This window comes from Streptomonospora nanhaiensis, assembly GCF_026642255.1.
In the GTDB taxonomy this organism is placed as follows: Bacteria; Actinomycetota; Actinomycetes; order Streptosporangiales; family Streptosporangiaceae; genus Nocardiopsis; species Nocardiopsis tropica.
Genome location: NZ_CP113264.1, coordinates 2,752,763 through 2,975,463, shown reverse-complemented (window position 1 = coordinate 2,975,463; position 222,701 = coordinate 2,752,763). Strand labels below are relative to the sequence as shown.

206 protein-coding genes, 6 pseudogenes and 1 riboswitch (2 of these 213 running past the window's edge) are annotated in these 222,701 nt (G+C 72.7%); of the genes and pseudogenes, 93 read left to right on the top strand and 119 right to left on the bottom strand.

The window, feature by feature from the left end:
- Positions 1-1,006 carry the 3' portion of a PepSY-associated TM helix domain-containing protein gene (locus tag OUQ99_RS12850; RefSeq protein WP_267949672.1) on the top strand. Its footprint begins 428 nt before the window's first position, so the window shows 1,006 of its 1,434 coding nt (coding positions 429-1,434); its start codon lies off the left edge, out of view; it ends in the stop codon at positions 1,004-1,006.
- 46 nt (positions 1,007-1,052) lie between these two features.
- On the opposite strand, the gene OUQ99_RS12845 is transcribed toward OUQ99_RS12850, so the two are convergent.
- The 12 genes and pseudogenes from OUQ99_RS12845 to OUQ99_RS12790 form a co-directional block, all read right to left on the bottom strand.
- Positions 1,053-1,595 carry a copper chaperone PCu(A)C gene (locus OUQ99_RS12845; protein ID WP_267949671.1) on the bottom strand — a complete coding sequence of 181 codons (543 nt, stop codon included), beginning with the start codon at positions 1,593-1,595 and terminating at the stop codon, positions 1,053-1,055.
- 135 nt (positions 1,596-1,730) lie between these two features.
- Positions 1,731-2,996, bottom strand: a complete 1,266-nt coding sequence (locus OUQ99_RS12840) for a Dyp-type peroxidase (RefSeq protein WP_267949670.1) — start codon at positions 2,994-2,996, stop codon at positions 1,731-1,733.
- The gene (locus OUQ99_RS12835; protein ID WP_267949669.1) at positions 2,993-3,613 is read right to left on the bottom strand and encodes an SCO family protein; all 621 of its coding nucleotides are present in this window, start codon (positions 3,611-3,613) and stop codon (positions 2,993-2,995) included. The genes OUQ99_RS12840 and OUQ99_RS12835 overlap by 4 nt, the downstream gene beginning before the upstream one ends.
- Positions 3,614-3,699: 86 nt before the next feature.
- Entirely contained in the window at positions 3,700-4,305 is a 606-nt protein-coding gene (locus OUQ99_RS12830) for an RNA polymerase sigma factor (RefSeq protein WP_378552811.1), read from the bottom strand.
- 247 nt (positions 4,306-4,552) lie between these two features.
- Complete coding sequence (locus OUQ99_RS12825) at positions 4,553-5,128, bottom strand: hypothetical protein (protein WP_267949668.1); 576 nt, start codon at positions 5,126-5,128, stop codon at positions 4,553-4,555.
- 50 nt (positions 5,129-5,178) lie between these two features.
- Positions 5,179-6,573, bottom strand: a complete 1,395-nt coding sequence (locus OUQ99_RS12820; RefSeq protein ID WP_267949667.1) for a hypothetical protein — start codon at positions 6,571-6,573, stop codon at positions 5,179-5,181.
- Positions 6,574-6,837: 264 nt separating this feature from the next.
- Entirely contained in the window at positions 6,838-7,518 is a 681-nt protein-coding gene (locus OUQ99_RS12815; protein WP_267949666.1) for a class I SAM-dependent methyltransferase, read from the bottom strand.
- Complete coding sequence (locus OUQ99_RS12810; RefSeq protein WP_267949665.1) at positions 7,506-8,177, bottom strand: TIGR04282 family arsenosugar biosynthesis glycosyltransferase; 672 nt, start codon at positions 8,175-8,177, stop codon at positions 7,506-7,508. The genes OUQ99_RS12815 and OUQ99_RS12810 overlap by 13 nt, the downstream gene beginning before the upstream one ends.
- Complete coding sequence (locus OUQ99_RS12805) at positions 8,174-8,950, bottom strand: glycosyltransferase family 2 protein (protein WP_267949664.1); 777 nt, start codon at positions 8,948-8,950, stop codon at positions 8,174-8,176. Before OUQ99_RS12805 ends, OUQ99_RS12810 begins: the two co-directional genes overlap by 4 nt.
- 30 nt (positions 8,951-8,980) lie before the next feature.
- Positions 8,981-10,094, bottom strand: a pseudogene (locus tag OUQ99_RS12800) (NAD-dependent epimerase/dehydratase family protein); the annotation flags it as partial.
- Positions 10,095-10,294: 200 nt separating this feature from the next.
- Complete coding sequence (locus OUQ99_RS12795; protein ID WP_267949662.1) at positions 10,295-11,509, bottom strand: MFS transporter; 1,215 nt, start codon at positions 11,507-11,509, stop codon at positions 10,295-10,297.
- A gap of 762 nt (positions 11,510-12,271) precedes the next feature.
- Positions 12,272-13,060: an IclR family transcriptional regulator gene (locus OUQ99_RS12790; RefSeq protein WP_267949661.1), complete on the bottom strand. Its 789-nt coding sequence runs from the start codon at positions 13,058-13,060 to the stop codon at positions 12,272-12,274.
- 381 nt (positions 13,061-13,441) lie between these two features.
- On the opposite strand from OUQ99_RS12790, the gene OUQ99_RS12785 reads away from it, so the two are divergent.
- The 9 genes from OUQ99_RS12785 (at position 13,442) to OUQ99_RS12745 (ending at position 22,763) form a co-directional block, all read left to right on the top strand.
- Positions 13,442-15,007 (top strand): ABC transporter substrate-binding protein, encoded by a 1,566-nt coding sequence (locus OUQ99_RS12785; protein ID WP_267949660.1) that lies wholly within the window; start codon positions 13,442-13,444, stop codon positions 15,005-15,007.
- Positions 15,008-15,011: 4 nt separating this feature from the next.
- Positions 15,012-15,950, top strand: a complete 939-nt coding sequence (locus OUQ99_RS12780; protein ID WP_267949659.1) for an ABC transporter permease — start codon at positions 15,012-15,014, stop codon at positions 15,948-15,950.
- Entirely contained in the window at positions 15,947-16,930 is a 984-nt protein-coding gene (locus OUQ99_RS12775; protein ID WP_267949658.1) for an ABC transporter permease, read from the top strand. The genes OUQ99_RS12780 and OUQ99_RS12775 overlap by 4 nt, the downstream gene beginning before the upstream one ends.
- A complete protein-coding gene (locus tag OUQ99_RS12770; protein ID WP_267949657.1) occupies positions 16,927-17,946 on the top strand; it encodes an ABC transporter ATP-binding protein in 1,020 nt (339 codons plus the stop codon). The genes OUQ99_RS12775 and OUQ99_RS12770 overlap by 4 nt, the downstream gene beginning before the upstream one ends.
- Positions 17,939-18,973: an ABC transporter ATP-binding protein gene (locus tag OUQ99_RS12765; protein WP_267949656.1), complete on the top strand. Its 1,035-nt coding sequence runs from the start codon at positions 17,939-17,941 to the stop codon at positions 18,971-18,973. The genes OUQ99_RS12770 and OUQ99_RS12765 overlap by 8 nt, the downstream gene beginning before the upstream one ends.
- Positions 18,974-19,214: 241 nt before the next feature.
- Entirely contained in the window at positions 19,215-19,634 is a 420-nt protein-coding gene (locus OUQ99_RS12760) for a universal stress protein (protein WP_267949655.1), read from the top strand.
- Entirely contained in the window at positions 19,631-20,641 is a 1,011-nt protein-coding gene (locus OUQ99_RS12755; protein ID WP_267949654.1) for a Bug family tripartite tricarboxylate transporter substrate binding protein, read from the top strand. Before OUQ99_RS12760 ends, OUQ99_RS12755 begins: the two co-directional genes overlap by 4 nt.
- A 24-nt stretch (positions 20,642-20,665) precedes the next feature.
- A complete protein-coding gene (locus OUQ99_RS12750; protein ID WP_267949653.1) occupies positions 20,666-21,205 on the top strand; it encodes a tripartite tricarboxylate transporter TctB family protein in 540 nt (179 codons plus the stop codon).
- 1 nt (position 21,206) lies between these two features.
- The gene (locus OUQ99_RS12745; RefSeq protein ID WP_267949652.1) at positions 21,207-22,763 is read left to right on the top strand and encodes a tripartite tricarboxylate transporter permease; all 1,557 of its coding nucleotides are present in this window, start codon (positions 21,207-21,209) and stop codon (positions 22,761-22,763) included.
- A 75-nt stretch (positions 22,764-22,838) separates the two neighbouring features.
- On the opposite strand, the gene acnA is transcribed toward OUQ99_RS12745, so the two are convergent.
- Positions 22,839-25,511 carry an aconitate hydratase AcnA gene (acnA, locus tag OUQ99_RS12740; protein WP_267949651.1) on the bottom strand — a complete coding sequence of 891 codons (2,673 nt, stop codon included), beginning with the start codon at positions 25,509-25,511 and terminating at the stop codon, positions 22,839-22,841.
- 81 nt (positions 25,512-25,592) lie between these two features.
- Between acnA and OUQ99_RS12735 the strand changes: the two genes are divergently transcribed.
- The gene (locus OUQ99_RS12735; RefSeq protein ID WP_267949650.1) at positions 25,593-26,273 is read left to right on the top strand and encodes a GntR family transcriptional regulator; all 681 of its coding nucleotides are present in this window, start codon (positions 25,593-25,595) and stop codon (positions 26,271-26,273) included.
- Positions 26,274-26,374: 101 nt separating this feature from the next.
- Here the strand turns inward: OUQ99_RS12735 and OUQ99_RS12730 are convergent, their stop codons facing one another.
- Positions 26,375-26,845 (bottom strand): nitroreductase/quinone reductase family protein, encoded by a 471-nt coding sequence (locus OUQ99_RS12730; RefSeq protein ID WP_267949649.1) that lies wholly within the window; start codon positions 26,843-26,845, stop codon positions 26,375-26,377.
- Positions 26,846-26,926: 81 nt separating this feature from the next.
- Complete coding sequence (locus OUQ99_RS12725) at positions 26,927-28,000, bottom strand: alkene reductase (protein ID WP_267949648.1); 1,074 nt, start codon at positions 27,998-28,000, stop codon at positions 26,927-26,929.
- A gap of 314 nt (positions 28,001-28,314) precedes the next feature.
- On the opposite strand from OUQ99_RS12725, the gene OUQ99_RS12720 reads away from it, so the two are divergent.
- From OUQ99_RS12720 to OUQ99_RS12710, 3 genes are all read left to right on the top strand, one after another.
- Positions 28,315-28,977, top strand: a complete 663-nt coding sequence (locus OUQ99_RS12720; RefSeq protein ID WP_267949647.1) for a pentapeptide repeat-containing protein — start codon at positions 28,315-28,317, stop codon at positions 28,975-28,977.
- A gap of 136 nt (positions 28,978-29,113) precedes the next feature.
- Positions 29,114-29,527 (top strand): spore-associated protein A, encoded by a 414-nt coding sequence (locus tag OUQ99_RS12715; RefSeq protein ID WP_267949646.1) that lies wholly within the window; start codon positions 29,114-29,116, stop codon positions 29,525-29,527.
- Positions 29,528-29,607: 80 nt separating this feature from the next.
- Entirely contained in the window at positions 29,608-30,003 is a 396-nt protein-coding gene (locus OUQ99_RS12710; RefSeq protein WP_267949645.1) for a spore-associated protein A, read from the top strand.
- A gap of 77 nt (positions 30,004-30,080) precedes the next feature.
- Here OUQ99_RS12710 and OUQ99_RS12705 read toward each other — a convergent pair whose 3' ends face one another.
- Both OUQ99_RS12705 and OUQ99_RS12700 read right to left on the bottom strand, forming a co-directional pair.
- Positions 30,081-31,193, bottom strand: coding sequence for a serine hydrolase domain-containing protein (locus tag OUQ99_RS12705; RefSeq protein ID WP_267949644.1), 1,113 nt, complete (start codon positions 31,191-31,193; stop codon positions 30,081-30,083).
- 46 nt (positions 31,194-31,239) lie between these two features.
- Positions 31,240-31,887, bottom strand: a complete 648-nt coding sequence (locus tag OUQ99_RS12700; RefSeq protein WP_267949643.1) for a DUF4097 family beta strand repeat-containing protein — start codon at positions 31,885-31,887, stop codon at positions 31,240-31,242.
- 270 nt (positions 31,888-32,157) lie between these two features.
- Here OUQ99_RS12700 and OUQ99_RS12695 point away from each other — a divergent pair, with 270 nt between their 5' ends.
- Positions 32,158-32,331: a hypothetical protein gene (locus OUQ99_RS12695; RefSeq protein WP_267949642.1), complete on the top strand. Its 174-nt coding sequence runs from the start codon at positions 32,158-32,160 to the stop codon at positions 32,329-32,331.
- A gap of 113 nt (positions 32,332-32,444) precedes the next feature.
- Here OUQ99_RS12695 and OUQ99_RS12690 read toward each other — a convergent pair whose 3' ends face one another.
- Together OUQ99_RS12690 and OUQ99_RS12685 are read right to left on the bottom strand one after the other, a co-directional pair.
- The gene (locus OUQ99_RS12690) at positions 32,445-32,810 is read right to left on the bottom strand and encodes a nuclear transport factor 2 family protein (RefSeq protein WP_267950363.1); all 366 of its coding nucleotides are present in this window, start codon (positions 32,808-32,810) and stop codon (positions 32,445-32,447) included.
- 2 nt (positions 32,811-32,812) lie between these two features.
- Positions 32,813-32,941 (bottom strand): hypothetical protein, encoded by a 129-nt coding sequence (locus OUQ99_RS12685; RefSeq protein ID WP_267949641.1) that lies wholly within the window; start codon positions 32,939-32,941, stop codon positions 32,813-32,815.
- A 49-nt stretch (positions 32,942-32,990) separates the two neighbouring features.
- Here OUQ99_RS12685 and OUQ99_RS12680 point away from each other — a divergent pair, with 49 nt between their 5' ends.
- On the top strand, positions 32,991-33,377 hold the full coding sequence (locus OUQ99_RS12680) for a MerR family transcriptional regulator (RefSeq protein ID WP_267949640.1): 387 nt from the start codon (positions 32,991-32,993) through the stop codon (positions 33,375-33,377).
- A 37-nt stretch (positions 33,378-33,414) separates the two neighbouring features.
- Here OUQ99_RS12680 and OUQ99_RS12675 read toward each other — a convergent pair whose 3' ends face one another.
- Together OUQ99_RS12675 and OUQ99_RS12670 are read right to left on the bottom strand one after the other, a co-directional pair.
- Positions 33,415-34,890, bottom strand: a complete 1,476-nt coding sequence (locus OUQ99_RS12675) for a DUF6297 family protein (protein ID WP_267949639.1) — start codon at positions 34,888-34,890, stop codon at positions 33,415-33,417.
- Positions 34,887-35,504 (bottom strand): ABC transporter ATP-binding protein, encoded by a 618-nt coding sequence (locus tag OUQ99_RS12670; protein ID WP_267949638.1) that lies wholly within the window; start codon positions 35,502-35,504, stop codon positions 34,887-34,889. The genes OUQ99_RS12675 and OUQ99_RS12670 overlap by 4 nt, the downstream gene beginning before the upstream one ends.
- A 196-nt stretch (positions 35,505-35,700) precedes the next feature.
- Here OUQ99_RS12670 and OUQ99_RS12665 point away from each other — a divergent pair, with 196 nt between their 5' ends.
- Complete coding sequence (locus OUQ99_RS12665) at positions 35,701-36,759, top strand: hypothetical protein (protein WP_267949637.1); 1,059 nt, start codon at positions 35,701-35,703, stop codon at positions 36,757-36,759.
- Between the two features lie 112 nt (positions 36,760-36,871).
- Here the strand turns inward: OUQ99_RS12665 and OUQ99_RS12660 are convergent, their stop codons facing one another.
- Positions 36,872-37,843 (bottom strand): NAD(P)-dependent alcohol dehydrogenase, encoded by a 972-nt coding sequence (locus tag OUQ99_RS12660; RefSeq protein ID WP_267950362.1) that lies wholly within the window; start codon positions 37,841-37,843, stop codon positions 36,872-36,874.
- 163 nt (positions 37,844-38,006) lie between these two features.
- On the opposite strand from OUQ99_RS12660, the gene OUQ99_RS12655 reads away from it, so the two are divergent.
- Positions 38,007-38,606, top strand: coding sequence for a TetR/AcrR family transcriptional regulator (locus OUQ99_RS12655; RefSeq protein WP_267949636.1), 600 nt, complete (start codon positions 38,007-38,009; stop codon positions 38,604-38,606).
- A 134-nt stretch (positions 38,607-38,740) separates the two neighbouring features.
- On the opposite strand, the gene OUQ99_RS12650 is transcribed toward OUQ99_RS12655, so the two are convergent.
- A complete protein-coding gene (locus OUQ99_RS12650) occupies positions 38,741-39,079 on the bottom strand; it encodes a DMT family transporter (RefSeq protein ID WP_267949635.1) in 339 nt (112 codons plus the stop codon).
- A 1-nt stretch (position 39,080) separates the two neighbouring features.
- Positions 39,081-39,395 (bottom strand): DMT family transporter, encoded by a 315-nt coding sequence (locus tag OUQ99_RS12645; RefSeq protein ID WP_267949634.1) that lies wholly within the window; start codon positions 39,393-39,395, stop codon positions 39,081-39,083.
- Between the two features lie 12 nt (positions 39,396-39,407).
- Positions 39,408-39,474: riboswitch (guanidine-III (ykkC-III) riboswitch) on the bottom strand.
- Between the two features lie 288 nt (positions 39,475-39,762).
- On the opposite strand from OUQ99_RS12645, the gene OUQ99_RS12640 reads away from it, so the two are divergent.
- A complete protein-coding gene (locus tag OUQ99_RS12640; RefSeq protein WP_267949633.1) occupies positions 39,763-39,975 on the top strand; it encodes a hypothetical protein in 213 nt (70 codons plus the stop codon).
- A 156-nt stretch (positions 39,976-40,131) separates the two neighbouring features.
- Here the strand turns inward: OUQ99_RS12640 and OUQ99_RS12635 are convergent, their stop codons facing one another.
- The 4 genes from OUQ99_RS12635 to OUQ99_RS12620 form a co-directional block, all read right to left on the bottom strand.
- Positions 40,132-40,611 carry a hypothetical protein gene (locus tag OUQ99_RS12635; RefSeq protein WP_267949632.1) on the bottom strand — a complete coding sequence of 160 codons (480 nt, stop codon included), beginning with the start codon at positions 40,609-40,611 and terminating at the stop codon, positions 40,132-40,134.
- Between the two features lie 718 nt (positions 40,612-41,329).
- Positions 41,330-42,736, bottom strand: a complete 1,407-nt coding sequence (locus OUQ99_RS12630) for an MFS transporter (RefSeq protein ID WP_267950361.1) — start codon at positions 42,734-42,736, stop codon at positions 41,330-41,332.
- A 340-nt stretch (positions 42,737-43,076) separates the two neighbouring features.
- Positions 43,077-44,276, bottom strand: coding sequence for an FAD-dependent monooxygenase (locus OUQ99_RS12625; RefSeq protein ID WP_267949631.1), 1,200 nt, complete (start codon positions 44,274-44,276; stop codon positions 43,077-43,079).
- A gap of 67 nt (positions 44,277-44,343) precedes the next feature.
- Entirely contained in the window at positions 44,344-45,303 is a 960-nt protein-coding gene (locus OUQ99_RS12620) for a hypothetical protein (protein ID WP_267949630.1), read from the bottom strand.
- A 68-nt stretch (positions 45,304-45,371) separates the two neighbouring features.
- On the opposite strand from OUQ99_RS12620, the gene OUQ99_RS12615 reads away from it, so the two are divergent.
- Positions 45,372-46,010: a TetR/AcrR family transcriptional regulator C-terminal domain-containing protein gene (locus tag OUQ99_RS12615; protein ID WP_267949629.1), complete on the top strand. Its 639-nt coding sequence runs from the start codon at positions 45,372-45,374 to the stop codon at positions 46,008-46,010.
- Between the two features lie 281 nt (positions 46,011-46,291).
- Here OUQ99_RS12615 and OUQ99_RS12610 read toward each other — a convergent pair whose 3' ends face one another.
- From OUQ99_RS12610 to OUQ99_RS12585, 6 genes are all read right to left on the bottom strand, one after another.
- Positions 46,292-46,672 carry a VOC family protein gene (locus OUQ99_RS12610; protein ID WP_267949628.1) on the bottom strand — a complete coding sequence of 127 codons (381 nt, stop codon included), beginning with the start codon at positions 46,670-46,672 and terminating at the stop codon, positions 46,292-46,294.
- Positions 46,673-46,874: 202 nt separating this feature from the next.
- Entirely contained in the window at positions 46,875-47,573 is a 699-nt protein-coding gene (locus OUQ99_RS12605) for a nitroreductase (protein WP_267949627.1), read from the bottom strand.
- A 75-nt stretch (positions 47,574-47,648) separates the two neighbouring features.
- Positions 47,649-48,437: an NADPH-dependent F420 reductase gene (locus OUQ99_RS12600; RefSeq protein WP_267950360.1), complete on the bottom strand. Its 789-nt coding sequence runs from the start codon at positions 48,435-48,437 to the stop codon at positions 47,649-47,651.
- 80 nt (positions 48,438-48,517) lie between these two features.
- The gene (locus tag OUQ99_RS12595; RefSeq protein ID WP_267949626.1) at positions 48,518-49,114 is read right to left on the bottom strand and encodes a TetR/AcrR family transcriptional regulator; all 597 of its coding nucleotides are present in this window, start codon (positions 49,112-49,114) and stop codon (positions 48,518-48,520) included.
- A gap of 312 nt (positions 49,115-49,426) precedes the next feature.
- Positions 49,427-50,227, bottom strand: a complete 801-nt coding sequence (locus tag OUQ99_RS12590) for a hypothetical protein (RefSeq protein ID WP_267949625.1) — start codon at positions 50,225-50,227, stop codon at positions 49,427-49,429.
- 136 nt (positions 50,228-50,363) lie between these two features.
- Positions 50,364-50,726, bottom strand: a complete 363-nt coding sequence (locus tag OUQ99_RS12585) for a MerR family transcriptional regulator (RefSeq protein ID WP_267949624.1) — start codon at positions 50,724-50,726, stop codon at positions 50,364-50,366.
- Positions 50,727-50,850: 124 nt separating this feature from the next.
- Here OUQ99_RS12585 and OUQ99_RS12580 point away from each other — a divergent pair, with 124 nt between their 5' ends.
- Entirely contained in the window at positions 50,851-51,186 is a 336-nt protein-coding gene (locus tag OUQ99_RS12580; RefSeq protein WP_267949623.1) for an EthD domain-containing protein, read from the top strand.
- A gap of 214 nt (positions 51,187-51,400) precedes the next feature.
- Here the strand turns inward: OUQ99_RS12580 and OUQ99_RS12575 are convergent, their stop codons facing one another.
- Complete coding sequence (locus tag OUQ99_RS12575; protein ID WP_267949622.1) at positions 51,401-52,492, bottom strand: protein kinase family protein; 1,092 nt, start codon at positions 52,490-52,492, stop codon at positions 51,401-51,403.
- A gap of 221 nt (positions 52,493-52,713) precedes the next feature.
- Between OUQ99_RS12575 and OUQ99_RS12570 the strand changes: the two genes are divergently transcribed.
- Positions 52,714-53,013, top strand: a complete 300-nt coding sequence (locus OUQ99_RS12570; protein WP_267949621.1) for a hypothetical protein — start codon at positions 52,714-52,716, stop codon at positions 53,011-53,013.
- 226 nt (positions 53,014-53,239) lie between these two features.
- Here OUQ99_RS12570 and OUQ99_RS12565 read toward each other — a convergent pair whose 3' ends face one another.
- Entirely contained in the window at positions 53,240-54,742 is a 1,503-nt protein-coding gene (locus OUQ99_RS12565; RefSeq protein WP_267949620.1) for an MFS transporter, read from the bottom strand.
- Between the two features lie 101 nt (positions 54,743-54,843).
- On the opposite strand from OUQ99_RS12565, the gene OUQ99_RS12560 reads away from it, so the two are divergent.
- On the top strand, positions 54,844-55,701 hold the full coding sequence (locus tag OUQ99_RS12560; protein ID WP_267949619.1) for a helix-turn-helix transcriptional regulator: 858 nt from the start codon (positions 54,844-54,846) through the stop codon (positions 55,699-55,701).
- A 98-nt stretch (positions 55,702-55,799) separates the two neighbouring features.
- Here OUQ99_RS12560 and OUQ99_RS12555 read toward each other — a convergent pair whose 3' ends face one another.
- From OUQ99_RS12555 to OUQ99_RS12545, 3 genes are all read right to left on the bottom strand, one after another.
- Complete coding sequence (locus OUQ99_RS12555; protein ID WP_267949618.1) at positions 55,800-55,979, bottom strand: DUF397 domain-containing protein; 180 nt, start codon at positions 55,977-55,979, stop codon at positions 55,800-55,802.
- Between the two features lie 254 nt (positions 55,980-56,233).
- Entirely contained in the window at positions 56,234-56,410 is a 177-nt protein-coding gene (locus OUQ99_RS12550) for a DUF397 domain-containing protein (protein ID WP_267949617.1), read from the bottom strand.
- Positions 56,407-57,168: a Scr1 family TA system antitoxin-like transcriptional regulator gene (locus OUQ99_RS12545; RefSeq protein WP_267949616.1), complete on the bottom strand. Its 762-nt coding sequence runs from the start codon at positions 57,166-57,168 to the stop codon at positions 56,407-56,409. Before OUQ99_RS12545 ends, OUQ99_RS12550 begins: the two co-directional genes overlap by 4 nt.
- A 279-nt stretch (positions 57,169-57,447) precedes the next feature.
- On the opposite strand from OUQ99_RS12545, the gene OUQ99_RS12540 reads away from it, so the two are divergent.
- From OUQ99_RS12540 to OUQ99_RS12525, 4 genes and pseudogenes are all read left to right on the top strand, one after another.
- A complete protein-coding gene (locus tag OUQ99_RS12540) occupies positions 57,448-57,879 on the top strand; it encodes an ATP-binding protein (protein ID WP_267949615.1) in 432 nt (143 codons plus the stop codon).
- A 297-nt stretch (positions 57,880-58,176) separates the two neighbouring features.
- A pseudogene (locus OUQ99_RS12535) lies at positions 58,177-58,341 on the top strand (BldC family transcriptional regulator); the annotation flags it as partial.
- A gap of 157 nt (positions 58,342-58,498) precedes the next feature.
- Positions 58,499-58,780, top strand: a complete 282-nt coding sequence (locus OUQ99_RS12530) for a hypothetical protein (RefSeq protein WP_267949614.1) — start codon at positions 58,499-58,501, stop codon at positions 58,778-58,780.
- 243 nt (positions 58,781-59,023) lie between these two features.
- Positions 59,024-60,244: an AI-2E family transporter gene (locus OUQ99_RS12525; RefSeq protein WP_267950359.1), complete on the top strand. Its 1,221-nt coding sequence runs from the start codon at positions 59,024-59,026 to the stop codon at positions 60,242-60,244.
- Between the two features lie 122 nt (positions 60,245-60,366).
- On the opposite strand, the gene OUQ99_RS12520 is transcribed toward OUQ99_RS12525, so the two are convergent.
- From OUQ99_RS12520 to OUQ99_RS12505, 4 genes are read right to left on the bottom strand one after another with little or no spacing between them, the layout of a single operon-like run.
- The gene (locus tag OUQ99_RS12520) at positions 60,367-61,194 is read right to left on the bottom strand and encodes an ABC transporter ATP-binding protein (protein WP_267949613.1); all 828 of its coding nucleotides are present in this window, start codon (positions 61,192-61,194) and stop codon (positions 60,367-60,369) included.
- On the bottom strand, positions 61,191-62,243 hold the full coding sequence (locus OUQ99_RS12515) for a FecCD family ABC transporter permease (RefSeq protein ID WP_267949612.1): 1,053 nt from the start codon (positions 62,241-62,243) through the stop codon (positions 61,191-61,193). The genes OUQ99_RS12520 and OUQ99_RS12515 overlap by 4 nt, the downstream gene beginning before the upstream one ends.
- Positions 62,240-63,277, bottom strand: a complete 1,038-nt coding sequence (locus tag OUQ99_RS12510; protein WP_267949611.1) for a FecCD family ABC transporter permease — start codon at positions 63,275-63,277, stop codon at positions 62,240-62,242. The genes OUQ99_RS12515 and OUQ99_RS12510 overlap by 4 nt, the downstream gene beginning before the upstream one ends.
- A gap of 2 nt (positions 63,278-63,279) precedes the next feature.
- The gene (locus tag OUQ99_RS12505; RefSeq protein ID WP_267949610.1) at positions 63,280-64,314 is read right to left on the bottom strand and encodes an iron-siderophore ABC transporter substrate-binding protein; all 1,035 of its coding nucleotides are present in this window, start codon (positions 64,312-64,314) and stop codon (positions 63,280-63,282) included.
- A gap of 356 nt (positions 64,315-64,670) precedes the next feature.
- Between OUQ99_RS12505 and OUQ99_RS12500 the strand changes: the two genes are divergently transcribed.
- Positions 64,671-65,099, top strand: coding sequence for a fluoride efflux transporter FluC (locus OUQ99_RS12500; RefSeq protein ID WP_267949609.1), 429 nt, complete (start codon positions 64,671-64,673; stop codon positions 65,097-65,099).
- A complete protein-coding gene (locus OUQ99_RS12495; protein ID WP_267949608.1) occupies positions 65,096-65,464 on the top strand; it encodes a fluoride efflux transporter FluC in 369 nt (122 codons plus the stop codon). The genes OUQ99_RS12500 and OUQ99_RS12495 overlap by 4 nt, the downstream gene beginning before the upstream one ends.
- A gap of 84 nt (positions 65,465-65,548) precedes the next feature.
- Here the strand turns inward: OUQ99_RS12495 and OUQ99_RS12490 are convergent, their stop codons facing one another.
- From OUQ99_RS12490 to OUQ99_RS12480, 3 genes are all read right to left on the bottom strand, one after another.
- Positions 65,549-67,234 (bottom strand): ATP-binding cassette domain-containing protein, encoded by a 1,686-nt coding sequence (locus OUQ99_RS12490; RefSeq protein ID WP_267949607.1) that lies wholly within the window; start codon positions 67,232-67,234, stop codon positions 65,549-65,551.
- A 437-nt stretch (positions 67,235-67,671) separates the two neighbouring features.
- Entirely contained in the window at positions 67,672-68,403 is a 732-nt protein-coding gene (locus tag OUQ99_RS12485) for a cation diffusion facilitator family transporter (RefSeq protein ID WP_267949606.1), read from the bottom strand.
- On the bottom strand, positions 68,403-68,738 hold the full coding sequence (locus tag OUQ99_RS12480) for an ArsR/SmtB family transcription factor (RefSeq protein WP_267949605.1): 336 nt from the start codon (positions 68,736-68,738) through the stop codon (positions 68,403-68,405). Before OUQ99_RS12480 ends, OUQ99_RS12485 begins: the two co-directional genes overlap by 1 nt.
- 821 nt (positions 68,739-69,559) lie before the next feature.
- Here OUQ99_RS12480 and OUQ99_RS12475 point away from each other — a divergent pair.
- Positions 69,560-71,116 carry a BCCT family transporter gene (locus OUQ99_RS12475; protein WP_267949604.1) on the top strand — a complete coding sequence of 519 codons (1,557 nt, stop codon included), beginning with the start codon at positions 69,560-69,562 and terminating at the stop codon, positions 71,114-71,116.
- A 149-nt stretch (positions 71,117-71,265) separates the two neighbouring features.
- Here the strand turns inward: OUQ99_RS12475 and OUQ99_RS12470 are convergent, their stop codons facing one another.
- The 9 genes from OUQ99_RS12470 to OUQ99_RS12430 all read right to left on the bottom strand — a co-directional run bounded on the left by OUQ99_RS12470 (position 71,266) and on the right by OUQ99_RS12430 (position 82,435).
- Positions 71,266-72,582, bottom strand: a complete 1,317-nt coding sequence (locus OUQ99_RS12470; protein ID WP_267949603.1) for an MFS transporter — start codon at positions 72,580-72,582, stop codon at positions 71,266-71,268.
- Complete coding sequence (locus OUQ99_RS12465) at positions 72,579-73,403, bottom strand: ATP-binding cassette domain-containing protein (protein ID WP_267949602.1); 825 nt, start codon at positions 73,401-73,403, stop codon at positions 72,579-72,581. The genes OUQ99_RS12470 and OUQ99_RS12465 overlap by 4 nt, the downstream gene beginning before the upstream one ends.
- 50 nt (positions 73,404-73,453) lie before the next feature.
- Positions 73,454-74,635 (bottom strand): ABC transporter ATP-binding protein, encoded by a 1,182-nt coding sequence (locus tag OUQ99_RS12460; RefSeq protein WP_267949601.1) that lies wholly within the window; start codon positions 74,633-74,635, stop codon positions 73,454-73,456.
- Positions 74,632-76,479, bottom strand: a complete 1,848-nt coding sequence (locus tag OUQ99_RS12455; RefSeq protein ID WP_267949600.1) for an ABC transporter permease subunit — start codon at positions 76,477-76,479, stop codon at positions 74,632-74,634. Before OUQ99_RS12455 ends, OUQ99_RS12460 begins: the two co-directional genes overlap by 4 nt.
- On the bottom strand, positions 76,479-77,963 hold the full coding sequence (locus tag OUQ99_RS12450; RefSeq protein ID WP_267949599.1) for an ABC transporter substrate-binding protein: 1,485 nt from the start codon (positions 77,961-77,963) through the stop codon (positions 76,479-76,481). Before OUQ99_RS12450 ends, OUQ99_RS12455 begins: the two co-directional genes overlap by 1 nt.
- Positions 77,964-78,176: 213 nt before the next feature.
- Positions 78,177-79,499, bottom strand: a complete 1,323-nt coding sequence (locus tag OUQ99_RS12445) for an ABC transporter substrate-binding protein (protein WP_267949598.1) — start codon at positions 79,497-79,499, stop codon at positions 78,177-78,179.
- A gap of 846 nt (positions 79,500-80,345) precedes the next feature.
- Entirely contained in the window at positions 80,346-80,609 is a 264-nt protein-coding gene (locus OUQ99_RS12440) for a tyrosine-type recombinase/integrase (RefSeq protein ID WP_431061525.1), read from the bottom strand.
- Positions 80,610-80,804: 195 nt separating this feature from the next.
- Positions 80,805-81,602: an SDR family oxidoreductase gene (locus OUQ99_RS12435; protein WP_267949597.1), complete on the bottom strand. Its 798-nt coding sequence runs from the start codon at positions 81,600-81,602 to the stop codon at positions 80,805-80,807.
- A 41-nt stretch (positions 81,603-81,643) separates the two neighbouring features.
- The gene (locus tag OUQ99_RS12430) at positions 81,644-82,435 is read right to left on the bottom strand and encodes an SDR family NAD(P)-dependent oxidoreductase (RefSeq protein WP_267949596.1); all 792 of its coding nucleotides are present in this window, start codon (positions 82,433-82,435) and stop codon (positions 81,644-81,646) included.
- Between OUQ99_RS12430 and OUQ99_RS12425 the strand changes: the two genes are divergently transcribed.
- Positions 82,434-82,901, top strand: coding sequence for a MerR family transcriptional regulator (locus OUQ99_RS12425; protein ID WP_267949595.1), 468 nt, complete (start codon positions 82,434-82,436; stop codon positions 82,899-82,901). The genes OUQ99_RS12430 and OUQ99_RS12425 overlap by 2 nt on opposite strands.
- Positions 82,902-83,144: 243 nt before the next feature.
- Here OUQ99_RS12425 and OUQ99_RS12420 read toward each other — a convergent pair whose 3' ends face one another.
- The 3 genes and pseudogenes from OUQ99_RS12420 to OUQ99_RS12415 form a co-directional block, all read right to left on the bottom strand.
- Complete coding sequence (locus tag OUQ99_RS12420) at positions 83,145-83,432, bottom strand: hypothetical protein (RefSeq protein WP_267949594.1); 288 nt, start codon at positions 83,430-83,432, stop codon at positions 83,145-83,147.
- Positions 83,411-83,635, bottom strand: a pseudogene (locus OUQ99_RS31675) (hypothetical protein); the annotation flags it as partial. The gene OUQ99_RS12420 and the pseudogene OUQ99_RS31675, both read right to left, overlap by 22 nt.
- A 178-nt stretch (positions 83,636-83,813) precedes the next feature.
- Positions 83,814-84,659 carry an SDR family NAD(P)-dependent oxidoreductase gene (locus tag OUQ99_RS12415; RefSeq protein ID WP_267949593.1) on the bottom strand — a complete coding sequence of 282 codons (846 nt, stop codon included), beginning with the start codon at positions 84,657-84,659 and terminating at the stop codon, positions 83,814-83,816.
- Between the two features lie 74 nt (positions 84,660-84,733).
- Between OUQ99_RS12415 and OUQ99_RS12410 the strand changes: the two genes are divergently transcribed.
- Positions 84,734-85,342 (top strand): TetR family transcriptional regulator, encoded by a 609-nt coding sequence (locus OUQ99_RS12410; RefSeq protein ID WP_267949592.1) that lies wholly within the window; start codon positions 84,734-84,736, stop codon positions 85,340-85,342.
- Between the two features lie 162 nt (positions 85,343-85,504).
- Here the strand turns inward: OUQ99_RS12410 and OUQ99_RS12405 are convergent.
- From OUQ99_RS12405 to OUQ99_RS12380, 6 genes and pseudogenes are all read right to left on the bottom strand, one after another.
- A pseudogene (locus OUQ99_RS12405) lies at positions 85,505-85,645 on the bottom strand (VOC family protein); the annotation flags it as partial.
- A gap of 414 nt (positions 85,646-86,059) precedes the next feature.
- Positions 86,060-87,112 carry a PQQ-binding-like beta-propeller repeat protein gene (locus OUQ99_RS12400; RefSeq protein ID WP_267949591.1) on the bottom strand — a complete coding sequence of 351 codons (1,053 nt, stop codon included), beginning with the start codon at positions 87,110-87,112 and terminating at the stop codon, positions 86,060-86,062.
- 221 nt (positions 87,113-87,333) lie between these two features.
- Positions 87,334-89,862, bottom strand: a complete 2,529-nt coding sequence (locus OUQ99_RS12395; protein ID WP_267949590.1) for a hypothetical protein — start codon at positions 89,860-89,862, stop codon at positions 87,334-87,336.
- A 59-nt stretch (positions 89,863-89,921) separates the two neighbouring features.
- On the bottom strand, positions 89,922-90,254 hold the full coding sequence (locus OUQ99_RS12390; RefSeq protein WP_267949589.1) for a hypothetical protein: 333 nt from the start codon (positions 90,252-90,254) through the stop codon (positions 89,922-89,924).
- A gap of 727 nt (positions 90,255-90,981) precedes the next feature.
- Positions 90,982-91,359 (bottom strand): VOC family protein, encoded by a 378-nt coding sequence (locus OUQ99_RS12385; RefSeq protein WP_267949588.1) that lies wholly within the window; start codon positions 91,357-91,359, stop codon positions 90,982-90,984.
- Positions 91,360-91,564: 205 nt separating this feature from the next.
- Complete coding sequence (locus tag OUQ99_RS12380; protein ID WP_267949587.1) at positions 91,565-92,146, bottom strand: sugar O-acetyltransferase; 582 nt, start codon at positions 92,144-92,146, stop codon at positions 91,565-91,567.
- 574 nt (positions 92,147-92,720) lie between these two features.
- Here OUQ99_RS12380 and OUQ99_RS12375 point away from each other — a divergent pair.
- Positions 92,721-93,437: a CPBP family intramembrane glutamic endopeptidase gene (locus OUQ99_RS12375; protein ID WP_267949586.1), complete on the top strand. Its 717-nt coding sequence runs from the start codon at positions 92,721-92,723 to the stop codon at positions 93,435-93,437.
- A 159-nt stretch (positions 93,438-93,596) separates the two neighbouring features.
- Here the strand turns inward: OUQ99_RS12375 and OUQ99_RS12370 are convergent, their stop codons facing one another.
- The 3 genes from OUQ99_RS12370 to OUQ99_RS12360 all read right to left on the bottom strand — a co-directional run bounded on the left by OUQ99_RS12370 (position 93,597) and on the right by OUQ99_RS12360 (position 98,639).
- A complete protein-coding gene (locus OUQ99_RS12370) occupies positions 93,597-94,379 on the bottom strand; it encodes a GntR family transcriptional regulator (RefSeq protein ID WP_267949585.1) in 783 nt (260 codons plus the stop codon).
- A gap of 59 nt (positions 94,380-94,438) precedes the next feature.
- Positions 94,439-97,408 (bottom strand): FAD-binding and (Fe-S)-binding domain-containing protein, encoded by a 2,970-nt coding sequence (locus OUQ99_RS12365; protein ID WP_267949584.1) that lies wholly within the window; start codon positions 97,406-97,408, stop codon positions 94,439-94,441.
- Between the two features lie 64 nt (positions 97,409-97,472).
- Positions 97,473-98,639: a pyridoxal-phosphate-dependent aminotransferase family protein gene (locus OUQ99_RS12360; RefSeq protein WP_267949583.1), complete on the bottom strand. Its 1,167-nt coding sequence runs from the start codon at positions 98,637-98,639 to the stop codon at positions 97,473-97,475.
- Between the two features lie 323 nt (positions 98,640-98,962).
- Here OUQ99_RS12360 and OUQ99_RS12355 point away from each other — a divergent pair, with 323 nt between their 5' ends.
- Positions 98,963-100,363: an SLC13 family permease gene (locus OUQ99_RS12355; RefSeq protein WP_267949582.1), complete on the top strand. Its 1,401-nt coding sequence runs from the start codon at positions 98,963-98,965 to the stop codon at positions 100,361-100,363.
- 51 nt (positions 100,364-100,414) lie between these two features.
- On the opposite strand, the gene OUQ99_RS12350 is transcribed toward OUQ99_RS12355, so the two are convergent.
- Both OUQ99_RS12350 and OUQ99_RS12345 read right to left on the bottom strand, forming a co-directional pair.
- Positions 100,415-101,299: an amidohydrolase family protein gene (locus OUQ99_RS12350; protein WP_267949581.1), complete on the bottom strand. Its 885-nt coding sequence runs from the start codon at positions 101,297-101,299 to the stop codon at positions 100,415-100,417.
- 215 nt (positions 101,300-101,514) lie between these two features.
- Positions 101,515-102,144, bottom strand: coding sequence for a TetR/AcrR family transcriptional regulator (locus tag OUQ99_RS12345; RefSeq protein WP_267949580.1), 630 nt, complete (start codon positions 102,142-102,144; stop codon positions 101,515-101,517).
- Between the two features lie 87 nt (positions 102,145-102,231).
- Between OUQ99_RS12345 and OUQ99_RS12340 the strand changes: the two genes are divergently transcribed.
- The 3 genes from OUQ99_RS12340 (at position 102,232) to OUQ99_RS12330 (ending at position 105,329) form a co-directional block, all read left to right on the top strand.
- Complete coding sequence (locus OUQ99_RS12340; RefSeq protein ID WP_267949579.1) at positions 102,232-102,849, top strand: GNAT family N-acetyltransferase; 618 nt, start codon at positions 102,232-102,234, stop codon at positions 102,847-102,849.
- Between the two features lie 175 nt (positions 102,850-103,024).
- Positions 103,025-103,498 carry a carboxymuconolactone decarboxylase family protein gene (locus OUQ99_RS12335; protein WP_267949578.1) on the top strand — a complete coding sequence of 158 codons (474 nt, stop codon included), beginning with the start codon at positions 103,025-103,027 and terminating at the stop codon, positions 103,496-103,498.
- 226 nt (positions 103,499-103,724) lie between these two features.
- Entirely contained in the window at positions 103,725-105,329 is a 1,605-nt protein-coding gene (locus OUQ99_RS12330) for a glycoside hydrolase family 10 protein (protein WP_267950357.1), read from the top strand.
- 371 nt (positions 105,330-105,700) lie between these two features.
- On the opposite strand, the gene OUQ99_RS12325 is transcribed toward OUQ99_RS12330, so the two are convergent.
- Entirely contained in the window at positions 105,701-106,996 is a 1,296-nt protein-coding gene (locus OUQ99_RS12325) for a CitMHS family transporter (RefSeq protein ID WP_267949577.1), read from the bottom strand.
- 378 nt (positions 106,997-107,374) lie between these two features.
- On the opposite strand from OUQ99_RS12325, the gene OUQ99_RS12320 reads away from it, so the two are divergent.
- The 3 genes from OUQ99_RS12320 (at position 107,375) to OUQ99_RS12310 (ending at position 111,003) form a co-directional block, all read left to right on the top strand.
- Positions 107,375-108,091: a FadR/GntR family transcriptional regulator gene (locus OUQ99_RS12320; protein ID WP_267949576.1), complete on the top strand. Its 717-nt coding sequence runs from the start codon at positions 107,375-107,377 to the stop codon at positions 108,089-108,091.
- 216 nt (positions 108,092-108,307) lie between these two features.
- Positions 108,308-109,018, top strand: coding sequence for an aspartate/glutamate racemase family protein (locus OUQ99_RS12315; protein WP_267949575.1), 711 nt, complete (start codon positions 108,308-108,310; stop codon positions 109,016-109,018).
- Positions 109,015-111,003: an isocitrate/isopropylmalate family dehydrogenase gene (locus tag OUQ99_RS12310; RefSeq protein ID WP_267949574.1), complete on the top strand. Its 1,989-nt coding sequence runs from the start codon at positions 109,015-109,017 to the stop codon at positions 111,001-111,003. The genes OUQ99_RS12315 and OUQ99_RS12310 overlap by 4 nt, the downstream gene beginning before the upstream one ends.
- A gap of 188 nt (positions 111,004-111,191) precedes the next feature.
- Here OUQ99_RS12310 and OUQ99_RS12305 read toward each other — a convergent pair whose 3' ends face one another.
- The 3 genes from OUQ99_RS12305 to OUQ99_RS12295 all read right to left on the bottom strand — a co-directional run bounded on the left by OUQ99_RS12305 (position 111,192) and on the right by OUQ99_RS12295 (position 115,439).
- Complete coding sequence (locus tag OUQ99_RS12305; protein WP_267949573.1) at positions 111,192-112,511, bottom strand: MFS transporter; 1,320 nt, start codon at positions 112,509-112,511, stop codon at positions 111,192-111,194.
- Positions 112,512-113,225: 714 nt separating this feature from the next.
- Positions 113,226-114,671 (bottom strand): NADP-dependent phosphogluconate dehydrogenase, encoded by a 1,446-nt coding sequence (gndA, locus tag OUQ99_RS12300; protein WP_267949572.1) that lies wholly within the window; start codon positions 114,669-114,671, stop codon positions 113,226-113,228.
- Positions 114,672-114,863: 192 nt separating this feature from the next.
- Positions 114,864-115,439, bottom strand: a complete 576-nt coding sequence (locus tag OUQ99_RS12295) for a TetR/AcrR family transcriptional regulator (protein WP_267949571.1) — start codon at positions 115,437-115,439, stop codon at positions 114,864-114,866.
- A 101-nt stretch (positions 115,440-115,540) separates the two neighbouring features.
- On the opposite strand from OUQ99_RS12295, the gene OUQ99_RS12290 reads away from it, so the two are divergent.
- From OUQ99_RS12290 to OUQ99_RS12280, 3 genes are all read left to right on the top strand, one after another.
- Positions 115,541-116,392 carry an SDR family oxidoreductase gene (locus OUQ99_RS12290; RefSeq protein WP_267949570.1) on the top strand — a complete coding sequence of 284 codons (852 nt, stop codon included), beginning with the start codon at positions 115,541-115,543 and terminating at the stop codon, positions 116,390-116,392.
- Positions 116,393-116,569: 177 nt separating this feature from the next.
- Positions 116,570-117,355 (top strand): 2-keto-4-pentenoate hydratase, encoded by a 786-nt coding sequence (locus OUQ99_RS12285; protein WP_267949569.1) that lies wholly within the window; start codon positions 116,570-116,572, stop codon positions 117,353-117,355.
- An 85-nt stretch (positions 117,356-117,440) separates the two neighbouring features.
- The gene (locus tag OUQ99_RS12280) at positions 117,441-118,202 is read left to right on the top strand and encodes a phosphotransferase (protein ID WP_267949568.1); all 762 of its coding nucleotides are present in this window, start codon (positions 117,441-117,443) and stop codon (positions 118,200-118,202) included.
- Between the two features lie 112 nt (positions 118,203-118,314).
- Here OUQ99_RS12280 and OUQ99_RS12275 read toward each other — a convergent pair whose 3' ends face one another.
- Positions 118,315-119,172, bottom strand: a complete 858-nt coding sequence (locus OUQ99_RS12275; protein ID WP_267949567.1) for a helix-turn-helix transcriptional regulator — start codon at positions 119,170-119,172, stop codon at positions 118,315-118,317.
- Between the two features lie 126 nt (positions 119,173-119,298).
- On the opposite strand from OUQ99_RS12275, the gene OUQ99_RS12270 reads away from it, so the two are divergent.
- The 3 genes from OUQ99_RS12270 (at position 119,299) to OUQ99_RS12260 (ending at position 121,545) form a co-directional block, all read left to right on the top strand.
- Positions 119,299-119,730, top strand: coding sequence for a nuclear transport factor 2 family protein (locus OUQ99_RS12270; RefSeq protein ID WP_267949566.1), 432 nt, complete (start codon positions 119,299-119,301; stop codon positions 119,728-119,730).
- Positions 119,727-120,557 carry an ergot alkaloid biosynthesis protein gene (locus OUQ99_RS12265; RefSeq protein ID WP_267949565.1) on the top strand — a complete coding sequence of 277 codons (831 nt, stop codon included), beginning with the start codon at positions 119,727-119,729 and terminating at the stop codon, positions 120,555-120,557. The genes OUQ99_RS12270 and OUQ99_RS12265 overlap by 4 nt, the downstream gene beginning before the upstream one ends.
- Before the next feature lie 190 nt (positions 120,558-120,747).
- The gene (locus OUQ99_RS12260; RefSeq protein WP_267949564.1) at positions 120,748-121,545 is read left to right on the top strand and encodes a siderophore-interacting protein; all 798 of its coding nucleotides are present in this window, start codon (positions 120,748-120,750) and stop codon (positions 121,543-121,545) included.
- Positions 121,546-121,604: 59 nt separating this feature from the next.
- Here the strand turns inward: OUQ99_RS12260 and OUQ99_RS12255 are convergent, their stop codons facing one another.
- From OUQ99_RS12255 to OUQ99_RS12245, 3 genes are all read right to left on the bottom strand, one after another.
- Positions 121,605-122,249 carry a response regulator transcription factor gene (locus OUQ99_RS12255; RefSeq protein ID WP_267949563.1) on the bottom strand — a complete coding sequence of 215 codons (645 nt, stop codon included), beginning with the start codon at positions 122,247-122,249 and terminating at the stop codon, positions 121,605-121,607.
- Positions 122,237-123,466 carry a sensor histidine kinase gene (locus OUQ99_RS12250; RefSeq protein ID WP_267949562.1) on the bottom strand — a complete coding sequence of 410 codons (1,230 nt, stop codon included), beginning with the start codon at positions 123,464-123,466 and terminating at the stop codon, positions 122,237-122,239. The genes OUQ99_RS12255 and OUQ99_RS12250 overlap by 13 nt, the downstream gene beginning before the upstream one ends.
- 255 nt (positions 123,467-123,721) lie before the next feature.
- The gene (locus tag OUQ99_RS12245; protein ID WP_267949561.1) at positions 123,722-124,501 is read right to left on the bottom strand and encodes a carbon-nitrogen hydrolase family protein; all 780 of its coding nucleotides are present in this window, start codon (positions 124,499-124,501) and stop codon (positions 123,722-123,724) included.
- Positions 124,502-124,600: 99 nt separating this feature from the next.
- On the opposite strand from OUQ99_RS12245, the gene OUQ99_RS12240 reads away from it, so the two are divergent.
- The gene (locus OUQ99_RS12240; RefSeq protein ID WP_267949560.1) at positions 124,601-125,230 is read left to right on the top strand and encodes a GntR family transcriptional regulator; all 630 of its coding nucleotides are present in this window, start codon (positions 124,601-124,603) and stop codon (positions 125,228-125,230) included.
- A gap of 154 nt (positions 125,231-125,384) precedes the next feature.
- Here OUQ99_RS12240 and OUQ99_RS12235 read toward each other — a convergent pair whose 3' ends face one another.
- Positions 125,385-126,719 carry an MFS transporter gene (locus OUQ99_RS12235; RefSeq protein ID WP_267949559.1) on the bottom strand — a complete coding sequence of 445 codons (1,335 nt, stop codon included), beginning with the start codon at positions 126,717-126,719 and terminating at the stop codon, positions 125,385-125,387.
- A gap of 82 nt (positions 126,720-126,801) precedes the next feature.
- Here OUQ99_RS12235 and OUQ99_RS12230 point away from each other — a divergent pair, with 82 nt between their 5' ends.
- The gene (locus OUQ99_RS12230) at positions 126,802-127,494 is read left to right on the top strand and encodes a DUF2848 domain-containing protein (protein ID WP_267949558.1); all 693 of its coding nucleotides are present in this window, start codon (positions 126,802-126,804) and stop codon (positions 127,492-127,494) included.
- A gap of 123 nt (positions 127,495-127,617) precedes the next feature.
- Here OUQ99_RS12230 and OUQ99_RS12225 read toward each other — a convergent pair whose 3' ends face one another.
- Both OUQ99_RS12225 and OUQ99_RS12220 read right to left on the bottom strand, forming a co-directional pair.
- A complete protein-coding gene (locus OUQ99_RS12225) occupies positions 127,618-129,450 on the bottom strand; it encodes an ABC transporter ATP-binding protein (RefSeq protein ID WP_267949557.1) in 1,833 nt (610 codons plus the stop codon).
- Positions 129,447-131,234 (bottom strand): ABC transporter transmembrane domain-containing protein, encoded by a 1,788-nt coding sequence (locus OUQ99_RS12220; protein ID WP_431061502.1) that lies wholly within the window; start codon positions 131,232-131,234, stop codon positions 129,447-129,449. The genes OUQ99_RS12225 and OUQ99_RS12220 overlap by 4 nt, the downstream gene beginning before the upstream one ends.
- Before the next feature lie 300 nt (positions 131,235-131,534).
- Between OUQ99_RS12220 and OUQ99_RS12215 the strand changes: the two genes are divergently transcribed.
- Positions 131,535-132,305 (top strand): siderophore-interacting protein, encoded by a 771-nt coding sequence (locus OUQ99_RS12215; RefSeq protein WP_267949556.1) that lies wholly within the window; start codon positions 131,535-131,537, stop codon positions 132,303-132,305.
- Positions 132,306-132,516: 211 nt separating this feature from the next.
- The gene (locus tag OUQ99_RS12210) at positions 132,517-133,524 is read left to right on the top strand and encodes an ABC transporter substrate-binding protein (RefSeq protein WP_267949555.1); all 1,008 of its coding nucleotides are present in this window, start codon (positions 132,517-132,519) and stop codon (positions 133,522-133,524) included.
- A gap of 123 nt (positions 133,525-133,647) precedes the next feature.
- On the opposite strand, the gene OUQ99_RS12205 is transcribed toward OUQ99_RS12210, so the two are convergent.
- Positions 133,648-134,832, bottom strand: a complete 1,185-nt coding sequence (locus OUQ99_RS12205; RefSeq protein WP_267949554.1) for an alcohol dehydrogenase catalytic domain-containing protein — start codon at positions 134,830-134,832, stop codon at positions 133,648-133,650.
- A gap of 178 nt (positions 134,833-135,010) precedes the next feature.
- Between OUQ99_RS12205 and OUQ99_RS12200 the strand changes: the two genes are divergently transcribed.
- The 3 genes from OUQ99_RS12200 (at position 135,011) to OUQ99_RS12190 (ending at position 137,157) form a co-directional block, all read left to right on the top strand.
- Positions 135,011-135,652: a TetR/AcrR family transcriptional regulator gene (locus OUQ99_RS12200; RefSeq protein WP_267949553.1), complete on the top strand. Its 642-nt coding sequence runs from the start codon at positions 135,011-135,013 to the stop codon at positions 135,650-135,652.
- Positions 135,649-136,401, top strand: a complete 753-nt coding sequence (locus tag OUQ99_RS12195) for a DUF4097 family beta strand repeat-containing protein (RefSeq protein ID WP_267949552.1) — start codon at positions 135,649-135,651, stop codon at positions 136,399-136,401. The genes OUQ99_RS12200 and OUQ99_RS12195 overlap by 4 nt, the downstream gene beginning before the upstream one ends.
- Before the next feature lie 270 nt (positions 136,402-136,671).
- The gene (locus OUQ99_RS12190) at positions 136,672-137,157 is read left to right on the top strand and encodes a CarD family transcriptional regulator (protein WP_267949551.1); all 486 of its coding nucleotides are present in this window, start codon (positions 136,672-136,674) and stop codon (positions 137,155-137,157) included.
- Positions 137,158-137,288: 131 nt separating this feature from the next.
- On the opposite strand, the gene OUQ99_RS12185 is transcribed toward OUQ99_RS12190, so the two are convergent.
- The 3 genes from OUQ99_RS12185 to OUQ99_RS12175 form a co-directional block, all read right to left on the bottom strand.
- A complete protein-coding gene (locus tag OUQ99_RS12185) occupies positions 137,289-137,855 on the bottom strand; it encodes a dihydrofolate reductase family protein (protein WP_267949550.1) in 567 nt (188 codons plus the stop codon).
- Positions 137,856-138,099: 244 nt separating this feature from the next.
- Complete coding sequence (locus tag OUQ99_RS12180; protein ID WP_267949549.1) at positions 138,100-139,581, bottom strand: serine hydrolase domain-containing protein; 1,482 nt, start codon at positions 139,579-139,581, stop codon at positions 138,100-138,102.
- Positions 139,582-139,662: 81 nt separating this feature from the next.
- Complete coding sequence (locus OUQ99_RS12175; RefSeq protein WP_267949548.1) at positions 139,663-140,682, bottom strand: helix-turn-helix domain-containing protein; 1,020 nt, start codon at positions 140,680-140,682, stop codon at positions 139,663-139,665.
- A 100-nt stretch (positions 140,683-140,782) separates the two neighbouring features.
- On the opposite strand from OUQ99_RS12175, the gene OUQ99_RS12170 reads away from it, so the two are divergent.
- Complete coding sequence (locus OUQ99_RS12170) at positions 140,783-141,847, top strand: saccharopine dehydrogenase NADP-binding domain-containing protein (protein WP_267949547.1); 1,065 nt, start codon at positions 140,783-140,785, stop codon at positions 141,845-141,847.
- A 37-nt stretch (positions 141,848-141,884) separates the two neighbouring features.
- Here OUQ99_RS12170 and OUQ99_RS12165 read toward each other — a convergent pair whose 3' ends face one another.
- Positions 141,885-142,382, bottom strand: a complete 498-nt coding sequence (locus OUQ99_RS12165; RefSeq protein ID WP_267949546.1) for a MarR family winged helix-turn-helix transcriptional regulator — start codon at positions 142,380-142,382, stop codon at positions 141,885-141,887.
- A 39-nt stretch (positions 142,383-142,421) separates the two neighbouring features.
- Between OUQ99_RS12165 and OUQ99_RS12160 the strand changes: the two genes are divergently transcribed.
- Positions 142,422-142,616 carry a hypothetical protein gene (locus OUQ99_RS12160; RefSeq protein WP_267949545.1) on the top strand — a complete coding sequence of 65 codons (195 nt, stop codon included), beginning with the start codon at positions 142,422-142,424 and terminating at the stop codon, positions 142,614-142,616.
- A gap of 86 nt (positions 142,617-142,702) precedes the next feature.
- Here OUQ99_RS12160 and OUQ99_RS12155 read toward each other — a convergent pair whose 3' ends face one another.
- The gene (locus tag OUQ99_RS12155) at positions 142,703-143,353 is read right to left on the bottom strand and encodes a CatB-related O-acetyltransferase (RefSeq protein WP_267949544.1); all 651 of its coding nucleotides are present in this window, start codon (positions 143,351-143,353) and stop codon (positions 142,703-142,705) included.
- A 444-nt stretch (positions 143,354-143,797) separates the two neighbouring features.
- On the opposite strand from OUQ99_RS12155, the gene OUQ99_RS12150 reads away from it, so the two are divergent.
- Together OUQ99_RS12150 and bla are read left to right on the top strand one after the other, a co-directional pair.
- A complete protein-coding gene (locus OUQ99_RS12150; RefSeq protein ID WP_267949543.1) occupies positions 143,798-144,307 on the top strand; it encodes a DUF2255 family protein in 510 nt (169 codons plus the stop codon).
- A gap of 244 nt (positions 144,308-144,551) precedes the next feature.
- The gene (gene bla, locus OUQ99_RS12145) at positions 144,552-145,466 is read left to right on the top strand and encodes a class A beta-lactamase (RefSeq protein WP_267949542.1); all 915 of its coding nucleotides are present in this window, start codon (positions 144,552-144,554) and stop codon (positions 145,464-145,466) included.
- A 182-nt stretch (positions 145,467-145,648) separates the two neighbouring features.
- Here bla and OUQ99_RS12140 read toward each other — a convergent pair whose 3' ends face one another.
- Positions 145,649-146,839 carry an MFS transporter gene (locus tag OUQ99_RS12140; protein WP_267949541.1) on the bottom strand — a complete coding sequence of 397 codons (1,191 nt, stop codon included), beginning with the start codon at positions 146,837-146,839 and terminating at the stop codon, positions 145,649-145,651.
- Positions 146,840-146,981: 142 nt separating this feature from the next.
- On the opposite strand from OUQ99_RS12140, the gene OUQ99_RS12135 reads away from it, so the two are divergent.
- Positions 146,982-147,464 (top strand): YbaK/EbsC family protein, encoded by a 483-nt coding sequence (locus OUQ99_RS12135; protein WP_267949540.1) that lies wholly within the window; start codon positions 146,982-146,984, stop codon positions 147,462-147,464.
- A 55-nt stretch (positions 147,465-147,519) separates the two neighbouring features.
- On the opposite strand, the gene OUQ99_RS12130 is transcribed toward OUQ99_RS12135, so the two are convergent.
- The 3 genes from OUQ99_RS12130 to OUQ99_RS12120 all read right to left on the bottom strand — a co-directional run bounded on the left by OUQ99_RS12130 (position 147,520) and on the right by OUQ99_RS12120 (position 149,911).
- A complete protein-coding gene (locus OUQ99_RS12130) occupies positions 147,520-148,140 on the bottom strand; it encodes a maleylpyruvate isomerase family mycothiol-dependent enzyme (protein ID WP_267949539.1) in 621 nt (206 codons plus the stop codon).
- 114 nt (positions 148,141-148,254) lie between these two features.
- Positions 148,255-148,980 carry a class I SAM-dependent methyltransferase gene (locus OUQ99_RS12125; protein ID WP_267949538.1) on the bottom strand — a complete coding sequence of 242 codons (726 nt, stop codon included), beginning with the start codon at positions 148,978-148,980 and terminating at the stop codon, positions 148,255-148,257.
- Positions 148,981-149,215: 235 nt separating this feature from the next.
- Entirely contained in the window at positions 149,216-149,911 is a 696-nt protein-coding gene (locus OUQ99_RS12120; RefSeq protein WP_267949537.1) for a tectonin domain-containing protein, read from the bottom strand.
- Positions 149,912-150,403: 492 nt separating this feature from the next.
- Between OUQ99_RS12120 and OUQ99_RS12115 the strand changes: the two genes are divergently transcribed.
- Complete coding sequence (locus OUQ99_RS12115; RefSeq protein ID WP_267949536.1) at positions 150,404-152,719, top strand: FdhF/YdeP family oxidoreductase; 2,316 nt, start codon at positions 150,404-150,406, stop codon at positions 152,717-152,719.
- 94 nt (positions 152,720-152,813) lie between these two features.
- On the opposite strand, the gene OUQ99_RS12110 is transcribed toward OUQ99_RS12115, so the two are convergent.
- On the bottom strand, positions 152,814-154,154 hold the full coding sequence (locus OUQ99_RS12110; RefSeq protein ID WP_267949535.1) for a TIGR01777 family oxidoreductase: 1,341 nt from the start codon (positions 154,152-154,154) through the stop codon (positions 152,814-152,816).
- 185 nt (positions 154,155-154,339) lie between these two features.
- Here OUQ99_RS12110 and OUQ99_RS12105 point away from each other — a divergent pair, with 185 nt between their 5' ends.
- Complete coding sequence (locus OUQ99_RS12105; RefSeq protein WP_267949534.1) at positions 154,340-154,975, top strand: histidine phosphatase family protein; 636 nt, start codon at positions 154,340-154,342, stop codon at positions 154,973-154,975.
- An 87-nt stretch (positions 154,976-155,062) separates the two neighbouring features.
- Here OUQ99_RS12105 and aroQ read toward each other — a convergent pair whose 3' ends face one another.
- Positions 155,063-155,527: a type II 3-dehydroquinate dehydratase gene (gene aroQ / locus OUQ99_RS12100; RefSeq protein WP_267949533.1), complete on the bottom strand. Its 465-nt coding sequence runs from the start codon at positions 155,525-155,527 to the stop codon at positions 155,063-155,065.
- Positions 155,528-155,742: 215 nt separating this feature from the next.
- Here aroQ and OUQ99_RS12095 point away from each other — a divergent pair, with 215 nt between their 5' ends.
- On the top strand, positions 155,743-157,539 hold the full coding sequence (locus OUQ99_RS12095; protein ID WP_267949532.1) for an acyl-CoA dehydrogenase: 1,797 nt from the start codon (positions 155,743-155,745) through the stop codon (positions 157,537-157,539).
- A 156-nt stretch (positions 157,540-157,695) separates the two neighbouring features.
- Here OUQ99_RS12095 and OUQ99_RS12090 read toward each other — a convergent pair whose 3' ends face one another.
- The 3 genes from OUQ99_RS12090 to OUQ99_RS12080 all read right to left on the bottom strand — a co-directional run bounded on the left by OUQ99_RS12090 (position 157,696) and on the right by OUQ99_RS12080 (position 159,365).
- Positions 157,696-158,073, bottom strand: coding sequence for a hypothetical protein (locus OUQ99_RS12090; protein ID WP_267949531.1), 378 nt, complete (start codon positions 158,071-158,073; stop codon positions 157,696-157,698).
- A gap of 120 nt (positions 158,074-158,193) precedes the next feature.
- Positions 158,194-158,556 (bottom strand): hypothetical protein, encoded by a 363-nt coding sequence (locus OUQ99_RS12085; protein WP_267949530.1) that lies wholly within the window; start codon positions 158,554-158,556, stop codon positions 158,194-158,196.
- On the bottom strand, positions 158,553-159,365 hold the full coding sequence (locus tag OUQ99_RS12080; RefSeq protein WP_267949529.1) for a MerR family transcriptional regulator: 813 nt from the start codon (positions 159,363-159,365) through the stop codon (positions 158,553-158,555). Before OUQ99_RS12080 ends, OUQ99_RS12085 begins: the two co-directional genes overlap by 4 nt.
- 614 nt (positions 159,366-159,979) lie before the next feature.
- On the opposite strand from OUQ99_RS12080, the gene OUQ99_RS12075 reads away from it, so the two are divergent.
- The gene (locus OUQ99_RS12075) at positions 159,980-160,501 is read left to right on the top strand and encodes a DinB family protein (RefSeq protein ID WP_267949528.1); all 522 of its coding nucleotides are present in this window, start codon (positions 159,980-159,982) and stop codon (positions 160,499-160,501) included.
- Positions 160,502-160,756: 255 nt separating this feature from the next.
- The gene (locus OUQ99_RS12070) at positions 160,757-161,596 is read left to right on the top strand and encodes a phosphotransferase enzyme family protein (RefSeq protein ID WP_267949527.1); all 840 of its coding nucleotides are present in this window, start codon (positions 160,757-160,759) and stop codon (positions 161,594-161,596) included.
- Between the two features lie 38 nt (positions 161,597-161,634).
- Here the strand turns inward: OUQ99_RS12070 and OUQ99_RS12065 are convergent, their stop codons facing one another.
- The 3 genes from OUQ99_RS12065 to OUQ99_RS12055 all read right to left on the bottom strand — a co-directional run bounded on the left by OUQ99_RS12065 (position 161,635) and on the right by OUQ99_RS12055 (position 164,859).
- Positions 161,635-162,135, bottom strand: a complete 501-nt coding sequence (locus tag OUQ99_RS12065; protein ID WP_267949526.1) for a metallophosphoesterase family protein — start codon at positions 162,133-162,135, stop codon at positions 161,635-161,637.
- A gap of 38 nt (positions 162,136-162,173) precedes the next feature.
- The gene (locus tag OUQ99_RS12060) at positions 162,174-162,941 is read right to left on the bottom strand and encodes an enoyl-CoA hydratase/isomerase family protein (protein WP_267949525.1); all 768 of its coding nucleotides are present in this window, start codon (positions 162,939-162,941) and stop codon (positions 162,174-162,176) included.
- Positions 162,942-163,020: 79 nt separating this feature from the next.
- Positions 163,021-164,859 (bottom strand): serine hydrolase domain-containing protein, encoded by a 1,839-nt coding sequence (locus OUQ99_RS12055; protein WP_267949524.1) that lies wholly within the window; start codon positions 164,857-164,859, stop codon positions 163,021-163,023.
- Between the two features lie 194 nt (positions 164,860-165,053).
- Between OUQ99_RS12055 and OUQ99_RS12050 the strand changes: the two genes are divergently transcribed.
- From OUQ99_RS12050 to OUQ99_RS12030, 5 genes are all read left to right on the top strand, one after another.
- A complete protein-coding gene (locus OUQ99_RS12050) occupies positions 165,054-166,691 on the top strand; it encodes a sensor histidine kinase (RefSeq protein ID WP_267949523.1) in 1,638 nt (545 codons plus the stop codon).
- On the top strand, positions 166,688-167,344 hold the full coding sequence (locus tag OUQ99_RS12045) for a response regulator (RefSeq protein WP_267949522.1): 657 nt from the start codon (positions 166,688-166,690) through the stop codon (positions 167,342-167,344). The genes OUQ99_RS12050 and OUQ99_RS12045 overlap by 4 nt, the downstream gene beginning before the upstream one ends.
- A gap of 217 nt (positions 167,345-167,561) precedes the next feature.
- Positions 167,562-168,014, top strand: coding sequence for a MarR family winged helix-turn-helix transcriptional regulator (locus OUQ99_RS12040; RefSeq protein ID WP_267949521.1), 453 nt, complete (start codon positions 167,562-167,564; stop codon positions 168,012-168,014).
- Between the two features lie 173 nt (positions 168,015-168,187).
- Entirely contained in the window at positions 168,188-169,462 is a 1,275-nt protein-coding gene (locus OUQ99_RS12035) for an MFS transporter (protein ID WP_267949520.1), read from the top strand.
- 195 nt (positions 169,463-169,657) lie between these two features.
- Positions 169,658-170,116: a hypothetical protein gene (locus OUQ99_RS12030; protein WP_267949519.1), complete on the top strand. Its 459-nt coding sequence runs from the start codon at positions 169,658-169,660 to the stop codon at positions 170,114-170,116.
- A 107-nt stretch (positions 170,117-170,223) separates the two neighbouring features.
- Here OUQ99_RS12030 and OUQ99_RS12025 read toward each other — a convergent pair whose 3' ends face one another.
- Both OUQ99_RS12025 and OUQ99_RS12020 read right to left on the bottom strand, forming a co-directional pair.
- The gene (locus tag OUQ99_RS12025) at positions 170,224-170,559 is read right to left on the bottom strand and encodes a hypothetical protein (protein WP_267949518.1); all 336 of its coding nucleotides are present in this window, start codon (positions 170,557-170,559) and stop codon (positions 170,224-170,226) included.
- Positions 170,560-170,734: 175 nt separating this feature from the next.
- Positions 170,735-172,438 (bottom strand): RelA/SpoT family protein, encoded by a 1,704-nt coding sequence (locus OUQ99_RS12020; protein WP_267949517.1) that lies wholly within the window; start codon positions 172,436-172,438, stop codon positions 170,735-170,737.
- 332 nt (positions 172,439-172,770) lie between these two features.
- Here OUQ99_RS12020 and OUQ99_RS12015 point away from each other — a divergent pair, with 332 nt between their 5' ends.
- Positions 172,771-173,019 (top strand): PLDc N-terminal domain-containing protein, encoded by a 249-nt coding sequence (locus OUQ99_RS12015; RefSeq protein WP_267949516.1) that lies wholly within the window; start codon positions 172,771-172,773, stop codon positions 173,017-173,019.
- A gap of 171 nt (positions 173,020-173,190) precedes the next feature.
- Here OUQ99_RS12015 and OUQ99_RS12010 read toward each other — a convergent pair whose 3' ends face one another.
- The 6 genes from OUQ99_RS12010 to OUQ99_RS11985 all read right to left on the bottom strand — a co-directional run bounded on the left by OUQ99_RS12010 (position 173,191) and on the right by OUQ99_RS11985 (position 186,330).
- The gene (locus OUQ99_RS12010) at positions 173,191-173,904 is read right to left on the bottom strand and encodes a hypothetical protein (RefSeq protein WP_267949515.1); all 714 of its coding nucleotides are present in this window, start codon (positions 173,902-173,904) and stop codon (positions 173,191-173,193) included.
- 189 nt (positions 173,905-174,093) lie between these two features.
- A complete protein-coding gene (locus tag OUQ99_RS12005) occupies positions 174,094-174,339 on the bottom strand; it encodes a hypothetical protein (RefSeq protein WP_267949514.1) in 246 nt (81 codons plus the stop codon).
- Positions 174,336-175,058 (bottom strand): RHS repeat domain-containing protein, encoded by a 723-nt coding sequence (locus OUQ99_RS12000; RefSeq protein WP_267950355.1) that lies wholly within the window; start codon positions 175,056-175,058, stop codon positions 174,336-174,338. Before OUQ99_RS12000 ends, OUQ99_RS12005 begins: the two co-directional genes overlap by 4 nt.
- Before the next feature lie 103 nt (positions 175,059-175,161).
- On the bottom strand, positions 175,162-175,668 hold the full coding sequence (locus OUQ99_RS11995) for an SUKH-3 domain-containing protein (protein WP_267949513.1): 507 nt from the start codon (positions 175,666-175,668) through the stop codon (positions 175,162-175,164).
- Complete coding sequence (locus OUQ99_RS11990) at positions 175,668-182,555, bottom strand: RHS repeat-associated core domain-containing protein (protein WP_267949512.1); 6,888 nt, start codon at positions 182,553-182,555, stop codon at positions 175,668-175,670. Before OUQ99_RS11990 ends, OUQ99_RS11995 begins: the two co-directional genes overlap by 1 nt.
- 289 nt (positions 182,556-182,844) lie before the next feature.
- Complete coding sequence (locus OUQ99_RS11985) at positions 182,845-186,330, bottom strand: LamG-like jellyroll fold domain-containing protein (protein WP_267949511.1); 3,486 nt, start codon at positions 186,328-186,330, stop codon at positions 182,845-182,847.
- 530 nt (positions 186,331-186,860) lie between these two features.
- Between OUQ99_RS11985 and OUQ99_RS31585 the strand changes: the two genes are divergently transcribed.
- Both OUQ99_RS31585 and OUQ99_RS31670 read left to right on the top strand, forming a co-directional pair.
- Positions 186,861-187,847, top strand: a complete 987-nt coding sequence (locus OUQ99_RS31585; RefSeq protein WP_344178570.1) for a tyrosine-type recombinase/integrase — start codon at positions 186,861-186,863, stop codon at positions 187,845-187,847.
- On the top strand, positions 187,784-187,978 hold the full coding sequence (locus OUQ99_RS31670; protein WP_431061524.1) for a hypothetical protein: 195 nt from the start codon (positions 187,784-187,786) through the stop codon (positions 187,976-187,978). Before OUQ99_RS31585 ends, OUQ99_RS31670 begins: the two co-directional genes overlap by 64 nt.
- A gap of 70 nt (positions 187,979-188,048) precedes the next feature.
- Here the strand turns inward: OUQ99_RS31670 and OUQ99_RS11970 are convergent, their stop codons facing one another.
- From OUQ99_RS11970 to gntD, 3 genes are all read right to left on the bottom strand, one after another.
- The gene (locus tag OUQ99_RS11970; RefSeq protein ID WP_267949510.1) at positions 188,049-188,411 is read right to left on the bottom strand and encodes a hypothetical protein; all 363 of its coding nucleotides are present in this window, start codon (positions 188,409-188,411) and stop codon (positions 188,049-188,051) included.
- A 1,027-nt stretch (positions 188,412-189,438) separates the two neighbouring features.
- Positions 189,439-189,855: a DUF5959 family protein gene (locus OUQ99_RS11965; RefSeq protein WP_267949509.1), complete on the bottom strand. Its 417-nt coding sequence runs from the start codon at positions 189,853-189,855 to the stop codon at positions 189,439-189,441.
- 415 nt (positions 189,856-190,270) lie between these two features.
- Complete coding sequence (gene gntD / locus OUQ99_RS11960; RefSeq protein ID WP_267949508.1) at positions 190,271-191,299, bottom strand: guanitoxin biosynthesis L-enduracididine beta-hydroxylase GntD; 1,029 nt, start codon at positions 191,297-191,299, stop codon at positions 190,271-190,273.
- Positions 191,300-191,711: 412 nt separating this feature from the next.
- On the opposite strand from gntD, the gene OUQ99_RS11955 reads away from it, so the two are divergent.
- A complete protein-coding gene (locus OUQ99_RS11955; RefSeq protein WP_267949507.1) occupies positions 191,712-192,101 on the top strand; it encodes a DUF2267 domain-containing protein in 390 nt (129 codons plus the stop codon).
- Positions 192,102-192,223: 122 nt separating this feature from the next.
- Here OUQ99_RS11955 and pepE read toward each other — a convergent pair whose 3' ends face one another.
- Together pepE and OUQ99_RS11945 are read right to left on the bottom strand one after the other, a co-directional pair.
- Entirely contained in the window at positions 192,224-192,982 is a 759-nt protein-coding gene (pepE, locus tag OUQ99_RS11950) for a dipeptidase PepE (RefSeq protein WP_267949506.1), read from the bottom strand.
- Positions 192,983-192,991: 9 nt separating this feature from the next.
- Complete coding sequence (locus tag OUQ99_RS11945) at positions 192,992-193,843, bottom strand: IclR family transcriptional regulator (RefSeq protein WP_267949505.1); 852 nt, start codon at positions 193,841-193,843, stop codon at positions 192,992-192,994.
- Between the two features lie 214 nt (positions 193,844-194,057).
- Between OUQ99_RS11945 and OUQ99_RS11940 the strand changes: the two genes are divergently transcribed.
- The 4 genes from OUQ99_RS11940 (at position 194,058) to OUQ99_RS11925 (ending at position 198,157) form a co-directional block, all read left to right on the top strand.
- Entirely contained in the window at positions 194,058-195,707 is a 1,650-nt protein-coding gene (locus OUQ99_RS11940; RefSeq protein WP_267949504.1) for an OPT/YSL family transporter, read from the top strand.
- Between the two features lie 14 nt (positions 195,708-195,721).
- Positions 195,722-196,429, top strand: coding sequence for an AroM family protein (locus OUQ99_RS11935; RefSeq protein WP_267949503.1), 708 nt, complete (start codon positions 195,722-195,724; stop codon positions 196,427-196,429).
- A complete protein-coding gene (locus tag OUQ99_RS11930) occupies positions 196,426-197,067 on the top strand; it encodes an aspartate/glutamate racemase family protein (RefSeq protein ID WP_267949502.1) in 642 nt (213 codons plus the stop codon). Before OUQ99_RS11935 ends, OUQ99_RS11930 begins: the two co-directional genes overlap by 4 nt.
- 139 nt (positions 197,068-197,206) lie before the next feature.
- Positions 197,207-198,157 (top strand): DUF1177 domain-containing protein, encoded by a 951-nt coding sequence (locus OUQ99_RS11925; protein WP_267949501.1) that lies wholly within the window; start codon positions 197,207-197,209, stop codon positions 198,155-198,157.
- A 154-nt stretch (positions 198,158-198,311) separates the two neighbouring features.
- On the opposite strand, the gene OUQ99_RS11920 is transcribed toward OUQ99_RS11925, so the two are convergent.
- Positions 198,312-199,250, bottom strand: coding sequence for a serine hydrolase (locus OUQ99_RS11920; protein ID WP_267949500.1), 939 nt, complete (start codon positions 199,248-199,250; stop codon positions 198,312-198,314).
- A gap of 712 nt (positions 199,251-199,962) precedes the next feature.
- Complete coding sequence (locus OUQ99_RS11915; RefSeq protein ID WP_431061523.1) at positions 199,963-201,228, bottom strand: pyroglutamyl peptidase; 1,266 nt, start codon at positions 201,226-201,228, stop codon at positions 199,963-199,965.
- Positions 201,229-201,596: 368 nt separating this feature from the next.
- On the opposite strand from OUQ99_RS11915, the gene OUQ99_RS11910 reads away from it, so the two are divergent.
- From OUQ99_RS11910 to OUQ99_RS11885, 6 genes are all read left to right on the top strand, one after another.
- On the top strand, positions 201,597-201,986 hold the full coding sequence (locus OUQ99_RS11910; protein WP_267949498.1) for a transposase: 390 nt from the start codon (positions 201,597-201,599) through the stop codon (positions 201,984-201,986).
- The gene (locus tag OUQ99_RS11905) at positions 201,878-203,443 is read left to right on the top strand and encodes an IS701 family transposase (RefSeq protein WP_431061501.1); all 1,566 of its coding nucleotides are present in this window, start codon (positions 201,878-201,880) and stop codon (positions 203,441-203,443) included. The genes OUQ99_RS11910 and OUQ99_RS11905 overlap by 109 nt, the downstream gene beginning before the upstream one ends.
- 6 nt (positions 203,444-203,449) lie before the next feature.
- Positions 203,450-203,632, top strand: coding sequence for a hypothetical protein (locus OUQ99_RS11900; RefSeq protein WP_267949496.1), 183 nt, complete (start codon positions 203,450-203,452; stop codon positions 203,630-203,632).
- A gap of 6 nt (positions 203,633-203,638) precedes the next feature.
- A complete protein-coding gene (locus tag OUQ99_RS11895) occupies positions 203,639-204,706 on the top strand; it encodes an amidase (RefSeq protein ID WP_267949495.1) in 1,068 nt (355 codons plus the stop codon).
- Positions 204,706-205,077 (top strand): amidase family protein, encoded by a 372-nt coding sequence (locus OUQ99_RS11890; protein ID WP_267950353.1) that lies wholly within the window; start codon positions 204,706-204,708, stop codon positions 205,075-205,077. The genes OUQ99_RS11895 and OUQ99_RS11890 overlap by 1 nt, the downstream gene beginning before the upstream one ends.
- Positions 205,078-205,350: 273 nt before the next feature.
- On the top strand, positions 205,351-205,755 hold the full coding sequence (locus OUQ99_RS11885; protein ID WP_267950352.1) for a DoxX family protein: 405 nt from the start codon (positions 205,351-205,353) through the stop codon (positions 205,753-205,755).
- Here the strand turns inward: OUQ99_RS11885 and OUQ99_RS11880 are convergent.
- Positions 205,735-205,926, bottom strand: a pseudogene (locus OUQ99_RS11880) (transposase); the annotation flags it as partial. The gene OUQ99_RS11885 and the pseudogene OUQ99_RS11880 overlap by 21 nt on opposite strands.
- Before the next feature lie 526 nt (positions 205,927-206,452).
- On the opposite strand from OUQ99_RS11880, the gene OUQ99_RS11875 reads away from it, so the two are divergent.
- The 5 genes and pseudogenes from OUQ99_RS11875 (at position 206,453) to OUQ99_RS11860 (ending at position 210,057) form a co-directional block, all read left to right on the top strand.
- Positions 206,453-206,680 (top strand): hypothetical protein, encoded by a 228-nt coding sequence (locus tag OUQ99_RS11875; RefSeq protein WP_267949494.1) that lies wholly within the window; start codon positions 206,453-206,455, stop codon positions 206,678-206,680.
- 246 nt (positions 206,681-206,926) lie between these two features.
- Positions 206,927-208,171: a serine/threonine-protein kinase gene (locus OUQ99_RS11870; RefSeq protein ID WP_267949493.1), complete on the top strand. Its 1,245-nt coding sequence runs from the start codon at positions 206,927-206,929 to the stop codon at positions 208,169-208,171.
- Positions 208,172-208,316: 145 nt separating this feature from the next.
- Positions 208,317-208,586: pseudogene (locus OUQ99_RS31665) on the top strand (transposase family protein); the annotation flags it as partial.
- 85 nt (positions 208,587-208,671) lie between these two features.
- Positions 208,672-209,241: a transposase family protein gene (locus OUQ99_RS11865; protein WP_267949492.1), complete on the top strand. Its 570-nt coding sequence runs from the start codon at positions 208,672-208,674 to the stop codon at positions 209,239-209,241.
- Between the two features lie 429 nt (positions 209,242-209,670).
- Positions 209,671-210,057 carry a hypothetical protein gene (locus tag OUQ99_RS11860; protein ID WP_267949491.1) on the top strand — a complete coding sequence of 129 codons (387 nt, stop codon included), beginning with the start codon at positions 209,671-209,673 and terminating at the stop codon, positions 210,055-210,057.
- A 139-nt stretch (positions 210,058-210,196) separates the two neighbouring features.
- Here OUQ99_RS11860 and OUQ99_RS11855 read toward each other — a convergent pair whose 3' ends face one another.
- Together OUQ99_RS11855 and OUQ99_RS11850 are read right to left on the bottom strand one after the other, a co-directional pair.
- Positions 210,197-211,228, bottom strand: coding sequence for an SMP-30/gluconolactonase/LRE family protein (locus tag OUQ99_RS11855; RefSeq protein ID WP_267949490.1), 1,032 nt, complete (start codon positions 211,226-211,228; stop codon positions 210,197-210,199).
- Between the two features lie 29 nt (positions 211,229-211,257).
- Complete coding sequence (locus tag OUQ99_RS11850; protein ID WP_267949489.1) at positions 211,258-213,075, bottom strand: flavin-containing monooxygenase; 1,818 nt, start codon at positions 213,073-213,075, stop codon at positions 211,258-211,260.
- Between the two features lie 224 nt (positions 213,076-213,299).
- On the opposite strand from OUQ99_RS11850, the gene OUQ99_RS11845 reads away from it, so the two are divergent.
- From OUQ99_RS11845 to folE, 6 genes are all read left to right on the top strand, one after another.
- Entirely contained in the window at positions 213,300-213,776 is a 477-nt protein-coding gene (locus OUQ99_RS11845) for a MarR family winged helix-turn-helix transcriptional regulator (RefSeq protein WP_267949488.1), read from the top strand.
- A 656-nt stretch (positions 213,777-214,432) separates the two neighbouring features.
- Positions 214,433-215,329, top strand: a complete 897-nt coding sequence (locus tag OUQ99_RS11840; RefSeq protein WP_267949487.1) for a class I SAM-dependent methyltransferase — start codon at positions 214,433-214,435, stop codon at positions 215,327-215,329.
- A 104-nt stretch (positions 215,330-215,433) separates the two neighbouring features.
- Entirely contained in the window at positions 215,434-218,262 is a 2,829-nt protein-coding gene (locus OUQ99_RS11835; protein ID WP_267949486.1) for an AAA family ATPase, read from the top strand.
- A gap of 156 nt (positions 218,263-218,418) precedes the next feature.
- Positions 218,419-219,150: a 7-cyano-7-deazaguanine synthase QueC gene (gene queC / locus OUQ99_RS11830; RefSeq protein WP_267949485.1), complete on the top strand. Its 732-nt coding sequence runs from the start codon at positions 218,419-218,421 to the stop codon at positions 219,148-219,150.
- A gap of 845 nt (positions 219,151-219,995) precedes the next feature.
- The gene (locus tag OUQ99_RS11825) at positions 219,996-220,643 is read left to right on the top strand and encodes a 7-carboxy-7-deazaguanine synthase QueE (RefSeq protein ID WP_346660250.1); all 648 of its coding nucleotides are present in this window, start codon (positions 219,996-219,998) and stop codon (positions 220,641-220,643) included.
- Complete coding sequence (gene folE / locus OUQ99_RS11820; RefSeq protein ID WP_267949484.1) at positions 220,640-221,218, top strand: GTP cyclohydrolase I; 579 nt, start codon at positions 220,640-220,642, stop codon at positions 221,216-221,218. Before OUQ99_RS11825 ends, folE begins: the two co-directional genes overlap by 4 nt.
- On the opposite strand, the gene OUQ99_RS11815 is transcribed toward folE, so the two are convergent.
- The 3 genes from OUQ99_RS11815 to OUQ99_RS31580 all read right to left on the bottom strand — a co-directional run.
- Positions 221,193-221,504, bottom strand: coding sequence for a hypothetical protein (locus OUQ99_RS11815; protein WP_267949483.1), 312 nt, complete (start codon positions 221,502-221,504; stop codon positions 221,193-221,195). The genes folE and OUQ99_RS11815 overlap by 26 nt on opposite strands.
- Positions 221,505-221,937: 433 nt before the next feature.
- Positions 221,938-222,210 (bottom strand): type II toxin-antitoxin system RelE family toxin, encoded by a 273-nt coding sequence (locus OUQ99_RS11810; RefSeq protein WP_267949482.1) that lies wholly within the window; start codon positions 222,208-222,210, stop codon positions 221,938-221,940.
- Positions 222,207-222,701 carry the 3' portion of a type II toxin-antitoxin system Phd/YefM family antitoxin gene (locus OUQ99_RS31580; RefSeq protein ID WP_344178619.1) on the bottom strand. It continues 18 nt past the right edge of the window, so 495 of the gene's 513 nt are visible here — the last part of the coding sequence; its start codon lies beyond the right edge, outside the window; the stop codon is at positions 222,207-222,209. Before OUQ99_RS31580 ends, OUQ99_RS11810 begins: the two co-directional genes overlap by 4 nt.

Genomic DNA, 222,701 nt, shown 5'->3' with positions numbered 1-222,701 from the left:
GAGCGGCGCGCTGCCCGCCCGGACCTGGGTCGACATGCTGCACCGCAACCTGCACCTGGGCGACGCGGGCCGCCTGTACAGCGAGCTGGCCGCGAGCTGGCTGTGGGTGGTCGCCCTGGGCGGGGCCGCCCTGTGGGCCTCGACCGCGCTGCGCCGCCGCGGGGGCGCGCGCCGCCTGCTCGTCCCCGGCGCGGGCACCGCTCCCGGCCGTCCCCGGTCGGTCTCGGTGCACGGCGCGGCCGGGACGTGGCTGCTGGCGGGGCTGCTGTTCCTGTCCGCCACGGGGCTGACGTGGTCCCAGCACGCGGGGGCGAACATCACCGAACTCCGGGAGCGGCTGGCCTGGACCACCCCCTCCGTCTCCGCCGACGTCCCGAACGCCTCCCCGGGGGTGGACATCGGCATCGACACGGTGCTCGCCGGCGCGCGGGACGCCGGTCTGGACGGACCGGTCGAGATCTCCCTGCCGAAGGACCCCGCCGCCCCCTACACAGTGACCCAGATCGACCGGTCCTGGCCCACCTCCGTGGACTCCGCGGCGATCGCCGCGGACACCGGGGAGGTCGTCGACGTCGTCCGCTTCTCCGACTACCCGCTCATGGCCAAGCTGAGCCGCTGGGGTATCGACGCCCACATGGGCGTGCTGTTCGGGGTGCCCAACCAGCTCGTGCTGACCGCCGTCGCCCTGGGAGTGGTCGTCGTCGCGGCGTGGGGGTACCGCATGTGGTGGCAGCGGCGTCCGACGCGGGGCCGGGCCCTGGGTGTGGGCCGCCCGTACCCGCGCGGCTCCTTCCGGGCCCTGACGTGGCCGTGGCGGGCGGCGGTGGTCGTCGTCCTGGCGGGGCTCGGGTGGGCCGTTCCGCTGGTCGGCGCCTCGCTCGCGGTGTTCCTCGCGGTGGACGCGGCGCTGGGGTGGCGCGCCCGCCGCCAGCGCCGCACGGCGGGGCCGCCTCCCGCGGCGCCCGGGTCCGGGGACGCGCCGGTCGCGGGGTCCCGCTCCCGGTGAGGCGCCCCGCGCGGCCGTCCCCGCCCGGGCGGGGACGGCCGCGGGCTCAGTGGTGCCCTCCGTGGTCGGTCACGGGTGCGCTGCCGGCCGCCATGGGCTGCACGGGCGCGGTGACCTCCAGTTCGCTCCCCTCGGCGAAGGTCAGCGTGACGGCGACCTCGTCCCCCTCCTCCAGGGGTTCGGGCAGGTCGTTGACCATGATGTGGTAGCCGCCGTCGACCAGCTCGGTGGCTCCCCCCGCCGCCACGGGGATCTCCTCCACGACGCGCATGCGGGAGGCCCCGGAGCCGGTGGTCTCCGTGCTGCACAGGTCGGCGTCGGGCGAGGCCCCGGTGGAGACCCCGGTGATGGCGGTGTCCTCGTCGGCGGCGTTGGAGACCTCCATGTACAGGACGGCGATCTCCGGGTTGGCGGGTTCGGGCACCCACGCGCCGGTGACCTCCAGGTCGCCGGCGGCGGCGTGGCCGCGGGGCTCCGCGTCCGGGTCGGCCCCGGCCCGGTCGGCGGGCGCGTCCGGCGTCCCGCAGGCCGTGGCGAGGAGCAGGGCGGCCAGCGCGGCGGCGGCGGCGGTGGTCCGTGGCTTCGGCACGGTCCCGTGTCGTGGGAGTGGCATGGTCCTCGCGGTTTCCTCGTGGTCGTGCGGTGGTGCGGTGGTGCGGGTGGGAGCGCGGCCCCGTCCCCGGGGTCGTTCACGGAGCCCTCGCGGTTCCCGGTGTGCGCGCCCTCACCCGGGGAGGAGGTCGTGCGCGATCCAGGGTTCGCCCCCGCGCACGGGCGGCACGGCGAACAGGGCGCTCCCCTCGTGGCGGACGTACCGGTGGAGGGCGTCGGCCCCCTCGTCCAGGGCGCGCTGCACCGGGGTGAAGCCCGCCCTGGGGTCCGCCTGCCAGGCGGTGAAGACCAGGCCCGCCTGCCGGAGGCCGTCGGCGTCCCAGCCCAGGTCGTAGTTGAAGCCCCGGCGCAGCATCCGCGCGCCGAGGGTGTTGCCGGGGGCGGCGAGCCTGATGTGGGCGTCGGGCGCGATCACCGGCGTGCCGTCCTCCCCCGTGGCCGACAGGTCGGGGAGGTCGTCCTCGGCGCCGCCCCCCAGCGGCGCCCCGGTGGAGAGGCGGCGGCCGATGACGGCCTCCCGGTCCCCGGGGTCGAGGGAGTACCAGTCGTCGAGGAGCATGCGGATGCGGCGGACGACGAGGTAGGTTCCGCCGTCCATCCACGCCAGGGCGGGCTCGGGGTGCGCGGCGAGGACCTGGGGTCCGAACACCGGGTCGGAGGCGTGCGGGTTGACGGTCCCGTCGATCTGGCCCATCAGGTTGCGCGGCGTGGCGCCCGGGTCCTCGGCCGCGGCGGCCGAGCGCTGGAACCCGGGCAGGGACCACCGCGGCCGCGCGTCGGCGGCGACGGCGCCGACCAGGTGCCCGACCGCGGAGGAGAGGACGACGGGGTCCTCCGCCCCCGCGTGGAGCAGCAGGTCCCCGCCGCACCAGCCGGGCTCCAGGCGGTCGGACGCGAAGGCCGGGACGTCCTCCATGTGCGGGGGGATCCGGTCCTGCGCCCCGATCCGGTCGAGCAGGGAGGCGCCCAGGCCGACGGTGACGCCCAGCGACGCCGGGAACAGCCCCCGGGTCGGGGCGCCCTCGACGCGGGCGTCGAGGCCGTGCCCGTGGAGGGCGCCGATCTCCCGGCCCCAGGTCCGGAGCACCCGGCGCGCGGCCTCGCGCGCCCGCTCCCCCGGCTCCGCCCGCAGGTCCAGCGCGACCAGTCGGACCTGGGACGGCGTGGGCGACAGGAGGGCCGGGGGCAGGCCGTCGCGGTCCCCGGCCCTGGAACGGGAGGGGGCGAGCGCTTGGGCGTTCTCCTCCCCGGCCCGGCGGTCGGCGAAGGCGTGCCCGGCGCCCGCGCCCGCGGCCAGGCCGGCGAGCCCGGCCGCGCCCGTGGCGGCCAGGAGGCCGCGGCGGGAGGGCCCCTCCCCCGGGTCGGTGCGGCGTCTCACAGCAGGGTCTCCGCGAGTTCGGGGAGGAGCGCGGCGATCCGGTCGGCCTCGGTGCCCTCGTCGAACATCCCGGCCGCCTCGCCCCCGGGCAGCAGGACGACGATCCGGCCGCCGTGGGTGACCAGGTACTGGCCCTCGGCCTCCTGCGGGGGGTCGACGGCGATGCCGTAGTCGCGGGCGGCCTCGACCGTCGTGTCGACGTCCCCCCGGACCCCCTGGAAGGAGGGGTCGAACCGGTCGAGCCAGGACCGCATCTGCTCGGCGGTGTCGCGGGCGGGGTCGGTGCTGACCATCACGACGTCGTAGGCGTCGGCCGCCTCCCCGGCCTGCCCGAGTGCCAGGTCGATCTCGGCCATCGTCATCGGGCACACGTCGGGGCAGCTGGTGTAGCCGAAGAAGAGCAGGGTCAGCCGGTCGTCGGCGACGTCGGTGAAGCCCCACGGGTCGCCGTCGAGGGTCGTCAGCTCGGTCGCCGAGGCGGCCATGGGGTCGTCGGACAGGTCCATGTAGTGGTCGGCCTCCGCGACGGGGTCCGCGGCGGAGCAGGCGGTGGCGAGGGCGAGGGCGGCGCAGAGCGCGAGGCCGCGGAGGGCGGCCTGGCGGGGTCGGGACGTCATGGTGTTCCTTCTCGGGTTCGGGGCCGGCCGGAGGCCGGCGGTGGGGAGGCGCGTCCGGGGCGGCGCGGTGCCGCCCCGGACGCGTGTCAGGCCGCCTGGCGCAGCATGCGCGCCAGGTCGCGCCGGCCGCGCGCCACGCGGGAGCGCACCGTGCCGACGGGGGTGCCGATGGCCCGGGCGGCCTCGGCGTAGGGCATGCCCTGGATCTGGGTGAGCACGAAGGCCGTTCTGCGGTCCTCGGGGAGGTCCTCCAGCAGGGACAGCAGGGCGAGGTACTCGTCGAAGCGCCCCTGGTGGGCGCACACGCCCTCCTCGGCCCACCCGTCCACGGCCTCGTGGCGAGGGATCCGGCTCTGGGCGCGGTAGCGGTCGGCCACCGTGTGGCGCGCCACGGAGAAGAGCCAGGCGCGCACCGGGGCGCGTCCCGCGTAGTGGTCGAGCCCGCGCAGGGCGCGCGAGAAGGTCTCCTGGGTCAGGTCCTCCACCCAGGACGGGTCCACCCGGCGGGCGATGAAGCGCGCCACGTCGTCACGGGTGCGCGCGAACAGGGAGTCCAGGGCGTCGCGCGCGCCCTCCTTGGCGCGCATCGCCAGGGCTGTCAGTTCGCCGTGCTCGCCGCCGGGGCGGAGGGGGCCCGTTCCCGGGGAGCCGTCGGGGGGTGCGGAGGGGATGGTCTCGCTGAGGGAGAGCATGTCGGTTCTTTCTGTCGCCGACCGCGCGGACCCCGGGACAGGGGTCGGCGGAGGACCGCGCGGTACACGTCGGAGGGGGCGCTCGGCAGGGCGGAGCACCCCAAGGGGCCGGCGGGGCCCGGACGGCGCGTTCGACCGTTCTCCGGCGCCGCTGAGCGGCGCCGGGGCGGTGCGGGAGGCCAGGGCGGGGGTCAGGGCAGGGACGGCCGTGACCGCGCCCTGCCCAGGGCGTGGCGAACGCGGGGTCTCAGGCGGGCGACAGGGCCGGGGGGCCGCGCAGGACGCGCGTGTGCCGCAGGTACGGCAGCCGGATGCGGACGGGCACGTCCGCGGTCCGCAGGCGGGGCACGAGGGGGCCGCGCGGTGCGGGCAGGCCGCACACCAGCACCAGCAGCGGGAGGAGGGCGAGCGCCATGAAGCGCAGGAAGGCGAACAGCGCCGTCTCCCCGCGGCGCAGCCACCACGCGCTGACCAGCGCGGAGACCACGTGCATCCCGATCATCGTCCACGCCGGCATCGCAGCCTGGACCACCACGTCGCCCTCGTGCGAGGCGGTGTGCGGACCTCCGAGCGAGCCGACGTAGCTGAAGGCCACGTGCAGGGCGAACTGGCCCCAGAGCATCCACCCGGTGAGGGTGGCCCAGCCCTGGCGGCGGTTCGCGGCCGCCCACGCCATGGCGAACACGACGGCCGCCCCCGCGAGGAGCCCGGCGAGGGGGACGTCGTGGCCGGAGCTGAGCGCGTGCCCGTGCGCGGACAGGCTCGCGCACACCAGGGTGAACACCCCGGCGCGCAACGGGCGGCACGACTCGCTCTCGGTCATCTCCCCTCCATCGTCCCACCACCGCGGGGGGCGGCGACGGCGGGGCCGGGTCACCAGCCGGTGAGCAGCAGGTGGTTGACCAGGAGGGCCGTGGCCCCCTGGGCGGCCAGCCACCCCCGGTGGTGGCGGTCCGGCAGGAGGGCCGCGGCGGGGACGAGCCACAGCACGAACGGCAGCCAGATCCGTTCGGTCTCGCCCTTGCTCATCCCCGAGAGGGTGGCCACGGCGATCGCCCCGAGCCCGGCGGCGACGAGCAGGACCGTCGTCGAGGCCTCCCGGGACGGCGCCCGGAGCAGGCCGCCCGCCGCCGCGGGCGCCCCCGCCAGCGCCCGGCGCAGGCCCGCCGCGGTCGCGGGTCCCACGGCCAGGCACGCGACGGCGAGGTTGGCCCACACCCAGTACGCGTAGGGGCGGACGGCCGCCACCCCCTGGTAGTAGCGCTCCACGAGCAGGCGGTACCCCTCCCACCAGTGGAAGCCCGCCGCGGTGAAGGCGGCGGCGACGACCAGGGCGCCCGCCAGGGCGTAGGGGAGGGGGCGCGCGTTCCTCGCGCACAGGAGCACGGCCAGGGCCGGGACCGCGGCGAGGACCAGCCCGTAGGACAGGTACACCGCCCACCCCAGGAGCAGGCCGGCCGCCAGCGCGGTGGAGCGCGGCGCGCGGGCGCCGGGCGACGCGCCGACCGCGAGCAGGGCCAGGCCCCACGCGGTGACCGCCGTGAAGTAGCCGTCCGCGGACACGCCCGCCCACACCGCCGCGGGCAGCAGCACGAGGAACGGGGCCGCCCGGCGCGCCGCCCCCTCCGCGCCGAGCGCGCGCATCGCGACCAGCACGGCCGCGGCGGCCGAACCGCCGGCCAGGATGCACCAGAGCCCGGCCCACGCCCCTCCCCCCAGGCCGATCCGGTCCAGGGCGACGAAGGTCAGGACGGCGCCCGGCGGGTGCCCGGCCACGTGCGTGGGCCAGTTGTCCGGCTGCCCGATGAGGATGTGCCGGGTGAACGTGCTCAGTGCGGCGCCCGCGTCCTCGAAGCGGTGCACCGAGGACAGGTACTCGTGGGGTGACAGGAGGCGGTCGGCGATCCCGCGCCTCCAGCCGTCGACCAGGGCGAGCGCGGCGGTCCAGAGGGCGGACACGGTCCAGGCCGTCCCCACCAGGGCGCGCCAGGGCAGGGCGCGCGCGGCCGCGGGACCGCAGGCCGCCACCGCCGCCGCCAGGGCCAGGGCCGGCACCGTGCCCGGCCCCGTGTGCGGGAGCCAGGAGGCGTACAGCGGCGGCCAGTCGACGTGGAGGACGCCCCGTGTGCGCTCGATCCAGGTGCCGGTGACGGCCGCCGCGGCGAAGAGGAGCACGGCCAGGGCGGCGGCGGTCAGGTCGGCGCGGAGGCCGCGACGGGCGGCGCCGGGCGCCTCCCGGTCGTTCCGGTGGAGTTCTGGCTGCGTCACGCCGTCACCGTAGGTCACGGCCGCCGTTGTCGCGGGGTGCGCGGCGGCGTGTCGCCGGGACGGGGGAAACCGCTGTTCGCAGGGGGTGCGGTCGGACACACCGCCGAGCGTGCGGTCCGGTACGCGCGGGCCGCGCGCACGCCCTGAGCGGCCGTCGGCGCGGCGCCGCTCCCGGGAGGGGGAACGCGACGAGCGCAGGACCGCCGCCCGGTGGCCGCCGGTCGGGACCGTCGGCGCGGCGCCGCTCCCCCGGCCCGCCGCGGCTCAGCGCGGGGAGCGCAGCGCCGCGAACCGGCGCCCCCGCACCCTCCACGCCTCCGACCACGTCCATCCGGCCGCCTCCGCGCACAGCCGCAGGGCGGGGAGCCCGACCCTCGCCCACGGGAACGGCGCCCCCGGATCCCGGCGGCCGTCGGTGACCTGCACCGTCACGCGCTCGTGGACGTCCTGGCCCGCGGCCTCGACGACGAGCAGGCCGCCGGGCAGGACGACCTCCCGTATCCGGGAGAGCAGGTCCCCGGGCACGCCGCCGATACCGATGTTGCCGTCGAGCAGCAGGGCGGTACGCCAGGCGCCCTCCCGGGGCAGGGGGTCGAACACCGACGAGCGCACCGCCCGGCCGCCCGCCTCGACGGCGCGCGAGACCGCGACGGGGTTCGTGTCCACGCCCAGCGCGAGGTGGCCCCGGGCCGTGAGCGCGGCGACCATGCGGCCCGGGCCGCACCCGACGTCGACGGTGTCGTCCTCGGCGCGCTCCAGCACGCTCTCGTCGGCGGCGTCGGTCCCCCCGCACCAGCGCTCGACCTCCAGCGGGAGCATCCACCCGTCGGACCGGCGCAGGAACAGGGGGCCGCGTCCGCTGGCGAGCGCCTGCGAGTAGGGGTCGCACAGCCACGGGGCCGACCCGGCGTCGATCCCGGTCCCGGCCGCGCTCACCTGCGGCACCGCGCTCTCGCCAGCCGGACGGCCCTGCCGAAGCGGCTGCGGGGTATCAGCGACGCCACGAGGGCGGCGTCGCGCGCGGTGTCGACGTCGGTGATCCTCTCCAGCTCGCCCACGCGCAGTCCCGCGCCGACGAGCCGCTCGCGCTGGACCCGGCCCGTGTGCGCGGTCGACATCGGGACGCCGCGCAGCAGAGCGGGGTCGGGGGCGGCCAGGCCGAGCGCCCAGAAGCCGCCGTCCTCGCTCGGTCCGAACCACGCGTCGGCGCGGTCCCACGCGTCCGGGGCCAGCGCGGGCGCCAGGAGCGTCCGGCTCACCTGGGGGGTGTCCATGCCGATCAGCAGGGTGGGCCCCGAGCACGCGGCGAAGGCGTGCGCGAGCCGCTCGTCCAACCCGGCGCCGACCTGCGGCACCACCTCGAAGCCCGGGGACGGGAGCCAGGGGCCGGGCCTGCCCTCCAGGACGAGGAGCCGCCTCCTGGCGGGGAGGGAGCACACCGTGTGCAGGGTGTCGGCCAGGGCCGCCTCCGCGAGCGTGGCGGCCTCCTCCCGCGTGTACTCCGGGGTGAGCCGCGTCTTGACCAGGCCGGGGACCGGTTCCTTGGCGATGACCACCAGGGTGGCGGCCCCGGTCGGCAGGGCGGCGTCGCGGTGGCCGGTCACGGCGACCCTCCCCCCGCGGGCGCGCGGCGCCGGGCCGGGGGCTCGCGCAGGACCGCCGTCATGTCGCGCACCGCGGTCCAGGTGCCCCGCCACGTCCCGGTGACCTTGGACCTGCCCGACCGGGGCAGGTAGGGCACGTCCACCTCCTCGATCCGCCACCCGGCGTCGGCGGCGCGCACGACCGTCTCGAGGGGGTAGCCCGAGCGGCGGTCGGCCGTTCCCAGCCCGAGGAGCCCGGCTCTGCGGGCCGCCCGCATCGGGCCGATGTCGCGGACCCGCACCCCGGTCCGGGAGCGCAGCATGCGCGCGACGGCGGCGTTGCCGGCCCTGGCGTGCACCGGCCAGGTCCCCCGGCGGGTGGGGCGCCGCCTGCCCATGACCAGGTCGGCCCCGCCGGAGCGGACCCGCTCCACCATCTCCGGGAGGAGCCCGGGGTCCAGGGAGGCGTCGCAGTCGCAGAAGCAGACGAACTCGGCGGTCGCGGCGGTCAGGCCCGCGTGGCACGCCGCGCCGAAGCCCCGGCGCGGCTCGGGGACGACGAGGGCCCCCAGGGCCTCGGCGACGGAGGCCGAGCCGTCCGTCGAGCCGTTGTCGACGACGATCGCCCGCCAGCCCGGCGGTATCCGCTCCATGACCCAGGGCAGGGCGGCGGCCTCGTCCAGGCAGGGCAGCACCACGTCGACGGGCGGCGCGGGACCGCCGCCCCCGGGACCGTGGCCGGCGCGCGCCGGTTCGTCGTTCTCGCGGTCGTGCTCGTGAGGTTCACTGGTCATCTTGGTCACGTTACGAATCGATGCCCTTGCCGGGTGTGAACGACGGGCGCGACACGCGGAGGCGTCGCCCTCACCCCGTCGTGGCGCCCGCGCCGACCGATCCGCGCAGGTCGGCGCGGGCGAACTCGGCCATCCCCTCGGCGAAGCCGACCCTCGGCCGCCAGGACAGCTCCTCGACCAGCCGCCGGGAGGACGCGGTGATGTGCCGTACGTCGCCCAGCCTGTACTCGCCGGTGGTCCGGGGCGCCGGGCCCCCGTACGCCTCCGCCAGCGCCCGCGCCATCTCGGCGATGGTGTGCGGCGTCCCGCTCCCGGTGTTGAAGGCGGACAGCTCCCCGCCGGCCCGGTCCCGCACCGCCTCCAGTGCCGCCACGTTGGCCCTGGCCACGTCCGCGACGTGCACGAAGTCGCGCCGCTGGCGGCCGTCCTCGAACACGCGGGGCGCCTCGCCGCGGGCGAGCGCGGAGCGGAAGAAGGAGGCGACGCCCGCGTACGGGGTGTCGCGGGGCATCCCGGGCCCGTACACGTTGTGGTAGCGCAGGGACACCGCGCGCCCTCCGACGGCCCTGGCCCACGACGCGCACAGGTGCTCCTGCGCCAGCTTCGTGGTGGCGTAGACGTTGCGCGGGTCGGTCGGCGCCTCCTCCCCGACCAGGCCGGGCACGAGCGCGGCGCCGCAGCGGGGGCACGGGGGGTCGAACACCCCGGCCGCCAGGTCCGCCTCCGCCCTCGGTCCCGGGCGGACGTCGCCGTGCTCGGGGCACGTGTACCGGCCCTCGCCGTAGACGACCATCGAACCGGCCATGACGACGTCGCGGACCCCGGCCCGGGCCATGGCGGCCAGCAGGACCGCCGTGCCCAGGTCGTTGCAGCCCACGTAGTCGGGGGCGTCGAGGAAGCCGGCGGAGCCCAGCCCGACCATCGCCGCCTGGTGGCAGACCGCGTCCACCCCGCGCAGGGCACGCTCGACGGCGTCGCCGTCCCGGACGTCGGCCACGACGTCGACGCCCTCCCGCGGCCCCTGCCCGGGGTGGGCCTGGGGCAGGTAGGCGTCGAGGGTCACCGCCTCGTGCCCGGCCAGGCGGAGTTCCTCCGCCACCCGCGATCCGATGAACCCGGCCCCGCCTGTGACTAGTACGCGCATGGCCCCAACCTACGTTTCGATCACTCACCGTCACCATCTCCGCCACGCACGGTGCGGTGTTTCCGCGGCCGGCGCCCCTGGCGGACGCCGACCGCGACCCGGGGGCCGCACGGCGGTGGGCGGTCCGCCGGGCGTGCGGGGGCCGGGCCGCGGCGGGCGGACCGACCGCGGCCCGGTCCGGCCGCTTGTCCGGGGCGGCCTCAGACGGCCGCGCCGGACCGGCGGCGGCGGGTCGTGCTCGCGCCCGTGGCCAGGGCCACGGTGAGCAGGACGGGCACCAGGAGGCCGGTGCCCACCCCGCCCTGCTCCGAGAGCACCCCGATCACGGGGGCGCCCAGCAGGGGTCCCAGGTAGCCGATGGCCGCGACCGTTCCCAGGTTCTTGCCGACGCGCCGGGGATCGATCTCCGCCGCCGCGCTGAACAGCTGGGGAACCGCGCACGAGAGGCCGAGGCCGACCAGGGCGAACCCCGCCAGGACCGTGGCCTGGGTGGGCAGGCCCAGGGCCAGGGAGAAACCGGCGACCGCGACGAGCGCACCGGACCTGAGCAGGACCACCCGGCCCAGCCACAGGACCAGGCGGTCGCCCATGAGGCGGCCGATGGTCATGGTGACCGTGAACGCCGCGAACGCCGTCGCCGCCATGGCACCGGAGGCGCCCACGCTCTCCTGGGCGTAGAGCGCGCTCCAGTCCTGGACCGCGCTCTCGGTGAGCATCGCGGCCAGGGACAGCACCCCCAGGGTCAGGAGCAGGGGGGAGAGCCGGAGCCTGCCGGGTGACCCGCCGGCGCCGCACTGCTGGTCGACCGCCGGTGGCGTGTACCGCGCGAGCGCTCTCGCGGGGGCAAGTGCGGCCAGCGCCAGGAGCGCGCCCATGGCCTGGAAGGTGATGAGGGGGCTGAGTCCGACGTGGGCGGTGACGACACCGCAGACGGCGCCGAAGGACGCTCCGAGCGACACGAAGGCGTGGAAGGAGGACAGGAGGGGCCGCCCCAGCGGCTGCTGGAGGGTGGCGGCGTGGGTGTTGACGCTGATGTTGAGCAGGGAGTGGGCGACGCCGAGGACGAACAGGGCGGCGGCCAGCTCGCGTGGCCCCATGGCCGCTCCCGGCAGGGCCAGGCAGAGCGAGGCCGCGACCGCGGCCGGGGGGACGACGAAGCGGGGGGCGCACCTGTCGAGCAGGGCGCCGCCCACGCGGGCCGTGATGATCGCCCCCACCCCCATCGCGAGGAGCGCGAGGCCGAGCTGGTCGGCGCCGACGCCGCTCTGCTCCTTGACGGCGGGGATGCGGGAGGCCCACACGGGGATCACGGCCCCGGTGAGGAAGAAGTACCCGGCGAGGGCCGATCGGGCGTGGAGGGCCCTTTTCTCACTGGTATCCCGATCTGGATTGGGGTGTGCGGTGTCAGGTTTCATGGACACTCTCCAGGTTCTCTGGGGTGGTGGAATCGAACGTCACCGCAGGAAATGGTCACGGGCGAGGTCGGGGTCAGGGGCGCATGCGAACACGCAGGCCTCTGGCCGCGCTCTCCCTGCCAGACCCATGGTCGGCCGAAAACACGAGGTTACAAGCGCCACAACCCGAAGAGTAGTAATTCGCGGACTTTATTTTGTAGAACTGCGAATGGCTTAATCCAGAATTTTCACAAAGTTGTGGAACATGGGGATATTATCCGAGATATTCTTTTTCTCGGAAACAAATGAGAACACCGGAAAGAATGGCAATGACCAACAGATCCCGCTTGTCGACGCATTCGACCGAAGGACACATGCCGCACAGCAGGACAAAAGAACCCGGCGCGCGAGAATTGGTTACCCCGGTCCGAAGTTATCCTGTGGCTTCCTCCACCGGGGAGCACCCCCGCCGGAACACGAAGTGTGGTCCGCCACACTCCTCCATACAGCCCCACCTGGAACACCAGGTCGGACCCGTCCCGGCCACCGGGTGCGGACGGCGGCCGGTGTCGGCCGGACGCCGGCGGCGGTTCCGGACGTGCCCGGTTCGCGCACACGGGAGACGCCACCGCCCCCGGTCGGGAGCGCTCCGCCGCCGATCCGGTCGGCGCACGCGGGGCAGCCCGCGAGCTGCGCCGACCCGACGAACGGGGACGCCGGAGCAGGGCCCGGCGCTCCCCGAGCGGCCCTCCGCGCACACGGGCCCCGGCCGGCGGGACGGGGTCAGCGCACGATGCGGTCGCGCGCCCCCAGCAGTGCGCCCACGATCCCCCGCTCCCGCTCGGGGTCCAGCCGGACGATGGGGACGGAGAAGCTGAGCGCCTCCCTGGGCGCGCCCCCTCCCCCGAAGTCGAGCGCCACCGCGAAGCACCGCAGCCCCACGGTGGACTCCTGTTCGTCGATCGCGTAGCCGCGCTCCCTCACCCGCGCCAGCTCTTCGCGCAGTTCCGCACGGTCGGTGATGGTGTGGGAGGTGCGCGCCCGGACCGTCTCCGGCAGCAGGGCCTCGGCCTCCTCCCACGTGCGCCCGGCAAGGAGTGCCTTGCCGAGCCCGGTCGCCCAGCAGGGGAGCCTGCGGCCGGGCCTGGAGACGACCGCCAGCGAGTGCCGGGAGATGCACGTCGCCAGATAGACGATCTCGTGCGCGTCCAGGCGGGCGAGGTGGACGGTCTCCCCCCACTCCTGGGAGATCTCGTCCATGACGCGCTGCGCCCGGCGCACGACGTCGTCGTGTTCTACGTAGGAGGCGCCCACGCGCAGGGCGCGGATCCCCAGACGGTACCCGGATCCGGTGTCGTCGGGATCCACCCACCCGCTCTGGACCAGAGTCATCAGCAGCGCGTAGGCACTGGCCCGGGGAAAACCCAGGTCGGAGGTGATGTCGCGCAGGGACCTCGGCGTGTCCGCCGCACTCAGGTACTCCAGCAGCGCGATCGTCCGCTCGGCGGACTTCACCGGGCGGACGCCCGTCACCCGGAGGGTTTGCGCGTCCTGTTCCTCGGAGAGTCCCATGTTCATCCTTGACGTGATCTGAGACACCTACTTACTGTTGCTGTCTATAAATATAGATACCGTCTTCATATGTAGACAAGAGGTTTCTGTATGCCCCCCGCGCCCGCAGTGCCCGCAGACCTCCCCTCCGGTTCGCCGGGCTTCCCCGCCCCGGCCGGGGGGCTCGACACCCCCCGTTCCGGGGACCGCACCGGCGATGCGGCCGGAGCCGCACCGGACGCGCTGTCCGCCCGCCACCAGGGCCCTCTCAGATCCGACGGTCCCGGGTACCCCTGAGGCGCTCGCCGCCCGCACCTCCTGCACGGAACCCCGCCCCCGGGCGCCTCCCGCCCCGTGGAAGACCCGTCCCCGCCCCGCCCCAGGTCAGATATCGGAGCCCCCATGCCCGTCCCACCCCCCTCCCGGGATGCCCGCCGCCGTCCTGTGCGGATCGCCGGCGCCCTCGCCGCAGCCGGTGTCCTCCTGGCCGGCAGCGCGTGCACCGTCGCGAACTCCGGCAACGGAGACGCCGCGGACACGATCCGCATCGTTCTGCCCGAGGAACCGCCCACCCTGGAGCCCTGCGACGCCTCGCTCACCGCGACGGGCCGTGTGACGCGCTCCAACATCACCGAGGCGCTCACCGAGCGCGTCCCCGACACCGGCGAGCTCGAACCGGCGCTGGCCACCGACTGGGAGCGGACCTCCGACACCACGTGGACGTTCACCCTGCGCGACGGGGTCACCTTCCACGACGGCACGGCGTTCGACGCCGAGGCCGCCGCCTTCTCCATCGACCGCACCGTCGACTCCGACATCGGCTGCAACGTCGACGGCTACGTCTTCGGCGACGGGGAGCTCACCGCCGAGGCCACCGGCGCCACCACGCTGGAGGTCACCACCGCCGAGCCCGACCCGATCCTGCCGCTGAGGCTGTCCTTCGTCGAGGTCGTCCCCACCAGCACCAGCGCCGAGGAGAAGGTCCGCGAACCCGTGGGGACCGGCCCCTACCGGGTCGGGACGTGGGAGCAGGGGACCAGCCTGACCCTGGAGCGCTACGACGGCTACTGGGGCGAGGCCCCCGCCTACGCGACGGCCAGGTACGTATGGCGGTCGGAGGGCAGTATCCGGGCCGCGATGGTCTCCCAGGGCGAGGCCGACATCGCCGTCGGGCTCGCCCCCGAGGACGGCGCCGGCGACTTCGCGGTGGAGTTCCCCAACAACGAGACCTCCTACATGCGCATGGACGCGACCCAGGAGCCGCTCGACGACCTCCGCGTCCGCCAGGCGGTCAACCACGCGATCGACAAGGAGGGACTGGTCTCCTCGGTCTTCGCCGGCCTGGGCGAACCCGCCGGACAGGTCGTCCCGGAGGGCGTCACCGGCCACAACCCCGACATCGGGGCCTGGCCCCACGACCCGGAGAGGGCCGCCGCACTGGTCGAGGAGGCGCGCGCGGACGGTGTGGCCGTCGACACCACGATCACCATCATCGGCCGCAACGGCATCTACCCCCGGGCCTCGGAGGCCATGGAGGTCGTGCAGAGCTCCCTGATCGAGGCCGGACTCGACGTGGAGATCCAGATGCTCGACGTCAACGCCTGGCTGGAGTACCTGCTGCGCCCGTTCCCCGCCGACGCCGGTCCGACGCTGCTCCAGGCCCAACACGGCAACCAGGCGGGTGACGCCGCATTCACGATGGAGCAGATCTACGGCTCCGAGGGAGCCCAGAGCAGCTACGGAACCAGGACCCTGGACGAGCTGACCCAGGCGGCCGAGCGGGCACAGGGCGAGGAGCGCCAAGAGGCGTTCGCCGACGCGCTCGCCCACCAGAACGACGAGGTGGTCCGCGACGCGGTGCTGGCGCACATGACCGGCATCATGGCCGTCGCGACGAACGTGTCGTACACGCCGAACTCGGCCACCAACGACGAACTGCGCCTGCGCGAGATGCAGCGGAACGACTGAGGCGGTGTCCGACTCCATGCTCGTCTTCCTGCGGCGCCGCATCATCTCCGGCGCCCTGCCGCTCCTCGCCGTGGTCCTGGGCGTGTTCTTCCTGGCTCGGCTGACCGGTGATCCGGCCAACCTCTACCTGCCCCTCAGCGCGACACCCGAGATGCGGGCGGAGTTCGCCGCCAGGAACGGCTTCGACCAGCCGGTGGCCGTGCAGTTCCTCGACTACCTGTCCCAGATCGTCCGCCTCGACTTCGGCGAGTCGCTGCGGACCGCCCAGCCCGCCGCCCAGGCGGTGCTCCAGGCGTTTCCCGCGACCCTCCAACTGGCCGGCGCCACGATGGCCATCGCCGTGACGGCGGCCGTGGTGGTCGGCAGCCTGGCCGCCTACCGCCCGAACTCGCTCGCCGACCGGTTCGCAGGCCTCCTGTCGTCCGCGTCGGCGAGTGTGCCGGACTTCTGGTTCGCCATCATGGGCGTCCTGGTGTTCGCGGTGACGCTGAACTGGCTGCCCACCTCCGGGACCGACGGGATGGGCGCGTGGGTCCTGCCGATCGCCACGCTCCTCATCCGCCCGTTCGGTGTCCTGGTCCAGGTGGTGCGCGGCTCGATGGTCTCGGCGCTGTCGGCCCCCTACACCAGGGTGGCGCGCAGCAAGGGGGCCGACGAGAAGCGCGTCATCTTCGTCCACGCCCTGCGCAACGCGGCCGCCCCCGCCCTCACGGTCGCCGGCGACCTCGCGGTGGGCCTGGTCAACGGCGCCGTCGTGGTCGAGACGATCTTCGGCTGGCCCGGCATCGGGAAGCTGATGATCGACTCGATCCTGCAACGCGACTTCGCGGTGCTCCAGGCGGCGGTACTGCTGACCGCTGTCACGATCTTCGCCCTCAACATCCTCATCGACGCCTGCTACGCGCTGCTCGACGCGCGCGTGCGCCAGGGGGTGGCGACATGACGAACGGAGACCCCTTGTCCGAGACCGGGGACCGCCCGGATCAGGCGGGCGCCGCGCCCCCGGCCGCGCGACCGCCGCGCCTGTTCGCCCTGCTGCTCAAGGACCGCGTCGCCTGCCTGGCCGCGCTGATGCTGCTGGCCGTGGCCGCCTGCGCGGTGGCCGGACCGTTCCTGCTCGGTGACCTGGCCACCCGGCAGAACCTTCATGCAGTCGACCTCCCGCCGTTCACCCTGGACAACGGCTGGGCGTTCGTGCTCGGCAGCGACTCCCTGGGCCGCAGTGTCGCGGCCCGGCTGGTGGTCGCGGCACGCACCACCTTCGCGGTGGCCGTGCCCGCCGTCCTCGCCTCCTTCGTGGTGGGGTCGGCCTGGGGCATGTGGGCGGGCTACCACCGCGGCTGGCGCGAGAGCGTGTCCATGCGGATCGCCGACGTGGTCCTCAGCTTCCCGTCGCTGCTCCTGGCGGTCGTGGTCCTGTACGTGTTCTCGCCCAGCGTCGCGACCCTGGTCCTGGTCCTGGCGATCGCCCGCGTCCCGGTCTACCTGCGCACGGCGCGCGCCGAGTCCGCCGAGCTGCGCAGCCGCCTGTTCGTGGACGCGGCCCGCACTTTCGGCGCCCGCGGGGGGAGCATCATCCGGCGCCACGTCGCCCCGACCGTGATGCCCACGCTGATCACCGTCGCCACGCTCGACTTCTGCTTCGTGATGCTCACGGAGTCGTCATTGAGCTTTCTGGGCATCGGCATCCAGCCGCCGGACCTGAGCTGGGGGCTGATGGTGGCCCAGGGGCGCCAGGAGCTCCAGACCGCCTGGTGGATCGCGGTCTTCCCCGGCCTGGCCATCGTCATGACGACCGTCTCGGCGACCACCCTGGCCTCCTGGGCCCGGCTGGCGACCGACCCCGCCCAGAGGTGGCGGCTGACCGTGCCGCGCGGCAGGGCCCGCGCGACCGCCCGCAGAGCCGAGGAGGCAGGTAGATGAACGCTCTCCGGGAGAGCATCCACCGGACACGGCCCACGGACCCGGCCGCGATGGAGGTGGACGGGCTCTCGGTCGACATCCGGACCCCCGAGGGGGTCGCGCACGCGGTCCGCGACGTGAGCTTCACCGTGCGCTCGGGCCGGACCCTGGCGCTGCTGGGCGAGTCCGGGTGCGGCAAGAGCATGACGGCGCTGGCGATCGCCGGGCTCCTCGACCCGGTCGCCGACGTGGTCGGCGGCCGGATCCGCCTGAACGGCGCGGACCTGCTGGCGCTCGGGGCGTCGGAGCGGCGCCGCCTGGCCGGCCCCGAACTCGCCATCGTGTTCCAGGACGCCCTGACCGCACTGAACCCGGTGTTCACCGTAGGCGCCCAGCTCGGCGAGCCCTTCCGCATCCACGAGGGGTTGTCGCGCCGGGCGGCCCGGGACAGGGCTGTGGAACTCATGGAACGGGTGGGCATCCCCGAAGCGCGCTCCCGGGCCGGCGCCTATCCGCACCAGTTCTCCGGCGGTATGCGCCAGAGGCTGCTGATCGCCATGGCGGTGGCGCTGCGGCCCTCGGTGCTGCTCGCCGACGAGCCCACCACCGCCCTCGACGTCACGGTGCAGGCCCAGATCATGGAGCTGCTCCGCGACCTGCGCACCGAGCGGGACATGGCACTGGTCCTCATCACCCACGACCTCGCGGTCGCCGCCGAGCACGCCGACGACGTGGCCGTGATGTACGCCGGGGCAATCGTGGAGACCGGGCCGATCGGCGAGGTCTTCGCCGCTCCCCGCCACCCCTACACACGGGGCCTGCTCTCCTCGGTTCCGGGGGGCGGCAGGCCCGGCGAACCGCTGAGGTTCATCCCCGGCAGCCCGCCCGACCTGCGGGCGGTCCCCAGCGGGTGCGCGTTCCGCTCCCGCTGCCACCTGGCGCGCGAGCGGTGCGCCTCGCACCGGCCGGAGCTGTCCGGGGACGAACGCGGCCGCACGGTCGCCTGCCACTACTGGAAGGAGGCCACCGATGCCTGAGACCACGGCGCCGCCCGTCGGGCCGCTGCTCCGGGCGAGCGGCCTGACCAAGAGCTTCAGGGTGCCCCGGAGTGCGTCGGGGAGCACGTCGCTGCGCGCCTTGGACGGGGTCGACCTCACCCTGGACCGCGGTGAGACGCTGGGGCTGGTGGGCGAGTCCGGGTGCGGCAAGTCCACCCTGGCCCGGGTCCTGCTCATGCTGGAGCGTCCGGACCGGGGAACGCTGAGCTTCGACGGGACCGACCCGTTCGCCCTGCGCGGCAAGCAGCTCCTCGCGTGGCGGCGGCGGGTGCAGATGGTGTTCCAGGACCCCTTCGCGTCCCTCAACCCCCGTCTGAACGCGGCCGAGCTGATCAGCGAGCCGTGGCGCACCCACCGCGACCTCGTCCCCCGGCGGGACCGGGCCGAGCGGGTGCGCCGGCTGCTGGAGATGGTCGGCCTGCGGGCCGGTGACGCCCACCGCTACCCCCAGGAGTTCTCCGGGGGCCAGCGGCAGCGCATCGGGATCGCGCGTGCGCTGGCACTGGACCCCGACGTCATCGTGTGCGACGAACCCGTGTCCGCCCTGGACCTGTCCGTGCAGGCACAGGTCCTGAACCTGCTCGCCGAACTGCAGGCCGAGCTCGGCGTCTCCTACGTCTTCATCTCACACGACTTGTCGGTGGTGCGCCACGTGGCCGACCGCGTGGCGGTGATGTACCTGGGCGGTGTGGTGGAGACGGGGAGCACCGAGGAGATCTTCACGAACCCTCGCCACCCCTACACGGCGGCGCTGCTGTCCTCCGCCCCGTCCCCCCTCCGGTCCGACGCGCCCTCCCGGGAGCGCATCCTGCTGACCGGTGAGGTGCCCTCGCCGGTCGATCCGCCGTCGGGGTGCCGCTTCCGCACCCGGTGCCGCCACTCCGAGGACCTGTGCTCCCGGACCGCCCCGCCCGTGGAGGCGGTGTCCGGGGACCCGGCACACACGGCCGCCTGCCATTTCCCGCTGGGGCCGGCCTCCGCGGGGTCGGGCGCGTCCGGCGGCTGACCCCGCGGCCGGGTTCCGGCGCCGCCCTGGGACACGGGCCCCTCCCGGCCCCTCCCCCGGGGCGGCGTGCGCCGCGGCCTCCGCCGATCCGCGCTCGTCCGGCCGCCCCTGCCCCCGCCGCGGGCCGCCGGCGCCGCTCCGGCCGCCGTGCCACCTGCTGCTATTGACGGATCGGCCCCGGTGATACAGCCTATACACTGCACACTGTGACGCCAGTCACGGATGGTTCGAGGAGGAGCAGATGACAGTGGTGCTCGCACACGCCCCCGTGGAGTCCGCCGAGGCGGCCTTCGCGCAGGCGGTCCGACAGGCGGGGCTCCAGGGCGGCGAGTTGGTGATCGCCAACGCCGTCTCGGACGACGCCGCCGCCGACACACGGGCCGCCGACGAGTCCCGGGTCCGCGAACTCGTCGGGCGCGCGGAGGCCGAGGGGGTCCGGGCGAGGGCCGTACGCCTGGCCGACGCCGACGCGGCGGCCGCCCTCCTGGACCTCACCGAGGAGCTGGACGCCGACCTGCTCGTCATCGGGGTCCGCCACCGCTCCGCGATCGGCAAGCTGCTCATGGGCAGCACGGCCCAGCGCCTGCTCCTGGAGGCGTCGTGCCCCGTGCTCGCGGTGAAGTCCGGAGCCGGGCCCCGCAGAGCGGGAGGCCCCGCGTGATCGGCGACAAGGGCCTCCTCGGCGCCGGGATCGGCCTCGCCCTGGTCGTGACGACCGGGTTCTTCGCCGTGCAGGACGCCGCGGGCGGCGACGAGGGCTCGCGCGCCCGCTCCGCCCTGACGGTCATCGCCCCCGCCGCGGCCGGAGGGGGCTGGGACCTGGCCGCCCGCGAGTTCCAGCAGGCCACCAGGACGGAATCGATCGTCAACAACGTCCAGGTGGTCAACGTGCCCGGCGCGGGCGGGACCATCGGCCTGGGTCAGCTGGCCAGGCTCGACGGGGAGCCCACCACCGTGATGGTCACCGGCGCCGCCATGGTCGGCGGCGTGGAGATGGGCGGTTCCCCGGTCCGGCTGAGCGACGTGACGCCGATCGCGCGCCTGACCGACGACTTCGAGGTGATCGCGGTCCCCGCGGACTCCCCCTGGCAGACCCTGGACGACTTCCTCCGGGCCTGGGAGGAGGACCCGGACATCCCCGTGGGCGGCGGGTCGGCCGGATCGCCCGACCACCTGGTCGCCGGGCAGCTCGCCGAGGCCGCGGGGCTGGACCCCGCCGACCTGCACTACACGCCGCACGCCGGGGGCGGGGAGCTGACGATCTCCCTGCTCTCCGACGCCGGCGGCACCGTGCAGATCGGCGTCACCGGGTTCAACGACTTCCGCGACCTCATCGAGGGCGGGCGGCTGCGGGCGCTGGCCGTCGTGGCGCCCGAGCGCCTCGACGGGTTCGACATCCCGACCACCGCCGAACTCGGCTACCCCTCCGTCGACCTGGTCAACTGGCGCGGCCTCGTCGCCGCCCCCGGGATCACCGACGAGGACCGGGCGGAGCTCCTGGCGATCACCGAGGAGATGTACGGGGCCGAGTCCTGGCAGGAGGCGACCGACCGCAACTACTGGCAGCCGAACTGGGCCGGTCCGGAGGAGTTCGCGGAGTTCCTCACCGACGAGGAGGTCCGGATCCGCACGCTCATGACCGACCTCGGCCTCATCTCGGGCTCCTGAGCCCGAGGACTTCACGGAGAGAACATGTCACACACAGACCTCGACAGCGGCTCGGCCGCCGACCCGGCGGAGGCCCCGCCGCGGACACCGTCCTTCTGGGACGGCCGCGGCGAACTGGTCATCGGCGGCCTCCTGCTGGCCATGGCGGGCACGCTCGCCGCGGGCAACGCGGGGATGGACGTCATCGGCGACGGCGGCCTGCTCGGCCCCCAGGGGTTCGGCTGGTTCGTGGCCGCGCTCGCCGCCGTCATCGGCCTCCTGCTGATCGTCGCGGCGCTGCGCCGCTCCCCCGGGCGCCGCGCCGCCCTGGCCGCGGAGGAGCGCACCAACTGGCGCGCCGTCGGCCTGGTCCTGCTCGGCATCGCCGCCTTCAGCGGCCTCATCGACATCGTGGGCTGGCTCCTCATGGCGACGCTGATGTTCACGGCCGTGGCGACGGGGCTGGGCAACCGGAACCTCCTGCGCAGCCTGACCGTCGGCTTCGTCATGGCCGCGACCGTCCAGATCGTGTTCAGCGGCATGCTCGGCCTGAACCTGCCCTCCGGCGTGCTGGGGGGTCTGTGACATGGAGCAGCTGACGCACCTCATCGGCGGGTTCGGCGCCGTCCTCACCCCCATGAACCTCCTCTGGATCACCCTCGGCGCGTTCCTGGGCACGGCGGTGGGCGTCATGCCCGGCCTGGGATCGGCCATGGCCGTGGCCCTGCTGCTGCCGATGACGTTCACGCTCGACCCGCTGGCCGCGCTCATCATGTTCAGCGGCGTCTACTTCGGCGGCCTGTTCGGCGACTCCACCGCGGGCATCCTGATGAACACCCCGGGCAACAGCACCGCGATCGCCACCACCTTCGAGGGCCACAGGATGGCGCGGTCGGGGCGGGCCCCGCAGGCGCTCGCCACCTCCGCCATCGGCGCGTTCACCGGAGGCATCCTCGCCACCGTGCTGGTCGTCTTCTTCGCGCCCTCCATGGCCGACCTGGCGACCAAGTTCGGCCCCGGCGAGTACTTCGCGCTGGCCGTCTTCGCGTTCGTGGCGATCTCCGCCGTGGTCTCGGAGTCGCCCCTCAAGGGCCTGGCCGCCCTGGCGTTCGGCCTGGGGCTCGCCCTGGTTGGCACGGACCAGTCGACGGGCACCGCGCGCTTCACCTTCGGGATGCCGGCGCTCTTCGACGGGATCAGCGTCGTCGTCATCACCGTGGCCGTGCTGGCCGTCGGCGAGGTGCTGTACGCGGCCGGGCGCGTGGGCCACCGCGGCGCGCACGAGATCGTCCCCTCCGCGGGACGGCCCTGGCTGTCGGGCAGGGAGTTCCGGGCGGCGCTGCCCGCGTGGCTGCGGGGCGCCGGCATCGGCATCCCCTTCGGCATCATCCCGGCGGGGGGCGCGGAGGTCCCCACCTTCCTCGCCTACAGCGCCGAGCGCCAGCTGGACAAGCGCCGCCGCAAGCCGATGTTCGGCAAGGGGGCGATCCAGGGCGTGGCGGCCCCGGAGGCCGCGGGCAACGCGACGGCGGGGAGCGCGATGGGGGCGCTGCTGTCGCTGGGCCTGCCGACCTCGGCCACCGCGGCCGTGCTGCTGGCCGCCTTCCAGCAGTACGGCATGCAGCCCGGCCCCCTGCTGTTCGAGCGCAACGGCGACATCGTGTGGGCCCTCCTGGCGGGCCTGCTCCTGGCCACGGTCGTGCTGCTGGTCATCAACCTGCCGTTCGCGCCGCTGTGGGCGAAGCTGCTGCTGCTCCCCCAGTCCTACCTCTACGCGGGCATCACGGTCTTCGCCTGCCTCGGGGTCTACGCCACGGGCGCGAGCAAGACGGACCTGGTGCTCATGTGCCTCCTCGGCGTCCTGGCGTTCGCCATGCGGCGCACGGGGGTGCCCCTGGCCCCGGTGCTCATCGCGGTGATCCTGGGCCCGCTGGCGGAGTACTCGCTGCGCGACGCGATGGCCAACTCCGGCAACGACCCGCTCATCCTGGTCGGGAGCCCGATCACCGTCGCGCTCTACGGCCTGCTCCTGCTCGGGCTCGTCTGGACCGCGTGGCGGCGGCTGCGCCCCGCCGCGCCCGCCGGCGAACCCGCCGCGGAGGACCCCGCGGACTGCGGAGAGGTCCCGCGGGCGCGGAGCTGACCCGGCGCTCCGACACGGAGGGGCCGGCCGGGAGGGACTCCCGGCCGGCCCTTCGCCGTGCGACACCCGGTCGGATCAGTCCCGGGCCCGCCCCGGCTCCGACAGCGCCCGGTGCAGGATGTAGGGCAGCAGCCCGCCGTGGCGGTAGTAGAGCTGTTCGCGGGAGGTGTCCACCCGGGCCCGCACGGTGAACTCGGTGACCCGGCCCGTGCGCAGGTGGCGGGCGGTGACGGACAGGCGCTCGGGGACCTCGTCGCGGCCCTCCAGCCCCGTGACGGCGTACTCCTCCTCCCCCGTCAGCCCGAGGCTCCCGGCGCTGTCGCCGTCCTCGAACTGGAGGGCGAGCACGCCCATGCCCACCAGGTTGGAGCGGTGGATGCGCTCGAAGGACTCGGCGATGACCGCGCGCACGCCCAGGAGCGAGGTGACCTTGGCGGCCCAGTCCCGGGAGGAGCCCGTGCCGTACTCCCGGCCGGCGATGATCAGCATCGGCTGCCCGCGGTCGCGGTGGCGGTCGGCGACGGCGTGGACCTCGCCGACCGTGCGCTCGTCGCCGTCGGGGCCGAGATCGACGGCGCTGCCGCCCGGCAGGCCGGGGGTCATCGCGTTGCGGAGCCGGGGGTTGGCCAGGCCGCCGAGTTTCATCACCTGCCAGTTGCCCCTGCGCGAGGCGTAGGTGTTGAGGTCGGGCGCCTCCACGCCGCGCTCGCGGAGGAACCGTCCGGCGGGGCTGTCGGCGGGGATGCGCCCGGCCGGGCAGAGGTGGTCGGTGGTGACGGAGTCACCGAGGACCTGGAGGGCGCGGGCGCCCACGATGTCGCCGTGCGCCCCCTCCGCGCCCCGCTCCGCCGCCAGTTCCAGGAACGGGGGGCGCTGCAGGTACACGGAGTCGGGGTCCCAGTCGAACCGGGCGCCCCCGGGCGCGGTGAGCCCCCGCCAGTTCTCGTCGCCGTCGAAGAGGGTGCCGTAGACCTCGGTGTACATCGACGGTTCGATGCCGGCGGAGACCACCTCTTCGATCTCGGCCTCGGTGGGCCACAGGTCGGCCAGCATGACCGGCTCGCCGTCCGGGCCGGTGCCGAGCGGGTCGGCGGTGAGGTCGACGCGGGTGGTCCCCGCCAGGGCGAAGGCGACCACGAGCGGGGGCGAGGCGAGGAAGTTCAGGGAGACGTCGTTGTTGACGCGGCCGTCGAAGTTGCGGTTGCCCGAGGTCACCGAGGCGGCCACCAGCCCCCTGTCCTCGACGGCGGCCGCCGCCCCGGGCGCCAGCGGCCCGGAGTTGCCGATGCACGTCATGCACCCGTACCCGACCAGGCCGAACCCCAGCTTCTCCAGGTCGCGCATCAGGCCGGCGCGCTCCAGGTAGTCCACGACCACGCGGGAGCCGGGGGCCAGGCTGGTCTTGACCCACGGTGCGACGCCCAGTCCGCGCCGGACGGCGTTGCGGGCGAGGAGGCCGGCGGCGACCATGACGGCGGGGTTGGAGGTATTGGTGCACGAGGTGATGGCGGCGATGGCGACGGCGCCGTCGCGCGGCCCGGACGCGTCGGGCCCCTCGGCGGGCGCGGGCTCCTCGGCACGGCCCAGCTCGGCGAGGGCGGCGCGCACCGCCTCGCCGGTCCCGGCCAGCTCGACCCGGTCCTGCGGTCTGCGCGGTCCGGCCAGGCTCGGGGTGATCCCGTCCAGGTCGACGACGAGGGTCCGGTCGAAGCACGGCCTGCGGTCGGGGTCGTGCCACAGGCCCTGCTCCTTGGCGTAGGCCTCCACCAGCCGCACGTGGTCCTCGCGGCGCCCGGTCAGGCGCAGGAACTCCAGGGTGCGGTCGTCGACGGGGAAGAGCGCGGCGGTCGAGCCGAACTCCGGGCTCATGTTGGCCAGGGTGCACCGCGTGGCGACGCCGGTGGCGCCGACCCCGGCGCCGAAGAACTCCACGATGCTGCCGACCACGCCCAGGCGCCGCATCCTCTCGGTGACGGTGAGCACGAGGTCGGTCGCGGTGACGCCGGGCCGCAGCTCGCCGACCAGTTCCACGCCGACCACCGGGGGGATGAGCAGGGAGACCGGCTGGCCCAGCACGGCCGCCTCGGCCTCGATGCCGCCCACGCCCCAGGCCAGCACGCCCAGCCCGTTGACCATGGTGGTGTGGGAGTCGGTCCCGGCGACGGTGTCGGGGAGGGCCAGGCCGTCGCGCACCTCGACCACGCGGGCCAGGTGCTCGACGTTGATCTGGTGCATGATGCCGGCGCCGGGCGGGACCACCTCGAGCGTGCTCAGCGCCCGCTGTCCCCACTTGAGGAACCGGTAGCGCTCGGCGTTGCGCTCGTATTCGCGCCGGACGTTGAGGCGGGGGGCGTCGGGGCGGGCGAAGAAGTCGGTGGACACCGAGTGGTCGACCGTCAGCTCGGCGGGGATAGCGCCGTCGACGGCACCCGGGTCCCCGCCGCGTTCGGCGACCGCGTCGCGCAGCGCGGCCAGGTCGGTCAGGACGGGCACGCCGTTGGTGTCGTGCAGGAACACCCTGGAGGGGTGGAAGGCGATCTCGTGGGTGCCGGTGCGCCCCTCCGCCACTGCCGCGATGTCGGCCCCGGTGACCAGGTCGCCGTCCTCGTGGCGCAGGAGGTTCTCCAGCATGATCTTGTGCGCGAGGGGCAGCCGTTCGGTTCCCGGCACCGCCCCGATGTGGAAGTACTCCGCGCCGCCCGCCGCGGACCCCAGCCTCCGGCGGCTGCGGTGTGAATCGATCGACATCAGTCCTCCTAGCCTATAGGCTACATGATGTCAGAAGTCAGGAGAGGCCGATATCCTGCCTCCTCAGGGAGGACGACGTTCGTGACGACGAAGCCGGTTTTCAGCAAGAGCCAGTACGCCTACGAGGAGATCAAGCAGCGCATCCTCGCCGACGAGCTGCACCCCGGGGCGGCGCTGAGCCAGGAGGGCATCGCGGCCGAACTGGGCGTCTCGACCACGCCCGTGCGCGAGGCGCTCAAGCGCCTGGCCGCCGAGGGGCTCATGACGCTGGAGACGCACCGGGACGCGCGGGTGACGGAGCTGTCCTTCGAGGAGGCGCAGAGCCTGTACGAGGTCCGCTCGCACGTGGACCCCCTGGCCGCCGGGTGGGCGGCCCAGCGCCGCACCGGCGCCGACGTCGAGGCGATCCGCCGCGCGCTGGACGCCCTGGACCCGCTGACCGGCACGTCCGGCATCCAGGCGCTGAACGCGCACCGCGACTTCCACCGCGCCGTGTACCGCGCCTCCCACAACGAGCCCATGATCGGCATCCTGGACAGCCTGTGGGACAAGGCCGACCGCTACCGCCAGTTCACCCTGCGGCACCGCGCCGGGTCCGCCTCCGAGGACGCGCGCGTGCGCGGTGAGCACCGGGCGCTGGCGGAGGCGGTGATCGGCGGCCAGAGCGGGACCGCCGAGGAGGTCATGCGCGGGCACATCGAGCAGAGCCTGGGCCGGCAGGCCATGGAGGCCCTGCGCCCGGGGGCGGCCCCCGCGCGCTGACCGGGCGGGCCCGGCCCCGCCGACGTGGCGACCGCCCCGGAGATCCCCGGGAAGGCCCTCGCCGTCGGCAGGGTCCTTCCCGGGTCGGGCAGGGCGGGGACTCAGTCCTCGCCGTGGCCCTTCGGGAGGAGGCGGATGACGGGGATCGTGCGGTCGGTGGCCCGCTCGTACTCCGCGAACCCCGGTGCGGCGGCGGTGATCTTCGCCCAGACGCGGTCGCGTTCGCTTCCGGCGAGCTCCTCGGCAGTGACGGCGAGCTCCTCCCCCGCGACGACCACGCGCACCCGGTCGGGGGCGGCGGCCAGGTTGCGGTACCAGACCGGGTGCCTGGCCGCCCCGGCGGCGGAGGCCACAATCGCATAGGAGTCCCCGTCCAGGGGGAAGTAGGCCACCGGAGTCTGCCGCTCCTGCCCGCTCTTGCGGCCGACGGTGACCAGGACGAGCGCGTTCATCCCGTCCGGTCCGCTGCCGCCGGCGCGGATGTCGGCGATCACGTCCTCGTTCATCCGCCGCATCTGCTCGGCGGGCGGCAGCTGGGCGCCGCGGGTGCCCTCGGGTGTGTCGAAGCTCAAGGTGACTCCTTCTCGTTGTGTCGTCGCGGTGTCGGCGGGCCGACGTCGCGGGACGGGCCGCCGGACGGCGGCGGGGCGGTCTCAGTCCAGGGCCGGGTAGTCGGTGTAGCCCCGCTCGCCGCCGGAGTAGAAGGTGGCCCGGTCCGGGGCGTTGAAGGGCCCGTCGGCGGCCAGGCGCGCGGGCAGGTCGGGGTTGGCCAGGAACAGGGCCCCGAAGGAGACCAGGTCCGCGGTGCCGTCCGCCACCAGGTCGACCGCGTCCGGACCGGTCGGGACGCCGGAGCCGGTGGCGGGGTTGAGGATGAACGTGTTCGGCCACGCGGCGCGCAGCCGGTCGGTGAGCGCGCGGTCGGCCTGCTCCGCCAGGTGCAGGTAGGCCAGGTCCAGCTCGGCCAGCCCGTTCACCAGGGGCAGGTAGGTCCCGGCCAGGTCCGCGTCGTCGGTGATGTCGTTGAACGTGCCGCCGGGCGAGAGGCGGATGCCGGTGCGGTGCGGGCCGATCGCCCCGGCCACCGCCCGGGCGACCTCCAGGGGGAGCCGGATCCGGTTCTCGACGGAGCCGCCCCACCGGTCCGTGCGGAGGTTGGCGTTGACCGACAGGAACTGGTGGAGCAGGTACCCGTTGGCGCCGTGGACCTCGACCCCGTCGAACCCGGCGTCGATCGCGTTGCGCGCCGCGTCGGCGAAGTCCCGGACCGTCCGGTGGACCTCCTCGTCGGTCAGCTCCCGGGGGGTGACGAACTCCGCCGCCCCCTGGTGGGTGTAGACCTTCCCCCGCGCCCTGACCGCGGAGGGCCCCACCGGCGCCAGGCCGTCGGGCAGCACGTCGGGGTGCCCGATCCGGCCGGTGTGCATCAGCTGGGCGAAGATCACCCCGCCCTCGGCGTGGACCGCGTCGGTCACCGCTCTCCACGCCCGGACCTGCTCGGCCGAGTGCAGCCCGGGGGTGTTGGTGTACCCCTGACCGACGGCCGAGGGCTGGGTGCCCTCGGTGACGATCAGGCCGGCGCCCGCGCGCTGGGCGTAGTACCGGGCGGTCAGCGCCGTCGGGATCCGCTCCGGCTCCCGGGCGCGGCTGCGCGTCATGGGCGCCATCACGATCCGGTTCCTCACCTTGGTACCGGCCAGCTCGTGGGGGTCGAACGCCGTGGGCATGCCCTTCTCGCCTTCACTCGCCGCGGAGCCGGGGCCGCCCGCTCCGCGATGTCTGTCGTCCGGCCGAGTAAACCACCCCGCGGGCCGGCCCCGCCTCGGCGAGCACCGTGTGCTCCTGCTTCCGTCCGCCCTCGGCAGGCGGGGGCCGGTGGCGCGGTCGGCGCCCCGACCTCTCGTGGCGGACCGGCCGGGGCGCCGCTCGACGCGGTGGTAGGTTCCACTGGTCAGGAGACCGCGGTGGCGTCGGGTGCGAACCCGCCTCGCGCCCGTGTCCACCCCGCGGCCCGCCAGGGGCCGCTCCAGGAGAGGACCCCGTGTCCGGTCGCCCCGTCCCCACCGAGATCTCGGACCTGCCCTACGCCGAGGACCTGCGCCCCTTCAGCATGGAGCAGCTGCACGACGACCCCCACGAGGGCGTCCACTTCGACGGCGGCGGGTTCGACCGGGTCCACCTCACCGGCGCCCGGTTCATCGAGAGCGCCTTCACCTCCGCCCGGTGGAGCGGCGGGAGCCTGCGCCGGTGCAGGTTCACCGACGTGTGGCTGCACACGGTGCGCGTGACCGGCACCGACATCGCGGAGTCCGTCTGGCTCGACAGCAGCATCGTGGACAGCGTGTTCGCCGGCGCCGCCTCCTTCGACTGCGAGGTCCGGCGCGTGGTCTTCTCCTCCTGCAAGCTCGACGGGGTGAACTTCAGGGCCTCGCGCATGGACGACGTGGTGTTCGAGGACTGCGTCCTCACCGACGTGGACTTCGGCGGGGCGTCCCTGTCCCGGGTCTCCTTCCCCGGCTCCAGCCTGCGGAAGGTGCACCTGGCCAAGGCGAAGCTGCGCGAGGTGGACCTGCGCGGGGCGGTCGACCTCGACCTGACGTCGGGCTTCGAGTCCCTGGCCGGCGCGATCGTCACCCGGGGCCAGCTGATCGCGCTCGCCCCCGCCCTCGCCGCGAGCACGGGGATCTCCGTCCGGGACGAGTGAGCGCCTCGGGCCTTCGCGAGAACGGGCCCGTGTCAGTGGACCGAGGATCAAGAAAGTGGTCACTCCCGGCCAAGGACGTTTCCGGGAGAACCCGTCAAGCTTGAGGGGCCCAACCACCGAACGAACGGATCCCCCCGTGCGACTGCTCAGGAAAAGCCTCGCCACCGCCACCGCCACCCTCGCGCTCCTGGCCGGCGGCGCGATCGCCGCGGCCCCCGCCTCCGCCGCCGCCTACAACGGCGCCTGCGGAACGGGCTACAACGTCGTCAACTCTGCCCAGGTGCCCAACAACCAGGGCACCCTCTTCCTCACCTACAACAACTCCAACGGCTACAACTGCGCGGTCACCATCCGCAACAACCCGGGCGCCGCACTGCCCATGCTCGTCGGCCTGCGCAGGACCGGCGACGAGAGCTCGGCCAGGTACGACTCGGGCGACTTCACCACCTACGCCGGCCCGGTCTACGTACACGGGAGCGACACCTGCATGGACTGGACGGGCACCATCAACGGCCACCAGGTCACGAGGATCGCCACCAACTGCGGCTGAGGCGCACGGGCTCCCGGCCCGGCACGACGACGGCCCGCACCCCCGCGAGGGTGCGGGCCCCGAACGAACGGACCCGCCCCGTGCGACTGCTCAGGAAAAGCCTGACCATCGCCGTCGCGACGCTCACCCTCCTCGCGGGCGCGGCCTCCACCGCAACTCCCGCCTCCGCCGCCGCCTACAACGGTGCCTGCGGAACGGGCTACCAGGTGGTCAACTCCCTCCGGATACCCGGCAACCAGGGCACCGTCCACCTCACCTACAACAACTCCAACGGCTACAACTGCGCGGTCACCATTCCCGAGAATCCGGGCACCGCTGCCGTGGATGTCTGGCTGAACAGGGCCGGGGAGCCGACGCCGGGCCTACCCGATCCGTACCCCGGACCGGTGTACGTGGACGGGCGCGGCTCCTGCCTGGAATGGGGCGGCTCCGTCAACGGCCGCAGGGTCGACTGGCGCGACACCAGCTACGGCTGAGGCGCGCGGTTGCCCCGGCCCGGCACGACGACGGCCCGACCTGCCCGGTGTGGCCGTGCCCGGGGCCCCGGAGCCGTCTACCGGGCCGGCTCGGCCGCGGCGCCCTCCCCGCTTCCGAACACCTCCCCGACGAGCCTCCGCGTCACCTCCTGGAACTCCCCCGCCAGGGACTGCCCGGCGTCGTCCACGTAGGTCAGCGAAGCGGTCAGGGTCCTGCTGCCGTCGGGCGTGCCGTACATCAGCGCCGCGTAGCCCGCGATACCCCCGTTGTGGGTGATGACGGTGCCCCCGCCCGGGGTCTCCTGCACGAACACCCCGAGGCCGTAGCCCGCCTTGGGATGCGGCGTGCACATCTCGGCCAGGAGCGGGGCCGGCAGGAGCCTGCCGCCCAGCAGCGCGGAGACGAACACGTGGAGGTCCCGGGTGGTGGAGACCATGTCGCCGCCGCTGGAGATCCACGAGGGGTTCTGGCGGGTGACGTCGACCGTCCTCTCCTCGCCGTCCTCCTCGTACCGGTAGTAGGCGTGGGCGTGCGGTTCGGGGAGCTCCGGCCCGGTGGTCGGCACGACGGTCCCCGTCAGCCCGAGGGGGCCCAGGACCGAACGCCGCATCTCCTCGGCGAGCGGGTGGCCGGTGACCTTCTCGACCAGCAGCCTGGCCAGCACGTAGTTGGTGTTGGCGTAGCTCCAGTCCGCGCCCGGCTCGAACCGCGCCGGACTGGACAGCGACAGCTCCACCAGCTCCTCGGGCCGGTAGGTCCTGAACCGGCTCTCCACCCACTCCCGGCCCGCCCAGGTGATCCCGGGCACGACCGTGCCGTCCTCGTAGTGCTCGCCGGTGAAGTTGAAGATGCCGCTGGTGTGCTGTAGCAGCATCCGCACCGTGATCCTCCGGTCCAGCCCGAACCCGGGGAGGTGGTCGGCCACCGGGTCCTCCAGACCGAGTCTTCCCTCGGCCACCAGCTGCAGCACCACGGTCGCGGTGAAGGTCTTGGTGCTGCTGCCGATCCGGAAGTGCCCGTCGGTCGGCGGCTTCTCGGGGGAGCCCAGCTCGCGGGCCCCGGCACTGCCGGCCCACTCCCCCCGCTCGTCGTTCACGCGCATCTGGATCCCGACGAAACCGGGGCCGACGACGTCCTGGATGATCTTCTGGAGTTCCGGGCGGTCCTGCTCGGCGGAGGTGGCGGACATGGTGGTGTTCTCCTTCGACTGTCGGTACGGGACGGGGTCGGCCGGGCTACAGGCTGCGGGCGGTGGTGGCGCGGATGTGCAGGTCGGGGGCGCCGTCGTTCCTGAGGGCGTTGTGGATACGGCCGTAGGGGGTTCCGGCGTCCAGGGAGGCCGAGACGCCGGGGGCGGCGCCGATCGAGATGCTTCCGGACTCGGTGCTCAGCTCGACGGTGCCGCGCACGGCCTCGGTGACGGCGATGTCGCCCTTGGAGGTGCTGATCCGGGCGGAGCCTTCGAGGCGGGCCAGTGAGACGTCGCCGGCCAGCAGGGTGAGGCGGGCCTCGGCGGTGTGGTCGAGTTCGACCGTGGCACGGGCGGCTTCGAGGGTGATCTCGCCCAGGCGTCCGGTGCTGTGCAGCCGGGCGTCGGCGGCTTCGGCCCGGAGGGCCGAGCCGGCGGGCAGGTGGACGACGATCCGCACGGAGCCGGTGTCACCCAGGATCCGGTTCTCGGCGGGCGCGGTCCGGATGCTCAGGACCCCGTCGGCGAGGTCCACGGCGGTGCGCTCGGCGGCCTTGACGTCTCGGCTCCTGGCGGGGTCGGCGGGCAGGACCTCGACGGTGGTGTCGGCGCGGTCGGCGGCGGTGAGGCTGATGTGGGCGCCGGGGACGTCCAGGACGGCGGTGACGGGGGCGGGGGTGGTGAACGTGTGCATCGTGCTTGTCCTCCTCGTGCGGCGGATCCTTGCGACCCGCTGTTTCCGATGAAGGAAAAGCTACGTTGCATTCGCATAGTCGGCAACACCTTCGTTGCGAGAAAAACCTATAATTGCAGGTAGTTTCCGCGAAATCGTTGCTTTGGTTTTGAATCTAACGCAACAACTCCACGCCATGCATTGCAATGAATGGAAATCGAACGCTATGGCGCCACCGGCCGGGAGCCTCCGGACCTGCCGCCCTACCTGACGGTAGGTAGGGTGACGCCCGTGCTCGAACACACCTCGGTCGCGGTGACCGGCCTCAGGAAGTCCTACGGGAAGCGCCCGGTCCTCGCCGGCGTCTCCCTCGAGGTCCGGCGGGGCAGCCGCACGGTCGTCCTCGTCGCCACGGGGTTCGCGGCCTGCGGGCTCGCCCTCGGCCAAGCACGAAGGAACCGGTGACCGCCGCGCCCGGTGATCGCCGCCGGGCCCCGGGCCGACGATCCGGGCTCATCAGGCGTTCGTCGGGGCCCCGCGTCCCACGGGGCAGGGTCCCCGACGGACAGGATCCGCTTTCACGACGGCCCCTGGGCGAAGAAGCCGTAGATCCTGCTGATCCCGCCGTTCTCCAGCACCATGACGTCCCAGCCGTCGCCCACCGCAGGTTCGCCGGGCCTGCCGAAGCTCCAGTCGAAGTGGGCCAGGCCGTGGTGGGCGCGGACTTCACCGAGCCGGAACACCATGCCGGCGAACTGCTCCTGCCAGCCGGCGATGTAGGAGTCGATGGCCGACACGCCCTCGGCCACGGTTGCGGGGTCCGTGTACACCGCGTGCGGAGCGAAGACCTCGTTCCCGAGGGCACGGCGGGCCCGGGGGTCTCGCTCGTTCCAGATCGAGATGTACACGGCCGCCGTCCGGGAGACGGTCTCGGCGCTTTCCATGGTCACGGGGTTCCCCACCTCTCGTCGGATGCTTCGATCAGGACGTGGCGGTCGGGCCCGCCGTGCCCGGCAGCGGGGGCGTTCCCCAGCAGTCCGGGCGCACCGACGGAGGAACCGGGGCTGTCGCCCATGGCACAATCTTCAACGTTCATACCGGTATGAAGGTCAAGGAGCTTTCTGGTGCTGGTCGGGGAGCTGAGCCGCCGGACGGGTGTCGGTGCGCACCAACTGCGGTACTACGAGGCGCAGGGACTCCTGGAGCCGGACCGCGGCACGAACGGGTACCGCGAGTACCCCGAGGACGCCGTGGCGAGGGTGAACCAGATCAGGTCCTTGATCGACTCGGGGATGTCCACCAGGGACATCGCCTCGATGATGCCCTGTGTGCTCGGGGAGGCCCCCGACTTCGTGAGCTGTCCCGAACTACTGGCTCTCATGCGAGCCCGCGAGGACCGGCTGACCGGGCAGATCGAAGCGCTCACGTCCTCGCGTGAAGCGCTCCGGAGCCACATCGGGAAGACCGTGACGGCCGGCCCGGGCGAGCGCCCCTGGGGACGCGGGGACTGAGCACCCGGCTTCCGGCGGACCGGCCCGGCCGCCGTCCCTACGCCCTCCTCGGGGCGGCGCAGTAGGCCGCCAGCACCGCCGCGCCCCAGACCGCCTGCGCCGCGAGCAGCGGGCCGGTCGCCCCGGCGGCGACCGCCACGAGCGCGGGCAGGCACCCGAGCACGGCGACGTCGGCCCCGGCCATCGCCCACACCAGCGGACCGAGCGGCACCGGGCCCATGGGCGTGTCCACGGCCGGCATCGCGTGCTCGATGGGGCGGCGGCGCGCCATCCGCAGCGCCCCCGCCGCCAGCGCCGGCGCGCACAGCAGTCCGAGGGGCCAGAGGCCGGCGCCGTCTCCCGCGACGTCCAGTCCCGCCAGCGCCAGGGCCAGCCATGAGCCGCCGAGCAGGGCGGGCAGCACCGACCGCGCCGCGAGGAGCGCGCGCGGACCCGTGCCCAGCAGCCGCGCGAGCGAGGCGTCCCCGGCGTCCCGGCGCGCCCCGGCGGTCCCCGCCGCGGCGACCGCGAGCGCACCCGCGGCGAGCACGGCCGCCACCGCCGTCGCGCCGCCGCCCGCACGCTCCGCCAGCACGGGCAGGGCGGCCGCGGCAGCCATCAGCGCGAGCCGTCCCGGCCGCCGCGCCAGCCGCCGCCAGTCCAGCCAGGCCACCGCCGCCGCGCCGCGCAGCCGCGACGGCCACGGGCGCGACCTCAGGACCCTCGACCGCCAGTGGGCGTCCTCGGCGACCAGGGTCAGCGAACCCGGGTCCATGACGACGAACGCGCCCGCCGCGAACCCCACCCGCCGCGAGGCCTCCAGCACCGCGCGGGCCGGGATGCGCGCGAGGACCGCCCAGGCCCGTGCCGCGAGGCCGGCGGCCCCGGCAGCGGACGCGGTGGCCGCCGCCGTCCACGCCGCCGGGGGCGCCGACGCGATACCGGTGAGCACGCTCTGTCCGGGTCCGGCGCTCATGACCACCGCGGCGGCCCCCGCGACCACGAGGACGGCCACCGTCGCGACCAGCCGGCCGTCCCAGGGCTGGAACGCCTGGGCGAGGACGGCTGCCGCCGTCCCGCCCAGCGTCCACGCGACGCCCGTGACCAGGGACGCGAACAGCCGCAGCGTCAGCTCGTCGGAGGCCCCGAGTGCGCTCAGCAGCACCAGGCCGAGGACCGCGCCGAACGCGGCGCACAGCGCGGCCAGGACCACCGCCGTGCGGGTCAGCACGCTCCGGCGCGGCAGCGGCGAGAGCAGCAGCCACGCCGCGTCCGCGGCCGACACCGCCACGGGCCCGAGCCCGCGCGCGAGGACCAGGGCGCCGGCCAGCAGCAGCGCGACCAGGGCCAGGCCCGCGCCCGCCCGCGCCGGGTCGGCGCCGGCGGGCACCCCCGACACCGCCCGGCCGACCGCCGGGGCCGCGAGCACCACCAGCAGTCCCAGGCCGAACAGGGTGATGTACCGGTCGGACCAGGTGCGGCGGCCGCGGTCCCCGGCACGGACGAACGCCCGGACCTGCGCCACCCCGTTCACGCGGCGGCCTCCAGGGCGATGTGCCGGGCGTCCTCGGCGAACCGCGGGTCGTGCGTCACCATGACCACCGTCCCGCCGTCGTCGGCGTAGACCGCGAGCAGCCCCGCGAGCCGTTCCCGGAAGGCCGCGTCGAGCCCGCGCTCCGGCTCGTCCAGCAGCAGCAGCCGGCTGGGGCGCAGCAGCGCCATGGCCAGGGACAGCCGCTGACGCTGCCCGGTCGACAGCGACGACGGGGCCCGGTCGGCGCAGCCGCCCAGCTCGAACAGGTCCAGGGCCGCCCCCACCTCCAGCCGCCCCGGGCCGTGCACGCCGCTCATCAGCTCCAGGTGCTCCCGCACGCTCAGTCCGGGGTACCAGGTGGGCTCGTCGCCGACCAGGGCGACCTCGCGCCAGAAGCCGGGCTCGTCCACGGGCGGCCGGCCCAGCACGCTCACGCTGCCGGAGGCGCTCTGCAGCCCGGCGAGGCAGCGCAGCAGGGTGGTCTTCCCGACGCCGTTGGCGCCGAGCACCGCCACCACCTCCCCGGGCTCGACCGTGAGGTCGACCCCGCTCAGGACCGGGACTCCGCCCAGTTCCACGTCCACACCACGGGCCACGATGATCGGTTCGCTCACCGCCCCAGCCTAGGGCGCGGGGCCGACGCGCCCGGCCGGTGCCCCCGTCCGCGGTCCGCCCCCGCGACAGCGGCCCTCCGGGAGGCGTTCCGCCCCCTGTACCCCGCCGCTCGGCGCTGCTAGCCTCGGGGCAACGACCTACCTGGTCCACAGGGGAGTCCGCGCCGTTCGGCGTGTTCGATTCCCGGAGGTAGACGTGTTCTCCATCGATGGACCAGGTCGTGCGACGGCGCTGTGGGACATGGTCGACGGGCCGATGCCGCGAGGACTGCTCGGCGTCGGCGACCCGGACCTCCACGTGGTCGACGGTGTCGCGACGATGTTCCTGGGCGGCTTCTCCACGACGTTCCGCAACCGGCTCTACCTGGCCCGTCCGGCCCCCGGCGGGGGCATGGACTCCGCGCGGTGGCTGATCGACGCCGACGCGCGCGGCCGGGCGAGGCCGATCGTCGCGGACCCTCCCCGCGACGGGTGGGACCGCGCGGGGATGCACACGCCCTCGTACGTGCCCGCCGTCGACGGCCGGCCCGCGCGCATCTACTACACCGGGCGCGCGACGGCCAGGCACTACGGCCCCCGGAGCGGCTACGCGATCGGGGTCCTGGAGCAGCGCGGGGGACGGTGGGAGCGCCGCGACGAGCCCGTCCTGCGCGGCAGCGCACCGCGGACGAGCGTGCTCGAACCGCTCGTGGTCCACCACCGGGGCCGCTACGTGATGTGGTTCCAGGCCGACCCGAACGAGATCGGACCGGGCGAGCTGCCCGACTACGAGCTCCGGGTCGCCGAGAGCGCCGACGGGATCGCGTGGTCCGCCCCGCGGGTCTTCGCCGGTCCCGACGAGGGCTTCTTCGACAACGCCGTCCACCGTGTGGGCGACCGCTGGGTCATGGTGCTGGCGAGGGGGGCGAACCTGCACAACACTCCGCGCTTCCCCGACCAGGGCCTCTGGGTCGCCACGGCCCCCGAACCGAGCCCCGTCCGCGCCGACTGGACGGCCCCGGTCCGGGTGCTGGACACGGACAGGCCCGGTGTTCCCGCGTGGATGGCGCGCGGCGTCTACGGTCCGGCGCTGCACGCCCTGGAGGGAGCGGACGGCGCCGTGCTGATGTACACGGCCGTCAGGGCCGCTCCGAAGTGGCCCGCCTTCAACCTGCGCCGACTCCTGCGCGGACGGGCCCCGGTCGTGCCCTCCCCCTTCTACCTCGCGGTGGGGCGGTCGCGGTTGTCCGGCCCCCCGGGCGCGGTCGGGCGCTGACACCGCCGTCGCCCCGCCCGCCCCGGAACGGGTCCGGGGCGGGGCGTCGCCCCGGGAGCCGCGGCGCGGGACGGTCCCGGGCGGACGGGCCCCGCCCGCCCGGGACCCCCGGTCAGCCCTGCGGGCCGGGGTCCTCGCCCATCGCCACCACGACCTTGCCGCGCAGCCCGCCCTTCTCCACCCTCCGGTGGGCCTCACGCACCCTCTCCACCGGGAACACCTCGTCCACCACGGGCACGAGCCGACCCGACTCGACGTACCGGACGAGTTCGGTCAGGTCCTCGCGTGAGGGGTTGTTGCTGAAGGGCAGGACCCTGCGGCGGTCCACGGCGGCGGACCAGAGGGTGTCGGCGGTCGACCTCAGGGGGCGCCGGGGGTCGATGGCCAGCGGGAGGTAGCGGCCCCCCGGGGCGCGCAGCCTCCGGTAGGCGCCCGGCTCGGAGCCCACCACGTCGAGGACGACGTCGAACCGGCCCAGGTCCGCGGGCCCGGTCTCACGGCGGTCGAACACCTCGTGGGCGCCCAGGTCCCGGACCCAGTCGAGGTTGCGCCGCCCGGCCAGACCGGTGACGTGCGCCCCCAGGGCCCGGCCGACCTGCACCGCCGTGCTGCCGACCCCGCCGGAGGCACCGCGCACCAGCAGCCGCTCCCCCTCGCGCAGGCGCGCCTTCGCCACCAGGGCGGTCAGGACCGTGGTCCCCGAGGCCGGGAGCGCCGCCGCCCCGGCCGGGTCGAGGCCGGCCGGGGCCGCCACGACCCTCTCCTGCGGGACCGCGACGAAGTCGGCCGTGCTCCCGAACCCCATGTGCGGCAGGATTCCCAGCACCTCCTCCCCCACCCGCGCGGGGTCGACCCCGGGTCCCACGCCCGACACCCTCCCCGAGAAGTCGACGCCGAGGCCGCGGGGCATGCGCGAACCCATGACCCGGCGGAGGCTGCCCGCGCGGATCTCGGTCTCCCCTCCGCCCACGCTCGCGGCGTGGACCCGCACGAGCACCTCCCCCGGCCCCGGGTCGGGGACGGGCACCCGGTCGATCGTCAGGACGTCGGGCGGACCGAACCGCTCGTAGCGGACAGCGCGCATGGTGTTCACGGTGAACCTCTCCTCGTTGACGGGAATGGCCGGCCGCGCACCGCGGTTCCCCGCTACGAACGCCGGGGGCGGTGCGCGGCCTGTGCCGACTCCCCGACCAACGCACCGGGGCCGCGCCGTGATGGCCCCGGGGACACAAGTGAGAGACGGGGACATGGGGACTTCTCGGATCGGCGCACCGGCGCCGGCCACGGACCCGGACCGCCCGGCGCTCCCGCCGATGCGGCGCGACGCCGAGGACAACCGCCGACGCATCCTGCGGGCCGCCCACGAGTGCTTCCGCGAGCGCGGCCTGGACCTGCCGATGGCGGCCGTCGCCCGGCGCTCCGGGGTGGGCACGGCCACGCTCTACCGGCGTTTTCCCACCAAGGACGCCCTGGTCATGGAGCTCTTCGCGGACTCGGCCGCGCAGTACGAGAACGTGTTCGACGCGGCCCTGGCCCATGCCGACCCCTGGCGCGGCATGGAGTACGCGCTGCGGCGCTGCTCCATCCTCCAGGTGGAGGGCCGTGTGTGCTCACCGGAGTTCGCGGCCCGGTTCCCCTCCCACGCCGAACGGCACGCCCGCGAGGGCCGGGAGAAGCTGGCGGCGGTGCTGGACCGGGCCCGGGGGGCCGGGGTCGTACGGGCCGGGATCACCACCGACGACGTGGAGATGCTGTTCGAGGCGGTCGGCGGTCTGGCCGCGTCCGCCGAACCCCACCGCCGCGCGCAGCGGCTGGTCAGCCACCTCCTGGCCTCCTTCGCTGCCTGAAGCGCCCTGGGGGCCGCCGGGCCGGGTCCCGGCCGGGAAGCCGCGCTCGCGAGGAGCCTCCCGAACGTGAAGAGGCCCCCGGCGCGACACCGTGTCGCGCCGGGGGCCTCCGACGTGTCCCGCGGCCCCGGAGGCTACTCGGGGGCCGGTTCGGTCTTCTCCGGCACCAGCTTCAGGCCGACGACCGCGGCGATGATCCCGGCGAGGAAGACGATCTTGAGCGCCGAGACGCTCTCGCCGCCGGTGAACATCGCGTAGAACACGGTCAGCGCGGCGCCGAGGCCGACCCAGACCGCGTAGGCGGTGCCGATGGGGATGTGCTTGGCCGCCCAGCCCAGGCCGGCCATGCTGATCGCCAGTGCCACGAGGAACACGACGGTCGGGCCGGGTTCGCTGAACCCGTTGGACATTCCCAGTGCGGTGGCCCACACGGCCTCGAACACCGCGCTGATGAGCAGGATGATCCACGGCATGTCAGCTCACCGCCTTGAGACCGATGATCGAACCGATGAGCAGCACCAGGAGCAGGGACTTGCCCCAGGTGGCGCGGTCCTTGCCGGTGAGGAACCCCCACAGGACGGTGAGCGTGGCGCCGATGCCCACCCAGACGGCGTAGGCGGTGCCGGTCGGCAGCGAGGTCATGGCCCAGGCCAGACCCGCCATGCTCGCGACCAGGGCGACGGCGAACAGGAGTGTGGGGCGCCATCGGGAGAAACCCTTCGACGCGCCCAGGGCGGTGGCCCAGACGGCCTCCAGGACCCCGGAGACGACGAGAACGAACCATGCCATGGACAAGCCCCTTTCGAGGCCGTCTTGTCGTGGCGCGGGTACGGCTCCCTCGTCCGCTGACCCGAGGAGCGGGTCTCGACCCCAACGTACAACATCGTCCCTGGCCGGTGCCGTGAGGGTCGTCACGACACGTCCCCTCGGAAACCTGTGACGAGACCCCGCACCGGGACCGGTTCGGGGCCCTCCGCCCCGTCGGGCGCTCGGCGCCCGCCGCCGACCTGGCCACCAGGTCGGGGGCGACTCGTGGCCCTTGGTGGCGATATGCCGCGCCCGTCTTCGCGTCTCAGCAGCTCACAGGGTTTTCAGGCCCGAGAGCGGGGGATCCCTGTGGCGTAGGCACCCCGCTCGACACGCTCAGAGGAAACCGATGCGCATCCTCTTCGCCGCCCTCGCCCTGACCGCCGCCGCCCTCACGGCGTCGGCCGCCCCCGCGGCGGCCGCACCGCCACCGCCCCCCGGGGCCGAGTACATCACGGAGGAGATGTGCAGGAAGGGCGGAGGCGTCGTCAAGGAGAGCGAGGACTCCCCCAGCGGCCTGATCTGCGAGGGAGGCCGCTTCGACGGCTTCTTCGTCCACTGACCGGACCCCCGCGCCCCCCTCGGGGCCCCGCGCACCCCCGCGCGGGGCCCCACCCCTGTGCGCCGGAACCCGTACCGGTCCGGGCACGTCCCCGGTCGGGGGAGGCGCGGCCCTATCGGCTCCCCGAGCCGCTGGGAGCAGGGTTCCGGGGGAGCACTAGAACGGCCATGCCCTCATCAGGAGAAGCGGGAAAGGGGCCGCCATTGCGAGAAGGGGGAAGAAGGCTGTACGCGACGATCCCTCGAAGCTGAGCCGCAGGAACATCCTGTGCAGGAGGAAGCCGATGGCGAATCCCATCACGGACACCGCCGTGTTCAGGGCGGTGAATCCCTCGGTGAAAACGAGGGAGAACGGCAGGGCGAAGTAGAAGAAACCGGCCACGGAGGCAGAGGTCGCCTTGGTCGCCCCGAATTCCCGCGAGCCGCCCCTGGGCGCTCTCCTCCTGACCTCGACAGCGAACGCGACAAGACTCGGGAGAGTCGTTATCAGGAGCAGCGCCCCATAGGCCGCCGATAAAACGGCGAACGCCGTCGGGGGGTGCACGTCGGAGGATATGCTCCAAGGAAACAGGAGAAGCAGGCAGGCGTGAAGGCCGCCCCCGCCCAGGACCCTGCCTCCTATGCCGACGACGGTCATGCCTCCCCCTGAACCAGGAACCCTCAGTTGGACGCGGCCCCGTTCGCGCATGCAACCGCCCGAGCACCGCACCTCCGAACATCGGCCGAACATCGACACCGGCCGGAATGAAAGCAAAATGCACCACCGGAAGAGCGACACGGAGAGGGCTTTTCTTTTCCGCCGAACCGGGCGAAGCTTCTCGTAAAATTACTACCCCCTGCGAAACGCGTCAAGAGGACAGGAAACCCCGACCACGGCGCAGCCACCCGAAGAGAAGCGCTGACTTCGAGAAACCACAGGCCAGGGTGTAGGCAGTTTTTCGAGAAACCCCCTCCTCCCGCAAAGGAGTATTGGACCTCACATAAATGATCTTCGCAGGCCCGGAGAGAAACCGCATGCGCACAGGCCAGCGGGTTTCCGCCTCCGGTGGAGGACAAAGCCACCGCTGTTTCCGCCCCTCGTGAAACGGGGCGACGGCATCCGGGCCGCTGCCGCGCCGGTTCTCGCAGCTCTTCACGCACCGAGCCACGACAGGGTTCCACGGGGTCGAGCCTCTCAGGCGCGGTGACGCTCCCCTTCGGTCCCATGGAACTCCCGAGGTCGCTGAAGACCTCACCTCTCAGGGCCCCCGGCGTGGTCGAGGGAACCTGGCTTCGACCACATCCCGGCGAACCCCGTGAACATAGCGGCACGCCCCGGCGCCCGACACCCTCGCCCGGCGGGGGGCGTCCCGCCGTCATCCGTCACCGGGAGTGCCCCGGGGGACGGGCGAGCCGGAGGCGCGCGCCGCACGGCGCCGTTGTGCCAGCAACAGGCAGGCGGGCACCGTGGCGGCCAGGAAGACCCCTGCGGAGATGGCGATGTAGCCGAACACCCCGGTGGCGGAGTTCACCGTGGTCCCGTCGACGACGACGGTGGTCGAGGACAGCACGGCGGCTCCGACGAAACTCATGCAGACCGAGCCGATCGCGCTGGTGACGGTGACCATGCTGGCGATCACGCCCTGACGCTCCGGTGGCGTGAGCTCGCCGGCCATGTTGAACCCGGAGGCCGTCAGCGCCCCCATGCTGACGTTGAGCAGCACGCCGAAGCAGATCGCGGCGGGGAACGAGGCCGCACCCGCGAACATCCCGATGGCACCCGCGACTCCTAGCAGAACGCCTCCGGTCAGGGCGACGGACGGGTCGAAGCGTGCGGCCACCCAGCCCGAGATCAGACCACCGATGATGATCCCGACGGCCGGGACACCGAACAGCAGACTCAGCGACCCTGTCGCGTCGAGGCCGTAGCCGAGCTGCTGGTCGGGTGAGACCTGCGCGATGAGACTCAGGAGCTGGTCCATGCTCTGCACCGCACCGCTGCCGAGCACGACGACCAGGAGGGTGAGCAGCAACGGCCGCCCCAAGTTCCTGATGTCGATCACGGGCTCGGGTATCCGGCTGCTCACCAGGAACCACCTGGTCAACAGCGCCGCTCCGACGCCGAACAGGGCGAGCGCCCCTGCGCTGAACCACCCGAGGCCGGAGCCGAGGCTGATGTACCCGAGCACAGCGGTCAGGCCGCCCCCGAGCAGCAGGGCCCCGACCACGTCGACGCGTCCCGGTGTCCTGACCCCGTGATCCGGAACCACGGCGCGGATGCAGACGACTGCGAGGATCGCGAGTAGGGCCGAGGCCGCGAAGACCGCCTTGAAGCCGAACTGCCCTGCCATGGCCTCGATCAGGACGCTCAACCCGATTCCCAGAAATCCGGCCCCCGTGGTGACCGCCCCCACGGCGGGCATCGCGACCTTCGGTGCGCACAGGTCGCGGACGATGGCGGCGGTGAGGAAGACCGCCGCTACGGCGGCGCCCTGCATCATCCGGCCCAGGATGAAGACCCAGAGAGTGGGAGCGGCCACGCAGACCAGCGCACCCCCGCAGGCGATGAGCAGTACGACCGTGAGCATCTTGCGTTTGCCGTGGATGTCGGCGCTCTTGCCGAACAACGGCGCCCACATCGCTCCGGCCAACATGGCGCTCGAGCTGATCCAGGCCGCCTGGGTGGTGTCGAAGTGGTCGAGCATCTGGGGCAGGACGAGCAGCGGGGCCACGATGACCGTGTCCGCCACGATGTTCGCCAGAAGCAGGGCCACGATCTGCACGCCCAACCGCGGGCTCCAGTGCGTATGCGGCGCGCTGTGTGATGGTGCGGGGGTACTCATGCTGTTCTCCACAGAACTCCTTCGATGGGGAAGGGGCGTCGGCTCGGACCACGCGGTGGAGCGCTGCCGCACTGCCGGAGGCAGCGCGGCAGCGCCCGTGCCGCACGAGGGCCGGCCCGGGGCCCACCGGGTGCGCCCCGGGCCCCGTGCACGAAGACGCCGGTCATGGTCACCCCCTGCTCGATCCGGTGACCAGGCCTTGACGCCAGATCTGATCGCCCGGCCCGCACGGGAGCAGGCCGGTTCGGTCCGCTGTGCCGTCGCCGTCGTGGACCGCGGTCTACACCGATGCACCGCTGCCGACCGGGGCAGCGGCACGGTCCTTCTCGAGCTTTCGTCGACGCCATGCGCCGCCGAGCCGCAGGATGAACGAGCGGAGCACCTCGGCGACCCGGCCGGAGGGGACGAACATCTGCTGCTTGATCCGTGCGGTGCGCTGGTGGCTCCGGATCGAGGGACGCAACCCCGACTCCCAGGCGGTCAGTGCGGCACGCAGGTCGGCCGGGTTCTCCCGCAGGGCCCTGCCGAGCGCGTCGCCGCCGCGCAGTGCGCTGGTCGCGCCCATGCCCGAGTACAGGTTCAGGCACCAGGCCGCGTCGCCGACCAACACGGTCCGGCCCTTGCTCCATCGGGACATCTTCACCTGGTGCACCGAGTCGAAAAGGAACTCCGGAGCCCGTTCGAGCCCGTCCAGGACGTGCCGCACGGCCGGGTCGTCCATTCCGGAGAAGACCGATCGCAGTCGCTCGACCCGGTCCCCGGTGAACTGCTCGGCGATGTCAGCGGTGCGGTAGGTCAGCAGCGCGGTGGGGGCCCGGTCGGCCAACCCGAACACCCAGGCCGCACGCCCTGCGCGGGCACTGATGACGCTGTCCTGCGCACCATAGGACGGCACCTGCTCGTCGAGCTGGAAGGCGCAGATCATCGCGTTCCAGTTCGTCATGTACTCCTCGTGCGGTCCGAAGACCATGCGACGCACGCTGGAGCGCATCCCGTCGGCGCCCACCACCAGGTCGAAGCGCTCACGGTACTCGTGGCCGGTTCCGATGTCCTCGAGCACCACCTCGACGTCGTCGGCGCCGTCGTCGATCTCGGCGGGCGCCGTGGCGAATCGCACCTCGACAGGCTCACCGCCGGTCCCGGCGATGCTCTGCCAGAGCGCGGCCTCGATGTCGCCGCGGACCACCGCGGCGGGCCGGCCCGGCTGGTGCAGGAATCCCAGCCCCGGCGCCGACCTCCCGTGACGGTCCAGCTCCCACGCCTTGCCTGCGTCGGGAGGGTTGCGGACGTGCAGGTCCTCGCTGATGCCCAGGTCGACTGCTGCCTGCCTGCCGTCGGGCAGCAGTCCGATGAAGTACCCGCCCCGCCGTCGTTCGGGCGCCCGTTCGACGATCACCGGGGCCCATCCGGCCGCACGCAACCCGATCGCCGCGGACATGCCCGCGATCCCGAGTCCCACGACCAGTGCTCGCTTCTGCATGGTGCTCTCCTTCGCCTTGCCGATTCGGGATTGCCCGGAGCCATCGGATGCGCGGCTCCGGGGTCGATCAGTCCGGGACGACGACGGCGCGGGTCCGCCCCTGGTGTGCCCAGGCTTCGCCGACCCGGTCGAGCGGGTAGGCGGTGTAGGGGGCCTGGAAGGTTGCGTCGGCGAAGTGCGCCATGACCGCGGGGGCCTCTGCGAGCATCTCGGCCTTGGAGACCGAACCGATGCCGCTGCCCGTGACCCGGATACGGCGGCTGCGCAGCAGCGCGGCGGGCACGGCGGCCCGCGCCCCGGCGAGCGAGCCGATCTGCACGTACGCCACCTCGGGGGCGTCCTCGCTCATGCCGACCCGGGCCAGGGCGGCGAAGGCTGCTTCGGCGACCGCGCCCCAGAGGAAGTCGAGCACGAGCGTGGGCGGGGCCTGGTCGACGGCCGTGGCCAGAGCGGCGGCCAGGGCGTCGGGGCCGTCGTGGTCGAGCGAGACCGGCAGAGCGCCCAGCTCCCGCAGTCGCTCCAGCGCCTCCGGGTCCCGACCTGCGGCCACCACCCGGTCTGCGCCGAGGGCCAGCGCAGCCCGCACCGCCAGGGCGCCCGACATGCCGGTCGCCCCCAGCACCAGCACGGTGCCGAGTCGGCCCACCTCCTTGCGCCTGGCGGTCAGAACCATCCAGCCGGACAGGCCCGGGTTCATCCCGGCAGCCACGGCGAGGGGGTCGGCCCCGGCCGGCAGCTCCAGCTCGAACGGCGTGACCAGCCGCTCGGCCATCGTGCCCCACGGCGCACGGGCGAAGCCCGTGTAGACCAGGCTCCCGCCGGCGGTACGGGCCACCGCGTCCACACCGGGCACCAGCGGGTAGGCGTGGTCGCTGCCGTAGTGCCGACCGGACGCCAGCCCGCGCACGACATGGTGCAGACCCGCTCCGACCAGGTGGAGCGGCTCCTGTCCCGGCTTCGGCTCAGGGTCGGGGAACTCGGCGCAGACGGGCGTTGCCCCGGGGCCGTTGACGATTGCAGCGCGCATCAGAATTTCCTTAACTAAGTTAAGTTCTTGGTGCGATCAGACTGCCTGAACTTTGTTAAGCTGTCAACATGGCCAAGGGGATCACTCGGGAACAGATCGTGACAGCGGCACTGAGCCTGCTCGACGACAAAGGCTTGGACGGCCTCACCGTCCGCGCGCTCGCCGCCCGGCTCGAGGTGCGCCCGCCTGCCCTGTACTGGCACATGCGCAACAAGCAGGAACTCCTCGACGAGATGAGCACCGCCGTCATGCGGCGCGTCACCACCGCGGTGTCGGCCCTTCCGCCGGCCGACGGCTGGCGAGAGGACCTCGCCGCCTACGCGCGGATCCTGCGCTCGGAGTTCCTGCTCCACCGGGACGGGGCCCGTATCTTCAGCGGTACGCGCATCGCCGACCCCGACGTGGTCCGGATGAAGGAACCGTGGCTCGCGCGCTGGACCGCGCAAGGAGTCGGCCTTGCCGATGCCGACGACGCCATCGACCTGGCCGTCGCCTTCGTCGTCGGTTTCGTCATCGAGGAACAGGAACAGCAGCAGTCGGCCGGGACCGACCCGTCGCGCTATTCGATCGACCAGCGCGACGCGTGGCTGGGGCCGGACGTCCCGCTGGTCAAAGAGGCCGGTCACCTGCGCGACCACGGCGACCAGCGGTTCGAGCGACACTTGGGTATCGTCCTGGACGGTCTCGCAGCCCGCTTCGACAGCTGACCCGCCCCTTGGACCGCCCGTGTCCGGCTCGACGGCCTCCACCAGGTGCTCGACGCCGGGATGACAGCCGGCTGCCCGCAACCGCGGCTTCACCCTGCTCGGTCTGCGGTCGGGCCCGGACTTCGCTCTGGACCGGGTCACACCTCGGGCGCCGACGGGCTGACCGGAACCACTGCCGGTGTGACGCGAGGGGTTCTGCCCCGGACGATCTTGTACTTATAGCCGGTCTCGGCGCCCAACCTCGCTATAAGTACAAGATCATCACGAGGGGGAACGAGGCGTCAGAGCGGGTTGAGGCGGGCCTTGAGCAGGCAGAACTCGTTGCCCTCGGGGTCGGCCAGGACGTGCCACTGCTCCTCCCCCGTCTGGCCGATGTCGGCCGGGCGGGCGCCGAGCGCGAGGAGCCGTTCGAGCTCGGCGTCCTGGTCGCGGTCGGTGGCGTTGACGTCGATGTGCAGCCGGGGTTTCCCCTTCTCCGGCTCGTCCCTGCGGCTGAGGATGATCGTCGGCTGCGGACCGCCGAACCCCTCGCGCGGACCGATCTCCAACGTGCCGTCGTCCTCGCGGTCGAGCACCACGAAGTCCAGGACCTCGCACCAGAACCGCGCCAGCACCTCGGGATCGCGGCAACCGAGCACGAGCTCACTGATACGGCATGCCATGAACGCAACCCACTCTCGGTCCGGGAACCGCCGGGGAGGCCGCACGCGAACTCCGTGGGCGCCCCTCGGCGAGACGACCCGGCGACTGTACCGAACGGGACGAGCGGGAACCAGATGTTTTCGGAGCCGCCCGGGACCCGGTGCCACCTGCGCCTTTCGGAACTGCCGCTGACGTCCGCGCGACGACACCGGTTCCGGGGCGCTACTGCCCGTCGATGACCCCGGGGGTGTCGTGCAGGACGACGCTCTGCCGGAGCGGGACCCGTCCCCGGCGGAATTCGTTCACCGGCGCGGTCCGGTCGGCCGTGCCGAAGGAGATGCCGAACAGGAGCTTGAGGTCCTCGGGGACGCCCAGGAACTCGCGGACGGTGTCGGCGTAGAACCCGAGGATGGTCTGCGGGATGCCCCCGAGCCCGCGGGATGCCAGCGAGAGCAGGAAGTTCTGCGCGTACATGCCGATGTCCCCGGCCGTGCGCACCCCGTCGCCGATGACCGGCATGAAGAGGAAGGCCACGTGCGGGGCGCCGTAGAACTCCAGGTTCTCCCGGACCGCGAGTCTCCTGCCCTCCCGGTCCGCGCGTTCGATGCCCCGGGCCCGGTAGTGGCCCGCGGCCTGGGCCTGCGCCCGCTCCTGGTAGACGCCGTCCCCGTAGTCGGCGGTGAAGTCGGGGGAGGTCCGCCCTTCCTCCTCGGCCCGGAGCAGTTCCTTGCTGAGGGCGTCCCGAGCCGCGCCCGAGACGACGTGCACCGTCCACTGCTGGGTGTTGCTGTTGGAGGGTGCCGTCTGGGCGTCGTCCAGCACGCCGCGGATGTCCGACGGGGACACGGGGGCGGGCAGGAACTGGCGGGGCGAGCGCCGGGCGAGCGCGATGTCGGTGAAGGGTGAGGCGGTGGTGGGCACGGCGTCTCCTCTTGACGGTGCTCGTCCCCGTGGGCACAGCGGTGGCCACGGGGACGTCTCAGGGCGGGTCGTGTGTCAGCGGTGGAGCGAGCGGTTGAGCTCGACCGTCTCGTCCAGCGTGGGCGCGGAGGTGAGCGCGGCGAAGCGCTCCATCATGCGGACGCGGTTGCGCGGGGCCTCCTCCCGGTCGGCCGCCTCCAGGGCCGGTCCCAGGTCCTCGAATCCCAGTTCGGTGCAGTAGGCGGGCGTCATCGGCTGCTGGCGCCAGGAATCGGCGAGCGTCCCGGCGTCATAGGGGTCGAAACCGCTCTCGTCCACCAGGCGCATGGCCAGGCGTCGCGCCTCCGGGGAGTCGGCCGCGACGGGAAGCGCGATGCGGCCCGGGGTCCCCACCGGGACGCCCTTGGTCTGCAGGGTGCCGGCCAGGACGGCGTTCCACGCCTTGACGACGGGCCGTCCCAGCTGCTCTGCGACCCACAGGCTCTCCACCTGACCCTTCTCCACCGCCTCGACGGGGCCGCCGAGGTGGGGGAAGTAGTTGGAGGTGTCGATGACCACGGTCTCGTCGGGCACGGTGGTCAGGAGGGCCGCCAGCGACGGAATCCGTGTGAAGGGGACGGACAGGATGACCACGTCCTTGCCCTGGACGGCCTCGGCCGCGGTCACCGCCTCCGCCCCGTGCTCCAGCGCGGAGGCGTCGATCGTCTCGGGGCCCCGGGAGTTGGCGACCTGGACGTCGTGGCCGCCCGCGCTGAACGCGCGCGTCAGCGTCCGTCCGATCTCCCCCGCGCCGATGATGCCGATCCTCATGGTGTGTCCCTCTCGAAGGCGCGCCGTCCCGAGGAGGGTGCGGCGCGGTGTGATGGGTGGCCGGGCAGGCGGGAGCGCACGGCTGCCGGGACGGCCGACGGCGCCGGGATCCGGCGGGGAGGGAGGCCGGCGGCCTACTCCTCGCCGTCCTGTTCCCGGTATCCGCTCTCGATGAGTGCGCGCAGCCGGTCGAGCGACTCCTCGTCGGTGGCGCCGGAGCCCTTGATCCAGGCGACGGAGACGGCCGCGAGGTAGAGGTCGTACCCCTTCACCGAGGGGCGGGCGTGCCCCGCGAGCTGTGCGGCCCGCACGTACTCGTCGGTGGTGGCGATGAGTTCGTCGCAGGGGAGGGTGAGCGGGTTGTCCGGTTCCCGTTCCCGGACCGCGGCCATGAGCGGTTCCGGCAGCCCGCTGAAGGCGCTGAAGTACTCCTCCAGGGCCCGCAGCCACTGCCGCAGCGCCTCGGAGGCGTCGCCGAGCAGGGCGATGTCCTCCTGGCGGGCCACGAGTTCCTCGGACCGCGTCTGCAGCACGGCCGCCAGCAGCGCTTCCCGGGTGGGGAAGTGCCGGTACAGCGTGGCCGGTCCGACGCCCGCCTCCTTGGCCACCGCCTCCAGGGAGGCGCCGACCCCGACTCTGAGGAAGTGGCGCTGCGCCGCTTCGAGGAGGGCGGCGCGGTTGCGCTGGACGTCCGCCCGGGGCTTGCGCCCCTGCTGTCCCTTGGCGCCCATACGCCCCCCTGACCTCGGTGTTTCCGGCTCCTCGAAAAACGGAGTCTGCCTCCGCACAGGAGCGAGCTTAAAACGGAGGCTGCCTCCGGTCAAGTCGCCGCCGTCGGTCCGCCACCGTCCGGACGTCCCGAACGGTCGACGCGCGCAGGCGCATGCCACCCGTGGGGGCCGTGTCGACCAGGGCTGTGGCGACCGGGGCTGTGGCTAAACGGACCCAACCCGTGCCGGAGACGGCGAACAGGCCTCCGGCCCGCCTCCGCGTGCGCGGAGGCGGGCCGGAGTGTTCGCGTGTGCGGCGGCCGCGGACCGCGGTCACTCCATGCCGGAGACGGCGTCGCAGAGCAGGTCCACGGCCGCCTGGGTACGGCCCGCCTCGTCGAGCGTCTCCTCGGCCTCGTCGCCCGCGGGCAGTACCTCGACCTCGACGACGAGGTTGTCCATGCGGTACAGGGCGTGCCCGGAACCGTTCGCGGTGCCGCTGAGCGGGAGCCTGCCGTCCGGGCAGGTCGCGGACTCGGAGCCGTCCGACTCCGGACGGCTGCCGTAGAAGTAGCCCGTGGCGGCCTCGACGCCGTTCTCCTTGCGGATCCCGTCCACCCGGCTGGTGAAGACGGTGGTGCGCAGGTCCACCTCGTGTCCGGACGCGGCCCCGTAGCCGGGGGTGACGACGCACTCCAGGCCCTCGGCGCCGTACGCGTAGGAGTGGTCGGCCTCATAGACCTCCAGGCCCTCGCCGTTCCCGGCGATCTCGCTCGCGGCGTCGGTGTCCAGGAGATCGCACGGACCCGGCGGGGAGGCGTGGACGTCCTCCGGGCCGAACCAGCCGAAGTAGTACGCGCCGCCGAAGCCGACGGCCGCCATGACGAGGAGGAGGACGGTGGCGCAGCCGCAGCCGACCCAGGCGAGGGTCCTGCCGACAGAGCCCTTCTTGGGCGGGGCCTGCTGTGCGGGCGGCTGCCCGGGACGGGAGCGGCCCTGCGGCTGTCCGGGAGGAGGCCGGTGGCCGGGCGGAGTCTGTGGTCCGGAGTGCGGTTGGGGGCCGGGGGGCGGCTGGTGACCGGGCTGTCGGGGAGGGCGGGGACCCTGGGGAGGCGGGGGGCCGGATTCGTGCATGGTGGGTACTTTAGCCACGCCCGACGACGGGGTCGGGGGACGTGTCTGGCCTGCTTCGGCCTCAGAGGCCCCCACGCCCCCGGGGTGGGAACACTGTGGCCTGCGAGAACACCCCGCCCACGACACGCACCAGGACCTAGGAGTGTTCAGCGAGGTAACGCCTGTTCGTCTCCATGAGGTCCTCGAGCGAGTTCATGGACACGCGGAGGGACTCGACCGCCGAGGTGAGTCGCGCGCGTTCCCTGGCCATCGTCCTCGCCGCGCGTCGCGCCTCGTCGACGGAGGGCCGCTTCATGCACGGGATCATGTCCGCTATCGCGGTGCTCGATACGCCCGCCGCCAGGAACGCCCGGATCAGTCCCACGCGCTCCACATGCTCCTCGCTGTAGTGCCGCTGACCGCTGGCCGAGCGTGTGCTCTCGAGGAGGCCCTGCTCCTCGTAGTAGCGCAGGGAACGTCTGCTCGCACCCGTGCGACGCGACAGCTCGCCGATCCGCATCCTGTTTCACCGTCCTCCGCTTGACACTCACATCGATGTGAGCATTTACCGTAGCGCTGGCCGCTTCCCGTATCCACGGAATGCGCCGCCACCGGCACATCGCGACATCAACAGGAGCACCCTCGTGATCAAGTTCGTCTATCTGGTCAACCGCGTCGAAGGCATGGAGATCGACGAGTTCGTCGACCATCACCGCAACCGGCACGCCCCTCTGTTCACCTCCATCCCCGAGGCGCTGCGCTACGTGAAGAAGTACGCCGTCTCCCACCCGGTTTCGGCCGAGGGCTACCCGGAACCCGCCTACGACGGCCTCACGGAGATCTGGTTCGAGAACTGGGCCGATCACGACGCGTTCTTCGCGTCCGAGAACTACCGGTCGAAGGTGAACCCGGACGAGGCCGTGTTCATCGACCAGAAGTCGATCGGCGTCATGGTCACGGAAGAACGCGAGGTGATCTGATCGCCCGGCGGGACGCCGCGCGCGGACTCCCATGACCCGCCGGTGCGGCGCGCCCTGCCGACACGGTCCTGTCCGGCGGAGGAAGAGGGGGAAGGCCCCGCCGAACCCGTGATGGGCCGGAAGCAAACGCGATGAGCCGCGACGGACCACTGGTGCCACAAGTCGTCCTCGGCCTGGCAGCCCGGTACGGAGCGGCGTCTGTCCTATGGGTTCGTCAGTCGACGGACGTGCTGTACGTGCGGCCGACCCGGCGGATCTCCTCCAGCGGATACGGGGTCCGCCTGCTCCGGCTCCGGAACTCGCGGTTGAAGTCCGACATCACGGCGGCGACGGGCGCGTGCCGGGCGATGACCGCTGCGGCCCCCTCCGGGATTCCGGTGGGGCGTCCGCCCTCCGCGTAGGAGCGCACCCGCTCCTGGCGGCCGTCCCGGTCCTCCGCCTCGAATCCGTACAGGGCGGTGACCAGCCAGTTCACCAGATACGTGGCGATGTAACAGCGGTCGTAGGACTGATGCCGGTCGAAGGAGTCGGCCTCCTCCCACGACAGCGCGAACCGGGAGGAGATCGCGAGGCCGTAGTCCGCGAAGTAGAGTCGCCGGCCGTCGGTGAGGATGTTCTCGAAGTGCGCGTCGAAGTGCAGGAGCCCCCGCGCGTTCATGAACGAGGTGGTGGCCTCCAGTCCTCCCTCCACCATGGCGCAGGCCTGGTCCACGGCATCGTCGCCCGCTGCGACCTGGGCGCTCAGCCACTGGTGCAGGTTCTGCGGGATGTACTCCAGGAACAGTGTGACGCTCGCCGAGGACCGTTGAAGCGCCTCGATCCGGCGGCGCACCTGCGATCCGCCGCCCCAGTAGGCGACGGCGCGTTCGACGTCGGCGAGTTCTCGGGGCAGGGGCGTCGAATCCGGCAGCACCCGCCAGTGGTACATCAGGGGGAAGCCCTCGTGCTCCGCCGCGAGTACCCAGTTCGTCGTCATGGTGTGCACGGCGAGCTCTCTCCAGGCCCCGAAGCCCGGACTGCCGATGGCGCCGGTGCCGTACTGGCAGAAGGCGGGCAGCTCGAACAGGTTCGCCGTGGATCGGACGTGTTCGGGCTGTCTCTCCAGGTCGGTGAGGGGCACCCGCTTCACGAAGACCGGGGTTCCGGCGATCTCCAGCAGGGCCGACGTCCCGCCGATGCCGGATCCGATCGGCACGGCCGTGTCCACGAGCTCGCGCAGGGCGCGATCGCTGTACAGGGCCAGGGCCGTGGAGACCGCGCCGTGGGCGGCGATACGCGCACCGTGCGACAAGTCGGGGCCTTTCACTGTTACCTCCGCCTGGGCGCGGGTCGCCGTCCTTGGCCGGCTGCACGGCTGAGCCGGGCCGCACCCGAGTGTGGCACGCAGCCCTTCGGTCCGGCCTCCGGAGCGGGGCGGAGACGGGGTGTGGTTGCCCGGTCAGGCCTGGATCGCGGAACCGCAGGTGCGGCGCGCTTTTCACTGGCATGCTGACCACGCAAGGTCACCAACGGGCTCGGAGAGTCACCATGAAGCGCATGTACACCGCTGCGGCACTGTCCGCCGTCCTGCTCGCCGCCCTCGCCGTCCCGGCGCACGCCCAGGGTCGTGCCGAGTACGACTGCACGCACATCTTCCCCCGGGGCGGCGACGTCCGGGCGACGGGCTGCATCGGCAACGGGGAGGGGGCCGGCTCCATCATGTCCCTGGCGAACACCGACGTGTTCGAGTGCCGGAACGTGGAACTCGTCGACGCCAGCATCGTCGGCACCGGATGCGAGAAGACTGCCTGGATCGACGCCGCGCACGGTCACGACACCATGGCGTGAGACGGCCCCCGCGGCGAACCGTGGCGGGGGCCGACTCCCTGCTCCGGGGCCGTCCTCTCCCGGCGTGACGACCCCCTGCGCGAGGGCGGCCTCCGACCGGTCGCGTGCGACCCGTGCGCCCCCGCCCGAACCGCCACCGACCCCAGGGCTGTGAGCCGACGCCCCGTGGGCGTCGGCTCACAGTGCCGCCGCCGGGCCGCTCGTTCCCGACCCGGCGCTTCCCGGCTCAGCGCCTGGGCAGGGCGAAGGCGAGGAGGGCGAAGACGATGGCGAACGCGGCCTGGACGAGCATGCAGACCGCGAGTGCCGTCGCGTAGGCCTGCTCGACCGGGACGGTGGAGTCGGCCGTCGCAGCCCCCAGAAGCCCTCCGGCGACCGCGACCCCGAGCCCCATGGCGGCTTGCTGCGTGGTCTGGACGACCCCGGAAGCCGCTCCTGCCGAGGAGGGCGGAACGTCGGCGATCATCGCTCCGACCAGCGGCCCGAACATGAGCGCCTGACCGAACCCGACGCCGACCAGCAGAGCGCCCAGCGCCCACCCGCTCATCCCCGGGCTCTGCACGAGCACCGATGTCGCGGTCACCACCAGCATCGCCGCCTGAACGAACCCGCCGATCGTCAGCAGGCGGCGGAACCCGAAGCGGGGCGCCAGCTTTCCCGACCAGATCGACACGACCAGGAAGCACAGCGCGAACGGCAGCAGCACGACGGCCGCGCCCATCGGGGACCAGCCCAGACCGGTCTGCGTGGAGAGCGCGTAAAGGAACGTGAACGCGCCGAAGGCCGACTGGAGCAGGAGGGCCATGAGGAGGCCGAGTCGGTACGACTTCAGGTGCAGGAGCGGCGGAGGGACGAGCGGGACCAGACCGCGGCGGTGCAGCCGGAGCTGCCGCGTCCAGAACGCCGCGAACGCCACCGGGCTGGCCGCCAGCAGCGCCCAGCACCACCCGGGCCAACCGAGCGCACCACCCTGGGAGAAGGGGATCATCAGCGCGAGCAGTGCCGCCCCCAGCAGGGCGGTGCCGATCAGGTCCAGTGAACGGTCGCCCGGCGCGTCGGTGCTGGGCATCCAGCGCAGAGCGGCGAGGAACGCGACGACGCCCGTGAGGACGCTCATCGCGAAGACCGTGCGCCAGGGGGAGCCGAACAGGGGGACCGACAGCAGGACGCCTCCGAGGACCTGACCCACCGCCGTCGCGCCGCCGGCGGTCGCTCCGAACAGGGCCACCGCCCGGGCGCGCTCGCGTCCATGCGTGGAGGCCGTGATCGTCGCGAGCACCTGGGGCACCATCGCCGCCGCCGACACGCCGGTGAGCGCACGGGCGACGATCAGCACGGCGATGGTCGGCGCGAGGGTCGCCATCAGCGAGAACGCGGTGAATCCGGCCATGCCGAACAGGAAGAGCCGCCGCCTTCCGTACAGGTCGCCCAGACGTCCGCCGACGACCATCGGCGCGGCGAACCCCAGGGAGTAAACCGACACCACCAGCGACTGCTCGGACGCCGAAGCCTGCAGCGAGGCACCGATACTCGGTACGGCGATGCCCGCCGCGGCGAAGCTCACCACCGACAGCAGCAGGGCGGACAGCGCGGTCAGGAGGCCGGCCGTGCCCAGCGTCGCGGGCGGCGTCCCTTCCGTGGTCGCTGACGGGGTCGGCGGGGCGCTGCGGGTCTCGTGGTCACCCTCGACCTGCGGGGAGGGTGTCTGCGTTCTCGGTTCTCTGGTCACGTCTCGACCCTGGCAGCGGCGTCATCCTGGTACCAGGAGCCTGTTTATGGGGGTATTGACCGAACCTGGATACCGGTCCGCACGTGAGGCATGGTGGAGGCATGACAAGTCCCCGGCCCCCTGCGATCAGGCGCGAGCTCGGCGCCTTCCTGCGCACCCGACGCGAGCGGCTCACCCCGGACCGGGTGGGGCTTCCCGCCACCGGACGCCGCCGCACGCCCGGCCTGCGACGTGAGGAAGTCGCGGTGCTCGCCGGAGTGGGCGTCACCTGGTACACCTGGCTGGAGCAGGGGCGGCCGATCAACGTCAGCACGCAGGTCCTGACCGCGGTCGGCAGAGCCCTTCACCTGGATGCCACCGAGAAGCGGCACCTGGAACGCCTCGCCGGCGTGCACACCCGGTCGACCGCGCCGTCGGCGCTCGACGCGTCGCTGTTGGCGGCGTACCAGCCGGTGTTGGACAAACTCGATCCCTTTCCCGCGTGCCTGCAGACGAGCGTGTTCGACGTGGTGGCCTACAACCTCTCCTATCGCTTCCTGTTCACGGACATGGACCGGATACCGCCCGCCGAGCGGAATTGCGCGCTGCAGTTCTTCACCAACGCCGACTGGCGCAGCCGCTACGTCGACGACGACATCGTCGCCGCCCGGATGGTCGCGCAGCTGCGCGCGGTCGCCGGCACCGACACAGGACGCACCGCGAGCACGACGGTCGAAGAGCTGCGGCAGCGGTCGGAGGAGTTCTCACAGCTGTGGGACCGGCACGACGTCATGCTCCAGCACCTGGAGACCAAGCGGCTGAACAGTCCGCTTGTCGGTTTGCTGCAGCTCAATTTCGTCTCGACCAACGTCGCGGAGACCGGTCACCGGCTGACCGTGATGACGCCTGCCGACGAGACCACCTCACAGCGACTTCTCCAGCTGTCGGAAGTGAACATCGACGCCCCTGCACGCGGGTGACGGCGGCGACCGCGTCCTGCGATGAAGCGGACTGGACCCGCTGAACAGAACCGGTCCCGCCCATGACGCCCGGGCGGGACCGGTTCCGTTCTCGGTGACTACCGGCTGCGCACCGCCGCCAGCAGAGCGGTCCACTCGGGGGCCGGGGCCGACAGGTGGCCGAGCGGTCGATTCTGGGTGTCGCGGACCAGGACCGTGGCCTGGTCACTGCGGGCCTCCACGCAGTGCCCCCCTTCGGCGTTGCTGTAGGTGGACTTGTTCCAGTCCTCAGTCATCATGTGATGCTGCCTCGAAGAACGTGCGACCATCGCGTGCCACCACTCTCAGCTTGCGTCAGCGATAACGCCCGGTTCCTACCCCATGACGGGACCAAGGATCGCGAATCGTCGCAGTTCGGGTGACCTGGTTCGGCCACCGCGCCGTGTGAGGTCTTCGGTCCTGGTGAAGCACCCTGCCCCCGGGTAGCCTGAACCCGCTGAACAGAACCGGTCCCGCCCATTACGCCTGGGCGGGACCGGTTCTTTTTCGGTGACTACAGGCCGCGAACCGCGCTCACCAGAGCGGCCCACTCCGGAGCAGGCACCGCAAGATGGCCCAACTCTCGGTTCTGGGTGTCACGGACGCCGGTCACCGGCCCCTCCGCGACCTCCACACAGTTCGCACCGTTGGCGCTGTAGCTGGACTTATGCCATTCGATGGTGGTGCTCAAGTCATCTTCCTAAGTTCGTCCAGCGAGAGGCCAACTGGCAGGGAAGCAGCAAGAGCGGCCGTAACCTCACCGGAAAGTCTGTCGTGCGAGGTGTCCTCGTGGATCACGTTACCGTCGGCGTGGTCACTGACGACCGCTAGATCCCCCGTCCCCAGCCGGAACAGCATGAGCGGGCTTGCAGGCACGAGGAGCGTCGCCCCCTGCGGTACGAGATGCAGGCTCACCCGCCCCGTCGCGGCCCACTCTAGGAGATACACGGCCTGCGCCTGGCGAAGGTCGGCGGGAAGCCCGGCTACTGCCGCTGCCGGGAACACAGCCGTCACATCCATATCAGGCAGCTCTTTCAGTCGCTCCGTCCGCAGCGCGACCAAACGCGCAAGATCTCCCGGTGACGCCCCAGGGAGTCCGGCTCGGAACACAGCGCGGGCGACCGCAGGACATTGGAGCAAGCCCGGCACCATCGCGGGAGTGATCGCAGTCAGGTGCCTCGCCGTGCGCTCGATGGATTCCAGATCCCTCGCCCAGTCAGGTAGTCCGGTACCTTCCGTGGTCCTCCGCCACGCAGCTAGAAGGACACCCTGGGCCCCAAGAGCGCTATCCAAAAGTGCAACATTGTCCCTTTTTGGTGTCCCTGTCCCGCGCTCCCAACGGTTCACGCTCGAATGCGATGTCTGACTCCGATCAGCTAGTTGTCGCTGAGTGAGCCCTGCTAGCTCTCGAAACTTGATGAGAGCTTCCTGAAAGGGAGTAAGGATCATGCGTGCCAGATTAGCAAGAGTGGCCCATTCAGGATCACGGAATCCCGAGATCATTCCGGAAGCTATGAGACAGCTAATTCTGGCCGCATTCTGGACCAAGGCCAAGCCATCGCAGGCATGCGGTGGGGCGGCTAAGTCGGGCACAAAAGAGCCTCGGCGGCCGAAGTAGAGAGCGGCCGCCGAGGCAAATGCCCCACCTGTCCGCAAAGACACGAGGTGAGACGAATGAAGCCTACCGCCACCCCGGCACCGAAACCAGATCCCGCGTCCGGGCCCGCTGTGCCCTACCCGCACCGGATCGGGTTTTCCGAGCCCCACCGGCACGGCATTCTTCTGGGCCACGAGCGCGACTACAGCGCCCTGTCCAACTGGGTGCACACCGTGGTCCCCCGCCGTCCCAGGCGCAACGTCCTCCAGGTCGCGCGAGCCCTGGTGTCGAACGCGCACCGGCACACCCGCTCGGGGGACCCCGGCGGGACCGTGCGGGTGGTCATCGACGTCAACCCGTTCCTGGTCACCGTCGCCGTGACCGACGGCGGCCCCCTGGGCGGCACCGCCGTCCCCTGTCCGCGCCTGGGCGACGCCCACCGCTCCCCGCTTCCCGGCCTCCACCTGGTGGACCACCTCGCCGTGTACTGGGACTGGGAATGGGAGTGGAAGGGCACCGCCCTCGGCCCTCTGACCGTACGCGCGGTCATCGAGAACCCCTGACCTGCGGGACACCGTTCCCGGCCGGAGACCGCCCCCTCCCCCTGCCGGGAACCCGTCCCCCTCGCACCACACGCCCTCGGGCCGTACACCCGGGGGTTCCCCGCCCGGTGGAACACCACCGGGCCGCGGGGCCGCCGCCGATAAGGGGGGCCGGCGGCCCCGCCCTACCCACTCGGGTCCGGTCGTACTTCCCCGGCCCGGACCCCCACCCACCATCGACCACCCACCCGCACACGCCCGACAACCGACAACACACGCTGACGGAGAACCACCGTGCCCACCGCGCCCCTGCCCGACCTGGTCGAGAACGCCGACGCCCTGCTCACCCCCGCAGAGGTCGCCCGCCTCTTCCGCGTCGACCCCAAGACCGTCACCCGCTGGGAAAAGGACGGCCGCCTGGCCTCGGTCAAAACCCTCGGCGGACACCGCCGCTACCCCCAGACCCAGATCAACGCCCTGCTCACCACCCCGCGCGACGGCGGAGCCGTCCTGGTGGCCCTGGAAGAGGTCCGCAACCTGGCCACCGCCCACGGCGACCCCACCGCCGCCGCCCGCATCAGCGACCTCATCACCACCCTGCGCACCCAGCCGCACCACCCCTGAGAAGGGAGGGACCAGGGTGAACGCGCCCTCCAGCGACGGCACCCCGCTCCTGCGCCCCTACACCGAGCACGCCGAACACCGCGCCCACACGGCGATGCACGAGCGGGAGCGGGCGGCGGCCGACGCCGCCGCGGGGCTGGCACGCCTGGCCCAGATCGCCGCCCAGCAACAGGTCGCCGCGGCCCAGGCCCGCCTGGACGCCGCCCGGGAGCGGGTGGACGCCGCCGACACCGCCTGCCTGGGCGCCGCGATCCGCCACTGGCACCACCACCGCACCACGACGCCCCCGGACGGGTGAAGCACGCGCCGCGCCCACGCGTCATCGGTCCTCCCCCACGATGGGAGGAAGACCGGTGACGAGGTCACTCGATCTCACGCGGGCCGTGCCGAAGGGGCGAAACACCCTGCGAGGACCGCTATCGTCCGGGGAGACACCCCCGCACCGCCGCGCGCTTCGTCGTGCGCGGCACACAGAAGGAAGACCGGCTTGCACACGAGCACCATGCCTCCCAGGGCCCCGCGCCCCGACCGCGGTGGCGGCATGCCGCCCTGGCTCCCCCGGGCCATGATGCTGGCCATGTGGATCGTCACGGCGTTCGGCATCGCCCTGTGGCTGTTCCTGCGGTTGCAGAACCTCATCGTGCTGCTGCTGATCTCGCTGTTCCTGGCGCTCGCGCTGGAACCCGCCGTCAACTGGCTCCACCGGCACCGCTGGCCGCGCGGTCCCGCGACCGGGGCCGTGATGCTCCTGGTCATGGCGCTGGTCGTGGCGTTCTTCAGCCTGCTCGGGTCCATGCTCGTCGGTCAGGTCCTGGCCTTCGCCGCCGAGGTGCCGGCGATGATCCGCGCCGCGCTGCACTGGGTCAACACCACGTTCGACACCACCTACTCGCCCACGACCCTGCTCAACGAGATCTCCAGCGCCAGCGGGGTCGTCGAGCAGTACGCCTCCGCGATCGCCGACAACGTCTGGGGGGCCGGGACGACCGTCATGGCCCTGCTCTTCAACGGCCTGGCGATCGCGCTCTTCACCTTCTACCTGTGCGCCGACGGGCCGCGCTTCCGCCGCGTGATCTGCTCGGTGCTGCCGCCCCGCACGCAGCGCGAGACGCTGCGCGCCTGGGAGATCGCCATCGAGAAGACCGGCGGCTACCTGTACTCGCGGGCGCTCCTGGCACTGGTCTGCGCCGGCGCGCACTACGCCGTGCTGGTCGTGCTGGACATCCCCTTCGCGTTCGCGCTGGCGCTGTGGGTGGGCGTGCTGTCGCAGTTCATCCCCACGGTCGGCACCTACATCGGCGGGGCCGTCCCGGTGCTCGTGGCCCTGCTGGTCGGGGTCTGGCCGGCGGTGTGGGTGCTGGTGTTCGTGATCGTCTACCAGCAGTTCGAGAACTACCTGCTCCAGCCGCGCATCACCGCCAAGACCCTGGACATGCACCCGGCGGTGGCCTTCGGCTCGGTCCTGGCGGGCGTGGCCATCCTGGGAGCGCCCGGCGCGCTGCTCGCGCTGCCGATGGGCGCGAGCCTCCAGGCCTTCCTGAGCACCTACATCCGCCGGTACGAGGTGGAGGAGCACCACCTGCTCTCGGCGGCCAGGGCCGGAGAGGGGCCCGCGGCGGACACCGGGGAGGCCGGGAACGGCGGCGCGCCCCCCGGGGACGACAGCGGACCCGGCGAGGACGGCGGTACCGGCGAGGGCGGTGGCGGGACCGCGACGGGGACCGGCGGGCGCACCGGGTCCACCCCGCCTCCCCAGGACTGACGAGCGGGACGCGGGCGGGGCCGGGGCTGCGGCCCTCCCCGGCGGGGAGCCGGTCCGGCATCGCGCGGGGTCCCCGGGCCGGAATGTCCGGCGGGGCGGGACGTCCCGCCCCGCCGGTCCCGTCAGTTCTCCGCGGCCAGGCCCGAGGGCTCCAGCACGTGGTGGCGTCCGAGGGGGAGCATGAGGGGCCTGCCGGTGGTCGGGTCGGGGATGACCCGGCTCTCCAGGCCGAACACCGCGCGCACGCTGTCCTCGGTGAGCACCTGTGCGGGCTCGCCCATGGCGTGCAGCCGCCCGTCCGCGAGCGCGATCAGCTGGTCGGCGTAGCGGGCGGCGAGGTTGAGGTCGTGCAGGACCATGACGATGGTCGTGCCGCGTTCCCGGTTGAGGTCGGTGAGCAGGTCGAGCACCTCGACCTGGTGGCTCACGTCGAGGAACGTCGTGGGTTCGTCCAGCAGCAGCAGGTCGGTCTGCTGGGCGAGGGCCATGGCGATCCACACCCGCTGGCGCTGGCCTCCGGAGAGCTCGTCGACCGACCTCTCGGCCAGGTCGGAGGTGTGCGTCGCCTCCAGTGCCGCCGCCACCGCGGCGTCGTCCTCCCGGCTCCAGCGGGTGAACATCCCCTGGTGGGGGTGGCGTCCTCGGCCCACGAGGTCCGCGACGGTGATCCCCTCGGGGGCGATCGGCGACTGGGGCAGCAGGCCCATGGTGCGCGCCAGCTCCTTGGCGGGCGTGCGGTGCACCTCCTTGCCGTCGAGGACCACCCGCCCCTTCCTGGGGGCGAGGAGGCGAGACATCGACCGCAGGAGCGTGGACTTCCCGCAGGCGTTCGCCCCGACGATCACCGTGATGCCGCCCGGCCGCACGGCGAGGTCGAGGGATTCGATGACCACCCGGTCTCCGTAGCCGAGCGCGAGGTCCTGGACCTCCAGGGAGTGGTTCGCGGTCACAGGGAGCCTCCGGCGCGGTTGGTGCGGACGATCAGGTAGACGAGGTAGGGCGCGCCGAGCACGCCGGTGACGACGCCGACCGGGAAGCGCGTCCCGAAGGCGTACTGGCCGGCGAGGTCCGCGACCAGGACCAGGAGCGCGCCCACGAGGGCCGACGGCACCAGGAGCGAGCCGCCGGGCCCCACGATGCGGGCGGCGATGGGCCCGGACAGGAACGCGACGAACGCGATCGGCCCGGCCGCGGCGGTCGCGAAGGCGATGAGGCCGACGGCGGCGACGATGACGATCACCCGGGTGCGTTCGACACGCACCCCGAGCGCGGAGGCGGTGTCGTCCCCCAGCTGCATCGCCGAGAGGTTGCGGGCCTGGCTCAGCAGGAGGGGCGCCAGGACCGCCAGGGCCAGCAGGACCGGCACCGTCTCGGTCCAGGTGGAGCCGTTGAGGCTGCCGGTCAGCCAGCGCATGGCCTCCTGGAGGTCCCATTCGGCCGCCTGGGAGAGGACGTAGCTGGTGAGGCTGTCGAGCATCGCGGCGATGCCGATGCCGATGAGGATCAGGCGGGTCCCGGCGACCCCGCCGCGGAACGCGAGGGCGTAGATGAGCAGGGCGACGGCGAGTCCGGCGGTGATCGCGACGGCGGACACCCCGGTCCGGCCCAGGGAGAGCACCACGATGGCGAAGGCCGCCGCCGCACTCGCCCCGGAGCTGATCCCGATGATGTCGGGGCTGGCCAGGGGGTTGCGCAGCATCGTCTGGAAGGTGACGCCGCCGATGCCGAAGCAGAGCCCGGCCGCGACCGCCAGCACTGCCCGGGGCAGGCGCAGCGTGCCGACGGTGAAGGAGGCCCCGGGCACCTGCTCGCCCAGGATCACGGCGACGACGTCGGCGGGCGGGTAGAACGTCCGGCCCACCATGAGGCTGGTGGCGAACACGGCGGCGATGAGGACCGCGAGCACCGCGACGACGGCGCCCCGCCTGGCGGTGCGCCGGATCCGGCCGCGGGTGACGGCCTCGACGCCGAGGGGTCGGATGGCGGTTTCCGCGCTCACAGGGCACGCACTTTCTGGCGACGGACGATGTAGATGAAGACCGGTGCGCCGATCAGCGCCGTCACGATGCCCACCTCGACCTCGGCCGGACGGGCCACGACGCGGCCGACGACGTCGGCGACGGTGAGCAGCGCCGCGCCGAGCAGTGCGGAGAACGGCAGCAGCCACCGGTGGTCCACGCCGATCAGCAGACGGCACATGTGCGGCACGACGAGGCCGACGAACATGATGGGGCCGGCGGCCGCGGTGGCCGCACCGCACAGCAGCACGGCGCCGAGCCCGGCGGTCGCGCGCACGAGGGCGACGCGCTCGCCGAGCCCGGCCGCCAGGTCGTCGCCCAGGGCGAGGGAGTTCAGGGCCCGCGCCGACATCAGGCTGAGGACGAGCCCCACGGCGAGGAAGGGCAGGACGCGGACGACGCCGTCGAAGGACGCGCCGCCGACACCGCCGATCTGCCACATCCGGAAGCTCCCGGCCACGTCGTTGCGCGGCATCACCACGGCGGTCACGAGCGAGGAGAACGCCGCCGAGGTGGCGGCGCCCGCGAGCGCGAGCTTCAGGGGCGTGGCCCCGCCCCGGCCGAGCGAGCCCACGGTGTACACGAAGACGGCCGCGGCGGCGGCCCCGCCGATCGCCACCCAGATGTAGCCGCTCGGGGACGTGAGTCCGAAGAAGACCATGCCGCAGACCACGGCGAGGGAGGCGCCCATGTTCACGCCCAGGATGCCCGGGTCGGCGAGGGGGTTGCGGGTCACGCCCTGCATGACCGCCCCGGACAGGCCGAGGGCGGCGCCGACGAGCACCGCGAGGAGGGTGCGCGGCACCCGCTTGGTGACGGCGGCCTGCTCGATCGTCTCGTCCGCGCCGCCCAGGGCGGCGGCGACGTCGGCGAGGCCGACGATGCGGGAGCCCCAGGCGACGGAGGCCAGCATGGCCGCCGCGAGCACCGCGAGGGCGAGGAGCAGCCAGAGCGAACGCGCCCGCACCGGGCGCCGCGCGGCGCCGGCGTCCGGTGCGGGACGGGTGACGGCCATCGTCACTGGACCTTGTCGGCGGCCTCGGCGAGCGCGGCGACGTAGTCTTCGAGCACCCACGAGATCGACAGCGGGGTCGGGTTCGCGGCGGTGGCCAGGGGGGAGCTGCCGGGCAGGAGGTAGACCGAGTCGCGCTCCACGGCGGGCATCTTGGAGAGCAGCGGGTCGCTCTGGAGGAGCTCCAGCAGCTCGCCGGTGTCGTCGCCGTAGCCGGTGATGATGTCGACGTCGTCGAAGGCGTCGATCTGCTCGGTGCTCTGGGAGAGGGAGAACTGGTCGGTGCCTGCGGAGAGTTCCGCGATGCTCCCGGGGGTCTCCAGGCCCAGGTCCTCGAAGAAGAGGGTCCGGGTGTCGTGGGTGGTGTAGAAGCCGATCTGGCTGACGTCCGTCGGGTCGACGTGGGTCATGAACATGGCCGACTTGCCCTCGAGCTGCGGGTACTCGGCGACGACGTCGGCGATCTCCTGCTCCAGGTCGGCGATGAGCTGGTCGCCCTCCTCGGCCAGGCCGATGGCCTGGCTGTTGAGCCGGATGATGTCGCGCCACGACGTGGCCCAGGGGCCCTCGGGATAGGCGACGACGGGGGCGATGTCGCTCAGCGTGTCGTAGTCCTCCTGGGTGAGACCGGAGTAGGAGGCGAGGATGACGTCGGGCTGGGTGTCGGCGACGGCCTCGAAGTCGATGCCGTCGTTCTCGTCGAAGAGCACCGGCGTCTCGGCGCCGAGCTCGTCGAGCTTCTCGTCGACCCAGGGGAGGACGCCGTCGTCGTCATCGTCGCCGAAGTTGGCCTCGGCCATGCCGACGGGGACGACGCCGAGCGCCAGCGGGACCTCGTGGTTGGCCCAGTTCACGGAGGCGACCCGCTCGGGCTGCTCCTCGATGGTGGTGGTGCCCAGGGCGTGCTCGATGACGATCGGGTACTCGCCGGACCCGCCTTCGGCGGCGGCCTCCTCTTCTTCCGGCTGGGCGCCGCATGCGGCGAGGGTGAGGACGGTGACTGCGGCAGCGGTCAGTGCCGTGAACCGGTGGGAGCGCATCAGGGAACATCCACTCTTGGAGGAATGAGGGTAGGCTCGCCTAAATTAGCAGAACCTCAATCCTCCCAAAACGGAGGTAGGCGGATAAACCTCCTGCCCACGGGACGCGGGCCCCGGGATCCCGCCCCCGGTGGCGGATCGGGGCCGCCCGCTCCGGGCGCGGGGGCGCGGGGGCGCGGGTAAGGTCTCGGTCAGGTCCCCGAGCACCGTGTTCCCTCCGGTCCGCAGAAGCATGTCCCAAGGCCGGGAGCTCCCGGACGACCGCCGGCGCACCGGTTCCCGGACCGACCCGCGGGGGACGGCGTCCGGGACGGGTGCTGCGGCGGTCCCGGGCACGGTCCGCAGGAAGGGGTTCGATGGGTCACCGGTATGCGCTGCCCCTGGTCTTCTCCGGGGGCGTGATCGGCACGGGACTGCGCCACCTGGCGGGGGTCGCCGGAGAGGCGTTCGACGCGGGGGTCCTGGCCACACTGGCGGTCAACGTCGCCGGGGCCTTCCTGCTCGGCCTGCTGCTCCAGACCCTGTCCTCGCGCGGGCCGGAGACGCCGGCCGTCGCACGGGTGCGGCTGTTCCTCGGCACCGGCGTGCTCGGATCGTTCACCACCTACAGCGCCCTGGCCGTCGAGACCGTCTCCCTCTCGGCGCAGCCGGGACCGGCCGCCGCCGCGGCGTACACGGCGGCGAGCATCGCCTTGGGGCTGCTCGCCGCGCTGGCCGGGATCCTGGCGGCCGGCGGCGGCCGGTCCCCCGCGATGTGCTCCCGCCCCGACGGGGAGCCGCGGTGACGGGGGTCCTGATCGCCCTGTGCGGGGGGCTGGGCGCGGCGGTCCGCTTCCTGGTGGACGGCGCCGTCCGCGACCGGTGGACCACGACACTGCCCTGGGCCACCCTGGTCGTCAACACCAGCGGCTCTCTCCTCCTGGGGGCCCTCACCGGGGCGGTGGTGTTCCACGGGGTCGCGCCCGCGTGGACGGGCCCGGCCGGGGTGGGCTTCTGCGGCGGCTACACCACCTTCAGCACCGCCATGGTGGAGACGGTCCACCTGGCACAGCACCGGGGCCGGCCGCACGCGCTCGCCAACATCGCCCTGACGGCCGTCGTGCCCGTACTCGCGGCGGCGGCCGGGTTCGGGGCCGCCGCGCTGGTGTGAGGACCTGCCCGCGCCACCGCCCGGCCGCGCCCGTGCGTCCGGGGCCGCGGCGGCACGACCGCCGCGGCCCCGTAGCCGGTCACCTCACGCGCCCCCGGCGGCCGACCGCTCCACGATCCGGGCCGCGGAGGTCCCGGGCCGCAGGTCCAGCTGTTCCCAGGGGGCCGTGTCCCGCCGGAGCCGCCGGTCGTGGGTGGCGATCACCACGGCCGCCCCGGTGGAGCCGAGCCCCTCGGTGAGCTCCTCGACGAGGGCGATCGAGAGGTGGTTCGTCGGCTCGTCCAGCAGCAGCGCGTCGGGGCGCGACGCCAGCGCCATCGCCAGGTCGAACCGCCGCTGCTGGCCCATGGACAGCTCGCGCAGCGGCCGTGCGGCGTCCCGGGCCGGGAGCAGGCCGAGGGCGGAGAGGGGGACCGCCTCCCCCTCGGCCAGGGTGCCCGAGCCGACGAGCCGCGCCACGTGGGCGGAGTACACCTCGTGGGCACGGCGCGCGCCCGCGCGCGGCGACTCCTGCGCCAGCAGGCGCACCCGGGCCGTGCGCGCGGTCCGCACACCGCCCCCGGTCGGCTCGACGAGCCCCGCCAGCACCGACAGGAGCGTCGACTTTCCCGCCCCGTTGGCCCCGGTGACCACGACCCGGTCGCCGGAACGGAGCGTGAGCGAGACCGGCCGGTCCAGGCGCCCCGCCACGGTGACCCCCTCGGCCGCGACCAGGTCCGTCCCGGGCCGCGCCCGCAGCTCCGGCATGCGGAACCGCAGCGGGGGCGGGGGCACGGTGAGCGCGTGCTCCTCCAGGTCCTCGCGCCGCCGGTGGACGGCGCGCACCAGGGCGGGCGCCCGGGTGGCCCGCTGGTGCTTGCCGGTCCCCTTCTCCGGGCGCCACCCGCTGACGAGCCGGTTCTGCGCCGCCGACAGGTCCTGGGTCAGGCGGGCGTGCTCGACCTGCTGCTGCTCGTACTCGGCCGCCCAGCGCTCCCGCTCCGCACGCCGGCCCTCCTGGTACCCGGCGAAGCCCCCGCCGTAGACGCGGGGTTCGCCGTCGCGGCTCGGGTCGAGGTCGAGCATCGTCGTGGCCACGTCCGAGAGCAGGGCGCGGTCGTGGCTGACGAGTGCCACCCCGTTGTGGTGGCCGCGCAGCCGCTCGGTCAGGAAGTCCAGGCCGGCGGCGTCGAGGTGGTTCGTGGGCTCGTCGAGCAGCAGGAAGTCGTGCGAGGCACCCAGCAGGCACGCCAGCCGCACGCGGTAGCGCTGTCCGACCGACAATCGCTCCAGGGGGCGCGACCGGTCGGTGACGGCCCCCAGGTTCTCCAGGGCCAGGTCGACGCGCCGGTCGGCGTCCCAGGCGTCCAGCGCCTCCGCGGCGTCCAGGGCCGCCGCGTACTCCTCGGCGGCGCAGGGGAGCCCGTCGGCCAGCGCCGCGGCGCTCGCGTCGAGCGCGGCCAGGGCGGTCCGCGCGGCGGCGAGTTCGACGTCGACCAGGTCGCCGACGGTCCGGCCGCCGTCCGCCTCCATCTCCTGTTCGGCGACGCCGACCGTGCCCACGCGCCGGACGGTTCCGGCGTCGGGCGCGAGCGTCCCGGCGAGGACGTGCAGCAGCGTGGACTTGCCGCGTCCGTTCTCGCCGACGATCCCCCACCGCGATCGCGGGGTGAGGGCCATGTCGACGCCGGACAGGACCGTGCGCCCGCCGCGGTCGACGCGTACTCCGGACAGGGTGATCTGCGCCCGCTCTCCTGCGGGCAGGCCGGACACGGGGTTGACGGTGGTCATTCTCTCCTCCGAACAGAGCTCCGCCCCGGCGGTGGACGCGAGGGGTGCGGGAGCTCTCCGAGCTGACGGGACGACCCCTTCGGGGGTCATGGCAGACATCGCGGGCCCGCGGCCACAGCGGCTGTGGGGCGGGCGCTCGGAATGCGCTCAGAGGTAGAGAGGTAGATGCACGTTGCCCATGGTAGTCACCGTGCGAATCTGTGGCCAGGGGTTTTCCGGCGGTCCCGGCCGGTCGGCCGTTCGCTCCGCCGGGCGGGGGACGCCTCCGGGGTCGCACGGCGCCGCCGCGGAGGCGCCGTCCCCCGTGGACCGCTCTCGGCGGCGGGGCATCTCCTTCGCCCCGTGGGCCCGTCCGGGGCGAAGGCGGCCGTGCGCGTCCCCCCGTCAGGCAGGGGCGCGGCCCCGGCCGGGGGCCGGGGCCGCGGGAGGGGGCGGTGTCAGGGGCAGCAGGAGCAGCCGGGGGCGCATCCGCACCCGTCGGCCCCCTCGGTCCCGGCGTCGGCTGCGGCGGGCGCGGTGAGGGCGATCCCGGCCGGGGCGCAGCAGGCGTCCCCGCGCCAGGCCTCCCGCCCCTCCTTGACCGCCAGCACGGCGATGAGCAGCGCCACCACCGGGTCGGCCCAGGCCCACCCGAACAGGGCGTTGACGCCCAGTCCGACCAGGAGGGCGGCCGACAGGTAGGTGCACAGCAGCGTCTGCTTGGAGTCGGCCACCGCCGTGGCCGAGCCCAGCTCCCGGCCCGCGCGGCGCTGGGCCAGGGACAGGAACGGCATGATCGCCACCGACAGGGCGGCCAGCACGATCCCCACGGTGGAGGGGGCCGCCTCGGTCCCGCCGAGCAGGGAGCGCAGGGCCTCGACGGTGACGTAGGCGGCCAGGGCGAAGAAGGCCACCGCGATGACGCGCAGCGCCCGCTTCTCCCGCGCCTGGCGCACGCCGGGGTCGCGGGCGGAGAACTGCCAGGCGACCGCCAGTGCGGAGGAGACCTCGATGAGCGAGTCCAGGCCGAAGCCGATCAGGGCGGCGGAGGAGGCGAGGTTGCCCGCGGTGATGGCCACGACGGCCTCGACGAGGTTGTAGGCGATGGTCACGGCGACCAGCAGGCGCACCCGCCGGGTCAGGACGGCGCGGCGGTCCTCGCCCGGAGGCGCGGTGAGGGGGTGCACCATCAGCAGCAGCCCTTCTCGTCGGCGTCCACGCAGGCGGGGTCGGTCTGCACGGCCAGCACGGCCTGGCGCAGGTCGTCCAGGGCGTGTCCGAGGCGGGCGTCGGCCAGTTCGTAGCGCACCCGCCGCCCCACGGGCACGGCCACGACCAGGCCGCAGTCGCGCAGGCAGGCCAGGTGGTTGGACAGGCGGGTGCGGCTGATGCCGAGGGTCTCGGCCAGGTCGGCGGGGTGGGCTGGGCTCTCGCGCAGGGCCAGCAGGACCCGGCAGCGGAGGGGGTCGGCCAGGGCCCGGCCGAACCGGGCCAGGGCGTCGATGTCGGTGGCGAGGGAGATCATGCCCTGACGATACACAAAATCCTGGATTCAGGAAACCATGAATGCTGGCTTGTGCGCACACGCCGCCCTCCGGCCGGGACGGCCGCCCGCCCGCCCCGGCCGGAGGGCGGCGTGCCCGAGGGCCGCCGGATGCCGACAACGGCTGGGGCACAGGGGATCCGGGCCCCCACCCCGGTCGCGGCCGCGCTCCTCCGCGCTCCGGCCCCGGCGGGACGGCCGGGGGCCCGTGGCCCCCGGGGCCGGAGCGGTCCGCGGCGTAACAGGAGGTCGAGCCGGGCGAGCGCGCCCCCGCGTGCGAGTAACCTCGCTCCGGGACTCTCCGGCATCGCCTTGATCTGGAACGACTCGACCGCCCAGCGCCGCAGGAACCGTGCGCGAGGGCGCCGACGCCGGACCGGATCTCGACCGGCCCTTCGGCCCGGACCCGTCGGAGAGCCCCACGGACCGGTGTGCGGCCTGAGCCGCAGACCTCGGCGTGCGCCGCCTCCCACAGGGACTCCCCTGCTGGTGAACGCCGCCGGTGATCGCGTTGCGGATTCTTCCGCGAAGCGGATCCGGATGGCACGGGTGCGGGGGCACACCCCCGCGCCGACACCTCGTCCTCGCATCCTCCCGCACGGCCCTGAAGCGATCCAGCGGCCGTGCACGTGTCAGGAGACTCCGGCAGTCCTTGCCGCTCCCACCCACCGACAGGAAGTTCACCGCTGTGAAACCCGCTCTTGGCACCAGAACAGACGAGGACCGCGGTCCGCTGCGGCACAGGGCCCTGTGCTCTGCGGCACCACCGCGCGTGGTGGCCGTCTCCAGAGAGGAGTCCACCCATGAATGACTCCACCACCGTCCGCGGCACCGTCGGAACGGTCTTCTGGGCCTCCCTCGCCCTCTCCTCGCTGTTCGTGGTCTGGGGCGTGGCCGCCCCTGACCACCAGATGGCCGTGATGAACTCCGCCCTGAACCGGATCACCTCCGGGTTCGGATGGGCCTACCTCCTGCTCCCCCTGCTGCTGCTGGCGCTCCTGGTCGGACTGGCCTTCAGCCGCTACGGACGCATCCGGCTGGGCGACGACGGGGACCGGCCCGAGTTCGCCACCCACACCTGGATCGCCATGATCCTGTGCGCGGTGATGGGCATCGGCCTGGTGTCCTACGGCATCGCCGAGCCGATCTCGCACTTCGCCGTCCCTCCCCACGACCTCGCCGAGCCCGGGACCCCCCAGGCGGCGGTCCTCGCGCTCCAGTACTCCTTCTACGACTGGGGACTGCACGCCTGGGCGATCTTCGCGGTCTTCGGACTGGCCCTGGGCTACTCGATGTACCGCAAGAAGCGCCCCGGGCTGGTCAGCGCCCTCTTCCGGCCGCTGCTGGGACGCCACGCCGACGGCCCCGCGGGCAAGGCCATCGACGTCTTCACGGTCTTCGCCACCCTGTTCGGGACCACGACCTCGCTCGGCCTGGGGGCCCTGCAGATCGACAACGGCCTGAACCGGCTCCTGGGAACGCCCACCGGCACCACCACCCAGGTGGTGATCGTGGTCGTCGTGACGGTCCTCTTCAGCCTCTCGGCCGCCTCCGGGGTCCAGCGCGGCATCCGCTACATCAGCGAGGTCAACCTGTCGGTCGCCGCGCTGCTGTTCGTGTTCGTGCTGTTCCTCGGCCCGACGGCGTTCCTGGTCTCCCTCTTCCTGGAGTCCCTCGGCCAGTACGGCGACGAGTTCCTCCTGATGAGCCTGCGGGGACCGGCGTTCGGCGACACCGCGTGGATGCAGGGCTGGACGTACTTCATGATGGCCTGGTGGGTGTCCTGGGGCGCCTTCGTCGGGGTGTTCCTGGCGCGCATCTCGCGCGGGCGCACCATCCGCCAGTTCGTCCTGGTCGTCCTCGGCATGCCCAGCCTGGCCTTCTTCGCCTGGTTCTCCGTCTTCGGCGGCTCGGCCATCGACCTGGACCTGAACCACGGGACCGACATCGCGGGCTCCACCGCGGCCGACCTCAACAGCGCCTTCTTCACCACGCTGGCCGAGTTCCCGCTGCCCGCCGTCACGGCGGCGATGGTGGTGGTCCTGGCGGTGCTCTTCTTCGTCTCGGGCGCCGACGCCAACACCTACGTGCTGGGCATGCTCACCACCCGCGGCTCCCTGCGCCCACCCGTGCCGATCCTGCTGCTGTGGGGCGCGATGACCGGGGCCCTGGCGATCATCCTCCTGTTCTCGGGAGGTCTCGCCGCGCTGCAGCAGACCGTCATCGTGGCGTCGGCCCCCTTCCTCGTCGTCATCGTGGGCGTGGTCGTGTGCTTCTGGCGCGACCTGCGGTCGGAGGACACGGGGGCGGCCGGCACGCCGCGGCAGCCGGCGCGCTCCGCCCCGGAGGAAACCGTGTGACCCTGCCGGAAGGCGCCCCCGCCACCGCGGCGTCCGCCCGGACCTGCACGGCCACGGGAAGGCGGTGGGAGCGGAGTCCCTGAGGACGGTCCCTCCCCTCCCACCCGCCGACCGGTCCGGGCGGCCCCGTTCGGGGCCGCCCGGACCGTTCAGGAGCGGGGACCGCGCGGGACCAGGGCCGCGCCGGCGAGCGGCACGGCGGCGAGCGCGAGCCAGGGGACCGGGCCGCCCATGTCCAGGAGCGCCCCGGCGGGCACGCTGCCCAGGAGCACCACCAGCCCGGACAGCGAGGACAGCGCGCCCGTGAACAGGCCCAGGCGGGCGTCGTCCACGAGGTCGGGCAGCCAGGCCCGGACCGTCGGCACGATCAGGACCTGGCCCAGGGTCAGCGCGGTGACGAACGCGACGGAGGGCAGCAGCCCGCCCAGGGCCCCGACCGGTGTCAGCGCCGCGGCGGAGGCGAAGCCCAGCGAGACCAGCAGCAGCCCCCAGACCAGGGTCGCGCGCCGGGACAGCCGGGCCGCGGCCCAGGACAGCACCGGGAACTGCGCGGCGATGTAGAGCACCGAGGACCACGCGAGCAGCCAGCCCAGCGCGCCCTGGGAACCGGTCGCCCGCTCCACCTCCCCCGGCAGCGCCAGGTAGAGCTGGTTGTAGGCCAGCAGGTAGCCGCTGTAGGCCAGGCACAGCCCCAGGAAGCGTCGGTCGCCCAGCAGGAGCCGCACCCCCTCGCGCAGGCGGGGCCGCCCCTCCCCGGCCCGCGGGCCGGAGTCGCCGCGCGACTCCGGCCCGGGCATGAGCCTCAGGTGCCCTGCGAGCACGAGCGCGAAGACCGCCGCCCCGACCAGGCACGCGGCCCGGAACCCGCCGAGCAGGAGCAGGGAGCCCAGCAGCGGGCCGACGAGCGTCCCCGCCTGCCCGGAGACGGAGAACAGCGCGAGAACGCGCGTGCGGGGCGTGCCCGAGGCCCGCTCGTGCCGCACCGCCTGGCGCACGATCTCCGTCTCGACCGCCGGGGAGAACAGCGCGGCGGCGAACCCGATGAGCAGCACCGACGCGATCACCGACGCCGTGCCCTCCGCGAAGCCGAGCCAGCAGAAACCGGCGATCCGCAGCACGCAGCCCGCCAGGACCACCGGCCGCGCGCCGAACCGGTCGGTGAGCGTGCCGCCCACGACGAACAGGCCCTGCTGGCTGAAGGTGCGCAGGCCCAGCACGAGGCCGACCAGCCACCCGGCCAGGCCCAGCCCGCCGCCGAGGTGGTCGGCGAGGTAGGGCAGGACCGCGAAGAAGCCGACGTTGAACGCGAACTGGGAGCCGACCAGCAGCAGCGCCAGCGGGGGCAGAGCGCGCGCGTCGCGCAGCACCGCGGCCGCCCGCCCCGTCCCCGGGCGTCCCCCGCCCCGGGGCCCGGCGGCGCCCTCCGCCTGTTCCGCCCTCCCCCGGGCGTCACCGGCGGGGCTCACGACGCGGTCGGGATCGTGCGGGCGCGGTGCTCCCCGACGGCCGCCGGGGAGGCCTCCACCAGCTCGCGCGTGTACGGGTCGGAGGGCTGGGAGAGCACCCGGCGGGCGGGCCCGGTCTCCACGACGCGCCCCTCCCTCATGACGGCGACGCGGTGGGCGACGTGTCCGACGAGCGCGAGGTCGTGGCAGATGAACAGGTAGCCCAGGCCCAGGGTGTCCTGGAGGCCGGTGAGCAGGTTGAGCACCCCGGCGCGCACCGAGGGGTCCAGGGCCGACACCGGTTCGTCCAGGACCAGCAGCCGCGGCTCGCAGGCCAGCGCGCGGGCGATCCCGACGCGCTGGCACTGCCCCCCGGACAGCTCGTGCGGCAGCCGGTCGCCGTGGGAGGCGTCCAGGCCGACCGTGTCCAGCAGGGCGGCCACGCGGTCCGGGCCGGTCCCCCGATCCCAGCGCCCGTGGATGCGCAGGGGTTCGGCGACGGCGTCGCGCACGCGCAGGCGGGGACTGAGCGACCCGTACGGGTCCTGGAAGACCGGTTGGAGCGCGGGGCGCAGGGCGCGCAGGCGCGCCGGGTCCATCGTGGTCAGCTCGCTGCCCTCGAAGCGCACCGACCCGGAGTCGGGCCGGCGCAGGCCGACCACGGCGGAGGCCGTGCTGGTCTTCCCGCACCCCGACTCCCCGACCAGGGCGAGCGTCTCCCCCGCGCGGACGTCGAAGGACACCCCGTCGACGGCCGTCACGGGCGCGGAACGCCGCGCGCGCCCCGGGTAGCGCACCACCAGGTCGCGGACCGCCAGCAGCGGCGGGGCGGAGTGGGTCATGTCGTCCTTCCTCGTGGGGTGTGCGGGGTGCGGGCGCCGCCGCGCCGCGGTCACGGCACGTCCGCGAACAGGGAGCGCGCCGGGTCGGGGAGGTCCTGCCAGCGGTGGCACGAGACCAGTCTCCCCGGCTCGCCCGCGACGACCGGGGAGGGCTCGTGGGCGCGGCAGCGTGTCGCGGCGAGGGGGCACCTCGGCGCGAACGCGCAGCCCTGCGGCAGGGACGTCGGCGAGGGGGGCGATCCCGCGATGGCGGGGAGCCTGCGGTCCCGCGCCTCCCGGGGCGGGAGCGCGGCGAGCAGTCCGGCGGTGTAGGGGGCCCGCGGGTCGGTGAGGACCCGGTCCACCGGGCCCGACTCGACGTGCCGCCCCGCGTAGACGACCACCACCCGGTCCGCGTGGCCGCCGACGACCCCGAGGTCGTGGGTGACCAGGACGACCGAGGTCCCGGTCTGCCCGCTCAGCCCGCACAGGAGTTCCAGGACCCTCGCCTGCATGACGGGGTCCAGCGCGGTGGTGGGCTCGTCGGCGAAGACGACGTCGGGCCGGTTGACCGTGGCCATCGCAATGACGGCGCGCTGGCGCATGCCGCCGGAGAACTCGTGCGGGTAGGCGTGCGCGCGCCGGGCGGCGTCGGGGATGCCTACCCGGTCCAGGGCGGCCACGGCCTCCTCCCACGCCCGGGCCCGGCCGGTCCCGCGCACCGAGCGCACGGCCCGGACGAGCTGGGCGCCCACGGTGTGGACGGGGCTGAGCACGGTGAGGGCGTCCTGCGGGACCAGCGACATCCGCCGCCCCCGCACCGAGCGCAGGACGGACGGGCGCGCGCCGACCAGCTCCTGTCCGTCCAGCAGGACGCTCCCGGCGACCTGTGCGCCGTGGGGCGCCAGGCCCAGGACGGCGCGGGCGGTCAGGGACTTCCCGGCGCCCGACTCCCCCACGAGGGCGACCACCTCGCCGGGGTGCACGTCGAAGGACAGGCCGCGCACGGCCGGGACGGCGGTACCGCCGCGTTCGCGCAGGGTGACCCGCAGGTCGCGGACGCTCAGCAGGGGCGTGCGGCCGGGGGCGGCGTCGCGCGGCGGACCGCCGGGCGCGGCCCCGTCCTCCGGTGCGGCGCCGCCGGGGGCCGCGCCGCTGGGAACCGTGCCGCTGCCGCCGCTGTGGGAGCGGGGGCCCCCGCCGCCGGGAGCTGTGCGGTGGGGAACGCCGTCGTGGGGAACGCCGTGGTTCATCGTCCGGCTCCTTCCGGGATTCCGGCCCCGGCGGCGGCCGGGACCCGGCGCCGCCGGGCGGTGCGCCCGCCCGGGGGCAGGGTGGACAGGGAGACCGCGAACGCGGCGAGCAGCATGAGCATGGCGCCCGGGGCGAGCGCGGCCAGGGGCGCGCGCTCCACGTAGGGCAGGGACTCCGACAGGCTCAGCCCCCATTCCGCGGAGGGCGGCTGGGCCCCGAGGCCGAGGAACCCCAGCGAGGCCAGGGCCAGGGCGATGCCGGGGAGCCTGAGCACCGCGTTGCGGCCCACCGGACCCAGGACCGCGGGCAGGACGTGCCGCACCAGGATCCACCGGGAGTCGGCCCCCAGGGCCCTCTGGGCGTCGAGGTAGGCGGCGGCGCGCGTCTCCTGGACCAGCGAGGCCGCGTGCGCGGCGAGCGGCGGCCAGGACACCAGGGCGACGGCCACCGAGGCTCCGAGGGGGCCGGGGCCCATGACGGCGGCCACGAGGATCCCGGCGATGACCGGCGGCAGGGCGTTGGCCATGTCGGCGGCGCCCGCCGCCAGCGCGGGCCGGAACCCGACCACCAGCGCGACCGCGAGGCTCACCAGGCACACCAGCGCCGCGGTGCCCACGGTGGCGACGGCCCCGTGGCCGAGACGGGCGAGCACGTCGCGGCCCACGGCGTCGGTGCCCAGCGGGTGCGCCCACGAGGGCCCGGCGAGGCGCTCGGCCACGCTCACGGTCATCGCGTCCCGGGTCAGTCCCCACACGCACACGGTGAGGAGCAGCGCCGCGCACACCGCGGGCACCGACCGGCGCAGCGCTCCGGCCGGGGCCGTGGGCGGCGGCGACAGGGTCAGGGCCGCGTCGCGCAGGCCGGGCCCCAGCATCCACCGGCGCGCCGCCTGGGCGAGCAGGCCCGCCGCGGTTCCGAGGAGCACCAGGCCGAGGACCGCGCCCTGGAGCATGGGCAGGTCCTGGGACTGGGCGGCGCCCAGGGCGGTGCGGCCGATCCCGGGGACGGCGAAGACCGTCTCCACGGCGACCGCTCCCCCGGTCAGGCCGATCGCGACCATGCCGAACTGCGGGATGAGGGCCGGGGTCGCCCGGCGCAGCGCGGCCGCGCCGATGACGGCCGGGGAGCACCCCGAGGCGGCCCACAGGCCGACCCAGCGCTCGGCGAACACCGAGGGCAGGGCGTCGTCGACCAGCCGGCCCAGCAGCCCTCCGGCCGGGATTCCCAGCGCCAGGGCCGGCAGGACCAGGTTGACCGGCCCCTGCCAGCCGTAGGGCGGCAGCCAGCCCAGCCACACCGACAGGGAGACCATGAGCAGGACGGCGACCAGGAACTCGGGCAGGGCCGTGCACATGGCGGCGACCGCGCCGCTGCCCGACCCGCCCGGGCGCAGCGTGCCGCGCGCCCCGCGCACCAGGGCGGGCGCGCACAGCAGGGCCGCCAGCAGCAGGGCCACGCCGAGCGCGCACGCCATGACCAGGAGGGACACCCCCGTGGCCGAGACGACCGCGGGCAGGACGGGGGCGTCGGAGACCCAGGAGGAGCCCAGGTCGCCGCGGAGCGCCCCGCCGAACCAGCGGCCGAGCATCACCATCGGTCCGTCGGAGAGCCCCAGCTCCGCGCGGATCGCGTTGAGGGCCTCCTCGGTCGGCTCCTGCTCGGCCGAGCGGGCCCGCAGCACGGACAGCGCGGGGTCGCGGCCGGACAGCCACGGGAGCAGGCCGACCACGACGGTGATGACGGCCAGTGCCGCCACGCGGGAGAGCAGGGGGCCGAGGAGCCCGGAGCGGCGGGCCGGGCGGGGGCGCCGGGGCGCGGCCCGGCCCGGGTGCGCGGCGCCCATCAGTCCAGCCGGGTGCGCGAGGTGACGAGCAGGCGCTCGCGCGGGTCCTTGGCCGAGTCCACGACGCCGGCCGCGTCGCCCTGGATGACGCGCTCGTGCAGCATGGGGATGGCGGCGTCGGTGGCGAGGACGGCGGCCTCGGCCTCCAGGATCGCGGCGCGCCGCTCCTCGCCCGTCGGCGCCAGCTCGGCCGCCTCCAGTGCGGCGTCCACCCCCTCGTCGCACAGCTGGGCGATGTTGAAGGAGCCGTCGCAGGAGAAGTCGCTGGTCATGTACGCGGCGGGGTCCCCGGAGTCCAGGACGGTCGCGCGGGAGAGGATGAACGCGTCGAACTCGCCGCTGAGGGCGTCCTCCTCGATGTTGGCGTACTCGCGCACGACCTGCTCCACCTCGAACCCGGCGTCCTCCAGCTGCTGTTCGAGGACGGTCGCGACCTCGGGCAGCTCGGCGCGGTCGGTGAAGGTCGCCAGGGTGACGGACGCGCCGTCCGGGTCCTGCGCCTCCGTGGCGCCGGTGCGCGCGGGGCGCTCGGCGGCCCAGGGCAGCGCGGGGCCCAGAAGGCCCTCGGCCACGTCGGCGCGGCCCTCGTAGACGCCCTCGACCAGGGACTCGCGGTCGATCGCCTCACGCGCGGCGGCCCTCAGGCCGGGGTCCGTGAAGGGCCCCTCCTCGGTGTTGAGGTAGAGGGTGTTGGTGCGCGGCATCGGCACCTCGGTGAGGGTGTCCTCCTCCAGGAGCGCGGCCTGGGAGGTGGGCACGGACTCGACGATGTCGGCCTCGCCGGTGCGCAGGGCGGCGGCGCGTGCGGTCCCGTCGGGCACGAAGGCCACGTCGATGCCGGGGGCCAGGGCGGGTTCGCCCCAGTAGCCGTCGAAGCGGTCCAGGCGCGCGGCGGTGGTCCCGGTGACCTCGACCAGCTCGAAGGGGCCGGTCCCGGTGCCGACGGGGCTCACCGCGCCGCCCTCGTAGGCGCTCTGGGCGAGGATCGACAGCTGCGGCGAGGACAGCCGCTGCGGGACGAGCGGGTCCTCCTCGGCGGTGGTGACGGTCACGGTGTCGCCCCGCGCCTCCACCGCGATCTCCACGCCGTCGAGGATGCGCGGCTTGGGCGAGGCCTGCGCCGCGTACTCCAGCGCGTGGGCGGCGACGTCGGCGGTCAGCTCCGTGCCGTCGTGGAAGTCCACCCCCTCGCGGATGGTGAAGGTCCAGGTGGTGGGGTCGGTGCGGGCCCACTCGGTGGCCAGGCCGGGCTGCGGGTCGCCGACCTCGTCCAGGGTGACGAGGGTCTCGGCGGTGCTCCACCGGGAGAGCTTGAAGGCGTCGTCGGTGAGGGGCGACAGGGCCGAGCGCGGCGGCTGCATCATGGCCACCGAGATCCGTCCGTCGTCGGCGGCGGTGTCGTCTCCGGCGGGGAAGCAGCCGGTGGCCGCGAGGGCGGCGGCCACGGCCAGGCAGGCGCCGGGCGGGGTCTTGTGGAGGTGCACGGGGGTTCTTCCAGGGGTCGGGTGTGGACGGGGCCGCCGCGCGACGGTGTCGCGACCGGCCAAAACAGCATATGACAACCGTTTTCATTATTGTCCACCTGTCATCCCGGAACGTGACACCCCCACCCGCGTCCGCCCGGAGGGTCGGAAACGACACGGGCCCGGGGCCCGGAGGGAGAACCCCCCGCGCCCCGGGCCCGTGCCCGGCCGGTGTCAGGCGCCGCCGGTGGCCGCCTCGACCTCGGCCATGAACTGCTCGGCCGCCTCGGCCGGGGTGATGTCGCCGAAGGCGAGGCTGTCGGTGACCCGCCCGGTGATCTCCACGACCTGGCCCGCGCCGATCGGCGGCGGCGGGTTGCCGTCCACGATCGTGTCCTCGATGCCGCTCATGAACTCGGCCATCTGCGCGTCGGCGCCGGGCAGGTCGTCGACGATCGCCTCACGCACCTCCACGTTGGCCGGGAGCCCCAGGTCGGCGAGGGTCAGCTCGGCCACCGCCGGGTCGTTGAGCATGTAGTCGACGAAGAGCGCCGCCTCCTCGGGGTGCTCGGACCCCGCGGAGACGGTGTAGAACATGGCCGGCTTGAAGAACCCGCCGGTCCGCTCGAACTCGGTCTCCCCCGGGTAGCGGAGCAGCTGGATGTCGCGGCCGGAGGACTCGGCCACCCCGCCGAGCTGGTTGCTCCAGAAGTGCGCCATCGCGCCCTGGTTGGTGGACACGACCGACTGGTCGACCCCGCCGCCCTGGATCTCCACGCCCTCGGCGGCGCTCGGCTGGCCGCCGTTGTCCTGGAGCTCCTGGGTGATCTCGAACCACGCCGTCAGGGTCTCCTGGGAGAATCCCAGCGAGCCGTCCTCGGCGTAGAGGTTCTCGCCGTGCTGGCGCGCGAAGACCTGGAACCCGGTCTCGTTGTAGCTCATGCTCTGGGTGCCGACGTACTCGCCGTCGCTGCCCTCGGTGATCTGCGCGGAGATCTCGACGTAGTCGTCCCACGTCCAGGTCTCGTCGTCGGGCATCTCCACGCCCGCGGCCTCGAAGGCCTCGGGGTCGGCGTGGATGGCGTAGGCGTTGACGCCGGTGGCCGCGCCGAAGGTCTGGCCGTCCAGGTCGCCGCTCTCGGCGATGAGCGGGTCCAGGCCGGACAGGTCCAGGCCGGCGGCCTCGTCGAGGTTCATGAGCGCGCCGCGGTCGGCGTACTCGCGCAGGTAGCGCTCCTCCTGCATGGCGATGTCGGGGGCGTCGTTGGCGGCGGTGTTGGTGGCCAGCCGGTCCCAGTAGGAGCTCCAGTCGGTGCTCTCCCCCGCGATGCGGATGCCGGGGTTCTCGGCCTCGAAGTTCTCGATGACCTGGAGCATGGTGGCCTGGCGCTCGTCGGAGCCCCACCAGGAGAAGCGGAGCTCGACGGTGTCGCCGTCGCCTCCGGAGCCTCCGCACGCGGAGGCGGCCATGACGATCGCGGCCGCGGCGGCGGTGGCGGTGAGGGCGGTGCCGCGGCGGCCCGCGCGGGACCGTCCTCGGCCGGGGGGTACGCGCATGGTGGTGTTTCCCTTCGGCTGCTGCGTTCCGGGGGCTGCTGCGTCCCGGGAGGGGGTACTGCTGTCCGGTCGGGAGGGTGGTGTCGGGCCGGCGGACCGGTCGGGGCTCCGGCCGGTGTCGCACCTGGCGGGGGCGCCGGGCCGGGGCGTCACGAACGGAGCGGGATCGCCGCAACCGTGCTGGTAAGCGCTATCCATGTTCTCAAGTGTTCATTTTTTAGCACCGCGTCACGTGGGGTGTCAACGCTCCCTTTCCGAACACGACACCCGCGCACCACACCCCGAATCCCCACCGATCCCGCCACCACCAGCAGAACCACGGGAAACAGCCGCCCCGGGAGGACGGAGGGCGAGAACCGAGCCCCGCACACCGCGGCATGTCGGATCGGACCCCTCGCGGCATCCTTTCCCCACCTCTTGCCCTCAGGATCGGAAAGCGTTTACCATGCCAAACGCGCACGCCACCGGCCGCACCGGGCCTCACCCCGGCCCGCCCGAGGACCCGGGAGTGCGGTCCGACCGGTCGCCGGACCCACGGCGCACCGCGAGCGCTCCATCCACCGGGGCGGGCGCGCGTGCCCGTTCCGGCGGATGGAGCGCCGATCGGACCACCGACCGCCCCGCCGTCGCGGACGCGCCCGTGGCCCGGGGCATCAGGACGGGAGGCGAACCAAGTAAGCCCGAAAGGGGCAATGGCCTGGTCAGCGGGCAGGTGGGGATCATGGGTAAGAACACGGAGACGGACAAGGACGCGGCCGCGCGGATCCAGTCCGCCGCGGCTCGTGACCCGGAGTCCGACACCGCGCAAAGCGGTTTCGACTGATCCCGCCGGTGCGTGGCCGCCGTTCAGTAGTCGACGGTGGCGGCGTCCGCCGCGGCCTGGGCGCCGTCCTCGGTGGGCAGGGTGCAGACCCGCACGGTCTCCACCCGGGAGTGGCCGAGCAGCTCGGCGACGACCACCAGGTCGTGTCCACCGCGGACGAGGTCGGTGGCGAAGGTGTGGCGCAGGGTGTGCGGAGAGATCTCCGGCCCCGCCCGGCGTCCGGTGGTGCGGATGACGTGGTCGATGGTCCGCGCCGAGATCCGCCGACCGCCCCGGGCCGGGAACAGCGCCGGCGCGGCCTCGGATCGGATAAGACAGGTAGCTCCGCGATGCGGCCGCAGCCACGCCTGGTTGAGTAGTCGCCGATGGCCGCCCCTGACGCGAGCGGAGGCTCCCGTTGGCTGCTCAGGTGTTCTCCGAGGCCGAACTCGCCGGACTGCGGTTCCTCGTGGTGTATTCCAGGTCAGCGTTCGACGCGCCGGTCACACGGCTTGGAATGAGCCGCCGTCGATACGGAAGTCCGAGCCGGTGATCCAGGCGGCCTGGTCGGAAACCAGGAAAGTGACCAGGTCGGCGACCTCGGCGGGTTGCCCGGGACGTCCCAGGGGAATGCCGCCGACCCATTTTTCGAGCATCTGCGCAGTGGGGTCGTCGGGGGCGCCGTGGGCGGATTGTGCGAGCATCGCGGAAATTGCGTCATTGGCGATCAGGCCGGGGGAAATCCTGTTGACCCGGACACCGCGCCCGGCGAATTCGTTGGCCAGTGCTTTGCTGTAGGTCGACAGCGCCGCCTTCGCTGCCTGGTAGGGGGCGTCGGGGCCGATCGGGAGGTGGGCGCCCACCGAGGTGACGTGGATGATCACGCCGCTGCCTCCTGCGATCATGTCGGGGAGCACCGCGCGGTCCAGGCGGACCGAAGGCAGCAGGTTCAGCTGGAGTGTCCGTTCCCAGATGTCGTCCGATGCCGATAGCAGTCCGTCGGGTGGTGGGGTACCGGCACCGACGTTGTTGATCAGTACGTCGATATCGCCGAGCAGGTCGGTCGCGGCGGTGACCAGCTCGGCGCAGCCGTCTGCTGTGCTGAGGTCGGCTGAGATGAAATGCACTGCGGTCGGCAGGTTCCCGGGATCTTTTCTGGCCGTCGCGACGACCGTCGCGCCGGCGGCTGCGAGCCGGGAGGCGACGGCGCGCCCGATTCCTTTGCTGCCACCGGTGACAAGAACGCGGCGCCCGCGCAGGCCGCCCGACTCGTGGGCTGTCGTCATGATCGGTTCGGGCATGCTGTTCCTCTTTCACGAAGGAGGTGGGTAGTGGTCACGGGTCAGCGATGGAGAATCGTGGATTCGATGATTCGCTTCCCGATACGGGCGGCGATTCCGGCCGGTAACAGCCTGCTGGAGATGAAGGTCTGCAGAGCGTTTCCACCGCCGTCCACAATGGCGGGCCGCCGCCGGCTCAGTGCGGCCAGAGCGGTGCGGGCCACGTCTGCGGGCTGACGTTTGCGCAGTGGCGACGCCGCTGCGTTCATCGGAGTGTCGGTGGGTCCGGGGGCGACGGCCACAACCCGCACGCCAGTGCCGGCGACCTCGGCCCATAGGGCCTGGGTGAATGAGAGCACGAAGGACTTGGACGCGGAGTAGGCGGCCATGTACGGCGTCGGCTGGTAGGCGCCCGTGCTGGAGATGTTGAGCACCGACCCGCGGCCGCGTCGCACCATGCCGGGGAGCAGCCGGGCGGTCAGTTCCGCCAGTGTCCCGACGTTGAGTTCCAGCATCGCGCGCAACCGCATCGGGTCGGTGTCGGCAAGGGCACCCAGTTGGCTGGCGGCGGCGTTGTTGACCAGCATCTCCACCTCGATCCCTGCCTCAGCGAGCTGGTGCGCGAGCAGCCGGGGTGATTCGCGGTCGGCGAGGTCGAGGGGCGCGGTGAGGACATCGACGCCGTACTGAACGCGTAGGCGGGTCGCCGTCGTCTCCAGGAGTTCGGCGGAGCGGGCCACCAGGACGAGATGGGCGCCGTGTCCGGCCAACTGGTCGGCGATCTCGGCTCCGATACCGGACGTGGCGCCGGTCACGACTGCGGTTCGGCCTTTCATCTGCGGTGCGGTGGTCATGCCCGGAACGGTAAACTATGACATCAGTGTCAAGGTCAACATCGGAGATGTTCGGAGAAGCGCGGTGCGAATCGGAGAACTCAGCGCGGCCACGGGCGCGAGCAGTCGCTCCCTGCGCTACTACGAGCAACAGGGCCTGCTGCGAAGCCGCCGTACAGCCAACGGCTACCGGGAGTACGAGCCGGACGCGGTGGAGCGAGTCGCCTTCATCCAGGACCTGTTCAGCGCGGGCCTGTCCTCGCAGGTCATCCGCGACAGCCTTCCGCTTGCCGGACACACGCGCACGGAAGCGGACTGCTCAGCACTTCTCACTCGTGTCCGCGAGGTTCGTGACGAACTCGCCCGGCAGGAGCTGCGCCTGGCACAACGCCGGAAGACCCTCGACAGTTATCTCGCCGGTGAAGCGACACCCCGCGGCCTGCTGGCCGCGTCTCCCCGGCAAGCCGCGGACAGCATGGCGGACTGACAGGCCATTCGTTCGCTGCTCCTGTGGTGGCGCTGTCGCCGCGAGCGCCCCCAAGCCCGGGGGGCGCATTCTCGCGCCGAGGCCGTGTACTTGACGTCGTCGCGCTCCTGCCGGGCGCGAGGCGTCTTCGATGGCGATGCACCCGGCCGGGCAGCGGCGCACACCGGTTCGGGCGTCCTGGGCGACGACCTGGGCGGGGTGGTCCTCGGCGCCGGGTGCGGGCGGAGTACCCCCAGGTGCGGGTCACTGGTCGAAGTCCTCCCACTTTGCGATGCGGCGCTCCAACGGCGGCACCGGACCCCTGCCCGGGAGCCCGCCCGGGTGTCCGCACGCCCGCCGGGCGCACTCGCCCCGGCGGGCGGCGAGCTGGCCACCGTTGCGGCCGATCACCACCTGCTCCTGGGGGTCGGTGGTGCGCAGGTCCGCCTCGCAGCTCACGCACTCCGAAGTGAAGAGCATCTCGTCACTGAAGCGCCGGCGCTTGGCCGGTCTGCCCGAGCTGAGCGCCTCGTCGGTGGAGTACTGGGACATCGTCGGGTTCCTTTCCGTGTACGGGCCCGGCCCAGTCCCAGGCGGCCAGGTCCGTGCTCCAGGGCGACCAGCACCGAGTCGTCGGACGAGGTCGCCTTCAGCTCCAGCTTGGCGGCCAGGTCGAACATCACCGCCCGGTCCTTCTTGAAGAACCGGTGCACCAACGCCTCGTGGTTGTCGCCGTGAAAGGCCGACACCTCTTCTTGAACTGCGGGGAGGCCGTGCGCTCGATCGAGGCCACCGACGGCCCCCTCCAGAACGGGGGCAGGGGGTCGCGGACACGGTAGCCAGGGGCCGGTCAGGAGAGTGGGGCTTTCACCCGACCACAACCCAACACGGGCCTGCATCACGGGGTGGTGGGGGCCGTTGCCCCTTTCCGGCTTACTTGGTTCGCCCCCGGGACCGCTGGGCAGGGGTGGCGCGGCTCTTGCGCATCAGCTGCGCCGAGCGGGCCGCGCGGGCCGTGACCAGGACGGCGGACCGGCGGCCGAAGAACCGTGCCAGGGACGTGGCGAGCACGTTGCCGGCGCGCGAGAGCGCGCTCGGGACCGACCTGCGGCGGTCGAGCGCCCGGAGCAGCGCCAGGGCGACCTCGTCGGGGGTCTGGAAACCGCCCGGGTACCCCTCGGCGCCGATCGCGTCGAAGAACTCCGTACGGGTCAGCCCCGGCGAGAACGCCATGGTGCGCAGCCCGCTGTCCCGGGTCTCCCACCACAGCGCCTCGGTGAAGGACAGCACGAACGACTTGGTCGCCGCATAGGCGGCCATCCCCGGGATCGGCTGGTAGGCGGCCATGCTGGCGACGTTGACCAGGTAGCCGTCGCCCCTCTCCGCCAGCCGGCCCACGAAGGCCCGGCTGAGGTCGACGACGGCGCCCACGTTGAGGGCGACCATCGCGCCGAGCTCGTCGGGGTCCTGCTCCCGGAACGCACCGTCCATGCCGACCCCGGCGTTGTTGACGAGGCTGGTCACCTCCAGGCCGCGGCGGTCGATCTCGGCGGCCAGGTCCCTTCCCGCCCCGGGACGGCCGAGGTCGGCGGAGACGGTCTCCACCCCGACGCCGTGGGCGTCGCGGAGTTCGGCCGCCAGCGCCTCCAGCCTCTCGGCGCGCCGGGCGACGAGGACCAGGCCCGTCCCGCGTTCGGCGAGCCTGCGGGCCAGGGCGGCGCCGATGCCGGAACTGGCCCCGGTGATGAGTGTGGTCTGCGAAGCGTGGTCGATGCTCATGCCGACACCTTACGACAGTTGTGACACCAAGTGTCAACTTTGTCGCTCGATGACGCACTGTGTAGAGTGCGGGGGTGCGCAGTGAAGAACCGGTACCGGGCCTGAGGGAACGCACCCGCCGAGCGGTACACCGGGAGATCGCCGAGGCCGGGATGCGCCTCTTCCTCGAACGCGGTTTCGAGGAGACGACCATCGACCAGATCGCGGAGGCCGCGGGGATCTCCCGCCGCTCCTTCTTCCGCTACTTCGGGACCAAGGAGGACGTGGTCCTCGGCGACCTCGTCGACCGGGGCCGCCGGGTCCGTGACGCGCTCGTGGAGCGCCCGCCCGAGGAGGAGCCCTGGGAGGCGGTCCGGGCCTCCCTGCTGAGCCTGCGCACCGTGCAGCCGGTCGACACCGACCGCGAGCTCCGGATAGGGCAGATGCTGCACCGGACCCCCTCCCTGCGCGCCCGCCACATGGAGAAGCAGCTCGCCTGGAAGGAACTCCTCGTCCCCGAGCTCGCCCGGCGCCTGCGCGGCGCGGACGACCCGGACGGGACGGCGGCCGAGCACCGCTCCGCCGCGATCGTGGCCACGGCCCTGGCCTGCCTCGACGTGGCCAGTGAGACCTGGCTCCGCCTCGACGGCGCCGTCCCCCTCGAACAGCTCTGGGACGAGGCCGTCTCCGCCGTCCGGGGGTGAGGCCGACGGGGCGGCCTGAGTCCGCCACTCTCCGTGCGGCTGGCGCCCATGCCGGTGACCACGAGCGCCACGAACACCAGGACGTCCCCGGTGCCCACATCGGGTCGGAGCGCCTCCTCCGCCCGTGCGGACCGGACTCCGGCCCGTCGTCGGCCGAGACGGTCAGACCGGGTCGACTTGGGGCCTGAGCAGGCAGAACTCGTTGCCCTCGGGATCGGCGAGCACGTACCGGGGCTCCTCCCCGGTCTGGCCGATGTCGACGCGCTCGGCGCCCGCGGCCAGGAGGCGTTCGAGCTCGGCGTCCGTGCGGAGCCTCATGCTCTGGTCCGGGTTCCCGTTCCTCGACGTCCAGGCGCGGGGCAGGACGGTGTGGATGGCGCAGAAGGCCAGGACGTCGGTCTGCAACCCGAACATGAGGTCCAGGAAGCGCGGGCAGTGGCCACCCACGTCCCCGCAGCAATGCACCCGACCGAACGAACTGGCGCACGCGGACGTCAAGATATTCGGTGGCATCCCCGACAAGCGTTCCCTGGGCCAGCACAACCGCGCCGCTCCCAAAGGGGGCTGCTCCGCTGCAGATACCACTGGTTTCACATCGCGGTCAGCGGACCTCCCGCTGTCCGCGTGGGTCCCCCATGCCGGTAAGCTTCATGGCCTTCTGAACCACTCACGCCTGACGGTCCGGTGGCTCGCTCGAAACTCGGTTCCGCTCCTGAATCAGATCAGTCCCAGAAGGACCTCGCGTCCTTCTGTACCGTCCTCCGAGTAACTGAGGACCACTGCGCCGGGGGCGGCGGTGGCGGACAAAACTGCCTCGTCGTCTTCCAGTCCAGCATCGCTGACGTCGATGTTCGTAGGCTCAGCATCGTTTCCCCACGCGTGGAACCACACCCGAGCTTCCGAATCACGAGTGTCGGAGCCATGGCCGACGACACCGCCTTCCAGTGCCACCGGATACTCTGTCCGGCTTGTTCCGTGAGGCATGGAGAGCGCTTCCAGGACCGTCCCCGACCGGTCTGTCCTCTGATACTCGGAGTCCTCTCCGAATTGGATCACGACCGACTCGTCCTCAAGGACTCCGATGACCGCGCCGTCCCACTCTCCGAAGACCTCCCCGGTTGCAACGTCGAACACGCGAGTAGCACCGCTCTGAGTCCTGACCGCCAGGTATTGATCAGTGAGGGGATCGTAACGGCGTTCGGGGGCGTTCAATTCGGGATCGGAGCTTCCGAAGCCCTCTTCGAACCGCCACAGCTCCTCACCCGAGGTCAGGTCGCGGCCGAGCAGGCCGGCTCCGTCATCGCCCCCTGCGCAGGAGTAACCCTCCAGAACGATGTCGCCCATGACCATACCCACGGTGGTGTCACTATTCGTAGCCTCGATGGTCGTGCACTCGGGCGGCTCTTGCTGGACCCACAGGTTCTCCCCGGTGTCGAGCGCAACCGCTCGCAGGGCGGGATCGTCGAAGGGGTCTCGGGCGATCCTCACGCCGTGGGCCACGTTCCGGCTGAAGGCTCCTGCATCGATTCCGCTGTCACCACTGGAGCTCTCCTCGATCGCGATTTCCTGGAGGACTTCTCCCGTGGATGGATCCAATTCGACCAAGCTAGGGCCGGTCTCGGAGCCCTCTGTCTCGACAGCCAGATAGTCACCTGCATGTGAGGCATACGCCGCGCGGGCATTGTCTCCCACCCGGTACTGCCACAACTCCTCACCGGTGTCTCCCGCCAGAGCGACGAAGCCGTCGTCCAGGAGAACCACGATACCCACGGGAACTGGAACTGTATCGACGAGGCGAGTTCCTTCTGGTATCTCCCATTCCCAACCAACTCGTTCAACACGCTCCGGGTAGGCGAGACCCCGGGGATCATCGTTGATGGACTGAGTATCACCGGAGGACAGGCCACAACCAGCCAAGGGCAGCAGCAATGCGACGCAGGTCGCCGACAGCAGGTGGGATCGTCCCGTCGCACCCATACCGAATCTACTCCTCACCACTTCCCCCAGGCCATACCCAGAGTCCCCAAGAAGTTGTCGACCGCGCTCTTCGTACTGCCTTCACCATCCACCCATGGCCGCTCGTCGACATAGTCGTACAAGTTGGCCCGTACGGAGTCGAGGCTCTCCTCGTTGATTTCCCACTCATAGGGATCGAGGGGAATGTAGCGGTCCTCGCCATCGCCCATGACCACACCGGGGTGGAGACCCGCCAAGGCGTCCATGACTTCGGGATCGTTGGCCGCCAGTGCGCTGATGGCGAGCTGTTGCATGTCCTCCGCAGGCATCCAGTCACCCGCGGTCTCGATCGTGTTTCCCGAAGGCGGATTGTCTGATATCTCAAGAGCTTCCTTGGCCAGGAACTTCGCCACTTCGACAACGATACCGGAGGCATTCCTGTCACCAGCCAAACCACCGATGGTGTCTACTACCCCATTGCGTATTTTGTTCGCATGGTTGACTGCTTCAGTATTATCTATCGCCCGCCGCGCACTCTCGTTCTCCAACGCAACGTCGACCAAACCGAGCAGAGAACCATAGGAGTTGGCCCCACTATGGTCTCTGTTTCCATCGCCCAGGGAGAAGCCTCCCATGGTCTCCGCCCCATGGAGAACAACCTCGCTGTAGGTGCTCTGTGCAGCTTCAGCATCACCCATGATGAGCTCTACGAAGTGTCGGCGCCCGTCCGGACTCAGGTACAAGCGGTTCTGTTCGTCGTCCCAGCGCGTTCCGTAATCAGTTTCGTCGTTCGTTTCACCGAGGCCCTCCGTGTTGGCGAAAACGTCCATGTAGGAGACGAAGATATCGGACCAGGAATCAGCGACTTCAGGATTGAGGTGACCGGCGGCGACGTTGCGCCATGTGACGTCGTCGTCTCCTGTGACCTCGTGACCCGTGGAGAACATGGATTCTCTGAACTCCTCGTCTTCCATCCTTTCCACCAGTGCTGCGAGAGCTTCGGCGGATCTCTGCTCCTCGGGCGTGAGCTCCGAACGAACCTCGGAACTCTCGTCCGGGGGTATACGATCCTCAGGAGCGGCTGCGTCCTCTGCGATCCAGTCGGTCAGACCGCGCACCGACTCGCCGCCGTCATCCCAATCAAAGGTAAACAGGGAAGTCAAGGCATGATCGAGCATCTCCTCTGCGGTTTCATGCGGGGGGTTCGGTATGAAATCCCCGTTCTCATCCTTGAAGTTCGGATGGACGAAGTCGCCAGTGAGGATGGCGTGATTCGCGTCGTTGTTTCGTGTGGAATTGTCGAGGAGGGTTCCCGCGTCCTCCTGACTCAGCCAGACGTCGAAGTTTCCTTCTGATCCGCCTGCGTAGAGACCCATGGAGATCGTCAGAGTACTCGAGAATCCATAGCCTCCCTCCAGGTCGGGGTTCGTGTGACGAAGAAGGTCGGCCAGCGCACCCGCGTCATCCGCCCACTCGTGGATCATGTAGAGATCCGTGGAGTTCGGGGACTGAAGAGCTGGGCCCTCAGCGGCTTCGCGCACGCTCGCCGGCAGGTCGTAGTAACCTCCGCCGAGGCGGTTGTCGGACAGAGCGAGGATTCCATCTCCGAGCACTCCCAGTGCGTGCTCGCGCTCCTCGGCCGTCAGATGATCCCCCTCCATCTCCGCGGGGAGACCGAGCACACCGTTGCCGTTGGGGTTCTCCTCTTCCAACCTCTCGTAGAAGGCACGGAGGAAGTCCATCTCCTCTTCGCGGTATCCTGTGCCGCCCTGTTGCGCCTGTGTCGCGTTGGCGGTGATCATGCCCATCATGAGCATGAGCTCGTGATAGCGGTCATCCAACGGCTTGTCACCGGACCAGTAGGTCCCCAGTTCCTCGGCCCACTCCTCGGCGTTCTCTTCAGTCAATTCGCGGCCATCGACCAGCATGGTGTAGTGGTTCGGGTCGATGTTGTAAAAGGCCCAAGAGTTGACCCCGGCGTCGATGAGCGCTTGGACGTTCTCCTTCGTGGGCCCCTGGCGCAGTTTTTCGGCGATCTCGTCGGCGTGGTCCTCGAACTTTTGGTAATTCGTGCGTTCGCGCCCCTCCAGATCCTCCGCCTTCGACGCGACCTCCTCGTAGATGGAACGACACTTGTTGGCGTCACCGAGCAGACCAATCCCCTCCCTCTCAGGATATGCCGCGGTGATGGTCTGCCCCTGGTATTTGTCAGGGATCTCGCCCCGCTTCGACCTGAGGAATTCCCACCACTCGGTCATCTGCGCGGAGCGCTCCTCCTTGAAACTCTCCACGTGCTGCGCCCACATCTCGATCATGGAGGACGCGTAGACGATCGAGGTTCCGGCGTTCCGCCAGAGCTGCAGTTCTTCGGCGGACTGGTCCCGAATCTTCCAGGCCAGGAGATCAGTGAACTGGGTGGCCGTGTCGTTGAAGTCGGCGTCGAGGTCGTCAGCTCTGCCCAGGAGCCGGGCCTGGAGAGTATCCAGGTCTTCGGCACGGGCCCGGATAGCCGTAGCGCTCGCAGACGTAGTTCGAGCCAGGAAGGAGATGTCGAAGTTTGCCAAGGTGTGCTCTGCCGTCGGGGAACAGTGGTGGACAGGGGAAGTCTGAGCAGGGCTGGGGGTCAGAAGTTGACTTGGAGGTCCACGCCGAGATCCCAGGGTGTCTTGTAGTCTCCGGCGGACTCCTGATCGTTGCGCGAGATCTCGGTGGCGCCCGCCTGAATGTTCTCGGCGAGCTGCAGGCCGTGCTCCTGTACCTCGACGATGGTCGGGCCGTATTCATCCTTGTACGCCCGCAGAGCCGAGGAGACCTCATCCCGCTGGGCGACAGTCTCCGCGTCCTCCATGATCAGGTCGAACATGTCAGCCAGTCCCGCCATCGACTCCGCCAGGGCTTCAGCCAACTGAGCGCCCTCGTAGCCCTCGATCGGATTTCCACCGGTCTCACTCGACATGTCGAAAGTCTCTCTCGGGTCGGGGATGGCCACTAAAGGGGTGCTGTGCGACACACAACAGCAATGCCACAACTACGGGAAGTAAGCGACACTATAGCCATTCGCACTCAAAGGTTGAGCCGTCCCAGGCCATGGAAGGCCCATACGAGGAGGCCACATCCGGACACACCAGAGCCCTTCCCGGGCACGCGCGAGAGGGGTTGACCCAACGGTCCGCACAGCATATGCCTGGCACACAGAGCGCCACAGGAGGTGCCATGGACCAGCTTCACGCCTACGCGGAGACCGGGAGGTCCTGGCAACGCGGGCGTTCTCCCGCACCCAGGAACACAGCATCACCTGCGCTGAGTCCTCATGTGCGTGCCGGACACCGGGTCCGACCATTCGCCCGACTCGAACGTCCGGCTCCGAGGGGTACGACTGCGCACTCCGCTATCCCGAGACAGGTTCAGCCCTGCTTCGCCCCCGAGCAAGCCGTTGCCCAGTCACTGCCGACAGCAACAGTGTCTTCTCGTGCCGGGTGAGACGGAGGCTCTGATATCTACCGAGTTCGGTAGAACTGTGTTTGCGAAATCTCTGACCACGGTGCTCAGTCGTCCCCACTCGAACTCGACGGGTATCAGCCCGCTGATGGGCCGAGGGCCAGTTCTGTCAGCTGTGGAAGAGCTTCGGGTAGCCGAAGGGCGCATCATCCGACTCCAGGTGGCTCAGTCGCCGAGGGGAACCGTCAGACCGGGTCGACTTGGGGCCTGAGCAGGCAGAACTCGTTGCCCTCGGGATCGGCGAGCACGTACCGGGGCTCCTCCCCGGTCTGGCCGATGTCGACGCGCTCGGCGCCCGCGGCCAGGAGGCGTTCGAGCTCGGCGTCCTGGTCGCGGTCGGTGGCGTTGACGTCGATGTGGAGCGGGAGCCTCCCGTTCTTCGGCTCGTCGCTGCGGAGGAAGACCAGCTCGGCCTGCGGGCCGTCGGCCCCCTCGCGCGGGCCGATCCCGACGCCCTCGTCCGCCTGGGCGTGCACGACGAAGTCCAGGACCTCGCACCAGAACCGCGCCAGCGCCTCGGGGTCGCGGGACTTGAGCACGAGGCCGGTGATACGGCATGCCATGGTCGGAACCTGCTCTCCGCTCGGGGACTGCCCGCACGGCCGTACGGGCCCGCACGGCCGGACACCCGTGCGACGGTACCCGGCCGAGCCCGCGTGGGCCAGGGGGTTGCGGGCCGGGCGCGCCGCGCGGGCGGGGGCGCGCCGGCTGGCAACGGCGATCGCCGCCGTCTCGACGCCGCGTGCGCGGAGGCGCGGAGCGGCGGATCTACCAGCGCCGGCGCACGGTGCCCTTGGGCCCGGCCACCAGGCTCGCCGCCGGCACGTCGTCGGCCACGGTCGTCCCTGCCGCGACGACGGCGTCGCGTCCGATGCTGACGCCGGGCAGGATCGTGGCCCCGGCGCCGATCCACACGTTCTCGGCCACGTCGATGGGCGCGCCGCTGAGGAACCGGCGCCGCTCACCGGGGTCCACCGGGTGGCCCACGGTGATGAACGTGGCCTTCGGGCCCACCATCACCCCCCGGCCCAGCCGGATGCCGGCGTAGTCGAGGAACGTGCAGCCCTGGTTGACGAAGACGCGCTCCGCCAGGTCCAGGCGCAGGCCGTGGTCGGTGTAGAAGGGCGGGTAGACCGTCACCCCCGCGCGCAGGGGCCGGCCCAGGATCTGCTCGAGCAGCGCGGCCCTTCCGGCCTCGTCGTCGAAGGGGAGGACGTTGAGGCGGGAGGTCAGCTCCGTGGCCCGCAGCACCCTCTCGCTCATCGCCCTGAACTCGGGCCCCAGGACGCGCTCGCCCCTGGCCAGGAGCTCCGGGTCGTGGATCGGCATGAAGCGGTCGTCGGTCGTCATGCGGCGATTGTGGCGCAATCCGCGGCGGGGAGCGGACCGGTGGGCTCCCCGCCCCAGCCCTCCCCGGCCCGCCCCCCGCGGCACCGGCCGCGTCCGGCGCGGACAGCACGTCGAAGGCGCGGCGCCGGTGGGCAGCGAAGAGATCGAGGGCGGCCCAGGCGCCGCAGCGTCCGGAGCAACCAGTTGCGCGCATGGGATCCGGGTAGTGGCGTTCGGGTTCTTCCGGGGCAGACAGCACGATACGTCGATCCCCAGGACCGGTCCGGCGGGCTCGGCGAAACCCGTTCTCGAGGCGGGATCGGAAGTGAATTTCTCGCCGTTCGCCGACGCGAGGACAGGAAACCCATGCCCCTCCCAGTGGCGCTAACCACATTTTTACCCCCTGGCAAGGGGAACCCCGACCGGTGGGACGACATCAGATGCCCTGATATGCGAGAGGTCCGGCGGTTTCCGACCTCACGTCCACCGGAGAAATCCCACACGAGGAACACCGATGCCACCCTCCACCGAAAGCTTCACCACAGGTCCTCGAATGAAAACCCCGGGCATGTGGCCCAACATCATTCTCTTCCTGGTGGTCACAACACTCGCGTCCGTACTTCTGAACGTGTTCCAGGAAGCACTGGGCGTCCCATCGGTGGTCATCCAGATCGTGCAGTTCGGCCCCGCGCTGGGCCTGCTCTCGGTCCTGCTGCTGCGGCTGCGCCGCCCGGAGAAGCGCACGGCGATCCACCTCTCGCTCAGCCTCGGCCGGGGCGCCCTGGGACGCGCCCTCTTCGCGGTGGGCCTGTACGCAGTGGTCCTCGTCGTGGCCCTCGCGGCGTACGCACTGCTCTTCGACGGCGAGGTGTCGGCCGCCGACCCCGCGGGGTTCGGCTATCCGTTCCTGCTGATCCTGGTCGCCCAGTTCATCGGGGCCGGCGCGGAAGAGGCCGGGTGGCGCTGCTACCTCCAGCCCGAACTGCAGGGACGCTTCGGAGTGCTCCCCGCGGCCGTGGTCGTCGGCATCCTCTGGGGAGCCTGGCACATCCACATCTTCGCCCAGGAGCCGCTCGCCATCGCCGGCTTCTTCCTGATGACCATCTCCTCCTCGGTCGTCCTCGCGGTCCTGCTGCGACGCGACCGGACCGGCAACCTCCTGATCTCCGGCCTCCTGCACACGCTGATCAACCTGGGGTTGTTGTTCTTCATGCCGCAGGCGATCGAGAACGGCCCCCAGATCCTGTCCTTCGCCATCCCCTTCACCATCGCCGCGGTAGTCGTGGCCGTGGTGGGAACACGCCACCGATAGACGGAGCCGCCTCCGGGGCCGGGACCGAGCCGTGCCGGCCGCCCCAGCCGTTCCGGGCCGGGCCGGCCCCGCCTCCCTCATCGGCCCGGCCCCGCCCTGGAGTTCGACGACATGGCGTCCTTCACCGCCGCCACGCAAGGGGGCGGATGGGGCCCCGGGTCAGACCGCGGTGCCCGCCCCCGCGCCCTCCGCCTGCACGCCCCGGAGCCAGCGCACGGCCTGTTCGCTGCCGGCGTCCAGGTCCCCGGGCAGGTCGTCGAGGAAGGTCTGGTCGCCGTGCCTGGCCATCTCGGCGCGCACGGCTTCGGGGTCGCCCTCCTCGATGACCCGCAGCAGGCGGCGGTGGCGCAGCACGTTCGCGGTGGCCGTCTCGTTGCGGTGCGCCCGGGCGTGACGGTTGAGCACCATGCACAGCTTCATCTGGAGCTGGAGCGACCGGTAGGTCTCCTCCAGGCGCTGGTGCCCCGACAGGCCGACGACCGCGGTGTGGAACTCGAACTTCTGCTCCGACAGCTCGGCCTCGTCCCGGGCGTCGGCCGCGGCCTCCATGCGGCGCAGCGCCTCCCAGCACCGCTCCAGCCGCCCGGGCTCGACCACGGGGATGCCCAGGTCGATGGCCATGTTCTCCAGCTGGTGGCGCAGGGTCATGATCTCGTAGACGTCGTGCAGCGTGAGCGGGGTGACGACCGCCCCCCGGTGCGGGGACTGGCGCACCAGCCCCTCGTGCTCCAGTCGGCGCAGCGCCTCGCGCAGGGGCGGCCTGCTGATGTTGAGCTGCTGCGTGAGCCGGTTCTCCACCACCCGCTCCCCGGGCAGCAGCTCCCCGGCCAGGATCATCCGCCGGATCGAGCGCGCCGCCAGCTCCACCATGCTCGGCGGCTTGACGATCCGCTGGTCGCCCCGCGCCCCGGCCCCGGTGCCGGCCGCCTCGGACCGGTCCATGGTCCCTCCCTCGTCCTCGCCGTGCGGGGCCCCGGCCGGGGCCCCGCCGTTCCATACTGTCACCGTCGCGCGGGCCGCCCCGGCTCCAGTGCGGCCGCGACCAGCTCCACCGGGTGCCAGGCGCGGCGCTCGGTCCCGTGCCCGATCTGCTGGCGGCACGAGACCCCGGTCGCGGCGACCACCGTGTCCTCCTCCTCGGCCTCGATGGCGGGGAAGAGCCGGTCCGATCCGACCTTCATGGACATCTCGTAGTGCTCGGCCTCGAACCCGAACGACCCGGCCACCCCGCAGCACCCCGCGTCGAGCTCGACGACCTCCGCCCCGGGGATGCGGCGCAGGAGCGCCATGGTCGCGCCCGTGCCCACCTCGGCCTTCTGGTGGCAGTGGCCGTGGAAGAGGATCCGCCGCCCCGCGGGCCAGGAGTCCGCGGACAGGGTCAGCCGCCCCGCGTCCAGGGCCTCGGTCAGCAGCTCCTCGACCTGGCGCACCCGCCCGGCGACGTCGGCGACGCGGGGGTCGCCCGGCAGCATCGACGCGGCCTCGTCCTTGAGGGTGAGCACGCAGGAGGGCTCGCAGCCGACGATCGGCGTGCCGGCGGCGGCGCCCTCGCTGAGGAGCCCGACCAGCCCGCCGACCTTGGCCTTGGCGTCGTCGACGAGCCCCTTGGACAGGCTGGACCGCCCGCAGCACCCCCGGCTCTCCAGGCGGACCCGCCACCCCGCCCGTTCGAGGAGGCCGATGGCGGCCCGGCCGATCCCCGGCTCGGTGAAGGTCGAGAAGGAGTCCGCGAGGAAGGTCAGCTCACCCAGGGGCGCCTCCCCCGCGGGCGCTCCCCTGCGGCGGAACCAGCGCACCAGGTTCTGCCGCTCGAAGCTCGGCAGGGGGCGCCGCGCGGTGATCCCGGTGGCCCTCTCCATCAGGCGCCGCAGCACCGGCCACCGGTTGGGCAGCCCGCTCAGCGGCGCGGTGGCCGATCCCAGCCGGTACAGGGTGCGCACCGCCCCGAAGATCCGCGTGCGCAGCGGGACGCCGTGGGCGTCGTGGTAGTGCGACTGGGTCTCGCTCTTGAGCTTGGCCATGTCCACGCCCAGGGGGCACTCGCTCTTGCACGCCTTGCACATGAGGCACAGGTCGAGGACCTCGTGGAGGCGCTCGTCGCCCAGGGCCGCCGTGGGGTCGGGCTCGGACAGCGCCTTGACCAGGGCGTTGGCCCGGCCGCGGGTGGCGTGCTCCTCGTCGCGGGTGGCGATGTAGGAGGGGCACATCGCCCCCGTGGTGCTCTTGCGGCACAGGCCGATGTTCATGCACCGGTCGGCGGCCCCGCGCATGCCGCCCACGACCTCGAAGGCGAGCCGCGTCCGCACCGGGGCGGCCTCGGGCAGGGCCGGGTCGCGCAGGTGGTCGGTCATCGGGGGCGCGTCGACGATCTTGCCGGGGTTGAGCAGGCCGGCGGGGTCGAAGACCCGCTTGACCTCCTGCATGGCCGCGTACAGCTCGGGTCCGAAGATCTGGCGGTTGAACTCGCTGCGGGCCAGCCCGTCGCCGTGCTCGCTGGAGTTCACCCCTCCGTACTCGGTGACCAGGTCCTTGACCTCCTCGGCGACCGCGCGCATCCGCTCGGCCTCCCCGGGCACCGCCAGGTCGACGAACGGGCGGATGTGCAGGCAGCCCACCGAGCAGTGGCCGTAGAACCCGGCCTCCATGCCGTGCCGGTCGAGGATCTCCTTGAAGCGGGTGGTGTACTCCACCAGGTGGACGGGGTCGACGGCGGTGTCCTCCACGAACGCGAGGGGGCGCCGGGTGCCGCTGCCCGCCGCCATGAGCAGGCCGAGGCTGGACTTGCGCACCTTGAGCAGGGCGGCCTGCTGCTGCGGGGTCACCGCCTCCAGGGTGTGGTAGCCGTGCCCGGAGGCCTTCCAGGTGCGGGTGAGCCGGTGCAGCCGGTCGACGAGCTCGGCCTCGTCGTCGCCGGTGAAGGAGACGAACAGCAGGGCCTCGGGGTCGCCCTGGAGGATGTCGCCGAGGGAGGCGTACTCGATGCGCTGCCGGGACAGGTCGAGGATGGTGCGGTCCATCAGCTCCACGGCGGCGGGGTCGTGCGCCAGGGCGTCCTGGGTGGCCGCGATCGCGGCCGGGACGCCGGTGAAGTGGCCGACGGCGATGACGGTCCGCGCGGGTTTGGGGACCAGGTCGACCTCGGCCCCGGTGGCCAGCACGAGGGTGCCCTCGGAGCCGACGACGAACTTGGCCAGGTCGAAGGCGGGGTCCTGTGCGAGCCGGTCCAGCCGGTAGCCGCACGCCCGCCGCCAGAAGTCCGGGTACCCGGTGGCGACGGCCTCGGCGTTCTCGCTCAGGATGCGGGCCAGGCCCCGGTGGATGTCGCCCTCCAGACCGGGGCGGGCGGCGAGGTCGGCGCGCTCGGCCTCCGAGTAGGGGCGCAGCGTGGTGCGCGCGGCGTCGGCCAGGACCACGTCCAGGGCGCGCACGTGGTCGATGGTCATGCCGTAGCGCAGGGAGCCGCTGCCCGCGGAGTTGTTGCCGATCATCCCGCCGACGGTGGCGCGGTTGCTGGTGGAGGTGTCGGGGCCGAACATCAGGCCGTGGGGGGCCGCCGCCGCGTTGAGCTCGTCCTGGACCACGCCGGGCTGGACGCGGGCCGTACGGGCCTCGGGGTCCAGGGAGAGGATGGCGCGCATGTGCCGCGACATGTCGACGACCAGGCCCGCCCCCACGGTCTGCCCGGCCAGGCTGGTGCCGGCGCCGCGGGGGGTCAGCGTCACGCCGAGGCGGCCCGCGACCGAGGCGACCGCCGCGACCTCGTCGGCGTCGCGCGGGAAGACGACGCCGAGCGGCGTGATCGCGTACATGCTCGCGTCCCGGGAGAACAGGTGGCGCGAGTAGTCGTCGAAGCGGGTGTCCGTCACCCCCTCCCTGCGGAGCAGCTCCTCGGCCTCCGCGGCGAGCCCGGCGGGCGCCTCCCCTCCCCCGCCCGCTCCGCTCGTGCCGCTCTTCTCCGTCGTGCTGGTCATCGCCGCCTCCATCGCTCGCGTCCGCCCCCGGCCGGGGCCCCTCGGGTCGGTCGTCCGGTCCGTCTCAGTGCTCGTCCAGCAGCTTCAGCGCCGCCGCCAGTCCGTCGCCGGCGGCCGTGATCCCGGCGTGGCCCAGCCCCATCTGCACCCCGGCGAGCGCGCCGGCGATGGTGAGGTCGTTGGTGTGGCCCAGGTGCCCGATGCGGAAGACCCGCCCGGCCAGGCGGCCCAGCCCGGCGCCCAGGGACATGTCGTAGCGGTCCAGGATCACCTTCCTGACGTGGTCGGCGTCGTGCCCCTCGGGCACGAGCACCCCGGTGAGGACGCCCGAGTACTCGCGCTCGTCCGCGCAGAGCACCTCCAGCCCCCAGGCCCGGACCGCGGCGCGGACCGCCCGGCCGTAGCGGTCGTGGCGGGCGAAGACGGCGGGCAGCCCCTCGGCGTTCAGGATGCGCAGCGCCTCGCGCAGGCCGTAGAGGAGGTTGGTGGCCGGGGTGTAGGGGGTGAACCCGCGCGCGTTGGCCTCCAGCATCGGCGCCCAGTCCCAGTAGGACCTGGCCGTGCGCGCGGTGCGCGACGCCTCCAGGGCCTTGGGGCCGATGGCGTTGAAGGCGAGTCCGGGCGGCAGCATGAGCCCCTTCTGCGAGCAGGACACGGTGACGTCGACGCCCCACTCGTCGTGCCGGTAGTCCACCGAGCCGAGGGAGGAGATGGTGTCGACGAGGAGCAGCGCGGGGTGGCCGGCGGCGTCGATGGCGCGGCGCACGTCGGGGATTCGGCTGACCACGCCGGTGGAGGTCTCGTTGTGGACCACGCACACGGCCTTGACCCTGTGGCCGGTGTCGGCGGCCAGGACCTCGGCGAGGCGGTCGGGGTCGGCGCCGCGCCGCCAGTCGCCCGGGAGGACCTCCGCGTCCAGGCCGAGCCTGTCGGCCATCTCGCTCCACAGCGTGGAGAAGTGGCCGGTCTCGGAGCAGAGCACGCGGTCGCCCGGGGAGAGGGTGTTGACCAGGGCGGCCTCCCAGGCCCCGGTCCCCGAGGAGGGGTAGACGACCACGGGCCCGGTCGTGCCGAACACCGGGGGCAGGTCGCGCAGGAGCCCGCTCATCAGGGCACTGAAGCCGGGGCCGCGGTGGTCGACGGTCGGCGCGGACATCGCACGCAGGACCTCGTCGGGAACGTTGCTGGGGCCGGGAATCTGGAGGAAGTGGCGGCCGGTGGCGTCATCCATGGTGATCCTCTCGAAGCGATATCCACATAGTGGAATATTGATTCCACTAACCGGATCCTAGAAGCCCCAGCCCGATCGCCACAACCCCCTTGTCGCCGCCGGATCCCCACTTTACTGTGACTCACATCTCAGACAATGGTTGACGCCGGCGGATTCACCAGAGATACTTCTGCAAGACAGAATCGATATTCCACAATATGAAATAGTGGAATGCAGCGGTGCGTCAGTCGCCCCCACCGACACCCAGGCCCGCGAACCCACGACGCATCCCGCCCCCAGGGCCCCGTCCGACTCTCCGCCGCCGAGCCTTCACAGGAGGCCACGTGCCCGCAGAAGTCATCTCGATCGTCGTCCTCGTCCTCGTCTTCCTCATCGCGACCCTCACCTCCGTCCACATGGGAGCCCTCGCCCTCTTCGCCGCCTTCGTCGTCGCCCTCGCGGTGGCGGGCGAGAGCACCGACGACGTGTTCGGCGGGTTCCCCGGCGACCTGTTCGTCGTCCTGGTGGGCGTCACCTACCTGTTCGCCCTGGCCAGGAACAACGGCACCGTCGACTGGCTGATCCAGGCCGCCGTCCGCGGCGTCGGCGGACGCGTCGCCCTCATCCCGTGGGTGATGTTCGGCGTCACCGCGGTGCTGACCGCCGCGGGCGCGGTGGTCCCGGCCGCCGTCGCGATCGTCGCCCCGGTCGGCCTGGGCTTCGCCCTGCGCTTCAGGATCAACCCCGTGCTCATGGGCCTGCTGATCATCAACGGCGCCAGCGCGGGTGGCTTCTCCCCCATGAGCATCTACGGCACCATCACCAACGGCGTCGTGGCGCGCAACGGCCTGGAGGGCTCCCCGCTGCTGCTCTTCGCCGCGACGTTCGCCTTCAACGTGCTGCTCAGCGTGGCCGTCTTCTTCCTGTTCGGCGGCCGCTCCCTGCTGGGCCGCCGGGAGGGCGAGGAGTCCGCGCCGACCCCGCCCGCCCCCGAGGAGGGCGGGGGCTCCCGCGAAGCGCTCCCCGGTCCCGCCGGCGGCGGCACGGCCCCGGCCGCCGCCCCCGGCCGGCCGGGCGGGCCGACCGCCACCGCGACCAGGGCCGACGGCGGCGGGGCCGCCGCGACCGTGGAGGAGGAGCTGATCGTCCTCACCGGGGACCGCGTCCTGACCCTGCTCGGCATCGCCGTCCTGGGCGTGGGCGCGCTCGCCTTCGGCCTCGACGTGGGCCTCACCGCGATCAGCGTGGCCGTGGTGCTGAGCATCGTCTCCCCCGGCGGCGCCAAGGGGGTCGTCGACCAGGTCGCATGGCCCACCGTGCTGCTGATCTGCGGGATCGTCACCTATGTCGGCCTGATGGAGCGCATGGGGACGATCGACTTCCTCGGCGGCAGCGTGGCCTCCATCGGCATCCCGCTCCTGGCGGCCCTGGTGATCTGCGTGGTGGGCGGCGCGGTCTCCGCGTTCGCCTCCACCACCGGCATCCTCGGGGCGGTGATCCCGCTGGCCGTGCCCTTCCTGCTGGTCGGGGAGGTCGGCGCGATCGGGATGATCACCGCCCTGGCGATCTCCTCCTCGGTGGTCGACTCCTCGCCCTTCTCCACCAGCGGGGCGCTCGTCGTGGCCAACGCCACGCCGGACCAGCGCGACCTCGTCTTCCGCCGGCTCATGGTGTGGGGCATGAGCATGATCGTGGTGGCCCCGCTGCTGACCTGGGGGATCCTCGTCCTCCCCGGCTGGCTGTAGCCGCCGCGCGCCGGGGCTGCGGGGCGTCGTGCCCCGGCGCCCCGGCGCCGTTCAGCCGCGGTCCTCCCCGATCGCGTACCGGCGGCGCGCGGCGCCCCCCGCCACCAGCGCGGCCTCCGCCGCCGAGGGGCCCGCCGCGGCGACGGCCGCGCGCAGGGACCGCCAGGCCGTGGCGTGGTCGGCGGCCAGCCGGACGACCGGCCAGTTGCCCGCCAGCATCGACCGGTGCGCGCCGAACGCCTCCAGGGCCCGGCCGACCCAGGGGACCAGCAGGTCGGGCTCCCACTCCCAGCCGACCAGGACGTCGCCGCCGACCGAGACCTTCACGGAGGCCGAGGGCAGGGCGGCCAGCCGGCCGATCCACCCCTCCCACGCCTTCGGATCCCCTCCGGCCAGGGGCGGGGTGGCCAGGTGGTCCACCACGATCGGCAGGTCGGGGCAGGCCGCGGCCACCTGCTCCGCCAGGGCGACGTGGGACTCCGACGTCACCACGAGCTCCCAGAGCAGCCCGGCCCGCTGGGCGGAGCGCATGGTCGCCAGGAGGGCGGGGTCGGCGCGGGCGCCCGGGGGCACCGCCGCCCGGAACCCCCTGACCAGGCCGGTGAGGGCGCGTACCCGCGCGAGCTCGCGCTCGGCCGCGACGGGGTCGGCCAGGGGCAGCCAGATCACCAGGGCCCCGGCCGGGGGGAACTCCCTGGCGTAGGCCGCCAGCCGGTCGTTCTCCGCGGGACCGGCCGCGCACTGGACCAGGACCGTGCGCCCGACCTCTCCCCCGGCCAGCTCCCGTTCCAGGTCGGCGGGGGTGAACGCACGGTCGAGCACGGCGGTCCCCGGGGTGCGCGGGCGGACGCCGACCGACCAGAAGTGCTGGTGCGCGTCGACCGCGGCGGGGGCGGGACGGGCGGCGGGGGGAGGCGTGGCGGAGGCGGGTTCCATGGGGGCTCCTTGCTCCAGAGATCCGGGCCCCTGAATTGTAGACAATAGTTCGCTAGCCAATAGGCCAAGATTCCGGGCCGCACGGAACCCCTTCGCTCTCCATGGACCGCACCCCGCACACGGCATCGGCCCGGTCCCGGGGGTGTCCCCCCGGGACCGGGCCGATGCACCTCCGACCTCCGGGCGCCGGTCGCCGCCCACGGGGCGGCTCGCGGTCAGGCCGGCTCGGACAGGCGCGCCGCCAGGCCGCGCACGCAGTCGTCCAGGGCCCGGTCGAGCACGGCCCGGTCACCGGTGGCCGACCACAGGTCGCCCAGACCGGTGGCCAGCACCATGATCGTGGTCGCGATCTCCCGGGCGGGACGGGCGAGCGCCACGCCGGAGGCGGCCGACCACTCCGCTATCCGCTCGGCGGCGGCGCCCACGTACCTCTCGTGCTCCCAGCCCGGCAGATCGGCCAGCGACGGGTCGCGGCGGGCCAGGGCGATGAGCTCGTCGAGCATCGCGTGGTGCCCCGGGTCGGTGCGCACGCTCTCCAGCTGCGCCTCCAGGACGTTGCGCAGCACGCCTTCCAGGTCGGTCGACCGGGAGGAGCGGTGCCGGGCGCTTTCGACCGAGCGGTCCACCTCGCTCTGCAGCAGGGCGCGGACCAGCGCCGTCTTCGTGCCGAAGCAGTAGTGGACCGAGCCGTGCGGCACGCCGGCGCGCTCGGCGATGGCGCGGGTGGTGGCGGCCGCCACCCCCTGCTCGCGCATCACCTCCGCCGCCGCGGTGAGCAGCTGGGCGCGTCGTTGTTCGATGGGCAGGTGCTCGCGCACCGCCGCCGTGTCTCGCCTGGTCGCCATGGGGTGCAAGATTACACGCGCAAGTTTTGGCCACTTGGCCAAAAATGGGGGTAGTCTGTGGGCACCACCGACGACGGGAGAGCGATCATGCACATCAGACAGGCCGGCGCGGACGACGTCACGGCGTCCGCCGCGATCCTGGCCGAGGCGTTCGAGGACGACCCGCTCCTGCGCGACTTCGTGCCCGCCGGCCCGGACCGGCGCTCACGCCTGGCCCTGCTCTTCTCCGCCCTGATGCGCAAGGGGGCGCTGCGCCACGGCGCGGTGGACGTGGCCGAGGTCCCGGGCGAGGGCATCGTCGGGGTCGCGGTGTGGGAGGGTCCGGGCCGGGCGCCCGGGGCGGGGTGGGCCACCCTGCGGGAGGCCGGTGCCCTCGTCCGGGCCATGGGCGTGCGGGGGCTGGTGTCCTCGCGCCCCGTGCTGCGGGCCTTCGCACGGCACCGGCCCGAGCGCGGGCACTGGTACCTGGACCAGATCGGGGTCTCCGCCGCGGGACGCGGCCGGGGGGTGGGCGGCGCCCTCCTGGCCCACGGGCTGGAGCGGGCCGACCGCGAGGGCCTGCCCGCGTACCTGGTCTCGTCCACCGAGCACAACCGCCGCCTGTACCGCCGCCACGGTTTCGGGGACGGGGAGATCGTCGCGGGCGCGAGCGGCGCGGCCCCGATGGCGATGCTGCGCGAACCGGGGAGCGTCGCACCGGCCTGACCGCGCCGAGGAGGCCGCCGGTGAAGGCGGGGACGCCCCCGCCCCCCGGGGGACCCGGGGCAGGGCAAGGCCGGGCGTGACCCACCTCACGCGCCCGGCGGCCACGGGGATGTCACGCCCGGCCCGCCCGCTCCCGTCCTTGCCTTGTCAGCCCCGACACCGCAAGGAGAACACCATGCAGGCCCGACTCGACCTCTTCGGCAACGCCCTCGCGACGAAGCTCATGAAGCACATCGCCTCGGCGGGCAGGGCCATCGGGGAATCGACGCTTCCCCGCACCACCCAGGAGCTGGTGCAGCTCCGCGTCAGCCAGATCAACGGCTGCGCCTTCTGCACCGACATGCACACCAAGGAGGCGGCACGGGCCGGGGAGACGGCCGTGCGCCTCAACCTGGTCGCCGTCTGGCGGGAGGCCACGGTCTTCACCGAGGCCGAGCGCGCCGCCCTGGAACTGGCCGAGCAGGGCACCCGCATCGCCGACGCCGCCGGCGGGGTGGACGACGGGGCATGGGAGAAGGCCGCCGAGCACTACGACGAGGACCAGCTGGTCGCCCTGGTCTCCCTCATCTCCTTCATGAACACCGTCAACCGGCTGAACGTCATGGCCCAGACCCCCGCGGGCGACTACCAGCCCGGCCAGTTCGGCTGACCCCGCCCGCCCCGGCCCGCGGGGGACCCGCCCCGCGGCGGGCGGGTCCCCCGCGGGGCCGCACGACGCTGCGCCCGATTCCCACCTCAATGAGATTCAAACCACCGATTTCAGAATCAGTGTCCAAAAAGTTACCAAGTGTCCTACCCTGATTCCCGGCGTGGCGTCGCCCCGACGCCACCGCGGTTCAGGGGGAGGACCCGTGGCTCGAGGCAGACGTGCGGGAATGGCGCCGCGCTGGCGCAACCGGTGGCTGGCCGCGGGCGCCGCCGCGGGGCTCATGCTGTCCGCGTACGTGCTCGTCGGCGCCACCGACCCCGGGGCGGGCCCCGGAGCCGCGCTCTGCCGGGCCGCCCACGACAAGCGGGAGATGCGCGGCGCGTGGCTCACCACCGTCGGCAACATCGACTGGCCCTCCGAACCCGGGCTGAGCGCCGACGAGCAGCGGGCCGAGATGGACGAGCGCCTCGACGAGGCGGACGAACTCGGACTGAACACCGTCTTCCTGCACGTGCGCCCCACCGCCGACGCGGTCTACGAGTCCGAGCTGGAGCCCTGGTCCCGCTACCTCACCGGCGAGCAGGGCGGCGACCCCGGCTACGACCCGCTGGAGTACGCCGTCGAGCAGGCGCACGAGCGCGGGCTGGAGCTGCACGCCTGGTTCAACCCCTACCGGGTCGGCCTGAACTCCGACATCGAGGAGATGGCCGAGGACCACCCGGTCGAGGAGAACCCGGACTGGCTGGTCGAGTACGGCGGCGAGGGCTTCCTCGACCCGGGCAACCCGGAGGTCCGGGAGTGGGTCACCGGCGTCATCATGGACGTCGTCGAGCGCTACGACATCGACGGGGTCCACTTCGACGACTTCTTCTACCCCTACCCCAAGGACGGGGAGGAGTTCGACGACGACGCCAGCTGGGAGGAGCACGGCGACGGCTTCGACGACCGCGAGGACTGGCGGCGCGACAACGTCAACCGGCTCGTGGAGGGCGTGCACGACCGGATCCAGGACACCGAGCCGTGGGTCCGCTTCGGGATCTCCCCGTTCGGCATCTGGCGCAACGACGGCAGCGACCCCACCGGGTCGGCGACCTCCGGCCTGGAGTCCTACGCCGCCCAGCACGCCGACACCCGCACCTGGATCAGGGAGGGGATGGTCGACTACGTCGTCCCCCAGCTGTACTGGGAGCGCGGGTTCGGTGCCGCCGACTACGAGGAGCTCGTCCCCTGGTGGGCCTCGGAGGTCGAGGGCACCGGCGTGGACCTCTACATCGGCCAGGCCGCCTACCGGGTCGGCGAGAGCGGTTGGCGCGAGGACGACGCGCTCAGCACCCAGCTCGACTACTCCGAGGACTTCCCCGAGGTCGGGGGCGACGTCTACTTCTCCTTCACCTCCCTCACCGGCGCCGCCGAAGAGGCCTACGAGCACCTGGCCGAGGAGCACTACGCCGACCCGGCGCTCCCGCCCGTGGCCGACCCCTCCCGCGAGGGGCAGCCCCTGACCGGCGCCGTGACCGGGCTGACCGCCACCGCCACCGCCGACGGCGACGGCGCCGGCGCCGGGCTGGAGTGGGACGAGGTCGACGGCGCCCGGTCCTACGCCGTCTACCGGCTCGACCCGGACGAGGCGGCCCTGGCCGCGTCGGGGGACGCGGAGGACCGCTGCGAGGCCCTGTCCGCCGACAACCTCGTCGAGGTGACCGGCCGCACCTCCCTGGAGGGGCTCCCCTCCGGCGAGGACGCCCCGGAGGGAACCGCGTACGCGGTCACCGCCCTGGACGACTACCGGGTCGAGGGGCCGGTCGGGGCCCTCGCCGACCCGCGAGGCTGACCCTGCCGGGGCCGCCGGTCCGCCCTCCCGAAGGAGGCCGACCGGCGGCCCTCCCGGCCGGAGCCCGGCCGCCTCCCCCGCAGGCCCCCGCCCAGGGCGTGTAAAACTCCACCGCGCGGTCCGCTCCCACCGCTGCGGGCCCGGCCCCGGACCGTGCCCCCGGCCTCGTCCGCCTCGGTGGGAACACCGACGCCCAGCGGTCGGCCGCCGACGCCCGTGGAGTTCGGGAGGAGACGGCCGAGCACCGCGGCCCCGGAGGCACAGCTCCCCAAGGCCCGGTGCATGCCGGAACCTCCCTCACACCCGGCACGACACCTCCTCCGATCTTGACGCATCTGCCCTCCCCCTCCGGAATCGTCCGTGAAGCAGCGTCAGGTGATGCTGATGGCTCCGGTGAGGAGGGCGAAGAGGATGTAGGCGATGGAGACGGGGATTCCCCAGCGCAGGGCGTGCTTCTGGAAATCACCCAGTTCGACCTTGACCAGGCCGAGAAGGACCCAGAGGGGCGCGGAGGTGGGCCCCATCATGTGGAGGATCTGGCCGATGGCTCCGGCGCGGGCGATCTCGTTGGCATCGATGCCGTATTGGGCAGCCGATTCGGCGAGCACGGGGATGACGCCGAACCAGTAGGCGTCGTTGGACATGAAGAAGCCCAGCGGCAGGGCGAGGACGGCGGTGACGAGGGGGATCAGGTTGCCCATGGACTCGGGGACGACGGCGAGCGCCGTGTCGGCCATGGCTCTGATCATGCCCGCGTCGGTCATGACGCCGGTGAAGACGCCGGCGGCGAGAACGAGGATCATGACCGGAACGGCGTTGGCGGCCTGGCGCTTGATGAGGTCCTGCTGGTCACCGATGGTGCGGACGTTGACGAGCAGGGCGATGACGAAGGCGATCATGAACAGGACCAGCAGTTCAGCGACCCCGAGGATCAGCAGCACCATCAACAGCACGGTCAGACCAGCGTTGAACCACATGCGCCAGTCGGCGCGGACGGTGGCGAGCGCTTCCCCGGAGGCGATCTCCAGCTTGTAGGCGGCCAGTTCCTCCGGGTCGATCTTGCGGCGTTCGCGCAGCCCGAGCCAGTAGGCGACGGCGATGATGGCCAGGGAGGTCAGAGCCATCGGGCCGATCATGTGGACGAAGTACTCGGTGGGGTCCAGGTGGAGGACGCTGATGCCGCGTGTGGCGGCCCCGCCCCAGGGGGTGGTGCCCGAGATGGTGCCCAGCGCCATGGCGGCGATGGTGGCGACGATGAGGGGGTTCATGCCGAGGCGGCGGTAGATCGGCAGGAATGCCGAGCAGATGATCATGTAGCTGGTGGTGCCGTCCCCGTCCAGGGCGACGAGGAGGGCGAGCACGGCGGTGCCCACACAGATGCGCACAGGGTCGCCCTTGGAGGCCCTGATGATGACCCGGCAGACCGGGTCGAAGAGCTTGGCCTCCATCATCAGGCCGAAGTAGAGGACCGCGAACAGCAGCAGGGCCGCAGTGGGCGCGACGGTGTCGAGACCACTGATGATCATCTCGCCGAGCTGGGCGCCCTTGCCCGCGATCACGGCGGCGGCGATGGGGGTGATCATGATGGCGGTGAAGGCGGAGAGGTACTTCCGCATCACGAGCAGCATGAAGCTGCCCAGAGTGGCAAAGCCGAGGACGGCGAGCATCATGGCTCCTTACTGGGGGGCGGGGGTCGGGGGTCGGGGGTCGGGACCGCCGGACAGGCGGCGGCCGCGGTTCACGTGGTTCGGATGAGCCCGGCGGGGAGCGCGACGGGCGGGCCCCGAGCCGGTCGGGGCGCTCGGCTGCGGCTGCGGCACCAGGCATCGCCGGCGTGGATCTCGTGGGTCGTGGGCGCGGTCGGCGCGTATCGCGTGCCGGCGTCGGGGACGTCGGGCCCGGACGCCGACCGGGGAGTGCCGCATGCGCCCTTGCGCGCCATGAAGCAACTCCGGCGTACCGGTAAACCGGTTAACCGGTCGTCCTGTTTCCGGTAGGTAACTAGACTCGGGCCGACTCGTCAATACTTTGAAGTGAGGAAATTCATGGCCGAGCTCTCGAAGATCATGGTCGCGCCACGGGAACCGCTCGCCGCAGAGGTGTCACGACGGCTGATCGACTACCTCACGTCGGGCCAGGTGGAACCGGGTGAGCGCATCCCCTCGGAGCGACAGCTGGCCGAGATGCTCGGGGTGAACCGGCCGACCGTGCGCGAGGCGATCAAATCGCTCGGCTTCCTGGGGCTGCTGGAGATCAGGCAGAGCAGCGGGACCTACTTCCGCGGCACGGACTCGGACGTGCTCTACCGGCTCTTCGAGCTCGGCCTGGTGCTCGGGGAACGCGGAGCCCGGGACATGCTCCAGGCCCGCACCGAGCTGGAGGTGGTCGTGGCCGGTCTGGCCGCCCGGGCACGCGATGACGCCGGCGTGGAGCTGCTGCGAGCGCGCCTCACGGTGATGCGGGAGTGCCCGGCCGAGGAGTTCCCCGAGGCGGACACCGCCTTTCACGCCACCCTGGCGGAACTCGCCGGGAACACGGTCCTGCGCGACGTGCTCAAGGGGATGCGCGCCATGATCCAACGCGGCTGGGTCCAGCGCACGGGCGCGGTCCGACCCCGCGAAGTGGCCTACGCCGACCACGTTCCGATCTTCGAGGCGGTTGAGCGGGGGGACGCGGAAGCCGCCCGCGCGGCCATGGCCCATCACATGGAGGGCGCCTCCAGGCGCTTGCAGGAGGCACTCGACCAGCGCAGTGGTCTCTGACGGCCGAGCCGGGGGCACTCTCCTCGAATCGGACCCCTGTTCTTAGAACCGGTTGACCGGTTGACCGGTTTTCCCTACAGTGGCCGCACGGCAGAAAGCCGAACGGTCACCCGTGCCTCGGGGACCTGCTCCGCCCTTCGCCCGCCCACCACGCCGAACGGAGCAGGCCCAGGCATGAGACCACCTGGCCCGACTCCTGGAAGAGGAGGAACCCCGGTGATCGAGAGCCGCCCCCTGGTCGCCATGATCCACGCCGTGCCGACCGGAGCCAGCACCGCCAAGAGCGCGTTCGACCGGGAGTTCCCCGAAGCCCGCGTGTGGAACCTGCTGGACGACCGCCTCCTGGGCGATGCCCGCTCCGCCGGCCGCCTCACCGAGGCACTGCGCCGCCGCATGCTCCGCCTGATCGGGCACGCGGTGGACGGAGGAGCCCAAGGATTACTGCTGACCTGCTCCTCCTACGGCGAAGTCGTGGACACCGCCCGCACCCTGTGGCACGTGCCCCTCCTGAAGGCGGACGAGGCGATGTTCAGGGTCGCCCTGGCCGGGGACTGGGACCGGATCGCCGTGGTCGCCTCCACTCCACCCGCCGTCCCGGCCGCGGCCGCGCAGCTCGAAGCCCTTGCCCCCGCGGTCCGATCGGACCGCCCCGTCGAGATCGTGACCGCGCTCAGCGAGGACGCGGGGAGCGCCGACGACCCCCTGGCCGCTGCCCGGCACCTGGCCCGCGCACTCCACTCCGCAGGAGCCGCCGACGTCCAGGCGGTACTGCTGGCCCAGTACTCCCTCGCCCCGGCCGGCCCCGCGCTGGCCGATCTGCTGGGCGTCCCCGTCCTGGACGGCGCCGGGGCGGCCGCCGTCGAGCTGCGCGGTCTGCTCACCGGCCCGACCGAACCGGACCGGCCGACGACGGCAGCGGCCTCATGAGGGGCCTCCTGCCCTGGCCGGTGGCCTACACCGTCTCCTCGGACGACTGCCGTGCCCCGGTCCCGCTGGGCTTCGGCGCGCCGCTCGCCGAGGCCGCCCGAACACTCGCCGGACTCGGCTTCGACGGACTGGAGGTGCAGGTGCGCGACGTGACGGCCGACGACGCGGACCTGCTCACCCACGCCGTTGCCGGTACCGGACTCGCCGTGCTCGCCATCGGAACCGGCCCGGTCGCCTCACAGGACGGCCTGACCCTGGCCGACCCGTCACCGGAGGTGCGCCACCACGCGCTCCGACGGCTGTTCGGCGCGGCCCGTCTGGCCGGGGCGCTCGGCGTGCCGCTCACGCTCGGCCAGACCCGCGGCGTCTTCCTCCCCGGTCTGGAGGACAAGCAGCGCGACTGGGTCGAACGAGCCGTACGGCGACTGGCCGCGGAAGCGACCGCCCACGGCTGCAGACTGCTGCTGGAGCCGCAGTCGCGTCGGAACACCTCCCTGTGGCACACCCCGGAGGAAACCCTGGCGGCCACCCGCAGGCTCGCCCTCCGCGCCGGGCTGGTGCTGGACACCCACCACCTGGAACACGAGGGCCTCGATCCGATCGCCGTCGTAGGCGAGCACGCCGGTTCCGCGGGCTGCCTCCAACTCGCGGCAGCCGCCGCCCGGGGCCCGCTGGAGGTGGGCGACCCCCGGCTCCCGCGGTTGCTGCAGGCACTGGACGGCAGCGGTTTCACCGGCTGGCTGACCCTGGAACACACCCAGGACGGCGGAAGCGAGCAGGCCGCGACCCGTTCCCTGGCCGCGTTGTCCGACGCGAGAACCCCCCTGGCACAGCCCCTCGCACCGCGGGCGCACACAACCCACCCCTCCGCCAAGACAACGGAAGAACAGGATCCGCAGATGAGCACCACCTACCGCCTCGGCGTGCTGGAAGGCGACGGCATCGGACCGGAGATCGTCCCCTCCTCCATCGAGGTCGCCACCGCCGCGGCACAGGCCGCCGGAGCCTCGATCGACTGGGTCGCGCTCCCGCTGGGCGCCTCAGCCATCACCACGCACGGCGCCCCGGTGCCGGACGAGACCAAGCGGGCTCTGGAGACGCTCGACGGCTGGGTCCTTGGGCCGCACGACTCCGTCAGCTACCCCGAACCGCACAAGTCCGCCCTGAACCCCTCCGGCACCCTGCGCAAGCACTTCCAGCTCTTCGCCAACATCCGTCCCGCCAAGAGTTTCCCCGGGGCCGAAGCGGTGTGCGACAGTGCCGATCTGGTGATCGTCCGCGAGAACACCGAGGGCTTCTACGCCGACCGCAACACTCACGCCGGCACCGGCGAATTCATGCCCACGCCCGACACCGCGATCTCGATGGGCATCGTCACCCGTCACGCCACGGAGCGCGTCGCCCGCGTCGCCTTCGACCTGGCGCGCTCCCGCCGTAAGAAGCTGACCATCGTCCACAAGGCCAACGTGCTCAAACTGACCACCGGCCTGTTCCGGACTGTATGCCAGGAAGTCGCCCAGGACTACCCCGACGTGGCGGTGGACGACTTCCACATCGACGCCATGACCGTGCACCTGGTGCGCCGCGCCCAGGACTTCGACGTCATCGTCACCGAGAACATGTTCGGTGACATCCTCTCCGACCTGGCCGGCGAGATCTCCGGCTCGCTCGGCACAGCCCCCTCGATCAACTCCTCCGCAGACACGGCCATGGCGCAGGCCTCGCACGGCTCCGCACCCGACATCGCGGGGCACAACACCGCCAATCCGGTCGCCATGATCCTGTCCACGGCGATGCTCTTCGAGTGGCTCGCCGCCCGCCACGACGATCCCGCCCTCGCCACCACGGCGAAGATCATGGAGAAGGGCGTCGCCGACACGATCGCCACGGGCACCTCCACCCGGGACCTGGGCGGATCCGCCTCCACCACCGAGTTCACCGCCGCCGTCACCAAGGCCATCACCTCCGGCATCGGCCAGAACTGACCCCTCCGGTGCTCCGGGGCGGTGCACGACCGCCCCGGAGCACCGGGAGCCGCCACCCGAACGCACGCTCACCCTGGAACAGATCCCGGGGTACGTGGCGAAGACGGAGGTGGAACTCGGGCTCTCCGACAACCGCACCCGGCGGTGAGGACCGGCGGCGTGCACGGTTCCCGGAAAGGGGCGAGGGCTCAGACGTCGTTCTCGCGCACGAGACGGGTGAGCTTTCGACCGAAGAGCACCACGACGCCCAGACAGACCGCACTCACCAAGGCATAGGGAGCGCGGAGCGCGTCCGCCTGGCTCAGGAACGAGGACAGGGACGACACCAGCACGCCGCCGAGCGCCATGCCCACAGCGCTCATGCCCCAGGTGACGGTGCGCATGAGGGCGTTCACCCGGCCCAGCAGGCGATCCGGCGTGACTCTCTGGCGGACGGAGGTCATCGCGACCCCGTAGCCCAGCACCAGGCCACCCGCGAAGAAGTACGCCCCGGCCACCACCGGCGTGCTCGGAAACAGCGCCACCGTCAGGTACAGAAGCCCGCTTCCGGTGAGGCACACCACCGGCAGCGTTCCGTACGGGAGGGCGGCGCGCAGCCAGGAGACGACCTGTCCCCCGACGATCCCGCCGACGGCGGCGAAGGCCATGAGCAGTCCGAAGCCGGCCGGACCGAGGCCCAAGGCGTCGCGGACGAACAGGACTTGTGTGGAGAGCATGGTCGCGAAAGCGGTGTTCACGAACACCGCGACGACTGCCACCGCGCGCAGGAGCGGCTGATTCCACACGGCCCGCGCACCCTCGGCCAGGTCCGCCCCCACACCACGGAGCCCACGTGGGGCGCCGGTCGCCGCAAAGGGCCCGGAAACGGACCCGACGGCGACCTGCCGCGTGGTGGCCGTGTCGGCCGGAGGCGCGGTGGCGCGTACCCGCAGCAGAGCCAGGACCGATACCAGCAGCGCGCCGACGTTGAACAGGAACGGGACGAACAACCCGAGCGCCAGCACGAGACCGCCCAGCGGACGGCCGCCGAACTCCTGCGCCACGACGGCCCCGGATCGGAGGTGTCCGTTCGCGCGCTCCAGCCTCTCCTTGGCGACCAGGGAGGTCACCGCGGTCTCGGCCGCCGTGTCGTGACAGACCTCGAGCGCGCCGAACGCCGACGCGAACACCGCCAGGAGGGGGATCGAGACCCATCCGAAGAACACCGCCACGGCGAGAAGGCCCCAGAGCAGCATGCGGAGGGAGTTGGAGGCGACCATCAGCGTGAACCTGGGCGCCCGGTCCACGAGAACTCCGGCGGGAAGCGCCAGAAACAGCCAGGGAAACCGCCCGAACGCAGCCACCAATGCCACCAGAGCGGCATTGTCGGGCGCCAGCGAAGACGCGATCCACGGCATCGCGATCATCGCCACACCGTCGCTGAGATTCGAGGCCAGGGAGGCGGACCACAAGGCCCAGAACCGTCCTCCGAGTGGCATCGTCAATGCTTTGTTCGTGGAGGCGGACATGGGGACGGCACCGATCTTCCGGGCGACCGGCGTTGCGGGTCGATCCCGAGCGGGGGGGGGCACCGGAACGCCGCATCAGGCTAACAGGGCGTGAATGCACGCCGAGCCACACCCGCTTCGCCGGGGCGAGCCGGAGAACCGGCCCTGACCAGCCAGAACGATGGGCATCGAGTTCTCACCCGCCCAACCCTCGCGGCCCGTCCAGAACAGCACACGACCAGGTCATAGGGGTTCAGGACACAAGGATAAAGGACTTCCCGAAGAGATATCCCTTCCCGGCGAGAAGAGGTCGGAGAGGTGGCGCGAGGCCGACCACACAGGCATGAGGCCCGACCGAACAGTGCCCTTCCGGGGGCGTCAACGATGTCACCGTGCCATCACCGGGTTCGACAACTCCACAGACACGGCAAGGCTCACCCACCGCTTCTTCTTCGAGGAGAACGGGGATCGACCCCCCGGCCCGGGAACAGCAGTTCGTCGGCGGCGATCGTCGCACCTGGAAAATCTTCATCCGGTTAAGGCGCCATGGTTTCCGCGCGGCGGGATCCGTCATCCGTGGCAGCGGGGGACGGCCCCGGCTGCGCAGGGACGACGGCACGCCTCGTGGGCGCCGATGGACCACCGCCCGGCCGGATCAGGCCGACGACCCGGTGCCGCCACGGCGGGCAGGGCCCCTGGGGCAAGGGCCCTGCCCGCCGCCCCCCCGGCCGGGGCTCAGCCGTCCACGCGCTCCTCGGACCGGTCACCCGCCCAGAGCGTGTGGAACACCCCCTCGCGGTCCGCACGCCGGTAGGTGTGCGCCCCGAAGTAGTCGCGCTGGCCCTGGACCAGAGCGGCGGGCAGGCGCTCCGCGCGCAGCGCGTCGTAGTACGCCAGCGCCGCCGAGAACCCCGGCGTCGGCACCCCCTGCGCGGCGGCCGTGGCCACGACGTGCCGCCAGTCTTCCTGGGCCCGGCCCATCTCCTCCGCGAACGCGTCGTCGGACAGCAGGCTGGGCAGGTCCGGCCGGGCCGCGTAGGCGTCGCGCACACGGTCCAGGAACGCGGCGCGGATGATGCACCCCGCACGCCACAGCGCCGCCACCGCGCCGGGGTCCACGTCCCAGCCGTACTCGGCGCTCCCGGCCGCGATCTGCAGGAAGCCCTGGGTGTAGGAGACCAGCTTGGACGCGTACAGCGCCTGCTCGACCCGGTCCGCGAACCGGGCCGCCTCCTCCTCGCCCAGCGGTGCGGGCACGGGGCCGGGCAGGGCGCGGGAGGCCTCCCGCAGCTCCGCCCCGCCCGACAGCGAGCGCGCGAAGACCGCCTCGGCGATCCCCGGCACGGGGACCCCGAGGTCCAGGGCCGTCTGCACGGTCCAGCGGCCGGTTCCCTTCTGCTCCGCCCGGTCCTGGACCACGTCGACGAACGGCTCGCCCGTGGCCCCGTCGCGGTGGGCGAGCACCTCGGCGGTGATCTCGATCAGGTAGGAGTCCAGGCGCCCGGTGTTCCACGAGCGGAAGGTCTCCGCGATCCGCTCGGGCGAGTACCCGGCGACCGACCGCAGCAGCTGGTAGGCCTCCGCGATCAGCTGCATGTCGGCGTACTCGATGCCGTTGTGCACCATCTTCACGAAGTGCCCGGCGCCGTCCGGTCCCACGTGGGACACGCATGCGGTGCCGTCGGGCGCCCTGGCCGCGATCCGCTCCAGCATCGGCGCGAGGGACCGGTAGGACTCCGCCGACCCGCCCGGCATGATGCTCGGGCCGTTCAGGGCGCCCTCCTCTCCCCCGGACACGCCGGCCCCGACGAAGTGGATGCCGCGCTCGCGCAGCTCCGCCTCGCGGCGCCGGGTGTCGAGGAAGTGGGCGTTGCCGCCGTCGACGATGACGTCGCCCTCCTCCAGCAGGGGCGCGAACTCCTCGATCACGGCGTCGGTCGGCCCGCCCGCCTTGACCATGACCACGAGGCGGCGGGGCCGTTCGAGCGAGGCGACGAAGTCCTCCGCCGAGTAGGCCGGGACGAAGGAGCCCTCGTCCCCGAACCCGTCGACCAGGTCGCGCGTCCTGGCTTCCGACCGGTTGTGCACGGCGACGGTGAACCCGTTCCGTGCGAGGTTGCGGGCCAGGTTGCGTCCCATGACCGCGAGGCCCGTGACACCGATCTGCGCGGTGGCGTCCATCGTGCGTCCCCCTGTTGTCCGACGGCGGCTGTGTCCCCCGTTGCAAAGTACAGCCGGGCGCCACCCGGAGCGGTGTTCCGGGGGCGCCCGGCGTGTGGTCCGGCGGGTTGCCGGCTCGGCTGCCCCGCGGCACGCAGGGTGCGGTCGCCACCGGCCCCCGGACGGGCTCCGGCGCTCCGCCGGGCCCCGGGCTCAGCTCTCCGCCGGGCCCTTGGCCAGCGCGTCCACGAGGAGGCCGACGAGGGGGCGGACGCGCTCCCCGGCGGCGTGCCGTGCGGAATAGGCGACACCGCCCATGAGGAGCAGGACGTCGTCGGGGGAGACATCGGTTCGCAGGCTGCCGTCCCGGGCACCGGCCTCCAGGAGCGTGGAGACAGCGCCGAGGAGGAGTGCGCGGCTGTCGCGGTAGGGGTCGACCCCGGAGGCGATGACCGTGTTGAGGGCTTCGGACATACCGCTCTTGGCCGTGGCGTAGCGGATGAAGTCCTCCATCCACGCACGGGTCGCCTCGAGGGCCGGGTGCCGGTCGAGGAGGACGTCCGCCTTCTCGCACACGTGGGTGAGTTCACGCCGGTAGGCGGCCTCGATGAGGGCCTCCCGGGTCGGGAAGTGCCGGTAGAGCGTGCCGACGCCGACACCCGCCTTCCTGGCGACGGCCGCCGGCGCGGTGTCCAGACCCTGTTCGGCGAAGACCTGCGCGGCCACCTCCAGAAGGCGCTCTCGGTTCTGCAGCGCGTCGCTCCTGGTCCGGCGCGGGGTGGCGGGCATGCGAGTTCCTTCGTGTCCGTCTCGGCTTGCATTCCGGAACGCGTTCCGCTTAAAGTCCAAACGGAACACGTTCCGGTAGAACCCTACTCCAGGAGACTCCCGTGCCCCCTGTCCAGGACAAGGCCGTACGCCACTGGTTCGTCACCGGCGCCTCCGGCGGCCTGGGCCGCCACCTCACCGAGCACGCCCTCCGGAGCGGCGACCGCGTCACGGCCACGGTCCGCCGCCCCTCGGCCCTGGACGACCTGCGCCGGACCTACGGCGACCGGCTGTCCGTCGAGGTCCTCGACCTCGCCCGGCCGGACGACGTCGAGGAGGTGGTCGGCAGGACGCTCCGGGCCGGCCCCGTGGACATCGTGGTCAACAACGCCGGATACGCGGTCGTCGGCGCCGCCGAGGAGATGACCGCCGAGCAGATCCGCGACCAGATCGAGGTCCTCCTGCTCGCCCCCATGATGATCACCCGGGCCTTCCTGAAGCCGATGCGCGAGCAGGGCGGCGGCCGGATCATCCAGATCTCCAGCGTGGGCGGCCAGGTCGGCATCCCCACGCACAGCGCCTACCACGCGGGCAAGTGGGGGCTGGAGGGCTTCACCGAGAGCGTCAGCCGCGAAGTCCGCGACTTCGGCATCCACCTCACCCTCGTCGAGCCCGGCGCCACCCGCACCGGTTTCGCGTCGGCCCTGGACTACACCACCGAAACGGCCGCCTATCGCGACAACGCCGTCGGACCGATCCGGCGCCATCTGGAGACCGCCGACGGGAGCGCCTTCACCGGCGATCCGGCCAGGATCGCCGCCGTCGTCCACGACACCACCCGCCACCCCGACCCGCCCCTGCGTCTGGCCCTCGGTTCGGACACCTACGACGCCGTCCACGCGGCGCTCACCGAACGCCTCACGGCGCTCGTGTCCCAGAAGGACCTCGCAGCGTCCGTCGCCTTCTCCCCCTGATCCGACCCGCCGACGCCCCGCCCGCAGGACACGGCCCGGCGACGTGCGGTCGCGGGCGGGGGCGCCCGTTCCGGAACGCGCCGCGGAGCGCTACGGTGTCGGCGCAGACGAGAACCCGCGCGGGCGGACAGCCGTTCCCGACCCCGGCCGCGCCGTCCCGAGAGTCCGAGGTCAGCCATGTCCCAGGCACACGATCGCGCCCGCGCCCTCCACGAGGCCCGCCGGACGCGCAAGCCGGTCCCCCCGTTCACCGACGCCGACCCCGCGCTCGGCGAGGCGGAGGGGTACGAGACCCAGGCGGAGCTGCTGGAACTGCTGCTCGCCGACGGCGACGAGGTCATCGGCTACAAGGTGGGACTGACCTCGGCCCCGGCCCGCAAGCTGCTGGGCATCGACTCCCCCGACCACGGCCCGCTCCTGGCCTCCGCCGTGTACCGGGACGGCGACACCCTGCCGCTGGACCGTTTCATCGCGCCGAAGATCGAGGCGGAGATCGCCCTGAGGCTCGGCTCCCCCCTGAAGGGGCCGGGCGTGACCGTCGAGCAGGCACGGGAGGCGGTGTCGGAGGTCAGGGCCGGGGTCGAGATCGTCGACTCCCGCATCGAGGACTGGCGGATCCGGATCGCCGACACGGTCTCCGACCTGGCGTCCACGGGGGCCATCGCCGTCTCCGACACGGCGGTCCCCCTGGAGGGGTTCGAGCCCCGCCTGGTCGGCATGGTCCTGAGCCGCAACGGCGAGGTCGTGGACACCGGGGTGGGCGCCGCGGCGCTGGGCGACCCGGTGGCCGTGCTCGCGTGGCTGGCCAACTCCCTGGCCGGGTCCGGCAGGGGCCTGGAGCCCGGACAGCTGGTCCTGACCGGTGCCCTGCACACGCCGATCGCCCTGGAGGCGGGGGACGTGTTCACGGCCGAGTTCGACCGGCTGGGGTCGCTGACGCTGCGGGTGGCCGAGACCGTTTAGGGAGGAACCGAACCGGGTTTTTCACCCTCTGGTGAGATTTTCCCGAGTTCGCACCTTGACGACGTAGATCTACCAAAGGGGAAGAATGTCCGGTGTTCGCGGGGGCGCCGGGGACCGCCGTCCGTGGTCGGTGGAGTTCGACTCCCACGGAAGGAGCGTCCACCGGCCCGACCACCCCGCCCGGGAGTTCGAGCGCGCCCTCCTGGACCACCTCCACGACCGGGGGTGGCGGGGCGCGCCCCGCCAGTACGGCCACGACCACCGCGGACGCCTGGTGTACGACTTCCTCCCCGGCCGGGCCGTCCACCACCGCGACCCCCTCCCCCGCCACTACATCGCCCGTGCGGCCCGGCTCACCCGGGAGTTCCACGACCTGACCGCCGGGACCGCGCTCGCTGGCGACCAGGAGGTCGTCTGCCACAACGACCTCGATCCCCGCAACACCATCGACCTGGACGGCGTGCCCTACGCGTTCGTGGACTGGGAGCTGGCCGCCCCGGGCCGGCGCGTGCACGACGTCGCCCACCTGTGCTGGCAGTTCGCGCGCCTGGGCCCCGGGGCGGTCGGCGCGGGCGCCCGGATCCGGCTGGTCTGCGACTCCTACGGACTCGCCGAACGCGGGGACGTCGTGGAGACGGTCCTGTGGTGGCAGGACCGCTGCCGTCGGGGCATCCTCGACCTGGCCGCGAAGGGCGACGCGAAGATGCGCCACTTCCGCGACCAGGGTGTCGTGGAGGAGGTGCGGGAGGCCCGTGAGTGGACGGCCGGGCACCGGGCGGAGCTGGAGGCCGCCCTGGCCTCCGAGGCTCCCCCGCCGCACCCGCCCGGCGACCCGGCCGCCTGGTGAGGCCGTGGCCTCCCCCCGGCCGGACCCGCCGCCGTCGACGCGGGCCGGGTCGGAACGAGCGTCGGGGACCCGCGAGGACGACCGTCCGGCCCCCACCGCGTCCGCCCCGCCGCTACGGGCGCGAGGCGGGCTCGGGGGCCATGAGCCGGAGCTGGAGACGGGTGAGCTTCTCGTGGGCGGGGGTGCCCGGTTCCGCGCTGAGCATGACCACGCGCAGGTCGGAGCCCGGCACCGCGAGGGTCTGGGAGTCGAGGTCGAGCACGCCGAGTTCGGCGTGATCGACGCGCTTGCGCAGCGTCGTACGCGGCCGGACGTCGTGCCGCCGCCACTCCGCCGCGAACCCGGGAACCCGCTCGGCGGACTCGCCGACCAGCCGCCGGAGCGCGGAGTCGTGCGGGCGCCGGGACAGCGCCTCGCGCGACTGGGCCGCCGCCTGCGCCTCGAACCCGCCCGTCGCCTCCGGGGGCGCCGAGCACACCGTCCCGCCCAGGCGCGCGGCCAGGCGCAGCACGTTGCGCTCGGCCGGGGGCAGCGCGCCGAAGTCCGTGACCAGCGCCGCCGCCAGGCCGTTCCAGGCCACGATGTCGTGGCGGTCGTCGCAGACGTAGGCGGCGACCGGGCCGAGCCGGTCCAGCAGGGTGAGCACCCCCGGCGGGACCTGTTCGGCCGGACCCGGCCGTGCGGACGGCGCGTGCCCGGCCAGCCGGGACAGGTGCGCCCTCTCCGCCCCCGACAGCGACAGGGCCCGCCCGATCGCGTCGATCACCTGCGGTGAGGGACGCGGAGCCCGGGCCTGCTCCAGCCGCTCGTAGTAGCTCACCGAGACCCCGGCGAGGTCGGCGACCTCCTCGCGCCGCAGCCCCGGTGTGCGCCGCGCGCGCCCGCCCGAGCGGGCGGGAAGGCCGGCGTCGGCCGGGCGCAGGGCCTCGCGGCGGGCGCGCAGGAAACCGCCGAGTTCTCGCTTGTCCACACCCCCAGCCTGCCATGCGCGCGGGCGGCGAGCCACGGACCAGTGGTCCGGGGACGAAGCGGCCGTTCCCCCGCACGGCGCGCCCCGCCACTGTGGTGGACGAGGGACCCGACAACGGAGGCGGAGATGGAACGATCACCCGAAGAAGTGCTCCGGCGGATGCTGGAGCTGCTGGAGGCCAAGGACATGGACGGCATCGCCGGGATGTGGGCGCCGGACGGGACGGCCGCGTTCCCGTTCGCGGAGGCCGGGGCGCCCACGCGGTTGGACGGCCGGGAGGCGGTGCGCGGCTACCTGTCCGGATACACCGATGTGTACGACGTCACCGGTGTCCCGGCGATGCGCGTGCACCGCACCGGGGATCCGGAGACCGTCGTCGCCGAGTACAGCGCCGAGGGCCGGACGGTGCGCACGGGCGCGCCCTACCGGATGGACTACATCACCGTGGTCACGGTGCGGGACGGGTTCATCACCGAGTTCCGCGACTACTGGAGTCCCGTGCAGGCGGCACGCGCCGGCGGCGGGCTGGAAGCGCTGCGGAAGGGGCTCGGGGCATGACGATCCTCGTCACCGGCGGCACCGGCAACACCGGCCGCCCCCTGGTCGAGACGCTGCGGTCCCGCGGCGCGGACGTGCGCGTGGCCAGTCGCAGGCCGGGACCCGGGGGCGTGCCCTTCGACTGGGCGGACCCGGGGACGCACGCCCGGGCCCTCTCCGGGGCGGAGGCCCTGTACCTGGTGCCTCCGCCGCTGACCCTGGACCCCATGCCGGCGGCCGGGCCGTTCCTGGCGGCCGCCCGGGCCGCCGGGGTGCGGCGCGTGGTGCTGCTCGGCTCACTGGCGGAGCTGCCCGGCGCCCCGGGCGCCGCGGAGCTGGGCGGGGCCGTGCGGTCGTTCCCGGAGTGGGCGGTGCTGCGGCCGTCGGGGTTCATGCAGAACTTCACCGGTGCGCACCCGGTGGCGGTGGGCATCCGCGAGCGCGGCGAGATCCGCTCGGCGACCGGCGGCGGGCGGCTCGGATGGATCGACGCCGCCGACATCGCGGCCGTCGCGGCGGAGGTGCTGACGGCGCCGGGGCCGGTGACCGGCGACCACGTGCTCACCGGGCCGGAGTCGTTCGGGTACACGGAGGCGGCAGCGGTCATCGCCGACGCCGCCGACCGGCCCGTGCGCCACACGCCCGCGCCGGCGGACGAGCTGGTCCGGCGCAACCTGGACGCGGGCATGCCGGAGCCCTTCGCCTCGGCGCTGGTCGCGGTGGACTCCGGCATCGCCCGGGGCGAGGAGGACCGCGTCACGGACACGGTCCACCGCCTGACCGGCCGCCCGCCCCGCGCCTTCGCCGACTTCGCCCGCGCCCACCGGAAGGAGTGGTCCGCCGTCTGAGGGGCCGGGCGGACCGGTCCGGCGGCCGGCGGTGCGGGACGCCGCCCGTCCCCCGGACCGGTCCGGCCGCGCCCGCGCGACGCGGGTCGCCTCCGGGCTCCGCCGCCGCTTCGACGCCGGGCGGTTGGTGAGGCTAACCTAACGAGGGGCGTTTTCCGCCCGTCCGTCCGACCGAGGAGTACATGGGCCCGTGCGCATCGAACACCCCCGCCACCGCGCGATGATCCGCACCCGCGTGGTGCGCACCACCCGCGTCAGCAAGCACTTCGTCACGGTGACCCTCGGCGGCGGGGAACTGGAGGGGTTCGACTTCCTCGGCCGCGACCAGTTCGTGCGCCTCTTCCTCCCCCGCGAGGGCCAGGACCGGCTGCACATGCCCGCCGACGCCGACAAGCGCTGGGTGGAGCAGCTGTACGCGATGTCCGACGACCGCAAGCCGCACGTGCGCAGCTACTCCGTGCGCCGCTTCGACCCGGAGGCGCTCGAACTCGACCTGGAGTTCGTGGACCACGGCGACGCCGGCCCGGCCTCCGCCTGGGCCGCTGCGGCCGCCCCCGGCGACGAGGCGGGCCTGCTCGCCGACGCCGTCTACTACGTGCCCTCCGAGGACACCGACTGGCAGCTCCTCGTGGGCGACGAGAGCGCCGTGCCCGCCCTGGTGTCGATCCTGGAGCAGGCCCCCGCCGGCCTGCGGGCCCGGGTCTACCTGGAGGTCCCCTCCTCCGACGACGTCCGGCCGCTGCCCGACCTGCCCGGCGTGGACGTGCACTGGCTGCCCCGCACCGACCCGCACGCCCTGCCCGGCAGGCTCGCCCTGGACACCGTGCGCGCCGCCGAGTTCCCGCCGGGCCGTCCCTTCTGCTTCGTCGCCGGGGAGAACGCCCTGCCCACCGGCCTGCGGCGGGCGCTGGTCCGCGAGCGCGGGGTGCCCAAGTCCGACATCGCGTTCGTCGGCTACTGGCGCCACGGCACCTCGGCCATGGACTGACGGGGCGCACCGGCAGGGCGCCGGAAGGGCGCCGGAAGGGCGCCGGAAGGGCGGCCCCGTCAGCCCGCGAGGTAGGCGAGGACCGCGAGCACCCGGCGGTTGTCGTTCGGGTTCACCGGCAGGTCGAGCTTGGTGAAGATCCCGCTCACGTGCTTGGCGACCGCCGCCTCGGTGACCACCAGGGCCTCCGCCGCCGCGGCGTTGGTGCGGCCCCTCGCCATCAGTTCCAGCACCTCGCGCTCGCGCGGGGTCAGCCGCTCCAGGACCGACCGGTTGCGGCGCCGTCCCAGCAGGCGGCGCACCACCTCGGGGTCGACGACGGTGCCCCCGGCGGCGACCCGCTCCAGGGTGCCCAGGAACTCGTCCACGTCCCCGACCCGGTCCTTGAGCAGGTAGCCGACCCCCTCGGCGCGGCTCTCCAGGAGTTCGGCGGCGGCCGCGCCCAGCACGTACTGGGACAGGACGAGGATCCCCGTGCGGGGGTGGGCGCGGGCGAGCGCGATCGCGGCGCGCAGCCCGTCGTCGTTGTGGCCGGGCGGCATGCGCACGTCGGTGACCACGAGGTCGGGGCGGTGCGCGTCCACCGCCGCCATGAGCGCGGGTGCGTCGCCGACCGAGGCCGCCACCTCGTGCCCGACCATGGCGACGAGCTGTTCCAGGCCCGCCCTCAGCAGGACCGAGTCCTCGGCGATCACGATCCGCACGGGATCCTCACCTCCACCGTCGTCGGCCCTCCGCCGGGGCTGGTCAGGGACACCCGCCCGCCCAGGGCTGCCGCCCGGTCGGCCAGGCCGGTCAGCCCGCTCCCCCGGTCCGGGTCGGCGCCGCCGCGGCCGTCGTCGGTGACCGTGAGGAGCAGGGTCCCGCGCCGCGCCCCTCCGTTCACGCGCAGGCCCACCCGGACGGCGTCGGCCCCGGAGTGGCGGGCGGCGTTGGCCACGGCCTCGGCGGCGCAGAAGTACGCGGTGGACTCGACGGCGTCGGGCAGCCGCCCCACGTCCCCCGCCTCCACGGCCACCTCCACCTGCTGGGTGTCCGCCAGCTCCTCCAGCGCGGCGACGAGTCCGCGCTCGGTCAGGGCCGCCGGATGGATGCCGTGCACCAGCTCGCGCAGCTCGACGAGGGCGGCGCGGGCGTCGGCGTGCGCCTGTGCGACCAGGGCCCTGGCCTGCTCGGGGTCGTCGTCGAACCGGCTGCTCGCCATGCCCAGGCGCACGACCAGCGCGGTGAGCCGCTGCTGGGCCCCGTCGTGCAGGTCGCGCTCGATCCGCCGCCGTTCGGCCGTGAACCCGTCCACGATCCGCGTGCGCGACCGGGACACCAGGACGAGCCGCTCCCCGAGCTCGGCCAGTTCCTCCCCCCGCGGCGCGGTCAGCAGCGCACGCGCCAGCCGGGCGCGGCCCGCCGCCAGCACCATGGCCGTGTAGGCGCTCACCGGCAGCGCGCCGAGGCCGAGGAGGACGGCGGGGGCGACCGGGGACGGGCCGTCGGCGACCCCGGCGGCGCGCAGCACCGGCGAGGCCAGCAGGGCGGCCGGCACCCCCGTCAGGACCACCGCCACGGTCAGTTCGACCACGCACAGCAGCGCCAGCAGCAGCCCGTGGGCCAGCTCCAGCCAGGAGGCCGCCTCGCGTGAGCGCCACCGGATCCAGCCCGCGGGCCCCGACCCCGGCGGCGGGGGCGTGTGCGGGGAGGGCGCGGGCGCCCCGTCCACGAGGGCGAGCCTGCGGCGCTCGACCGCCCCCAGGGGGAGGCCCGCCAGGGTGAGCAGCGGCCAGCACAGGAGCGACCACACCGCGGCGACCGGGGCCGACGTGGCCAGGTAGAGCAGGGCACGCCACGGCCAGGGGGTGAGGAGCACCGCGACCGGACGGCGTACGAGCGCCGGCCACAGAGCCGTCTCGGCGTCGTTGTCTCGCACCGGGGAATCCTATGCCGCCCCTCGCGGGAAAGGGGGATCCGCAGGCGAAGAGGGGTGCTGCCCCCACCCCGGGGGTCGAGGTTCCTCTACCTGCCCGCCCGTCCGGGGGCCGGTGCGGTGCAGGCGCACGCACGCGATGCCGTGGCCCGCCGGACGGGCTGACGGGCGGGCCGCACACCGGCGCCGCCGGCGTCCGGCCCGGGGAGGGGCCGGGCGCCGGGTGTGGAAGGGGCCGGGGGCGTCCGGCCCCCGGCCTCACAGCCGGGCGTTGCGCAGGACCGGCACGGCCTCGCGCACGGCGGCGGCCTCCGCCACGTCGATGTCGGCGACCAGGATCCCCGGCGCCCCGTCGAGCCCGGCCCTGCGGGTGCCGTCCGGGCCGATGACGGCGCTGTGGCCGATGCCCCGGGGCGCGGTGCCCTCCACCGGGCCGGGGTCGGCCTGTCCGCAGGCCAGCACCCACGACGTGGAGTCCAGGGCGCGGGCGCGGGTGAGCAGGTCCCACTGCTCCCGCTTGCCGGGGCCGGCGCCCCAGGAGGCGCACACGGCGATCACCTGGGCCCCGGCCAGGGCGAGCCTCCGGAAGAGTTCGGGGAAGCGGACGTCGTAGCAGACGGCCAGGCCCACGCGGACCCCGCCGACCTCGATGACGACCGGCTCGGCTCCGGGGGCGACGGAGTCGGACTCCCGGTGCCCGAAGGCGTCGAAGACGTGGATCTTCTGATAGGCCGCTTCGACGCCGTCCCCGATGGCCAGCAGCAGGTTGCGGACCCTTCCGTCACCGGCCGGGGCGAACGTCCCGGCGAGGACGGTGACCCCGTGGCGGGCGGCGATCCCGCGCAGGCCCGTCGCCCAGGGCCCGTCCAGCGGCTGGGCGGCCCCGGCCAGGTCGGCCCCGAAGTGGACCATGGCGGCCTCGGGCAGGACCACCAGCTCGGCCCCGGAGGCCGCGGCCTCGGCCACGGCGGTCTCCGCGATCGCGAGGTTCTCCTCGGGCCGGTCGGTGGAGGAGATCTGGCAGAGTGCTACGCGCATCGTGTTTCCCCTGTGTTTCTTGGCTCATGGAGTGCGCGCCGACGGCGCGCCCCGGGACAGTAAGGTCGTGCATACATGTTGTGTACGTGAGGAGGGGCAGTGGCCGCATCGGGTCGGGAGAGGGCCTACCAGTTCCTGAAGGACTCCTACCTGAGCGATCCGGAGCGCCAGGGGGGCTTCATCAACGAGCAGGAGGTCGCCAGCCTGATCGGGGTGTCGCGGACCCCCATCCGCGAGGCGCTCCTCCTCCTGTCCGCCGAGGACCTGGTGCAGCTCATCCCCAAGCGCGGCGCCTACGTCGCCCCGATGAGCGGGCGCGAGCTCTCCGAGCTGATGGAGATGCGCGGCATGGTCGAGCGCCACGCGGCCGAGCAGGCCCTGCGCCGGGGCGCGGCGCCGGTCGGGCCGATGGAGGACGCGCTGCGGCACCAGGAGGAGCTCACGGTGCCCGAGGAGGCCCGCACGTTCATCGACTGGGACCACCGCTTCCACTCGGCCCTGGTCGCCTCGACCGGCAACGACATGCTCATCAAGTTCTACGACGGGCTGCGCGCCCGGCAGGTCCGGGCGGGCATGGTCGCCCTGTTCTCCACCCAGGACCGGTACGCGTCCGTCCTGGACGAGCACACCGTCATCCTGGACGCGCTGCGCTCGGGTGACGAGGCCGCGGCCGCGGCGGCCATCGACTCGCACCTGGACGCCACGCTGAAGGTCCTGCTGGAGAGCTGAGCGACCGCCCTCCGGGGCCCCGGAGGGTGCGCTCGGGCCCGGTGGCGGTCCGGGCGCCCACCGGGCCGGACCGGCCGCCGCGCACGGCGGCCGGGGGACCCCGTGGCGCGGACGCCCGGCCCCGGGAGGCGCGCAGGCCCCGGACACCACCGGTCTAGGCCCCGGCGCCGGCGAGGAGCTCCTCGTCCTCGTGCGGCGCGGGGTCGCGGCCCAGCGCCAGGCCCGCCACCGTGACGGCGGCCGTGACGGCGACGTAGACGGCCAGCGGCACCCAGCTGCCGGTGGCGGCCAGCAGGTACGTGAACACGAGCGGCGCGACGGCGCCGCCGATGATCCCCGCCAGGGTGTAGGCGAGGGAGCTGCCCGTGTTGCGCAGGCGCGGGTGGAACTGCTCGGAGACGAAGGCGGCCTGCGGGCCGTACATGACCGAGTGCAGGGCGAGGCCGACCACGATGCCGCCGGTGAGGGCGAGGAACGAGGCGTCGGCGATGGCCGGGAAGAACACGAAGGGCCAGATCCCGGCGCCGAGGGCGCCCAGGCCGTAGAGCAGCCGCCGGTTGACGCGGTCGGAGAGCCACCCCGCGAGCGGGATGAGGGCCACCTGGAAGGCCGACCCGGTCAGGACCGCAGCCAGGACCGTGCCGGACTCCAGCCCGAGCACCTGGGTCCCGTAGGTGAGGACGAAGACCGTGAACAGGGCGTAGACGACGTCGGGGGCGACCCGGCTGAGGACCGCCGCGGTCAGGGGCCGTGCCTGCTTCGTGAAGACCTCGCGCAGGGGCGCCGAGGGCCGCTCCCCCTCCTCCGCGATGGCCTGGAAGACGGGGGTCTCCTCCAGCTTGGCCCGGATCCACAGCCCGAAGAGGACAAGGACGCCCGACAGGAGGAAGGCGACGCGCCAGCCCCAGGAGAGGAACTGCTCCTCGGTGAGCAGCAGTCCGAGCAGGGCCAGGACGCCGTTGGCCATGAGGTTGCCCAGGGGCGGGCCCACCTGCGCGGCCGAGGCGAAGAAGCCCCGGCGGCGGGGGTCGCCGAACTCGCTGGACAGGAGCACGGCGCCGCCCCACTCGCCGCCCACGCCGACGCCCTGGGCGAAGCGGAGGGCGACCAGGAGGACGGCGGCGGTGCCGCCGATGCTGGCGTGCGTGGGCAGGAGGCCGATGAGGAAGGTGGCCACGCCGATGAGCACGAGCGTGCTGACGAGGACCTTCTTGCGGCCGACGACGTCGCCGAGGCGGCCGAAGAAGATCCCGCCCAGGGGCCTGGCCACGTAGCCGACGGCGTAGGTGGAGAACGCGAGCATCGTCGCGGCCAGCGGGTCGTGGCTGGGGAAGAAGAGGTGCCCGAAGACGAGCGCCGAGGCCGCCGAGTAGATCGCGAAGTCGTACCACTCCAGGGCGGTTCCCGAGAGGCTGGCGATGAACGCGCGCGCCACCGTCCCGCGCCCCACCTCTCTCGCGCGGGTCGTCGCTGCTTGTGGCTGGTCCATCTCGTTCCTTCCGGTCGTGTTGCGCGGATGCTGGTTATACTCGTCGTATACAAGAGGTATGCGCAAGTCCCGGAGGATTTTGATGACCGAACTGCAATTCGAACTCAACGACGGGACCACGGTCGCCGTGGAGGTCACGCACCTGCTCAACGCCGGCTACACCGGCCGCAGCCAGGACGACGTGCGCGCCCACGTGGAGGAGCTGGCCCTCCTCGGCGTCCCCGCCCCCACCACCACACCGGCCCTGTACCCGGTGTCCCCCTACCTCGCCGCGCAGGTGTCGCAGGTCCCGGCCCAGCACGGCCGCACCTCCGGCGAGGCCGAGTGGGCCCTCGTCGTGACCGGCCCCGAGCCGCGGGACGTGCTCGTCACGGTGGCCTGCGACCACACCGACCGCGAGCTGGAGGCGCACGGCGTGGCGTGGAGCAAGAACGCGGGCCCCGACGTCCTCGGTTCCAGGGCCTGGCGCCTGACCGACGTCGAGGACCGGTGGGACGACATCACCCTGAAGGCGTGGGTCGGGACCGGGGACGGCGAGGCCGAGATCCAGGACGGCACCCTCGCCGAGCTCCTGCCCCCCTCCTACTGGCTGGAGGTCCTGCGGGAGCGCGGCCTGCTGGTGACCGGCGCCGTCCTGCTGTCGGGCACGATCCCCATGCGCGCCGACGTGGACCAGTTCGCCTCCGCCTGGCGGGTGGAGCTGACCGACCCCGCCGCCGGGGACACCCTCGGGCTGGCCTACCGGGTCGCCCCGCTCCCCGAGCCCATCGGCTGACCGGGTCCGCCGGACGACGGACGGGCCGGGCGCCGCTTCCTCGGCGCCCGGCCCGTCGGTGTCGGCCAGGAGGTGTTCCCCGCGCTTTTCCGGCCCGCGGCCGCCCGCGAGCCCCGAGGGGCCCTACACGGAGGGTGCGGCCGTGTGCGGCCCCGGGGCGCCCTGCCAGCTGCGCCAGAGCGCCGCGTAGCGGCCCCCGGCGGCGACCAGCTCGGCGTGCGGCCCCTGCTCCACGATCCGCCCCCGGTCCATCACCACCACCCGGTCGGCGGCCTCGGCCTGGGTGAGCCGGTGCGCCACGACGAGGGTGGTGCGGCCCGCGGTGGCCGCGACGGCGGCCCGCTCCAGGCGCCGCGCCCCGGAGCTGCCCGCCTCGGCCGTGGCCTCGTCCAGGACGGCGACGTCCGGGTCGGCCAGGACCAGGCGGGCCAGCGCCAGGTGCTGGGCCTGCTCGGCGGTCAGGGGGTGGCCGCCCTCGCCCACGACCGTGTCCAGCCCCTCGGGCAGGGCGCGCACCCACTCCAGGGCGCCGACCGCCTCCAGGGCCCGCTCCGCGTCGGCCGGCTGCGCATCGGCGCGCGCCAGGCGCAGGTCCTCCAGGAGGGTTCCCGCGAACACGTGGGTCTCCTGGCTGACCAGGTAGACGTGCTCGCGCACCCGGCGCTCCCCGAGCTCGTCGAGGGGGACGCCGCCCAGGTACACCGTCCCCCGGCCGGGCGTGCGCAGCCCGCTCACGAGGGCGGCCAGCGTGGTCTTGCCCGCGCCGCTGGCCCCCACGAGGGCCACGCGCTCACCGGCCGCGACCTCCAGGGTCACGTCCTCCAGGGCGGGTGGGGCGCCGTTCCCGTAGGAGTGGGTGACGCCCTCGACGCGCACGGTGGAGCCCGCGGGCCCCTCCTCGGCGCCCGGGTCGCGCTCCTGCGGCAGGTCGACGACACCGGCGAGCCGGGCCAGGCTGGCCCCGGCGGACTGGACCTCGTTGAAGTTCATGACGAGGAAGATCATCGGCCCGAACAGGCGGTGGAAGTACAGGGCCGCCGCCGTGACCATGCCGACCGTGGCGAGGTCGCCGCGCACCAGCCAGAACCCCGTGACCAGGACGGCGGTCAGCCCCACGCACTCGGCCCCGTTGAGGCGCGACCCGAAGCGGGTGAACAGGCGGAACACCTCGACGGTGATGTCCCTGGCCGCACGGGACCGCCGGGCGACCCGTTCCTCGTGCTCGTCCTCCAGGCGGTACGCGCGCACGGCGCCGCGCCCGCGCAGGGCGCCCATCATCGCGTGCGAGCGCTCGCCCATGGCGATCCGCTCACGGGCGTAGTAGGAGCCCGAGCGCGGCAGGTACCAGCGCAGGGCCATGGCGTACACGGGCAGCGCGCAGAGCCCGGCCAGGCCCAGGCGCCAGTCCAGGGCGGTCATGCCCGCGGCGGTGAGCACCACCGTGGCCAGGGCGATCACCACGTCGGGGCCGGTGCGCGCGATGCTGGCGGTGACCACTGCGACGTCGTCCCCGACCCGGGAGAGCAGGTCGCCGATGCGGACCCTCTCGAGCCGTGTGGCGGGCATGTGCAGCACCCGGTCCATGACCCGCTCGCGCAGCCGCGCCAGGACGGTCTCGCCGACCCTGCTGACCAGCCACGCGCCCAGGCCCACGAGCAGCCCGCCCACCACCGCGGCGGCGGCGATCAGCCCGGCCGAGCGCAGGACGGCGTCCAGGTCCGCCCCGGCGGAGATGTCGTCGACCATGCCGCCCAGCACCCAGGGGGCGACCAGTCCGGCGCCGCTGCCCGCGAGCACGGTCAGCAGGGCGAGGGGGGTGGCCCATCCGGTGGCGCGCACCCCCTCCCCGAGCACGGCCCAGGTCCTGCGTGCGCCGGCGGTGGGGAGCAGCTCCCCGCCCGCCGGGTCCTCGGCGGGCGGCGTGTCCGTCGCGCCCGTGGAAGTGGTCGCGCTCATCGGAGCACCGCCTCGCCGTAGTGCCGGTCTTCCTCGACCAGTCGTGCGTGTGTTCCGGTGCTGTGGACCCGGCCGCCGACGAGCACGACGACCCGGTCGGCGCGGGAGAGCAGGGCGGGGCTCGCGGCCACGACCAGGGTCGCCCCGGGTGCGGCGCGCCCGCTCCGTGCGGCGGCGACGCCGCGCGCGATGGCCTCCTCGGTGACCGCGTCCACCGCCGTGGTGGGGTCGTGCAGGACGAGCACGGGAGGGTCGGCTGCCAGGGCGCGGGCCAGGGCCACGCGCTGGCGCTGTCCGCCGGACAGGTTGGCGGCCTGGTCGGAGACGGGGCGGTCCAGGCCGTCGGGGTGGCCGAGGACCAGGTCCTCGGCGGAGGCCGCGCGCAGGGCGTCGAGCAGCCGCTCCTCGTCCGTGCCGGGGCCGGTGACCAGGTTGGAGCGCAGGGTGCCCTCGAACAGGGCCGAGCCGTGCTCCTCCACCAGGACCGCGGCCCGCAGGGCGTCCAGGTCCAGTTCGCCGACGGGCACCCCGCCCACGGTGACGGAACCCTCCACGCCCTCCGTGCCGGCCCTGCCCGAGAGCAGTTCCAGCAGTGCCTCGGCGTCGCGCGGGTCGGTGGCGAGCACGCCGACGAACTCGCCGGGGGCGAGCCTCAGGTCGACGTCGTCCAGTGTGCGGTGGGAGACCCCGGCCAGCTCGACGAGCGCGTTCCCGCCCGGGGAGCGGTCCCCGGGGGTGACGGCGTCGGGCGCGTTGAGCAGTCTGACCAACCGGTCGGCGGAGGCGCGGGCCGTGGCGAAGAGCTGCCCGACCATGCCCAGGCCCTGCACCGGCTCGGAGAGGAACTGGGCCAGGCCGATGACGATGACGAGTTCGCCGACGGTGAGCCGGCCCTCCAGCGCCATCCACCCGGCCGCGCCCGCGACGCAGGCGAGGAACACGGCGCCGGCCGCGGTGACCAGGCCCCGGTAGACACCGCTGCTGGCCGCGGCGCCGACCGAGGCGTCCAGGGCCCGGGCGCTGGCGGAGCGGTAGCGGAGGGCGGCGTTGTGGCGGGCGCCGATCCCCATGAGGACGCGCAGCCCGGTGACCAGGTCGGTGGCCAGGGCGGTCGCTCCGGCGGCCGTGGCCTGCTTGGCCTCGCTGCGCCGCGTGATGTGGGCCGCGGGGACGCGCAGGAGCAGCATGAGCAGGGGGACGCCGACGAGCACGCCGAGGCCGAGCGGGACGTCGACCGCCAGCAGGGCGACGGTGGTGACGACGATCGCGACCGTGACGGCGATCGCCGCCGACCAGGCGCGCACGTACACGGCCGCCTGCTCGGCGTCGGAGGTGGCCACGGACAGGACCTCGCCCGCGCGCAGCCCGCTGCGCTCGCCGCGCGGGTCGAGGGCGCGGCGCGCGGCCTCGACCCGGAGCAGGTGGGCCTCGTTCTCGACCGCCCGCAGGGTGAAGCGCGCCCCGGTGCGGTAGGCGAAGGCCAGGACGGTGAAGAGCAGGGCGATGCCCGCGACGCAGTAGGCCAGGGCGGTGACGTCCCCGGTGTCGACCGCCAGGTCGATGGTCAGGCCGATCGCGACGGGGACGAGGGCCTCGGCGACCTGGTGCAGGGAGAGGAGGACCACACCCAGGGAGACGTGGCGGCGGTTGCGCCGCAGGGTGCGCCGGCGCAGGGCCGGCGCGTTCCCGGGCGTCCCGTCGGCGAGGGGCCGCGGGGCGGGGGCCTCCGGAGCGGCGGGAGGAGCGGTGTCGGGGGCGCCGACCGTGCTGGTGGAGGCGCTCACCAGGTACTTCCTCTCTCTTCGGGGTGCGCGACCCCGTGCAGACGTGTACTCATCCGATGTCCTGTTCCCCCTGCTGTGTCGTGGCCTGGCCAGGCTAGTCAGGCCGGGCGCCCTCGCCGAACACGACCCCGGCCGCCCGGGCACACCCAACCTTGGTTAGGCTAACCTTCGCCCGCCGTGACGGCGACCCCGTCCGCCGCCGGAATCCCCGCAGCGGCCCGGACCGGGCGCGCCCGGCGAACCCCGCACCCCGAACGAGAGGCCTTTCCGTTGCGCATCAGGTATCCGAGTCGACGGAGCATGGTCCGGGTCAGGGTGGTGCGCACCGAGCGGACCACCGACAACTTCGTCACGGTGACGGTCGGGGGCGAGGAGCTGGCCGGGTTCGAGTTCATGGGCCTGGACCAGTGCACGCGGATCTTCTTCGCGCGGCCGGGCCAGGAGCGGCTGCACCTGCCCTACGCCTCCGCCGACGACGGCTGGGTGGCCGAGTTCCGCGCGATGCCCGAGGAGCGCCGGCCCCACGTGCGCAACTACACCGCCCGCCGGTTCGACCCCGAGGCCCTGGAGATGGACATCGAGTTCGTCGCCCACGGGGACGAGGGGCCCGCGTCCGCCTGGGCCCTGGGCGCGCGGCCCGGGGACGAGCTGGGGCTGCTGGCGGAGGGCATCTACCACCTGCCGCCCGAGGACGCCGACTGGCACCTGCTGGTCGGCGACGAGAGCGCGGTGCCCGCGATCCTCTCGATCCTGGAGCAGTCCCCGCGCGACCTGCGCGGGCTGGCGTTCCTGGAGGTGCCCTCCTCGGCCGACGTCCGCGAGGTCGACGCCCCCGCCGGGGTGGAGGTGCGCTGGCTGGCGCGCGACGGCGCGCACACGGTCCCCGGGCAGCTGGCGCTGGAGACGGTGAGCGGGGCCGCGCTGCCGGAGGGCCGCCCCTACTGCTTCGTGGCGGGCGAGAACGGGCTCCCCACCGGGCTGCGCCGGTTCCTGGTGAAGGAGAGGGGCGTGGCCAAGGAGGACATCGCGTTCATCGGGTACTGGCGCGCGGGCGCCGAGGCCTACGCCTGACCCGTCCCCGCGGCCGGGGGACGTGAACCCCGTCACCCGGCGCGCGGCACGGAGGCCTCCGGCGGCGCCGACACCCCCGCGCCGTCGGCGTCCTCCGCGGACCACACCTGCCCCCACCCGGGATGTCCGGTTTGCGCATCGGCTCCGCCTGCTCCACCATGAGACTTGCTTAGGTGAGCCTAAGCTCATCTCCTCGACCGAATGAGGCCCCATGAACCGCGGTCCGCTGACCCGCGGCGGCACGATCGCCGCCGGTGCGCTGTCCATCCTGATGCTCGCCGCCTGCGGCGGCCAGACCTCCGACGCCGGACAGGAGGGGACGGGCGAGGCCGCGGAGGGCTTCCCCGTCACCGTCGAGACCCTGTTCGGCGACGTGGAGATCGAGGACCGGCCGGCCAACGTCGCCGCCCTCGGCTGGTCCGACGCCGAGACGGCGCTGGCCCTGGGCGTCCAGCCCGTCGGCGTGGCCGACTGGCAGGGCTACGGCGGCGCCGGCGTGGGCCCCTGGGCCGCCGACCTGTTCGACGAGGAGCCGGTGCAGATCGGCACCATGGAGCCGAACCTGGAGGCGGTCGCCTCCCTGGAGCCCGACGTCGTCCTCGACACCCGCTCCGACCACACCCAGGAGCGCCACGACCTGCTCTCCCCCGTCGCTCCCGTGGTCGGCCCGCCGCCCGGCGTCGAGGTCACCTACGGCACCACCTGGCAGGAGCAGACCCGCCAGGTCGCCCGGGTGCTCGGCGAGGACGCTCGGGGCGAGGAGCTCATCGGGGAGCTGGAGGGCCGCTTCGCGCAGGCGCGCGAGGACAACCCCGACTTCGAGGGCACGACCATCGCGGTCGGCGCCTACTTCGACGGGCAGTACGGCGCCTACGTCCCCGGGGACGCGCGGGTCGACCTGCTGGAGGACCTGGGCTTCGAGAACAAGCCCGAGATCACCGAGATGGCCGAGGGCGCGTTCTACGTGGACCTGAGCCCGGAGCTGGTGGAGGTCCTGGACGCGGACCTGACCGTCGTCTTCCCCATCGGCGACGAGGAGACCACCCGCTTCCTGGAGGAGGACCCGGTGCTCCAGGGCATCCCGTCCGCCGAGGACGGCCGCCTGCTGATCATGGACGACCCGGAGCTGGCCAACGCCTTCTCCAGCGGCTCGACCCTGGGCGTCACCCACGCCCTGGAAGGGGTCGTCCCGCTGCTGCGGGAGGCCCTCGGGGGCTGACGCCCCCCGCGGTCGGCGCCCCGTCGGCCCCTCACCCCGAGGACCCCGCCGTGCGTTCGCACGGCGGGGTCCTCGGCGTTCGCGGGGACCCTCGTGCGGGCGCCGCGCCGCCGGTCCGCGCGGTCAGGGCCGGAAGACCACCTTGACCATGCCTTCCGCCTTCTTCTGGAACGCCTCGTACGCGTGCGGCGCGTCGTCCAGGGGCAGGTGGTGGGTGGCGAAGTCCTCCACCCCCAGCACGTCGGCGTCGTCCAGGAGCGGGAGGATCTCGGGCGCCCAGTGGCGCACGTTCGCCTGCCCCATCCGCAGCTGGATCTGCTTGTCGAAGAGGGTCAGCATCGGCATCGGGTCGGCCATGCCCCCGTACACGCCGATCAGCGAGACCGTACCCCCGCGCCGTACCAGGTCGATGGCGGTGTGCAGGGCGGAGAGCCGGTCCACCCCCGCCGTCTCCATCAGCTTCGCGCCCGCGCTCTGGGGCAGGAAGGAGGCCACCCTCTGGGCGAACCTCGCGGTCCCGTGCCCGGACGCCTCCATGCCCACCGCGTCGACGACCGCGTCCGGCCCCTCGCCGCGGGTGCGCTCGCGGATCTCCCCGATCAGGTCGTCGGTGCCGCCGGAGGAGTCGAACACCTCCACCCCCCGGGCGGCGGCGCGTGCGCGGCGCTCGGCCACCGGGTCCACGCCGAACACCTGTCCCGCCCCCAGGTGGCGGGCGACCCGGCAGCACATGTCGCCGATCGGCCCCAGCCCCAGGACCGCCACCGAGCCGCCCTGCGGCACGTCCGCGTAGCGGACGGCCTGCCAGGCCGTGGGCAGGACGTCGGACAGGAACACGTACCTGTCGTCGTCCCCCTGGGCGGGGACCGGGATGGCGTTGCTCTGCGCGCGGGGGACCCGCAGGTACTCGGCCTGCGCCCCGGGCACGGAACCGTACAGCGAGCTGTAGCCGTAGATCCGCGCGCCCATGCCCTGCTCCTCGACCCTGGTGTTCTCGCACTGGGTCTGGAGGCCGGTGCCGCACATGGAGCAGTGCCCGCAGGAGATCTGGAAGGGGACGACGACGCGGTCCCCCACCGACAGGGACGTGACCTGCGGCCCGACCTCCTCGACGACGCCCAGGGGTTCGTGGCCGAGCACGTCGCCCGGGTTCATGAAGGGGCCGAGCACCTCGTACAGGTGCAGGTCGGATCCGCACAGGCCCGAGCTGGTGACCCGGATGACGGCGTCACCGGGGTCCTCGATCCGCGGATCGGGGACGTTGACGGTGTTGACGTCCCTCGTGCCGTTCCACACGACTGCCTTCATGACTCCCCCTGGTGTCGCCTCCTGTGCGCCGGCGCCCGGGGCCCGTGCTGCCCCCGGGGGCGGCCGTGCCCGCCCACTACCCGTGGGCCCGCGCCGGAAAACGAGGGCGGACCGGAGGACACGGAAGTCTTCAGTACCCAAAGTATCCAATACCCATGGGTATGCTAACCTCGCTCCCATGGCCGACGACCCCGGGGGCCCGGTCCCCCGCACCCCCCGCGAAGAGGTACGGCGCCGCCTGCTGTCGGCCGCCGTGCGCGCGTTCGCCGAGCACGGCTACGCCGACAGCCGCCTGGAGGACATCGCGCACGCGGCGGGCTTCACCAAGGGGGCCGTCTACTCCAACTTCGGCGGCAAGCGCGACCTGTTCGGCGCGGTCCTGCGGGAGCGCTCCGACGCCGAGATCGACACCCTGCTCGCACGGATCGGCGAGTCCGCCGACCCCGCCGACGCCGTCGCGGACACCGTCCGCGGCGTGGCCCGGCGCATCACCGAGGACCCCGAGCGCGGCCGTCTGGGCCTGGAGTTCGCCGCCCGGGCGACCCGCGACGCGCAGACCCGCGACGTGGTCGGTCGGATGCGGCGCGCCCAGCGGGAGGCGGTCGCCGAGGCCGTCTCCCGGTTCGCCGCCCGGGGCGTGCCCCTGGGCGCCGACCCCGGCCTCACCGCCCTGATCCTGCACTGCCTGACCAACGGCCTGTCCATGGAGCACCTGGCCGACCCCGGGTCGGTCGACACGGAAACGATCGAGAGGGCGCTGGGCGCCGTCATCGCAGCCCTGGCCTCCGTGCCACCGCCCGACCGCGAGGAGCCGCAGTGAACACGAAACCGGCCGTCCTGGCCCCGGCGTGCGCCGCCGCGACCGTCCTGCTGCTGTCCGGATGCGCCTCCGCCGCGACGGTCGACGAGGCCGAGGCGCAGCACCGCAGCTTCTCACCGTCCTCCGACGTGCTCACCATCGCGGTCGGCCGGGGGGACCTGGAGGTCGTCCCCGCCGAGGTGGACGACATCCAGGTGACGCGGTGGGTGTCGGGCGGGGCGGTCGTCGGCCCGCCGCGCGCCACCTGGGAGCTGAACGGCGAGACCCTGTCGCTCCAGATCCACTGCGGCCCGAGGGCCGGCTGCGACGCCCGCTACGAGGTGACCGTCCCCGAGGGGACCTCGCTCACGGTGGAGGGCGGCAGCGGTGACACCACGGCCACCGGCTTCGCGGAGCCGCTGGAGATCGGCACCGACAACGGGCAGGTGACGGTGGAGAACGTGTCCGGCCCGCTCGTCCTGCGCAGCGGGAACGGCGGGCTGCGCGCCCGCGGGATCGTCTCGCCCACCCTGGAGGCGCACACGGAGAACGGATCGATCGACGTGTCCTTCGCCAGGGCGCCCGACGACGTCCGGGTGAGCACGGCGAACGGGTCCGCGACGGTGGAGCTGCCGGAGGCGGGGTACGACGTGTCGTCCTCCTCCGACAACGGCGAGGTGGTGACCGACGTGGAGGTGGTGCCCGGAAGCGGCCACGTGATCGCCGCCGAGACGGAGAACGGCGACATCCGCCTGGTCCCCGCACGCTGACGCGCCGTGCCCGGCGCCCGGCACGGCGGGGCGTCCTCCCGCCGGGTCCGGCCCGTGGAACGGGAGGGGCGGACGCGTCCGGAGCGGGGTTTCCCGCATTTCACCTTGACCTGACGCGAGACTCCTATAGTCTCCGCCGGTGATCAACCGACTGAACGGGCACCATGAGGATGAATCGCGCCATTCTCGTGTTCCGGACGTGCGCGCGACAGTGTTCCCCTCCGAACGGACGGCGGACCGGGCACCGCTGGGGGAGGCGGTGGTGAACCGGTGGACCTGACCGTGGGGCACGCCCTCATCCACCCCCGCCACGGGCTGGTGACCATCACCGGCCGCTCGACCCGGACCACCCCCGCCGGCGACGTCGAGTTCCTGACCCTGACCGTGCGCGCCTCGGCGATGGACATCCAGATCCCGGTGGCCAACGTCGAACTGGTGGGACTGCGCAAGGTCGTCGACGACGAGGGGCTGCAGACGATCCTCGACACCCTGAGCCGGCCGCCGACGGACGACCCGCCCAACTGGTCGCGCCGGTTCAAGAACTACGAGACCAAGCTGGGCAGCGGGGACCCGCGCCAGATCGCCGAACTGGTCCGCAGCATCAGCGACCGGCAGCGCGCCAGGAAGGTCTCCGCGGGAGAGAAGCGCCTCTTCCTGAGCGGCAGGGAGATGCTCGTCAACGAGCTCTCGCAGCACCCCGGCGTCGGCGATGTCGAGAAGGCCGAACGCCTGATCGAGGAGAAGCTCTCCTCGTAGCGCTCCGGCCCCGGGCACGGGCCACCGCGCGGTCGCCCGCGTCCGGGACGGCGGAGGGTCCGACCCGCGTCCGGGGGCGTCCCCCGGCGGACGCCCCCGGACGCGGGGTACCGCGCCCTCCGGGCCCGGCCTCAGCGGACCACGTCGAAGACCTGCTTCTGGACACCGTTGGAGTACGCCTCGTGCTCGACCAGCCTGAGCTTCTGGGCGTCCTTGTCGGTGTCGCTGAACAGCCGCTTGCCCGCGCCCAGCAGCACCGGGAAGACCAGCAGGTGGTAGCGGTCGACCAGCCCGGCGTCGGCCAGAGCCCGGCCCAGGGTGGCGCTGGCCTGGACGGAGATCGGCCCGCCCCCGGTCTCCTTCAGCGCGGCCACGTCCTCGACCGAGCGCAGGATCGTGGCGGGCCAGCGCGGGTCGTCCTTCTCCAGCGTGGTGGAGACCACGTACCGCGGCATGGCGTTGTAGCCGGCGAACTCCTCCACCATCGTCGGCCACACCGGGGCGAAGGCCTCGTAGCTGCGGCGGCCGACGAGCAGGGCGGTCGCCTCCTCCTGCTCGCGGGCCTTGATCCCGTAGGCCGCCTCGTCCATCTCGATGTCCTTGAAGGTCCAGCCCGCGTTGCGGTAGCCGGGCTCGCCGCCGGGGGCCTCCATGACTCCGTCGACGGACACGAACGCGGTGACGATCAGGGTGCGCACAGGTGACTCCAGGGTTGCTCTGTCTCTTTACTCACCCACACGTCGAACGGGGCCTCCCCCGATCGACACCGGGGCGGAACTTTTTCCGGAGGGGCCGAGCAGGCCCTCGACTCCATGGCCGTGCACGCCGCCCCCCGGATGGGGATCGTGTCCGAGGTCGACCGGTACATCTCCCCACCGGGACGTCCCTGGAGCCGGGCCCCGGCGCTGACGCGGCCCGGCGCGGACGGCCGGCGCCCCGGACTCAGGCCCCGCCCGCTCCCCGGGTGCCGTCGTCCAGGCGCGGGAGCGCGCGGGAGCCGTAGTGCGCGTAGCGCTCGCCCGTGGGCAGGGCGTAGAAGGTGACCGGGGCCCACGACCGCATACCGCCGGGGCGCACGACGTAGAACCCCTCCTCCACCGGGACCAGGACGTGCTCCTGCTCGGGCTCGGGGTCCACGTCGGCGAGGGGCCCCAGGACAGTGGTCCGCATCACGGTGTCGCCGTCCCTGGCGAACACCTCCATGCGCAGCGCGGCGTGCTCGTACGTCCCCAGGACGGGGGCGGGGTCGACCTCGGCCGGGACCGGGGGCGGCGCCGGCCTGTCGGGAACCCCGATCCCGGCCAGGTCGCGGAAGACCTCGCGGTACAGATCGTGGTACAGATCGGACGCGTGGCCGCCGTTGGTGAGCAGGACCACGGCCAGGCCGGTCTCCGGGGACACGCGCAGGAACGCGGACTGCCCGATGGTGTTGCCGTCGTGGCCGACGAGCCGGTGCCCGTTCCAGTCGTGGCGGATCCAGCCCAGCCCCCAGGAGTCGCCCAGGGCGTGCGCGCCGGGCACGTCGACCTGGAACTCCGTCATGGCGCGCACGCCCTCCTCGCTCAGGACGCGTGTGCCGTCCTCGGCGAGCCCGCCGTCCAGGTGCATGCGGGCGAAGCGCAGCACGTCCCGCGCGGTGGAGGTGAGGAGCCCGGCCGGCCCCATCGACCGGGGCAGCCCCCACACCGGGGCGCGCACCGGGTCGGGGAGCCCCCGCACGTGTCCGACGGCCGCGCCGTGCAGCAGCGCGTCCTCCGGGAGCGTGCCGGTGTGCGTCAGACCGAGGGGGGCGAACAGCGCCTCCCGCATCGCCGCGTCCCACGTGCCGCCGGTGAGCCTCTCGATGACGCGGCCCAGCACCGGGAAACCGGAGTTGCAGTAGGAGAAGGTCGCTCCGAGCGGGTGGATCAGCACCGCGTCGGAGAGCAGGGCGACGTACCTCTCCAGGGTGTCGTCCCCCCTGCCGGTGTCGGTGAACAGGTCGCCGTCGATGCCGCTGGTGTGGGTCAGCAGGTGGCGCACCAGCACCCGCCCGGTCGTCGCGGGGTCGGAGAGCCGCAGTTCGGGCAGGACCTCCGCCACCGGGGTGTCGAGGGTGAGGCGCCCCTCGTCGACCAGCCGCATGATCGCGGTGGCGGTCCACACCTTGGTGATCGACCCGATCTGGAACACCGAACCCGTGTCCACGGGGTGGCCGGTCTCCGTGTTGAGCACGCCGCAGGCGGCGAGGGCGATCCGGTCGGGCTCCCGCCCCTCCCCTTCATCGGAGGGGCGGCCCAGCGCCAGGATGCCGAGCTGGGCCCCGGGAACCCCGTGCTCGGCGGCGAGCACCCGGAGGCGTTCGCCCCAGTGCGCCTCGTCGACCGCGGTCCGGCGGGGTGCGGGGGTCGGCCTGTCCTCCGGGCGCGGTGCCGTCGTCGTCACGGGTGCTCCTTCTGTGGTCGGGCGGGGACGCGGGCCCCGCCGCCGGTGCGGCGGCGGTGCCCGCGCTCGGATCCGGTCCTATCACCGGCCCGGCGGCGGGGGTCCGGCCGGGGGCCCGTTCGGGCAGGTCGGCGCCGGGCCTTCCCGTCGGTCGCGCCGGGGGACCCGGCCGCGGAAGGCGCGCCGGTAGGCGTCCGGGGGCACTCCCACGGTGCGGTGGAAGTGTCGGCGCAGCGTCGCGGCGGTGCCCATGCCCACGGCCGCCGCGATGGGCTCGACACCGTCGTCCGTGGTCTCCAGCAGTTCCTGGGCGCGGCGGATGCGCTGCTCCAGCAGCCAGCGCAGGGGCGTGGTGCCGGTCAGCGACCGGAAGTGGCGCGCCAGGTTGCGCGAGCTCATGTTCGCCCGGCGGGCCAGGTCCTCCACCGTCAGCGGTAGCTCCAGCCGTTCGGCCGCCCAGGGCAGCAGATCCGCGACCGGGTGGCCGTCCCGCACGGGGACCGGGGCGGCGACGAACTGGGCCTGGCCCCCTGGCCTGTGCGGGGGCACGACCAGGCGGCGGGCGGCGGCGTTGGCGACCGCCGAGCCGTGATCGACGCGGATCAGGTGCAGGCACAGGTCCACGGCCGCGGCCTTGCCCGCGGAGGTGAGCACCCTGCCGTTGTCGACGTAGAGCACGGCGGGGTCGACCTCCACCCGCGGGTACCGGGAGGCGAGCTCGCCGGTGTGGGCCCAGTGGGTGGTCGCGCGCAGCCCGTCGAGGAGGCCGGCCTCGGCCAGCACGAACGCGCCCGTGCAGAGGGAGACCACACGCGCTCCGGCCCTGTGGGCGGCGCACACCGCGTCGACCAGCACGGCCGGCGGGCGCTCGTCCACGTCGGCCAGGGCGGGCACGACCACCGTCCCGGCACTCGTCAGCCGGTCGAGCCCGTGGTCCGGTTCCAACAGGAACCGTCCGGCCCGCACCGTTCCGGAGCCGCACAGGGCGATGTCGTACCAGGGGGCGGCCGTGCCCGGCGGCGCGGTGCCGAAGACCTCGCACGCGGCGGCGAGCTCGAAGTGCAGCATTCCGTCGGTGAGGGCGAACGCGATCGAGGGCATGTCCGAAAGTGTACGCATGGTGGCATTCCAGACGCTGGCGGCGGTTCGCCGGCGCGGCCATGATCTTCCTGACGGACAGTTCGAGCCCCAGGGGGAACCGATGGGATCAGGATTCGCGGTGGCGGTGGTCGGCGCCTCCGGGCACACCGGGCGGTTCGTGGCGGCGGAGCTGCGCCGCCGCGGCCACACCCCCGTCCTCGTCGGGCGCGACGCGGGCAGGCTGCGGGACCTGCGGGCGTCCCACCACCCCGGGGCGCCCGCCCGGGCGGCGTCGATGGACGACCCGGCCTCCCTCGACCGGGCGCTGGAAGGCGCGGACGCCGTGGTCAACTGCGCCGGGCCCTTCGCCGTGACCGCGGCGCCGGTGGTCGGGGCGGCGCTGCGCGCGGGCGTCCCGTACGTGGACGTGGCGGCCGAGATCGAGGCGAACAGGGACACGTTCACGCACTTCGAGCAGGACGCCCGCGAGGCGGGGGTCGCGGTGGTGCCCGCCATGGCTTTCTTCGGCGGGCTCGGCGACCTGCTGGCCACGGCGGCGGCGGGTGACTGGGGCGGGGCCGACGAGGTGCACGTCGCCTACGGGCTGAGCGGCTGGGCCCCCACGGAGGGGACCCGCGCCGCGGGGCGGGTGTCCCGGCGGAGGAGGGACGGCCGACGGGTCGTCTTCGCGAACGGGAGGCTGGAGTACCGCGACGGCGCCCCTCCAGCCGCCGAATGGGCGTTCCCAGAGCCGCTGGGCACACGTGCGGTGGTCGGCGAGTTCACGATGGCCGAGGTCACCACGATCCCCCGCCACCTGGACGTCCGCGAGGTGCACACGTACATGACGGTCGAGGCGGCCACGGGCCTGTCGGCCCCGGCCGCGCGGACGCCGGCCGGGGCGGACGGTCCCGACCGGCCTGCGGAGACCTTCCTCGTGCGCTCGGGCGGCGCCGAGCGGCGCGCGTTCGCCACCGGCCGGGACATCTACGCCGTGTCCGCGCCGCTCGCGGTGGAGGCGGTGGAGCGGATCCTCACCGGGCGGACCGGGGCCACCGGTGTGGCCTCCGCGGGTGAGATGTTCGACGCGGCGGACTTCCTGCGCGCCCTGTCCCCGCACGTGGCGACGGGCCCGCTCCACGGAGAGCGGGCGCCCGGCGCGGAGCCCCCGGCCGCGGCGCCGTAGCGGCGGCCGGGACCGGTGGCGGTCGCCCGGCGGGGACTCAGGTCCCCTCGATGCGCGACAACCAGGTGGCCAGCAGCGCTTCGAGCCGCTCGGCCTCCTCGGCGGTGAGGGCTTCCAGGAGGCGCCGCTCGTCCTGCATGTGCTCGGTGAAGGCCTGGTCGATGAGCGTCCTGCCCGCCTCGGTGAGCGTGACCGTCCGGCCCCGGCCGTCCCCCTCGGCCCGGCGGCGGGTGACGAGTCCGGCCTCCTCCAGCCGGTCGAGCCGCTTGGTCATGGCCCCGGTGGTGACCATCGTGAACCGGGCGAGTTCGCCGGGCGCCCGCTCGCAGGGCCCTCCCGCGCGGCGCAGCGCGGCGAGGACCTCGAACTCTCCCTCGCTCAGCCCGTGACGGCGGTAGACGACGCACAGGCGGTCGCTCAGGTGGGAGCCGATGCGGTGCAGCCTGCCGATCACCCCCTGCGGGGACACGTCCAGGTCGGGGCGCTCGCGTTCCCACTCGGCCTGGATACGTGTGACGCGGTCGTACTGCTCCATGCCCCCAGTGTAGCTTCCGAGGAAGCTACTATAGCTTCCATGGAAGCTACATGGCGGTGGGCCCTCGTGACGGCGGTCGCCCCCGTGGCCTGGGCGGGCACGTCCCACGTGACGCGGCGCTTCCTCCCCGCGGGCCGCCCGCTGCACCGGTCGGCGCGCAGAGCCCTGCCCGCCGGGTCGCCGCTTCCCGCGGTGCGCCGAACGCTCCCGCACGCCCCGGCGGGGCCCCGGTGAACGGCGGTACCGGTGGGACCCGGCCGTGCCCTGCCGCTGCCCGGCGGGGCCCGGCCCCCGCCGGGCAGCGGCCCCCGTGCCGGGCCTCAGCCGCCGGACCCGCCCGGCGCCGCGGCCTCCAGGTCGTCGACGCTGCCCGACATGATCGTGCGCACGTGCTCGGTGATGTGCTCGGCGGGCCAGTCCCACCAGGCCACCGCCAGCAGGCGGTCCACGGTCCCGGCGTCGAAGCGGGTGCGGATGAGCCGGGCGGGGTTGCCGCCGACGATCCCGTAGTCGGGCACGTCGGAGGTGACGACGGCTCCGGAGGCGATGACCGCCCCGTGGCCGATCCGCACGCCGGGCATCACCGTCGACCCGTGGCCGAACCACACGTCGTGGCCGACCACCGTGTCCCCCCGGCCCGGCAGCCCGGTGATGAGGTCGAAGTGCTCCGACCACGAGCCGCCCATCGTGGGGAAGGGGAAGGTCGAGGGGCCGTCCATGCGGTGGTTGGCGCCGTTCATGATGAACCGGGTCCCTGTGCCCAGCGCGCAGAACCGGCCGATGACCAGCTTCTCCGGCCCGTAGTGGTAGAGCACGTTGCGCGTCTCGAACGCGGTCGGGTCGTCGGGGTCGTCGTAGTAGGAGTACTCCCCGACCTCGATGAGCGGGGACGTCACCAGGGGTTTGAGCAGTACCACACGCGGCTGCCCGGGCATCGGGTGGAGCACGGTCGGGTCGGCGGGCACGGGCATGGCGGGATATCCCTCGGGTCGTGGGGTGTCGGACCGTCCGATGATCCCAACACGGGACGCGCCGGTCCAGGCGTTTGCGACCTGCGGGTCCGCGCGGGCGCCCCCCGCGCGGGCGCCGCTCCGGGCCGGGACGGCGCAAGGGTGGGTGTGTCAGGGCCTCCCTCCGGAGGTCCCCGGATCCTAGCCTGGAGGGGCGGGGGCGGTCCGGGTGCCGTCCGCACCGCTCCCCCGGCGGGGAGCACGGCCCCCTGCCCCCGGGCGCCCTCCGGAACGCCGTACCGCACGCCCCCGCACCCGTCCGGCGCGGGGGACGGCGGCCGACCGGGGAGCGGCCCCGCGGGGGCGCGGACCGTGCGCGGTCCACCGGATCTCGCTCCGCCACCGCGTGCATGCGATTCCCCCCTGTAGGACACCTCGAACGGAAAGCGAGTTGACGAGACGCCGATGACGTGGACTCCCGAAGAGTTGACGCTGTACTCCTCCACCGAGGAGATCGTCCTGACGGTCGCGCACGGCAGGCGTGTGCTGAGGCGCGGCCGGAGGGTCTGGGTGGTGCGCGAGGGGGACGACCTCTACGTCCGCTCCCTGGGCGGCCACGCCTCCGACTGGTACCGGAGCGCGCGGATCCACCGGAAGGGCACGGTCCGGGCCGCGGGCCTGCGCAGGAACGTCGTCTTCGAGCCCGCCGACCCCGGGACGCGTGAACGGGTCGACGCCGCCTACCGGCTCAAGTACGGCCACTACGCCGCGGCCTTCCTCGACACGGTGACCGGGGACCAGGCGGCCTCCACGACGCTCCGGCTCGTGCCGTGCGCCACGCGGACGCAGGCGCCGGCGTGCTCCGCGGCCGCGCTCCCGGCCGGCCGCGGCTCCCGGATCCGCTCCCCGCTGGGCCCGGCCGGGCGCTGGCACGCCCTGTTCGAGCGCCAGCGCCGCCAGGAGGAGAAGGCCTGAGGCGGCCGGGACGGCCGAATCCGACCGCGGCCGACCGCCACAGGCTGGGTTCATGTCGTTTCCGCATGGGACTGGTCGTTTCCGTCTTGGACGGTATCGGCGTCCGGGCCCAGACTACGGACAGGGCCCGGAAAGGGGCAGGTCGCAGCGGGTCGTGTCCCGCCGTGTCCGCCCTTTCCGACCCTGTCCGTTCCGCGCCGCCCGGTCCTCCGGGCGGCGCGCACCAGACCACGAGGAGACGCACATGTTGTTCCCCACCGCCCGCAGGACCGGGTTCGCGGCCCTGGCCGCGCTCGCGCTCGTCCCCGCCGCGGCCTGCTCCGGCTCCGCCGCGCCCGCCGAGGCGGAGCCGGCGAGCGCGGAGGTGACGGCCGAGGACCTCTCCGGTGAGTTCGAGCGGCTGGAATCGGAGTTCGACGCCCGTCTCGGGGTCTACGCGGTGGACACCGGGACCGGGGAGGAGGTCTTCCACCGCGCCGACGAGCGGTTCGGCTACGCCTCCACCCACAAGGCGTTCACGGCGGCCCTGGTCCTGGGGCAGAACACCCCCGAGGAGCTGGAGGAGGTCGTCACCTACACCGAAGAGGACCTGGTCGACTACTCCCCCATCACCGAGCAGCACGTCGACACGGGGATGACCCTGCTGGAGGTGGCCGACGCCGCCGTCCGCCACAGCGACAACACCGCCGCGAACCTGCTGTTCGAGGAGCTGGGCGGACCCGAGGGGTTCGAGGAGGACATGCGGGAGATCGGCGACGACGTGATCTCGGCGGACCGGATCGAGACCGAGCTCAACGAGGTGCCGCCCGGTGAGACCCGGGACACGAGCACGCCGCGCGCCATGGCCGAGAGCCTGGACATGTTCGTGCTCGGGGACGTCCTGGAGGAGGGCCCGCGCGACGTGCTCACCGAGATGCTCCTCAACAACACGACCGGCGACGAGCTGATCCGCGCCGGAGTCCCCGAGGACTGGCGTGTCGGTGACAAGACCGGCGGCGGCAGCCACGGTTCGCGCAACGACATCGCCGTCGTCTGGCCCCCCGAGGACGACCCCATCGTCATCGCGGTCATGTCCACCCGCGAGCAGGAGGACGCCGAATTCGACAACGCCCTGGTCTCGGGGGCGACCGAGGTCGTCGTGGAGGCCCTGGCCCCGTAGGGCCCCCGGCCCGCGCCCGGGCACAGCTCCCGGGCCGGGTCCGTCCTCCGCGAGGGGGTGCCCAACACGCGGCGCGTGTGGGAGGGGTGGAACGCCGGGGAGTTCGCGGGATGAGCCTCCCGCACCGGTTCCGTCGCGACACGGCCGAGAGGCCCGGACGGGACCTCCGGGCGACCGGGGGATCACCCCCGGGTGCGCGCGCCCGGCGCCACCGCGACCGCGGCGGCCGAGAAGACCGCGCTCGCCGCGAACACGGCGGGCAGCCCCGCGGTGGTGATCACCGCGGCCATGAGGACCGGCGTGAGCGTGGTGCTGACGGCCTGGAGCCAGTTCTGCACGGCCAGGGCCCGCCCGGCCCACGCGGTCCCGGCGATCTCGGCGACGGCGGTGAAGGTCAGGCCGTTGTGCCACATCGTCAGCACGAGGCAGGCCAGCAGCAGGGGCACGGCCGTCCTGTCCCAGACCCCGGGCAGGAGGGCGAGGAGGACCAGGCAGACCCCGGAGACCGCCGCCAGCCACCGCACCGGCCGCATCCGGTCGCCGGTCCGGTCCGACCGGATCCCGAGCAGCAGGCGTCCCGCGGCGCCCGGCACCTGGGCCGCCGCGACCACCGCGCCCGCGGCGGGTGCGTCCCACCCCTGTTCCTGCACGAGGTAGACCACCGCGTACGTCATCAGCGCGACCTGGGGGACGCCGAGGAGCATGCTCACGCCGTGCACCCGCCAGATCGGGCGGCGCCGGTACGGCGACCCGGCGGCGGGAGGGGCCGCCTCCCCTTCTTCGGACGCGTGTCCGCGCGCGGGCCGGTGCGGGGGCGGGCCCGGCGCCACGGCCAGCAGGAGCGGCACCGCCAGGAGCGCGAGCACTGCCGGGAGCGTCATCGCCGCGACGAACCCCCACGCGTCGGCGGCGCCGGGCAGCACCAGGGCAGAGATCCCCACGCCCAGCGGGAGCGCCGACTGGCGGATCCCCATGGCCAGGCCCCGCTCCCCCGCGTCGAACCGGGCCAGGACCAGCCGGCCGCTGGCCGCGTTGACCGGACCGCCGACCGCGCCCACGAGTGCCAGGACCACCGCCGCACCCCACACGTCCGTGACCAGCCGGAGCGCGCCGAGCGCACCCGCCGTGAGGACCAGGCTCAGCGCCATCGTCGACCGCTCCCCGACCCGGTCGATCACCACGCCCCACAACAGGAGGGTGAGGAGCAGGCCCAGGGACGGGAGCCCCGCCAGTACCCCCGCCTGCGCGGTCGTGACCCCGAAGGCGTCCCTCAGCTGCGGGAGCACGAGGGGGACGCCGAACATGGCGGACACACTGGCCACCTGCGCCACCATGCTGACGGAGAGGACGGTCCAACGGTTCCGTACGCGCACCCCGACAGCCTAGGCGCGGGACGCTCGGGGCCGGGTCGTCCGGCGCCCCTTCACCGGTCCCCGGGCCCGGGGGCGCGCGCGGGCGTAGCCTGCCATCCTGGAGCACACCCATGCCCACCGGACCGAGTACGGGGAGACACAGATGGCGGACGGGAAGAACCTGCCGGAGCGCAGTCGACAGGTGGTCGAGGCGCTCGCCCGGTTCGGGGCGCGGGACCGGGTGCGGGAACTGCCCGCGTCGACCCGCACCGCGGCGGAGGCGGCCGAGGCGCTGGGCTGCGAGGTCGGGGCGATCGCCAACAGCCTGGTGTTCATGGCCGACGGGAGCCCGCTGCTGGTGATGACGAGCGGACGGCACCGGGTGGACGTGGCCCTGCTGGCCGAGCGCCTGGGCAGGCAGGCCATCAGGCGGGCCGAGCCCGGGGAGGTGCGCGCCGCCACCGGCCAGGTGATCGGCGGGGTGGCTCCCGTGGGCCACCCGGCGCCCGTCGAGACGGTCGTGGACACCGCGCTGGAGGAGTACCCGCGGCTGTGGGCGGCCGGCGGCACCCCCAACACCATTTTCCCCACCGACTACGCGGAGCTGCTGAAGATGACGAACGGGACCCCGGTCGCCGTCAACTGACCGGGTGCGGAGCCGGGGCCGGCCCGGCGGCCCCGACGCCACGGCCCGGGCGGCCTCAGCAGCGTTCGCGCAGGACCGCGACGCCCTCGCCCTCCAGGTCGTCGCAGTACGCCGCGCGGCCGGTCATCGCCATGACGAGCGCCAGGGTCGGCCCGGAGACCGGGAGCCCGGAGCCGGTGGCGAAGGGGCCGTCCGTGGCGGCCAGGCGCAGCCCGCCGATCCTCCCCTTGGCCACGACCACGAGGTCGGTGCCGCTGTAGTACTCGGCCAGGCGCGTGAGCGTCTCGACGGGGTAGGCCCGGCCGATCCCCAGGGGACGGCGGATGTCCTCCCCGTGGACCACGGTCTCGCCCAGGCACGCCACGACCGGGCCGACGGGGGTGGTCGTGTTGGCCGCGACGCGGCGGAAGTTCTCCAGGGTCTCGGCCGGGCTCCCTCCGAGCTGTTCGGCCAGGCGCATCTCCACCTGCTTGTCGAAGTCGAACCTGCAGCGAATGACCCCCGCCATCCACCGGGCCCAGCTCAGCCCGGCGGCCGACGCCAGGTGGGCGAGGACCTCGCGGACGCTCAGACCGGTGCACAGGGACTCCGTGGCCCACTGCCGGTCGGTGAGGTCCGCGAGGTCGGCGGCGAGCGAGGCCCGTTCGGTGTGCACGGTCGGCCAGAGTGCGTTCATGCGGGGAGCCTAGGCTCCGGCACCGACATCCGGGCCGAGGCGCGTCCCCCCGCAGCGGATCCTCCGGGCGGCCGTCCGGGCGCCGGGGGCGGGGGGCGGGCCCGGGCGCGTTCCTCAGCCGCCGACCGCCCGGGCGACGGTGACGATGACGGTGCTCCCGGCCGTGAGAGGGCCTCGCGACCAGTCGCCGTGGCGCTCCTCGGCCTCCATCCCGGCACCGCGCAGGAAGGCGTCGACGCCCTCCGGGCCGAGGAACCGCAGGCGCCCCCTGTCGACCCGGAGCGGTTCGCCCTCCCCGGTCGCGGTGGTCTCGGAGAACGTGACCACGTCGCCCTCCACGGACTCGACCCGGTGCGACACGCGCAGCGCGCGGCCCCGGTGGTCGACCACGTCGGTGGCGTTGTCCGGGGTCCAGCGCTCCCAGGCACGGGCGAGGGGGTTGCGGGTGCCGAACACGAACCTCCCTCCGGGGACCAGCGCCCGCCGGATCGCGGCGAGCGAGGAACGGAGTTCGCTGTCGGACACGAGCGTCTGGAAGGCGTTGCCGGCCATGACCGCGAGCTCGAACTCGCGGTCCCACGCCATGTCCTCGGCGCGGCCCCCGACCCAGGCGACGTCGTCGCGCACGCGCGCCCGGCCGAGCGCGGCGGGGTCGGGGTCCAGCCCGCAGAGCCGGCCGCCGTGCCCGTTCTCGCGGGCGCGGCGCAGCAGTGTGCCGGTGCCGCACCCCACGTCCAGGACGGATGCGGAGGCCATGACGTGGGAGAGGTAGAAGTCGTCGCTCGGATCCCAGGGGTTGAGGACGTCGTAGAGGGCGGCCGTGTCGGCGTCGGAGTACATCGCCGCAGTGTCCTGTCGGACCGGCCCGTTCCGCCAGGGGTTTTCGGCCGGACCGGCCGCCGGAGCGGGAACCTCCCCGCGTACGCGAGGTGCGCTGCGGGCCCGGACCGGCTCCGGTGGTGCGCGCCCAGACCGCGCGAGGTGCGCGGCGTCCGGGCCGGTGGGGCCGCGGCGGCCCCGGGGTGTTCCCCGCGGCGGTCCGCCGCGGGGAACACCCGTCCGTCGCGCTCGGTCCCTAGGGCTGGTCACCGGTGTAGCGGTAGATGGCGCCGGCGGAGTTGACGCCCCACACCGTGCCGTCCGCGGCCGCGCTGATCTCCTTCAGCCCGCCGGGGATACCGACCCAGGGGTTGGCGTCGTCATTCGTGAAACGATAGATGCCACCGGCGGAGTTGACACCCCACACATTGCTCCGGGAACCGGCGGAGATTCCCGACAGACCGCCCGAGATTCCCTTCCAGTGGGACGAATCCAGATCACCCGTGTAACGGTAGATCTGGTTGTTCGCATTGACACCCCACACCGTGCCGTCCGCAGCAGCACTGATGTCGACCAAACCCCCAGGAACATTGACCCAGGGGTTGGCGTCGTCATTCGTGAAACGATAGATGCCGCCAGCGGAGTTCACGCCCCACACATTGCTCCTGGAACCGGCGGATATCCTTGTCAGACTGCCGGAGATACCCTTCCAGTGGGACGAACCCAGATCACCCGTGTAACGGTAGATCTGGTTGTTCGCATTCACCCCCCACACCGTGCCGTCCGCAGCAGCACTGATGTCGACCAAACCCCCAGGAACATTGACCCAGGGGTTGGCGTCGTCATTCGTGAAACGATAGATGGCACCGCCGGAGTTGACACCCCACACATTGCTCCTGGACCCCACCGAGATCTTCGTGAGGTTACCGGGAATGTTCTTCCAGTGAGCCATGGAACTCATCTCTGTTCGCTTGGGATTCTACGCCGAACCACTAAGTGGACTTCATGTCGCGACCGCCCGACCCCCGGAGCACGGTCCGAATCCGCGGGGGGCGGCACATCCTCCGGAGGACCACAGGGGTCCGGAAACCGGTCGTTCCCTTCTCTTCCCCTCCAGGCCCGGGACCGTCGCACCACCGAGATGCCCGCCGCCGGGGAACCGCAATCCCCCCTGGCCCGCTCCGGCCAGTATCCCGAAAGGCACGACCGGAGAAAAACAACCGTGATAAGGAAATGACAAAAACACCGAACAAACAGGAACATATAGAGAAGGAACTATATTGGCATGTCATGACAAATACTGCGGACAGTGCGGCAGCACGTCCGCCAGCCGGCGGCACCGCCTCACGGAGGGCCGCCCTCCCTCGGGCCCGGAGGGCCGCACCGCCCCTGACCGGCCGGGCAGCTCCCCCGGCGTCACGGTGCCACGGGACGCGATGCCACAATGCGAAGTGTGAGACACCAGAACTCCGTACAGCACGATCCCGCCCAGGACTCCCCCACGGTGGGCCCGCCCAAGACCAGCGCGGCGGGCATGCCCGCCGTGCTCAACAGCGTCCGCCACGTCGGTGAACAGGCCGGGGTCCGGCGCGGGCTGCCGGCCATGCTCGCGATCAACCAGAAGCGCGGCTTCGACTGCCCCGGCTGCGCCTGGCCCGAGGGCGACAAGCGGCACACGGCGGAGTTCTGCGAGAACGGCGCCAAGGCGGTCGCCGAGGAGGCGACCTCCCGGGCCCTGACGCCCGAGTTCTTCGCCGAGCACCCGGTCGCCGAACTGGCCGAGCGCTCCGGCTACTGGCTGGGGCAGCAGGGCCGCCTCGCCCAACCCATGTACCTGGCCGAGGGCGCCTCCCACTACGAGCCGGTGAGCTGGGACCGCGCCCTGGACCTGGTCGCCGAGGACCTGCGGGGGCTGTCCTCCCCCGACGAGGCCGTGTTCTACACCTCGGGCCGCACCAGCAACGAGGCCGCCTTCCTCTACCAGCTGTTCGCCCGGCAGCTCGGCACGAACAACATGCCGGACTGCTCCAACATGTGCCACGAGTCGTCGGGCTCCGCCCTCACCGAGACGCTGGGCGTGGGCAAGGGCAGTGTCTCCCTGGAGGACCTGCGCAAGGCCGACCTGATCATCGTCGCCGGGCAGAACCCCGGCACCAACCACCCCCGGATGCTCTCCGCCCTGGAGAAGGCCAAGCGCTCCGGGACCCGGATCATCACCGTCAACCCCCTGCCCGAGGCGGGCATGCGCGAGTTCCGCAACCCGCAGAAGGCGGGCGGCCTGCTCGGGCGCGGCACGGAGCTCACCGACCTGTTCGCGCAGATCCGTCTGGGCGGCGACCTCACCCTGTTCTCGGCGGTCAACCGGCTGCTGCTGCAGGCGCAGGAGCGCGGGGAGGAGGTCCTGGACCGCGACTTCATCGCCACCCACACGCACGGGTTCGAGGAGTTCTCCAAGGACCTGCTGGCCGAGCCGGACGAGGAGTTCTGGCCCCGGGTCGAGAGGGCCACCGGCCTGGAGCGGGAGCTCGTCGAGCGGATCGCGGAGATGGTCACCGGGTCGGAGCGGATCATCGTGTGCTGGGCGATGGGCCTGACCCAGCACAAGCACTCGGTGCCGACCATTCGCGAGGTCGTCAACTTCCTGCTGCTGCGCGGCAACGTGGGGCGCCCGGGCGCGGGCGTGTGCCCGGTGCGCGGCCACTCCAACGTGCAGGGCGACCGGACGATGGGGATCTTCGAGCGCCCCGCGGAGGCGTTCCTGGACGCCCTGGGCGCGGAGTTCGGGTTCGAGCCCCCGCGCGAGCACGGCCACGACACCGTCAACGCCATCCGCGCGATGGCCGACGGCGACGTGCGGGTGTTCTTCGCGATGGGCGGCAACTTCGTGGCGGCCACGCCCGACACCCTGGTCACCGAGGAAGCGATGCGCCGGGTGGGGTTGACGGTGCACGTGTCCACCAAGCTGAACCGCTCGCACGTGGTGACGGGGACGCGGGCGCTGATCCTGCCCGCGCTCGCGCGCACCGACCGCGACCTGCGCGACGGCGAGCCCCGGTGGGTGACCGTGGAGGACTCGATGGGCAAGGTGCACGCCTCCCACGGGGTGCTCCCGCCCCTGTCGGAGGGCATGCGCTCGGAGGTCGACATCATCTGCGACCTGGCCCGGCGGGTGCTGGGCGAGGAACCCGTGGCGTGGTCGGAGCTGTTCGACTACGACCGGGTCCGCGACCACGTGGCGGCGGTCGTGCCGGGGTTCGAGGACTTCAACGCCCGTGCGCGCAAGCCCGCGGGGTTCACCCTGCCGCACGCGCCGCGCGACGACCGGCGCTTCCCGACCGAGACGGGTCTGGCGAACTTCACGGTCAACGGCACGTACGCGCCGGAGGTGCCGGAGGGCCGGCTGCTGCTGCAGACGCTGCGCTCGCACGACCAGTACAACACCACCGTGTACGGCCTCGACGACCGGTACCGGGGCATCAAGGACGGCCGCCGGGTCGTGCTGGTCAACCCGGAGGACGCACGCGAGCTGGGGCTGGAGGACGGCTCCTACACCGACCTGGTGGGCGAGTGGCGGGACGGCCGGGAGCGGCGCGCGGCGCACTTCCGTGTGGTGCACTACCCGACGGCGCGCGGGTGCGCGGCCTCCTACTTCCCGGAGACCAACGTGCTGGTCCCGCTGGACTCCACGGCGGAGGTGAGCAACACCCCGACGTCGAAGTCGGTGGTGGTGCGCTTCGAGCCGGACTCCGGCGCCGCCTGAGGCGGAAAGGCTCCGGCACGGCGCGGGGGTGCGGCCCACGGGCCGCACCCCGCCCCCGGCGGGCGCCCGCCGGGGGGACGGCCGCGCCGCCGCCTCACACGGGGCGCTCCCGGCCGAAGAGGTGGGCGAGCGCCCCCTCCAGTCGCGGGTACCGGAAACGGTGCCCCGCCGCCTCCAGGCGGGCCGGGGCCACCCTCTGGTCCGCCAGCGCCACCTCGTCCGCGCCCTCCCGTCCCAGCAGGAGGGCCGGCCCCCAGCCCGGCACCGGCAGCGCCGCGGGACGGCGCAGGGTGCCGGCGAGCACGTCGGCGTGCTCGGCGCCGCGCACCGGGTTCGGCGCCACCCCGTTGACGGGGCCCGTCAGCGCCCCGTCCAGGACGGCGCGCACGTAGAGGTCCGCGAGGTCGTCCACGCCGATCCACGACATCCACTGCCGGCCGTCGCCGATCCGGCCGCCCAGCCCCGCCGCGAACAGCGGGTACTGCAGCCCCAGCACTCCCCCGGCGGGGCTCTGCACGATGCCCGTACGCACCTGCACGCACCGGGCGCCGCCCCCGGCCGCGGGTTCGGCGGCCTCCTCCCAGTCCGCGACCAGGTCGGCCAGGAACCCCGTCCCGCGCGGACTGTCCTCCGTGAGGACCTCGTCCCCCCGGTCCGGCCCGTAGTAGCCGATCGCCGAGGCGGTCACGAACACGCGCGTCCCGCTGCGGGCCACCAGGCGGGCGAGGGCGCGCGTGGGGCCGACACGGCTGTCCCGCAGGGCCTCCTTGTGCTGCTCCGTGAACCGCCCGAACAGCGGCTCCCCCGCCAGGTGCACCAGGGCGTCGACGCCTTCGAGCAGGTCGGCGGCCGGTTCCCGGGGGTCCCAGCGCCGTTCGCCCGCGTGGGCGGGGTCCCCGCGCACCAGCCGGACCACCCGGTGCCCGCCCGTGGTGAGCAGCGAACACAGGGAGCGCCCCACCAGCCCGCCCGATCCGGTGACCGCCACGGTCACCGGACGGTCGTGCCAGGCCCGCGCCCGGGCCCCGGCCGCCAGGTCGTCGGCGAGCTGGGCGTGGCGGTAGGCGAACATGGGCCGCAGCAGCGCCTCGGGGACGGAGGTGGCGACCCGGTCGACGACGCGGGTGCTCTCCCCGGTCTCCGCGACGAAGTCGTGGGCGTGCGTCCAGGACAGCAGCGCCGCCAGCGGCTGGGACACCAGCCGGTCCGCGAACCTGCGGGGCGGGTCGTGCCGCTCCGGAAGGTGGCGGGCCTCCCAGCGCAGGCCGCCGGGGAACGAGAGCACGGCCACGCCGTCGGCGAGGGAGTCCGCCTCGGCGGTCAGGCGCACCGGCTGCCAGGGCGGGGCCAGCCGGGCGAACGCGCCCGGCCGCGCGTGCCAGTCGAAGACCTCGTCGCGCGGTGCGGGCACCACGCTCGAATACCGGAAGACCATGGTCATCCCTCCGTGTCGCGTGTGGCCACGGTAACGCGGAGGCGACCGGCTGCCGCGCGCCGCCGGGCCCGCCGCGGGTCGCTCCCGCGGTCGGCACCGCCCGCCACCACCCCGAACCGACCGGACGGTATGTCAACAGGGCCCCGGTGCGCCGGCGGTCCGGGGCCCGCTCGTACCCTGGCGCCATGCCAGCGATCTATCTCATCCGCCACGGGAAGGCCTCCCCGGAGGCCGAGGACTACGACGAGCTGAGCCCCACCGGCCACGAGCAGGCCCGGCTGCTCGGCGCCGAGCTCAAGCGGCGCGACCTCCGGATCGGCGCGGTCGCCACGGGGGCGCTGCGCCGCCAGCGCCAGACGGCGGCGGCCGCCCTCGCCGAGGCGGGCATCGACACCGCACCGGCCACCGACCCCCGCTGGGACGAGTACGACCACCTCGGCCTGCTCGGCTCCCACCTCACGGGGACGGGCACGCTCCAGGAGCGCCTGGACGCGGCCCTGACCTCGTGGATGGGCGCCGGGGGGAGCGGACCCGGCACCTGGGAGGGGTTCCGCGAGGGGGTGAACGCAGCCCTGTCCGACCTGGTCGCGGGGCTGGGGCGCGGGGAGACCGCGCTGGTGTTCACCTCGGCCGGGGTGGTCGCCGCGGTGTGCTCGACCCTGCTGGGCGCCTCGTCGGCCGGGTTCCTGGCGATGAACCGCGTGGTGGTCAACGGCTCGGTGAGCAAGCTGCTGCACGGGCGCGGCGGCACCCAGGTGCTGTCCTTCAACGACCACGCCCACCTGGAGCAGGGCGGCCCCGCGCTGATGACCTACCGCTGAGGCGCGGCGCCCCGGCGGCGGGCCGACGCCGCCGGCGGGTGCCCGCCCCCTGCCGGGACGGGCACCCCGGGCGTACCGGGCGGAGCCTCAGGCGCGGCGCTCGGCGTCGCGCCGGAGCACCGCGCGCAGGGCGAGCTCGTAGCCGAACACCCCGCACCCCGCCACGTACCCGGCCGCGACGGGCGCGGTCACCGACGTGTGCCGGAACTCCTCGCGCGCGTAGATGTTGGAGATGTGCACCTCCACCACGGGGACCTCGACCGCGTCGATCGCGTCGCGCAGGGCGATGCCGTAGTGGGCGTAGGCGCCGGGGTTGAGCACCACGCCGGCCCAGTGCCGGGCGGCGTGGATCCGGTCCACCATGACGCCCTCGCTGTTGCTCTGCGCGCACACCACCTCCACCCCCAGCTCGACGCCGAGGGCGACCACCTGCCGCTCGACCTCGTCGAGGGTGACGGTGCCGTACTGCTCGGGGTCGCGGGTGCCCAACAGGTTGAGGTTGGGACCGTTGAGCAGCAGGACGGTGCGGGAGGGCTCGGCGGCAGCGGACATGGGCCAGTGCTCCTTCTGGTTCGGTGGCCACCAGCCTAGGGCGTGTCCGGTGGATGCTCTCGGTGGACTCGGCGCTCGCGCCGATCGCCGCGCGCCCGGAACGGCCCGCGGAACACGTCCGAGGACCCCGGGCGCCCCGTGACCCCGGCCACGGAGGACGCCCCGGGAACGGATAGCATACCGACCAGTCGGTCAAAATTTCCGAGGAGGCGACCGTGGCATCCACCCTGCTGTCCGCGCGTGACCTGCACTTCCTGCTCTACGAGTGGCTCGACACCGAGGCCCTCACCGCGCGCCCCCGCTACTCCGACCACTCGCGCGAGACCTTCGACGCCGCCCTGGAGCTGGCCGAGCGCGTGGCCACCGACCACTTCGCCCCGCACAACAAGGCCAACGACGCCAACGAGCCGCGCTTCGACGGCGAGCGCGTCCACGTCATCCCCGAGGTGCGCAAGGCCCTGGAGGTCTACGCCGAGACCGGCCTCGCCGCCGCCGGGATGCCCGCCTCCGTGGGCGGGGCCCAGATCCCGCAGGTCGTCTCCAGCGCGTGCGGCGCCTACTTCCAGGCCGCCAACCTGGGCACCTCCGCCTACACCTCCCTCACCTCCGGCAACGCCCGCCTCCTCCTGGCGCACGGCAGCCCCGAACAGGTCGACACGTGGGTGCTCCCCATGGTGGAGGGGCGCTTCACCGGCACCATGTGCCTGTCCGAGCCGCAGGCGGGCAGCTCCCTGGCCGACATCACCACCCGCGCCGAGGAGGACGGCGAGGGCGGCTACCGGGTGTTCGGCAACAAGATGTGGATCTCGGGCGGCGACCACGAGCTGACCGAGAACATCGTGCACCTGGTGCTCGCCAAGCTCCCCGGCGGTCCGCCCGGGGTCAAGGGCATCTCCCTGTTCGTCGTCCCCAAGTACCTGGTGGAGGCGGACGGGACGATCGGTGAGCGCAACGACGTCGTCCCCGCCGGGCTCAACCACAAGATGGGCTACCGGGGCACCGTCAACGCCCTGCTCAACTTCGGCGAGGGGGCGCACACGCCGGGCGGCCGGGCCGGCGCGGTCGGCTACCTGGTGGGCGAACCCCACCAGGGCCTGCGGTACATGTTCCACATGATGAACGGCGCCCGGATCGGCGTGGGCGCCGGCGCCGCGGCCGTCGGCTACACCGGGTACCTGAAGTCGCTGGCCTACGCGCGCGAACGGCTCCAGGGGCGCCCGCTCGGCGACAAGGACCCCGCCCGGCCGCAGGTGCCGATCATCGGCCACACCGACGTGCGGCGGATGCTGCTCGCCCAGAAGAGCTACGTGGAGGGCGCCCTCGCCCTGGTGCTGTACTGCGCGCGGCTGGTCGACGAGGCGGCGAGCACCGACGACGACGCCGGGCGCGAGCGCGCGAACCTGCTCCTGGACGTCCTCACGCCGATCGCCAAGAGCTGGCCCTCCCAGTGGTGCGTGGAGGCCAACAGCCTGGCCATCCAGGTGCACGGCGGGTACGGGTACACGCGCGAGTACGACGTGGAGCAGCACTACCGGGACAACCGGCTCAACCCGATCCACGAGGGCACCCACGGCATCCAGGCCCTGGACCTGCTGGGCCGCAAGGCCGTCCAGGACGGCGGCGCGCGGCTGGCGCTGCTGGTGGAGACCGCGCAGCGGACCGCCGACCGCGCCCGGGAGCTGGGCGGGGACGAGGCCGTGTACGCCGGCCTGCTGTCGGCCGCCCTGGCGCGGACGACGGAGACGGCCGCCTCCGCCTGGGCCGGGGGCGACCCCGCGGTGGCGCTGGCCAACGCCACCCCCTACCTGGAGGCGGTGGGCCACGTGGTGGTGGCGTGGCTGTGGCTGGAGCAGCTGGTGGCCGCGCACGGCAGGGCGGGGGACTTCTACGAGGGCAAGCGCGCGGCCGCGGCGTACTTCTTCCGCCACGAGCTGCCCCGGACCGGACCGCAGTTCGACCTGGTGGCCTCCTGCGACCGCACCGTCCTGGACGTCTCGCCCGACGTGCTCTAGGACCCGTCGGAAGGGCGTCGACGGCCCTGGGAGCGCCCGCCCCCGCGCACGAGGCGCGGGCGGGCGCTCCCGCCGGGCACAGGGACCTGTGCCGGGCGGCGGCGACGGTGGCGCAGGCGCACGCCGACCGCGAGCAGCCTTCCGGCCGGAGGCCCTCTACACCCCCGTCGGGTACAGGCGGAGCTCCGCCGCGGTGAAACCGACCCGGTCCCCGGCGGAGGGCACGGCCCCGCACGCCTCCAGCAGGAGGAGGCCGCCGCCCACCCGCAGGACCACGACGGCGTCCGCCCCCGTCCCGGCCTGCTCGACGCGTCCCACGACCAGCACGGCCCCGGAGCCGTCCGGAGCGTCCTCGACGCGATCGCGCCCCGGCTCCGCCCGGGCGAACACGACCTCCTCGGCCACGTCCAGCTCCACATCGTGCTCCCCGGGCACGGGCGGCGCCGGGCCCGCCCACCGGCCCGTGGCCGCTCCGGCCGCGCACCGGAACCGGACCGTCGCCGCGTCGTCCACCCCGGTCACCGTGATCCGCATCCGCTCCCGCTCCTGGTCCGACGTCCCCCGCCGGGACGGACCCCGCGTCCGGTCCCGTCGGGCCCACGGCCCGAAGGTACCGGCGGGGCGGGGTCCGCCGTCCTCCCGCCCGGCGGCGGCTCAGCCGCGGGCGGCCCTCAGGCGCCCCGGCTCCGGCACGTCCAGGACGAAGACGTGCCCGATGTCGGCCTCCTCGTAGCCGTGGTCGGCGTTGGCCACCCGCATGCGGTCGGGGCCGACCTCCACGATCCGCACGGCGACCGGCTCCTCCCGGCCCGGGAGGGTGAGCAGCCACGGCTCCGCCAGGTAGGCCAGGCCCAGGGAGTCCAGGACGGCGCGGGCGGCGCCCTCCTCCCCTGCCCGGCCCGCCGGATGGCCGAAGGGCGTGACGGGACGGTACCCGCCCCCGTCCACGGGTTCGAGGTAGCCGAGCACCTCCCCGTCCTCCTGTCGCAGGTGGGGGCGCCAGTGCGCGGGGATCACGTGCGCGCCTCCCCTCGACCCGGGCCCCCGCCGCCCGTTTCGCGCCGGGCCCCGGGGCCGGCCAGCCGCTCGCGTGCGTAGACCGCCATCGCGTCGCGCTGGTATTCGGCCAGGCCCGGCGCGACGCGCTCGTACACCGCGCGCCAGGCGCCCTCCTCGGCGTAGACGCGGCCCAGGTTCTCGAACGCGCCCGCGTCGGGCGTCCACATCCGGCTCACCTCCAGAAAGTGGGCGTGCACCTCCGCCTGCACCGCCTGGTCGGCGGGCGGGGTCCCGGCGGCGAGGTGGTCGGCCATGCGCCTCATCCGCGCGGCGAGCTCCGCCTGCTGCCGGTCGCGGTCCTCCCCGGTCAGCGCCTCGGACGCCCGCCGGGCCTGCTCCCACTCGCGGGGCCACTCGGCGCGGGCCCGCTCGGCGTAGGCGGTGGTGTCGAACCCGGCGAACAGCTCCTCGGGCCTGTCGACGTCGTGCATGCCGTCGTCCTCCTCCAGTGCGCCGATGGTGCGGCGCACGGTGTCGACAAGGGTGTCGATGCGGTCCCGTTCGGCCAAGAGGTCGCGCAGGTGGGCGCGGAGTGCGTCCGCCTCGCCCGTCCTCTCGTCCAGGACCCGGGCGATGTCGGCGAGCCCCATGCCCAGCTCGCGCATCACGAGGATGCGCTGGAGCCGCAGGAGTTCGCCCCGACCGTAGTGGCGGATGCCGCCTGGGCCCGTCCGCTCCGGTTCGAGCAGCCCGATCCGGTGGTAGTGCCGCAGGGTGCGCGAGGTGACCCCGCTCATCCGGCACAGGTCCCCGATCGGCCAGGACATCGTGTCCCCCCTCGTCGGGCCGGTCCGTCCGGCCCGCAGACGACGCTAGGAGTTGACGCTACGTCAACCGCAAGCCGCCAGGTCCCGGGGAGGTCCCTCCACGGGACGCCCTCGCCGCTCTGCGGTCCGTCCCCCCGCGGCCCGGCCGGGAGGACCGGGGCGGGAATCCTCCGCCCCCGGTTTCCCGTGATCGCTCCTCCGAGGGGCCGGGGACCGTGCGGCCTTGCGCCCCCGGGGAGCGGCCACGGTGCGGAGGGGGCGGGGCCGGAAGGCCCCGAAGACGCCTCGGGTGGAGGGGAGTCCTCCTCGGCGCCCCCGGGGTGTCCGGTGGCCCGGGCGGGCGGGCCCGGGCTCCGGATCTCGGGCCCGTGGGGTGTTCCTACCCCGGCCACTACCCCGAGCATTCGCGCGGTGACTCCCGGCTTGCCGTCTGGCATTCCAGGTCGGCGGACAATGCGGTCAATACATCCGAAAACCCTTGGCAGGGGCCCGGGTGGGTCCGTTGCGCCGCCCCGACCGGTCCGCGCTCCGGCGGAGGAGGGGTTCCCGGTCCAGGGGCGGCCCGCCCGAAAACCGCTTCGGTCCGGAGGGCGTCCTGTGCCAGGGTGTTCCCCATGCCCGAGACACCCCGCGAACTGCTGCGCTGGCAGTTCGACCTCACCTGGTCGCTGTTCGAGTACCACCTGGAGCGCCTGGAGCCCGGCGACTTCCTCTGGGAACCCGGCCCCCTCTGCTGGACCGTCCGCCGTGGGGAGGACGGGGTGTGGACCCCGGACTGGGCGGACACCGAGCCCGACCCCGTGCCCGTCCCGACCGTCGCCTGGGTCACCTGGCACATCGGCTGGTGGTGGTCGGTGACCCTCGACCACCTGCGGGGGCGCACCCCGCGGGACCGGGAGGACGTGGTCTGGCCCGGCGCCGACGAGGCCGTCACGTGGCTGCGCGGCCTGCGCACGGAGTGGCTGGAGGCGCTGGACGGGCTGGGGACAGAGGACCTCGACGCGCCCGCTCCCTTCCCGTGGCCGCCCGGCTCCGGCCTGACCGTCGCCCACACGGTCGCGTGGGTCAACGCCGAGCTGATGAAGAACGCCGCCGAGATCGGCCAGCTGCGCATGCTGCGCGCCACCCGGACCTGACCCCGGCGCCCCGGCCGTGCGAGCGGCCCGTCCGGTCCCCGCCCGCACGGCGAGGACCGGTCGGGCGGCCGGAGTCCGTCCGACGCCGTGGCGGAGGGCCCGCGCCGAGCACCGTGTCCTCCTCCCGGCCACTCCCCGGTGTCCGGCTGGACAGGGGCCGGGGGCTCGGGGAGCATCGGAGCGGTTTCCCCGCTCCCTGCGCCCCGGCGGCGGGCGAGCGGTCCCGCGTTCCCACCGGACCAACGGAGGCGCCCCATGACCGACCGGTTCCGCGACGAGCACGACGGCCGACCCGCCGAGCCCCTGGTCGGCGACGGCGTCACCCCCGGCATCGTGCGCGTGGGCGACACGGTCCGGCGCCCGGTCCGGCCGTTCACCGCCACGGTCCAGGCCTACCTCGCCCACCTGCACCGGGCCGGTTTCACCGCCGCGCCGGTGCCGCTCGGCGTCGACGGGCAGGGCCGCGAGGTGCTGACCTACGTCCCCGGCGACGTCCCACGGGAACCGCTGCCCGCCGCCGCCGCGGGCGAGGACGTCCTGGTCGCGCTGGCGCAGCTGATCCGGCGGCTGCACGGGGCCGCCGACGGCTGGGTTCCGCCGGCGGACGCGGTCTGGGGCGGCATCCCCGGAACCGCCGCCGTCGACGACGCCCCGGTGGAGGGGGAACCCGAACTGGTCGGCCACCGCGACTACTGCCCCGGCAACGTCGTCTTCCGCGAGGGCCTGCCCGCCGCCCTCATCGACTTCGACCTCGCCCGGCCCACCACCCGCCTCTACGAGATCGCCAACGCCCTCTACTGGTGGGTGCCGCTGCTCGACCCCCGGGACCGGGCCCCCGCCTTCGCCGGCCTCGACGCGGCCCGCCGGGTCGCCGTCTTCGTCGACGCCTACGGGGCGTCCGGGCGCCAGCGCGCGGAACTGGTGCCCCTGGCGACACGGATGATCCACCGCTTCCACCGGAGGGCCCGGGCCGCCGCCGCGAGCGACCCGGTCTTCCGCCGCATGTGGGAGGAGGGCGTCAGGGACCGCATGCCCCGCGCCGAGGCCTGGATCGCGCGGGAGGGCCCCGCCATCGCCGGGCGGATCACCCCGTGACCGCGGACCGGGCGCCGGCCACGCCGGGCCGGCCCCGCTCAGGCGGGGTCGACCCGGTGCAGCCGGACCTCGGAGAGGACCCCGTCGGCCGCCTCCGCCGTCATGTAGGTGTGGTGCGGCTGGCGCCGGCGGTCCGTGGGAGAGCCCGGGTTGAGCAGCCGCAGCCCGGTCTCCGCGCGCGTGTCCCACGGGATGTGCGAGTGGCCGAAGACGAGGACGTCGGTGTCGGGGAAGCGCTCGGCGCACCGCTTCTCCCGGCCCGCCGCCTGCCCCGTCTCGTGGACGACCGCGAACCGGACGCCGCCCAGGGTCGCCCTCGCCACCTCGGGCAGGCGTGCGCGCAGTTCGGGGCCGTCGTTGTTGCCGTGGACGCCCACCACCCGCGCGGCACGCGCCTCCAGGGCGTCGAGCGCCTCGGGAACGCACCAGTCCCCCGCGTGGACGACCGCGTCGGCGCGCTCGACCTGCGCCCACACCTGCCGGGGCAGGTCGCGGGCGCGCTTGGGCAGGTGGGTGTCGGAGATGATGAGCAGGCGCATGGCACGCCAGGGTAGCCGTCCCGCCGTCCGGCGCGGCGCTAACGCCCCGTGAACACGGGCGCGGTCCGCGCCAGCGAGGCCGCGATGCCGGCCTCGCTGTCCCCCGTCGCGAGCAGTCGCGTCTGCTCGGCGATCTCGCGCTCCATGGCCGCGCGGACCTCGTCCGTGTACCCCGCGCGCAGGGTCTCCCGCATCGACCGCACGGCCAGCGGCGCCCCGGCGGCGATCTCGTGCGCGAAGGCCACGGCGGCCCCGCGCACCGCACCGTCCTCGACCAACCGGTCGGCGAGGCCGAGGGCGAGGGCCCTCTCGCCGCCGACCCGCCGGGCGGTGTACAGCATCTCGGCGGCGCCCTGCGCGCCGATGATCCGGGGCAGGGAGGCGCTGAGGCCGAAGCCCTGGTGGATGCCGAGCGCCCCGAAGTTGGCGTGGAACCTGGTCGAGGGCGCGGCGACGCGGAAGTCGGCGGCGCACGCCACGCCGAGGCCGCCCCCGACCGCCGCGCCCTGCACCGCCGCGACCACGGGCACGGCGAGGGAGAACAGCCGCAGCCCCTCCGCGTAGACGGCCTTCAGGGTGGAGGCCGGGTCGGGCCCGACCCCCTCGCCGCCGAAGTCCACCCCGGCGCAGAAGTGCCGGCCCTCGGAGCACAGGACGATGGCGCGGCACCCGCGCGCGCCCTCCAGTTCGGCGGCGGCGTCCGCGAGGTCGCGCAGGAGCGCCAGGTCGAAGTGGTTGTTGGGCGGGCGCCGGAACTCCAGGACGCCGACGTGGCCGTCCACGCTCACGGACAGGTCGTCACTCACGGGTGCCCTCCCGGGTCTGTCGGTGCGGGGCCCGTCCGGCCCCGTCGACCGCCCGGCTCACCCCGCGTACGCGGTAGTTCTACCACCCGGTCCCTGCGGCGCCGTCGGCCGGGCCGGACGGGGCCGGGGCGTCGGCGGCGCCGACCGCTCCCGCGGGCCCCCTGGCAGTGCGGACGAGCTTCACGGCCCGGGCTGCGAGGACCGCCAGGCACACCAGGGCGGTGGCGGCGACGAAGGCCAGTTCGGCCGGGATCCCGTAGAACCGCTGGAGCCAGGTGCCCTCCCGCCCGCCCATCACCCAGGTGATGACCGGGTTGACCAGGGGGAACAGGAGGGGAGGCAGGGCGTAGGGCAGCAGCCGCAGCGCGGTCCGCCAGCGGGGCAGGACCGCCCGCCTCCCGGCCCAGGCCCCGGAACGCCGCACCCCGAGCACGCCCAGCCCCGCCACGGTCAGCGTGGCAGCCCCGAAGGCGGCGTCGACCTTCCACAGGGACGAGCCCGCCCCCGCCGGTGTCCTGCCCTCGGTCAGGTCGAGGACCCCCTCGACCAGGCCCCACGTGTCGTTCTCGGTGAGGGTGATCCCGCTGTTGAACAGCGCCACGACACCGTATCCGGTTCCGGGGACGAGCACCTGGTAGGAGCTGTACGTGGACACCACCCCGCCGTGCCAGACCTGTGTGCCGGAGGCGCCGTCGGCCGGTCCGCGCCGCATCCATCCGAGGCCGTACCGGCCTCCGGGCGCGGACGGGGTGTGCGTCAGCTCCACCGCTGCGGCGGAGAGCAGCCGTTCGCCGCCGGGCGCCCTCCCGCCGTCGGCCTGGAGGATCAGCCAACTGGCCATGTCCTCCGCGGTCGAGACGACGTCCCCGGAGCCGGTCCCGAACGCGGGCGGTTCGGCGACGGGGACGTTTGCGCCGAAGGCGCGGATGTGCCCCGGCGCGGGTTCGGGGCGCGCGCCGCCGGGCGCCCCCGGGGCGGGGACGTCGGGGCCGGAGGACCAGGTGTCGGCCATGCCCGCCGGGGCGAACACGTGCCGTTCCAGGTACTCGGCGAAGGGCTCCCCTGTCACGACCTCCACCAGGCGGGCCGCCACCTGGTAGTTGGGGTTGTGGTACTGCCACCGCTCCCCCGGCGCCGACGTGAGCTCGGCGTCGCGCAGCCGGGCCACCGCCTCCGTGAGGGTGGCGGGCTGCGGGGATCCGGCGACGTCGGGGTGGCCCCGGTCGGACATGCCCGAGCTCTGGTCCAGGAGCCGGCGGACGGTGATCAGGTCGCTGCGCGGGTCGGCGGTGGTGAACTCGGGCAGGTGGTCGCGGACCGGGTCGTCCAGGCCGACGGCGCCGTCCTCCACCAGCTGCATGACGGCGAGGGCGGTCATCGACTTGCTGAGGGAGGCGATGCGCATGGGCGAGTCCGCCCGCAGGGGCTCGCCGTTCCCGTCGTGCCCGTAGCCGCCCGTGTGCACGACCCGGTCCCCGCGCGTGACCGCGACGGTCGCCCCCGGCAGGCCGACGCGTTCGAGGTGGGCGGCGATGAAGGCGTCCAGCTCCGCCGCGTCCACGCCGCCGGTCTCGTCATCGCCGGGGCCGGTGTCCCGGTCGTCGGCCTCCGCGGCCGGGTCCGGCCCGCCGGTCGGGTCCTCCGGGCCGCCGTCCGCGCTCCCGCCCGGAGCGGGACCGGATCCCAGCACCGGGTTCTGCGCCGCGACCGCCCCCTCGGGGACGCCGTCCACCGGGGCTGCGGCCGCAGGCCCGCCCAGGGCGAGGGCGGCGGCGGTGGCCAGGGCGAGGACCGCTCCTGCGCGAGAGGCCCGCCCCCGGCGGGGTCTCCGGTCGTGCGGTCCCACCGGTGCGGCCGGTGCAGCCGGGTCGCGGCCTCCCGCGTCCTGGTTCGCGGTGGTGCCGCCGGTGTCCTTCATCGTGCTCTCCCGAGGCCGTGGTGCGCCCGCCCGTCGCGGACCAGTGGGACGTTAGGCCCCGTACGGCCCCGCACACCTCACCCGAACGTGTCCGAACGCAGGGGCGGCCCCGCCCCCGACGTGGCGCCGGCCTCCCCGGAACCGGCACTTTCGGGTGAGGCCGTGCCCGCCGGCCGTTCTGTAGCCTGACCGCTGTGCGAAAGACGGCGGGACCCAGGACGCAGGACCCTGGTCACGGGGGCTGTGCGGGCGGTGGCGCGAAGGGCCGCGCGGCCCGGGGAGCCCTCCTGTCCGCCGTCGTCCTGGCCTCGGGTCTGAGCTGCCTCGTGCCGCTCACCGCCGCCACGGCCCTGGCCGGGAGCGGCGTCGCCCTGGCCGCGCCGGCCCTGGCAGCGGGCTGGAACCTACGGGGGCGGGTGTCCGCCGGGGGCGTGGCGGTCGCGTTCCTGATCCAGCCGGCCGCCGTCCTCGCCCTGGGTCAGGACGCGACCTCCGCCCTGGCCAGGGGCGTGCTCGCGGTCGTGTGCGTGGTGCTGCCGTGGCTGGTGGGCCGGTACCTGCGGGTGCGCTCGGACTCCGCCGGGCTCGGCTGGCGGCGCGCCGAACTCCTCGAACGGGAGCGGTCGGTGGCGGCCGAGCGCGAACGCGTCCGGGAGCGCGAGCGGATCGCGGCGCGGATGCACGACTCCCTGGGCCACGAGCTCAGCCTGATCGCCGTGCGCGCCGGAGCCCTGGAGGTCGCGCCCGGGCTGGGCGCGGAGGACTACCGGCGCGGCGTGGCCGAACTCGGCGCGGGGGCGATCGGTGCGGTCGAGCGCCTGCAGGAGATCATCGGGCTCCTCCAGTCCGGGGACGCGGAGCCTGCCGAGCCCGGGACCGGCGACGGCGATCTGGCCGGTCTCGTCGGGCACGCCCGGAACGCCTCCCTGGAGGTCGGCCTGGCCGGTGGGCGGCTGTGGGAGGGGATGCCCGCCGAGGTGCGCGCCCTGGTGTACGCCGTGGTGCGGGAGGGGCTGACCAACAGCGCCAAGCACGCGCCGGGCGCACCGGTGGCCGTGCGGGTGGACCGGCTCGGGACGCGGGCGTCCTGCGCCGACGCCCCCGGGGCCGCCGACGCCGCCACCGACGAACCGGCCCCGGGCCCCACGGAGGGCTACACGGTCTCCGTGGTCAACGGCCCCGCGACCGAGGCGCCCGTCCTGGCCTCCGGCGGGTCCGGCCTCGCCGCGCTGCACGCACGGGTGCGCGCCGCCGGCGGAACCCTCGACTCCGGTCCGACGCGGACCGGAGGGCCACCGCCCCCGAAGGGCGCGGCCAACGGGTTCACGCTCACCGTGCGCCTTCCGGTCCCGCCCGCGTCCTCCGGCCCGGTGCCCCACGCCCCCGGCTCCGCCCCGGAGCCGCTCCCCTCCGCCCCCGAGTCCGCGCGGCAGCGGGAGCGGAGCCGGAGCCGCACCGGGAGGGCGCTGGCGGCGGCCGTGGCGGTCCCCGCCGCGCTGCTGGCGGCCCTGGCCGTCCTGGGATCCGGGTACTACGCCCTGGCCTCCGCCCGCGCGGTCCTGGCCCCGGCCGACTTCGCAGCGCTGCGGGTCGGGGACCCGCGGTCCGCGGTCGCGCCGGTGCTCCCGCCGTCCACCATGCTCGACCCGCCGTCCACGGGACCGGTGCCGAGCGGATGGACCTGCGACCACTACCGCTCCCGGACGGCCCTGCCGGGCTCCGGGTCGGACGCCTACCGGCTGTGCTTCGCGCAGGGCCGCCTCGTCGACAAGGACGCGGTCCCGACGGGCTCCGGAGGCGGCACGGAGGACCAGGGGGGCGGTGGCCGGTGATCCGCGTCCTGCTGGCCGACGACGAACCCCTCATCCGCGCGGGGATCGCCGCCATCCTCTCCTCGGACCCCGGCATCACCGTCGTCGCGCAGGCCCGCGACGGGAGCGGGGCCGTGGCGCTCGCCCGCCGCGAACGCCCCGACGTGGCGCTGCTGGACATCCAGATGCCCGGCGCGGACGGCTTCACCGCCGTCGGGGCGATCCGCCGCGCCTGCCCTTCGACCGCAATCGCCATGCTGACGACGTTCGGCCAGGACGACTACGTGGCCAGGGCGCTGGACGGCGGGGCCAACGGCTTCCTGCTCAAGGCGGCCCCTCCGCGCGAACTCATCACGGGGGTGCGGACCGTCGCCGAGGGCGGCGCGTTCCTGTCGCCGAAGGTCACCGGCCGGGTCGTCGCGGGTTTCCGCAGCCGGAGGGAGTTCCGCGCGGAGGCGGCCGAGGAGCGACTGGGCGCCCTCACCCCGCGGGAGCGGCAGGTCCTGGCGCTGGTGGGGGCGGGGATGTCCAACGCGGAGGTGGGCCGCGCCCTGCACCTGGCGGAGGACACCGTGAAGACCCACGTCAGCGCGGTCCTCACCCGGCTCGGGGTGCGCAACCGGGTCCAGGCGGCCCTCATCGCCCACGACGCGGGGCTCACCGCCGATGGCTGACCCCGCGCCCCTTCCCCGGAGGCCGCCGCCGGGACCGCGGCCGGTTCCGGACAGCGCGGGGCCCGACCCCCGCGGACCGGACATCGGTCCCGGTCGGCCCGCGGGTCCCGCCACGTGCACGAACGCGGCCACGGAGCCGCCGACCGCACCGACGCGCGCCCGGCGCCGCCCTCCCGCCGTGGCGGGGGCCGGGGGCCGCGGCGGCTAGCCTGGCCGCGTGAGGAACAACGAGGGCCACGAGGACGACGAGGTCGCCGAGCTGCTGGTCCGCCTGATCAACATCAGCAACCGCCTCGCCCGCTACGCCGCGCACGCGACCGGGGAGCGCACCTCGCCCGCGACCTGGCGTGCGCTCAGCGTCCTGCGGGAGAAGGGCCCGCTGCGGCTGGGCGTGCTGGCCGACCACTGCCGGGTCCGCCAGCCCACCATGACGGTGATCGTCGAGTCCCTGCTCTCCTCCGGGTACGTCGAGCGCCGCCCCGACCCCGACGACGGGCGCGCCAACCTCCACGAGCTGACCGCCGAGGGGGAGGCGGCGCTGGACGACTGGAGGTCCCGGATCGGCTCGGCGCTGACCCCGCTGTTCACCGACCTGTCCGAGCACGAGCGGACCCTGCTGGCGGACTCGGTGCGGCTCCTGGACGGCCGGCTGCGGCGCGGCGAGGCCTGAACGGGGCACTTTTCCCCTGGTCCGCGCCCCTCTCCCAAGCCCTCCTCCGAACCCTCCCGGCACGGGCGGGAATCTCCGAGGATTAACATAGGTTACCTATATGAATCCTCGCGAGGACCCCGACCGCACCGGCCGCCGTCCTCCCCACCGACAACCGACAGGAGTTCCGAAACATGGTGGCGGAGACAGACAACCAGCGCACCACCCCGCACAGGGCGGGTGACGCACCACCCCGGACGGAGGGCTCGATCCTCCGGCAGCCGCGCGCGGTGTGGGCGGTGGCGTTCGCCTCCGTGATCGCGTTCATGGGCATCGGGCTGGTCGACCCGATCCTTCCCGCGATCTCCCGCAGCCTGGAGGCCACCCAGACCCAGACCTCGCTGCTGTTCACGAGCTACCTGCTCGTCACCGGCCTGGCCATGCTCGTGACCAGCTGGGTGTCGAGCCGGATCGGGGCCAAGCGCACCCTCCTGCTCGGACTGGCCCTGATCGTGGTCTTCGCGGCCGCCGCGGGGGCCGCGGGCGACGTCGAGTCCGTGATCGGCTTCCGCGCCGGCTGGGGGCTCGGGAACGCCTTCTTCATCTCCACCGCCCTGGCCACCATCGTCGGCGCGGCCAGCGGCGGCTCCTCCTCCGCGATCGTCCTCTACGAGGCGTCCCTGGGACTGGGCATCGCCACCGGACCGCTCATGGGCGGACTGCTCGGCAGCGTCAGCTGGCGCGGGCCGTTCTTCGGCACCGCCGTGCTCATGGCGGTCGGGTTCGTCACGATCGCCACCCTGCTGCGGAGCGACACCATCGCCAGGACGGCGCCGGTCCCGCTGTCCGCGCCGTTCACGGCGCTGCGCGAGCCCGCCATCCTGGTGCTGGCGTTCACCGCGCTGTTCTACAACATCGGCTTCTTCGCGCTGCTGGCATACACGCCCTTCCCGCTGGGCCTGGACGAGATGGGGCTCGGGTTCACCTTCTTCGGCTGGGGACTGGCCGTCGCCGTCACCTCCGTGTTCGTCGCGCCCGTCCTGACCCGGCGGTGGCGCCGCACGGGCGTCCTGTGGGCCACCCTGCTCCTGCTGGCAGCCGACCTGGTCGCCGCGGGCGCCCTCATCTCCTCCACGGCCGGCCTGATCACCTGCGTCGTGCTCGGCGGGCTGCTGCTGGGCGTGCTCAACACGGTGCTGACGGAGTCGGTGATGGAGGCCAGCGACCTGCCCCGGCCGGTGGCGTCGTCGTCCTACTCGGCGATCCGCTTCCTCGGCGGGGCGGCCGCGCCCCCCGCGGCCTCGGCGCTGGCCGCGGCCGTGTCCCCGGGCGCCCCGATGTACGCGGCGGCGGGCTCGGTCGTCGTGGCCGCGCTGATCGTCCTCCTCGGACGCCGGGTGCTGCGCAGGGTCGACGACGGCCCCGAGCCCGCCGAGGTCGAGGCCCAGGCCATCGCCCTCAGCCAGTGACGGCCGGGCGCCGCGCCCGCTCCGTGCGTCCGGTCCCACCCGAGGGGGAGCCACCGCGCTCCGGACGCGGCGGGGAGAGGCGGTCCGGGCCGTCGCGCCGGGGCCGCGAGGGCGGCTCCGAGGCCGCTTCTCGACGTACACGGGCGAGACCCGGCGCGGATGCCCCGGGGGAGCGTCTTCCCTAACGTCGGTGGCATGACCGAACAGAAGCGCTCCACCCTCGGCCTGCCCCTCATCGCCCTGATCGGGCTCGCCCTGCTCGCGGCGCCGCGTGTGGTGCTGCACGACCTCGGCCTCATCCAGGAGGGGACGTTCGTCAACGCGTTGTTCGTGTTCGTCCCGCTGGTCGTGTGGATCGCCGCGGCCGTCCTGGCCCGGGTGCCGAACCCGTTCCTGACCCTGCTCGTCGTGGGCGCGTTCTACGGGGTCTTCCTCGCGCTCGGACACCAGCTGCTGTGGAACGTCGCCTGGGAGGGCGACCCGCCGGCCCTCGGCGGCAACCTCGCCGACCTGCCGCCCCTGGCGCACGCGGTCGTCATCCGCGGCTTCGCGGTGGTCGGCAGCCTGGTGACCGGGGTGGTCGTCGGAGCGGTCACGGGGCTGGTCGCCTGGGGCCTGGCCAAGCTCCTCCGGCTCCGCGCCGCCGGGAGCTGAACCGCGGCGCCGGGCGGGGCCACGCGGCCCGCGACAACGGCGCGCCCGCCCGGAAGGCTCCGGACGGGCGCGTCAACGGTGCGTGCGCGGAACGGCGGCGGAACACCTCACTGCGGGGCGTTCTCCGGAACGCGCCGGGCGGGCAGGGCCTCGGCCACCGGTTCCGCCTCGGGGGGCTCCCACCCCGTGAAGTGCCAGACCCACCGCGCGGTCCCGTCCAGCGGCCGGTACCGGGCCACCGGCGGATCGGGGCGCACGTCGCCCGGGACCACCAGGTCCGCGCCCAGGTCCTCCCACGGCACGCCGAGAATCTCGTCGCGGGTGAAGACGTCCTCCATCACCAGGCCGGACCAGGCACGCGGCCCGCCGACCAGGCACACCTGGATGGGATCGTCACCATCCTCGTACCCCCTGCCCTGACCTTCGTCCTGCTTGCTCTCCATGGGTACATCCTCCGACGCGCGGGCGCGTCACGGGGGACGCGGGAGTCCGGCGTGTCGCACGTCCGCGGGGCCGGGGCGGGCTCCCTGCGACGGTCCAGCGCCGGTCAGGGGGACGAGCGGACGCCGGCCTCCCCGCCGGGCGGTCCGCCGTGCCCGGAGCCGGGCCGCATCCCCCTCAGGACAGCTTGTCGGAGACGTCCTCGGGGGCGCGGCGCCCCTCCCCCAGGGCCACGTACAGGTCCTCCATGTCGGGATGGCCCATGCGCCGGGCCACCCCGATCAGCTTTCCGGCGGCCTCAGCCTCGACCAGCCGGTCCTGCCCCAGCAGTTCGGCGAGCCGCCACCTCCCGTCCTCGGAGGCGCGCTCGCGGGCGCGGACGCGGTGCCAGGCGGTGATGCCCACCCGCGCCTCGCCCGTCCTGACCGAGTCCAGCCACCCCCGGTCCGGGGCGGGCTCGTCGGTGGTGACGATCCGCACCGTGTCGCCCTCGCGGACCCTCGCGGCAGGCCCGGCCAGGCGGCCGTCGATCGTGGCCGCGGAGAAGTGGTTGCCGGTCTCCTCCCCCAGGGCGTAGGCCACGTCCACGGGGGTCGCCCCCTCCGGGAGGGTGAGGACCCTGCCCTCGCCGGTCAGCACCGTGATCGTGTCGGCCAGGTCGGTGCGCGCCCCCGTGAGGAGGTCCTCGGCGCTGGCCTGCTCCTGCCAGCCGAGCAGCCGCGTCAGCCACTCGGGGTCGGCCCTGGTCCGCCCCTCCTGGAGGAGGCGGCCGTCCTTCGAGGTCTCCTGGCGGATCTGCGCGATGATCCCGTACTCCGACACCTCGCGGGCGTGGGGGTCGCAGATGATGATCTGGACCTGGCGGCCCGACTCGGTGACGACGGTGGTGTGCAGGGCCTTGTACAGGTTGTACTTGGGGATCGCGATGAAGTCACGGAACCTTCTCGGCACCGGGCGCCATCTGCCGTGGACCGCCCCCAGGGCCAGGTAGGCGTTCTGCTCCCCGCCGCGCACCACGACCACGTACCGGACCGTGGCCACCGGGCCGACCTCCGAGCCCGCGCGCAGGCCGGAGGTGAACACGGAGTACAGGTGCCGCTCGCGCACCACGACCTCCGCCTTGACCCGGAACGCGTGCAGCACGTCGCGCAGGCTCACCCGCAGGGAGTCGATCTCGTGCTCGTGGGAGCGGCGCACCTGTTCGGTGCGCTCCCGCACGCGCTCGAAGTCCTCCGTCTCCAGGTACTCGAAACACAGGTCCTCCAGCTCCCGTTTGAGCTGGTACACCCCCAGCCGCTCCGCCAGCGGGATCAGCAGCTCCCGGGTGCCCCGGGCGATCTTGGCGCGCTTGTGGGGCGGCTGGAACTGGAGGGTGCGCAGGTTGTGGACCCGGTCCGCGAGCTTGATGAGGAGCACTCGAAGGTCGTCCTTGGCCGCGACGACCATCTTGCGGAACGTCTCGCCCGCCGCCGCGCTGCCGTACATGGACCGGTCGACCTTGGTGACCCCGTCCACCATGATCCCGACCTCGGCCCCGAACTCTGCGGCCAGGTGGGCGAGGCTGAAGGGGGTGTCCTCCACGGTGTCGTGCAGGAGCGCGGCGACCAGGGTGGCGGTGTCCAGCCCCATCTCGGCGAGGATCGTGGCGACAGCGAGCGGGTGGATGATGAACGGTTCGCCGCTCTTGCGCTTCTGCTCGCGGTGCAGGTGGTCGGCGACGGCGTAGGCGCGGCTGAGCAGCGCGACGTCCGCCTTGGGGTACCAGCGCAGGTGCTCCTTGACCAGCGGCTGCACCCTGGGCAGCGGGCGCCGGGCGGACATGGCCTCGTTCAGGCCCCGCCACCACTCGGACGACGCGGTCAGATCGGTCGACGCGGCCATGGACAGGACCCCTCACGCTCGGACATCCGACGGGATCACCCGATTCTAAGGTCAGGCCGGCGACTCCACGAGGGGAAGGGGCGAGTCCGACCCCGGGAGGTACGGGCGGGGCCGGCCCCGCCCGGGGCACGGCCACCGACGAAAGTCGGTGCGCGCACCGACCAAAGCACCCTGGGCGCCCGTGCCGGTACCGCTTTGGTCGCCGCAGCGGTAGGGCCCGCAGGTGGATGTGGGGAAGGCGACCCCGCACCTAGCGTGGAGAACGTTCCCCGGGGCCGACCGGTCCCGGAGGGACGGACCGACTCGAACCTCCACCCCCGAAAGGGCACGACATGACGCTGCTGGCACTGGCCGACGCGACCACCATGGAAACCGGCATCACGGCCTTCATCCTCATCATGGCCCTGCTGGTGGGCCTGGCCGTGGTCGTGTTCATCGTCGCCGCGGTGTTCAGCATCCTCGGATCGCGGGTGGACGGGGCCATGAAGATCGTCTGGCTCATCTTCGTGTGCATCGCCCCCTTCATCGGCGCCCTCCTGTGGTTCCTCATCGGCCGCAACCAGGGCCGCAGGTACAGGTAGCGCGCCGTCCCGGTCCGCGCCGCGGGACCGTCCCCGGGCCCGGCCGACGCCCCCTACCGGGGGCGTGGCCCATCTCCAGCGGGAAGTATCGGCTCCCCTGCCCTCGCCAGGCAAGCGCGTGACACCGATCTTCACCGCCGAAGGTCGCCCAGGGAGCTCACACAGAGAACATCAATGGGGCAGGCTGCGTTGCAAAGCAAGAGCCACACCGGGACGCAGGAGCTGCGCGAGGAGACCGATCTTCTCTCTTCTTCTCACGATGAATTCTAGGGTGTCTCCCGCCTGCCCATCCACATACTCCACGGGACCGGCGACCCCCGAGAAGACAAGAAAGACTGGATGCTTTCCCGGTGTCACGCAGAAGGTTGATACCTCTCCAGGAAGCAGGCTTCCCATGTGATCTGCCCCGACATAGACGCCACAGGGAGAAGAAAAAATCAGTCTGGGCTCCGCGGACCGAGCGACAACGACCTTCACCAAGCCCGCTGGGGCGTCCGCCGCGCCTCCGACAAGGATGCATTTGGGACTCCCATCGGAGACCCCTCCACCCTTCCCATCGTTCCACAGGCGGATGAAGGACAACAGGAGCAACGCGGAGGAGGGGAGAGCCACCAGAAGAAATGATCGCAATTCGAACGAGGGACCCACGAGGGTAGCTCCGCAGATCAGAACAACCACCGAGATGATCCAGACTCCCACTGTGGCAACCCGCAGAGGAAGCACGCTGGGGCCAGTACCCGGCACAAGAGGGAATCGGCTTCTCTTCCTGAGCATCAACAACGTGCACCCGAGGCCTGTCATCAACATCAGGATGTCGGACGTAGACGACGCGGAGAACGAGCCCGATACTAGAAACGACGTGAGTGCGACCACCAGGGCTGCCATCGCATAGAAAAGAGAGCACACCATCAATAACCCCAAAATGCCAAAGGAGGGAAACAGCAAAGCATAAAACTCAACAAAGAAAACCGACCCCCAAAGGCAAGTTCGACAAAAATCAGAACCTGCGATCACCCCAACAAGCCCCAGCGTCCCTACAAGAAATGAACACCCTTTGCTCAAGTCCGAACCGCATCAATTTCGACAAGCGATCACACCACCCACCCAACCAACAAAGCAACCTTGCTTCCCTGCAACATATCCACCGAACGATGCCCCGCCCGAAGCACTCAGAACTCCCCCGACAGCACCGCCGCCAACAGCTCCCACTACCATGCTCGTATTACCCACCAGCGACATGTGAGCATTTCGAAATTCATCATTATCTCTGACATAGGCCTCAAACGAACCACCCGGCAAAAGCCGCCGCTCCTTCGTCATCCATTCGGGCAGCCTCCCCGTCGAAAAATCTTTTCTCCACTTTCTCCTAATTTTTTATCAGGGAAACCGGATCCAACAAAAGGGCTGTCCCAGAGGGGGATTGGGCGGGGATTCTGGGGTTTACCCAGACCCAGCGGCTTCGGGTCCTGTCGACGGTCATACGATGCCTTTTTCGCTGCGGCCCTTCTCTTAGCTGCCTCTCGTGCCGCTCGTGCTGCAGCAGCCTTGCGAGCAGCGGCAGCGCGCATCGCCGCAGCCTTGCGCGCAGCTGCCGTCGCCTTGGCCGCGCGAATCTGCGCAGCGCGGATCGCTGCCTGGCGGATCCGGTAGGCCCTGATGGCGGCCATACGCACCTGGTAGGCACGGATAGCGGCCTGGCGAGCACGCTGAGCAGCCCACTGGCGGGCCTGCGCGAAACTCTTGCGCAGGAACAGCCCGTCCGGGTCGGTAAAGGATACCGGGTTGTTGTTGGAGTAGGAATACCCGTGCATCTGCTGGGAGTCGGCCGTGTCCACGACCGGGTCCGGTGAGATGAACGACCCCAGCCCCGAGTCGTAGGAGCGGGCGCCCAGACGTGTCAGTCCCGCCTGGTCGTCGACGATCCCGCCGACGAACCCGCGTGAGTTGGGCCAGGCGCCGTTGGCGTTGCCGTCAAGGCACCCAAAAGCCCCACCGGCGCCATTGCCGTTGGGGCTTTCGAATTCACACTCCCAGACTATACGTCGTGGAATCAGATGAACGTTCTGGGAACTGCCTGCTGAGAACTACTCATCGGGCTTTGTTCTGACTGATCATCCACACTTCCCGTATGGCACCTGAGCCCTACTTGGGCCACGGCTTCATCCCCTCGGGCGCATGAACACAGATCAACGGGCGATCCGCGCTCACCATAAGGTCCAAGCCCTCGTAGGGTGTGTTTCCGATACTCCAGATCAGGCCGTTCGCGTAAGCGGCCACAGCCCCGTCCGGCCGCATGAAGACATGCGAGTAGCTGAGCCACCAGCCGACGGGAAACCATGAACCGCCGAGTACCGATCCGATCGCCGAGGATTCGTCCTGATGCCTGCCGCCAGCCCCCACGGCATCGACGAAGAACGGTTCGCCGTTGATGAAGTTGGGGCCGTCCTCACGGGCCGGTCCGATCTTCAGACCTCGGAAGGATTTGAGGAAGACTGTTGCCAATGGGCTCGGGGTGTACCCCTGTGCCTCCAAAGACTGGATATCCGATGACACGTCGAGTTGTCGCCCAGGGTACCAGCCAGCCTGCCGCAGGGCAGAAACCGTTTCCGGGTTCAACCGGGAGGCAAAATCCGCTAGTTCGCCGCTCACTAGTAAATCACCCCCAAGAAGTCCATCACTCGACGGCACGCCCTGCACGGAGTGGCAGGAGCACCGTGGTCACCCTTAGGGGTGTCGCTCACATGCACCGTAGTCATGCTCCCGCCTCGGATACCCGTTTCACCTTCTCTGGAATACGCCCTGCTCAGGCACTTCATCTCCGCACATCCACCGTTCATCGGGTGGGCCTGCTGCTCGAAAATCTCCGCCATTTCATCCGGAGCGATGACAGGATCCTTGTTGTCCGACCGATAGAAATTGCCACTCTGAGATTCATATTCGGCCGCAAAGTCGCTTCCACGAATCTCGCCCGCATCGGCCTGTGCGTCAAGGGATGCCTCACCACAGTTGTGAACCAGAGCCGCGATGGCGCCTGTCATCACATAATACGTGTGCAGGCCCTCGACCGTGAGGTTGTAGACCCGCTCCGGTTCGGTCCAGACCCGAGTACCGGCGACCTGAACCAGAGTTCCCTCCGAGGACAGGAACCACATCCCGGGAACCAGGTCGACGGCGTCGACCCACTCGCCCAGCAGGGGGACCCAGAAGGGGTGGCCGTCGGTCGCGATGACCGCATCGCCCAGCACTGTCGGCCCAGGTCGGGACGGACCATCGGGCAGCTCGCCTCGGTCCAGGGTGCCGGCGTCGATCTGCGTCGCGGTGTCGACGGTGATCTCGACCAGGGTCTTGACACCCTCACCGACGATGGTGGCCAGAACCGTACGCGGCCCCTCCTCCCCCGTTTCGGGATCCGAGGCCCACACCTGGTCACCGATCCTGACGTCCTCGATCGGCTTGTGGGAGCCGTCGGCCATCAGGACCCGTGTGCCCCTGACGAAGCTGTTGCCCAGCGCACACGAAAGAGCGTCGTCCTTGCGGTCATCACGAAGGCTACCGACCAGGTTCGCCGCTCCCCTGGCTCCGCGGACCGCCCAACCACTGGGCACAAACAGTTCAGGAACGGCCTCGCCGAGTTTGTAAGCCCCGGACTCCGGATCGACGCCGGCCCGGGCAGCGACTTCCTCCATTGAAGGAAGACCGACCTTCGTGAACACCCAGTCGGTCACCAAAACCGGTGGTACGAATATCCTGATGGTATTTTGGGCGCCTGTGGCGAAGTTAAGGATCTTGTCGCGGTGGGGGACTCGCCGGTAGATACTCCGAACCGTGTTATAGGTCTTGTTGGAGAAGTTGGTAGCCCGCTGGCGGATGTTGGACCTGATGTTACGGAAAGGCTTGGAATTCCACGTCCGGCGCGCACCGTTACTGACCTTGTTCTTCATCGAGCTGAAGCGGCTCTTCAGTCCGGACAGGAACTTGCGGACCTTCAGGCCGTCGGGGTCGGTGTAGGTGACCGGGTTGTTGTTGGCGTAGGCGTACCCGTGCATCTGCTGGGGATCGGTGGGGTCCAGGACCGGATCCACCGAGATGAACCGGCCGATCGCCGCATCGTAGGCGCGGGCTCCCAGCTGGGTCAGCCCCGTGGACTCGTCGTTCGTGCCACCCACGAACCCACGCTCGTCGGGCCACTGACCCGTGCCGCCGCCGCGGTCGTCACCGAAGGCGGTGAACCGGCGCTGGGTCACCTCCCCGGTGGCGGAGTCGATGGCCAGCTGCCCGGTGCCGTGGTGGTCGCCGTAGATCCACGACACCTTCCCCTCGGAGTCACGTACCGCAACCGTCTCGCCGGCGTGCTGGTAATAGCGCAGTGCTGTGCGCAGCAGGCTCTGCCGCTCGAAGTGCAGCTCCGTGCCCGGCAGGTACAGGGTGGTGGTGGTCGGGCTCCGGCGGATCAGCCGCTGGCCGTCGGCGTCGTACAGGTAGGTGGTGATCCCCAGGTCGGCGTCGCCGACGGTGGTGAGCTTGCCTTCGGCGTCCCATTCCATGACCTGGTCCGCCGAGGCGGTGATGCGGGAGACCATGTTCCCGGAGTCGTCGTAGGCATACTCCTCCAGGCGTCCGCCGGCCGGGCCCTCCTCCTCCACCTGAGTCAGGGCGTGCGGCTGGGGCTGGCCTGCGTCCGGCCGGGTGTAACTGCGGGTGGTCTCCCCTCCGATGCCGTGCTTGGTCTCGGTGACGCGGTTGCCGATGGCGTCGTAGGTGTAGGTGTGCCAGTAGGGGGCGGCTCCACCCAGACCGGCCACGGTGGGATCTGCCGCACAGGCGTCCTCACCGGTGGCGTCGGGGGTCCACACCTGGTCGAGCTGGCGCCGGTGGTCGTAGGTGTAACACTGGACGTCGGAGGGACGGTCGGGATCGGAGGGTTCGTCCCGGATGGACAGGATGTTGCCGGCGTCGTCGTAGGAGTAGTGCTGGTGCAGCAGTGATCCGTTGCCGATCTCGGGGACGACGCTGGCCCACTTCACGCGGTTGGTTGCCTCGTCGTAGTCCCAGGTTGCCCAGGTTTTGCGGTCTCGGGTACCTTCCCGATGGAAAGAGCGCTGGGCGAGGTTCCCGATGCTGGAGTAGTGGGCGGAGTCGATGTAGGTGCCCTCGCCTACGACTCGGGTCATCTGCCCGAGGGCGTTGTAGGCGTAGGAGACGTTCTCCACGTCCAGACCACCTACGGTCGGCATGACCTGGTTCCTGATACTGCCGTCGGGGTTGTAGCGGGTGGTGAACCGGTAGGTTCCTGCGACTCCTGTCTCGGCGACGGGGATGATGACGTCACTGGTGACGGGACGGTACAGCTGGTCGTAGGCGACGACCCGGGTGGTGTAGGCGTTGCCCTCGTCGTAGCGAGTGGCCGACGTGAGCTCTCCTTTGGCCAGGGTGTCGTAGACCCATTCCGCGCGCTTGTCCCCCTCCGGGGAGTCGTCGTGCAGGGAGACTGTGCGGCCCAGGGCGTCGTGGACGTAGGCCAGTGTGTGATCCCGGGCGTCCGTCCTGGAGGCCAGACGGTCCAGTTCGTCGTAGGTGAAGGCGCTGGTACCGGTGTCGGGGTCAGTGGTGGAGACCTTGCGGCCCATGAGGTCGTAGGTGTTGCTCCAGGTGTTGCCTTCGTCATCGGTGACCGTGGCGAGGTCGTTGCGGACGTTGTAGGTGTAGGTGAGCTCGTCGTAGTCGCCGACGGGTTCACGTCCGTGGTGGTGACGCAGCTCGGTGGTGTTGCCGCGGATGTCGGTGACGGTCGTGGTGCCCACGCCGCCTTCAGGAGAGGTCACCAGGGTCTGTTCGCCCTTGTACTCCGTGGTGATGCGCCACTGCTCGACGCCGCGGGACATGCTGATGGCGTGGACGGGACGTCCGGCACCGTCGTGAACGGTCCGCTCCCACCGGGGGACGTCGTCGGTGTTGTTGACGGTGACGACGTCGCCGCCGGGTTCGCCTCTGGCGGGGTAAGCGGCGCGGCTCTGGGTCTGAAGGCCCCGGTGGTCGTGCAGGGTGTCACTGACCAGGCGGCCTCCCTCGCTGGTCGGTGTCTGTGTCTGCCGTGGGCGCAGGAGGCCGTCGTAGATCTGGTAGGTGGTGTTGTAGCCGCCCTGGGGGTTGAGGGTGCTGGTGGTGGCGTAGGGCGCCTTGTCCTTGTTGATGTGATAGGCGAACTTCAGGCTGGGATCCACGCCATTGGAACGGTCACGGTCCGCGAGCCAGACCTGGGTGAGACGGCCGAGCGGGTCGTAGGAGAGCTCGGTTTTTCTACCATTGGCGTCGGTTTCGGTGACGGGCAGGGACCGGGCCGGTTCCATCTGGGTGGTGGCGACGTGCCCTAGCGGGTTGGTGACCTTGAGGGTGGTGGCCGGGCCGCCGGTCACAGCCGAGGCGAACTCGTAGGCGATGGTGTTGTCATCGGCGTCGGTCTGGGTGAGCTGACGGCCGTAGGAGTCGTAGGTGGAGGTCTGGACGGTCTGGTAGACGGGAGTCCCGTCGGTGTAGTCCTCCACCCGCTCACTGCGGGTGTCGAGGCCCCGAGTCGGCTCGGTTCCGACACTGCCCCCGTCGTAGGCGGTGCGGGTGTCGAGGATGAGGTCGTCGGGGTAGCTGGGGGTGGAGTCGCAGCCCACGGCGAGGGCTTCCTGGCGGGAGACCAGGCCGAGCATGTTCTTGCCGGTGTTGCGCACGTAGGTCGTGCGGGAGCACTGTTCATCGCCTGCGACGGAGGTGTCACCGTGGTCGAAGACCTCGGTGGGCATGCCGAGGGTGTCGTGGGTGGTGTCCATGCGGTGCTGGCGCCAGCCGCCGTCGGCCGTGGGGGTGTAGGTGCGTTCCGAGGCCGTGCGCACGATGTCGGCGGTCAGGGTGCCCCAGGAATAAGTGCGTGACGCCGTACGGTGGTGCCAGGGGATGGCGATGGTCTTCTCCACCACCTCGCCCCCGGGACCGTTGCGGGTCAGAGTCTCAAGAGTCTGGCCGTACAGGTGGTCGTGGTCGGTGTGCTCGGTCCCCTCCGAGTCGGTGACCTCGACGCTGCGGGTGCCAGAAGGTTGTTTGTCGCCGTGCATGCCGCGGAAGAAGCGGTGTTCTTCCTCGCTGCGTGTCTGGCCTTCCACACCGGTGTTGACCAGGACGGTCTCATAGCCGCGCCACTGGGACCAGGTGCGCCTGTCGTCCTTGGTGAAGCCGTCGGCGTCCGCGTGCCGCCAGGCGGCTCCGCCCTGGTAGTCGTAGGTGGTGACGATGTCGGGCTGGTCGGTGACCAGGTCGACTTCGGTTACCTGGGTGACGGTGTACTTGTGGAACCAGTCGGTGATGTCGTCGTCTCCCCTGCCCGAGGGCACCCATCGGACGGGGTAGCAGAGCTTGGTGTTGCTGTGCGGCTGGGGTGTCTCCCCCGGCGCGCACTCCGGCTGGGAGTACAGGACGTCGAGCTGTCCCCCGGACTCGGAGTAGACGGCGGTGATGCGCCATTTGTTCATGGGAGCGACACCGTCGGAGGTGGAGTCGACCCGGTTGGGCATGGGGGTGCCGGCGAAGGTCAGAGCCGGGGTTGCCAGGGTTCCGCCGACATGGCCGGTGTGTGTGATGGAGTCCAGCCACAGGGCGGGGTCGGTTCCGTCCCCGGGGGCGGGGAACTTGTGGGTCAGCGCCCAGGAGTCGATGGGCACGTACTCGGTGCCGTCGTGGTACTGGGTGGTGACCTTGTCGAGTTTCTTGGTGCTCCAGATGGTCGGCGAGTAGTTGCCGGTGCACTTCTTCCCGGACTCGCACTCCTGGTCCTGGGGCACGTCGGGCCAGCGGGTGGCGTTGGCCTTCTCGCGCTTCTCGGGGGCGCAGTCGAAGGAATCCGTGGCCAGACAGCGTTCACCGGTGGTGAAGACGACCCGGGCCGGCGCAGTGGCGTACACGTCGTCGCTGCGTAGGCCGTAATCGATGCGGCGCAGGTAGCCACCCCGGTCGTAGGGGGTGGAGACAGTGCCCATGTTGCGGGCGTAGTGGTTCTTCTCCTTGGCGTAGTTCAGCGTCATGACGTTGCCGTGGACATCGACGACGTAGTCGAGGTTCCACCGCCAGGCCTGCTGGCACCAGGAGTCGGAGAACGATGACTTGTGACAGGGTTCACCGGAGTCGTTGCCGTAGACGGGGACGGTCCAGGCCGAGTCGGTCTCGGGATCTCCCGAGGTCCAGCCGGGCAGGCGGTTGCGGCCGAAGAAGTACTGGGTGCCGTCAGGGGTGGTGACCTTCCAGTACTCACCGTCGTTGTCGCCGTTGGTGGCACCGGTCAGGCGCTCGACCTTGGAGCCGTCGTCGCTGCGCAACCGCCAGGTGTCGTCCTCGTCCAGCAGTAGTTCGCTGGACATGCCGTTCAGCGACAGAGTGGCGTTCTGGCGGCGCCAGCACTGGTCGCCGGTCTTGTTCGGGTTCTTCTGTCCGTCCTCGGCGCAGGGGATGTAGGAGCGTTCGATGAACCCGGGGTGGTAGTTGAAGCCCTCGCCGATCCAGGAGGCCTGGTTGTTGGTGGAGGCGGTGCGCCCGTCAATGGATCCCGAGGAGTAGGACAGGGCCATGCTGGGTGCCAGGCCCCCGGCCACGTCCGGGGTGTCCAACGGGTAGGACCAGGAGAAGTCGCCGGTCTGCAGGCCCACTTCCCAGGATGCGGACGGGGCCAGTTCGCTGGCCTGGTAGTTGCCGCTGTTGCCGTCGGCCTCGGGAACCGCGGCCAGGGTGACCCCGGAGGACGTGGCCGGGGCCACGGCGCTGAGGGTCTGGGCGGAGAATTCGTTGACCGACCCCAGGTCGTAGGCGGCCCGGCAGTCCTCGGAGGGTTCGCTCTCCAGAGCGCACTCGTCCAGGGCGATCAGGCGCAGGCGCGCCCCGTAGTCACCGCCGAAGGCGCTGGCGAAGTCGCCGTAGTCAAGTTCCACCTCGACCGGGCCGGGCGCCTGTACATCATCGGTGCGGGTCAGACGCATCGCCAGGCCGTTGATCCCGGCCGCTTCGGCGGTCTGGGGGTCGAGAATCTCCAGGGTCGCGTCGACGACCGGCTCTGGGGCCACCGGAACGGGTTCGTCCTGGAGTGCGGTCTCCTCAGAACCCTCGTTCCGGCCACCGTCCTGTTCCGGGGACTCTTCGACCTCGGTTTCCGGGCTCTGCCCAGGCTCATGCGGCGTGGAGCCCTCCGGGGCGTCGTCGGCTCCTTCGGGCTCTGTGGGAGGCCTTGCCGGATCGACCCACGGTTCGGGCTCGGTGTGCAGACGGTTCTCCGCAGCGGTTTCCTCGTCCGAGGCGGCGCCCTGCCGTAGGAACGGGGGGACCTCCCACTCCTGGAACTGCTCTTCGGACACAGGGGTCAAGGAGACCGCTGTATCTCCGGAAGAGGGGGTCTCCAGGTCGACCGTGCCGGTCTCGGGCCAGGCGGCTTCGTCGAGTTCGGTGATCGCAGCGTCGTCGACGGCCGAGTCCTCCTCGATCGCCTCAGCGACGAATTCGCTGGTTCCCAACCAGTCCTCGTCCGGCACGTCTGGCTGTGCATTGACGGATTCGGCCTGTGCTGACGAGACCGACAGCAGAGCGACCATGACGGCAGCGGAAACGAGCCCGGAGAGCCATTTACGAAGCTGGGGAGCAAGCTGCTTCGGCCGTTCTTGCTCGTTGGGAATCGCGTTGAAATCGTCAGTGGAAGGGGTTGCAGACACAGGGGCCTCCGAACCCGATGGTCGTCGCTGCCATCGGGCTGCCTATCTGAGGGAAAGGGGGTGGTGTTGTGAGACTTCAGAAATGGGTCACATTTCAGGAAGCCCCTGTCGGAATCAAACCGTCGTAGACGTTGTTGATGTCGGCTTGGGACAGCACGCCCTGGTAGAGGTGGACGTCACTGACATCGCCCATCCAGGCGTCGGCGAACTGCTGCTCGAAGCGTCCGCCGCCGATGACGACCGGCCCGTCGGCGTGCCAAGCGGCCGGCACTTCCGCCGTGCCGTTCTCGACCCCGTCGACGTAGAGGGTGACCTCGCCCGAGGTGTGGTCATAGGTCGCGACCAGGTGGGTCCAGCGGCCGAACTCGGGGGCGTGATCGGACAGGGCCCGGTGCCACCCTGTGGCTCCGGTCCGGTCTTCAGGGGGCAGCTTCATCACCCAGTTGTTCCACTCATAGGTGTGCTGGTAGGCGAGGGTGAACCCGCTGTGGTCGTTGCCGTCCTGGGCGACCGCGGCGGTGTTCGCGCCGACCTCGTCCAGGCGGACCCAGGCCGCCACGCTGTAGCTGCGATCGGTGCGGACGGCCGGGCCTTCGGTCGAGATGTGCTCCTGTGCCCCGCGGTCCAGGCTCACGCCGGGCGCGAAGGTCACGTCGTTGAGTGCGTGGTTCCAGGCGGTGAGCGGGTCACCGTGGAGTGTGCCGTCCAGCCCGTGGTCGGAGGAATCGGCGACCACGGTGCCGTCGTACTCGTCCAGTTTCCAGCGCCCTTCCAGGGCGGCCGGGCGGTTGGCCAGCTCCCAGATCTCCGATCGCGCGTCCTCTGTCTCCTCCGGAACCTCGTCGGTGAGGACACGGTCCCAGACACGGACGTCGTCGATGGCTCCGGGCCAGAAGTCGTGGTAGGTACCCCGGTACAGCGCGCCGCCGATCACGAACGGCCCCTGGGCGTTCCACGCGGTCTCCTGGATGTGGGTGCCCTGTTCGACGCCGTCGACGTACAGGGTGAGCTCACCGCTTGCGGGATCGTAGGTGCCCATCAGATGGGTCCACACCCCGACCTGGGCCGGTTCCAGGGACAGAACGCGTTCGGAGATGGGAGTGCCGTCTCCGTCGTAGGGGGCCTGTTTGAAGATCCACCGGCCGCCGTCGGTGTGCTGGTAGCCGAGGTAGAAGCCGCTGTGCCGGTCTCCGGCCTGGGCGAGGGCGGTGTAGGCACGGCCGGGCTGGACGTCCAGGCGGACCCAGGCGGAGACCGTGAAGGCGTCGTCGGTGTCGATGACCGGATCCTCGGTGGTCAGCCGTTCACCGCTGACGGTGTCCAGGCCGGCGTTCTCGAGCCTGTAGTCCTGTCCACGGCGTTCACCGACGCGCCCCCGAGTCCAGTCCACGGCACCGGATGCTGTGGCGACGCGGCCGTCGTGCACGAAGTCCGCGGCCGTGGTGCCCTGCCCCTCGTCGAGGGGGAAACGGGCGACGGGGTTCGAGGGCGGCGCGACGGTGAAGGTGTACACGAGCACGCACCCGGAGGAGTTGCCGAAGGCGTCGGTGGTGCGGGCGTGCAGCAGGTTGGGACCGTCTCGGCGCGGAGTGATCGGCACGGTCACGGTCGCGCCCGGGGTGTCGAGGTCGATCCGGGTGGAGCAGGAGGCGTCGTTGAGGCTGTAGTGGTAGGCCACTGCTTGGGCGACGCCGTTGTTGGAGAACGTGAAGTCGCCGGTACGGCCCACCGCTCCGTGGACGATGTCTCCCGCCGGGTAGTCGGTGGAGACCACAGCGGGTCCGCTCTCGGGTTTGGTGGTGTCGATCGTCAAGTAGCACCAGGAGGACCAGGGCCCCCAGTTCGACTGGTCGTGTCCCCGTGCCCGGTAGGCGATCAGCTCGTTCTCGGGCAGGCCCGCTGCCGCCACCGACCGGTAGCTGCCGCCGGACCACTTCGCGACGGTGACGTAGGCCGAGTCCGAGGTCCCCAGGTTCGTCTCGGCGCCGTCGACCTTCCATTGGAACTGGCCCTTGACCTGCTGGCCGACCCAGTAGGAGTCTCGGTCGCGGAACTGGCCGCGCAGGATGGCCTCGGTGCTGTTGACCAGCCGGGGGTTGGTCTTGTCCGTCGAGCAGGCACCGCCGAGGGAGTCGGACAGGGTCGAGGTGACCGGCTTCTCGGGCGGGTGGTTGTAGTTGATCACCAGCACCGGAGGCGTGCTCTTGGTGTTGATGCGTCGCCACGCGGTGGTGCCGGCCTCGCTGCGTTCCTTCAGCCGCAGGTGGATGTGGGAGGCGTTGTTGTCCAGTCCCCACTGGTAGGCGTTGAACGCGTCGAATTCCACCCCGCTGTTCTTGGGGCAGGTGGCCCAGCCGCCCTTGACGTTCTGAGTGTCCTGGAGAGTGCGGGCCGTGGGCTGGTTGTTCCACGTGGTCCTGCTGTTGAACGCGTCCACCCGGTGAAGCTCGATGTAGGAGTTGCTGGTGCAGTCCCATCCCCACTCGACCTGGGCGCGCAGGGTCACCGAGTTGATGATGGTGTTCGGGTGGTCGGTACGGGCCATGACCGAGAACTGGAAGAACAGACGTTTGGTGTAGTCCTGGTCCCACTCCACACGGCCGACGCCGACGTCGGCCTCCTTGGTGTTGTAGTACGCCACGGAGGGGTACGCCTTGTCGACATAGGCCCAGTTGGGGCGGCTCGCGCTGACCGAGGGGTCGATGTAGACCGGGAACTCGGTGGTGTCGTCGACCAGCATCTCCTGGTCGGGGACCAACCGGATGGAGTCCACACCGATCGAGGTCTCGACGAGGGCGGTGCGCGCCCCGCTGGTGGGGGCCACCATGGGGTCTTCACCGAGAGCTTCGTCGTGGCCGGTGGAGTCCCACATGGCCGGGGCCTGGACGGTGAAGACGCTGTGCCCGCCCTCGTCACCGAGGGCCTCGATGTTGCCGTGTTCGTCGGCGCTCATCGTGACGCCGTCGGCGGCCAGGGCGAGTTCCAACTCGGCCAGGTCGGGGGAGGTCGCGGCCTCGGGGGTGTGCACAACGAGGACCTGGGTGAAGCCCTCGGTCCCGGCGGTCAGCACCAGGTCGACGTCGGGGAGGACGTCGGCGTAGGTGGCCCGGTCCTCCTCCAGTGTGGGGGTGGGAAGGTCGCCGTTCCAGTCGAGTGCGACGCTGTTGGAGCCGATCCCGATCCTGGCCATGGGGGCGTCGCCGCCGCCGGAGAAGGCGATGTCCATCCCCGCGGCCCTGGGTCGGACGAGCCCGTCGTCGGTGGTGACCAGGGTGGTGTCGACGTCGATCCAGCCGTCCTCGGAGCGCACCCGTACCGGGACGGCGTGGGTCTCGGCGGTCAGGGAACCGTCGGGGTTGGCGAAGTGCTGGGTCTTCTCGTCCGTCAGAGACGGGATCTCCACCCGCTCCCCGGTCTCCCGGGCCAGCTCCAGGGCGTCGAACTCCTCGCTCGGGGAATCCTCACCGGCGGACGTGGTGGGGTCGTCCTCGTCCGCTGCCGCGGGCAGTGCTGTGAGCAGTGACAGGGCGAGGATCGCGGCAGCGGTGACCGCCGTCGCCCGGGTCAAGGGGGGATGCATGGGGGATGCCTGTCTTTTGTTGTCCAACGGGACACCGCACCATGCGGAACCCAGTCACAGCTACCTCAAACGAGACAGAAGCTACTGGAGCCCTCAGATCCAAACAAGTGCCTCAGAGTCCACCAGAGCACCCGAAGCTTCGCGCCCGCGATTTTCGAGGGCTTGAGCTGGCACCAAACCTGTTTGGCCGGATCCGGCCACTATGACCCAGAGTGACTCCGCACATCGACGCCGACGGCGAAGCCTCTGTCGACACTTCCTGAAAGAGGAACCACGAGAAACCGGAAATCGCAGGCCGGACCGCCGACTCACCACCCCGACCCACCGAGGCGGCACCACTCGAACAGTCCACACCCCGAGCCTCGAAGCTGCCGAACCTCCAAGCCATAACCCTCGGTCATCAACAAAGAGCGTTATGCGAGCATCTCCGGTACGTCTTCACATCTGAGGCAACTTCTCGCCGCTCCACGTCAACGGATCAGACGCCTCACTCGTCACCTCTGTGCACATATGAGCCTCCTACCCCTTCCGTGCTCCTCGAGGGCGACCCCGCCCTGCGCTCCCTGCCCCTGGACGGCGCCGAGCTCCTGGGCCGGGTCGTGGACCGATTCACCGCCTCCCGGGCCGCGGAGCACAACCTGCGCCTGGTCACCGACGCCCTCAAGACCGCCGGGGTCGACTACTTCCTCGTCCGCGGCAGGTCGGCGCTGCGCCATGTCGTCGGTGTCCATCGCTCCGAGCGCAAGCGGTTCCTGGACTCCATGCGCGCCCTGTACGGGACCAGCGCCGTGTACGCGGTCAAGCCCGGGGCCAGGGGCAGCGTCGCCGCCTTCTCCGCCTACGTCGACGGCGCGCTCGCGGCGCCGATCAAGTCCAGGCTCGTCATCCGCTTCGCCGAGCAGCTGCTCTCCCCGCTGACGCCCACCTACATCCACTCGGTGCTCAAGTCCGCCCTGGAACACGCCGTCCGCGAGGGAGAGATCCCGCGCAACGTCGCCCGCACCGGCACCCCACGGCCCCGACGCTTCGAACCCCTCACCGCCGACGAAGCCCGCCAGTGCCTTACCGTCGTGCGCAATCACTGGCTGCACGCCCTGTTCGAACTCGCCCTGCGCACCGAACTCCGCAAGGGCGAACTCCTCGGCCTGCGTTGGGAAGACCTTGACCTCACTGGCGGCACCGCCACCATCCACTGCTCCCTCCAACGCACCCGCAGCCAGGGTCTGACCGTCCTGAACGCCAAGACCCTGGCCTCCGAGCGCCGCATCGTCCTCCCCACCGAATGCATCAACTCGCTCGAGATCCACCAGGAACGGCAGGCTGGACGGACAACGGACTCATCTTCACCACCCCGAAGGGCAGGCCGCTCGACCCCACCAACATCACCCGCCGCTTCCACCGCCCAGAACTCCGGACGATCCGCTTCCACGACCTCTGACACTCGACCGCCACCCTGCTCCTGGAACAGGGCATCGACCTCGTCGTCATCAAGGAACTTCTCGGCCACGCCCACATAGGCGTCACCGCCGGTGTCTACGCCCACGTCCGGCTCCGCCTCCAGCGCCGGGCCATCGACATCCTCGGCAACGCCCTCCGGCCCACCGGCAACGACCCCGACGACCCACCAGTCTCAGCCGTCGTCCGCTGACGTTGCCGTCAAGCACCTGTGCAGCGGTAACTGACGCGCTGTCCGCGGTATGCGCTCCTCCGCCAATTCATCAGCGGTTTAAGCTGTCTCCGGAATTTCCGTAGACCACTTGACCCTGGGGGTCATACGCAGTCAGCCCGTGCGTCGACGCCAAGCCGAGCAACACCGAAGAAACTTCACTGGAACGCGACCAGGAGATGGCGGCAATGACGCACTCTCCAGTGACATAGAGAGGAGAGGCCCACGGAGACTCCTCCATATTTTCTTCGCTTAGATCTGGAAATTCGGAGATCACAGCTCGATAGAATTCCTCGACAGCTGAACTCTCTTCGACGATACCGGCAACTCCATCCGTCAACTGATCGTAGATCTGAGCGACCTCCCCTGATGCCGGGGCCACTTTTTGATACCAAAAAATCAAATCGAAACTCATCGCCACCACCTCTCCCGAAGTCGCGAGCCGTGGCCGACTCGCAGCACTGAGCTGCGGATACGGTACCGCAGTCCGGCCAGATCTCCTGTGGGGTCGACCGATCCATCCACGCATCGTGGGCCCCGAAAAGCGTACGGCCATCGCTAGTTTCCACTGCATTGCCAGGCGCATTGAGCCAATCATCAAATTGCCGTTGCCGAGGATTCTTCCTGACAGTTCCTCCCTCAATCTCTATTCCACACCGCCGACCGTTGATCTCAACCGCGCCGTCATACTTGCGGACTCGCATTCCTGGTGGGGAAACTAAAGTTTCGTTGCGCATGACCACTGCGCCGGCCATTTTTAGCTGATCCCAGGCGTTTGCTTCATCCGCAGCGCCATCACGCCCAGGCTCGCCATTACGCTTCGAGAACTTGCCGTCCGCAGACCGCGGGCCCCAGTTGGGCATCCCCCAGAATTGTGAATGAGTACCGGCGTCTCGCCCACCACCACATAGTACGTGTGGAGGTCCTGCAGGGTGAGGTTGTAGTCCCGTTCCGATTCGGTCCAGACTCTGGTGCCAGTGACCTGGACCAGAGTTCCCTCCGAGGGCAGGAACCACACCCCGGGGATCAGGTCGACGGCGTCGGCCCACTCACCCAGCGGGGGACCCGGAAGGGGTGGTCGTCGGTGGCGATGACCGCATCGCTCAGTACCGTCGGCCCAGGTCGGGACGGACCGTCGGGCAAATCGCCCCGATCCAGGGTGCCGGCGTCGATCTGTGTGGCGGCGTCGACGGTGATTTCGACCAGGGTCTTGACACCCTCACCGACGATGGTGGCCAGGACCGTACGCGGCCCCTCCTCCCCCGTTTCGGGGTCCGAGGCCCACCAGAAGCACGAAAGACCTTTTCCTGATCCTCCTCAGACAGGGGCACTGCGGCCCGTGGGAACCGCGGTGCAGTTATGGACCAGCTCCGGAATCCGGACTCGGGTGGCCGGCAATGTTCCCGGCACGCGCCGCCTCTCTCCAGGAGAGCGGCGGCGCCTCACCGCCCGACGGCCTCGCGGACACGGTCAAGCCGCGCCCGGTTCTCCTCCAGCCAGTCCTCGGCGGCGTCGATCGGCATGCGCACCGCGATCTGCGTCGAGGGCATGTCGTGCACGGTCACCTCCACCGGGTCTGCGGGGACCACCTCCAGCCAGGCGGTACGGTCGCCCCTGGGCCATACGGCCCGCTTCTCCGCGTGGAGGTCGTCCAGGCAGCGCTCCCAGTCGTCCAGGTCCCCGGACGACAGCGCCAGTGCGAGCCGACCGTTGACGAAGCCGCTCTCCAGCACGAGGCGGGCGCCGAGGAAGCACTCCTGCCCCCCTTTCCGAGGGGCCGGGAGCTCGACCTCGACGGCGACGCCCTGCACCGGGTCCGCGAAACGGAAGAGTTCGAGGACCCGCACTTCTCCTGTCACCACTGCTCCCCTGCCGTTCGACGGGGCACTCCGTGCCGTGGAAGCTCGCCCCGGTGTCGGGGCCCGTGCAGTCCTCGACGTCCCGGGCGTCGTCGTCGCCGTGGTCGGTGCGGACCAGCGGCATGCCGTGCACGCGCACAGCGTCGTCGACCGGGGGCAGGGGCGGGGCGGGAAGGCGCATCGGGTGTACCTCACGACGGTCGTGGAACGCGGATCCGTCCGTTGTATCCCACGGCGACGACACGGGGCCGATCGCTCCGGGCGGTTCTCCGCCCCCTTCTGGCGGTGGTACCCGACCCGTTTCACGCAGGGCACGGCCGACGGCCCCGCCGCGTACGCGGCGGTCCCCAGGCCCGCTGACGGGGATGCGCGCACGGCCGGAAGGCGGGGCGCGCGCTCCCGGCGGTCCGGCCGGTCAGGCCAGGACCCTGCGGCTCTCCGGCATGCTGTGCGCGGCCGACTTGCGGAGGTCGCGGCTCACGACCATCCGCTTCAGCCAGCGGTCGGTGCCGTCGTAGCGGCTGCGGAACGGCTTGCGGCCGTGGACGGCCAGGTGGTTGTCCACCACCAGCAGCGTCCCGGGGCCGACCACGACGGAGTGCTGCACGCGCTCCAGCTCCTCCATGAGGTCGTCGAGCGCCCGCTCGGCGACGGGATCGTCGCCGACGCATCGCATGAACGGGCGGTCGATGCGCAGGTACGGCGCCGCGTCCGCGCCGAACAGCACGGGAACGGGCTGCGGCCGGTCCCGCATCCCGAGCACGCGCTCCAGCGCGGGGTGGTCGGGGTGGTGCGCCCGCAGCTGCCGCACGTGCTCGTCGTCGGGCCTGATCAGGAAACGCGGCTCGGAGAGCACCCGGGCGGTCGCGGCGTCCAGCTTCACGTCCCGCACCGAGGACAGGATCGTCGGGACGTCGTCCCGGTTGCGGATCCCGAACAGCATCAGGTAGTCGGCACGGCCGGGGTGGAACCCGTCCTCGGTGTGGAACTCCAGGAGGGCCTCGCTACCGTGGCCGCTCTGGTGCAGCTCGTCCCCTCGGACCGGGAGGATGTCCTGGACCATCCGGCCCTCCTGGAGCGTGGACCAGGTGAAGGGCTCCCCCAGGGCGAGGGCGCACATGGCCAGGAAGAGTTCCTGCGGGCGGGTCGGGCCCGTGTCCGCGCCCCTCCAGTGCCGGGGCGTCGGGCCGACGGTCCCGTCGTCCACGGGGAACCCGTGGACGCAGCAGGCTGCGGCCTCCTCCGTGCGGCGGAACCGCTCCAGGAACAGGCGGAGCCCGCGGGGCAGGGAGTCGTGGAGCGCCCAGTTGCGCTCGTAGAACGCGGGATCCGTGGGCGGGGGCCCGCAGGGTTCCGCCTCCCGCAGGGCCATCCCGATCTCCTCGACCTCGGCGGGCGTCAATCGGTAGTGGACGGCGATGTCGTCCGTCGGCGTGGTGCTCACCGTCTCCTCCAGGTGGTCGGTGTCCCCGGGGCGCGCACGCCCCGTCGGGCCCGGGGCCGCACGTCCGGCCGGGCACGGCGACGCCGCCGGACACGGTTCCGGGCGGGTCGGGTCCCCGGGCCCCGGACACGGTGGCGCCGCGGGTCGACGTGCCTTCCCCGTTCAGGAGGGGGTTCGTGCTCCCCGCCCCCGGCGGCTCCCGCCCGTCCCCGGCCGCGTGCCGCAGGACAAGCATCGCCCGGAACGGCGGGAGACCGGGCGCGCAACGCCGCGGCCCACGGGTCCGCCCCCGGCCGGCCCGTACCCGGTGCGGAGCGAGCGCGCGGAGCGAAGGCGGTTCGGCCCCCGCCCGCCCGGGCAGGGGCCCGTACAGGGAGAACAGTTCCGACTCCGATGTGAGGCGAGGTGGACCATGCGCTACGACGAGTTTGTGGCCGAGGTACGCGAGCTCGGGGAGTACCAGGACAACCGCGAGGCGGCGCAGGTGACGGAGGAGGTGCTCGCCGTGCTCGCGACCCGCCTGCCGGACGAGTCCGTCGACAAGCTGGCCGCGCAGCTCCCGGACCCGCTGGGGGCGGAACTCCGGGAAGCCGGGCAGCCCGGGGCCCACGCCTTCGGAACCGAGGAGTTCTGCCGCCGCGTCGCGGAGCGGACCGGCTCGCGGGAGGACACCGCGAGGCACGACGCGGGGGCGGTCCTGACGGCGGTGGCCGAGAACGTCTCCGGCGGGGAGCTGAACCAGCTCCTGAGCCACCTGCCGTCCGGCTACGCCCCGCTGTTCGGCAGGGCCGGTCTGGCCTGACGGCACGGGCCGCGCCCGCCGCCGGGCGTGCGTGCCGGGCGGCCCGCCGACAGCTCCTCCGCCGCCGGTCGGGGCCCGCCCGGTGTCAGGTAAGCGGCGGAGGAGCCCCCGCGCCGCCCGCCTCAGACAGGGTGGTCGAAGCGGGGTGTGCGGGCGAACAGGTCGGTCACCTCGCCCGACACCTCGAAGGGCTCCGTGCCGCGGCGGAAGACGATCGCCGGGCCCGGAGCGTCCGGCTGCACCGCGGCGCCGCCGAGAGTCGCCCGGACCACGTCCGTCCCCGCGCCCTCCACCCGCAGGTGGACGCCCTCCCGCAGGCCGAGCACGTCGACGTCGTTGGCCTCCAGGAACTCCGTCAGCCGGGTCAGGCGGGTCTCGCCGTTGTGCGTCGACCGCGGGTCGGCGTCCAGGTAGTGCGGGTTGATCTGGAACGGCACGAACCCCAGCGCGGCGAACGACTCCGGCTCGACGATGGGCATGTCGTTGGTGGTGCGCAGCGTGGGGGCGGTGATGTTGGTGCCCGCGCTCGCCCCCATGTAGGGCAGGCCCGCCAGGACGCGGTCGCGCAGCTCCCCCATGATCCCGGTGCGCTGGAGGGTGGCCACCAGGCGGAACGTGTTGCCGCCGCCCACGAAGACCGTCTGCGCGCCGTCGAGGACGCGCGCGGCCCCGGCGTCGGCCGGGACCCCGGTGACCCGGACCCCGCGGGCGGCGAAGGCCTCGGCGACCGAAGCGGTGTAGGCGTCGTGGTCGCCCCCGGCGAACGGCACGAACGCGACCTCGTCGCGGCCGTCGAGGAAGGCCTCCACGTCCGTCCACGCGTGGTCGAGGTAGTCGCGGCCGTGGTTGGTCGAGTTGGAGAGGAGCAGCAGCTCGGGCATGGTCCCCCTTCAGGGAGTGGTCGGGCGCGGGGAGGGGCGGGAGCCGTGCCCCCGTCTCCACCTGCGGGTGGGCGGTGCCGGGCGCCGGTTGGAGAGCAGCCCGGTGAGCTCGTCGGCGGAGGCGCGCAGCGGCGCCAGGTGGTCGAGCAGGTCGTCGTCGTGGTCGGAGTGCTTGTTCTCGACCAGGGACACGGAGCCGACCGGGCGCTTGCCGCCGAACACGGGGACGGCGAGCGCGCGGGAGGCGGCGTCGTACTCGCCCTGGGAGATCGCATACCCCTCCTCGACGGCCGTGTCGAAGAGCTCCTCGACCTCGCGCTCGTCGAACGGCGTGAGGTCGGAGAAGCGGGCGGACGGGCGGCCCGCCAGCAGGGCCCTGCGCTCGGCCGGGTCGAGGAAGGCGAAGTAGGCGCGGGAGGTGGCTCCCGCGTGGGCGGGGTAGAGCTCGTCGACGAAGGGGTGCGACCGGCGCGGCCCCTCGGAGCCGCTGACGGCGGCGATGCAGCGCACGTGGGCCCCGTCGGGGACGCAGAACAGGGAGGTCCGCCCGCTGGCGCGGGCCAGTTCGGCGAGCAGGGGCTCGGCCAGGGCGGAGAGACCGCCGGACCGCTCCCACAGCCCGGCCATGCGCCACATGGCGGGGCCCATGCCGTAGCGGCGGGTGTCGGGGTCGGCGCGCAGGAACCCCTTGCCGGCGAGGGAGGCGAGGAGCCGCTGGGCGGTCGACCTGGCCAGGCCGAACTCCTCGGCGAGTTCCATGACCCCCCAGCTCGTCCGGTACTCGTCGAAGCTGAGGAGGACGTCGAGCGCGCGGTCGACCGTCTGGAGGGGGCCGGTGCGTTCCGTGGGACCGGTGGACATGGGGCTCACCCTATGCGCGCCGCGGATCCGGGGCCCCTGTTCCAAGGGATCGCAATGTGATCTTAACTCCCACATAGTGGGAAACCTTTGCCCCGACGGGTGAACGGGGGGCAGCCTGTGCATGACGGGCCGGGGCACGGCATCCGCGTCCCGCAGGCCTTTGACCAGCGACACTCCGTCCCCGCCGGACGCGAGCCATCCCCGAAGGACACACATGGAACCCTCGGCACACGGTTCGTCCACAGAACCGCAGACTTCGGAGGGCGCGCGCCATCCGCGGGCGTTCGAGCCCGTCGTCGTGATCGTCACCGTCCTGGTGAGCCTCCTCGGAGCGGTCATCGGCATCCACATGATCACGACGCTCGGCGTCTCCCCCAACACGAGCGTCATCGGCGCCGTCGTCGCCATGCTCATCGGCCGGGCCGGGTTCCTGGGGCTGCGGTCGTTCCGCAACACGCACCGGCAGAACCTCATCCAGTCGTCGATCTCGGGCGCGACCTTCGCCTCGGCGAACTCGCTGCTCACCCCGATCGCCATCCCGTTCCTCTTCGGCCGGCCGGACCTGGTGTGGCCGATGCTGCTGGGGGCGTCCCTGGGCCTGCTCATCGACGTGTTCGTGCTGTACAAGGCCTTCGGCTCCCGGTTCCTGCCGGCCGACGCCGCCTGGCCCCCCGGGGTCGCCGCAGCCGAGACCATCAAGGCCGGGGACAGGGGCGGGCGCCAGGCCGCCGTCCTGGTGGGCGGCGGCGTCGTGGGACTCGGGGCGTCCTTCCTGGGCATGCCGATGTCGGCGGCGGGCATCGCGATGATCGGCAACGTCTGGGCGCTGCTGATGTTCGCCGTGGGCCTGCTCGTCGCCCAGTACTCCCCCGCGGTGATCGGGGTCGACCTCAACGCGGTCTACGTGCCGCACGGGGTGATGATCGGCGCGGGCGTGGTCGCCCTGGTGCAGATCGTCGTCATCCTCGCCGGACGGCAGGGCCGCCGGGAGGCCGAGCGCGAGGCGGCCCGCGAGCGGGCGGCCAAGGACGACCCCTCCCTGGCCTACACGGTCGACCGGGCCACGCTGGGCCGGGCCCTGGGCTCGGGCTACGTCCTGTTCGCCCTGGGCGCCCTCGTGCTCGCGGTCGCCGGCGGCATCTGGTCGGACATGAGCTGGCTGGGCATCGTCGGGTTCGTCCTGTTCGCCGCCGTGGCCGCCCTGGTCCACGAGCTCATCGTCGGCCTGGCCGCCATGCACGCGGGCTGGTTCCCCGCCTTCGCGGTCACCCTGATCTTCCTCATCCTGGGCCTGGCCCTGGGCATCCCGGGGGTCCCGCTGGCCCTGCTCGTCGGCTACTGCGCGGCCACCGGCCCCGCCTTCGCGGACATGGGCTACGACTTCAAGGCGGGCTGGGTCCTGCGCCGCGACCGCCGCCCCTACACCGCCTACGAGCTGGACGGGCGCCGCCAGCAGCTCTTCTCCTCCATGATCGGGTTCGCCGTCGCGATCGGCATGGTCGCGCTGCTGTGGCAGGGCCTGTTCGCGGACGGGGCCGTGCCGCCGACCTCGATCGTCTACGCCGACACCATCGAGGCCGGCCTGACCGACCCGTCCGTCCTGCTCCAGCTCGCGCTGTGGGCCGTGCCCGGCGCCGTCGTGCAGTTCCTGGGCGGGCCCCGCCGGCAGATGGGCGTGCTGCTCGCCACCGGCCTGCTCGTGGCCACGCCCAACGCCGGATGGCTCGTCCTGGCCGGGCTGGCGATCCGCCTCGTGTGGGAGCGCCGCCGCGGCGAGAAGGGCGAGCAGGAGATCGCCCTCGTCGGCGCCGGCCTCATCGCGGGCGACTCCGTCCACTCCGTCGGCACCATCTTCAGCCGCTGAAACCTGGAGGAACCATGACACGTCTCGGAGTCCTCACCATCGGCCAGGCGCCGCGCCCGGACCTGGTGCCGGAGCTGACCGCCCTGGTCCCGACGGCCGCCGTCGTCGAGCGCGGGGTGCTCGACGGCCTCACCCGCGCCGAGATCGAGGCACGGCCCGTCGCGCCGGACGACCACGCTCTGACCACCCGCCTGGCCGACGGCTCCTCCGTCCTCCTGGGCGAGTCCCTGGTCATGGAGCGGCTGCCCGGCGTCCTCGCGGACCTGGAACGCGAGGTCGACGCGGTGCTGCTCGCCTGTACCGGCGCCTTCCCCGAGCTGGAGCACGCCAAGCCGCTCTTCGTCCCGGACCGGCTGATCGCCTTCGGCGCCGCGGCCCTGCTCGGCGACACCGGGTGCGTGGGCGTGGTGTGCCCCCTGCCCGAGCAGCGGGCGGACACCGAGGCGAAGTTCGGCCGCCGCCTCCCCTCCGGGGCGCGGGTCCTCACCGACGCCTGCTCCCCCTACACCGGTACCCCGGAGGAGCTCGCCGCCTCCGCGCGGCGCCTCGCCGAGGGGGGCGCCGACCTCCTGGCGCTGGACTGCATCGGCTACACGGAGGAGATGCGCGCCCGCGCGGCCGCCGCCTCGGGGCTGCCGGTGGTCCTGGCCCGGTCGGTCTGCGTGCGCCTGGCCTCGGAGGTCCTGGACTCCCTCGACGCGCGGGCGGAGGCGGCGGCATGAGGATCGGCGTCATCCGGGTGGTCACCACCGACGACGGGGAGCGGCTGGACGACCACGGCCGCGTCATCCGGGAGGAGCTGGGCGTGGGCACCGTCTCGCGGTGCCTGCCCGACCAGCCGGACGGGGTGCACGACGACGCGACCTTCGCGCTCGCCTCGGCCAAGGTCGCCGACCTGGCCGTGCGCATGGAGCGCGAGGACGGCGTGGACGCGCTGCTCGTCAGCTGCGCCGCGGACCCGGGGCTGTCCCGGGCGCGCGCCGCGGTCGGCGTCCCCGTGGTCGGCGCCGGGGAGTCCGCGGCCCGCAGGGCCCTGGAACTGGGCTCACGGATCGGCGTCCTGGACCTGACCACGCGCACCCCGGAGTCGGTCACCTCCGTACTCGGGTCCGCGCGCGTGGCCGCGCTCGTGCCCGAGGGCGTGCGGCGCACCCGCGACCTGGCCACCGCGGCGGGGTTCGCCGCCTCGGTCGAGGCCGCCGAACGCCTGGTCGCCATGGGCGCGGACACCCTGATGTTCGCGTGCACCGGCATGACCACCATCGGCCTGTACGCCCGGCTCGCCGACGAGGTCGGTGTCCCCGTCGTGGACGCCGTCCGCGCCGGGGCGAGGGCCGCCGTGCGCGCCGCGGGCGGCTGACCCCGCCCCGCACAGTCCCGTCGGCCGCGCTCCGGACGCGCGGCCGGCGCCGTCCCGAAGGACCGCCGCGACCGGTGTCCGCACCGGTCGTACCGCCCGCCCGGGCCAGGCGGCCCGCCACCGACCGAGAGAGGCACCCATGTCCTGGAGCCACGTCATCGAGACCCACGACCTGCTCGACACCCCGACCGCGGACGGGGCGTCCGTCGCGGAGTACCTGCGCCGCCACGGGGCGGCCGACGGCGAGGTCGCCGTCGAGACCGTCGCGGGCGAGGGGGGGTCCACCGACTTCGTCCGGGTGACGATCCCCGGCACCGACGGCGCGTCGTCGGGCGGTTCGGCCCCCACCCTGGGCATCCTCGGCCGCCTGGGCGGCCTGGGCGCGCGCCCGGAGCAGATCGGCTTCGTCAGCGACGGCGACGGCGCCCTGACCGCCGTCGCCGCGGCCGCCAAGCTCCTGGACATGCGCCGCCGGGGCGACACCCTCCCGGGCGACGTCGTCGTGGCCACCCACATCGACCCCGACGCCCCGACCCAGCCCCACGACCCGGTCCCGTTCATGGGGTCGGTCGTGGACCAGGACGTCAGCAACCGGCACGAGGTCCTGCCCGCCATGGACGCGATCCTGTCCGTGGACACCACCAAGGGCAACCGGGTGTGCAACCACCACGGCATCGCCATCACCCCGGCCGTGGTCGACGGGTGGATCGTCCGCGTCCCGGAGACCCTGCTGGACATCGTCTCCCGCACCACCGGCCGCGCCCCGGTGGTCATGCCGCTGACCATGCAGGACATCACCCCGTACGGCAACGGCGTCTACCACGTGAACTCGATCCTGCAGCCGGCGACGGCCACCGCCGCGCCGGTCGTGGGCGTGGCCATCGTGACCGAGACCGCCGTGGCCGGGTCGGCCACCGGGGCCACCGACCTGCGCAGCGTGGAGACCGCCGTGCGGTTCGCCGTCGAGACGGCCAAGGACTACGGCCGCGGCATCGCGCACTTCGTCGACGCCGAGGAGGTGCGGCGGCTCCAGGACCTGTACGGCAGCATGTCCCACCTGCGCGGCGCGGGCGCGCCCGCCGGTTCCTGAGGGGAGACGGCGCCGCCCTGCCCGTGGGGAGCACGGGCAGGGCGGCTTCCGGGGCCGTGGCCGGTCGCGGTCACGGCCCCCGTGGTCCGGCCCCGCTCGCCCGGACCACGCCTCGGCTCCGCGTCCACCGTCCAGGAGGTGCGGAGCCGGAGGCTCAGGCCCGGTCGGAGCCGTCGGAGACCGCTTCGGGGGTCCGGGTCGGCTGCGACAGGGTGCTCATGCCCTCGCCCGACAGGACGGAGTGCACCCCCACGGCGACGGACCCGATGGTGTCCACGCCGTACTGCATGCCGTCGTTGCCGTCGGTGAGGACGACGACGTCGTAGTCCCCGACCGGCGTGTCCCGGAACCCGCCGATGCTGTTGATCCGCCAGGTGTCGGTATTGTCGTAGGGCAGCCAGCCGTTCTTCAGGTAGACCTCGGCGCCCGACGGAGCCCCGGTGGGCACGCCCCAGCGCTGCTCCTCGGTCACGTCGCCCATCAGGCCGCGGGCGTAGGCGCGCTCGTCGGCCCCGAGCACGTCGTTGTCGCTGCCCAGCACGTCGAGCAGGGTCAGCTGGTCCCCGACGTTGATCTTCATCAGACCGACGTACCCCTCGGGGTGCAACTGGGTGTCGTCCATCCCGGCGAGGTCGAGGAAGCCCTGGATGCGCTCCGGGCCGAGCTGGTTGCGGAGCTCGACCGCGGAGTCGTTGCCCGACACGGTGATCATGTCGGTCGCGAGCTCGTGCTCCCGTGCGGTCAGCTCCCTGCCCTCGTCCATGGCCGTGCGCAGGAGCGCGCCGAGGACGACGACCTTGCCGACGCTGGCGGCGTCGAACCGGGTGTCCGCGCCGAGCTCGCAGACGAGGTCCCCCTCGAAGGCGGAGACCCCCACGGCGATGGTGCCCTCCCGCAGTGCGGCCTCCTGTCTGATCCGCTGGTCGAGCCGTTCGGCGGTCTCGGGGTGCGCCTCGGAGGTGCAGACGGGCGAGGGCCCGGTGCCGGCGGCGGCGGTCGCGGGCAGGCCGACGGCGAGTCCCGCGGCGAGCAGGCCGGTGAGCGCCGCTGCTGTGGCTCGTCGGGGGGCCGCACTCGTTCGGTCAGCGGACATCGTGTGTCTCCTCAGGATGATCGGACGTTCTGTGGTCGGATGTCGGTGGCCAGGGGCCCGGATCGGGGCGGAGCATGAAAGGGAACGCCGGAACGACGACCGGCACGTCAGGAACACGCCTTCTTCGCGGACGCCCGGTCCGCGCCGATGTTCATCTCCGTTTCACTCTCCGATCACCTCGCATGGACAAGGGGACAGGGAACGACATCTACGCACGTCGGATAAACCGCTGAACCCGACCGCGCATTCGACTTACCCACCTTTTCACCGGGACCGGAAGAATTTACCAAGACCTCACCCAGGGGGCGAATCCGGGTCCTGCATGCCCACAACCGCAGGGCTTCCAGAGGGAACCACATCCCCCGGAACGAAGTCCGGATGAGGAAAAACACGGCTTCCGATGCTCGGGAAACTCACAGTTCAGAGCGGAACGCATAAGCATCCTGCCCTCCGCGCGCACTGCCGGTCAATGCCCTCATGAAACGCACACATCTTCTTCACAGTGCACTGAGGACGGAGCCGTTCCGTTCCTCCGGGGAAATGCCCGGCACGGGTCTCGGACCGCCTCCCCGTTTCGCCGGTGGGAATCTCCTGGTGAACGTCCTGTGAAAAGCGTCAGTCGTCCGTCCCGCCGCGCAGCCCCCACGACGGGCCGGACGGCGGTCCGGGGGTCGCGGGGGCGGGCGCCCGTGGTGACGCCCGCCCCCGGCGGTCACGGTCGGACGGCGGCCGCGACGATGGCCTCGACCTGGCCGGAGATGGCCGCGCGGTTCTCCTCGAACTCGGGGTCGGTGACGCCGCCGCCGGGCCCGAAGTGCAGGATCGGCGTGTGCACGTGCCCGGCCGGAATGTCCAGGCCGGTGGCGTCGCGCAGCAGGGTGTTGCGGTAGGCGATCTCGTTGGAGAGGTAGTCGCCCCCGCCCCCGGCCCGCGCCTCGGAGCCGGGCGTGGGCCCGTCCGGGCGCACCACCGGCACGGTCCCGCCCGCCGGGATCTCGGTCACCTGGGTGTTGTCGACCACGGGGAAGGGCTCCCCGCCGGTCTCCCCGATGATGGACGGGTGGTCCAGGGAGGAGTCGGACCACTGCGGCTGGGGGGTGACGGTGGGGACGCCCTCGGGGATGGGGGCCGTCTCCGGCGTGCCGACCGACTCGTTGTCCGCGGCGCCGCCGCGCCAGGCGCCGTTGTGCGCCTCCAGGTCGAACCGGCCGTCCCGGCCCTGGCTGACGGTGATGACCGCGTCGGCCGGCCGGTCGCCGGTGTAGTGCGGCAGAAGGGCGTGCTCGACCATGCCGTCGGTGAAGTCGCGCCAGCGCACCGGGAAGAGCATGGCCTCGACGACCACGACGCCCTCGCCGGTCTCGATCACCGCTCCGTCCAGGGCGAGGGCGGCCGCACCGGAGGGGTTGGCCTGGCGGATGTCGTTGTCGAGCTGGAACGGGTCGAACCCGGTCACGACGACGCGGGACACCCCGGGGCCGCCCGGGTCCTCGGCGAAGCCGGCGTCGTCCTGGCCGCGGGAGCGGCGGTCCATGTCGGCCACGAGAGCCTCGCGGTCGGCCCCGGCCAGCTCGAAGCCCGGTTCCCAGCGGTGCAGGGCCGAGGTCATGCCCAGCCGCGCCCAGTAGAGCGGCCGGTCGTCCCCGGCGCTGAGGTCCCCCTCGACGGCCCCGGTCCCGCGGACGCGGTCCACCGCCTTGCGCCAGAGCGCGTCGGCGTGGCGCCCGACGATCTCGCCCGCCTCGTCCGTGCCGGACGCCGCGCACAGCTCCTCGGTGAAGCGGTCCACGTCCGCGGCGAACCCGGATCTGGCCAGGATCTCCTGCGGGACCTCCCCGGCGATCCGTGCCTCCTCGACGGTGGCGCCCTCCTCACCGAGGCATGCGGGCGTCCGCTCGGCCTGCGCCGGGGCGGCCAGGGCGAGGGCGGGGGCCAGGATGAGCGCCGAGGCGGCGACGCGGGGGCCCGCCTGCCGGATACGCGCGCCCGCTCCGCTGCGGCTCTGTGACCTGTTCGACAAGATGTCCTGTTCCTTCCGGTCGTTCCACTTCCTGATGCCACACCACGCTAGGGAACGGGCCGGTGCGGGACATCGGCCGGGGGTACCGGGACGACCGCCCCCGAACGTCGGCCCCGTGCCGGCCGGGGCCGACGAAAGTCGGGGGTGGCGCCGCGGTGCGCTACGCCGCGGTTCCCGGGGCGAGCGGCTCGGGGTAGAACCGCTCGAAGCGGTCGCGCCCGGTATACATCTCCCAGTAGTACAGAGCGGTCGGGTGTTGTCACAGGTCGGACCGTATACGGCTTCTTCCTTGATGGGAGCACCCATCGTTCAGCCATCATGGACGCGTGGATCCGGCCGCTGTAGAAGAGCTGCGCGAGGACCTCGATGCGTTCTGCGCCGAGGTCCTCGCGTCCATCCCCCGCAAGGACTCCCGGGCCTGGGGCAACTGCTACCTGCGCGGTCTGATGCTGGACGGGCGGCGCAAGTCCATCCAGCCCATAACCGAGCGCCTCCCGGACGGCAACATGCAGGCCCTGCAGCAGTTCGTGGACCAGTCCCTGTGGGAGCACACCCCCGTCCAACGACGCCTGGCCACCAAGGTGAGCGAGGCGATCACCCCGGATGCGTGGGTGATCGACGACTCGGGCCTGCCCAAAGCCGGCACCGAGTCGGTGGGGCGGCCCACCAGTGGTGCGGCGCCCTGGGCAAGCAGGCGGTGTGCCAGAGCGCGGTGAGCCTGCACGCGGTCACCGATGCCGCCTCCGTCCCCCTGGCATGGCGGCTCTACCTGCCCAAGGACTGGGCGGACCCCCAAGAGCCGCGTCGGGCCAAGACCGGGGTGCCCGACCAGGTCGACCACCGGGAGAAATGGCGGCTGGCCCTGGACATGGTCGATGAGACCCGCTCCTGGGGGCTGGCCGACCAGGTGGTGGTGGCCGATGCCGGCTACGGGCAGATCCATGGCTTGCGCCACGGGTTGGCCGAGCGGGGCCTGGACTACGTGGTCGCGGTGCGCGGTGATCTGAACTCCCATCCCGGTGGGGCGGTGCCCCAGGCGCCCGAGCGGTCCGGGCCGGGGCCGCGTCTGCCGCGCTACCGGACCCCGGCCCGCTCGTTGAAGGACCTGGCCCTGGAACAGGGGCGCACCGCGTTGCGCCGGTGCACGTGGCGGCAGGGGTCCCGTGGGGCGATGCGGGGCCGTTTGCTGGTCATGGACGTGCGCTTGGCGGGTAAGTCCGCCCGCCAAGCGGCTCTGGACCGTGCGGGCGGGCGCTCGACGTGGGACGGGGTGCTGCCCATCGAGACGCTGATCGCCGCACGCGTCGTCCAGGGCTTGGCGACCGGGATCGCCACGGGTGCGCTCGGCGCGGGCCTGCTCGATACTGCTCCGGGACGCGGGCCGCTGATCAACAGTGTCGCCCCCATTGCGGGCATGGCCGCTGGAGCCCTGGGCTCGGGTGCCCTCGTGCAATACCTCCCCGAACCGATGCGCCTGGTCTATGTCGTACTCATCGTGCTCCTGCTGTCGCAAGCGGTCGGGATCCGTGCACTGAATGAGACGGCCGCTCGCAGACCCGGAGCCCTAGCCTCACTGCGGCCGAATATCGGAGTCCCCCAACAGGCCCGCCGCGCCATGCTCGTGGCCGCCCCCATCGACATCGCGGTCTGGGCGCTGGGCGGCTTCTACCTCTCCCTGGGGCCTTCACTCACCAGTGCCGTCACCGGTTCGACCGCGCCCCTGGCCGCCGGGGCCGCCGTCTTCGCGCTCACCATCAGCGGTGCGGCCGCAGTCCTGGTCCTGCGTTCCGCTCCGGCCACCAGAGTCATGCTCATCGGCGCGACGGCCCTGGCGACAGGGATCGCTATCACCCTGGCAGGTGTACACCTCGGTGTGACCACGGCCTTCTTCGCCGGGACGGCGGTGGCCGGGATCGGCTTCGGAGCAGGGTTCCAGGGCGCGGTGCGCACCGTGGTCCCACTGGCCGCCACGCACGAGCGCGCAGGCCTGATGTCGTCCTTCTACCTCCTGAGCTACCTGGCGATGTGCCTACCCGCCATCACCGCGGGCATCGCCGTCGACGCCCTTTCCCTGGTCACCGTGACCGGCTACTACGGGGCCGCGCTGATCGCGCTCGCGGTTCTGGCAGCCGTCGGCACGTTCGTCGTCCACCGCACCGCACTAAGGAGCTGACCACCCGTGCCCGAGCCCTACACACCCGAGGACGTCATCCTGCTCGCGAGCAGGATCCGCCCGCCTCTGACACCTGACCGCCCGGTACCGATCGCCGCGGCACTCAACGGCATTCTCTCCGTGACTTCCGCGCTGCGCGACGTCGACCTGGGAGAGGTCTCTCCCGCCTTCGTCCACGACAAGGAGTAGGACCGCGTGCATCCCTACCAACTCACACTCGCCGACGCCTCCCGCGCGATCGCGGCGAAGGAACTCTCACCGATCGAACTCACCGAGTCCGTCCTCGCCCGCGCCGCGCATGTGGAGGAAGACGTCTCGGCGTTCGCCACTCTCACGCCCGAGGCCGCCTTGCGCGCCGCAGCCCGCGCACAGGCCGAGATCGCTGCAGGATCGCACCGCGGCCCGCTCCACGGCATCCCAGCAGCGGTCAAGGACATCTTCGACACCGCCGGCACCCGCACCGCCGCCGGATCACGTGTCCACGCAAACCGGATCCCTGACGCTGACAGCGCGGTGGTAGCCGCACTCAAGGAGGCGGGCGCCGTACCGGTGGGCAAGACACACACCCACGAGTTCGCCTACGGCACCATCACTCCCGCCACGCACAATCCCTGGGCTACCGACCGTGTCGCAGGCGGCTCCAGCGGCGGGTCGGCGGCAGCCGTGGCGTCGGGCGGCGCCACCGCCGCCATCGGCGGCGACACCGGCGGCTCCATCCGTATCCCGGCCGCCCTGTGCGGCGCGGTCGGGCTCAAGCCAACACACGGTCTGGTGCCCCGACACGGCGCGATACCTCTGTCGTGGACCCTGGACCACGTCGGACCGATTACCCGCACGGTCGAGGACGCCGCACTCGTCCTCGACGCTGTTGCCGGACACGACCTCAGGGACCCGACGACACTGCGGGTGCCGGTCGAGGACCGTACCCGGGGCATCGGCACGAACCTGACCGGACTGCGGATCGGGGTGCCCGGGAACTACTTCTTCGACAGGATCGAACCCGACGTGGAACAAGCGGTGCGCTCGGCCGTCGAGACGCTGGCCGGGCTTGGTGCCGAGCTCGTCGGCGTCGAGATTCCGCTGGCCGAATCCGTGCACGCGGCCCAGTGGGGGATCATGGTGCCTGAGGCCGCCGCCTACCACCAGGACACTCTGTGGCGGTCCCCGGAGTACTACGGACCCGACGTGCGTGTCCTCCTGGAAGCGGGGGGGAACTCGTACCTGCCACCGAGTATCTGCGCGCGCAGCGGGTGCGCACTCTGATGGGGTCCGCCTGGGCACGATTGCTGGAGACCGTGGACGTGGTCGTCGCGCCCACCGTTCCGATCACCGCGGTGCCGGTCGGCCAGGAGCTCCTGCACTGGCCGGACGGGAGTGTCGAAACAGTCTCCGACGCCCATGTCAGGCTGTGCGCACCAGCCAATCTCACCGTCCTGCCCGCCCTGACGGTACCGACCAGACCGGGTTCCGGGGGGTTGCCGTCCGGCCTCCAGCTCATCGGTCGCCCGCTCGGGAGGCAGTCCTCGTGCGCGTCGGCTCCGCCTACGAGTCCGCGCGCGGCGGTGTCGGCGCCCTGGCGCCGCTCTGATGTCATCGGCCTTATCACCAGGCCAGTGGCCACGCACATCATCTGACCGATGCCGAACTGCCCGGTCATTAGCCTGTTCTGCTCCGACCTGGTCAAGTGCTCGCCACGCACCAGGAGGCGAGCTTTCTCCACTTCCCTCGGTGCGGGCCTTGAGTATGCCGCAGCGGCACGGTTTCTAATTTGTTGCGCCACCTCACGACCTCAGACCGGGACACGGTCGACCACGACAGGAACCGACATGCCCACGATGACACCCTCAACCCGACCCCGACCCCGACCCCGACCCGTCGCCGGCACAGTCACCCTCTGGACGTTGCAGGTGCTGCTGGCCGTCGTATTCGCGTTCATCGCCCTCCCGAAGGCGATGGCCGACCCCATCGCCGTCGCGCCGTTCGAGCTGATCGGACTCGGCATCCCCGGCATGGTCGTCGTCGGCTGGCTGGAGCTCGCCGGGGCGATCGCGCTGCTCATTCCCCGGCTGTGCGGCCTCGCCTTGTTCTGCCAGATCCCGCTGATGATCGGCGCGACGGTCCTGAGCGCCATCGCGACCCCGGACCTGGTCGCCATCCCGGCGGCCACCCTGGTCCTCGTCTGTGTCGTGGCCTGGTTCCGCCGACACGACACCGCCGCCCTCGTCCGGATGGTGCGTCGCTGGCTCGGGGCAAACCAAGGCGAATTCCAGGAGTCGTCGCAACACGTGAGGTCAGTTGGTTGCGGCGATTAGCTTAGCGAGGCGCTCGGCTGGGGTTTCCCAGCCGAGCGTTTTGCGTGGGCGGGAGTTCAGCTCGACAGCGACCGCGTCCAGGTCCTCGCGGGAGTGGACCGACAGGTCCGTGCCCTTGGGGAAGTACTGCCTGAGCAGGCCGTTGGTGTTCTCATTGGAGCCGCGCAGCCAATTGCGCCACGCCACGAAAAGCCCCGGCGCACCGAAGCCCCGAACACGACTTTCCGTGATCGTTCAGCAGGAACGGCCACAAAATGGGCGATACCCGGATACGCGCTCCCGCTAGGCGTGGAACCACCGAAGCGGCGCCTGCGTTTAAAAGGGTGGGGACAAGAACATTAGGAGCGTGGCGATGAAACACCGAACCCACCTCGGTCTGACACTATTAGGACTTTCCATCTCATGTGCTCTTCTTGCGCCTCTTGCGTGGAGTATGGTGATTTGGTATCTCGGGGCTGCGTTGTGGGTTGGGGCCGCGGCCTTCTTCTGGCAGGCAGCTCGGTCCTTGTGGGGCGGGGCTGCAAGCAGGCTTCCAGCAGGGCATACGCCGGACTCTCCCAACCTTCGGCCGACAGCGGCCTCCCCCCTCCCCGGTATCGCGCCGCCCGACGCCGGGCCGCGGGCAGCGGCGGAGCGAGCGGAACAGAAAGAATTTACGGACGAGTTTCACGAATCCGTTGCGGGCGTCTTTGGGATCATGAAGACCGTCGTGGTTGTGTGCACGATCGCCGTCCTGGGACTGATCGCCCAGTTCTCCGTGCTCCTGGGGATCTGGGCCTTCTCCAGAAGCAGCCTCCTTGAGGGTTTTTTCTTGTTCGGCTTTGTCGGCTTCCTGACCTGGTATGGCCTGGGCCCCCTGCGGAAGTTCTGGAGCCCGCAAAGCATGCTCAACCAGGACGGAGATGATGGTGGCGGAGGTGAGTGAGGCTTCCGCGGGGAACTCGCGGTAGCCGAAGGTGGCGTGGATCTGCCAGGTGTGTCAGTGGGCCGGTTCTCCCGAAGCCACGGGAGCCGCAAGGTAGCCCGGGGCGAGGATAATCGCTACATGATTTAGCGGTAGACCCCACCAGGGTTCGCCAACGATCCGATAGCGCCTTCGCTCGCATCTGTCTAGATTGGTTGAGCAAGGAACGGCGAACAATTGGGAGCAGCGGTGGGTGGGGGCCAACACGTGGGCGGGTTCCGTCTGGTGCGGGAGCTGGGCTCGGGCGGGTTCGGCACGGTCCACCTGGGCCAGGACGCCGTCGGGCGGCGCGCGGCGGTCAAGCTGCTCCACCCCCACCTGGCCAAGGACGCCCAGGTGCGCCGCTACTTCTCCCAGGAACTGGTCAACGCCCGCAAGGTGCAGGGGTTCTGCCTGGCCCAGATCGTGGACGCCGACGCCGAGGCCGACCGGCCCTGGATCGCTACCGAGTACATCGAGGGCCCCACCCTGTCCCAGGCCGTCCGGCAGGACGGCCCCCGCACCGGCGGGGACCTGCAGCGCCTGGCGGTGCAGACCATCACCGCGCTGAGCGCGATCCACGCCGCCGGGGTGGTGCACCGCGACCTCAAGCCCGCGAACATCCTGCTGGGTCCGGACGGGCCGCGGGTGATCGACTTCGGGATCGCCCGCGCCCTGGACGCCGCCGAGACCTCCACGGCCACCCGGATCGGCACCCTGGGCTACATGGCCCCCGAGCAGATCGAGGGCACCACCCTGGGGTCGGCCGCGGACCTGTTCGCCTGGGGTGCGGTCATGATTCACGCGGCGACCGGTTCGGAAGCCTTCCCCGGCCCCACCCAGGCCTCACGCATCAACCGGGTCCTCAACCACCCGCCCCAGACCGGGGACCTGGCCGACCCGCTCCTGGGCATCGTGCTGGCGTGCATGGCCAAGGACCCCGACCAGCGACCCACCGCACGCCAGATCCTAGACATGCTCCTCACCGGCCGCACCACACCCCCTCGCCTCGAAACACCCGCCACTCTCTCCGAAGATGACGAAGATCCCCGACTGCGCCACGCCGCCGAGGGCGGCAACACCCGCGCCATGAACAACCTCGGCATCCTGCTCCAGGAGCAGGGCGAGAAGGATGAGGCCGAGGACTGGTACCGGCGCGCCGCTGAGGGCGGCAACACCCGCGCCATGAACAACCTCGGCATCCTGCTCCAGGGGCAGGGCGAGAAGGATGAGGCCGAGGACTGGTTCCGGCGCGCCGCTGAGGATGGCCACCCCCGCGCCATGAACAACCTCGGGTACCTGCTGAAGGGGCAGGGCGAGAAGGATGAGGCCGAGCAGTGGTACCGCCAAGCCATTGCCGAGGACGGCAACTACACCCGCGCCATGAACAACCTCGGGAACCTGCTGAAGGAGCGGGGCGAGACGAGGGAGGCGGAGGCCTGGTACCGCCGCGCGGCTGGGGCGAAGGCATAAGCGCTTCCCCGGCCTGATGTGCTCTTCAGCTCGGTGCGGGTGGCTGGATGGCCTTGTTGGGGGCTAGGAGGAACGCTCCAGGATTTACGAGCTGGTGCGTGATGGCGGGTGAAGCTCCGCTGAAGAGTCGTGACATGCTCTGGCTGTGGCGATCAAGCTCAACCGCGCGGTCCTGGCCCACCCCTGGTTCACCGGTATCTCCCGTCACCACCTGGCCGCGCTCGTCGAGGAACTGGCCCACCCCTGGGAAGTGGCCGTGGAAAACCACAAGAACCAGGTCCGGGGCGGGTCGAGGAAACGGACAGCCGGGACGGGTGCCCGGCACCGCCTGGTCTTCGTCGACCGCCTGGTGGCCACTCTGATCCACCTGCGCCATGACCTGCCGCACGCGGTCCTGGGCCTGCTGTTCGGGGTGGACCGCTCCACTCTTCCCCCGCGCCGTCGGCCAGATCCGCACCCTGCCGGCCGAGCGTGGACACGCGGTCCCGAACCGCCCGGGGGTGCGTCTGCGCACCTTGGAAGACGTCTTCGCCCACGCCCACGCCGAGGGTGTGGAACTGCGGCTGGACGCCACCGAGATCCAAGTCCGGCGGCCACGCGCGGGACGGGGCGGCCGGCGGGCGTTCGTCTCGGGCAAGAAGAAGCAGAACACGATGAAGGCCACCGTCGTGGCCGACCACCACGGGCGCACCTTGTGGACCGACGCGATGCGCCCAGGTCGGATGCACGACGCCACCGCGGCACGCATCGAGGGCATCGACTCCTGTTTCCGGTTCTTCCCGCAGGTAGAAGTACTACTGGATGACGGTTATCCGGGTCTGCGACGTGACCACCCGCAGCAGGCCCGCACTCCGCCGCGCAAACCGAACAAGAGTGCCCTACCCGAGTTCCATGAGCAGTGGAAGCACCACCGCCACGCGCATTCGGCAGATCGAATCACCGTCGAGCACGCCCTGGCCGACCACAAGCGCTGGAAGCAGTCGACGCGCTGGACCCATCGGCGGGAGAACCTTCCGGCCACCTACCGGGCCATCGCCGGGCTGGTCTGCGACCGCACCGCGAACACCTGACCAGCACCGCGGACGGGTCCACCATGCCTCACCCGCTATCACGCACCAACTCGTAAGGCCTGCTGCCTTCACTGGGAGGCCGCCCGGGGACCGCTCCCCCACCCGCCGCTGAATCCGCGGCAGACGTACGAGGTGATGGGCGGACTCGCCGGCACACGGTAGCGGGGCAACCGGGCGCCGACACCCGGCCGCGAGCCGGACCGGCTGCGGCCGCCCGGCCCGTGTGTCCGGCCCCCGACCGGCCACCCGGCCAACAGTGCACGGATGCGAGTCTCCTCGCTCCGGCGGCCGGCCACACACCTGCAACCGGGGCCACAGGTCCGCCCGTTCGGCCTCGAGCGCAAAAATGGAATCGGCGCGAGATCCCAGGGCGGCACAACCCCCGGCACGCCGACCCGCGCAGACGCCTACCGTGGAGAATTTTCCCTGATGCCCACCATTCATTCGAGCGACCCCGACTTCCGCGTGTGCCGGATCAGTTTCCCCACCCTGCTCGAAATCCAGCTGGAGGCGGAGGAGCGGGGGTGGGGAACCCGGTGGAGCTCAGAGCATGCGCTCCGCAGGCAGGTGAAGGAAGAAGACGTCCTCCTCCAATCGTTCATGCGCGAGGAGTGGGGAGGGGTCGTGCGGTCCTACCGGTGCCTCCTGATCTTCTCGACCCCCGAGGGAGGAGGCGGCGGCATGACGACGATGGACCTCAACCCTCCAAGATTTTTCTCACTGGAGAGAATCGACCGCGACCCCGACGTGAGGAAGGTCTTCGTCCGGTTGTTCTCACTCGCCATGAGCGGCATTTCCATGACCGCCAAGCAGTAACAGGACGAACCGGCTTCCGGTGAACGCCGAGCCCCTGCCCCCAGGCCCTGCGAGGCGGCTTCCCCGGGCCGAGGCCTTCACGCGAAGGCCCCGGCCCGTACCCCGGAGTCGGCGGGGCGGTTGCCCGCCCCCGCGGTGGTCAGCCCCCGTTGGACTGGCGGATCCCCTCGCCCAGGGCCTCGAACGAGTAGACGAATCCGCCGTCCTCCCCGCTCACGGTCATGTACGCGTCGGTCGTGCCCGGCGCGATGGCGACGTTGGTCGCCGACTCCAGGCCCTCGGCGGCCTCGGACGGCACGCTCACCGTCGCCAGGTGCTCACCCGTCGAGCTGTACACGAAGATGCTCGGCTGACCGTGGACCGCCTGGTAGAGGTTGCCCTCGGCGTCGACGGCGATGGAGTCGATCCGGCTCGTGCCGCCGTCGAAGTGGATGGCGGCGTGGGAGGTCACCACCGAGGTCCCGTCCTCGTCGAGCTCGTAGTGGTCGACGCGGTTCGCGGCGTACTGGCCGACCCAGAGGCCCCCGAAGTCCTCCCTGAACGAGATGCCGTTCGGCGCCGGGAGCTCGTCCGCCAGGACGGTCGCCTCGGCCGTCTCACCGTCGATCCTGACGACCCGGCCCCGGGGCTCCCAGGCCGGATCGCCGAACCCGGTCGAGTCGCTGACGTACATGTTCCCCGCCTCGTCGAAGGCCAGGTCGTCCGGCTGCATGGGCGTCCCGTCGACGTCCCCGGAGAAGAACGTGGTGTGGTCCTCCCCCTCCGGGGTGATGCTGTCGATCCTCCCCCCGGCGAAGTCCGTCAGGTACAGCCGGTCGTCGAGCGGGCTGAACTGGGCCGACGTGTACGCGCCGTCCCCGTGCGTGAAGACCGGTTCCACCTCGGCGGAGCCGGTGTCCACCCTGAGCACCTTGGGCTCCCCGGCGGGTGCGGTGACGTCGACGACCAGGAGGCCTCCGTCGGGGGCGAAGGTCGGCCCCTCCAGGAGGGTCATCCCCGTCTCCTCGTGGACGGAGGTGACCTGGACGAGCAGCTCGGCCGTCCGGTCCCCCTCGCCGTCCGTGCTGGTGGCGGCGGCGTCGGCGCAGCCCGTCGCCGCGACCGCGAGGACGAGGGCCGGAAGCGCACGGGCGATCACCGTGCGTCGCGTCGTGCGGCGGTGCGGTTCCATACGGTTTCCCTTCGGTCGGGGCGGACGGGTCACGGCTTCGCGCCCAGGACGTCGCCGATGCTGCTCTTGCGCCAGTCCCCGAGCAGCCGGTGGAAGGCGACGGGGCCCGGGCTGTAGGAGGAGCCGCCGTGGACGCCGGCCCCCTCGCGGTTGTAGTAGCCGGGCGTGCACTCGGCCTGGAACGCGGAGTTGTCGTGCGCCGTCTCCCGGACGGTCCGGCCCCACTCGTCGGCCGCCTCCTGCGAGGGCTCGACCACGGGAACGCCGCTCTTGCGGGCCTCGGCGACGACGACGGCGATGTGCTCGGCCTGCTCCAGCAGGATGTGCGCGAAGTTCACGGAGTTCGCGTTCTGCAGTGGCCCCAGGTGGAAGAGGTTAGGGAACCCGTTGCTGTAGAAGCCGTGCAGCGTGCTGGGCCCGCGGCTCCACGACTCCAGCAGTCCCCGACCGCCGCGCCCGCGCACCGGCAGCGTGCCGGACATGACCCCGGAGCGGCCCACGTCGAACCCGGTGGCGAAGACGACGCAGTCGACGGGGTACTCGGTGTCCCCGACGACGATCGAGTCCTCGGTCATGCGCGTGATGCCGCCGTGGTCGGCGGTGTCGACGAGGGTGACGTCGGGCCGGTTGAAGGTCTGGAGGTAGTGGTCGCTGAAGCAGGGCCGCTTGCACATGTAGCGGTACCAGGGCTTGAGCAGTTCGGCCGTGGCCGGGTCGTCGACGACCTCGTCCACGCGGGCCCGGATCTGGTTCATCTTCCGCGCGTCGACGAGTTCGTCGATCCTCTCGCGCTCCTCCGGGGGGAGGCCGGTGTCCAGCGTGCCGGTGATCATCTTGCGCTGGAGCCGCGCCGTCGACGTCCAGCCGTCCCGGGTCAGGTCGGTCCCGACCTGTTCGCCGGAGACGATCGCGAGGAAGTTCTCCATGCGCTCGCGCTGCCAGCCCGGGCGCAGGGACGCCGCCCACTCCGGGTCGGTGGGCCGGTTGTCGCGCACGTCCACCGAGGAGGGGGTCCTCTGGAACACGTACAGGTGCTGCGCGTCGCGGCCCAGGTGCGGGATGACCTGGACGCCCGTGGCCCCGGTGCCCACGACCGCGACCCTCTTGTCCGCGAGGCCGTCGAGCCCGCCCTCCTGGTCGCCGCCCGTGTAGCCGTAGTCCCACCGGCTCGTGTGGAAGGTGTGGCCCCGGAAGGTCTCGATGCCGGGGATGCCGGGCAGCTTCGGCTGGGTGAGCGTGCCCGAGGAGGTGATGACGAACCGGGCGCGCATGCGGTCGCCGCGGTCGGTCTCGACCACCCACTCGTCCGCCTGCTCGTCCCACTCCAGGCCGGTGACCCGCGTGTGGAACAGCGCGTCGCGGTACAGGCCGAAGGTCTCGGCGATCGCCACCGCGTGCTGCCGGATCTCCTCCCCGGGGGCGTAGCGCCACTTGGGCACGTAGCCGACCTCCTCCAGCAGGGGCATGTAGGAGTACGACTCGATGTCGCAGTGGATGCCCGGGTAGCGGTTCCAGTACCAGGTCCCGCCGAAGTCGCCCGCCTCGTCCATCATCCGGAGGGACTCGACGCCCGCCTGCCGCAGCCGCGCCCCGGTGGTGAGCCCGCCGAACCCGCCGCCGATGACGAGCACCTCCACGGTGTCCGTCAGCGCCTCCCGCTCGGTCCGCGGGGTGTACGGGTCCTTCGCGTAGTAGCCGAACTCGCCGGCGGCCGTGCGGTACTGGGTCGCTCCGTCGGGGCGGATGCGGCGGTCGCGCTCCCGGGCGTATCTGGCCCGTAGCGCTTCGAGGTCCACCTCTTCGATCTGGTCGTCGATGTTCGAGGTCGCGCCGGAGGCTGTGGTCATGTGCCGTCCTCACTTCGTTGCCGACGTGTCGCAGCGGGGCGGCGGGCGCGGGGCCGGAGGTCCTCTCGGGGGCGGCGGCGCCGCCCGACGGGGCTCCGCGGGGGATCGGGGCGTTCGTCACGCGCTGCGACGGAGGTGTCTGTGAACCGTGCTCAAAAAGGTTAGCATCGCCCTAAGTATTGGAGTCGGGGGGTGGCCCGCGCGCGGCGATCTATCATGGCGGTATGCCACGAGAGGTGACTGAACAGGGCGAACACGAACGCGAACGCATCGTGCACGAGATCCAGACCCTGAACGGATCCATGGAGGAGGCCGTACTGACCGCCCTCCTCCAGAACCTGCTCTCGATGGACCTCACGATCCAACAGCTCAAAGTGCTGATGATCCTGGTCACCACCGAGGAGGGGGCGACGGGGAGAAGCCTGTCCGCCTCGTTCGGCGTCTCCATGGCGTCGATGTCCGGCCTTCTCGACCGGCTCGTGGGCCAGGGCGTCGCCACGCGTTCGACCGATCCCCACGACCACCGTGTCCGCCGCGTCCACGCCACACCCCTCGGCACCTCGGTCGTACGGCGCCTGGCCGTGGCACGCCCGTTCCGCAGGGACATCCTCATGGGCCTGCGCATGGAGGACCTGCGCGCCCTCGAACAGGGCTTCCGGGCGGTCAGCGAGCAGATCTCCCTCATGGGCGAGCGGGACTGACCCCCGCGGGTTTCCTTCTTGCCACACACCGCTTAATTCGACCGGCAATATACACAAGAAGACCGATTTGTTCTTGAGGCGACCCCGGGAAAAACAACGGGCAGCCCGAAATTTTCGCTCTTTCGGGCGACCGCGCCGCTTACCGGAGTCCCCCGTTCGACAGTCGGGTCCGCTCCGGGATTCCCGCACAAGGGAATTCCGGCGAAGCCGGAAAGGGGACCCCCGGACCGCCTCAAACAGGGCCATCACCCCAGGCGCCACCTGCGACAGTCCCTGCCACACGGGCTCCCGGGCGGGGTCGGCGCGAGGCCGCGCCGCCCACGGTTTCCGACCCTCCGCGCGCACGCTCGGGAAACACATCTCCCGCCCGCCATTGCCACCGGGGGAAATCCCTTTCCGGCGGCCTCCGGGTCGGGAGCGGGAAAACCGGAGGGGGAATTCCACCACCCCGCGGTTTTCCCCTCCACCTCACGGGGATACCTCCCCATGCGGTCGGCGCCGGGACCGGCGAACCACGGCGGCACGGTCCGTTCCGGGACGTTCGAGGACGGGGCTCCCGCCCGCGGTCGGCGCCGCAGGCGACACGGGACCGCGGAGAGGGCCGCACTCCCCCGGACACGGCCCCCTCCCCCACGGCTAAGAGAGGTGCGCAGAGCATGACCGAAGCACGAGCCGATACACCGGCACACGGCAGCACCCCCCGGGAACCCGGGGGCACACGGCTCACCCTCGCCCAGGTCCTGGAGCACCCCGCGCTGGGGCCCCGAGACCTGCTTCCCGCCCGGTTCCGCGGCCCGCGGAGGGTGACCGGCGACGGATGGGTGGGGTTCGCGACCAGGCTCGAACGCGGTGAGGAGCTCTCCCTCGTCCAGAGCCTCATGGCCGCCAACCGTCACGTGCTCGACGTCGGCGGCGGCATCGGGGAGCTCTCCCGCGCCGTCGCCGCCCGGATCGGGCACTGCACCACCGTCGAGCCGCACGCGCAACTGGTGGAGTCGATGCGGGACGAGGCCGCCGAAGCCGGGGTGAGCGTCTTCGCGGGAACCGCCGAGGACCTCCCCTTCCCCGACGCCTCCTTCGACGCCGTCTACGGCGCGTGGGTCCTCCCCTTCGTCGACGACGTCGAGAAAGCCGTCACGGAGATGGTCCGGGTCTGCGACCCGGGCGCCCCGGAGGCGAAGATCGTGCTGATCGTCGGCGGAGCCGACAGCGAGGTCCTGGGGCTGTTCAACGACGTCTGCGCCCCGGTCTCCGGCGACCCCCGCGACCACCACGGCTACCTGCTGGCGACGGCCGCCCGCCTCCTCGCCGAACGGGGCTTCGGGGAGTTCTCGCTGCACCGCACGGAGGCCTCGGTCCGCTTCGCCGAGGAGGAGCCGGCGAAGCGCGCCGCGGCGGCGGCGACCGTGCTGACCGACTTCTGGTACCAGCTCCACCCCGGGGCCGACGAGGTCAGGGCCGCCCTGGAACCGGCCCTGGAGCGCCACTTCGCCGCCCGCCCCCACGGGATCGGCGACCAGGGCGCGGTCCTGGTCGCCCGTCCCGGTTCCTGACCCCCGACAGCCGTGCCGGGGCGGCACGGACGCCTCCGTCCGCCCCGGACCACGGCCCCGACGGGGGCTCCATCGGTTCGGTTTCTCCGATCACGAGGACAACAATGCTGGACACGCCGACACGGCACGGTGAGATCGCGGGCAGGGCCGAGCTGGTCGCGAGACTGCGGTCGGCCCACCACCACAGCAGGCGCACGGGGCTCACCTCCCACGTGGTCACGGGGGAGCCCAAGGTGGGACGGACCAGTCTTCTCGCCTCGGTGTGCCGTCCCGCACCGGGCCACGACGGCCGCGCGGCGTTCATCGCGTGCTCCCGGCACGCGAACCGGCTGGTCGCCGCGCTCGCGGACGACCTGCTCCGACTGGCCGCCGACCACCGCCCCGCGGAGCCGCAGGGGCCGGAGGACGCCGCCGCGCGCCCGCGGGCCCGCGTCGACCCGGGTGGCGCGCCCGCGCGGGAACCCGCCGCGGACGGCGTACCGGCCGGGTTCCGGGAACTGGTGGAGTCGCTGACCCGGGACGCCCCCCTGCTGATCGCGCTGGACGACGTCGACCTGGCGGGCCCGGCCTCGCTCGTCCGGCTCCGGGACGCCCTGCGGGACGTCGCGCACCTGCCGGTGACCCTCGTCGCCTCGACCAGGAGCGGCGAGCCCCCCGTGGCGCCCTCCGAGCTCGCGGACCTGCTGCTCGGCGCCCGCACCGCCACCCTGACCGGCCTGTCCGTGCGGGAGACCGGCGCGCTGCTGCACGAGCGGCTCGGCCGCCGCCCCGACGCCGGCCTGGTCGACACGTGCCACCGGATCACCGCCGGCAACCCGTTCATGGTCGGCGCCGTGGGCGACTGGATACGGGCCCAGGCGATCCCTCCACGCACGGCGGCCGCACTGCGCGAGGCCGTGATCCCCTCCGTGGCCGAGGCGGTCATCGGACGGGCCAACCGCGTCGACCACCGGGCCCGGCGGGTGGCCGAGGCGATCGTCGTGGCGTCCACCTCCGGCGAGGCCGACCCGGCGCTCGTGGCGCGCCTCAGCGGCACCCCCCTCGAGGACACGCTGGCCACACTCGACCTCCTGGTCCGGATGCGCCTGGTCACCGACGACCACGCGGTGGCGCTCCGCCACCCGCTGCTGGGCACCGCGCTGCTCGGCTCGATGACCGTGATGAGCTGCAACGCCGCCCACCTGGCCGCCGCCACCTTCCTGCACCGGCGCCGCGACGCCGGGCAGCGGCCGGCCCGGCACCTGGCGGCCTCGACGGTCCCCCTGGACACCCCCTGGTCGGCGACCGCCATGATCACGGCCGCCCGGGCCCCCGACACCTCCGCCCGGGACCGGGTCCGCTACCTGGAGTACGCCGCCCAGGCCGGGACCGAGGACGCCTGGGCCCGCGTCGCGCCCGAACTCGCGTCCGCCCGGATCGCGCTCGACCGGCGGACGGGGCTGCGCGCCGCGGTGGAGATCCTCGGCCGCACCGCCGACGCGTCGGTCCGCCGCCGGCTGCTCGGCCTGATCGGCGCGACGCTGTGCGAGGACGACCGCCGCGACGACGAGCGCGCCGTCCTGGACGCGGTGCGGGACGTGGTCGCCGGCACGGAGCGCGAGGACTGGCCGCGGTCCTTCCTGGCCTACGGCCGGTCCATGGCGCCCGTGCCGACGGCCCCCGCGGAGGGCGCCCGCGGCGCCGGCGGCGCGGCGCGCCCTCCCGCCGCCACGGCCATGGGGGCGCTGTCCTCCCACCAGCTGGACGGGGTGCCCGCGGTCGCGCTCGCCGAGGCGCGCGAGGCCCTGGACCACGACCTGGACGACCTCCTGCTGCACCCGGCGGCGCTCCCCGCCGCGCTGTCGGTGCTCGTCGGCTGCGGCCACCGGGCCGAGGCGTTCGCGCGCCGGCGCGCGCTCGTCGACGACCTGGACCGCCTCCCCCGCTGGGTGCGTGCGGAGGTCGAGCTCGCCGAGGCCGCCGGGCACTACGCCGCGGGCGACCTCCAGGCGGCACGGCACGTGCTCACCGAGCGGCTGTCGGACCTGCCGGCCCACGCGGGCCACGGCTACGGCAGGTTCCGGACCCGCCTCGTCGGCCTGCTGGCCAACGTCCAGCTCGACCTGGGCGACCCCGCCGGGGCGGAGGCCCTGCTGCGCCGCCACCACCACGAGGGCCACGTGCCGCCCGCCTGGTACGACGCCGACGTCCCGCTCGCCCGGGCGAGGCTGCGCGTGAGGGCCGGTGAGCTGACCGAGGGCGCCGAGGAGCTGCTGGGGATCGTCCGCCGCCGCGAGGAGGCGGGGGCCGCGGGGCCGGGGACGCTCTGCTGGCGGAGCGAGGGAGCCGTGCTCCTGGCCAAGACGGGGGCACGCGACGAGGCGCTGCGGGTCGCCCGCAGGCAGCTGGAGTTCGCCGAGGGGACCGGCTCGCCGCAGGAGCGCGCGCGGGCACTGCGCGTGTGGGGCTCGCTCTCCGGGGGCCCCGCGGCGCTGGAGCTGCTGCACTCGGCGGTCGACCTGCTCCAGGGCACCGGGCACGACCTCGAGACGGCGAGGACCACCGCCGAGCTGGGGACGGTGCTGGCGCGACTGGGCCGGCACAAGGAGGCGGTGGCCGCGCTGAGCCGGTCGGCGGGGCTGGCCGTCGACCGGGGGGCGCGCGACCTCGCCGACCGCGTACGCCTCCAGCTGGTGGCCCTGGAGGGGCGCGCCCCGCAGGACGTGTCGGTGCGGGGCATCCTCGCCCTGACGCCGCGCGAACGGGAGATCCTGATCGACGCGCTCCTGGGCCAGGCCAACAAGACGATCGCCGGCAACCGGCACATCACCCGCCGCACCGTGGAGCTGCACCTGTCGAGCGCCTACCGCAAGCTCGGCATCTCCGGCCGGGGCGAGTTCGGCAAGGTCCTCGGCGGTCCCGGGACGTGGGAGATCCTGGTCGGCGGCCCCTGACCGGGTCCGGCGCCACTTCGGTACCGCGCGAGAACATTTCGGTCGCGGGCCGTGATGTGCCCCGGTCGCGCCCGCACGACACTGTGACCACATGACAGCCGCCGGGGCCCGGGCGCCGCCCCGGCGCCGAGCCGCCCCATGGGGATGGAGATGCCGATGGAAGCACAGGACGCGTTCCACGACGATGCCGCGCGCGACCCCTTCACCGCGGTCGTGGTGTTGTCCGGGGGGATGGACTCCACGACACTGCTGGCGCACTTCGCGGCGCTGCGGTTCAGGCTGGTGGCCCTCACGGTCGACTACGGGCAACGGCACCGGAAGGAGATCGACTCGGCCCGGGAGATCGCCCGCCACTACGGTGCGGAACACCACGTGCTGGACCTGTCGGGACTGGGGTCGCTGCTCACGGGCTCGGCCCTCACCGACGACCGGGTGACCGTCCCCGACGGGCACTACGCGGAGGAGGCCATGCGCGCCACGGTCGTCCCGAACCGCAACGCCGTGCTCGCCAACCTCGCCGTGTCGATGGCCGTGGCCCGCCGGGCCGACACGGTGGCGCTCGGGATGCACGCCGGCGACCACTTCGTGTACCCGGACTGCCGCCCGGCCTTCGTCGACGCGCTGCGCAACCTGGTGGCGGTCGCCAACGAGGGGTTCACCGCACCGCGCGTCGAGACCCCCTTCATGACGTGGTCCAAGGCCGACATCGCCCGGCACGGCGTGCGCCTCGGCGCGCCGCTGGGGCTCAGCTGGTCCTGCTACAAGGGGGGCGACATCCACTGCGGGACGTGCGGGACCTGCTACGAACGGGCCGAGGCGTTCCGGGAGGCGGGCCTCACCGACCCCACCGAGTACCTGGACGGCGACGCGCGCTTCGCCGCGCCCTGACCGCTCCCCGCACGGAGCGGTCAGCCGCCGGGACGGGCGTCCGGACCCTCCCCTCCGCGACGCCGCCCGGGGCCTCCTGACGGGGCCGCCCGGGCCGATCCGGGCCTGATCCGCGCGAGACCGCGCGTCCGGGGCCGTGGCACGCCGTGCCACGGCCCCGACGCGTGTGCGCGGGGGCGCCTCCGGACCCGCGGCCCGGAGGCGGAGGGGCGCGGGCCCGGGGGTTCCCCGCCCGGGTCCCGGGGCGGACCGGCCCACGGGGACGCCGGAGCCGGCCGCGGACCATCCTTCGTCGGCGCTCCGCAGATCTCTCGGTGGTGACCGTGATGCGCTTGGGGAGCGTCGCGCCCATCCTCGGAGTCAGGGAGGTTCATCCATGCCCTTCGGTTTCTCGACACGGCGCGCGTCCCCGGCGGGCCGCCGACCCGGCGGCCCGGGACCGGACCACACGCGCGCCCGCCCCCGCGGCCGTGACCACGCCGTGGGACCGGCCCTCCCGGCCGGCGCGGAAGCACCGGGCGCGGGGGCCGCACGGGACCGCGGCGGCCTCCTGGAGTCCTCCCACCGGGCGGGCCAGGAACTGGACCACCGGTATCCGAACGACGCCGTCACCCCCGGCCCCACGGCGCGGGACCCGCGCCGCCGGGTGTCCGGACGGTGGGCGTCCCGCTATCCGGAACCGGGCGCGGCACGCGCCCCGGGGACGGTCAGGACATGGGCGGTGTACAGGCCATGAGCACGGCTTCTCGCTCGAACACGGAAGGGGGTGAGGCCATGGACACGCCGAATCTCGTGGTGAACGAGATCTTCGGCCCCACTAGACCCTCCAGGGGGAAGGGCCTTCACTGGGACGTCGTTGCGCCTTCGTCAGGCTGGGCGGGTGCAACCTGTCCTGCAGCTGGTGCGACACTCCCTACACCTGGGACTGGACCGGGAAGGGCGATACAGGAATCGCCTACGACCCCAAGAAGGAACTGAAGAAGATCCCCTACACGCAGGTCCGCGACCGCCTGGTCGCCTACGGGGTTCCGCTGATCGTCGTCTCCGGCGGCGAACCGCTGAACCAGCAGACCAGGCTCTACCCGCTGGTGCGGGACCTGCACGACTCGGGGCACGACGTCGAGATCGAGACCAACGGGACGATCGCCCCGGACGCCCGGCTCGCGGAGCTGGCGCGGTTCAACGTGTCGCCGAAGCTGGCCCACTCGGGGGACCCGCTGCGCAAGCGCATCGTCGGACGGGCCCTGGAGGCCCTGGCCGCGGTACCGGGGACCGCGTTCAAGTTCGTGTGCCGCACCGAGGCCGACCTCGCCGAGGTCGGGGCGGTCGTCGAGCGGTACGGCATCGGCTCGGTCTGGGTGATGCCCGAGGGACGGACCCAGGACGCCCTGGACCGGTCCCTCGCCCAGATCCGGGACCCCGTCCTGGCACGCGGTTGGAACCTGACCACCAGACTGCACATCACGTTGTGGGGCGATCGGAGAGGCGTATGACGCTGGCAGACCTTCCTCAGGAGTCCACCGTGCGCGATCCGCTGGAGAGCGTGGCACGGCAACTCCTCGTCGAGATCGGCGAGGACCCCGACCGGAGCGGACTGGAGGACACCCCGCGGCGGTTCGCCCGGTGGTGGCGGGAGTTCAGCAACTACCAGGCCGGCCGGGTCGAGACGCACTTCCCGCTGCGCACCGACGGGCAGATCGTCATGATCTCGGACATCACCGTGTGGTCGCTGTGCGAACACCACCTCCTGCCGTTCTCGTGCGTCCTGACCATCGCGTACAAGCCCGCGGACCACGTGCTCGGGCTGTCCAAGTTCGCCCGGATCGCCCACCGCCACGCGCACCGCCTCCAGGTCCAGGAACGCCTGGTACGCGACATCGCCGAGGACATCGCCAAGGTGACGGAGACGGACGACGTCGCCGTCATCGGCCGCGGCGAGCACCTGTGCATGACCATGCGGGGCATCCGCACCCCCGCGCTCATGACCTGCTCGGTGTTCGAGGGGGTCTTCCGCGAGTACGGACCGCCCCGGGAGGAGTTGATCAAGATCGCCTTCCCCGGGAACTGACCGCCCCCGCCCGATCCTCCCGGTACCGGGAGGGCAGACCGCACCGTCGGGGCCCGGCCGTTCCGGGCCCCGGCGCCGGACAGCCCCGAACCGTCAGCGAACGCATCCGGCGGTCGGCGGCGTCGTAGGCGGTGTGGCCCACGATCAGCGCCTCCGGCAGGACGGGCTCCCCCACCATGTCCCACCACAGGTCCGGGTCCCGCTCGATCCGCGTGCTCCGGACGACGTCCCCGGCGGCGTCGGTGCGCAGGATGTGGGCGGGGTCGTGGTCAGCGTGCCGACGCACCACCACCGCTTCGGAGGTGTCGATCGCCAGGGTTCGGTCCTCGGCCCCCCGAGCGTCCGGGGGCGAGCCCGGACGGGTTCGCCGGCGGCCAGGGCGAAGAGTCCGACCCGGGCCAAGACCGCCAGAAGAAGTCACGCTGGTCAGCGTGGGGCAGGCGTTTCCCACCTCTCGGAGGTGGGACCCGAGAAGGTCGACGTTGGTCTGACGTCTGTACCAGGTCCGGACGCGCTGCAAGAGGTGCTGCTGTGCTGGACAGGCGTGTGTTCCACCTGTAGGCGTCGCCTCGCTCAGCAGCACCCGCCCGACACGAGTTGACGAAGTACTGCTGGACCACCTGCCGACGGGGCGACGCTTCAATTCGGCCACCCCGGACACGCCGAAACTCCGCACCAGCCCTCTCCGGTGCGGCATCACGGAGCTACTGAATGCGGGGTCACAGGTCCCGGTAGACCTCGCGGCGGTGCGCCACGCTCAGCACGAGAACCAGGAGCCGACCGTCGTGGACCGTGTACACCACCCGGTAGTCACCCACCCGGACCCGCCAGGCATCGGTGTCCCCCTTCAGCGGGATGCTCCCCGCCGGGCGCGGGTCCACCGCCAGCTCCCGCACCGTGCGGAATATCCGCATCCGGACCGGCTTGTCGAGCTTGGCGAGCTGCTTGAGCGCCTGGTCCTCGAAGGCCACTTCGTAGGAATGGTGGTTCACGGGCCGTCCAGGTCTTCCTCGGTCAGTCCGAGTCGGCTCATCGCCTCATCGAGCGGTACCACCTTGGAGCGCCCTGCCTCGATGTCGGCCAGGCGCTCGGCGGCGATCCGGGCGTCCCGCTCGTCCAAGAGCTCCTCGTAGTGGTCGACCAGGTCGGCCGGGACGATCGCGGCAGCCCTGTGGTGGTTGCGTCCGCGGGTGACGAAGGTGACCTCCCCGCCGTAGACGGCCCGGTTCACGCGTTCGGAGAAGTGGTCGCGGGCCTCGGTGACGGACAGCTCCACCTGTTCGGTGTCGGTTCTCATGTCCACGATCATCCCCCATATGAGCGCCAAACTGGCGTTGTTGGCGTGTTTATTTACCTTCGGCGGCGAACACCTTGATCCCAGCGCCACCACCACGACGGGGGCGCGTGTGAGCACGCCTTCGAGGCTCAGCCCCTGGGCGGACCGGTCGTGGGAGTGCGCCGCGAGCACGATCCCGACCGCGCC

What these genes read in the sequence shown, in the direction of transcription:
- OUQ99_RS12835 (WP_267949669.1), bottom strand. Translation starts at nt 3,613, where the DNA reads ATGACGTCCCGACCCCGCCAGGCCGCCCTCCGCGGCCTCGCGCTCTGC.
- OUQ99_RS12830 (WP_378552811.1), bottom strand. Translation starts at nt 4,305, where the DNA reads ATGCTCTCCCTCAGCGAGACCATCCCCTCCGCACCCCCCGACGGCTCC.
- OUQ99_RS12825 (WP_267949668.1), bottom strand. Translation starts at nt 5,128, where the DNA reads ATGACCGAGAGCGAGTCGTGCCGCCCGTTGCGCGCCGGGGTGTTCACC.
- OUQ99_RS12805 (WP_267949664.1), bottom strand. Translation starts at nt 8,950, where the DNA reads ATGACCAGTGAACCTCACGAGCACGACCGCGAGAACGACGAACCGGCG.
- OUQ99_RS12795 (WP_267949662.1), bottom strand. Translation starts at nt 11,509, where the DNA reads ATGAAACCTGACACCGCACACCCCAATCCAGATCGGGATACCAGTGAG.
- OUQ99_RS12790 (WP_267949661.1), bottom strand. Translation starts at nt 13,060, where the DNA reads ATGGGACTCTCCGAGGAACAGGACGCGCAAACCCTCCGGGTGACGGGC.
- OUQ99_RS12785 (WP_267949660.1), top strand. Translation starts at nt 13,442, where the DNA reads ATGCCCGTCCCACCCCCCTCCCGGGATGCCCGCCGCCGTCCTGTGCGG.
- OUQ99_RS12775 (WP_267949658.1), top strand. Translation starts at nt 15,947, where the DNA reads ATGACGAACGGAGACCCCTTGTCCGAGACCGGGGACCGCCCGGATCAG.
- OUQ99_RS12770 (WP_267949657.1), top strand. Translation starts at nt 16,927, where the DNA reads ATGAACGCTCTCCGGGAGAGCATCCACCGGACACGGCCCACGGACCCG.
- OUQ99_RS12765 (WP_267949656.1), top strand. Translation starts at nt 17,939, where the DNA reads ATGCCTGAGACCACGGCGCCGCCCGTCGGGCCGCTGCTCCGGGCGAGC.
- OUQ99_RS12760 (WP_267949655.1), top strand. Translation starts at nt 19,215, where the DNA reads ATGACAGTGGTGCTCGCACACGCCCCCGTGGAGTCCGCCGAGGCGGCC.
- OUQ99_RS12750 (WP_267949653.1), top strand. Translation starts at nt 20,666, where the DNA reads ATGTCACACACAGACCTCGACAGCGGCTCGGCCGCCGACCCGGCGGAG.
- OUQ99_RS12745 (WP_267949652.1), top strand. Translation starts at nt 21,207, where the DNA reads ATGGAGCAGCTGACGCACCTCATCGGCGGGTTCGGCGCCGTCCTCACC.
- acnA (WP_267949651.1), bottom strand. Translation starts at nt 25,511, where the DNA reads ATGTCGATCGATTCACACCGCAGCCGCCGGAGGCTGGGGTCCGCGGCG.
- OUQ99_RS12725 (WP_267949648.1), bottom strand. Translation starts at nt 28,000, where the DNA reads ATGCCCACGGCGTTCGACCCCCACGAGCTGGCCGGTACCAAGGTGAGG.
- OUQ99_RS12705 (WP_267949644.1), bottom strand. Translation starts at nt 31,193, where the DNA reads ATGTCCGCCACCTCCGCCGAGCAGGACCGCCCGGAACTCCAGAAGATC.
- OUQ99_RS12700 (WP_267949643.1), bottom strand. Translation starts at nt 31,887, where the DNA reads ATGCACACGTTCACCACCCCCGCCCCCGTCACCGCCGTCCTGGACGTC.
- OUQ99_RS12690 (WP_267950363.1), bottom strand. Translation starts at nt 32,810, where the DNA reads ATGGAAAGCGCCGAGACCGTCTCCCGGACGGCGGCCGTGTACATCTCG.
- OUQ99_RS12685 (WP_267949641.1), bottom strand. Translation starts at nt 32,941, where the DNA reads ATGGGCGACAGCCCCGGTTCCTCCGTCGGTGCGCCCGGACTGCTGGGG.
- OUQ99_RS12660 (WP_267950362.1), bottom strand. Translation starts at nt 37,843, where the DNA reads ATGCGCGCTGTCCGCTACGAGCGGTTCGGTCCGCCCGACGTCCTGACG.
- OUQ99_RS12655 (WP_267949636.1), top strand. Translation starts at nt 38,007, where the DNA reads ATGGGGACTTCTCGGATCGGCGCACCGGCGCCGGCCACGGACCCGGAC.
- OUQ99_RS12650 (WP_267949635.1), bottom strand. Translation starts at nt 39,079, where the DNA reads ATGCCGTGGATCATCCTGCTCATCAGCGCGGTGTTCGAGGCCGTGTGG.
- OUQ99_RS12645 (WP_267949634.1), bottom strand. Translation starts at nt 39,395, where the DNA reads ATGGCATGGTTCGTTCTCGTCGTCTCCGGGGTCCTGGAGGCCGTCTGG.
- OUQ99_RS12640 (WP_267949633.1), top strand. Translation starts at nt 39,763, where the DNA reads ATGCGCATCCTCTTCGCCGCCCTCGCCCTGACCGCCGCCGCCCTCACG.
- OUQ99_RS12635 (WP_267949632.1), bottom strand. Translation starts at nt 40,611, where the DNA reads ATGACCGTCGTCGGCATAGGAGGCAGGGTCCTGGGCGGGGGCGGCCTT.
- OUQ99_RS12625 (WP_267949631.1), bottom strand. Translation starts at nt 44,276, where the DNA reads ATGCAGAAGCGAGCACTGGTCGTGGGACTCGGGATCGCGGGCATGTCC.
- OUQ99_RS12620 (WP_267949630.1), bottom strand. Translation starts at nt 45,303, where the DNA reads ATGCGCGCTGCAATCGTCAACGGCCCCGGGGCAACGCCCGTCTGCGCC.
- OUQ99_RS12615 (WP_267949629.1), top strand. Translation starts at nt 45,372, where the DNA reads ATGGCCAAGGGGATCACTCGGGAACAGATCGTGACAGCGGCACTGAGC.
- OUQ99_RS12610 (WP_267949628.1), bottom strand. Translation starts at nt 46,672, where the DNA reads ATGGCATGCCGTATCAGTGAGCTCGTGCTCGGTTGCCGCGATCCCGAG.
- OUQ99_RS12595 (WP_267949626.1), bottom strand. Translation starts at nt 49,114, where the DNA reads ATGGGCGCCAAGGGACAGCAGGGGCGCAAGCCCCGGGCGGACGTCCAG.
- OUQ99_RS12590 (WP_267949625.1), bottom strand. Translation starts at nt 50,227, where the DNA reads ATGCACGAATCCGGCCCCCCGCCTCCCCAGGGTCCCCGCCCTCCCCGA.
- OUQ99_RS12585 (WP_267949624.1), bottom strand. Translation starts at nt 50,726, where the DNA reads ATGCGGATCGGCGAGCTGTCGCGTCGCACGGGTGCGAGCAGACGTTCC.
- OUQ99_RS12570 (WP_267949621.1), top strand. Translation starts at nt 52,714, where the DNA reads ATGAAGCGCATGTACACCGCTGCGGCACTGTCCGCCGTCCTGCTCGCC.
- OUQ99_RS12560 (WP_267949619.1), top strand. Translation starts at nt 54,844, where the DNA reads ATGACAAGTCCCCGGCCCCCTGCGATCAGGCGCGAGCTCGGCGCCTTC.
- OUQ99_RS12555 (WP_267949618.1), bottom strand. Translation starts at nt 55,979, where the DNA reads ATGATGACTGAGGACTGGAACAAGTCCACCTACAGCAACGCCGAAGGG.
- OUQ99_RS12545 (WP_267949616.1), bottom strand. Translation starts at nt 57,168, where the DNA reads ATGATCCTTACTCCCTTTCAGGAAGCTCTCATCAAGTTTCGAGAGCTA.
- OUQ99_RS12525 (WP_267950359.1), top strand. Translation starts at nt 59,024, where the DNA reads ATGCCGCCCTGGCTCCCCCGGGCCATGATGCTGGCCATGTGGATCGTC.
- OUQ99_RS12510 (WP_267949611.1), bottom strand. Translation starts at nt 63,277, where the DNA reads ATGGCCGTCACCCGTCCCGCACCGGACGCCGGCGCCGCGCGGCGCCCG.
- OUQ99_RS12505 (WP_267949610.1), bottom strand. Translation starts at nt 64,314, where the DNA reads ATGCGCTCCCACCGGTTCACGGCACTGACCGCTGCCGCAGTCACCGTC.
- OUQ99_RS12500 (WP_267949609.1), top strand. Translation starts at nt 64,671, where the DNA reads ATGGGTCACCGGTATGCGCTGCCCCTGGTCTTCTCCGGGGGCGTGATC.
- OUQ99_RS12490 (WP_267949607.1), bottom strand. Translation starts at nt 67,234, where the DNA reads ATGACCACCGTCAACCCCGTGTCCGGCCTGCCCGCAGGAGAGCGGGCG.
- OUQ99_RS12485 (WP_267949606.1), bottom strand. Translation starts at nt 68,403, where the DNA reads ATGGTGCACCCCCTCACCGCGCCTCCGGGCGAGGACCGCCGCGCCGTC.
- OUQ99_RS12480 (WP_267949605.1), bottom strand. Translation starts at nt 68,738, where the DNA reads ATGATCTCCCTCGCCACCGACATCGACGCCCTGGCCCGGTTCGGCCGG.
- OUQ99_RS12475 (WP_267949604.1), top strand. Translation starts at nt 69,560, where the DNA reads ATGAATGACTCCACCACCGTCCGCGGCACCGTCGGAACGGTCTTCTGG.
- OUQ99_RS12465 (WP_267949602.1), bottom strand. Translation starts at nt 73,403, where the DNA reads ATGACCCACTCCGCCCCGCCGCTGCTGGCGGTCCGCGACCTGGTGGTG.
- OUQ99_RS12460 (WP_267949601.1), bottom strand. Translation starts at nt 74,635, where the DNA reads ATGAACCACGGCGTTCCCCACGACGGCGTTCCCCACCGCACAGCTCCC.
- OUQ99_RS12455 (WP_267949600.1), bottom strand. Translation starts at nt 76,479, where the DNA reads ATGGGCGCCGCGCACCCGGGCCGGGCCGCGCCCCGGCGCCCCCGCCCG.
- OUQ99_RS12445 (WP_267949598.1), bottom strand. Translation starts at nt 79,499, where the DNA reads ATGCGCGTACCCCCCGGCCGAGGACGGTCCCGCGCGGGCCGCCGCGGC.
- OUQ99_RS12435 (WP_267949597.1), bottom strand. Translation starts at nt 81,602, where the DNA reads ATGCCCGAACCGATCATGACGACAGCCCACGAGTCGGGCGGCCTGCGC.
- OUQ99_RS12425 (WP_267949595.1), top strand. Translation starts at nt 82,434, where the DNA reads ATGCCCGGAACGGTAAACTATGACATCAGTGTCAAGGTCAACATCGGA.
- OUQ99_RS12430 (WP_267949596.1), bottom strand. Translation starts at nt 82,435, where the DNA reads ATGACCACCGCACCGCAGATGAAAGGCCGAACCGCAGTCGTGACCGGC.
- OUQ99_RS12420 (WP_267949594.1), bottom strand. Translation starts at nt 83,432, where the DNA reads ATGTCCCAGTACTCCACCGACGAGGCGCTCAGCTCGGGCAGACCGGCC.
- OUQ99_RS12415 (WP_267949593.1), bottom strand. Translation starts at nt 84,659, where the DNA reads ATGAGCATCGACCACGCTTCGCAGACCACACTCATCACCGGGGCCAGT.
- OUQ99_RS12390 (WP_267949589.1), bottom strand. Translation starts at nt 90,254, where the DNA reads ATGTCGAGTGAGACCGGTGGAAATCCGATCGAGGGCTACGAGGGCGCT.
- OUQ99_RS12385 (WP_267949588.1), bottom strand. Translation starts at nt 91,359, where the DNA reads ATGGCATGCCGTATCACCGGCCTCGTGCTCAAGTCCCGCGACCCCGAG.
- OUQ99_RS12380 (WP_267949587.1), bottom strand. Translation starts at nt 92,146, where the DNA reads ATGACGACCGACGACCGCTTCATGCCGATCCACGACCCGGAGCTCCTG.
- OUQ99_RS12370 (WP_267949585.1), bottom strand. Translation starts at nt 94,379, where the DNA reads ATGGACCGGTCCGAGGCGGCCGGCACCGGGGCCGGGGCGCGGGGCGAC.
- OUQ99_RS12365 (WP_267949584.1), bottom strand. Translation starts at nt 97,408, where the DNA reads ATGACCAGCACGACGGAGAAGAGCGGCACGAGCGGAGCGGGCGGGGGA.
- OUQ99_RS12360 (WP_267949583.1), bottom strand. Translation starts at nt 98,639, where the DNA reads ATGGATGACGCCACCGGCCGCCACTTCCTCCAGATTCCCGGCCCCAGC.
- OUQ99_RS12350 (WP_267949581.1), bottom strand. Translation starts at nt 101,299, where the DNA reads ATGGAACCCGCCTCCGCCACGCCTCCCCCCGCCGCCCGTCCCGCCCCC.
- OUQ99_RS12345 (WP_267949580.1), bottom strand. Translation starts at nt 102,144, where the DNA reads ATGGCGACCAGGCGAGACACGGCGGCGGTGCGCGAGCACCTGCCCATC.
- OUQ99_RS12340 (WP_267949579.1), top strand. Translation starts at nt 102,232, where the DNA reads ATGCACATCAGACAGGCCGGCGCGGACGACGTCACGGCGTCCGCCGCG.
- OUQ99_RS12335 (WP_267949578.1), top strand. Translation starts at nt 103,025, where the DNA reads ATGCAGGCCCGACTCGACCTCTTCGGCAACGCCCTCGCGACGAAGCTC.
- OUQ99_RS12330 (WP_267950357.1), top strand. Translation starts at nt 103,725, where the DNA reads ATGGCGCCGCGCTGGCGCAACCGGTGGCTGGCCGCGGGCGCCGCCGCG.
- OUQ99_RS12325 (WP_267949577.1), bottom strand. Translation starts at nt 106,996, where the DNA reads ATGCTCGCCGTCCTCGGCTTTGCCACTCTGGGCAGCTTCATGCTGCTC.
- OUQ99_RS12320 (WP_267949576.1), top strand. Translation starts at nt 107,375, where the DNA reads ATGGCCGAGCTCTCGAAGATCATGGTCGCGCCACGGGAACCGCTCGCC.
- OUQ99_RS12310 (WP_267949574.1), top strand. Translation starts at nt 109,015, where the DNA reads ATGAGGGGCCTCCTGCCCTGGCCGGTGGCCTACACCGTCTCCTCGGAC.
- OUQ99_RS12305 (WP_267949573.1), bottom strand. Translation starts at nt 112,511, where the DNA reads ATGTCCGCCTCCACGAACAAAGCATTGACGATGCCACTCGGAGGACGG.
- gndA (WP_267949572.1), bottom strand. Translation starts at nt 114,671, where the DNA reads ATGGACGCCACCGCGCAGATCGGTGTCACGGGCCTCGCGGTCATGGGA.
- OUQ99_RS12295 (WP_267949571.1), bottom strand. Translation starts at nt 115,439, where the DNA reads ATGCCCGCCACCCCGCGCCGGACCAGGAGCGACGCGCTGCAGAACCGA.
- OUQ99_RS12285 (WP_267949569.1), top strand. Translation starts at nt 116,570, where the DNA reads ATGTCCCAGGCACACGATCGCGCCCGCGCCCTCCACGAGGCCCGCCGG.
- OUQ99_RS12280 (WP_267949568.1), top strand. Translation starts at nt 117,441, where the DNA reads ATGTCCGGTGTTCGCGGGGGCGCCGGGGACCGCCGTCCGTGGTCGGTG.
- OUQ99_RS12270 (WP_267949566.1), top strand. Translation starts at nt 119,299, where the DNA reads ATGGAACGATCACCCGAAGAAGTGCTCCGGCGGATGCTGGAGCTGCTG.
- OUQ99_RS12265 (WP_267949565.1), top strand. Translation starts at nt 119,727, where the DNA reads ATGACGATCCTCGTCACCGGCGGCACCGGCAACACCGGCCGCCCCCTG.
- OUQ99_RS12245 (WP_267949561.1), bottom strand. Translation starts at nt 124,501, where the DNA reads ATGCGCGTAGCACTCTGCCAGATCTCCTCCACCGACCGGCCCGAGGAG.
- OUQ99_RS12235 (WP_267949559.1), bottom strand. Translation starts at nt 126,719, where the DNA reads ATGGACCAGCCACAAGCAGCGACGACCCGCGCGAGAGAGGTGGGGCGC.
- OUQ99_RS12230 (WP_267949558.1), top strand. Translation starts at nt 126,802, where the DNA reads ATGACCGAACTGCAATTCGAACTCAACGACGGGACCACGGTCGCCGTG.
- OUQ99_RS12225 (WP_267949557.1), bottom strand. Translation starts at nt 129,450, where the DNA reads ATGAGCGCGACCACTTCCACGGGCGCGACGGACACGCCGCCCGCCGAG.
- OUQ99_RS12215 (WP_267949556.1), top strand. Translation starts at nt 131,535, where the DNA reads ATGGTCCGGGTCAGGGTGGTGCGCACCGAGCGGACCACCGACAACTTC.
- OUQ99_RS12210 (WP_267949555.1), top strand. Translation starts at nt 132,517, where the DNA reads ATGAACCGCGGTCCGCTGACCCGCGGCGGCACGATCGCCGCCGGTGCG.
- OUQ99_RS12205 (WP_267949554.1), bottom strand. Translation starts at nt 134,832, where the DNA reads ATGAAGGCAGTCGTGTGGAACGGCACGAGGGACGTCAACACCGTCAAC.
- OUQ99_RS12200 (WP_267949553.1), top strand. Translation starts at nt 135,011, where the DNA reads ATGGCCGACGACCCCGGGGGCCCGGTCCCCCGCACCCCCCGCGAAGAG.
- OUQ99_RS12175 (WP_267949548.1), bottom strand. Translation starts at nt 140,682, where the DNA reads ATGCCCTCGATCGCGTTCGCCCTCACCGACGGAATGCTGCACTTCGAG.
- OUQ99_RS12170 (WP_267949547.1), top strand. Translation starts at nt 140,783, where the DNA reads ATGGGATCAGGATTCGCGGTGGCGGTGGTCGGCGCCTCCGGGCACACC.
- OUQ99_RS12165 (WP_267949546.1), bottom strand. Translation starts at nt 142,382, where the DNA reads ATGGAGCAGTACGACCGCGTCACACGTATCCAGGCCGAGTGGGAACGC.
- OUQ99_RS12160 (WP_267949545.1), top strand. Translation starts at nt 142,422, where the DNA reads ATGGAAGCTACATGGCGGTGGGCCCTCGTGACGGCGGTCGCCCCCGTG.
- OUQ99_RS12155 (WP_267949544.1), bottom strand. Translation starts at nt 143,353, where the DNA reads ATGCCCGTGCCCGCCGACCCGACCGTGCTCCACCCGATGCCCGGGCAG.
- OUQ99_RS12150 (WP_267949543.1), top strand. Translation starts at nt 143,798, where the DNA reads ATGACGTGGACTCCCGAAGAGTTGACGCTGTACTCCTCCACCGAGGAG.
- bla (WP_267949542.1), top strand. Translation starts at nt 144,552, where the DNA reads ATGTTGTTCCCCACCGCCCGCAGGACCGGGTTCGCGGCCCTGGCCGCG.
- OUQ99_RS12135 (WP_267949540.1), top strand. Translation starts at nt 146,982, where the DNA reads ATGGCGGACGGGAAGAACCTGCCGGAGCGCAGTCGACAGGTGGTCGAG.
- OUQ99_RS12130 (WP_267949539.1), bottom strand. Translation starts at nt 148,140, where the DNA reads ATGAACGCACTCTGGCCGACCGTGCACACCGAACGGGCCTCGCTCGCC.
- OUQ99_RS12125 (WP_267949538.1), bottom strand. Translation starts at nt 148,980, where the DNA reads ATGTACTCCGACGCCGACACGGCCGCCCTCTACGACGTCCTCAACCCC.
- OUQ99_RS12120 (WP_267949537.1), bottom strand. Translation starts at nt 149,911, where the DNA reads ATGGCTCACTGGAAGAACATTCCCGGTAACCTCACGAAGATCTCGGTG.
- OUQ99_RS12115 (WP_267949536.1), top strand. Translation starts at nt 150,404, where the DNA reads ATGCGAAGTGTGAGACACCAGAACTCCGTACAGCACGATCCCGCCCAG.
- OUQ99_RS12110 (WP_267949535.1), bottom strand. Translation starts at nt 154,154, where the DNA reads ATGGTCTTCCGGTATTCGAGCGTGGTGCCCGCACCGCGCGACGAGGTC.
- OUQ99_RS12105 (WP_267949534.1), top strand. Translation starts at nt 154,340, where the DNA reads ATGCCAGCGATCTATCTCATCCGCCACGGGAAGGCCTCCCCGGAGGCC.
- aroQ (WP_267949533.1), bottom strand. Translation starts at nt 155,527, where the DNA reads ATGTCCGCTGCCGCCGAGCCCTCCCGCACCGTCCTGCTGCTCAACGGT.
- OUQ99_RS12090 (WP_267949531.1), bottom strand. Translation starts at nt 158,073, where the DNA reads ATGCGGATCACGGTGACCGGGGTGGACGACGCGGCGACGGTCCGGTTC.
- OUQ99_RS12080 (WP_267949529.1), bottom strand. Translation starts at nt 159,365, where the DNA reads ATGTCCTGGCCGATCGGGGACCTGTGCCGGATGAGCGGGGTCACCTCG.
- OUQ99_RS12075 (WP_267949528.1), top strand. Translation starts at nt 159,980, where the DNA reads ATGCCCGAGACACCCCGCGAACTGCTGCGCTGGCAGTTCGACCTCACC.
- OUQ99_RS12070 (WP_267949527.1), top strand. Translation starts at nt 160,757, where the DNA reads ATGACCGACCGGTTCCGCGACGAGCACGACGGCCGACCCGCCGAGCCC.
- OUQ99_RS12065 (WP_267949526.1), bottom strand. Translation starts at nt 162,135, where the DNA reads ATGCGCCTGCTCATCATCTCCGACACCCACCTGCCCAAGCGCGCCCGC.
- OUQ99_RS12055 (WP_267949524.1), bottom strand. Translation starts at nt 164,859, where the DNA reads ATGAAGGACACCGGCGGCACCACCGCGAACCAGGACGCGGGAGGCCGC.
- OUQ99_RS12035 (WP_267949520.1), top strand. Translation starts at nt 168,188, where the DNA reads ATGGTGGCGGAGACAGACAACCAGCGCACCACCCCGCACAGGGCGGGT.
- OUQ99_RS12030 (WP_267949519.1), top strand. Translation starts at nt 169,658, where the DNA reads ATGACCGAACAGAAGCGCTCCACCCTCGGCCTGCCCCTCATCGCCCTG.
- OUQ99_RS12025 (WP_267949518.1), bottom strand. Translation starts at nt 170,559, where the DNA reads ATGGAGAGCAAGCAGGACGAAGGTCAGGGCAGGGGGTACGAGGATGGT.
- OUQ99_RS12020 (WP_267949517.1), bottom strand. Translation starts at nt 172,438, where the DNA reads ATGGCCGCGTCGACCGATCTGACCGCGTCGTCCGAGTGGTGGCGGGGC.
- OUQ99_RS12015 (WP_267949516.1), top strand. Translation starts at nt 172,771, where the DNA reads ATGACGCTGCTGGCACTGGCCGACGCGACCACCATGGAAACCGGCATC.
- OUQ99_RS12010 (WP_267949515.1), bottom strand. Translation starts at nt 173,904, where the DNA reads ATGGCAGCCCTGGTGGTCGCACTCACGTCGTTTCTAGTATCGGGCTCG.
- OUQ99_RS12005 (WP_267949514.1), bottom strand. Translation starts at nt 174,339, where the DNA reads ATGACGAAGGAGCGGCGGCTTTTGCCGGGTGGTTCGTTTGAGGCCTAT.
- OUQ99_RS11985 (WP_267949511.1), bottom strand. Translation starts at nt 186,330, where the DNA reads ATGCATCCCCCCTTGACCCGGGCGACGGCGGTCACCGCTGCCGCGATC.
- OUQ99_RS11970 (WP_267949510.1), bottom strand. Translation starts at nt 188,411, where the DNA reads ATGAGTTTCGATTTGATTTTTTGGTATCAAAAAGTGGCCCCGGCATCA.
- OUQ99_RS11955 (WP_267949507.1), top strand. Translation starts at nt 191,712, where the DNA reads ATGCGCTACGACGAGTTTGTGGCCGAGGTACGCGAGCTCGGGGAGTAC.
- pepE (WP_267949506.1), bottom strand. Translation starts at nt 192,982, where the DNA reads ATGCCCGAGCTGCTGCTCCTCTCCAACTCGACCAACCACGGCCGCGAC.
- OUQ99_RS11945 (WP_267949505.1), bottom strand. Translation starts at nt 193,843, where the DNA reads ATGTCCACCGGTCCCACGGAACGCACCGGCCCCCTCCAGACGGTCGAC.
- OUQ99_RS11940 (WP_267949504.1), top strand. Translation starts at nt 194,058, where the DNA reads ATGGAACCCTCGGCACACGGTTCGTCCACAGAACCGCAGACTTCGGAG.
- OUQ99_RS11935 (WP_267949503.1), top strand. Translation starts at nt 195,722, where the DNA reads ATGACACGTCTCGGAGTCCTCACCATCGGCCAGGCGCCGCGCCCGGAC.
- OUQ99_RS11930 (WP_267949502.1), top strand. Translation starts at nt 196,426, where the DNA reads ATGAGGATCGGCGTCATCCGGGTGGTCACCACCGACGACGGGGAGCGG.
- OUQ99_RS11925 (WP_267949501.1), top strand. Translation starts at nt 197,207, where the DNA reads ATGTCCTGGAGCCACGTCATCGAGACCCACGACCTGCTCGACACCCCG.
- OUQ99_RS11920 (WP_267949500.1), bottom strand. Translation starts at nt 199,250, where the DNA reads ATGTCCGCTGACCGAACGAGTGCGGCCCCCCGACGAGCCACAGCAGCG.
- OUQ99_RS11890 (WP_267950353.1), top strand. Translation starts at nt 204,706, where the DNA reads ATGGGGTCCGCCTGGGCACGATTGCTGGAGACCGTGGACGTGGTCGTC.
- OUQ99_RS11875 (WP_267949494.1), top strand. Translation starts at nt 206,453, where the DNA reads ATGAAGACCGTCGTGGTTGTGTGCACGATCGCCGTCCTGGGACTGATC.
- OUQ99_RS11860 (WP_267949491.1), top strand. Translation starts at nt 209,671, where the DNA reads ATGCCCACCATTCATTCGAGCGACCCCGACTTCCGCGTGTGCCGGATC.
- OUQ99_RS11855 (WP_267949490.1), bottom strand. Translation starts at nt 211,228, where the DNA reads ATGGAACCGCACCGCCGCACGACGCGACGCACGGTGATCGCCCGTGCG.
- OUQ99_RS11850 (WP_267949489.1), bottom strand. Translation starts at nt 213,075, where the DNA reads ATGACCACAGCCTCCGGCGCGACCTCGAACATCGACGACCAGATCGAA.
- OUQ99_RS11845 (WP_267949488.1), top strand. Translation starts at nt 213,300, where the DNA reads ATGCCACGAGAGGTGACTGAACAGGGCGAACACGAACGCGAACGCATC.
- OUQ99_RS11840 (WP_267949487.1), top strand. Translation starts at nt 214,433, where the DNA reads ATGACCGAAGCACGAGCCGATACACCGGCACACGGCAGCACCCCCCGG.
- OUQ99_RS11835 (WP_267949486.1), top strand. Translation starts at nt 215,434, where the DNA reads ATGCTGGACACGCCGACACGGCACGGTGAGATCGCGGGCAGGGCCGAG.
- queC (WP_267949485.1), top strand. Translation starts at nt 218,419, where the DNA reads ATGGAAGCACAGGACGCGTTCCACGACGATGCCGCGCGCGACCCCTTC.
- folE (WP_267949484.1), top strand. Translation starts at nt 220,640, where the DNA reads ATGACGCTGGCAGACCTTCCTCAGGAGTCCACCGTGCGCGATCCGCTG.